General features: G+C 61.8%; 188 protein-coding genes, 3 tRNA genes and 9 pseudogenes (2 of these 200 cut by a window edge). 104 read left to right on the top strand and 96 right to left on the bottom strand.

Features of this window, described 5'->3' with window-relative positions; translation table 11 throughout:
• The 3 genes and pseudogenes from AC15MQ_RS07960 to AC15MQ_RS07950 form a co-directional block, all read left to right on the top strand.
• Positions 1-422 (top strand): annotated as a pseudogene (locus tag AC15MQ_RS07960) (ISAs1 family transposase); its annotated part reaches 550 nt to the left of the window's first position; the annotation flags it as partial.
• A 1,378-nt stretch (positions 423-1,800) separates the two neighbouring features.
• Complete coding sequence (locus AC15MQ_RS07955; RefSeq protein WP_287655381.1) at positions 1,801-2,505, top strand: aldehyde dehydrogenase family protein; 705 nt, start codon at positions 1,801-1,803, stop codon at positions 2,503-2,505.
• Between the two features lie 6 nt (positions 2,506-2,511).
• Complete coding sequence (locus tag AC15MQ_RS07950) at positions 2,512-3,468, top strand: D-2-hydroxyacid dehydrogenase (RefSeq protein ID WP_483079831.1); 957 nt, start codon at positions 2,512-2,514, stop codon at positions 3,466-3,468.
• A 231-nt stretch (positions 3,469-3,699) separates the two neighbouring features.
• Here AC15MQ_RS07950 and AC15MQ_RS07945 read toward each other — a convergent pair whose 3' ends face one another.
• Both AC15MQ_RS07945 and AC15MQ_RS07940 read right to left on the bottom strand, forming a co-directional pair.
• Positions 3,700-4,920, bottom strand: coding sequence for an IS110 family RNA-guided transposase (locus tag AC15MQ_RS07945; RefSeq protein ID WP_332335577.1), 1,221 nt, complete (start codon positions 4,918-4,920; stop codon positions 3,700-3,702).
• Between the two features lie 187 nt (positions 4,921-5,107).
• The gene (locus AC15MQ_RS07940) at positions 5,108-5,887 is read right to left on the bottom strand and encodes an ankyrin repeat domain-containing protein (protein ID WP_483079830.1); all 780 of its coding nucleotides are present in this window, start codon (positions 5,885-5,887) and stop codon (positions 5,108-5,110) included.
• Positions 5,888-6,370: 483 nt separating this feature from the next.
• On the opposite strand from AC15MQ_RS07940, the gene AC15MQ_RS07935 reads away from it, so the two are divergent.
• Entirely contained in the window at positions 6,371-6,700 is a 330-nt protein-coding gene (locus tag AC15MQ_RS07935; protein WP_483079829.1) for a hypothetical protein, read from the top strand.
• Between the two features lie 131 nt (positions 6,701-6,831).
• Here AC15MQ_RS07935 and AC15MQ_RS07930 read toward each other — a convergent pair.
• From AC15MQ_RS07930 to AC15MQ_RS07920, 3 genes are all read right to left on the bottom strand, one after another.
• Positions 6,832-6,907: transfer RNA gene (locus tag AC15MQ_RS07930), tRNA-Glu, on the bottom strand.
• Positions 6,908-6,933: 26 nt separating this feature from the next.
• Positions 6,934-7,009 (bottom strand) — tRNA-Ala (locus tag AC15MQ_RS07925).
• Positions 7,010-7,063: 54 nt separating this feature from the next.
• On the bottom strand, positions 7,064-7,798 hold the full coding sequence (locus tag AC15MQ_RS07920; protein WP_483079828.1) for a BUD32 family EKC/KEOPS complex subunit: 735 nt from the start codon (positions 7,796-7,798) through the stop codon (positions 7,064-7,066).
• A gap of 107 nt (positions 7,799-7,905) precedes the next feature.
• Here AC15MQ_RS07920 and pyrF point away from each other — a divergent pair, with 107 nt between their 5' ends.
• Positions 7,906-8,718 (top strand): orotidine-5'-phosphate decarboxylase, encoded by an 813-nt coding sequence (pyrF, locus tag AC15MQ_RS07915; RefSeq protein WP_287655384.1) that lies wholly within the window; start codon positions 7,906-7,908, stop codon positions 8,716-8,718.
• A gap of 38 nt (positions 8,719-8,756) precedes the next feature.
• Here the strand turns inward: pyrF and gyrB are convergent, their stop codons facing one another.
• The 3 genes from gyrB to dnaA form a co-directional block, all read right to left on the bottom strand.
• Positions 8,757-11,225 carry a DNA topoisomerase (ATP-hydrolyzing) subunit B gene (gene gyrB / locus AC15MQ_RS07910; RefSeq protein ID WP_287655385.1) on the bottom strand — a complete coding sequence of 823 codons (2,469 nt, stop codon included), beginning with the start codon at positions 11,223-11,225 and terminating at the stop codon, positions 8,757-8,759.
• Between the two features lie 65 nt (positions 11,226-11,290).
• Positions 11,291-12,421, bottom strand: coding sequence for a DNA polymerase III subunit beta (dnaN, locus tag AC15MQ_RS07905; protein WP_287655386.1), 1,131 nt, complete (start codon positions 12,419-12,421; stop codon positions 11,291-11,293).
• Positions 12,422-12,632: 211 nt separating this feature from the next.
• A complete protein-coding gene (dnaA, locus tag AC15MQ_RS07900) occupies positions 12,633-14,027 on the bottom strand; it encodes a chromosomal replication initiator protein DnaA (RefSeq protein ID WP_287667389.1) in 1,395 nt (464 codons plus the stop codon).
• A 301-nt stretch (positions 14,028-14,328) separates the two neighbouring features.
• On the opposite strand from dnaA, the gene rpmH reads away from it, so the two are divergent.
• The 6 genes from rpmH to mnmE are packed head-to-tail and all read left to right on the top strand — an operon-like array spanning position 14,329 to position 18,120.
• Entirely contained in the window at positions 14,329-14,463 is a 135-nt protein-coding gene (gene rpmH, locus AC15MQ_RS07895) for a 50S ribosomal protein L34 (RefSeq protein WP_091932639.1), read from the top strand.
• Positions 14,460-14,858 carry a ribonuclease P protein component gene (gene rnpA, locus AC15MQ_RS07890; protein ID WP_287655388.1) on the top strand — a complete coding sequence of 133 codons (399 nt, stop codon included), beginning with the start codon at positions 14,460-14,462 and terminating at the stop codon, positions 14,856-14,858. Before rpmH ends, rnpA begins: the two co-directional genes overlap by 4 nt.
• A gap of 4 nt (positions 14,859-14,862) precedes the next feature.
• Positions 14,863-15,072 carry a membrane protein insertion efficiency factor YidD gene (gene yidD / locus AC15MQ_RS07885; RefSeq protein WP_287655389.1) on the top strand — a complete coding sequence of 70 codons (210 nt, stop codon included), beginning with the start codon at positions 14,863-14,865 and terminating at the stop codon, positions 15,070-15,072.
• The gene (locus AC15MQ_RS07880) at positions 14,984-15,259 is read left to right on the top strand and encodes a hypothetical protein (RefSeq protein ID WP_287667569.1); all 276 of its coding nucleotides are present in this window, start codon (positions 14,984-14,986) and stop codon (positions 15,257-15,259) included. The genes yidD and AC15MQ_RS07880 overlap by 89 nt, the downstream gene beginning before the upstream one ends.
• The gene (gene yidC, locus AC15MQ_RS07875; protein ID WP_287667557.1) at positions 15,144-16,784 is read left to right on the top strand and encodes a membrane protein insertase YidC; all 1,641 of its coding nucleotides are present in this window, start codon (positions 15,144-15,146) and stop codon (positions 16,782-16,784) included. Before AC15MQ_RS07880 ends, yidC begins: the two co-directional genes overlap by 116 nt.
• A complete protein-coding gene (gene mnmE / locus AC15MQ_RS07870; RefSeq protein WP_483079827.1) occupies positions 16,750-18,120 on the top strand; it encodes a tRNA uridine-5-carboxymethylaminomethyl(34) synthesis GTPase MnmE in 1,371 nt (456 codons plus the stop codon). Before yidC ends, mnmE begins: the two co-directional genes overlap by 35 nt.
• Before the next feature lie 158 nt (positions 18,121-18,278).
• Here the strand turns inward: mnmE and AC15MQ_RS07865 are convergent.
• The 16 genes and pseudogenes from AC15MQ_RS07865 to glnA form a co-directional block, all read right to left on the bottom strand.
• Positions 18,279-21,493, bottom strand: a pseudogene (locus AC15MQ_RS07865) (type I restriction endonuclease subunit R).
• Positions 21,490-22,614, bottom strand: a complete 1,125-nt coding sequence (locus AC15MQ_RS07860) for a PDDEXK nuclease domain-containing protein (RefSeq protein WP_483079826.1) — start codon at positions 22,612-22,614, stop codon at positions 21,490-21,492. Before AC15MQ_RS07860 ends, AC15MQ_RS07865 begins: the two are co-directional and overlap by 4 nt.
• 157 nt (positions 22,615-22,771) lie before the next feature.
• On the bottom strand, positions 22,772-24,013 hold the full coding sequence (locus tag AC15MQ_RS07855) for a restriction endonuclease subunit S (protein WP_483079825.1): 1,242 nt from the start codon (positions 24,011-24,013) through the stop codon (positions 22,772-22,774).
• Positions 24,014-24,083: 70 nt separating this feature from the next.
• Positions 24,084-24,383, bottom strand: coding sequence for a type II toxin-antitoxin system RelE/ParE family toxin (locus tag AC15MQ_RS07850; protein WP_483079824.1), 300 nt, complete (start codon positions 24,381-24,383; stop codon positions 24,084-24,086).
• Positions 24,380-24,604, bottom strand: a complete 225-nt coding sequence (locus AC15MQ_RS07845; RefSeq protein WP_483079823.1) for an addiction module protein — start codon at positions 24,602-24,604, stop codon at positions 24,380-24,382. Before AC15MQ_RS07845 ends, AC15MQ_RS07850 begins: the two co-directional genes overlap by 4 nt.
• Positions 24,605-24,614: 10 nt before the next feature.
• A complete protein-coding gene (locus AC15MQ_RS07840) occupies positions 24,615-26,246 on the bottom strand; it encodes an N-6 DNA methylase (RefSeq protein ID WP_483079822.1) in 1,632 nt (543 codons plus the stop codon).
• Positions 26,247-26,272: 26 nt separating this feature from the next.
• Positions 26,273-26,419 carry a hypothetical protein gene (locus AC15MQ_RS07835; RefSeq protein WP_483079821.1) on the bottom strand — a complete coding sequence of 49 codons (147 nt, stop codon included), beginning with the start codon at positions 26,417-26,419 and terminating at the stop codon, positions 26,273-26,275.
• Position 26,420: 1 nt separating this feature from the next.
• Positions 26,421-28,325: a DUF4178 domain-containing protein gene (locus AC15MQ_RS07830; protein ID WP_483079820.1), complete on the bottom strand. Its 1,905-nt coding sequence runs from the start codon at positions 28,323-28,325 to the stop codon at positions 26,421-26,423.
• Between the two features lie 41 nt (positions 28,326-28,366).
• Complete coding sequence (locus AC15MQ_RS07825) at positions 28,367-29,401, bottom strand: SPFH domain-containing protein (RefSeq protein ID WP_287667397.1); 1,035 nt, start codon at positions 29,399-29,401, stop codon at positions 28,367-28,369.
• Between the two features lie 63 nt (positions 29,402-29,464).
• Positions 29,465-29,869 carry a DUF350 domain-containing protein gene (locus AC15MQ_RS07820; RefSeq protein ID WP_483079819.1) on the bottom strand — a complete coding sequence of 135 codons (405 nt, stop codon included), beginning with the start codon at positions 29,867-29,869 and terminating at the stop codon, positions 29,465-29,467.
• 33 nt (positions 29,870-29,902) lie between these two features.
• Positions 29,903-30,622, bottom strand: coding sequence for a type III pantothenate kinase (locus AC15MQ_RS07815; RefSeq protein ID WP_287667398.1), 720 nt, complete (start codon positions 30,620-30,622; stop codon positions 29,903-29,905).
• On the bottom strand, positions 30,619-31,425 hold the full coding sequence (locus AC15MQ_RS07810; RefSeq protein ID WP_287655050.1) for a biotin--[acetyl-CoA-carboxylase] ligase: 807 nt from the start codon (positions 31,423-31,425) through the stop codon (positions 30,619-30,621). The genes AC15MQ_RS07815 and AC15MQ_RS07810 overlap by 4 nt, the downstream gene beginning before the upstream one ends.
• A 38-nt stretch (positions 31,426-31,463) precedes the next feature.
• Entirely contained in the window at positions 31,464-32,894 is a 1,431-nt protein-coding gene (gene ntrC, locus AC15MQ_RS07805; protein ID WP_287655049.1) for a nitrogen regulation protein NR(I), read from the bottom strand.
• 60 nt (positions 32,895-32,954) lie between these two features.
• Positions 32,955-34,061 carry a nitrogen regulation protein NR(II) gene (gene glnL / locus AC15MQ_RS07800; RefSeq protein WP_483079818.1) on the bottom strand — a complete coding sequence of 369 codons (1,107 nt, stop codon included), beginning with the start codon at positions 34,059-34,061 and terminating at the stop codon, positions 32,955-32,957.
• A gap of 111 nt (positions 34,062-34,172) precedes the next feature.
• Positions 34,173-34,658, bottom strand: a complete 486-nt coding sequence (locus tag AC15MQ_RS07795; RefSeq protein ID WP_483079817.1) for a DUF4124 domain-containing protein — start codon at positions 34,656-34,658, stop codon at positions 34,173-34,175.
• A gap of 130 nt (positions 34,659-34,788) precedes the next feature.
• A complete protein-coding gene (gene glnA / locus AC15MQ_RS07790; RefSeq protein ID WP_287655046.1) occupies positions 34,789-36,204 on the bottom strand; it encodes a type I glutamate--ammonia ligase in 1,416 nt (471 codons plus the stop codon).
• A gap of 292 nt (positions 36,205-36,496) precedes the next feature.
• Here glnA and AC15MQ_RS07785 point away from each other — a divergent pair, with 292 nt between their 5' ends.
• From AC15MQ_RS07785 to hslO, 4 genes are read left to right on the top strand one after another with little or no spacing between them, the layout of a single operon-like run.
• Entirely contained in the window at positions 36,497-36,946 is a 450-nt protein-coding gene (locus AC15MQ_RS07785; protein ID WP_483079816.1) for a rhodanese-like domain-containing protein, read from the top strand.
• Between the two features lie 55 nt (positions 36,947-37,001).
• A complete protein-coding gene (nadA, locus tag AC15MQ_RS07780) occupies positions 37,002-38,099 on the top strand; it encodes a quinolinate synthase NadA (RefSeq protein WP_287655044.1) in 1,098 nt (365 codons plus the stop codon).
• Positions 38,100-38,118: 19 nt separating this feature from the next.
• A complete protein-coding gene (locus AC15MQ_RS07775; RefSeq protein ID WP_483079815.1) occupies positions 38,119-38,496 on the top strand; it encodes an arsenate reductase in 378 nt (125 codons plus the stop codon).
• The gene (gene hslO / locus AC15MQ_RS07770; RefSeq protein WP_287667400.1) at positions 38,493-39,374 is read left to right on the top strand and encodes an Hsp33 family molecular chaperone HslO; all 882 of its coding nucleotides are present in this window, start codon (positions 38,493-38,495) and stop codon (positions 39,372-39,374) included. The genes AC15MQ_RS07775 and hslO overlap by 4 nt, the downstream gene beginning before the upstream one ends.
• Before the next feature lie 14 nt (positions 39,375-39,388).
• Here the strand turns inward: hslO and AC15MQ_RS07765 are convergent, their stop codons facing one another.
• On the bottom strand, positions 39,389-40,798 hold the full coding sequence (locus AC15MQ_RS07765; protein WP_483079814.1) for an FAD-binding oxidoreductase: 1,410 nt from the start codon (positions 40,796-40,798) through the stop codon (positions 39,389-39,391).
• Between the two features lie 495 nt (positions 40,799-41,293).
• On the opposite strand from AC15MQ_RS07765, the gene glk reads away from it, so the two are divergent.
• The 4 genes from glk to glgX are packed head-to-tail and all read left to right on the top strand — an operon-like array spanning position 41,294 to position 48,979.
• On the top strand, positions 41,294-42,259 hold the full coding sequence (gene glk / locus AC15MQ_RS07760; RefSeq protein WP_287655040.1) for a glucokinase: 966 nt from the start codon (positions 41,294-41,296) through the stop codon (positions 42,257-42,259).
• 22 nt (positions 42,260-42,281) lie between these two features.
• A complete protein-coding gene (locus tag AC15MQ_RS07755; protein ID WP_287655039.1) occupies positions 42,282-44,729 on the top strand; it encodes a glycogen/starch/alpha-glucan phosphorylase in 2,448 nt (815 codons plus the stop codon).
• 15 nt (positions 44,730-44,744) lie between these two features.
• On the top strand, positions 44,745-46,928 hold the full coding sequence (gene glgB, locus AC15MQ_RS07750; protein ID WP_287655038.1) for a 1,4-alpha-glucan branching protein GlgB: 2,184 nt from the start codon (positions 44,745-44,747) through the stop codon (positions 46,926-46,928).
• On the top strand, positions 46,916-48,979 hold the full coding sequence (glgX, locus tag AC15MQ_RS07745; RefSeq protein WP_483079813.1) for a glycogen debranching protein GlgX: 2,064 nt from the start codon (positions 46,916-46,918) through the stop codon (positions 48,977-48,979). The genes glgB and glgX overlap by 13 nt, the downstream gene beginning before the upstream one ends.
• A gap of 23 nt (positions 48,980-49,002) precedes the next feature.
• On the opposite strand, the gene AC15MQ_RS07740 is transcribed toward glgX, so the two are convergent.
• On the bottom strand, positions 49,003-49,950 hold the full coding sequence (locus AC15MQ_RS07740) for a Nudix family hydrolase (protein WP_483079812.1): 948 nt from the start codon (positions 49,948-49,950) through the stop codon (positions 49,003-49,005).
• 37 nt (positions 49,951-49,987) lie between these two features.
• A complete protein-coding gene (locus tag AC15MQ_RS07735) occupies positions 49,988-50,950 on the bottom strand; it encodes an ATP-binding protein (protein ID WP_483079811.1) in 963 nt (320 codons plus the stop codon).
• A 48-nt stretch (positions 50,951-50,998) separates the two neighbouring features.
• Here AC15MQ_RS07735 and mltA point away from each other — a divergent pair, with 48 nt between their 5' ends.
• The 5 genes from mltA (at position 50,999) to AC15MQ_RS07710 (ending at position 55,151) form a co-directional block, all read left to right on the top strand.
• Positions 50,999-52,240: a murein transglycosylase A gene (gene mltA, locus AC15MQ_RS07730; protein WP_483079810.1), complete on the top strand. Its 1,242-nt coding sequence runs from the start codon at positions 50,999-51,001 to the stop codon at positions 52,238-52,240.
• A 175-nt stretch (positions 52,241-52,415) separates the two neighbouring features.
• The gene (locus AC15MQ_RS07725) at positions 52,416-53,618 is read left to right on the top strand and encodes an ammonium transporter (protein ID WP_287655033.1); all 1,203 of its coding nucleotides are present in this window, start codon (positions 52,416-52,418) and stop codon (positions 53,616-53,618) included.
• A 427-nt stretch (positions 53,619-54,045) separates the two neighbouring features.
• Positions 54,046-54,507, top strand: coding sequence for a hypothetical protein (locus tag AC15MQ_RS07720; RefSeq protein ID WP_287655032.1), 462 nt, complete (start codon positions 54,046-54,048; stop codon positions 54,505-54,507).
• A gap of 82 nt (positions 54,508-54,589) precedes the next feature.
• Positions 54,590-54,862 carry a BrnT family toxin gene (locus AC15MQ_RS07715; protein WP_287655031.1) on the top strand — a complete coding sequence of 91 codons (273 nt, stop codon included), beginning with the start codon at positions 54,590-54,592 and terminating at the stop codon, positions 54,860-54,862.
• A complete protein-coding gene (locus AC15MQ_RS07710; protein WP_332337562.1) occupies positions 54,825-55,151 on the top strand; it encodes a BrnA antitoxin family protein in 327 nt (108 codons plus the stop codon). The genes AC15MQ_RS07715 and AC15MQ_RS07710 overlap by 38 nt, the downstream gene beginning before the upstream one ends.
• 76 nt (positions 55,152-55,227) lie before the next feature.
• Here the strand turns inward: AC15MQ_RS07710 and tldD are convergent, their stop codons facing one another.
• The 3 genes from tldD to AC15MQ_RS07695 all read right to left on the bottom strand — a co-directional run bounded on the left by tldD (position 55,228) and on the right by AC15MQ_RS07695 (position 61,644).
• Positions 55,228-56,676: a metalloprotease TldD gene (gene tldD, locus AC15MQ_RS07705; RefSeq protein WP_483079809.1), complete on the bottom strand. Its 1,449-nt coding sequence runs from the start codon at positions 56,674-56,676 to the stop codon at positions 55,228-55,230.
• Between the two features lie 164 nt (positions 56,677-56,840).
• Positions 56,841-57,686, bottom strand: a complete 846-nt coding sequence (locus AC15MQ_RS07700) for a carbon-nitrogen hydrolase family protein (protein ID WP_483079808.1) — start codon at positions 57,684-57,686, stop codon at positions 56,841-56,843.
• Positions 57,667-61,644 carry a YhdP family protein gene (locus AC15MQ_RS07695; RefSeq protein ID WP_483079807.1) on the bottom strand — a complete coding sequence of 1,326 codons (3,978 nt, stop codon included), beginning with the start codon at positions 61,642-61,644 and terminating at the stop codon, positions 57,667-57,669. Before AC15MQ_RS07695 ends, AC15MQ_RS07700 begins: the two co-directional genes overlap by 20 nt.
• Positions 61,645-61,806: 162 nt before the next feature.
• Here AC15MQ_RS07695 and glnE point away from each other — a divergent pair, with 162 nt between their 5' ends.
• From glnE to AC15MQ_RS07580, 23 genes and pseudogenes are all read left to right on the top strand, one after another.
• Positions 61,807-64,548, top strand: coding sequence for a bifunctional [glutamate--ammonia ligase]-adenylyl-L-tyrosine phosphorylase/[glutamate--ammonia-ligase] adenylyltransferase (glnE, locus tag AC15MQ_RS07690; RefSeq protein WP_483079806.1), 2,742 nt, complete (start codon positions 61,807-61,809; stop codon positions 64,546-64,548).
• An 82-nt stretch (positions 64,549-64,630) separates the two neighbouring features.
• Positions 64,631-65,047, top strand: coding sequence for a bacteriohemerythrin (locus tag AC15MQ_RS07685; protein ID WP_287655025.1), 417 nt, complete (start codon positions 64,631-64,633; stop codon positions 65,045-65,047).
• Positions 65,048-65,115: 68 nt separating this feature from the next.
• Positions 65,116-66,003, top strand: a complete 888-nt coding sequence (gene rfbA, locus AC15MQ_RS07680; protein WP_483079805.1) for a glucose-1-phosphate thymidylyltransferase RfbA — start codon at positions 65,116-65,118, stop codon at positions 66,001-66,003.
• Positions 66,000-66,548, top strand: a complete 549-nt coding sequence (gene rfbC / locus AC15MQ_RS07675; RefSeq protein ID WP_483079804.1) for a dTDP-4-dehydrorhamnose 3,5-epimerase — start codon at positions 66,000-66,002, stop codon at positions 66,546-66,548. Before rfbA ends, rfbC begins: the two co-directional genes overlap by 4 nt.
• Before the next feature lie 115 nt (positions 66,549-66,663).
• Positions 66,664-67,651: pseudogene (locus AC15MQ_RS07670) on the top strand (IS5 family transposase).
• A gap of 206 nt (positions 67,652-67,857) precedes the next feature.
• A complete protein-coding gene (locus AC15MQ_RS07665; RefSeq protein ID WP_483079803.1) occupies positions 67,858-68,916 on the top strand; it encodes a Gfo/Idh/MocA family protein in 1,059 nt (352 codons plus the stop codon).
• Positions 68,917-69,381, top strand: a complete 465-nt coding sequence (locus tag AC15MQ_RS07660) for an acyltransferase (RefSeq protein WP_483079802.1) — start codon at positions 68,917-68,919, stop codon at positions 69,379-69,381. It abuts the gene before it with no gap.
• Positions 69,382-70,059: 678 nt separating this feature from the next.
• Positions 70,060-71,184 (top strand): annotated as a pseudogene (locus AC15MQ_RS07655) (acyltransferase family protein).
• A 13-nt stretch (positions 71,185-71,197) separates the two neighbouring features.
• Complete coding sequence (locus AC15MQ_RS07650; RefSeq protein WP_483079801.1) at positions 71,198-72,322, top strand: DegT/DnrJ/EryC1/StrS family aminotransferase; 1,125 nt, start codon at positions 71,198-71,200, stop codon at positions 72,320-72,322.
• Between the two features lie 10 nt (positions 72,323-72,332).
• Complete coding sequence (locus tag AC15MQ_RS07645; RefSeq protein ID WP_483079800.1) at positions 72,333-73,739, top strand: oligosaccharide flippase family protein; 1,407 nt, start codon at positions 72,333-72,335, stop codon at positions 73,737-73,739.
• Complete coding sequence (hisH, locus tag AC15MQ_RS07640) at positions 73,736-74,350, top strand: imidazole glycerol phosphate synthase subunit HisH (protein WP_483079799.1); 615 nt, start codon at positions 73,736-73,738, stop codon at positions 74,348-74,350. The genes AC15MQ_RS07645 and hisH overlap by 4 nt, the downstream gene beginning before the upstream one ends.
• On the top strand, positions 74,350-75,129 hold the full coding sequence (locus AC15MQ_RS07635) for a HisA/HisF-related TIM barrel protein (protein ID WP_483079798.1): 780 nt from the start codon (positions 74,350-74,352) through the stop codon (positions 75,127-75,129). The genes hisH and AC15MQ_RS07635 overlap by 1 nt, the downstream gene beginning before the upstream one ends.
• Positions 75,126-76,253 (top strand): N-acetyl sugar amidotransferase, encoded by a 1,128-nt coding sequence (locus tag AC15MQ_RS07630; RefSeq protein ID WP_483079797.1) that lies wholly within the window; start codon positions 75,126-75,128, stop codon positions 76,251-76,253. Before AC15MQ_RS07635 ends, AC15MQ_RS07630 begins: the two co-directional genes overlap by 4 nt.
• Before the next feature lie 13 nt (positions 76,254-76,266).
• Positions 76,267-77,475: an O-antigen ligase family protein gene (locus AC15MQ_RS07625; protein WP_483079796.1), complete on the top strand. Its 1,209-nt coding sequence runs from the start codon at positions 76,267-76,269 to the stop codon at positions 77,473-77,475.
• Complete coding sequence (locus tag AC15MQ_RS07620) at positions 77,472-78,566, top strand: glycosyltransferase family protein (protein ID WP_483079795.1); 1,095 nt, start codon at positions 77,472-77,474, stop codon at positions 78,564-78,566. The genes AC15MQ_RS07625 and AC15MQ_RS07620 overlap by 4 nt, the downstream gene beginning before the upstream one ends.
• Positions 78,563-79,123: an acyltransferase gene (locus tag AC15MQ_RS07615; protein ID WP_483079794.1), complete on the top strand. Its 561-nt coding sequence runs from the start codon at positions 78,563-78,565 to the stop codon at positions 79,121-79,123. Before AC15MQ_RS07620 ends, AC15MQ_RS07615 begins: the two co-directional genes overlap by 4 nt.
• Before the next feature lie 10 nt (positions 79,124-79,133).
• Positions 79,134-79,979, top strand: coding sequence for a class I SAM-dependent methyltransferase (locus AC15MQ_RS07610; RefSeq protein WP_483079793.1), 846 nt, complete (start codon positions 79,134-79,136; stop codon positions 79,977-79,979).
• Positions 79,930-80,919, top strand: coding sequence for an NAD-dependent epimerase/dehydratase family protein (locus AC15MQ_RS07605; protein ID WP_483079792.1), 990 nt, complete (start codon positions 79,930-79,932; stop codon positions 80,917-80,919). Before AC15MQ_RS07610 ends, AC15MQ_RS07605 begins: the two co-directional genes overlap by 50 nt.
• Positions 80,916-82,082 carry a glycosyltransferase family 4 protein gene (locus tag AC15MQ_RS07600; RefSeq protein ID WP_483079791.1) on the top strand — a complete coding sequence of 389 codons (1,167 nt, stop codon included), beginning with the start codon at positions 80,916-80,918 and terminating at the stop codon, positions 82,080-82,082. The genes AC15MQ_RS07605 and AC15MQ_RS07600 overlap by 4 nt, the downstream gene beginning before the upstream one ends.
• Positions 82,079-82,849 carry a glycosyltransferase family 2 protein gene (locus tag AC15MQ_RS07595; RefSeq protein ID WP_483079790.1) on the top strand — a complete coding sequence of 257 codons (771 nt, stop codon included), beginning with the start codon at positions 82,079-82,081 and terminating at the stop codon, positions 82,847-82,849. The genes AC15MQ_RS07600 and AC15MQ_RS07595 overlap by 4 nt, the downstream gene beginning before the upstream one ends.
• A complete protein-coding gene (locus tag AC15MQ_RS07590; protein WP_483079789.1) occupies positions 82,846-83,841 on the top strand; it encodes a UDP-glucose 4-epimerase family protein in 996 nt (331 codons plus the stop codon). The genes AC15MQ_RS07595 and AC15MQ_RS07590 overlap by 4 nt, the downstream gene beginning before the upstream one ends.
• A gap of 108 nt (positions 83,842-83,949) precedes the next feature.
• A pseudogene (locus tag AC15MQ_RS07585) lies at positions 83,950-84,136 on the top strand (AbrB/MazE/SpoVT family DNA-binding domain-containing protein).
• Between the two features lie 10 nt (positions 84,137-84,146).
• Positions 84,147-84,446 (top strand): annotated as a pseudogene (locus AC15MQ_RS07580) (PIN domain-containing protein); the annotation flags it as partial.
• Between the two features lie 525 nt (positions 84,447-84,971).
• On the opposite strand, the pseudogene AC15MQ_RS07575 reads toward AC15MQ_RS07580, so the two are convergent.
• Positions 84,972-85,259: pseudogene (locus tag AC15MQ_RS07575) on the bottom strand (IS5/IS1182 family transposase); the annotation flags it as partial.
• A gap of 12 nt (positions 85,260-85,271) precedes the next feature.
• Here AC15MQ_RS07575 and AC15MQ_RS07570 point away from each other — a divergent pair.
• The 9 genes from AC15MQ_RS07570 (at position 85,272) to AC15MQ_RS07530 (ending at position 94,890) form a co-directional block, all read left to right on the top strand.
• Positions 85,272-85,484 (top strand): PIN domain-containing protein, encoded by a 213-nt coding sequence (locus AC15MQ_RS07570; RefSeq protein ID WP_483079788.1) that lies wholly within the window; start codon positions 85,272-85,274, stop codon positions 85,482-85,484.
• Positions 85,481-87,415 carry a polysaccharide biosynthesis protein gene (locus tag AC15MQ_RS07565; protein WP_483079787.1) on the top strand — a complete coding sequence of 645 codons (1,935 nt, stop codon included), beginning with the start codon at positions 85,481-85,483 and terminating at the stop codon, positions 87,413-87,415. The genes AC15MQ_RS07570 and AC15MQ_RS07565 overlap by 4 nt, the downstream gene beginning before the upstream one ends.
• A gap of 21 nt (positions 87,416-87,436) precedes the next feature.
• On the top strand, positions 87,437-88,324 hold the full coding sequence (locus tag AC15MQ_RS07560) for a Wzz/FepE/Etk N-terminal domain-containing protein (RefSeq protein ID WP_483079786.1): 888 nt from the start codon (positions 87,437-87,439) through the stop codon (positions 88,322-88,324).
• Between the two features lie 125 nt (positions 88,325-88,449).
• The gene (locus AC15MQ_RS07555) at positions 88,450-89,211 is read left to right on the top strand and encodes a methyltransferase domain-containing protein (protein ID WP_483079785.1); all 762 of its coding nucleotides are present in this window, start codon (positions 88,450-88,452) and stop codon (positions 89,209-89,211) included.
• Positions 89,212-89,241: 30 nt separating this feature from the next.
• Positions 89,242-89,991 (top strand): sulfite exporter TauE/SafE family protein, encoded by a 750-nt coding sequence (locus tag AC15MQ_RS07550; protein ID WP_287652182.1) that lies wholly within the window; start codon positions 89,242-89,244, stop codon positions 89,989-89,991.
• Positions 89,992-90,083: 92 nt separating this feature from the next.
• Positions 90,084-91,238 carry an ABC transporter substrate-binding protein gene (locus AC15MQ_RS07545; protein ID WP_332337546.1) on the top strand — a complete coding sequence of 385 codons (1,155 nt, stop codon included), beginning with the start codon at positions 90,084-90,086 and terminating at the stop codon, positions 91,236-91,238.
• A 93-nt stretch (positions 91,239-91,331) separates the two neighbouring features.
• Entirely contained in the window at positions 91,332-92,366 is a 1,035-nt protein-coding gene (locus tag AC15MQ_RS07540) for a branched-chain amino acid ABC transporter permease (protein ID WP_287652184.1), read from the top strand.
• Positions 92,363-94,135: a branched-chain amino acid ABC transporter ATP-binding protein/permease gene (locus tag AC15MQ_RS07535; protein WP_483079784.1), complete on the top strand. Its 1,773-nt coding sequence runs from the start codon at positions 92,363-92,365 to the stop codon at positions 94,133-94,135. Before AC15MQ_RS07540 ends, AC15MQ_RS07535 begins: the two co-directional genes overlap by 4 nt.
• The gene (locus AC15MQ_RS07530) at positions 94,132-94,890 is read left to right on the top strand and encodes an ABC transporter ATP-binding protein (RefSeq protein ID WP_287663921.1); all 759 of its coding nucleotides are present in this window, start codon (positions 94,132-94,134) and stop codon (positions 94,888-94,890) included. The genes AC15MQ_RS07535 and AC15MQ_RS07530 overlap by 4 nt, the downstream gene beginning before the upstream one ends.
• Positions 94,891-94,945: 55 nt before the next feature.
• On the opposite strand, the gene AC15MQ_RS07525 is transcribed toward AC15MQ_RS07530, so the two are convergent.
• Positions 94,946-95,413: a hypothetical protein gene (locus AC15MQ_RS07525; protein ID WP_332337544.1), complete on the bottom strand. Its 468-nt coding sequence runs from the start codon at positions 95,411-95,413 to the stop codon at positions 94,946-94,948.
• Positions 95,414-95,530: 117 nt separating this feature from the next.
• Here AC15MQ_RS07525 and AC15MQ_RS07520 point away from each other — a divergent pair, with 117 nt between their 5' ends.
• Complete coding sequence (locus AC15MQ_RS07520) at positions 95,531-96,433, top strand: LysR family transcriptional regulator (protein WP_287652188.1); 903 nt, start codon at positions 95,531-95,533, stop codon at positions 96,431-96,433.
• A gap of 62 nt (positions 96,434-96,495) precedes the next feature.
• On the opposite strand, the gene AC15MQ_RS07515 is transcribed toward AC15MQ_RS07520, so the two are convergent.
• The 3 genes from AC15MQ_RS07515 to ahpC form a co-directional block, all read right to left on the bottom strand.
• Complete coding sequence (locus tag AC15MQ_RS07515; RefSeq protein WP_483079783.1) at positions 96,496-98,217, bottom strand: FimV/HubP family polar landmark protein; 1,722 nt, start codon at positions 98,215-98,217, stop codon at positions 96,496-96,498.
• 224 nt (positions 98,218-98,441) lie between these two features.
• Positions 98,442-100,001 carry an alkyl hydroperoxide reductase subunit F gene (gene ahpF, locus AC15MQ_RS07510; RefSeq protein ID WP_483079782.1) on the bottom strand — a complete coding sequence of 520 codons (1,560 nt, stop codon included), beginning with the start codon at positions 99,999-100,001 and terminating at the stop codon, positions 98,442-98,444.
• Between the two features lie 121 nt (positions 100,002-100,122).
• Positions 100,123-100,686, bottom strand: coding sequence for an alkyl hydroperoxide reductase subunit C (ahpC, locus tag AC15MQ_RS07505; RefSeq protein WP_287663928.1), 564 nt, complete (start codon positions 100,684-100,686; stop codon positions 100,123-100,125).
• A 393-nt stretch (positions 100,687-101,079) separates the two neighbouring features.
• Here ahpC and AC15MQ_RS07500 point away from each other — a divergent pair, with 393 nt between their 5' ends.
• The 12 genes from AC15MQ_RS07500 (at position 101,080) to AC15MQ_RS07445 (ending at position 119,061) form a co-directional block, all read left to right on the top strand.
• The gene (locus tag AC15MQ_RS07500; protein WP_483079781.1) at positions 101,080-101,325 is read left to right on the top strand and encodes a helix-turn-helix domain-containing protein; all 246 of its coding nucleotides are present in this window, start codon (positions 101,080-101,082) and stop codon (positions 101,323-101,325) included.
• Positions 101,326-105,570 (top strand): BREX system serine/threonine kinase PglW, encoded by a 4,245-nt coding sequence (gene pglW / locus AC15MQ_RS07495; protein WP_483079780.1) that lies wholly within the window; start codon positions 101,326-101,328, stop codon positions 105,568-105,570.
• Positions 105,571-105,734: 164 nt separating this feature from the next.
• Complete coding sequence (gene pglX, locus AC15MQ_RS07490) at positions 105,735-108,200, top strand: BREX-2 system adenine-specific DNA-methyltransferase PglX (protein WP_483079779.1); 2,466 nt, start codon at positions 105,735-105,737, stop codon at positions 108,198-108,200.
• A complete protein-coding gene (locus tag AC15MQ_RS07485) occupies positions 108,187-108,522 on the top strand; it encodes a hypothetical protein (RefSeq protein ID WP_483079778.1) in 336 nt (111 codons plus the stop codon). Before pglX (AC15MQ_RS07490) ends, AC15MQ_RS07485 begins: the two co-directional genes overlap by 14 nt.
• Positions 108,523-108,595: 73 nt before the next feature.
• Entirely contained in the window at positions 108,596-109,801 is a 1,206-nt protein-coding gene (gene pglX, locus AC15MQ_RS07480; RefSeq protein WP_483079777.1) for a BREX-2 system adenine-specific DNA-methyltransferase PglX, read from the top strand.
• A gap of 48 nt (positions 109,802-109,849) precedes the next feature.
• Positions 109,850-110,920 carry an AAA family ATPase gene (locus AC15MQ_RS07475; RefSeq protein WP_483079776.1) on the top strand — a complete coding sequence of 357 codons (1,071 nt, stop codon included), beginning with the start codon at positions 109,850-109,852 and terminating at the stop codon, positions 110,918-110,920.
• Between the two features lie 4 nt (positions 110,921-110,924).
• Positions 110,925-111,473, top strand: a complete 549-nt coding sequence (locus AC15MQ_RS07470; RefSeq protein WP_483079775.1) for a hypothetical protein — start codon at positions 110,925-110,927, stop codon at positions 111,471-111,473.
• A 12-nt stretch (positions 111,474-111,485) separates the two neighbouring features.
• A complete protein-coding gene (locus tag AC15MQ_RS07465; protein ID WP_483079774.1) occupies positions 111,486-111,659 on the top strand; it encodes a hypothetical protein in 174 nt (57 codons plus the stop codon).
• A 216-nt stretch (positions 111,660-111,875) separates the two neighbouring features.
• Positions 111,876-115,604 carry a DUF6079 family protein gene (locus AC15MQ_RS07460; RefSeq protein WP_483079773.1) on the top strand — a complete coding sequence of 1,243 codons (3,729 nt, stop codon included), beginning with the start codon at positions 111,876-111,878 and terminating at the stop codon, positions 115,602-115,604.
• Positions 115,601-118,318, top strand: a complete 2,718-nt coding sequence (gene pglZ / locus AC15MQ_RS07455; RefSeq protein ID WP_483079772.1) for a BREX-2 system phosphatase PglZ — start codon at positions 115,601-115,603, stop codon at positions 118,316-118,318. Before AC15MQ_RS07460 ends, pglZ begins: the two co-directional genes overlap by 4 nt.
• A gap of 120 nt (positions 118,319-118,438) precedes the next feature.
• Entirely contained in the window at positions 118,439-118,657 is a 219-nt protein-coding gene (locus AC15MQ_RS07450) for an AbrB/MazE/SpoVT family DNA-binding domain-containing protein (RefSeq protein WP_483079771.1), read from the top strand.
• Positions 118,657-119,061, top strand: coding sequence for a PIN domain-containing protein (locus AC15MQ_RS07445; RefSeq protein WP_483079770.1), 405 nt, complete (start codon positions 118,657-118,659; stop codon positions 119,059-119,061). The genes AC15MQ_RS07450 and AC15MQ_RS07445 overlap by 1 nt, the downstream gene beginning before the upstream one ends.
• 165 nt (positions 119,062-119,226) lie before the next feature.
• On the opposite strand, the gene AC15MQ_RS07440 is transcribed toward AC15MQ_RS07445, so the two are convergent.
• Positions 119,227-121,485, bottom strand: a complete 2,259-nt coding sequence (locus tag AC15MQ_RS07440; RefSeq protein WP_483079769.1) for a molybdopterin-dependent oxidoreductase — start codon at positions 121,483-121,485, stop codon at positions 119,227-119,229.
• A gap of 138 nt (positions 121,486-121,623) precedes the next feature.
• Between AC15MQ_RS07440 and AC15MQ_RS07435 the strand changes: the two genes are divergently transcribed.
• From AC15MQ_RS07435 to AC15MQ_RS07335, 21 genes and pseudogenes are all read left to right on the top strand, one after another.
• The gene (locus tag AC15MQ_RS07435) at positions 121,624-122,178 is read left to right on the top strand and encodes a TetR/AcrR family transcriptional regulator (protein ID WP_483079768.1); all 555 of its coding nucleotides are present in this window, start codon (positions 121,624-121,626) and stop codon (positions 122,176-122,178) included.
• Between the two features lie 263 nt (positions 122,179-122,441).
• A complete protein-coding gene (locus AC15MQ_RS07430; RefSeq protein ID WP_483079767.1) occupies positions 122,442-122,717 on the top strand; it encodes a DUF4160 domain-containing protein in 276 nt (91 codons plus the stop codon).
• Positions 122,718-122,727: 10 nt separating this feature from the next.
• Positions 122,728-123,036 (top strand): DUF2442 domain-containing protein, encoded by a 309-nt coding sequence (locus tag AC15MQ_RS07425; RefSeq protein WP_287652209.1) that lies wholly within the window; start codon positions 122,728-122,730, stop codon positions 123,034-123,036.
• A 266-nt stretch (positions 123,037-123,302) separates the two neighbouring features.
• Positions 123,303-123,485: pseudogene (locus tag AC15MQ_RS07420) on the top strand (BREX system ATP-binding domain-containing protein); the annotation flags it as partial.
• Between the two features lie 209 nt (positions 123,486-123,694).
• The gene (locus AC15MQ_RS07415; protein WP_483079766.1) at positions 123,695-123,991 is read left to right on the top strand and encodes a hypothetical protein; all 297 of its coding nucleotides are present in this window, start codon (positions 123,695-123,697) and stop codon (positions 123,989-123,991) included.
• A gap of 290 nt (positions 123,992-124,281) precedes the next feature.
• Positions 124,282-125,790 (top strand): Fic family protein, encoded by a 1,509-nt coding sequence (locus AC15MQ_RS07410; protein WP_483079765.1) that lies wholly within the window; start codon positions 124,282-124,284, stop codon positions 125,788-125,790.
• 140 nt (positions 125,791-125,930) lie between these two features.
• Positions 125,931-127,241, top strand: coding sequence for a BREX system ATP-binding protein BrxD (gene brxD / locus AC15MQ_RS07405; RefSeq protein WP_483079764.1), 1,311 nt, complete (start codon positions 125,931-125,933; stop codon positions 127,239-127,241).
• A 27-nt stretch (positions 127,242-127,268) separates the two neighbouring features.
• Positions 127,269-129,341 carry a DEAD/DEAH box helicase gene (locus AC15MQ_RS07400; protein ID WP_483079763.1) on the top strand — a complete coding sequence of 691 codons (2,073 nt, stop codon included), beginning with the start codon at positions 127,269-127,271 and terminating at the stop codon, positions 129,339-129,341.
• 113 nt (positions 129,342-129,454) lie between these two features.
• Positions 129,455-131,377 carry a tRNA uridine-5-carboxymethylaminomethyl(34) synthesis enzyme MnmG gene (gene mnmG / locus AC15MQ_RS07395; RefSeq protein ID WP_483079762.1) on the top strand — a complete coding sequence of 641 codons (1,923 nt, stop codon included), beginning with the start codon at positions 129,455-129,457 and terminating at the stop codon, positions 131,375-131,377.
• Entirely contained in the window at positions 131,374-132,009 is a 636-nt protein-coding gene (gene rsmG / locus AC15MQ_RS07390; RefSeq protein WP_287663944.1) for a 16S rRNA (guanine(527)-N(7))-methyltransferase RsmG, read from the top strand. Before mnmG ends, rsmG begins: the two co-directional genes overlap by 4 nt.
• A 13-nt stretch (positions 132,010-132,022) precedes the next feature.
• Positions 132,023-132,832 carry a ParA family protein gene (locus AC15MQ_RS07385; protein ID WP_332337519.1) on the top strand — a complete coding sequence of 270 codons (810 nt, stop codon included), beginning with the start codon at positions 132,023-132,025 and terminating at the stop codon, positions 132,830-132,832.
• Positions 132,829-133,668 carry a ParB/RepB/Spo0J family partition protein gene (locus AC15MQ_RS07380; RefSeq protein WP_287652216.1) on the top strand — a complete coding sequence of 280 codons (840 nt, stop codon included), beginning with the start codon at positions 132,829-132,831 and terminating at the stop codon, positions 133,666-133,668. Before AC15MQ_RS07385 ends, AC15MQ_RS07380 begins: the two co-directional genes overlap by 4 nt.
• A gap of 145 nt (positions 133,669-133,813) precedes the next feature.
• Positions 133,814-134,176, top strand: coding sequence for an ATP synthase subunit I (locus AC15MQ_RS07375; RefSeq protein ID WP_287652217.1), 363 nt, complete (start codon positions 133,814-133,816; stop codon positions 134,174-134,176).
• A 17-nt stretch (positions 134,177-134,193) separates the two neighbouring features.
• Positions 134,194-134,964, top strand: coding sequence for a F0F1 ATP synthase subunit A (gene atpB / locus AC15MQ_RS07370; protein ID WP_287652218.1), 771 nt, complete (start codon positions 134,194-134,196; stop codon positions 134,962-134,964).
• Positions 134,965-135,063: 99 nt separating this feature from the next.
• Positions 135,064-135,315, top strand: coding sequence for a F0F1 ATP synthase subunit C (gene atpE, locus AC15MQ_RS07365; protein ID WP_034921580.1), 252 nt, complete (start codon positions 135,064-135,066; stop codon positions 135,313-135,315).
• Positions 135,316-135,355: 40 nt separating this feature from the next.
• Positions 135,356-135,826: a F0F1 ATP synthase subunit B gene (locus AC15MQ_RS07360; RefSeq protein ID WP_287652219.1), complete on the top strand. Its 471-nt coding sequence runs from the start codon at positions 135,356-135,358 to the stop codon at positions 135,824-135,826.
• Between the two features lie 4 nt (positions 135,827-135,830).
• Positions 135,831-136,367: a F0F1 ATP synthase subunit delta gene (locus AC15MQ_RS07355; RefSeq protein WP_287652220.1), complete on the top strand. Its 537-nt coding sequence runs from the start codon at positions 135,831-135,833 to the stop codon at positions 136,365-136,367.
• A gap of 10 nt (positions 136,368-136,377) precedes the next feature.
• Complete coding sequence (gene atpA / locus AC15MQ_RS07350; RefSeq protein WP_287652221.1) at positions 136,378-137,916, top strand: F0F1 ATP synthase subunit alpha; 1,539 nt, start codon at positions 136,378-136,380, stop codon at positions 137,914-137,916.
• Between the two features lie 18 nt (positions 137,917-137,934).
• Entirely contained in the window at positions 137,935-138,798 is an 864-nt protein-coding gene (gene atpG / locus AC15MQ_RS07345; protein WP_287652222.1) for a F0F1 ATP synthase subunit gamma, read from the top strand.
• A 37-nt stretch (positions 138,799-138,835) separates the two neighbouring features.
• Positions 138,836-140,236, top strand: a complete 1,401-nt coding sequence (atpD, locus tag AC15MQ_RS07340; RefSeq protein ID WP_287652223.1) for a F0F1 ATP synthase subunit beta — start codon at positions 138,836-138,838, stop codon at positions 140,234-140,236.
• A 76-nt stretch (positions 140,237-140,312) separates the two neighbouring features.
• On the top strand, positions 140,313-140,735 hold the full coding sequence (locus tag AC15MQ_RS07335) for a F0F1 ATP synthase subunit epsilon (RefSeq protein WP_287652224.1): 423 nt from the start codon (positions 140,313-140,315) through the stop codon (positions 140,733-140,735).
• A gap of 88 nt (positions 140,736-140,823) precedes the next feature.
• Here the strand turns inward: AC15MQ_RS07335 and AC15MQ_RS07330 are convergent, their stop codons facing one another.
• The 8 genes and pseudogenes from AC15MQ_RS07330 to AC15MQ_RS07295 form a co-directional block, all read right to left on the bottom strand.
• Positions 140,824-141,396 carry a ubiquinone biosynthesis accessory factor UbiJ gene (locus AC15MQ_RS07330; RefSeq protein ID WP_287652225.1) on the bottom strand — a complete coding sequence of 191 codons (573 nt, stop codon included), beginning with the start codon at positions 141,394-141,396 and terminating at the stop codon, positions 140,824-140,826.
• Positions 141,397-141,407: 11 nt separating this feature from the next.
• On the bottom strand, positions 141,408-142,298 hold the full coding sequence (locus tag AC15MQ_RS07325) for a Tim44 domain-containing protein (protein ID WP_287667636.1): 891 nt from the start codon (positions 142,296-142,298) through the stop codon (positions 141,408-141,410).
• Positions 142,299-142,312: 14 nt separating this feature from the next.
• Positions 142,313-143,053 carry a bifunctional demethylmenaquinone methyltransferase/2-methoxy-6-polyprenyl-1,4-benzoquinol methylase UbiE gene (gene ubiE / locus AC15MQ_RS07320; RefSeq protein WP_287667638.1) on the bottom strand — a complete coding sequence of 247 codons (741 nt, stop codon included), beginning with the start codon at positions 143,051-143,053 and terminating at the stop codon, positions 142,313-142,315.
• A gap of 175 nt (positions 143,054-143,228) precedes the next feature.
• Positions 143,229-143,510, bottom strand: a pseudogene (locus tag AC15MQ_RS07315) (gamma-butyrobetaine hydroxylase family protein); the annotation flags it as partial.
• Between the two features lie 103 nt (positions 143,511-143,613).
• Positions 143,614-145,221: a hypothetical protein gene (locus AC15MQ_RS07310; protein WP_332337512.1), complete on the bottom strand. Its 1,608-nt coding sequence runs from the start codon at positions 145,219-145,221 to the stop codon at positions 143,614-143,616.
• Positions 145,222-145,252: 31 nt separating this feature from the next.
• Entirely contained in the window at positions 145,253-145,684 is a 432-nt protein-coding gene (locus AC15MQ_RS07305) for an HIT family protein (RefSeq protein ID WP_483079761.1), read from the bottom strand.
• A gap of 184 nt (positions 145,685-145,868) precedes the next feature.
• Positions 145,869-149,039, bottom strand: coding sequence for an EAL domain-containing protein (locus AC15MQ_RS07300; protein WP_483079760.1), 3,171 nt, complete (start codon positions 149,037-149,039; stop codon positions 145,869-145,871).
• Positions 149,040-149,062: 23 nt separating this feature from the next.
• Positions 149,063-150,925 carry a M48 family metalloprotease gene (locus AC15MQ_RS07295; RefSeq protein ID WP_483079759.1) on the bottom strand — a complete coding sequence of 621 codons (1,863 nt, stop codon included), beginning with the start codon at positions 150,923-150,925 and terminating at the stop codon, positions 149,063-149,065.
• 244 nt (positions 150,926-151,169) lie between these two features.
• Here AC15MQ_RS07295 and AC15MQ_RS07290 point away from each other — a divergent pair, with 244 nt between their 5' ends.
• Positions 151,170-151,553, top strand: a complete 384-nt coding sequence (locus tag AC15MQ_RS07290) for a hypothetical protein (protein ID WP_332337509.1) — start codon at positions 151,170-151,172, stop codon at positions 151,551-151,553.
• A 166-nt stretch (positions 151,554-151,719) separates the two neighbouring features.
• Here AC15MQ_RS07290 and AC15MQ_RS07285 read toward each other — a convergent pair whose 3' ends face one another.
• The 3 genes from AC15MQ_RS07285 to AC15MQ_RS07275 form a co-directional block, all read right to left on the bottom strand.
• Positions 151,720-153,621, bottom strand: coding sequence for a GGDEF domain-containing response regulator (locus AC15MQ_RS07285; RefSeq protein WP_483079758.1), 1,902 nt, complete (start codon positions 153,619-153,621; stop codon positions 151,720-151,722).
• Positions 153,622-153,688: 67 nt separating this feature from the next.
• Positions 153,689-155,320 carry a transposase gene (locus AC15MQ_RS07280; RefSeq protein ID WP_287664039.1) on the bottom strand — a complete coding sequence of 544 codons (1,632 nt, stop codon included), beginning with the start codon at positions 155,318-155,320 and terminating at the stop codon, positions 153,689-153,691.
• 316 nt (positions 155,321-155,636) lie between these two features.
• Positions 155,637-156,152 carry a DUF6398 domain-containing protein gene (locus AC15MQ_RS07275; RefSeq protein WP_287667654.1) on the bottom strand — a complete coding sequence of 172 codons (516 nt, stop codon included), beginning with the start codon at positions 156,150-156,152 and terminating at the stop codon, positions 155,637-155,639.
• A 611-nt stretch (positions 156,153-156,763) separates the two neighbouring features.
• Between AC15MQ_RS07275 and AC15MQ_RS07270 the strand changes: the two genes are divergently transcribed.
• Positions 156,764-160,030: a PAS domain S-box protein gene (locus AC15MQ_RS07270; protein ID WP_483079757.1), complete on the top strand. Its 3,267-nt coding sequence runs from the start codon at positions 156,764-156,766 to the stop codon at positions 160,028-160,030.
• A 22-nt stretch (positions 160,031-160,052) separates the two neighbouring features.
• Here the strand turns inward: AC15MQ_RS07270 and AC15MQ_RS07265 are convergent, their stop codons facing one another.
• From AC15MQ_RS07265 to AC15MQ_RS07240, 6 genes are all read right to left on the bottom strand, one after another.
• The gene (locus AC15MQ_RS07265) at positions 160,053-160,412 is read right to left on the bottom strand and encodes a hypothetical protein (protein ID WP_287652237.1); all 360 of its coding nucleotides are present in this window, start codon (positions 160,410-160,412) and stop codon (positions 160,053-160,055) included.
• Positions 160,413-160,473: 61 nt separating this feature from the next.
• The gene (locus AC15MQ_RS07260; RefSeq protein ID WP_483079756.1) at positions 160,474-161,115 is read right to left on the bottom strand and encodes an alanyl-tRNA editing protein; all 642 of its coding nucleotides are present in this window, start codon (positions 161,113-161,115) and stop codon (positions 160,474-160,476) included.
• Positions 161,116-161,145: 30 nt separating this feature from the next.
• Positions 161,146-161,637, bottom strand: a complete 492-nt coding sequence (locus AC15MQ_RS07255; protein ID WP_483079755.1) for a hypothetical protein — start codon at positions 161,635-161,637, stop codon at positions 161,146-161,148.
• Positions 161,638-161,718: 81 nt separating this feature from the next.
• On the bottom strand, positions 161,719-162,801 hold the full coding sequence (locus tag AC15MQ_RS07250; RefSeq protein WP_483079754.1) for a hypothetical protein: 1,083 nt from the start codon (positions 162,799-162,801) through the stop codon (positions 161,719-161,721).
• Positions 162,802-163,084: 283 nt separating this feature from the next.
• The gene (locus tag AC15MQ_RS07245; RefSeq protein ID WP_483079753.1) at positions 163,085-166,960 is read right to left on the bottom strand and encodes a DUF3683 domain-containing protein; all 3,876 of its coding nucleotides are present in this window, start codon (positions 166,958-166,960) and stop codon (positions 163,085-163,087) included.
• A gap of 122 nt (positions 166,961-167,082) precedes the next feature.
• Positions 167,083-169,020: a bifunctional diguanylate cyclase/phosphodiesterase gene (locus AC15MQ_RS07240; RefSeq protein ID WP_483079752.1), complete on the bottom strand. Its 1,938-nt coding sequence runs from the start codon at positions 169,018-169,020 to the stop codon at positions 167,083-167,085.
• A gap of 526 nt (positions 169,021-169,546) precedes the next feature.
• Between AC15MQ_RS07240 and ilvA the strand changes: the two genes are divergently transcribed.
• The 3 genes from ilvA to AC15MQ_RS07225 all read left to right on the top strand — a co-directional run bounded on the left by ilvA (position 169,547) and on the right by AC15MQ_RS07225 (position 174,075).
• Entirely contained in the window at positions 169,547-171,058 is a 1,512-nt protein-coding gene (ilvA, locus tag AC15MQ_RS07235) for a threonine ammonia-lyase, biosynthetic (protein WP_287652244.1), read from the top strand.
• A gap of 131 nt (positions 171,059-171,189) precedes the next feature.
• Positions 171,190-172,359 carry a MalY/PatB family protein gene (locus AC15MQ_RS07230; protein WP_483080626.1) on the top strand — a complete coding sequence of 390 codons (1,170 nt, stop codon included), beginning with the start codon at positions 171,190-171,192 and terminating at the stop codon, positions 172,357-172,359.
• 477 nt (positions 172,360-172,836) lie between these two features.
• Positions 172,837-174,075 (top strand): CRISPR-associated endonuclease Cas3'', encoded by a 1,239-nt coding sequence (locus AC15MQ_RS07225; protein WP_483079751.1) that lies wholly within the window; start codon positions 172,837-172,839, stop codon positions 174,073-174,075.
• A gap of 287 nt (positions 174,076-174,362) precedes the next feature.
• On the opposite strand, the gene AC15MQ_RS07220 is transcribed toward AC15MQ_RS07225, so the two are convergent.
• The 32 genes from AC15MQ_RS07220 to AC15MQ_RS07065 form a co-directional block, all read right to left on the bottom strand.
• Positions 174,363-174,439 (bottom strand) — tRNA-Pro (locus AC15MQ_RS07220).
• Positions 174,440-174,463: 24 nt separating this feature from the next.
• A complete protein-coding gene (locus AC15MQ_RS07215; RefSeq protein WP_287652314.1) occupies positions 174,464-174,838 on the bottom strand; it encodes a MerR family transcriptional regulator in 375 nt (124 codons plus the stop codon).
• On the bottom strand, positions 174,822-175,124 hold the full coding sequence (locus tag AC15MQ_RS07210) for an integration host factor subunit alpha (protein WP_287652246.1): 303 nt from the start codon (positions 175,122-175,124) through the stop codon (positions 174,822-174,824). Before AC15MQ_RS07210 ends, AC15MQ_RS07215 begins: the two co-directional genes overlap by 17 nt.
• Positions 175,125-175,136: 12 nt before the next feature.
• Positions 175,137-177,512 (bottom strand): phenylalanine--tRNA ligase subunit beta, encoded by a 2,376-nt coding sequence (pheT, locus tag AC15MQ_RS07205; RefSeq protein WP_483079750.1) that lies wholly within the window; start codon positions 177,510-177,512, stop codon positions 175,137-175,139.
• Positions 177,513-177,540: 28 nt separating this feature from the next.
• Positions 177,541-178,587, bottom strand: coding sequence for a phenylalanine--tRNA ligase subunit alpha (pheS, locus tag AC15MQ_RS07200; RefSeq protein ID WP_287667268.1), 1,047 nt, complete (start codon positions 178,585-178,587; stop codon positions 177,541-177,543).
• Between the two features lie 66 nt (positions 178,588-178,653).
• Positions 178,654-179,013: a 50S ribosomal protein L20 gene (gene rplT, locus AC15MQ_RS07195; RefSeq protein ID WP_287652249.1), complete on the bottom strand. Its 360-nt coding sequence runs from the start codon at positions 179,011-179,013 to the stop codon at positions 178,654-178,656.
• A gap of 11 nt (positions 179,014-179,024) precedes the next feature.
• Positions 179,025-179,222: a 50S ribosomal protein L35 gene (rpmI, locus tag AC15MQ_RS07190; RefSeq protein WP_287652250.1), complete on the bottom strand. Its 198-nt coding sequence runs from the start codon at positions 179,220-179,222 to the stop codon at positions 179,025-179,027.
• 106 nt (positions 179,223-179,328) lie between these two features.
• Positions 179,329-179,880, bottom strand: coding sequence for a translation initiation factor IF-3 (infC, locus tag AC15MQ_RS07185; RefSeq protein ID WP_287667265.1), 552 nt, complete (start codon positions 179,878-179,880; stop codon positions 179,329-179,331).
• Positions 179,877-181,796, bottom strand: a complete 1,920-nt coding sequence (thrS, locus tag AC15MQ_RS07180; protein ID WP_483079749.1) for a threonine--tRNA ligase — start codon at positions 181,794-181,796, stop codon at positions 179,877-179,879. The genes infC and thrS overlap by 4 nt, the downstream gene beginning before the upstream one ends.
• Before the next feature lie 229 nt (positions 181,797-182,025).
• Positions 182,026-185,037: a DEAD/DEAH box helicase gene (locus AC15MQ_RS07175; protein WP_287667262.1), complete on the bottom strand. Its 3,012-nt coding sequence runs from the start codon at positions 185,035-185,037 to the stop codon at positions 182,026-182,028.
• 238 nt (positions 185,038-185,275) lie between these two features.
• Entirely contained in the window at positions 185,276-185,770 is a 495-nt protein-coding gene (locus AC15MQ_RS07170; RefSeq protein ID WP_287652254.1) for a YajQ family cyclic di-GMP-binding protein, read from the bottom strand.
• Between the two features lie 122 nt (positions 185,771-185,892).
• Positions 185,893-186,204, bottom strand: coding sequence for a pyrimidine/purine nucleoside phosphorylase (ppnP, locus tag AC15MQ_RS07165; protein ID WP_287652255.1), 312 nt, complete (start codon positions 186,202-186,204; stop codon positions 185,893-185,895).
• A gap of 3 nt (positions 186,205-186,207) precedes the next feature.
• Entirely contained in the window at positions 186,208-186,417 is a 210-nt protein-coding gene (locus tag AC15MQ_RS07160; RefSeq protein ID WP_287652256.1) for a DUF2788 domain-containing protein, read from the bottom strand.
• A gap of 18 nt (positions 186,418-186,435) precedes the next feature.
• Complete coding sequence (locus AC15MQ_RS07155) at positions 186,436-187,665, bottom strand: argininosuccinate synthase (protein WP_483079748.1); 1,230 nt, start codon at positions 187,663-187,665, stop codon at positions 186,436-186,438.
• Entirely contained in the window at positions 187,662-188,636 is a 975-nt protein-coding gene (argF, locus tag AC15MQ_RS07150) for an ornithine carbamoyltransferase (RefSeq protein WP_287652258.1), read from the bottom strand. The genes AC15MQ_RS07155 and argF overlap by 4 nt, the downstream gene beginning before the upstream one ends.
• An 11-nt stretch (positions 188,637-188,647) precedes the next feature.
• Positions 188,648-189,823, bottom strand: a complete 1,176-nt coding sequence (locus tag AC15MQ_RS07145) for an aspartate aminotransferase family protein (RefSeq protein WP_287667261.1) — start codon at positions 189,821-189,823, stop codon at positions 188,648-188,650.
• Positions 189,824-190,016: 193 nt separating this feature from the next.
• The gene (locus AC15MQ_RS07140) at positions 190,017-190,763 is read right to left on the bottom strand and encodes a zf-TFIIB domain-containing protein (RefSeq protein ID WP_287652260.1); all 747 of its coding nucleotides are present in this window, start codon (positions 190,761-190,763) and stop codon (positions 190,017-190,019) included.
• A 121-nt stretch (positions 190,764-190,884) separates the two neighbouring features.
• Positions 190,885-192,285, bottom strand: coding sequence for a PIG-L deacetylase family protein (locus AC15MQ_RS07135; RefSeq protein ID WP_483079747.1), 1,401 nt, complete (start codon positions 192,283-192,285; stop codon positions 190,885-190,887).
• 49 nt (positions 192,286-192,334) lie between these two features.
• The gene (locus tag AC15MQ_RS07130; protein ID WP_483080625.1) at positions 192,335-193,231 is read right to left on the bottom strand and encodes a GNAT family N-acetyltransferase; all 897 of its coding nucleotides are present in this window, start codon (positions 193,229-193,231) and stop codon (positions 192,335-192,337) included.
• A 126-nt stretch (positions 193,232-193,357) separates the two neighbouring features.
• The gene (locus tag AC15MQ_RS07125) at positions 193,358-194,980 is read right to left on the bottom strand and encodes a response regulator (RefSeq protein ID WP_483079746.1); all 1,623 of its coding nucleotides are present in this window, start codon (positions 194,978-194,980) and stop codon (positions 193,358-193,360) included.
• Positions 194,977-199,017 (bottom strand): PAS domain-containing protein, encoded by a 4,041-nt coding sequence (locus AC15MQ_RS07120; RefSeq protein WP_483079745.1) that lies wholly within the window; start codon positions 199,015-199,017, stop codon positions 194,977-194,979. Before AC15MQ_RS07120 ends, AC15MQ_RS07125 begins: the two co-directional genes overlap by 4 nt.
• A gap of 177 nt (positions 199,018-199,194) precedes the next feature.
• Entirely contained in the window at positions 199,195-200,382 is a 1,188-nt protein-coding gene (locus AC15MQ_RS07115; RefSeq protein ID WP_483079744.1) for an O-antigen ligase family protein, read from the bottom strand.
• A gap of 1 nt (position 200,383) precedes the next feature.
• The gene (locus AC15MQ_RS07110; protein WP_483079743.1) at positions 200,384-202,147 is read right to left on the bottom strand and encodes a carbamoyltransferase C-terminal domain-containing protein; all 1,764 of its coding nucleotides are present in this window, start codon (positions 202,145-202,147) and stop codon (positions 200,384-200,386) included.
• A 144-nt stretch (positions 202,148-202,291) separates the two neighbouring features.
• The gene (locus AC15MQ_RS07105; protein WP_350497391.1) at positions 202,292-203,248 is read right to left on the bottom strand and encodes a glycosyltransferase family protein; all 957 of its coding nucleotides are present in this window, start codon (positions 203,246-203,248) and stop codon (positions 202,292-202,294) included.
• 31 nt (positions 203,249-203,279) lie between these two features.
• Positions 203,280-204,062, bottom strand: coding sequence for a glycosyltransferase family 2 protein (locus tag AC15MQ_RS07100; protein WP_483079742.1), 783 nt, complete (start codon positions 204,060-204,062; stop codon positions 203,280-203,282).
• A gap of 13 nt (positions 204,063-204,075) precedes the next feature.
• Positions 204,076-205,209: a glycosyltransferase gene (locus AC15MQ_RS07095; protein WP_287663918.1), complete on the bottom strand. Its 1,134-nt coding sequence runs from the start codon at positions 205,207-205,209 to the stop codon at positions 204,076-204,078.
• Between the two features lie 181 nt (positions 205,210-205,390).
• A complete protein-coding gene (locus AC15MQ_RS07090) occupies positions 205,391-206,380 on the bottom strand; it encodes an NAD(P)H-dependent glycerol-3-phosphate dehydrogenase (protein ID WP_483079741.1) in 990 nt (329 codons plus the stop codon).
• A 6-nt stretch (positions 206,381-206,386) separates the two neighbouring features.
• Positions 206,387-206,821, bottom strand: a complete 435-nt coding sequence (locus AC15MQ_RS07085) for an SH3 domain-containing protein (RefSeq protein ID WP_483079740.1) — start codon at positions 206,819-206,821, stop codon at positions 206,387-206,389.
• Positions 206,822-206,833: 12 nt separating this feature from the next.
• Entirely contained in the window at positions 206,834-207,301 is a 468-nt protein-coding gene (gene secB / locus AC15MQ_RS07080) for a protein-export chaperone SecB (RefSeq protein WP_287667244.1), read from the bottom strand.
• 52 nt (positions 207,302-207,353) lie between these two features.
• Positions 207,354-207,629 (bottom strand): glutaredoxin 3, encoded by a 276-nt coding sequence (gene grxC / locus AC15MQ_RS07075; RefSeq protein WP_287652269.1) that lies wholly within the window; start codon positions 207,627-207,629, stop codon positions 207,354-207,356.
• Positions 207,626-208,045, bottom strand: a complete 420-nt coding sequence (locus AC15MQ_RS07070; RefSeq protein ID WP_287652270.1) for a rhodanese-like domain-containing protein — start codon at positions 208,043-208,045, stop codon at positions 207,626-207,628. The genes grxC and AC15MQ_RS07070 overlap by 4 nt, the downstream gene beginning before the upstream one ends.
• Positions 208,046-208,130: 85 nt before the next feature.
• A complete protein-coding gene (locus AC15MQ_RS07065; RefSeq protein WP_287663916.1) occupies positions 208,131-208,439 on the bottom strand; it encodes an ArsR/SmtB family transcription factor in 309 nt (102 codons plus the stop codon).
• A 143-nt stretch (positions 208,440-208,582) separates the two neighbouring features.
• Between AC15MQ_RS07065 and AC15MQ_RS07060 the strand changes: the two genes are divergently transcribed.
• From AC15MQ_RS07060 to AC15MQ_RS07045, 4 genes are read left to right on the top strand one after another with little or no spacing between them, the layout of a single operon-like run.
• Positions 208,583-210,100 carry a murein hydrolase activator EnvC family protein gene (locus tag AC15MQ_RS07060; RefSeq protein ID WP_287663894.1) on the top strand — a complete coding sequence of 506 codons (1,518 nt, stop codon included), beginning with the start codon at positions 208,583-208,585 and terminating at the stop codon, positions 210,098-210,100.
• Between the two features lie 22 nt (positions 210,101-210,122).
• On the top strand, positions 210,123-211,532 hold the full coding sequence (locus AC15MQ_RS07055; protein WP_287663892.1) for a S41 family peptidase: 1,410 nt from the start codon (positions 210,123-210,125) through the stop codon (positions 211,530-211,532).
• Between the two features lie 23 nt (positions 211,533-211,555).
• Positions 211,556-211,975: a hypothetical protein gene (locus AC15MQ_RS07050; protein ID WP_287663890.1), complete on the top strand. Its 420-nt coding sequence runs from the start codon at positions 211,556-211,558 to the stop codon at positions 211,973-211,975.
• Positions 211,976-211,988: 13 nt separating this feature from the next.
• A complete protein-coding gene (locus tag AC15MQ_RS07045; RefSeq protein ID WP_483079739.1) occupies positions 211,989-212,741 on the top strand; it encodes a HesA/MoeB/ThiF family protein in 753 nt (250 codons plus the stop codon).
• Here the strand turns inward: AC15MQ_RS07045 and ribD are convergent.
• The 9 genes from ribD to AC15MQ_RS07000 all read right to left on the bottom strand — a co-directional run bounded on the left by ribD (position 212,738) and on the right by AC15MQ_RS07000 (position 221,483).
• Positions 212,738-213,844 (bottom strand): bifunctional diaminohydroxyphosphoribosylaminopyrimidine deaminase/5-amino-6-(5-phosphoribosylamino)uracil reductase RibD, encoded by a 1,107-nt coding sequence (gene ribD, locus AC15MQ_RS07040; protein ID WP_483079738.1) that lies wholly within the window; start codon positions 213,842-213,844, stop codon positions 212,738-212,740. The two genes, AC15MQ_RS07045 and ribD, sit on opposite strands and share 4 nt — an antisense overlap.
• Positions 213,844-214,314 (bottom strand): transcriptional regulator NrdR, encoded by a 471-nt coding sequence (gene nrdR / locus AC15MQ_RS07035; RefSeq protein WP_287652276.1) that lies wholly within the window; start codon positions 214,312-214,314, stop codon positions 213,844-213,846. Before nrdR ends, ribD begins: the two co-directional genes overlap by 1 nt.
• Complete coding sequence (gene glyA, locus AC15MQ_RS07030) at positions 214,311-215,570, bottom strand: serine hydroxymethyltransferase (protein ID WP_287652277.1); 1,260 nt, start codon at positions 215,568-215,570, stop codon at positions 214,311-214,313. The genes nrdR and glyA overlap by 4 nt, the downstream gene beginning before the upstream one ends.
• Before the next feature lie 121 nt (positions 215,571-215,691).
• Positions 215,692-216,711, bottom strand: a complete 1,020-nt coding sequence (locus tag AC15MQ_RS07025) for an AI-2E family transporter (RefSeq protein WP_287652278.1) — start codon at positions 216,709-216,711, stop codon at positions 215,692-215,694.
• A gap of 4 nt (positions 216,712-216,715) precedes the next feature.
• Positions 216,716-218,041 carry a TIGR03862 family flavoprotein gene (locus tag AC15MQ_RS07020; protein WP_483079737.1) on the bottom strand — a complete coding sequence of 442 codons (1,326 nt, stop codon included), beginning with the start codon at positions 218,039-218,041 and terminating at the stop codon, positions 216,716-216,718.
• Positions 218,023-218,808 (bottom strand): glutamate racemase, encoded by a 786-nt coding sequence (gene murI / locus AC15MQ_RS07015; RefSeq protein ID WP_287652280.1) that lies wholly within the window; start codon positions 218,806-218,808, stop codon positions 218,023-218,025. The genes AC15MQ_RS07020 and murI overlap by 19 nt, the downstream gene beginning before the upstream one ends.
• A gap of 144 nt (positions 218,809-218,952) precedes the next feature.
• Entirely contained in the window at positions 218,953-219,297 is a 345-nt protein-coding gene (locus AC15MQ_RS07010; protein ID WP_287652281.1) for a RidA family protein, read from the bottom strand.
• Positions 219,298-219,365: 68 nt separating this feature from the next.
• Positions 219,366-220,886, bottom strand: a complete 1,521-nt coding sequence (locus AC15MQ_RS07005) for a fumarate hydratase (protein ID WP_287652282.1) — start codon at positions 220,884-220,886, stop codon at positions 219,366-219,368.
• 48 nt (positions 220,887-220,934) lie between these two features.
• Positions 220,935-221,483 carry a TIGR00645 family protein gene (locus tag AC15MQ_RS07000; RefSeq protein WP_483079736.1) on the bottom strand — a complete coding sequence of 183 codons (549 nt, stop codon included), beginning with the start codon at positions 221,481-221,483 and terminating at the stop codon, positions 220,935-220,937.
• Positions 221,484-221,750: 267 nt separating this feature from the next.
• Here AC15MQ_RS07000 and acs point away from each other — a divergent pair, with 267 nt between their 5' ends.
• The 5 genes from acs (at position 221,751) to AC15MQ_RS06975 (ending at position 228,921) form a co-directional block, all read left to right on the top strand.
• On the top strand, positions 221,751-223,718 hold the full coding sequence (gene acs, locus AC15MQ_RS06995; RefSeq protein ID WP_287652284.1) for an acetate--CoA ligase: 1,968 nt from the start codon (positions 221,751-221,753) through the stop codon (positions 223,716-223,718).
• 199 nt (positions 223,719-223,917) lie between these two features.
• Positions 223,918-225,828 carry a putative nucleotidyltransferase substrate binding domain-containing protein gene (locus AC15MQ_RS06990; protein WP_287652285.1) on the top strand — a complete coding sequence of 637 codons (1,911 nt, stop codon included), beginning with the start codon at positions 223,918-223,920 and terminating at the stop codon, positions 225,826-225,828.
• 7 nt (positions 225,829-225,835) lie between these two features.
• On the top strand, positions 225,836-226,549 hold the full coding sequence (locus AC15MQ_RS06985; RefSeq protein WP_350497402.1) for a 3'-5' exonuclease: 714 nt from the start codon (positions 225,836-225,838) through the stop codon (positions 226,547-226,549).
• A gap of 15 nt (positions 226,550-226,564) precedes the next feature.
• Complete coding sequence (locus AC15MQ_RS06980) at positions 226,565-228,604, top strand: sodium:solute symporter family protein (RefSeq protein ID WP_287667214.1); 2,040 nt, start codon at positions 226,565-226,567, stop codon at positions 228,602-228,604.
• Between the two features lie 47 nt (positions 228,605-228,651).
• Positions 228,652-228,921: a DUF4212 domain-containing protein gene (locus AC15MQ_RS06975; protein ID WP_287652288.1), complete on the top strand. Its 270-nt coding sequence runs from the start codon at positions 228,652-228,654 to the stop codon at positions 228,919-228,921.
• 82 nt (positions 228,922-229,003) lie between these two features.
• On the opposite strand, the gene AC15MQ_RS06970 is transcribed toward AC15MQ_RS06975, so the two are convergent.
• A complete protein-coding gene (locus tag AC15MQ_RS06970; protein WP_287667211.1) occupies positions 229,004-230,242 on the bottom strand; it encodes a lipocalin family protein in 1,239 nt (412 codons plus the stop codon).
• A gap of 34 nt (positions 230,243-230,276) precedes the next feature.
• Positions 230,277-230,686: the 3' end of a hydrolase 1, exosortase A system-associated gene (locus AC15MQ_RS06965; protein WP_483079735.1), read on the bottom strand. It continues 550 nt past the right edge of the window; 410 of the gene's 960 nt are visible here — the last part of the coding sequence; its start codon lies beyond the right edge, outside the window; its stop codon occupies positions 230,277-230,279.

The raw sequence follows: 230,686 nt of genomic DNA, 5'->3' as shown, positions 1-230,686 counted from the left end.
ATGGTCGGATCGTCGCTCAAGTGGCCTCGGTGCTGCCCGCAGAAGGGATCGTTGATCTGGCCGATTGGCCCCAATGCAAGACGATTGCTCTGGTCGATTCCCTGCGCAAGGTCGGCGAGCATGAGTCGAAGCTTGAGCGGCGCTACTACATCAGCTCTCGTGAATTGACGGCCGAACAACTCGCCGCAGCGGTGCGGGGCCACTGGGGCATCGAGAACCGCCTTCACTGGGTGCTCGATGTCAGCTTTGGCGAGGATGCCAGCACCGTACGCAAGGACAACGCCCCACAGAACCTCTCTCTCCTGAAGAAAATCGTTCTCAACCTGATTCGTTTGGATACCGCCGACAAGATCAAGACCAGCTTGCGCTTGAAGCGCAAGCGCGCCGCTTGGAAGGACGACGTCCGGATGAGAATACTGGGCTTCACCTCGCAAGGACATCCGAGCGCGGAATCCATGATGAAATATAGTAGTTACGAATCATGCCGTTATGCGACCTTGATCATATGATATCCGAGTGCGGAGGCCCTGGAAAGGCTGCAAAGGCTCTCAAAGACGCTGAACAGATGTTCGCGTACGCCAGTACGCTGCTCGTTTACCCATTGCCCTGCTCCAAAGCTGGTGGTTTTTGGCATTCCGAAGGCAAGAAGAACGTTTCTCCGCTTTCAGGGCAGACGTGCTCGTTTGGGTTACGCACAACAGACGTCGAGCATCATAGGGTGCTTCGCCAACCAGTGCAATACGCTGATGCCCTACCTTGCCCAAGGTCACATGGTTTGATCTGTGACCACGTAGGGCAAGCCAGAACGTTCTACTCCTGTCTGAGGAGGTGATCGCTTCTCCAGGCGATACTGACCCCGGGTGTCTGCGCGTCAATGGCGATGAGAGTGACACCGGACACTGTCAAGGTGGGGCCGAAGCAGTGGTACCGGGTGACGAACTGGTCGGAAGACGACCGGGAGTTAAGTCAACCGGGGCAAACTGACGTTTCGGTTTGACGAGACGAGCATTCGGGATCAGTGGACGCCCGCACCACCGCCGGGGGGTGGCCAGCAGAGCTTACTCGGAAACCGCCATCCAGAGACCTGGCAGACGATCGAGAGGCTGACGAAGCTCACATCCGGGCGGCTAACCTCAGCACCTTCACCGCCCTCGGGATGTCCCATCGGTCCGGATAGGGCAAATTGCGCCTAATGCACGAAGCAGGACGGAGATAGGGTGCACTCATGCCGAGCATGAGAAGTCCAGCCCTATGGAATATTAGTAATATCTAATTTTTACCAACGCCGTACACGAAAAGCTCGCTGAAACCCATCCATAGCAAGTGAATCAACTTGCGTTTTAATAAATACCATATATAAGATCTATAAAAACAAAGTAAAGGCCAAGTCTGTGGATAACTATAAGTTATCCAATTTATTCAAAAGCCTACTTGTCTTTTACATGAGTGCAGAACAGCCGTACTGAGCTGTGGGCAAAAACTGATAACTTATGCACAGGAGCCCGATACGCACCTTGTCCACCTTTTGTCAGCTCTTTACACACAGAGTTCTACAGGGATCATTTGCCTTTCAGGAATTGCAGATTATCCCATATGTCATGTTATGGTTCGTAGTCCCTGGTGCTCGAGTCTGCGCAGGAGCGTAGTAACAATCCAGGACATTTCCACTCGGAATGCACATTTTAGGACACATTTTGGGACTACTATTTTTCTCTTGACCACTTGCCGTTCGTCTCTGTGGTTTGCTCTCGACAGCCAGCGAACGCCCGTCATCTCCCCGACCCTTTGCCGAGAAATGTAATGACTGCAACCGACGAAATCCTGGCCATTCCGTTGTGGATCAACGGCCACGCCTACCTGACCATGGCGCCGGCCTTTCTCGATGTCTGCGATCCGCGCAATGGCCAGGTCAGGCGCCGCACGCCATTGTGCGGCGAACTTGAAGCGCGGGCCGCTGTCGAGGCCGCGCGGGCAGCCCTGGCGGCCTGGTCGGCGCAGACCGTTGGCCAGCGTGCCGCGCTGTTGGCGGCGCTTGGTGATGCTCTGGCGGAATACGGAGGACACTTTGCCGCGTTGATTGCCGAGGAAACCGGTCAGCAGGTCGAAGTAGCGGCTGTCGAGGTGGGCAATGCCGTAAGCCTGCTGCGGGCGGCAGAAGGGGGTATCGCGGCAAGCGCTGGCGGCAGCGTCGTCGCGATCGTCAGCGACCAGCACGCGCCTTTGCTGGGACCGCTGCAGCGTGCCGTGCCGGTACTGCTTTCAGGGGCGACCGTGGTGCTCAAACCGAGCCCGAGGGCGCCTTCTGCCGCCTTTGCCCTGGCCGAACTAACGGCGCGCAGCGGCTTTCCGGGCGGCGTTTTCAATATCCTGCACGGCGACCAACTGGCCACCGAAGCCCTGTGTGCCTCGAAGGAGGTGAGCCTGCTGCTCGTTGTCGGCGAGCCGGCCTTTGATGCCAGGGTGGCGGCCATCGCCACCCGTCACGGCAAGCCTTTTACGGACTGAAACGGCATGCACCGGATTGTCTACCTTGAACGTGCGTCGATTATTGCCGAAGTGCCCCGCCCAAATTTTCCCCATCACTGGGTCGAATATGCGCAAACCCTGCAGCCACAGGTCGAGGAGCGGCTGGCAGGGGCGACGATCGTGATCGTGAACAAGCTGCAAATCGGCGCCGAACTGATCGCCGCGCTGCCAGCGTTGAAGATGGTCGCCGTCGCGGCAACTGGGACCAACAACATCGATCTTGCTACCTGCCGCGCACGCGACATCGTGGTCTCGAATATCCGCGGCTACGCCATGCATACGCTTCCCGAGCATGTCTTCGCGCTGCTGCTGGCGCTATCGCGCAACATTCTGGCCTATCGGGAGTCAGTGGCAGCCGGCGCCTGGCAGCGTTCCGGGCAGTTCTGCTGCTTCGACCACCCGATTCGCGACCTGCACGGTGCGGTACTGGCGATAATCGGCAGCGGCAGCCTGGGGGAAGCGGTGGCGAGACTGGCGGAGGCCTTCGGGATGCGCGTCCTGCGCAGCGAACGCAAGGGCGTTTCGAGCGTGCGTCCGGGCTATACACCGTTCGAGCAGGCCTTGCGTGAGGCGGACGCAATATCGCTGCACTGCCCTTTGACCGAGGAGACGAAAAGTCTCATTGGAGTGACCGAGTTGCGCGCCATGAAGCCTTCGGCACTGCTGATCAACACCGCGCGTGGTGGTCTGGTCGATGAGGCGGCGCTGGCTAACGCCCTTGAGCAGGGCTGGATCGCCGGCGCGGGTTTCGATGTCTTGACTGTCGAGCCGCCGAGTGCCGGCAATGTCCTGCTGACTCCGCAACTGCTCGCACTTCCCAATTTTCTGCTGACACCGCATGTGGCCTGGGCGAGCGGGCCTGCAATGCAGACCCTGGCCGATCAGTTGACCGCCAACCTGGAAGCTTTTGCCCGCGGCGTGCCGCAGAACCGGGTCGCCTGAGTTCGGCTCGCCGGCGGTCACTAACTTACTGTCGGGCCATCCAGCCTGATAATTGCTGCCCCGGCAGCAATGGCCCAGCGCGCACAGAGCAAAGCCTCGTTCTGATTGATGGGTAATCGGATCAGCGTGGCGCACCACGCTGTTGTTGCCGGGTGCTTAATGTGAAAGAACCCAGTCTCCAAGCGCACGGGTACCTGACCGCGAGCGGTCATGGAGATCGGTTGTCGTGAATCAAGCGGCTGCGGGGATGAAGCCGAAGCGAGTTAGCGCCTTGATCCAGCGAGAGGCGTTGCGCTGCACGGAGAGCTGCTCATAGTTGGTGGCGGAATCCCGGTAATGTTCGCCACGCTTGAGCATGAAAAAAATGGTGCGCAACATTTTGTGAGCCAAAGCGACGATGGCGCGTTTGTGACCACGACGAACGATCAACGACTGGAACTTGGCCTGGAACGCCGATTTTGTGCGGCTGGCGGCGTGAGCGAACTCACAGAGGAGTCGGCGGACGTAGGGATTGCCCTTGCGGACGCGTCCCGATTTGCGCTTCCCGGCCGACTCGTTGTTGCCCGGACAGAGGCCAACCCAGGAGGCTAGGCGGTCCGAGGTGCCGAAGACGCTCATGTCGCTGCCGATCTCGACGAGCAGCATGGCGGCGCCGATGAGATCGACGCCAGGTAAGGTTTGCAGCAGGGCGAGCGCATTGTGCTCGCTCGCCAATTCGGCGAGCAGGCGGGCGTCGAAACGGGCGATGCGCGCTTCGAGTTCCTCGATATGCCGCAATAGTTCGTCAAGAACGAACACGTGACTCGCGGTCAATTCGCCCTGCAGGGCATCGTGCAATTCCTCGCGGCTGGCTTTGAGACGTCGACTGGCGCGTTGAAGAACCTCATGCGGAGCCTGCCCCCGGAGAATCCCCTTGATCATCGCGCGTGCCGACTGACCATGGATATCGCTGACCACCACGCCCAGACGGATGCCGGCATCGGTCAGCACTTTGTGCATGCGGTTCTTCTCGGACGAGAGCAGCCCGACGAGCTTCTGCCGTTGCCGGGCGATCAGACGCAGTTCGCGCAGTTGGGCCGGCGGCACGAAAGACCCTCGGAGCAGACCGGCTCGCGCCAGGGTGGCCAGCCACTGGGCATCTCCAACATCCGTCTTGCGTCCCGGCACCTGCTTGACGTGACGGGCATTGACCACCGTCGCCCGGATACCGACCGCCTCCAGCGCCGCATACGGACTCTTCCAGTAGATGCCCGTGCTTTCCATGACGACTTCGTCCGGATCAAGCGCCGCCGCCCAGACCGCCAGCTCCCGCCGGTCCCGTTTGAACGCGCCAAATTGCCGCTGCTCGAGTCGTGTCTCGCCGCCCGATTCCTCGATGATCGCGCACGCCGTGACCTGGGCCTGATGAATATCCAGCCCAATGACCCGCTTGTGGATCGGAACCAGTTCCATACCGTCTCCTTTCGCCATAAACTTGAACGCGGGAGGCGGTGGGTGCCAGAACCGAAATTGCCTGAAGGCGACAGGTCGCCAACGGCCCTTTTAATGTGTGCGCTCGATGGCAGCAATCCGGGGTACGAGTCGGTTCAGCGGGTCACGTTAGCTTGCGGGGTCGAGCCGCCAAAATGTTGCGCGACCTCTACCCGCCGCTTCCCAACCCGCATCTTCTTTCATCATCCGGGGCGGCGGCAACTGCAATGACCGTTAGCGGAGACCTACGTTGCGCGCCACGCCTTCGGTCAAAGCGAATTGGTAGGCGTACCGCGTGCTCGGCAGGCGCGGTCGTGGCCTGACGACGTTGGCGCAATTCAGCCATCGACAGCGCACCGCGCTGGCGCAATAGTCGCAGATGGTCGGGGCGGCGCTTTCCATGCTTCACCGCAAGGCGGTCAAGGTAACCAAGCCAGGCGTCCATGTCTGACCTCTCGACTACGGTTGCCTCCTCGGGCAGATTCATGCTCCACACCTCGTACCGGTAGGCGAAATCGGCCCAGTCATAGAGCGACTCGCCAAGGGTTTCCATTTCCAGGACATCTGGGTCGGCGCCGGCACCCAGGGTGATGCGCAGCAAAGCATTCGGATCGGCGCCGCCGTTCAACAAGATGCGTAACATCTCGGTGTCCATATTCAGAATCGCCATGAAAAGAGGACTCGAGCCATCTTTACTGAGACCACATGGGTCTGCACCAAGCCGCAACATTTCCTGAACCACCCTGTACTTGGGCGCTTCGGGACAGTACTCGAGTTCGCTGATCACCAGTTCCAGCAGCGTATCGCCAAACTGGTCCCTGCCATTCAGGTCCAGGCCCTCGGCAACCTGGGCACGCATTGCGTCGATATCGCCCGCACACGCACTCGATACGAAGGCCCTGATCTGCTGTTCGCGGTCACCATGCGGTGCCAGTTTGCTGTCTCTCATCCGAAGTCCTTTTCTCGATGTTGCAGGCAATTGGGTGCGGCCGATTCCTGAAATGGTGTGCCCACAGGGTGGGCCAACGTTCAACGTTTCATGTGAGCGTCAGCAGGCCATTGCCGATCTCCCCTGCTCATGGTCTTGTACATGTTGTGACTACAGAACCGGGCAGGTGTTCGATCGAGGCCGATAGCCGTGGCCAGCCGCGAGGCCTTTCTCTGCCACGGGAACTTCGTGTTGGATGGCAACTGTCATCGACGTGGACGTTTTCCCCCTGTCGTGGGTACACGCCGCTGCAGGCATCAGGGATCGCTTGGCGGATACTGCAGTCTGTGGCCTGTCAGCATTTCTGTCGAGCATGTTGGCAAGTCCTCACTCGGGCTCCAGATTCACATTCTGTCGTTCCGAAGCGACTGCTGCCAGTGGAAAAGCTCCTGTCGGGAGCGGGAAAAACTCCCGGTGTAGGGGTCAGCAAAGCCGCCACCGCGGGTGCGCGCCCTGGAAGCCGATGACCTCGCCGCAGTCATTGCAGAATATTTTCAGCGGTTGTCGAAGGAGCGCGAGAGATCCGTGGCAGCCCCAGGCACCTTGAAGCGCCGGATGACAGAAATCAACAAGAAGACCGCTAAACTGGCTGACCTGCTGACCAAGACCACGGATTCAAGCGGCGTTACTGCGGCAAATCGAATCGTTGGAGAAGGAGCGCGACGGCATTGGGCTCAAGCTGGCGTCGATGGAATCGGAAAGGACCGCGATGAAGGTGTGTGCAGACATCACGCCGGACACGGTGCGCAGACTGCTTCGAACCATTCTGACTGAACTGAACGACTACCCGGAGAGGTTGCGTGACGAGATCCACCAACTGATCGATCGGGTCGAATTGTCGCCAGAAACCTTCGATGCGGTGCCGAAATACAGCATCAGCCCGCTCGTTAAAAGCGGCGAACTGGTGGCGTCCCCACGGGGATTCGAACCCCGGTACCTACCGTGAAAGGGTAGTGTCCTGGGCCTCTAGACGATGGGGACCCGGAAAGAATCTTCTCTCGACTTGCTGGTGGAGGTACGCGGGATCGAACCGCGGACCTCTTGCATGCCATGCAAGCGCTCTCCCAGCTGAGCTATACCCCCTCGAAAGAAGAGCGAATTATAGGGGCGCGGTAGACGCTTGTAAAGCGAAAGGATTCAGCCGATCGGGCTGTCAGCTTTGCCATCAACTATTGCCGAGACCTCTACCCAGTCACATTCGCCGACGATCCCCAGCAAACGGCGGAGATTTCGTGCCCGCTGGCGTTTGCTGAGCCCACTGGCGCGGATCCGGACATCCGCGATGTCGATTAGACCAAGCTGTTGGTCAGGCATGTAAACGACGTTACCCAAGTGTAACGAGCGAAAGTACACCCCGCAATCGTGCAGATGGATCACAAAACGCGTAAAGGCAGTTCGGAGCTCCCTTTCCTGATCCTTTTCGATTCCCTCCCGACAAATCTCACGTAGCGTCCTCCCGACCAGTGGATGGTAGTGCACCGCGTCACGGGCAAGGGAAGGAATTCGCACGACGTCAATGATCTGCGGCACCGGAATGCCGAGTCTATAAAGAGCTGCAGCGTTGTCAGCAAAACGTTGTGCATACGGATACCAGGCCGCCGACGAGAACAAGCGCTTGCGGCGGAAAAGTTTCAGCACGGTTCCGTCAGTCAGAAGTAATACCTTTTCGCCGAAGCTGTCCGCTTCAAGAACGGTCGCGCCGGCGCGCATCGCCAGGTAGTCATCATGCTCCAGTGTGTTCACTTGGCGTTCCTGCTCAAAAACCTGAAGTTTACCCACTTGTGCAAAGCCGATGCCGTACTTCTGCCCAATCCATTTACCTTGATCTGAAGAAGGGGTGTTGCGCGCTCTCGATGCCAGTAACGGAGCCACTGGGTTAGCGGAGAGCCGACAGACCGATGACACCTGAGCCTCTGCCGACAAGTCAATCCGGGGACCGGTATACTTCCCGTACCACCATCCCGAACAGGCCGACTCCCATGAACTTTATCGCTCAACTCAATGCAGCTTGGCACGACCGTAACAGTTTGCTGTGTGTCGGCCTCGACCCGGACCCGGCGCGTTTCCCAAGCCAGCTGAAGGGCAAACCAGAGGCCATCTTTGAATTCTGCCGGTCGATCGTCGACGCAACAGCCGACCTCGTCTGTTGCTTCAAGCCGCAGATTGCGTATTTCGCCGCGCACCGCGCTGAGGACCAGCTCGAAGCGCTGATTCACCATATTCACACGCAACACCCGGCAACTCCAGTGATCCTTGATGCCAAGCGTGGCGACATCGGCAGTACCGCCGAGCAGTACGCGGTCGAAGCTTTCGAACGCTTCAAAGCCGACGCGGTCACCGTAAATCCGTACATGGGGCGGGATTCGGTTGCTCCTTACCTGGCATACCCTGAAAAAGGTGTGATCTTGCTTTGTCGTACCTCGAATCCGGGCGGTAGCGATCTTCAGTTGCTAGACGTCGGTGGTGAAAGGCTCTACGAACGCGTGGCGCGACTGGTGAGCACCGTCTGGAATCACAACGGCCAGTGCGCGCTGGTGGTCGGCGCTACCTTTCCCGAAGAACTCGCCCGCGTTCGCGACCTGACGCACGACATGCCGCTGCTCGTTCCCGGCATCGGCGCGCAGGGCGGCGATATCGAAGCGACGGTACGTGCCGGGTGCACTGCCAGCGGTGGTTTGATGATCAATTCCTCGCGAGCCATCCTTTACGCAGGGACTGGTGAGGAATATGCCGAGACCGCCCGGAATATCGCGCAGAACACACGCGACGCCATCAACCGCTACCGTGCATGACTAACGCGAGGCATGCAGGTGCACCCAAGAGTCGCAGGTCAAACGTCGATGTTGCGTGCAGCCAAGGCATTCGTTTCAATGAAACTACGACGTGGCTCCACGAGCTCGCCCATGAGAGTACTGAAAATTTCGTCGGCACCGATGGCATCTTCGATCTGAACCTTGAGCAAGCGACGTACCTTCGGATCCATGGTCGTTTCCCAGAGTTGCGCGGGATTCATTTCGCCGAGGCCTTTATACCGCTGCTTGGTGACGCTTCGCTCGACTTCGCTGAGCAACCACTGCATGGTTTCAGCAAAACTGCTCACGGCTTTCTTCTTGTCGCCGCGGACGACAAAAGCTCCAGGACCGAAGAGACCTGCGAGAATGTCGGCTGTCTTGCGGAGTTGGGCATAATCGCCACTGACCAACAAGTCCTCATCAATGACACCCAGCTTGAGATTGCCATGCAGGATCTTCTCGAGACGCAGTTGCCAGCGTTCGTGGGCGGTATCATAACGAGCAATGATATTGATTCCCAACTTGCTGCCCACGGCCTTCATCAGGGCATTGGCACTGGCCACGGCCGATGACTCGTCGGTCAGGTCCACCTTGAGGTTGCCATCGATCAGTGCATGTAGCACTTCCGGGTTGATCAGGTGAGAAAGACGGTTGATGACCGCTTCAGCCAGCAGGTATTCTCTCGCCAACTCTTCCAATGCAGTACCAGCAATCTCCGGAGCATCCGGACGTGACGTCAGGACCGAGCCTTCGAGAGCCAGGGTCAACAAGAACTGTTTCAGTGCCGTGTCGTCCTTGATGTAACGTTCGGTCTTCCCGTGTTTGATCTTGTAAAGTGGCGGTTGCGCTATGTAGATATGGCCACCTTCGACGAGCTCCCGCATCTGCCGATAGAAAAAGGTGAGCAACAACGTCCGAATATGCGCCCCATCAACGTCGGCATCGGTCATGATAATCAATCGGTGATAGCGTAACTTCTCGGGTTTATATTCGTCCTTGCCGATACCCGTGCCCAGCGCAGTGATCAGGGTGACAATCTCCTGCGACGAAATCAGCTTGTCAAAACGCGCTTTCTCGACATTCAGGATCTTTCCCTTGAGCGGCAGAATCGCCTGGAACTTGCGATCACGACCTTGTTTGGCGGAACCACCGGCAGAATCACCCTCAACCAGATAGAGCTCGCACAGGGCCGGGTCCTTCTCCTGGCAATCCGCCAGCTTGCCGGGCAGACCAACCCCGTCGAGCAGACCCTTGCGACGCGTCATTTCCCTGGCCTTGCGCGCCGCGTCGCGCGCGCGCGCCGCTTCGACAATCTTTCCGGTGATCACTTTGGCATCGATTGGACGTTCCTGCAGGAACTCCGTGAGTTTTGCCGCCACGATCTCCTCGACCGCCGGGCGTGCTTCAGAGGAAACCAGCTTCATTTTCGTCTGCGAAGCAAACTTGGGATCCGGCATTTTCACGGACAGCACGCAGGCCAGACCTTCGCGCATGTCATCGCCGCTGATGTCGACCTTGGCCTTCTTGGCAATCTCGTGTTCTTCGATGTAACGATTGATGACCCGTGTCATGGCTGCACGCAAGCCGGTCATGTGCGTCCCACCATCGGCTTGCGGAATGTTATTGGTAAAACACAGCACCTGTTCGGCGTAGCTGTCGTTCCACTGCATTGCTACTTCCACACTGATCACCCCGTTGCCGTTCACGGAATCACCACTGGCGTAGAAGATATTTGGGTGCAGAATCGACTTCGTACGATTGATGTACTCGACGAAACCCTTGACCCCACCCAGGAAAGCGAAATTCTCCTCCTTGCCGGTACGCTGGTCGTTGAGACGAATCTTGACACCGTTATTGAGAAATGAGAGTTCGCGCAACCGTTTGGCAATGATTTCGTAGTGGAACTCGACCTGGCCAAAGATCTCTTCGTCAGCCATGAAGTGAAGCTCCGTTCCGCGCTTTTCGGTATCGCCGACAACCTTGAGCGGAGATACCTCGACGCCTCTCTGGACCTCGATCAGTCGATCGACAACAACCCCCCGATGGAATTCCACAAAATGCTTCTTCTGCTCACGCCGGATGGTCAGGCGCAACCACCGGGAAAGAGCATTCACACACGACACGCCGACTCCATGCAGGCCACCGGACACCTTGTACGAGTTCTGGTTGAACTTGCCGCCCGCGTGCAGAACGCACATCACGATCTCCGCTGCCGAGCGCTTCGGTTCATGCTTGTCGTCAAACTTGACACCGGTCGGAATGCCGCGACCGTTGTCGCTTACCGAGATCGAGTTATCCGCGTGAATGGTGATAACGATATCGTCACAATGGCCGGCCAGGGCCTCATCAATGGCATTATCAACGACTTCGAAAACCATATGATGCAGACCGGTCCCGTCAGAAGTATCCCCGATATACATTCCGGGACGCTTGCGCACCGCTTCCAGGCCCTCAAGCTGCTGTATGCTTGATTCATCGTAGGCAAACTGCTCGTTTTCTTCAGTCATCGTGAATCCAGTATCTCTTTCCTGTTGAACCGCTATTGCATCATCATGCGCTGTTGAATATCCAGTCAAATACGCATTGGCATGACCACATATTTGAATCGGTCGTTTCCTGGAATGGTCAGCAATGCACTTGAATTGGCGTCATTGAAGCCCCAGGCAATCTTTTCCTCAGACGTGTTGTTCAAGACATCAAGTAGGTACGAGACGTTGAAACCGACATCAAGAGGATCACCGTTGTAATCAACCTCGATTTCTTCCTGGGCTTCTTCCTGCTCGGCATTCGCGACCATGATCTTCAAGCTGCCGTCCGAAAGTACCAGGCGAACACCACGGAATTTCTCGTTGGTCAGGATGGCAGCCCTGATCATCGACTGCAGAAGTGCACTGCGATCCACAATAACGACATTCCTCAGTGTCGCCGGAATGACCCTCTGGTAGTCCGGGAATCTCCCGTCGATCAGCTTGGACACCAGATGAATCTGACCGAAGCGGAAGTGGACTTGCGTCGGCAATATCTCGACCGTCAAAGGTTCCTCGTTGTCTGACAGGAGGCGACTGAGTTCGATAACCGTCTTGCGGGGCAGGATCAATTCATGGCGTAGCCCGCGCTCCTGATCCAGACCTTCCGGGGCTTCGGACAGAGCCATGCTTGAGTAGGCCAGGCGATGACCATCTGTTGCCACTGTGCGAATCTCTTCACTATCAAGAAGCAATAGCAGACCATTGAGGTAGTAGCGAACATCCTGCGTGGCCATCGAATACTGGGTCTGTGACAGCAGGTGGCGGAACTGCTTTTGCGTGACGGTAAATCTCTTGATATCGCCATCGGACATTGCCATGCACGGAAAGTCTTCAGCAGGCAACGTCTGCAGATTGAAGCGGCTTCTGCCTGCCTTGACCTGTAGACGTCGCTCGTCGAGAACCAGGCTGACCTCCGAGCTTTCCGGCAGGGAGCGCAGAATTTCCTGCAGCTTTCGCGCGCCAACCGTTACCGCGCCGTCTCCCTCGCCGCTAGCGCCAGTGGTTGACGTGGTGATCTGGATCTCGATATCGGTTGCCAGCAGGGTCAACACGTCTCCCTTTTTTTCGAGTAGCACATTCGAGAGAATCGGTAGGGTGTGACGCCTTTCCACGATTCCGGAAACCGCCTGCAAGGGTGAAAGCAAGGTGTCTCGCCGTGTTTTAATAAGTAACATATATATAGATCCTATAAAAACTATAGTCTGGTCAAATCTGTTGATATCTTGTAATTTCTTTTTTAATTCAAGCAATTAATATGTAAATGCAAAGCTGCAGAAAGGCGGTATGAAGCTGTGGACAAAAACTCACAAGTTATCCACAGTCCCGCTCCATCGACTTTGTTCACTTTTTATCAGTGGCTTATCCACGGCTTTTCCCACCCGCTTCCTAGCCCTTCAGAACCTGCAGGAGAACGTGCACGTCGTGGTTAAGGTCGTTATCTCTGGCACGCAGTTCGTCGATGGTGCGTACGGCATGCAGAACGGTCGTATGATCACGGCCACCGAAGGCATCACCGATCGAGGGATAGCTCTGTGAAGTGAGATTTTTTGCCAACCACATGGCGATCTGACGTGGGCGAACGATGACCCGTGTTCTCTTTTTGGAGAACAGGTCGGCAACTTTGATCTTGAAATACTCGGCTACTGTCTTCTGGATGTTTTCGACCGTAAGTTGTCGGTTGACCGAACCGATGACGTCCTTGAGTGCTTCCTTGGCCAGATCAAGCGAGATCTGCTGCCCATGAAATGCAGAGTAGGCAAGCACTTTCTTGAGTGCCCCCTCAAGTTCACGAACGTTCGATCGCAGGTGCTTGGCAACGTAGAAGGCAACCTCGTCATTGAGCGCCACTCCCTCCATCTCGGCTTTCTTCTTCAAGATCGCGACTCGCATTTCCGTTTCCGGCGGTTCGATCTGAACCGTCAGGCCCCAGTCAAAGCGGGTGATCAGCCGATCCTCAAGGCCGGAGATATTTTTCGGATAGGTGTCGCTGCTGATCACGATCTGTTTTCTGGACTCACTCAGGGAGTTGAAAACATAGAAGAATTCTTCCTGTGTCCGGTTCTTGCCGTTAAAAAAATGTACATCGTCGAGTAGCAGGACGTCCAATGAACGATAGTAGCGCTTGAATACGTCAAATGACTTCTGCTGGTAAGCACGAACGACATCCGAATAGTAGTCTTCGGCATGTACATAGCGCACCACCTTGTCCGGATGATGCTCCAGGATCTGGTTGCCGATGGCGTGTATCAGGTGTGTCTTGCCGAGTCCGGCACCCCCGTAGATGAACAAGGGGTTGTAGGTTGCTTCACCAGGGCTGATCGAAACCTGCCGCGCAGCGGCGCGGGCGAGGTCGTTGCCTTTACCGACCACCAGTCCATCGAAGGTAAAGGTCGGAATCAGGCGTGTCTTTTCGTAGTTCGAGCGCTCCCTCTCGAGCGCCGACGTATTCTTGGCGGTTGCAGCGGTGGACGTTGCCGCCTGAGCAGCGATTGTTTTGCCGGGTGGGTTCGCAGCTGCGTTCGGCGGAGATGCTGCACGCGTTCCCAGAGTCAAGCTGATGTTTACCGGAACGGCAAAGTATTCGCTCCCGAGGGCCTCGATACGCGCCAGGTAGCGTTCCTTGACCCACTTCAGGATGAAGCCGTTCGGCGCGAGCAGACGTAAACCGTGGGCAAAATCATCCTCGCCTTCAAGGCGAAGAGGGCGGATCCAGGTATTGAATTGCTGTGGCGGGAGTTCCTGTTCGAACTGGCTTAAACAGGAGGCCCAAAAACTACTCATCGACAGTCATAGCGTGCAGTCCGATCGTGATGCCGCGGGGAATATATTTGATTTTAATGTTTTAAAGCAGTGACGTGTGTTGCCTTGTCACGGTCCTTCCGGTCGCCGAAAGATGGCGACCCAGGGGTGGCAACCGTTCGACCTGCCGCCCCGGGTCGTCTACCCGGGGACAGTGAAGCGCAAATTCTAACCCGTTGCCCGAAAGTTATCCACAGCATGGGCAAAAATATGGCCTTGACAAGGATCCGTCTGAGGTTGTCTAATTACATGTTTATCTTGCTTTGACTTCAAGGGCTTAACCATGAAACGTACCTATCAACCATCGGTTGTGCGCCGCAAGCGTACGCACGGCTTCCTTGTTCGCATGGCGACTCGCGGTGGTCGTGCCGTAATCAGGGCGCGTCGTGCCAAAGGTCGCCACCGCCTGGCCGTTTGAGCGACCAGCCTTCAGTCGCCGGTCTTCGCGCGGTATCCACTGCCGCTTTTCCGAAGCGTTACCGCCTGATCAAAACGGATGAGTACTCATCCGTTTTTGGTTTCAGGAGGGTGCTGAAAAGCAGGCATTTCCTGCTACATTACCGCCCTCGTAGCCCAGAGGAAGTGCCTGGGGCACGGCTCGGCCTGGTCGTCGCCAAGCGCTTTTTGCGTCGCTCGGTTGATCGAAACCTGGTCCGACGTCTGGCCCGTGAACAGTTCCGTCTGATGCGTGCCTGCCTTCGCTCCAGCGATTTCGTGCTGCGCCTGGCAGTCAGGCCACCCGTCCTTGACCGGCAAGCCATGGCGCAGGAGATCCGCGGTTTGTTGAGCAAGGCTGCCTTACCTCCACGATGAGCTGATGAAACACTTGTTGCTGGCGTTGATAGGTCTCTACCGATATGCGGTCAGCCCAATGCTCGGCCGTCGTTGCCGTTTTTTCCCAAGCTGTTCCGAGTACGCAGCCGAAGCCGTAGAAAGGCATGGTGCTGGCAAGGGCACTGCCCTCGCTCTGCACCGTTTGTGCCGTTGTCATCCGTGGAATGCTGGCGGTTTTGACCCCGTACCCTGAACAACAATCGAATCGTATAGGCCTTCATGGACAATCGACGCCTGCTGCTCCTGATCATCTTTTCTTTTTCCATGGTCATGCTTTGGGATGCCTGGCAGAAATACAGCCAGCCGAAGGCAATCTTGCCGGCACCCGTCGCAACGACAGCGGTGCCGCCCGCACCACAGCCTTCGGCGAATTTGCATGAACCGCGTCCGGCAGCGCCCGGAACGGCCGTCGCCACGACTGTCGAGACTGCCGAGAGAGTGACTGTCAGGACCGACCTGTTCGTCGCGGAAATCTCGAAGCAGGGAGGCGACATCGTGCGCCTCGAGTTCAATGCCTACAAGGACAGCGGCAACAAGGCCAAGGACTTTGCGCTCTTCGAGGCCAAACACCAGTATGTTGCCCAGAGCGGTCTGATCGGCGAGAGCCTGCCGAATCACCGAACCGTCTTTTCGACCGATGGCGGCAACAAGGAATTGACCGGCGATGCCAAGACCGTAGAGCTTCGCCTCGAAGCGCCGGCCAACAACGGCATCAAGGTCGCGAAAATCTACACCTTCACCCGTGGCAGCTACTTGATCAACATCGCGCACGAGATCGAGAACAGCAGCGACAAGGAAGTCGCGGCACATGCCTACTACCAGTTGCAGCGCGACACCAAGGCACCTGACGGCGAAAGTTCGATGGTTTCGACGTTCACGGGTCCTGCGGTCTATACCGATCAGGAGAAATTTCAGAAGGTCGCTTTTGAAGATATCGAGAAGGGCAAGGCGAAGTTTGCCAACAAGAGCGACAACGGCTGGATCGCGATGGTTCAGCACTATTTTGTCGCCGCCTGGATCCCCGACCCCGGTCTGGCCCGCGAGTTCTACATGCGCAAGCTCGAGAGCAGTGCCAACCCGGCCGTCTCGGCTGGCGTCATCGTGCCGGCGCCACTCGCGGCGCCAGGCTCCAGGGTCGCGTTTTCCGTCCCGCTGTACGCAGGCCCCCAGATTCAGGTCATTCTCGATCAATTGGCCAAACCGAAGAGCGAGGGTGGAATCGGTGCACAGGGTCTGCCGTTGGTCGTCGACTACGGTTGGCTGACGATCATCGCGGCGCCGATCTTCTGGTGCCTGGAAGCAATCTACAAGGTCGTAGGCAACTGGGGCTGGGCGATAGTCTTGTTAACGGTCGGCATCAAGCTGCTGTTCTTTCCGCTGTCGGCGGCGAGCTACAAGTCGATGGCCAAGATGCGTACCGTCACGCCGCGCCTGGTGGCCATGAAGGAACGCTACGGTGACGATCGACAGAAGCTCAACCAGGAGATGATGGCGCTTTACAAGCGCGAGAAAATCAATCCGCTCGGTGGTTGCCTGCCGATCGCGGTACAGATTCCCGTGTTCATCGCCCTGTACTGGGCGCTGCTGGGGGCCGTCGAAATTCGCGATGCACCGTGGATTCTCTGGATCACCGATCTGTCGGCGGCAGATCCCTACTATGTGATGCCGGTGATCATGGTGGTGACGATGCTGATCCAGACCAAGCTCAATCCGACACCGCCCGATCCCATCCAGGCCAAGGTGATGATGATGATGCCGTTCATTTTCGGCGCGATGTTCTTCTTCTTCCCGGCCGGTCTGGTGCTCTACTGGATAGTTAACAATATCCTGTCGATCGCCCAGCAGTGGCAGATCACCCGGATGATCGAAAGTGGCGGAAAAGCCGCCAACGACAGCACTGCCTGAGTCCGGCCGGGATACCATTGCCGCCATCGCGACCGCTGCCGGTCGCGCCGGCATTGGTATCGTCCGCATCTCTGGTCCAAATCTCGGCGAATTCGCCGCGGCCCTGAGCGGCAAGCGGCTTGCTGCGCGCGTTGCCACGCTCAGCGACTTCCGGGCCGCCGATGGCAGCACCATCGACACCGGCATCCTGCTGTATTTCCCCGCTCCATGTTCCTTCACCGGTGAGGACGTGCTTGAACTGCATGGACATGGCGGTTCGGTAGTCATGCAAATGCTGCTTGCGCGCAGCCTCGAACTGGGCGCCAGGCTGGCCGACCCTGGAGAGTTCACCCGCCGGGCCTATCTCAACGGCAAGATCGATCTGGCACAGGCCGAGGCGGTCATCGACCTGATCGACGCTTCGACCATTGCCGCCGCGCGTGGCGCCGTACGCTCCCTGCAGGGTGAATTTTCCAGGGAAGTGAAGGCGCTGCTCGCACAGTTGATCGAACTGCGGATGCTGGTCGAGGCGACCCTGGATTTTCCGGACGAGGAGCTGGACTTCCTCGAATCGACCGATGCCTTCGGACGTCTCGACCGCTTGCAGCAGCGTTTGACCCTGGTATTCGAGCGTGCCCAACAAGGGCATCTGTTGCAGGGTGGCTTGAATGTGGTGCTGGCCGGTCAGCCCAATGTCGGCAAGTCCAGCCTGCTCAATCGTCTTGCCGGCGACGAACTGGCAATCGTCACCCCGCTCCCCGGTACGACCCGCGATCTGGTGCGCAGCACACTGCAGATCGAAGGCATACCGCTGCATGTGATTGACACCGCAGGTTTGCGTGCCACCGACGATCAGATCGAGCAGATGGGGATCGAACGGACCTGGCGCGAAATCGAGCGCGCCGACGTGGTCGTCTTGCTGGTGGACGCCCGCGTCGGCCTTGACGAAGCTGACCGTACCATCCTTTCACAACTGCCGGCCCATCTTGCACGGCTCACCGTCTACAACAAGATCGACCTCGCAGCGCCGCCCGTCGACAGCCAGCCGCCCGGCGATGTTGCCACGATCTCCCTGTCCGCCAGGACTGGCGAGGGTGTGGAGCTGTTGCGCCGGGAGTTGCTGCGCATTGTTGGCTGGCATCCTGCCGAAGACGTTTTCATCGCCCGCGAACGCCATCTGCGCGCGCTCGCCGAAACCCGCCGCTGCATTGAGGTCGGGCGCGAGCGCTTGCCGCAACTGGAACTGTTTGCCGAGGAACTTCGGCTGGCTCAGTCGGCGCTGAGTACCATCACCGGCGAATTCACTGCCGACGATCTGCTCGGAGAGATCTTCGGGCGCTTCTGTATTGGAAAATAGCCAGGCTTTCGCGCGCAGCCGTTATCGATGCCCTTGCCGACAAACATGCACCGGCGCGGGATCAACTCCTCCAGTCATCGGCGGGTATACCCGAGCCCTGTCCTGGCGACCTCCGCCCCGTGCCGCCGGCCGGCGCCACCGGCCAGGATCACGCGATCTCAGGCATAAATCCCCGCGTTTCGCTCGGAGTAGCTTTCAAACACATGCTCGAACACTGCCGAGCATTTCTGGTTGTATAGCTCCGGCGTGTAGGCACGCGGTAGGCTACTATCGAGCGTGTCTTCAATGGTGAGTTTCAACTGCGAGCGCGCCGTTGATTTCTGCCGCCAGTTGAGCACCAGCAGCACCTTGAGCCGTGCCAGCAGTTCGCGGGCAGCCTTCTTCACCTCGGTTCGTTCCTCCGCCGACAATTCGGGGGCAGGCCGCGTCAGGATGTCGAAGATAACCAACTCTTCCTCGCTCATGTTCTCGCGTACATGGCGTTCCTGCTCGTAGTTCAGGCTATTGGACAAAGCCACCAGTTCAGCGAATAACTCCTCGATGCTGCGGCTGCCGGCGTTGTAGGTTTCGATCAGCGCCGCGAACTTTTCAGCGAAGTCAGCGCGGGTGCGGTTCAACTGGATCATTTTTTCCAACTGGGCGCGGATCGCGGCCTTGAGCACTTCGAGGTCGGTGTTCTTGTGCTTCGATTCCTTGAAGCGTTGCGCCAGCGCTTCGAAGTTGATCTTCGACAGGTCGAGCGCCGGCGGCCCCTGTTCGCGGATTTCGTGGCCGGTGATGGATTGATCGAGCAGGCCGTTGATCTGCCCCATCACCTGCGAAATGTCCGGCGGGTTCGGGTTGAGCTTGGCGCGGATGGCCTCAGCGTGGTCAGGCAGGCGACGCGGCTCGCGAATTCCAGCGCTGACGGGTCGGGTTTCACGGCACGGTAAAGCGTGCTAACCAAGCGCTCATGGGCAAAGAAGTCGCGGCGCAGCGGGTCGGGGGAGATCAGCGCGTTCATGCCGTCCTGGATGCGCGACAGACGCTCCAGGCTGCCGGCGGGTGTCGCTTCGATCTCGGCCAGCATCACGCCGTGCGCGGCGCAGAAAGCCGTGGCATCGGCTACCGCCTTGCGCAGCTCCTCGACCAGTTGTTGCTTGTCCCTGACCGGAGTCTTGCCGTCCTTGCCCGCACCGTAGATGGCCAGCGCCTTTTCCAGCGAGGCAAAGACGTTGGCGTAATCGACGATCACGCCGCTGTGCTTGCCGGGGAAGACGCGGTTGGCGCGGGCGATAGCCTGCATCAGCGAGTGGTTGCGCATCGGCTTGTCGAGATACACCGTCGAGCAGCTCGGTGCGTCGAAGCCGGTCAGCCACATGGCGCAGACAAAGACCAGGCGTAGCGGGTCGTCGGTGTCCTTGAACTTCTCGTCCAGCCCCGGCTGCGACTCGTTCATGCGCTTGCGGTGCGGCTCGATGTTGAGACCGAGCTGTTGCATTTGCTGGATTTCGTTCTGCGCCGGCGACACGATCACCGCCATGTCGGTGCTGGTCAGCACCGATAGCCTTTGTTTCAGTTCGGCCATGCGCGCATCGCGTCGTGCCTGTTCGGGCGTCATGCCGTGTCCCGCTGGATGGGGCTGGTAATGCAGTTCGCCCAGTTCCTTCTGTACCCGTGCCGTTGCCGCCGCCCAATGCCCCTTCACCTTGTCGTGCATGCGCAGCGCGGTGGCCTTGTCGATCGACACGACCATCGCCCTGCCGACCGCATTGGCCAACATTCCCCGGCCGAGGAAGTGCCGCACGATATCCCGCGCCACCGTTTCCAGCCGGTCGTCGCGAGTGATCAGATGGTATTGCCGCCCGAGCACCTTCTCCAGTCTGGCTTCCTGATCGGCGTCGAGCTCGGCTTCCTCGATCAGCCGGTAGATGTCTTCGTTGAGGTCGGGATTGACGAGCTGCAATTCCGGCGTGCGGTTCTCGTAGAACAGCGGCACGGTGGCACCGTCCTCGATGGACTGCTGAAAGTCGTAGATCGAAACGTAGTCGCCGAAGACCTCTTTGGTGCGTTCCTCGCCGGCGATCAACGGCGTACCGGTAAAGGCCAGGAACATCGCACGGGGCAAGGCGGCGCGCATGTTGAGCGCCAGCGTGTCGTACTGGCTGCGGTGCGCTTCGTCGGTCAGCACGATCACGTCCGAGCGGTCGCACAGCAACTCCGGCGTCTGGAACTTGTGCACCAGCGTGAACACGTAGCGGTGGTTGCCGCGCAGCAGTTCGCGCAGATGGGCGCCGCTGGCGGCGTGACAGGCGTCGCCCTCGGCCGCGCTCACCGCGCCGGTGGTCTTGAAAGTCCTGGCGATCTGCTCGTCGAGTTCGACGCGATCGGTAACAATGACAAACGTCCAGTTGCCGGAGAGCTTCCTCAGCACCTTCTGCGCGAAGAACACCATCGAGAAACTCTTTCCGCTGCCCTGCGTCTGCCAGAACACGCCGCCGCGCCCGTGGCCCAGCTTGCGGGCTTCGAGCATCTTGCGAACGGCGTTATTGACGCCGAGAAACTGGTGATTCTGGCCGATGATCTTGACCAGCCCCGCCTTGTGCTCGGAGAACAGCGTGAAATTCTCGACCAGATCGAGCAGGCGGGCGGGGTCGCAGGTGCCGCGCAGCATCACTTCCAGCGACACGCGGCGCACTTCGTCCTCGCGCTCGATGCGCTTCCACTCCACCCAACGCCCCCAGTCGGCGGTGAGCGAGCCGACGCGGCTGTCGGTGCCGTTACTGGCGATGAGCAGCGCGTTGCTCCAGAACAGCGCCGGAATCTGCTGCCTGTAGTGAGTGAGGTTCTCGTCGAAGGCGGCCCGCGCCGGCACGCCCGGTTTCTTGAGTTCGATCACCACCCACGGCAGTCCATTGACGAAGCCGACCAGGTCGGGCCGGCAGGTGTAGAGCGCGCCGGTGACGCTGAACTGGCTGACCAGCAGGAAGTCGTTGTTTTCCGGGTGTTCCCAATCGACGACGCGCAGGCGTTCGGTGCATTGACCACCATTCTGGCCGCCGTGTTCGCGGTCGGGTACGGACACCGTGATGCCTTCCTTGAGCAGCCGATAGACCTCGCGGTTGGCGGCCTCCAGACTCATCGCCGAGCGGTCGCGGGTCAGTTCGTCGATGGCGGTCTGGATCGCCTCCGGCGGCAACTCGCGATTAAATTGGCGCAACACCGCCTTCAGACGTTCGACCAGCACCACCTCGCCCCTGGTCTCGCGCCCCAACGTGCCGTCCGCGCCGAAAGTTTCTTCCAGCGCCGACACCGTTTGCCAGCCGAGCGTGGCAAACAGGCCGATGGCGGGTTGTTCGACGAGCTGGACTTCGGAGTAGGCGTGGGGACTCAAGGCTGATCGTCCGACAACGCCTGCTCAAGCTCCGCCACGCTCGGCACGCTACCTTCCAGCGCCTCGGGCAGGGAATCGACCAAACGCGTCACATAGTCCGAAACGCCGATGGGCTTATTCAAATCGCGCAGGGCATACTCGGCAATCACCCGATCCTTGCTGCGGCAGAGGATCAGGCCGATGGAAGGCTGGTCCCCCGGCTGCTTGAAGCGCTCATCCGCCGCCGAGAGGTAGAAGTTCATCTTGCCGGTTGCTTCCGGCGTGAATTCCCCGGCTTTCAAATCGATCACCACGAAACAGCGCAATGTCAGGTGATAGAAAAGCAAGTCGAGATAGAAATCGCGCTGGCTGACTTCAACATGCACCTGACGACCGACGAGAGCAAATCCAGCACCCAATTCCAGCAGGAACTTTTCCACATGCCGGATCAGCCCGTCCTCGACGGCGCGCTCGTTGGCGCTATCGCGCAGAGCCAGGAAATCGAAAAGATAGGGGTCCTTCGTGATTCCCTGGGCAAGATCGGACTGTGCCGGCGGCAAGGTTGCAGCGAAATTGCTGACCGCATTGCCTTGCCGGGCGTGTAGCTGCGACTCGATCTGGAGCGCCAGCACATTGCGAGACCAGCCGAACTCCAGCGTCTTGCTGGCATACCAGAGGCGGTCGGCAGGGGTATCCAGCTTGTGGAGCAACAGCAGATTGTGGCTCCACGGCAAGGAAGCAAAGGGTTCCGGAATCAGTGATGGCAAAGCTTTGTCGCCCGAATCTGTCACTGCGAGTGACAGATTTGATGCCTCCGTGGATTCTGTCACTGGCAGTGACAGAATCGTCGTGGCCGCCGCGTGAGCCGCGTAGAAGGCGCGCATCCGCCAAACGTTCAGCGGCGAAAATCCGCCAACACCGGGGAATGCGCGCTGCAAATCCGCCGCCAGGCGCTCTACCACCTTCTTGCCATAACCTTGCCTTTCCTGCGCTTGCAGGATCAGTCGCCCGATATCCCAATAGAGTGCGAGCAGCTCCCGATTGGCCGCCAAACCAGCCTTTATTCGGGCAACTTGCACCCGCGCCTTAATCTCGGCCAGGAGTGGGCCGTAATCGGCGGGCAAGGAAACAGGTTCAGCCATGACAGCACCTCCTGGCGTGATTCGAGCCGGTGCGGAACATGGTCCAACAGCTAGCTGGACAATTTCGTGAATCGTGCAAGCGTCTCTTGCACAAATCCGGCTGCGTGAAAAGTAGCCCAACGGCAAGGTCTACGGTGTCGACGTGGGTGCTCATGGCTCAGGCGACCTCGACCTCGATCTGTCCGGAGAGCAGGCGCGGCAGCAGCAGGTCGCGGGTGCTGCGGAGGTTTTGGATTTGCAGATAGAGCCTGTTGATGAGATTGAAGCTCGGCGAGACGATGGCAGAAAACTGCTCAAGTAGAGCGTGCGGAGGCAGTGCAATCTGGAAGTCGTCGAAGCATTGCTCCTGCACTCGCTGCCGTCCGGTTGCGCCAGACATGCTTTTTATCGCCAACCCGCGAAACTCCTCGCTACGTGCGAGGCAATAGACAAACTCAGGAGTCAGCGAACGTGACCGAAGCACAATGAATTCGGTCGAGCCAAACGCAACAGCATTTGCATCGGGCAAGAATTGGACAAACCCCGTTTTTCCATTTTCCAGGCATGGAGTGATGCGCGCGAAGAGCGTATCGCCGTTCTGAAACTTGGCCCCGCTGTTTCCGCAGCGAGCTTCAATGTCCGTGATGAGCATGGAGTCGGTCGAAAGGCATCCCATCGGCACGAAAGGCTTTTCGCCATCTCGAGGGATGACAACACGCGGGTTGACGTCCATGGCGTCGGTGACGCGCTTCACCTCCCACCCCTGCGGAATCTCACCGAGTGGGGATGCCACGCGCGGGTGGTTTTCGTGGCCGGGGAAGCGAAAGCGGACGAACCACTCGCGGTAGATGGCTCGGGCCATCGACTCCAGAATCTTGATGCGCCGCAGGCTGTTCTCGATGAGTTCGTCGTAGGCCGACAGGATGCCCGCGATGCGTTGTTGGACGGCGAGCGGGGGCACTTTGACCTTCACATCCGCAATTCGTGACGGTGCGGTGTGGCGAATCTTCGTTCCGCTGGCCGAGCCTCGAATCTGCTGGCGTACCGGCTTTGAGTTGAACAGGTAGTAAATGAAATTCTGGTCAGCCTGCTTTTGGTCACGAATCTGAATGAGGCCGAGTCGCTGGTTGTGCAGGTAAAGGCCGCTACGAGGAACGAGCGCGCTGCTTCCAAGTAGTCCCTCTGCCTGCTCTGTCATTGCGACAATGAGGTCGCCTCTGTTCAGCACATAGTCATCAGGGATCGGCCCGTTGTACCACTTCGCCTTTTCGGCTTTTTCTTTGAAGCCGCCTTCTTCGAGGAAATTACCCGGAGTTAGGACAACGTGCGTACCTGTGGTGGCGAAGTGTTCGCCGAGGAAGGCGAACCCATGCTTTACGTAGAGCAGGTCGCCAAGTTTGCAGTTGCGCCAGTCAGCCATTCTCACGGCCGCAGAATCCCCGCCACATTCGCGGCGATGGTCTGCTGCCGTTTCCCTGACACCGCCACCTTCACCTACCAATTCTTCCCGCCCAATACGCCGGGCGACGGCGCTGATGCGCGATGGCGAGGACAAGGATCTGCGCTGATTTCACCTGATAGATGGCGTGCAACGGAAAACGCTTGAACCCGGCTTTGCGAAGATCGGAATTGCCGACCCGGGGGTAGCGTTCTGGCGTGGCGCAGACGCGCGCCATGACCTTCTCGAATTCGGCAAGGTAATCCGCGCCCAGGCCGGGAAGTCGGCCTTCGTAAAACGCAACTTCATCCAGATGCTCGGCGAGAGCAGCTCGGTGGAAGCGATAGTTCATCGCAACAGGGCTTGCGCAGCGGCACGGGCATCTTCGGCCGAAACGGTATCGGTCTGCCCGCTGTCAATTTCCGCTGCGCGACGAACCGCCTCGGTGTGCCATGCCTGCGCGATCTCTTCCTCGTCTTGCTCTTCGAGACTGAGCAACAACTTGTGCGCCAGTTCGGCGCGTTGCTGCGTGGGCAAGTGCAGAGCGGCCTGTTCTATGGCTTCGGCGTTCATGGGGCCTCCTTCATGACAGCAGCGATGCGACATTTTGCGCGATGCGGGCTTGCAACTCCAGTGCCTGGCCGTTCAGCGCTTCCAGTTCCTCGTTCAGGGTTTCGAGCTGTTCCTTGAAGTCCTCGTCGCTCACGTTCTCGCCCGGCGCGATGCCGACATAGCGGCCGGGGTTGAGCGACCAGCCCTGGGCTTCGATCTCGGCAATCGTCGCCGCTTTGCACAGACCGGGCACGTCGCGGTAGGCCGGTCCGCTTTTTCCATTCTGGCCGAAGACCTCGATGAGCTTGGCCGCCGTCTCGGCAGCACCGACTTTCGGGGCTTCCAGCGCCTCGCCGCGATAGAGCCGGACCAGGTTGGCGATGAAGCCGATCTGCGCCGGGGTCCAGTCGCGGTGCGCGCGGTCGACCTGCCGGTAGATGTGGCGGGCGTCGATGAACAGCACGGTGTCGGCGCGCTTCGTCCTGGCCTTGCCCTTGTCGAAGAACCACAGCGTGCACGGCAGCGTGACGGTGTAGAACATGTTGGGGCCGACGGCGACCATGACATCCACCGCCCGCGCTTCGATCAGCTTCTGCCGCAGTTCCTGCTCGGAGGAGCGGGCATCCGACGCCGAATTGGCCATGACGAAGCCGCCGCGGCCTCGGCTGTTTAACGCCGAGTAGAAGAGCTGAATCCAGAGGTAGTTGGCGTTGTCGGTGCGCGGCAGGCCGAAGGGGAAGCGGCGGCCGGCGCCGACCATGTCTTTCAGCCGTTCCTTGTCCACCGCATTGACGTTGAAGGGCGGATTGGCGAGGACGAAGTCGAACCGGCCGGTGGCGTTGTGCGGGTCATCGTAGTAGCTGTTGATGTTGCCGCCGTGTTTGATGTCGCCTTCCAGCCCGTGCACGGCGAGATTGAGGCGGCACAGACGGCCGGTTTCGTCGGTTTTCTCGACGCCGCAGATGGCGAGTTCGGCGGCGGGGTTCTTCTGGTGCTCGGCGACGAAGCGCGCCGACTGCACGAACATGCCGCCGGAACCGCAGGCCGGGTCGAGGATGCGGCCGTGGAAGGGTTCAATGATTTCGGCCAGCAGCTTGACGATGCTGCTCGGCGTGTAGAACTCGCCGCCGCCCTGGCCCTCGGTCATGGCGAAGGCGCCGAGAAAGTATTCGTAGATGCGGCCGAAGGCGTCGTAGTCGAGCGTGGCCGGAATCTCGGACACCTTCTTGAGCAGTTCCTTGAGCAGGGTGCTGGTGAACAGGTTGTAGGTCTTGGGCAGCACGCCGGCCAGCTGTGGGTTGTGCTTCTCGATCTCGCGCATCGCGGCGTTGACCCTGGCGCCGATGTCGGCCACCTCGGGCAGTGTCAGCAGGTAGTCGAAGCGAGCCTCGGCGGCGAGGTAGAGGATGCCTTCGGCGTGATAGGCAGCGGGCTCATCGATGCGGCTGCCGCGCCGGGATGATGCGCTGGCGCCTGCGAGCTTGCTGCGCAGGACGGCAAAGCGGACCTCGGCGAAGCGCAGGAAGATCAGGCCGAGGAGGGGGCCGGAGTACTCCTGCGCCTTGAGGCCGGAATTGGCGCGGAACTGGTCAGCGGCATCCCACAGGCGTTTTTCCAGCGAGGTGGAAGCGGCATCTTTTTCGGAGGGGGCAATCCAGAGCATGCGATATGGAAATCCTGGGGAAACCGCTATTTGTGGAAGGCGCGGCCGCCACCACCCGCCACGCGCGCGGTCTGGGCACTGGCCTCGCGTTCGAAGAGGCTCCAGCCCTGGTACTGCGCATGCGTGAAGAAAGCCAGCGCAAGCAGACCGACGACCCAGTTGGCCTTGGTCATGTCAGTTGCCGCCGTCGGCGAGGTCGCTCTCGCTCCAGCGTCGCGCCTCGAAGGCACTCCTCCGCCAACGCGAAAGCAGGGGGAAAACGGCAAGGAAGATCAGCAGCAGCACGAAGTTCGACCATCCCGCGGGATTGCGAACGACTTCCAGCGTGTCGGCGACGGCAACCGTATTGTCGGTTCCCAGTTCGTACTCGATGACCAGATAGTAGGTTCCCGCCGGCACGGCCTTGAAGACCATCTCGTCGGATGGTGATCCTTCAGACCAGCTCTCGTCGTCCTCGACACCTTTGTAGTAACTGATTTCCTGCGTACCCTCATAGGCTTCGCCGGTATTTTTTTCGACCAGGGTGGTATTGAGCGACAGCCAGTTGTTGGCCAGATCGGTGTCGTGGCGGACCAGCAGGGCACGCGCACGCTCCTTCAGGACAAATTCCTGAGTGTTCAGCGTCGCCTCCTCGTTCAGCGACGACAGCACCAACTGCTGCCTGAGTACCACCTGCGAGGCGAAGATGAAGGCGAACGCCAGTTGCAGCACCGTGGCAACCAGGGCCAGGATCCAGAACGTGCGACAGATGCGACTGTGCCGCTCCAGCAGGGGGTTCGGCTGGTTGGCATAGATCCCGATGCGTTTCGGCGCAGCTGTCCTGACCGCAAACGCGGCGCAGACCTCGTCGGGTTCCAGGTATTCGGATTGCGACCAGTTGGCTTCCTTTGCCGTGACCTCGCGGGAGAGCAGCAGGGGTGGACAGACAAAGTCGTCGATCTGGCAGGTCTCTCCGACGGCAACCCGCCAGTAGAACTCGCCGACGACGTAGGTGACTTCGGCCTGGCCGCTGTTGAACAGCTTGAACTTCTGACCGCCGTGCGAGAAGTCGCGCTGCCCGCGGGCGACTGATGGCGGGTTGGAGAGCGTGCGCGCATGGTTCCAGTGTCCCTGGTACTCGATCAGCCAGGCAAAGCCCTGCTGCACATTGAACAGCAGGTATTCCGACCAGATGTAGTCGGTGCCTTCCGATGTCGTGCGGCGGCGCATGAAGCCGATCACTTCCCAGTTGAAGCCGCGCAGCGTGCCCTGACTGCCGAGTGGCAGCCAGGGTATTTCGCGCAGGGCCTGCGCAGCGCCGGCCAGCAGTCTGAAGTCCTGGTTCTCGACCCCAATGAGCGACCCGCAACTGTCGCAGGCGATGCTTTCGATGGCTGGTGAATGAATGCGCAGCGGCGCGGCACAGCGCGGGCAATTGAAGGCGCGCGCGTCGACCGTCGGCGCCTCCCCGCCTGTCGGGTCGCCCTGTTCCCTGAGCTTCTCCAGTTTCAGGTCGGCGAAGGACACCGTCTGGCCAACGAAAACCAGTGGCGGCGTCTCGCTGTAATCGAGGGTGACATAACGACCGTTGCCGCGCAGATCGGCCGTGTTGACATCGTAGCCGGCGGCGACCTTGAACGGCAACTCTCCCTGCCCGGCGATGCAGCGCGCCGTTTCGAGATCGGCCACCCGGAAGCTGCGTCCGTCGAGGGTGACCGGCAGGTCCGGCGCCAGCGTTTCGAACGCCGGCAGGGGATCGGCGACCGCCACCTGCGCGCTGACGATCCATTCGCCGGCGGCTTCGGCCAGCCACGCGCCCCGCCCGTCGTCGAACAGGATGTGCCACTCGTTCCAGATCCCCGCTTCGTACTTCATCTGGATGCGCCCGATAACCAGGAAGTGCCGGCTGCGGAAGGTCCCTTCGCTACCGATCTGGATCGGTGAGCTGTCTTCGAGCAGCTCGGCCATGCGTCCGAGGTTCTGCAAATCCTCGCCACTGCGCAACAGCGTGCTGCGGCAGAAATCGCAGACGACGTACAGCGAGGTCGCCGAGCGGAAGGCGACCGGCGCCCCGCAGGACGGGCAACTCGCTTTCTTCACCGGTCCGGCTTAAGGCAGTGCTGCTCTGGTGGGCACGCGGCTTACTGCAACCTGGCCAGCAACTCGGCCTTCTTGGCGTCGAACTCGGCCTGCGAGAGGATCCCCTTGGTCACCAGGGTGTGCAGCTTTTCCAGCGTCGCGACCACGGCGTCGGCACTGCCGGCGGAGTCGGGCGGTAATGCCGACGCCGTTACCGGCGGGTTGGCGCCAGCCTGCAGGGCCTGTGCCACCGTCGTCGACATCGTCTGGCCGATGCCCAGCCCGGCGCCGAGGCCGGCGCCAAGACCGGCAATGCCGCCTTCGTTCTGCGCCGCCAGCGGAATGCTGTTGGCCACCTGATACTGCGTGTAGCGGCCCAGGTCGCCGATCATGTTCATGCCGATGCGCGTATCGAGGATCTTCTGGAGTTCTTCCGGCAGCGTGACGTTCTGCACCACAAAGCTGTCGAGCGCCAGTCCGTAGCGGTCGAATACCGCCTCCAGCTTGCCTTTCAGGGTTCGACTCAATTCGTCCTGGTTGGCCGCCATGTCGATGAACGGTACGCCCGATTCTCCGAAGAGGTCGGTCATCGAGCTGATCACCAGGTTGCGCAACTGACCATCGAGGTCGGTAACCATGTATTGCTCGCGCGTGCCCGAAATCTCGCTATGAAATTTGCGTGCATCGGCGAGCTTGTAGGAATAGATGCCGAAGGCACGCATGCGCACCATCCCGAAGTCCTTGTCGCGGATGGTGATCGGGTTGGGTGTTCCCCACTTGCAGTCGAGTTGCAGGCGCGTCGAGAAGAAATAGACGTCCGACTTGAAGGGCGACTCGAAGAGCTTGTCCCAGTTCTTCAGGTAGGTGAGCACCGGCAGCGTTCGCGTCGTCAGGCGGTACTGGCCGGGCTGGAACACGTCCGCGATCTGCCCCTCGTTGACGAACACGGCGATTTGCGACTCGCGTACCGTCAGTTGCGCGCCGTACTGGATCTCGAAGTCGCGCATCGGATAGCGCATGGCGAGCACCCCGTCGCCCTCTTCAGTCCAGTGAATGACGTCGATGAACTGTTTTCTGATGAAGTCCATGAGGGCCACGGTGGTCTCCCTAAAGCAAGCGTTGATGATCCGGCGCTCGAATCCGATTGCCGGTGGGGTCGGTCAGTAACCCATGCAGGCCGCGTTGATCACGCCGACACCGAGCGAAATGGCCGCCAGAAAGATCGCCGGTGCCAGCTTGCCGGAGGGAACGTCCTGATTGAGCTGTGGAAAGGTGAATCTGGCGACCAGATAAGCCAGAATCTGGATGATGCCGGCGATTGCTCCCCAGGATGCCAGGTCGATCAGCGTATCGCTGTGGGCGATGACGTTGGCTACCGGCATGGCGAAACCGAGCAGCGCACCCGACAGGCTGACCGCGGCGGCGCTATTGCCGGCACGAATCAGGGCCATCTCGTGGTACGGCGTGACGTTGAGATAGACCAGCAGGAACAGGGCGAGCAACACCATCGCCACGGCGAAATACGCCAGAAAGGCGGGCAGTGTCGTCATCAGGTGCGCGGGCATGTGACTTCTCCTGTTTATCGGCAATGGCACGAGCTACCGCGATTCGGCATAGCGTACCAGCCCGTTAAGGATCAGATTGTCCGCCAACTGGAACGGGATCTTCAAGTGCGCCGCCAGCGGTGCGGCGGCGCCGCCGGTCAGCAGGCAACGAGCGCCGGGCGCCGTGGCGATGGCCGCAAACATGCGCTCGACCGCTCCGAGTTGGGCCTGCAGGCAACCGCTGACGATGGCGTCCATGGTATTGCGCGGCTCGCTGCGAAATACACCATCGGCGAGCGGCAGCTGTGCGGTATTGTCGGCTAGCGCCGCGCGCATCAGGTCGAAACCGGGAAGGATCAAGCCGCCGCGAAACACCCCGTCGGCATCGAGCAGGTCGACCGTGGTCGCGGTGCCGGCGCAAACCACCAGGCACGCGTGCTCAAGCAGCGCGCGCGCACCGATCAGTGCCGCCCAGCGATCGGCTCCGAGTTGCCCCGGAAACTCGTAGGTATTGCGGACGCCGCAAGCCTCGGCGCTGGCGTGCAGGAAAGAGACCCTGGCGTGGCGCCCGGCGAGGAGTGCGGAGAGGGTCGCTGCGACCTCGCTGCCGGCGACGTTGCAGACCATGACGCGCGCGTCCGCCGGCCACTCGTCGGCGGCCTCGCTCAACCAGGCGACATCCGCAGTCGCCAGAACGCCGCTGTCGAGCCAGCCGGTTCCGTCATGGACACCCCACTTGATACGGCTGTTGCCGGCGTCGATCGCGATGTTCATGCCGCGCGCAGCGAGAGGTCACCGGACAGACAACGTTCGATCCCGGCAGCCGTTCGCAACAGCAGGGCGCCGTCGCTGTCGGCCCCGAGACAGATGCCCTCGCGGTCAAGAAGCCCGCCGTTGAGCAGCCGCACGGCGCGCTCCTGCCAGACATGGTGCGCCTGCCACTCCTCGCGCAGGACGCTGAAACCAGCCACCGCGAAACGGTCGAGGACGACCGCCAGCTCAAGCAGGATGCGCGCCAACAATTGATGACGATCGGGCGGGGGCGAGGATGCTTGCGACAACGAGGCCGGCCGATGCAGGAATTCCTCTGCGCCGGCAGCGGGCAGCAGCAGGTTCAGGCCGATACCCATCACCGCGACCATGCCGTCGGGCTGGGCGTCGAGTTCAACCAGGATGCCACCGAGTTTTCCACCGTCGAGCAGGATGTCGTTTGGCCACTTCAAACCGATACCGGGAACTCCGCAGTTTTCGAGAGCACGCGCCACGGCGACGCCAACGGCCAGCGACAGGCCCGCCAGTCTTGCAACACCGCCAGTGAAACGCCACAACACGGAAAAGGTCAGGCCGGATTCCGCGGAAGACCACCAGCTCCGGCCACGTCTGCCGCGGCCCGCCGTCTGTCGGTCGGCAATCAGGACCGATCCCGACGTCGCATCCTGGCGTGCCCGTTCGAGCAGGAGCGTACTGGTCGAACCGCATTCGCGCAACGCCTCGATGGTAAATCGACCGCTTGCCCCGCCGAGCAGGGACCGCAGGCGGGCGGGATCGATCTGGCAAGAGTGAAGAGAAGGGTCCATGGCTTCGTCATCAGGATCAACGCCGCCATTATCGCCGATTATCGTTGCATTGAGCCTTCCCGATCTTCGATGGTGTTGGCGCCATCCAGCCCGAGTTCCTGAATCTTGCGGGTGATGGTGTTGCGGCCGATGCCCAGGGCCAGTGCCGCCTCGATGCGGCGCCCACCGGTGTGTGCCAGCGCACGATTGATCAGCACGCGTTCGAAAGCGTGCGTCAACTTCGCGTGCACCTGGCCGGGTTCGCTGCTCAACAGGCGGTCGACTTCCTGCGCCAGGGCGTTTTCCCAATCGTGGGCGCCCACTGCCGGCAGCGCCTCGCGCAGCTCCGGCGGTAAGTCGGCGAGTTCCACCAGTTGCCCCGGCGCCATGACGGTCAGCCAGTGACAGAGATTCTCGAGTTGTCTTACGTTGCCGGAAAAATCGAGCGCGCACAAATGCTTCAAGGCTGCGTCGGAGAAGCGCTTGCCTTCGACCCCGAGGTCCTGGGCACTCTTCTGCAGGAAGTGGCGGGCCAGGATCGGGATGTCCTCGCGTCGTTCACGCAGGCTGGGCAGGCGCACGCGGATGACATTCAGACGATGAAACAGATCCTCACGAAAAAGACCCTGGCTGACTCGCGCTTCGAGATCCTGGTGCGTCGCGGCGATGATGCGGACCTTGGTTTTCAGGGGCGAATGGCCGCCAACGCGATAATAATGGCCGTCCGAGAGAACGCGCAGCAGTCGCGTCTGCAGTTCCGCCGGCATGTCGCCGATTTCGTCCAGGAACAGCGTGCCGCCCTCGGCCTGTTCGAAACGTCCTTGTCGCTGCGCCGCGGCGCCGGTGAAAGCCCCACGCTCGTGGCCGAAGAGCTCCGACTCGAGCAGGTCGCGCGGGATCGCTGCGGTATTGATGGCAATGAAGGGTTTGTCGGCGCGTGGACTATGGCGATGCACGGCGCGCGCGACCAGTTCCTTTCCGGAACCTGACTCGCCGGTGATCAGGACCGTCGCACTCGACTGGCTCAAACGGCCAATGGCACGGAATACCTCCTGCATCGCCGGTGCCTGGCCGAGAATCTCCGGCGTCAGTTCCACTTCATTGGGCGCACCAGTCTGGTGCAGGCTCTCGCCAATCGCGCGCCGAATCAGTTCCAGCGCCTGGTCGACGTCGAAGGGTTTCGGCAGATATTCGAATGCGCCCCCCTGGAAAGCCGATACGGCGCTCTCCAGATCCGAGTAGGCGGTCATGATGATCACCGGAATGGCCGGAAAGCGTTCCTTGAACAACTGCAGCAACTCAAGGCCCGACTGGCCCGGCATGCGGATGTCGGAGACCAGGATTTGTGGCGCCTCAGCACCGGCGTCGAGGCGCGCCAGTGCTTCGGTCGCCGAAGAAAAACTCTGGAACGGGATTTTTTCGCGGGAAAGGGTCTTCTCGAGGACCCAACGGATTGATTTATCGTCGTCGACGATCCAGACCGGTTTCATTGATTCCTCAGGCGGATTGGCAAGTGTCATGATCTGCAAGCAAAAAACACGCCAATAATCTCAGGCCAGGGGCAAGCGAATCGTGAAGCAGGTATGGCCCGGTCGACTTTCACAATCGATCGTTCCCTGATGTTGTTGCACGAAGCTTTGCGCCAGTGTCAGCCCCAGGCCGCTGCCACCGGCCCGACCCGACACCAGGGGATAAAACATGCGTTCGCGAATGTCGTCGGGAATTCCCGGCCCATCGTCCAGTACCTGCACTTCCAGAGCCAGACGGTGGCGTCGCTTGAACAAGGTCACCTGCCGGGCGGCTCGCGTGCGCAGGGTGATCTGTCCCTGCGCGGAGACGCTGCCGTCAGGCTGTCGCCGGATGGCCTGCGCCGCATTCCTGGCAATATTCAGGAAAACCTGAATCAATTGTTCCCGGTCGCCAACCAGTTCCGGCAGACTGGTATCGTAGTCACGCCGGACGCTGAGCGTGGTCGGGAACTCGGCGGTCAGCAGGCTGCGTACCCGTTCCAGGATCTCGTGGATGTTCACCGGGCCGGGCTGCATCGGGCGGTGCGGCGACAGCAGGCGCCGCATCAAATCCTGCAGGCGGTCGGCCTCCTTGATGATGACCTGGGTGTATTCGCGCAAACCGGGATTGTTGAGTTCGTGCTCAAGCAATTGCGCCGCACCGCGGATGCCACCCAGAGGATTCTTGATCTCATGCACCAGGTTGCGTATCAGCTCGCGATTGGCGTGTTGCTGTTCGACCAGGCGCTCTTCGCGAGTGGCCCGGAGTTGTTGATCGATCAGCCAAAGCTCGACCAGCAGGCGAGCCTCCGGGGCGTCGACGGGGTTGACCGTGCAGTTCAGTTGCAGGACGTCGCCACCCGCGAGTCGCAGTTCGATACTCTGCCCGGTATAGCCCCAGCCGTGGTCAAGGACGCTGTGGAGCGCGGCCAGCAGTTTCGGCGGGCACTCGATGACGCCGCCCAACGGACAGCCGGCGAAGACCTTGTTGCTGATCGCCAACAGGTTTTCGGCGGCAGGATTCAGGTAGCGGATGGCCAGGCGCTCGTCGAGCAGAACCACCGCCGACGACAGCAGGTCAAGCCCTCCGAACGGATTCCCCGAACTCTCGGGAGTTCGCTTGCCATTACCGCCGTGCCTGCCGCTCACCACTGCGTCCTTTCTGCCTGGCATTTGACCCGGTGTCCGTCGATCCATCCGGGGGGTGCCGGCGGAATCAGGCGCAACCGGTCAGGTGGCCACACCGGCAGTCCTCGACGCTCAGCGCAGATTGCCGATCTCTTTCTGGATGGCTTCGATGTTGCGCTGGTGCAAGGCCACCTTGTCGCGGTACTGCTGGATACGCTCCTGCACCTTGCCACCGCTGATCGCACCACCCTGCATACGTTCGCTTGGCAGGACGATTCCTTCCTGTTCGGCGAGGTCCTTCTTCGCCTGCTCGGCATTTTTCTGCTCGGCGGCCAATTCGCCCTCGAGAATGCGTCGGCGGTCGCCATCGCGCGACTTCTGCGTCTGATCGTCCACTTTCGGGAAGCCGGGAGGCGTCGCCACGCGAGCCGCCGGCGGTTTCGCAGCCGGCGCGAGATTGACCGGGTCGAGAACAAGCTTCCTGCAGCTCTTGGTCGGCACATTGGAGTAGGTGATACGCCCGTCACCGTCGGCACACTTGTAGATGTCCTGCGCGTGCACGGGTATGGTGACCAGCAACGGGAGTGCGATCGAAAGACACAGGTCTTGCAGTTTCATCGTATTCGTATTCCTTGGTCGCAACCAACTCGCCGGTGGAGACGGGCAAAGCAATACTAACGCGGTGGGAAGACGATCGGTAGACAAAAAAAAGGACGGGCAAGCCCGTCCTCCTCTCTGCGCCGCCTGATCAGCAGCTGTAGTACAGTTCGAATTCCACCGGGTGGGTGGTCATGCGCACCTTGTTGACCTCGTCCATCTTCAATTCAAGATAGGCGTCGATCCAGTCGTCGGAAAAGACGCCGCCGCGGGTCAGGAACTCGCGGTCCTTGTCCAGCGAGGCGAGTGCTTCTTCGAGGCTGGCACACACGGTCGGGATCTTCGCATCCTCTTCCGGCGGCAGATCGTAGAGGTTCTTGTCTGCCGGATCGCCAGGATGAATCCGGTTTTGAATGCCATCGAGGCCGGCCATCAGCAGTGCCGAGAAGCACAGGTAGGGATTGGCGATCGGGTCCGGGAAGCGCGTTTCGATGCGCCGCGCCTTGTCCGAAGCCACATGCGGCACGCGAATCGAAGCCGAGCGGTTCTTGGCCGAATAAGCGAGCTTGACCGGCGCCTCGTAGTGCGGGACCAGCCGCTTGTACGAATTCGTGCCGGGATTGGTGATCGCGTTCAGCGCCTTGGCGTGCTTGATGATGCCGCCGATATAGAAGAGCGCCATTTCGGAAAGACCGGCATAACCGCTGCCGGCGAAGAGGTTCTTGCCATCCTTCCAGATCGACTGATGGACGTGCATGCCCGAACCATTGTCGCCAACGATGGGCTTCGGCATGAAGGTCGCGGTCTTGCCGTATTGATGAGCGACGTTGTGGACCACGTACTTGAGCACCTGCGTCCAGTCGGCGCGCTTGACCAGCGTGCTGAACAGGGTGCCGATCTCGCACTGGCCCGCCGTGGCGACTTCGTGGTGGTGCACTTCGACCGGGACGCCGACCGTTTCGAGCGTCAGGACCATCGCCGAGCGGATGTCGTGCAGGCTGTCGACCGGCGGCACCGGGAAGTAGCCGCCCTTGATCCCTGGACGGTGACCGGTTCCACCCTCACCTTCGGTTTTTTCGCCACTCGTCCAGGCGGCTTCCTGCGAAAAGATTTTCAGGGTGCAGCCGGACATGTCGACGCTCCAGGACACCGAATCAAAGATGAAGAATTCGGGTTCCGGTCCAAAATAAGCGGTGTCACCAATGCCACAGGACTTCAGGTAGGCTTCGGCACGCTTGGCGATCGACCGCGGATCCCGGTCGTAGCCGCGGCCATCGGCAGGATCAACCACGTCACAGGTGAGGACGAGCGTCGTCTCATCGAAGAAAGGATCAATGTACGCGGTGCTCGGATCGGGCATCAACTGCATGTCCGAAGCCTGAATGCCTTTCCAGCCGGCGATCGACGAACCATCGAAAGCGTGGCCGTTCTCGAACTTGTCTTCGTCGAAAGCGCTGACCGGCACGGTCACGTGCTGTTCCTTGCCACGGGTGTCTGTGAAACGAAAGTCGACGAACTTCGCCTCGTTTTCCTTGACCATATTGATGACGTCTTGCGGGCTTGCCATTGCGGAGTCTCCTGAACAGGTTGCCGGTTCAACCGGCGACAATAGAACAATAAGTGCGCGGGGGTACTAGCAGAAAACGTGCCAAACCATGCCCTGCTGAGCGTTTATTGTGCCACAAGGGTCTGGCGCATTATTGGGCTTTTTTAGATGCACCGCGGCGGTGCGTACGAATCCGGGCGGCACATTTCTGGTGCGTTGCAGGGAGCTGGTTCCGAGCGCTTCTCGGCAGTCATGTGATTTATACTCCTTGCTTTGATAAACCCTCTTGGGACAGGCTCTCGCCACACACACTATGGGAAAACTGACCGATCTGCTGCAACTTGCGCAGGAACGCGGGCGCGAACTTGGTCTACCTTATGCCGGCGCCCTGACGCCGCAGGAAGCGCATGCGGTTTGGCGGCTTGCGCCAGGCGCCAAGCTGGTCGACGTCCGTACGCGCGCGGAATGGGATTGGGTCGGCCGCATACCCGGTGCGATCGAGATTGAGTGGATGAGCTATCCGGATAATCGGCCCAACAGCCATTTCCTGCCGCAATTGAAACAACAGGTCGATCGTGAGGCGCTGCTGATGTTCATCTGTCGCAGTGGGGCGCGTTCGCACAACGCTGCCGCGCTGGTTGGCGAAGCGCTGCGTAACGACTGCTACAACGTGCTGGAGGGCTTTGAAGGCGACAAGGATGCCAACGGCCAGCGCGGCCAGCTGGGGGGGTGGCGTTACGCCGGCTTGCCATGGCGTAGCTGAACCTTTTGCCGCCAGCCCGGTCTGGCTTCCTGGACATCGAATTGAGTATTACCGCATGCAAACCTCGACCATCAGCTTCGACAGTTTCAACCACCTCCAGGACGATGCCTGTCACCAGCGCATCCGCGTTGCCCGTGAGCGGCTCGGCCGGGAGGCGGTGCTGCTCTGCCATCACTACCAACGCGCCGATGTGTATCAATACGCCGACCTGACGGGCGACTCGCTGAAACTCTCGCGTCTCGCCTCACAAACCGATTCCCGCTACATCGTGTTTTGCGGTGTGCACTTCATGGCCGAAGTCGCCGACATCATGTCGAAGCCGGAGCAGGTGGCGATCCTGCCGGATCTGGCGGCGGGCTGTTCAATGGCGGACATGGCCAACCTGGCCAAGGTCGAACGCTGCTGGCGTGAACTCGGCGAGGTCCTGGACGCCGAGCAGGAAGTCACGCCGGTGACCTACATCAATTCGGCCGCCGATCTCAAAGCCTTTTGCGGCGCGCACGGCGGCATCGTATGTACCTCGTCCAACGCCGGCACGATTGCCGCCTGGGCGTTCGAGCGGCGCCAGAAGATTCTTTTCTTTCCTGACCAGCATCTCGGGCGCTGGACCGGCTTCAAGATGGGAATTCCGCTCGATGAGATGATGGTCTGGGACCCCGATCTCGAAAACGGTGGGCTCACCAGCGAGCAGATCCGGCGAGCCAGGCTGCTGCTCTGGAAAGGCCATTGCTCGGTACATCAGATGTTCCAGCCGGCGCACATCATGCGTTTCCGCAACCATTACCCGGAGGGTCTGGTGATTGCCCATCCCGAGTGCAGCTTCGAGGTGTGCAGGCAATCAGATTTCGTCGGCTCGACGGAACACATCGTCCGGACGATCAAGGAGGCCGCGCCGAATACGCGCTGGCTGGTCGGCACCGAGCTCAATCTCGTCAACCGTCTGGCTGAAGAGGTCAGGCACGAGGGCAAGATCGTGCAGTTCATGGCACCGACGGTCTGCATGTGTTCGACGATGCAGCGCATCGACCCGCAGCACCTGGCATGGACACTCGAGAATCTGGCCGATGGCAAGGTGGTCAACCAGATTCGGGTTCCGGAGCACGAGAAAGACCTGGCCAGGCTGGCGCTGGACAGGATGCTGGCCGTATCCTGAGACAAACCGGGGGCAGGGCATGCACGGCAGGCTGCAGCAGGTCGTCCGTATCTACGGGATCAGGAACTGCGACAGCATGAAGAAGGCCTTCGTCTGGCTGGCGGAGCATGCTGTGGCCTGTGACTTCGTTGACTATCGCCAGGCGGCGCCAACCGCCGCGCAACTGGCCGACTGGAACCTCCGCGTCGGCTGGAAAGCCCTGCTCAACACGCGCGGCACGACCTGGCGGCGGCTCAGCGAGGAAGACCGTGCCGACGTCGACGAAGCCCGGGCGCTGACGCTGATGGCCAGGCATCCAAGCCTGATCAGGAGACCGGTAATCGACACCGGTACGGCCTTGCTGGTCGGATTCGACCCGGACCGTTATGCCGAAGAACTGTTGGGAAAAGGACCATGACCGGGACCATGACCGACGATTGCCTGCATCGTTTCCTGTTCGACGATCTGGACATTCGCGGCGCACTGGTGCGCCTCGGTCCGGCGTGGAGGGCGATGATCGAGAACCGAGCCTACCCTGCACCGGTTGCCCAGCTGCTGGGTGAAATGAGCGCCACGACCGTGCTCCTGGGTGGCCAGCTCAAGCAGCCCGGGCGCCTGACCATCCAGATGCGAGGCAGCGGACCCATCGCCCTGCTGGTCATCGACTGCAACGAAGCCCTGCAGATTCGCGGCATGGCCAAGTGTGCAGAGCAGCCGCAGCCCAGGTCAGGGCTGCAACTGCTCGGGCAGGGGCAATTGCAGCTCTCGCTGGAGACGGCGTCAATGCGCGAGCCCTATCAGAGCATCGTGCCGCTTGACGGCGAAAGCATCGCCGAGGTCTTCGAGCACTATCTCCGGCAGTCTGACCAGATGCCCGCGCGCTTCTTCCTGGCCGCTTCGTCGGTGGCAGCAGCCGGACTTTTTCTCCAGAAGTTGCCTACTGCAGCAGAGCGCGACGCCGATGGCTGGGCGCGCGTCGAAGCGCTGGCGGCGACCGTGCAGGATGCCGAGCTGTTGTCGGTGCCGGCCGAAGAACTGCTGCGCCGCCTGTTCCCGGAGGAAATCGTGCGCCTCTTTCCCGCGCGGGCGGTGACCCACAACTGTCCCGAGAACTGGGAGAAAGTACGTTCGATGCTGCGCGCCCTCGGGCCCGGCGAAGTCTATGCGGCGTTACGGGAACAGGGCGAAGTCGTCGTCAAGGACGACATCTGCAACCGCGACTACCGTTTCGACGCGCGGGCGATCGACGAACTCTTCCGCGATTCGCCGTCGCCGACGCCTCCGACGCTGCATTGACGGTGGCGAACCGGTCAGAGCACCTTGCCGGGATTCATCAAGCCCCGTGGGTCAAGGGCACGCTTGATACCGCGCATCATCTCGATTTCTAGCGGGCTCTTGTAGCGCAGAAGCTCTTCGCGCTTCAACTGCCCGATGCCGTGTTCGGCACTGATGCTGCCTCCCAGTGCATGCACCAGATCGTGGACGATGCGGTTGACCTGCGGTTGTGAGGCCAGGAAAGCCGCATTCTCGCCGGCCTCCGATTTCGACTGGTTGTAATGCAGATTGCCGTCACCGATGTGACCAAAGGCGACGATGCGGATCTCCGGAAAAGTCAGCGCGAGCGCCTGACCAGCACGCTCGATGAACTCCGGAATGCGCGAGATCGGTACCGAAACGTCGTGTTTGATACTCAGGCCTTCGATCTTCTGCGCTTCGCCGATGTTCTCGCGCAAGGCCCACAGACGTCTGGCCTGCTCGCCGTTCTGTGCCAGCACCACATCGCTGAGGTCGCCACTGTCGAGTGCCGCGGCAAGGAACGCGGTCAGCGCTTCCCGCAGGGCAGCATCATCCCCGCTTCCGGACAACTCGATCAACAGGTGCCAGGGGCTTGCCGACAACGCCGGCGACGAGCCTGGCAGGTGTTTGCGGACCAGACCAAGAGCCTCTTCGGAGACCAGTTCGCAGGCCGTCAGGCTGGCGCCGAAATGCGCCTGCAACTCACCCAGCAAGCGCACCGCGAGTGCCGGAGAGCCGATGGCCAGCCAGGCGGTCACCGTTGCCCGCGGCAAGGGGAAGAGTTTCAGGACGGCGGCGGTGATGATCCCGAGGGTGCCCTCGGCGCCGATGAACAGATGCTTGAGGTCATAACCGGTATTGTCCTTGCGCAGGCCGCGCAAGCCATCCCAGATCTCCCCGCTCGGCAGAACCACCTCCAGGCCGAGCGTCAATTCACGTGTGTTGCCGTAGCGCAGGACCTGCACACCACCGGCGTTGGTAGACAGATTGCCGCCGATCTGACAACTGCCCTCGGCGGCCAGCGACAGCGGAAACAGTCGTCCGACCTCGCCGGCTGCCTCCTGCAGTGCCTGCAGGAGGCAGCCGGCCTCGGCGGTCAGCGTGTTGTTCGCGGGATCGATCGCGCGCACACGGCGGAGCTTGGCAAGGCTGATCAGCACCGCCTGACCGTCAGGCGCCGGCGTTGCCGCGCCGCACAGGCTGGTGTTGCCGCCCTGCGGCACCATGGCCACGCCAGCCTCGGCGCAGGTGCGTACCACCGCCGAGACGGCGGCGGTGCTTGCCGGTCGGACGACGCAGATGGCGTTGCCACGGTAGCGACCGCGCCAGTCGCACAGGTATGCGGACATGTCTTCGAGCGACGTCAGTACCTGCTCGGTGCCGACAATCTCGGCGAGCTTTGTGATCAGGTTCGCATGTTGCACAGGCAATCCTTGGACGTAAATCGACGGCCGGCGGGCAAAGCCGATCCGGAATCCACTGCGGGAAATACTGCACCCGGTCAGCAGTGAGTTTGCCGCCCGCCCGCCGGGCGGCAGCGGTGTCCGCCGACGCCGCATCGCCGCGAGCAACGACGGCGCTGCCGGTTCGGGTAGAGGCAACGATGGTCGCGCCCGCCTTGACAGAAACCGCGTCGACCGAGGAGACTCCCGGGCAGCTGACAGTATTTCCGGGGAGGGCAGGCAGATGGTAGCAGGGTCTTTGATAAATCTCGCATTTGGTGCGAAGATCCAGAGCATCCTTATTCCCTATGCAGCCCCCGGGCATTCAATCTTGAACCTCCATTTCCAAGTTTTCAACAGTACTCGTCGCGGCCGGCGACCGGATGATTCCACGCTCCACCGTGGTCGGCACCCGGCCGCGCGCGGCTCACGACTGCGTGCGCGCGCCGCGCAATCGCTGATTACCCGGGGATGGCCATGAAGGCACCCGCGACCCTGGTTGCCGACATCGGCGGCACCCGCGCGCGCTTTGCCTTGCTCGACGACTCGGGCTTGCCGGATCAGGTGCGGATTCTTTCGGTAGGCGACTTTGCGGGGCCCCTGGAGGCGATCCAGGCCTATCTCGGGGAACTGGGTTGGCCGGTGCTGCGAGCAGCGGCGATCGCTCTTGCCGGCCCGGTGCATCACGATGAGTTTCAACTGACCAACGCGCCGTGGACCTTCTCGCGCGCAAGGCTCAAGTCCGGACTGGGGCTGCAGCGCCTGCTGTTGCTCAACGATTTCACCGCCCTGGCGCTGTCCTTGCCGCATCTGAGTGTTGCCGACCGGCGTCAGGTAGGTCCTGGCGTCCCCGTCGAATTGGCGCCGAAAGCAGTGCTTGGCCCGGGGACCGGCCTCGGTGTCTCGGGTGTGCTGCACGATCGCGGGCGCTGGCTGGCCTTGACTGGCGAGGGGGGCCATTGCTCCCTGGCACCTGCGGACGAACGCGAGGCGGCCATTCTCGCCCTCGCCTGGCGCGAACTTGGGCACGTCTCGGCCGAACGGCTGCTTTCGGGCAGCGGTTTGCCGCTACTGCATCGTCTGGTCGCCGCGGTCGACGGGCGCCATGCCGCATCCCTGGCGACTGCCGAAATTGTTGCGCGTGCCCGCACCGGCGACGACATCCAGTGCCGAGTGGTGATCGATACCTTTTGCGCGATGCTCGGTTCGTTGGCGGGAAATCTTGCGCTGACCCTTGGCGCCCAGGGTGGCGTCTATGTCGGCGGTGGTATCATTCCCAGACTCGGGGAGATCTTCGATCGCTCGGCTTTTCGCCCCCGCTTCGAAGCCAAGGGGCGTTTCGCTTCCTACTTGGCCGCAATTCCGACCTATGTAATGCTTTCTCCCACGCCGGCCCTGCTTGGCGCTGCCCATGCCCTTGCCGAGAGCGAGGATTGTCCATGAACCTTACTGGAGTACCAGCCTGATGTCCGATGTCGCTCAACCCCATCCCAAAGGCGAACAACTGCGCGCTGAAATCGACCGCAGACTGCTGCGCACGGTCGCTGCCGAGCCAACCAGAGCCAGCAAGGCGGACCTTTATCAGGCGCTGTCGCAGGTGGCCCGCGAGCAACTGGCGCAACGCTGGGTTGACACCCAAAATGCCGACCGCGGCAGCAAGGCGCGGCGCGTCTATTACCTGTCGATGGAATTCCTGATTGGCCGCGCGATGAACAACGCCCTGTCCGCGCTGGGGCTTCGCGAGTCGGCGGCGGAGGCGTTCAGCGCGCCTGGTCCCTCGCTCGATGAGGTCATGGAATGCGAACCCGATGCAGCGCTCGGCAACGGCGGCCTGGGTCGGTTGGCGGCCTGTTTTCTCGATTCGATGGCAACCGTGGGACTTCCTTCATGGGGCTACGGCGTTCGCTATGAGTATGGGATGTTCGCGCAGTCGATTCTCAACGGCCAGCAGGTCGAGAAGCCGGAAGCCTGGCTACAGGACCGTTCGCCATGGGAGTTCCCGCGCGCCAACAAGCACCACACGGTGCGCTTCGGTGGCCACGCCGAGCATCATGGTGAATGGGCGGAATGGCATGCCGCCGATTCGGTCGAAGCCAAGGCCTTCGACTACGTGATTCCCGGTCATGGTACGGACCGGGTCAGTACCCTGCGCCTGTGGAAAGCGGCGGCGCCGTCCGAAATCGACCTCGGGGCCTTCAATACCGGGGACTACCAGCGCGCTGCCGAGTTCAAGAACCGCTTCGAAAACATTTCCTGGGTCCTCTACCCGAACGACAGCACCGCTGCGGGTCGCGAACTGCGTCTGCGCCAGGAGTATTTCTTCGTCGCGGCGTCGATGCAGGACATCCTCGAGCGCCACATGGCCGAGCACGGTACCTTCAACAATCTCGCCGAGCATGTGGCGATCCACCTCAACGATACGCATCCGGCGATCGGCGTTGCGGAATTGATGCGCCTCCTGGTCGACGAGCAGGGCATGACCTGGGACGCTGCCTGGGATCAATGTCGGCGCATTTTCTCGTACACCAATCACACCCTGATGCCGGAGGCACTGGAAACCTGGAAGGTGACCCTGATCCAGCGCGTGTTGCCGCGTCACATCCTGATCATCTACCGCATCAACCAGGAGTTCCTCGATGAAGTGATCCGTCTCTACCCCGGTGATGTCGACCTGATGCGACGGGTCTCGCTGATCGACGACGGGGGTGGTCACGACAAGGACAAGCGGGTGCGCATGGCACACCTGTGCATTGTCGGCAGTCATCGCGTCAATGGCGTATCACAACTGCACTCCGACCTGATGGTACAGACCATTTTTGCCGACTTCGCCCGTCTTTACCCCGAGCGATTCCACAACAAGACCAATGGCGTTACGCCGCGGCGCTGGCTGGCACAGGCCAATCCTGCCCTGTCCGCACTGCTCGACGAACGCCTTGGCGGCAAGGATTGGCGGCTCAATCTGGACCGTCTGGAGGGTTTGCGGGCGAGCGCCGACGACGTCGCTTTCCGCGCCGCTTTCGCGGCTGCCAAGCGCGGCAACAAGGTGCGCCTGGCCAATTACGTGGCTCGTGAGGTGGGCGTCACCCTGGACCCGGACAGCCTGTTCGATGTGCAGGTCAAGCGCATTCACGAATACAAGCGGCAGTTGCTCAACGTGCTGCACGTGATCACCCGCTACAACGCGCTCCTGGACGGCTCGGCAAAGGATTATGCGCCGCGCAGCGTGATCTTCGCCGGCAAGGCCGCGTCGTCGTATCACATGGCCAAACAGGTGATCCGCCTGATCCATGATGTCGCGGCGGTAGTCAACAACGACCCGCGGACGCGCGACCTCCTGCAGGTCGTCTTCATTCCCAACTACGGTGTTTCCGTCGCCGAGTTGATCATGCCGGCGGCCAATCTCTCGGAGCAGATTTCGACGGCCGGCACCGAAGCCTCGGGCACCGGCAACATGAAACTCTCGCTCAACGGCGCATTGACCATCGGTACCGAGGATGGCGCCAACATCGAGATTCGCGACAACGTCGGCGCCGAGAATATATTCATCTTCGGCAACAACACGGCCCAGGTCAACGCCATCCGGCAGGCCGGGCATCAACCACTGGCTCTGTACCAGGCGGATCCAGCCCTCAAGGAAGCGCTCGACCGGATCGACAGTGGCTTCTTTTCACCCGGTGAACGGCCGCGCTACCACGACATCTTCAACAGCCTGCTGCACTACGGCGATCACTATCTGCTGCTGGCGGACTACGCCGATTACGTGGCCACCCAGGCGCGTGTCGATGCGCTTTACCTGAGCCCCGACGAGTGGCAGCGCAAGGCCATTCTCAATGTAGCCGGGATGGGGCCCTTCTCGGCCGACCGGACGATCCGCGACTACGCCAACGATACCTGGAATCTACGCACACTCTAAGTAAGGAAGTCTCAAATGCTTGACCATGCAGAGATCATCGCCCTTTGCCGGGCAGAACACGGCGACCCTTACGCGGTCCTCGGAATGCACACCGACGCTGACGGAGGGCTGTGGGTTCGCAGCCTGCAACCGGGCGCGCACGCGGTCGCCGTCATCGAGGCCAAGACCGGGCGGCAGATTGCCCAGCTTGCGCAACGCCCTGTCGAGGGCGTGGAAGGCTTCTTCGAGGGCCCGATTCCCCGCCGTCGCAACAGTTTTGCCTATCGCCTGCGGATCACCTGGGACAGCGGCGTGCAGGAAACCGATGATCCCTACCGCTTCCCGACGGTGCTTGGCGAGATGGACGTCTGGCTACTGGCCGAAGGCTCGCACCTGCGCCCCTTCGAACGCCTTGGGGCGCATCTGTGTGAGATCGACGGCGTTGCGGGTACCGTTTTTGCCGTCTGGGCGCCGGATGCGCAACGCGTCAGTGTCGTCGGCGACTTCAATACCTGGGACGGTCGTCGGCATCCGATGCGCCTGCGGCGGGAATGCGGCGTCTGGGAAATTTTCCTGCCGGGGGTAACGGCCGGGGCTCGCTACAAGTACGAAATACGCTCCCGCGATGGCCGTCTGCTGCCACTCAAGGCCGATCCCTACGGCTTCCAGGGCGAGATGCGGCCATCCACTGCGTCGATCGTCTGTGCGCTGCCGCAACCCGTGGAGCCGGAGTCGGTGCCGGCGGGTGAGGAACTGGGCGCGCCGCTTTCGGTTTATGAGGTGCATCTGGCCTCCTGGCGTCGCGCGGACGATGGCGGCTTTCCGGACTGGCAGCGGCTGACCGAAACACTGATTCCTTATGTGGTCGATCTGGGATTCACGCATCTGGAACTGCTGCCGATATCGGAGCATCCCTTCGATGGTTCGTGGGGTTACCAGCCCCTGGGGCTTTACGCCCCGACCGCGCGCCATGGTGACCCGACCGGTTTCCGCAACTTCGTCGGTTCCTGCCACGCGGCCGGACTGCGCGTCATCGTTGACTGGGTGCCCGCGCATTTCCCCACCGACGAGCATGGTCTCGGTCGTTTCGACGGTACGGCGCTTTATGAGCATGCCGATCCACGCGAAGGCATGCATCAGGACTGGGGCACGCTGATCTATAACTTCGGTCGTCGCGAAGTCAGTAATTATCTGATCGGCAATGCCTTGTTCTGGATCGAGCGCTACGGGGTCGACGGCCTGCGGGTCGATGCCGTGGCCTCGATGCTGTATCGAGACTACAGTCGTGAGCCGGGGCAATGGCTGCCGAACGTGCATGGTGGTCGGGAGAATCTCGAAGCGGTCGCCTTTCTGCGGCGGATGAACGAGGTTCTGGGTCAGGAGCATCCCTCGGCTTCCACCCATGCCGAGGAGTCGACGGCCTGGCCGATGGTCAGTCGACCGCCGGAAATGGGCGGCCTCGGATTCCACTACAAATGGAACATGGGCTGGATGCACGACGTGCTCGACTACATGACCAAGGACCCGGTGCACCGGCGATTCCACCACAATCAGCTCAGTTTCGGGATGATGTACGCTTTCACCGAGAACTTCATCCTGCCGCTCTCGCACGACGAAGTCGTTCATGGCAAGGGCTCGCTGATCAGCAAGATGGCCGGCGATTACTGGCAGAAATTCGCCAACCTGCGCGCCCTGTACGGCTACATGTGGGCTCACCCGGGCAAGAAGCTGCTGTTCATGGGTGGCGAGATCGGCCAGTGGAACGAGTGGAATCACGATGCGTCCCTCGATTGGGGTTTGCTGGACTTCCCCCTGCACGCCGGCGTTCGTGATCTGATCCGCGATCTCAACGGCATCTATCGCAGCAATCCGGCGCTGCACCAGTTGGACTTCGAGCCGGCCGGTTTCGAATGGATCGCCGCCGACGATGCCGAGTGCTCGGTGGTCGCCTTCGTCCGCTGGGCGCGCGACCGTTCGCGCGCCATCCTCTACGTCGGCAACTTTACTCCGGTAGTCCGGCATGGCTACCGGATCGGAGTGCCGGTGCCCGGCCAGTACATCGAGCGGATCAATACCGATTCGGAATATTACGGCGGCAGCAATGTCGGCAACGGGCTGTATCCGGTGTGTGCGGAGCAGATTGCTGCGCACGGTCGCGAGTGGTCTCTCAACCTGACACTGCCGCCACTCGCCGCGCTATTCCTCGAATGGACACCGTGACCGACGACATCGGCCTCGAAGCCGGGCGGCCGTGGCCGCTCGGTGCCCACTGGGATGGTCGCGGCGTGAACTTCGCCCTGTTTTCAGCGCATGCCGAGGCGGTTGAATTGTGCGTTTTCGATGGCCGGCGGATGCGCAACCTGCTCCTGCGCGAATGCACCGACGAGGTTTGGCACGGCTACCTGGTCGGCGCAGCGCCCGGGCTGCACTACGCCTACCGCGTGCAAGGCCCTGCGCACAGGCATGGACATGGTCATGGACACGGTCATGGGCACGGCCATCGCTTCGATTCACGGCAACTGTTGATCGATCCTTACGCGCGCGAGATCGTCGGTCGCTTTTCGCGGCAGCCGGATGATCCAGCGCATGGCCTCAAGGCCTGTGTCGTCGATGAAGAATTCGACTGGGGCGGCGATCAGGCGCCGGCGATTCCCCTGGCCGATTCGGTGCTTTATGAAGCTCATGTCAAGGGAATGACCCGCCAACATCCGGGCGTTCCCGAGGTGCTGCGCGGCACCTACGCCGGTCTCGCCGCGCCGGCCATGATCGAACACTTTCATCGCCTCGGGGTGACTGCCCTCAGCCTGCTGCCGGTGCACCACTTTCTCGACGAACAGCGGCTGATCAGCGAAGGTCGCGTCAATTACTGGGGTTACAATTCAATCGGTTTCTTTGCCCCGGAGCCGCGCTACGCGGCACGCATCGGTGGGCAGTCGGTGATTGCCGAATTCAAGACCATGGTCCGGTCGCTGCACGCCGCCGGCCTTGAAGTCATTCTTGACGTGGTCTTCAACCATACCGCCGAAAGCGACGAGAAAGGCCCCACACTCTCGTTCCGCGGCATCGACAACCTGAGCTACTACCGCCTGCCGGCCGGCCATCTCGCGCACTACGAAAATTTCACCGGCTGTGGCAACACGGTCAATCTCGCCCATCCGCGGGTTCTGCAACTGGTCATGGATGCGCTGCGCTACTGGGTTGGCGTGATGCACGTAGACGGCTTCCGCTTCGATCTCGCTGCGACGCTGACGCGCGACAGCGCGTTTCTCGCCGCGATCAGGCAGGATCCCGTGCTGCAGCGGGTCAAGTTGATCGCCGAACCCTGGGACATCGGACCGGATGGGTACCGTCTGGGGCGTTTTCTGCACGGCTGGAGCGAGTGGAATGACCGCTTCCGGGACGACGTGCGCGCGTTCTGGCTGACCCACCACGCGGGTGTGGCGGAACTGGCGCAGCGCCTTGCCGGATCGAGCGAGGTTTTCCACGTCGCGGGACGCGCGCCGCAGGCGAGTGTGAACTTCATCACCGCGCACGACGGCTTCACCTTGCGCGATCTCGTCAGCTATCAAGCGAAGCACAATGAACTGAATGGCGAGGGCAACCGCGACGGGCACGGCCACAACTGTTCCTGGAACTGCGGCGAGGAAGGGGAGAGCACGGATCCGGCGGTGCTCGAAAGACGTCGTCGCCTGCAGCGCGCGCTATTGACGACGCTGCTGGTCGCCCAGGGTGTGCCGATGCTGCAGGGGGGCGACGAACTCGGGCGCACGCAGCGTGGCAACAACAACGCCTATTGCCAGGACAATGCGCTGACCTGGCTTGACTGGCGTGATGCGGATGCCGAGTTGATCGATTTCGTCGCCGGGCTGATAGACTTGCGCCGTCGTTATCCGCAACTGCGGCGACGAAACTGGCTCACCGGCCAGGCCGTGGGCGATGACCAGCCGGATGTCGTCTGGTGGCATCCGGCGGGACGCGCCATGCGCGTCGCCGACTGGCAGTCCAAGAAGCTTGGCGCCTTTGGCATGCAACTCGCCGCCGAGATAATCGCCGTCGGCGCGACCCAGGACACGGAGACCCTGCTCTGCCTGTTCAACCGCGACGAGATCCCGGTTTCCTTTCTGCTGCCTGGCGAGGCGGTGTGGTGGCAGGTTTTCGACAGCAGCGCCCAGGCACCCTGCGCACGCCTTCAGCGCGAGAAGACCAGCCTGGTACCGGCGCGCAGCGTGCAGATCCTCAGCCGGCAGGCCGGGAGTTTGTCGGACGCCTGAAAGGGTCGCGGCTCGGCAGGGCTTTACTGCCAGCCGCGCATCAGGGCAATGCCGTGTCCACCACGGCTCATGGCGTGATCGAGCATCTCCGGCTGCAGTCCGCCAAGCGCATAGACGGGCAGCGGCGAACCGTCGATCAGACGCGAGAACGCTTGCCATCCCATGCCGCTCACTTCGGGGTGACTCGCGGTTGGCAATACCGGCCCGAGGACGACAAAGTCCAGCCCGAGTTCCGCCGCGCGTGCCAGGTCGGCAGCGCTATGGCACGAAGCTGCGACGCGTTCGAAATCCGGCCGCCGATCGGTTTGCCAGAGCAGTCTCGACGAGAGATGCACTCCTGCTGCGCCGACATGGCGGGCCAGGCACGGGTCGTCATTGATCAGGACGGTGGTCCCGTCGTGGTTTCTGGCCAGTGCCAGCACCGCCTCGGCAAAGGCTTTGCGCCGTGCGGGCGCCAGCCCCTTGTCGCGTACCTGCAGCAGGCGCAGGCCGCTGCACAGCGCCCTCTCCAGCCGCAGCAGCTCGGCGTCGATGCCGTACTCTTCGGCATTGGTCAGCGCATAGACCGGCGCGAGCGCAAGCGCGCCGAGGATCGGACCATTGGCCGGCAGGATCGGGCTGACGTCTGGGGGCTGGCCAGCTTTCAGCCATACCAGAGCGCTGTGTTCGACCGCGGTCAGTTCGCCCTGCCATGCACTGACGCGAAAAAAGCGCAGGCGGACGGTCGCGTGCGGATAGCTGAACTCGCGGCATAGCCACGGCCAGGCACGCTCGACGGTGACCCCCAACTCTTCCTGCAGTTCGCGAATCAGGGCCTCGCGCGCTGTCTCGCCAGGCTCGACCTTGCCACCGGGGAATTCCCAATAGCCGGCGTACACCTTTCCCGGAGGCCGTTGCGCGAGCAGGAACTCGGGGCGTGCCGGGTCACCGCGCAGCATGACCGCAGCGGCCACTTCGGTAATCTGTTTCATCGGTCGCCTGGCTCCACGCGCCCCAGCCGGATCTGGCTCACGCGCCGTCCCTCGGGCGTTTTCGGGCAGACGGCGGTGCGGCGACGGGCAGCGCTGCGGTACGTCGCCGCTTCGCGCGGCTCGGCGCCACCCGCTGCCGGCCGGCCCAATCCCTGGCGAACTGCCAGGCAACGCGCCCGCTGCGCGAACCGCGTTCAAGTGCCCAGTTGAGTGCGTCGCGTTCGGCAGACACGATCTCGTCCTGGTGACAGCCGAAGGCGCCCAGCCAGTGCGCAACGATCTTGAGATAGGCCTCCTGATCGAAGGGATAGAAAGAAATCCACAGACCGAAACGCTCCGACAGCGAGATCTTTTCCTCGATGGCTTCACCGGGATGGATTTCTTCACCCTGGTGCTGGTGGTCGAGGTTCTCGGCAAAATACTCGGGCATCAGATGGCGACGGTTCGACGTGGCGTACACCAGCACATTTTCCGGCGCTGCCGCGAACGACCCGTCGAGCACGACCTTCAGCGCCTTGTAGCGCGCGTCGCCGGCATCGAAGGAAAGATCGTCGCAGAAGATGAGGAAGCGTTCCGGGCGTCCGTCGATCATTTCGACGATGTCCGGCAGATCGATCAGGTCGCCCTTCTCGACCTCGATGACGCGCAGGCCCTGCGGCGCGTACTCGTTGAGCAGGGCCTTGATCAGCGAAGACTTGCCCGAGCCGCGGGCGCCCGTGAGCAGCACATTGTTGGCCGGCAGGCCGGCGACGAAATGACGCGTATTGGCGTCGATCCTCGCCTTCTGTTCATCGATGTCCTGCAGGTCGCCGAGCCGGATGCCGGGCAGGCGAGTGATCGGCTGCAGATAACCCGTGCCGCGCTGCGTACGCCAGCGAAAAGCGCAGGCCGCAGCCCAGTCCGGGCCGGTCGATGCGGGTGGCAGCAGGGGTTCGAGACGATCGAGGAATTGCTCGGCGCGGACAAGAAAACGCGCAAGTTGCCGGAAGGAATCGATCATCGGACAGTATACTTCGCAGGTTGACGAACCCGACACTCTAGCCAAACCATGCATAAAAGCCAACCACGGCGCTTGCTCCCGATTCTCGTCACGCTGCTGGCGGTGCTGCTCAGCGGTTGTGGTACCACCAGAGAGGATGCGGGGGGCGCATGTCCCGCCCCTGCAAGCTGTCCGGTCTGCCCGCAATGCGCCGCCGCCGGCGCGGCCATACCGCCAGCGACGGCCAGCAAACCGCTCCAGGCGGCGCGTTGGAGCGATCTGCCGGGTTGGAGTGAAGATGACCTCGTGGCTGCCTGGCCGGCTTTCCTGCAGTCGTGTCGTGCGCTATCCAGCCGCCCACAGTGGCCGCAGTGGCAGGCCGTCTGTGCCGAAGCCAGAACTCTGAACGGGCCGACAACGGCCGCCGTGCGGCGTTTCTTCGAGTCGCGTTTCCAGCCCTGGTTGATGACCAATCCGGATGGCACGACGAAGGGTCTGGTGACCGGCTACTACGAGCCGCTGTTGCGCGGCTCGCGTAACCGCGGTAAGCCTTATCTGTCGCCCGTGCTCGGTGTCCCGGCGGATCTGCTGACCGTCGATCTCGGGACGGTACTCCCGGATCTGAAAAACCTGCGTCTGCGCGGCCGCCTGCAGGGCGGCAAGGTCGTTCCCTATTTTTCGCGCGCGGAAATCACCAGTCATGAGCAGGACTACGCCGACCGGATCCTGCTCTATGTCGACGATCCGGTTGAACTGTTCTTTCTGCAGGTGCAGGGTTCGGGGCGCGTCAGGCTTCCTGACGGCAGCACGGTGCGGCTGGCTTACGCCGACCAGAACGGTCACCCCTACCAGTCGATCGGACGCCTGCTCGTCGAGCGCGGCGAGTTGACCCTCGAACAGGCTTCGATGCCGGGAATCAAGCAATGGGCGCGTGCCAACCCGAGCCGGGTCAATGAACTGCTGAACGCCAACCCCAGTTATGTGTTCTTCCGCGAACAGCCGGCCAGGGGCAACGAGGGCGATGGCCCAACCGGGGCTCTGGGGGTGCCGCTGACTCCCGAGCGCAGCATTGCCGTCGATGCGCGCTACCTGCCGCTGGGTGCCCCGGTGTTCCTGTCCACCAGCCAGCCCGACTCGGCGACGTCGCTGCGTCGTCTGGTCGTGGCACAGGACACCGGCGGTGCGATCCGTGGTGTCGTGCGCGCCGACTTCTTCTGGGGTTTCGGCGCGCAGGCCGGGAGCCAGGCTGGACGCATGAAGCAGCAGGGCCAGATGTGGGTTCTCCTGCCGCCGGGAGCCGCACCAAAGTAGGCCGGCGGCAACACAGTCTGGTGCATTCCTGCCTCATGTTGGTGCGTGCTTGAGGCTAAATGCACCACTACAGGGATTTTCGTGACCCAGGACGGCGCAAGTCATTGAATCCTGGTGCATGCACGTATGGCACATGATTTGCTTGATGGCTTCGACCCGAATTTCAGGAGGAGTCATGGAAGCACTCAAGTCTGGTACCGACGTTCTGTTCATTCTGCTTGGCGGCATCATGGTGTTGGCGATGCATTCCGGCTTTGCCTTTCTCGAACTCGGCACCGTACGCAAGAAGAGCCAGGTCAACGCGCTGGTGAAGATCCTGACCGATTTCTCGGTATCGACGATCGCCTATTTCTTCATCGGCTACAGTCTTGCCTACGGCATCAACTTCTTCTCCGGCGCCGAGACCCTGCTGCAGAAGAATGGCTTTGAACTGACGCGCTTCTTCTTCCTGCTCACTTTCGCGGCGGCGATTCCCGCCATCGTATCCGGCGGCATTGCCGAACGCGCGCGCTTCTATCCACAACTCGCGGCAACCTTTCTGATCGTCGGCTTCATCTATCCCTTTTTCGAAGGCATCGCCTGGAATCAGGCGTACGGCATTCAGGCCTGGCTGAAGGCGACCTATGGTGAAGAATTCCACGATTTCGCCGGATCGGTCGTCGTGCATGCGATGGGCGGCTGGATCGCCCTCCCGGCCGTTGTCCTGCTCGGGGCGCGTCACGGGCGCTATACGAAGGAAGGCCGCCTGTCGGCGCACCCCCCGTCATCGATTCCGTTTCTTGCGCTCGGAGCCTGGATTCTCACGGTTGGCTGGTTCGGCTTCAACGTCATGAGCGCACAGACGATCGACAAGATCTCCGGCCTGGTCGCCATGAACTCGCTGATGGCCATGGTCGGCGGTACGCTGGTGGCGCTGGTGGCGGGCAGAAACGACCCCGGCTTCGTGCACAACGGCCCGCTTGCCGGTCTGGTGGCGGTTTGTGCCGGCTCAGACGTGATGCATCCGATCGGCGCCCTGTTCGTTGGCGGCGTCGCTGGCGGCCTGTTCGTCGTCATGTTCACGCTGACCCAGAACCGCTGGAAGATCGACGACGTCCTCGGCGTCTGGCCCCTGCATGGTCTTTGCGGCGCCTGGGGTGGCATTGCCGCCGGCATCTTCGGCAGTCGCGCAATGGCCGGGGTTGGCGGCGTGGCGTTCATGCCGCAATTGCTGATGACCGGACTGGCGGTTGCCGTCGCCCTGGTCGGCAGTTGCCTGGTCTATGGCCTGCTGCGAGCGGCCTTTGGATTGCGCCTCGACCAGGAACAGGAGTACAACGGCGCGGATCTTTCGATCCACAAGATCACGGCCGAACCCGAGCGCGATCCCAACTGGTAGTTCAAGCTGAGTGACGCGGCCACCCGAAAGTCGGTGGCCGCAACGCTTAAACGGTCGGATTCCCCGTAAGTTTGCTTCAACACCCGCTTAAGCGCCTATTTTCCATGCCGGAGGATAGCCGCTGCTTCGCGGGGTCACGCGCATTGATGTGTAAGAATGTTAGAACTGACCCCATCCGTGCGGACCCCATCCGTGCGCTGACCCCATCCGTGCGTTGCTGACCCCATCCGTGCGTTGCTGACCCCATCCGTGCGTTGACCCCATCCGTGCGGACCCCAGGAGCGACCATGAGCTACCCTGGAAACGCATCCTGATCGATGTTGCCGATAATTTGAACCCTGGCGTCGGATGGACCGACTTTCGCATGGACGATGGCCGGGCAGAAGAGGCGATCTAAGCCCGAATCCTCGAATTCATCGACCAACTGATGAAGGAACGCTGGGAGAAGTTGTCGGCAAAGGAACGCCAGGTGATGGTCAATGCCATCAACGATTCGCTGGATCATACCGACGAGGTTATCCGGGCGAAGGGTAACCGGTCTGGTTTCACGCCGGTAACCGTGGCATCGCTTTCGTCGGGGGTGGCCGCCGGGCTGCTCGCAGGCGGTGGTGCGCTGCTGGTGGCGCAGTCGGCGGCGGCTGGTGTGGTGGGAGGGTTGCTCGGCGGCGCCTTGTATCAGATCGGCCTATGGCTCGTGGTACAGATTTTCGGTTGGTGGTCGGTGGTGAAACTGGCCATCGGCGGCGGTGCCGTGACCATTGGCGGTGCGCTGGTATCGACGCCTGCGCTGATCGCCTTTGCGGCCAATGCACTGATGTCGACCTCGTATCGCAATGCAAAATATGGGACAGACCACGGTTATCCGGTTATCTTGTTTCTTCTGCTCTGAAAACCAGGAATCCGTGGTCCCCCATTTTTCATGAGCATGAAATGACTGGACATCACGAGCTTAATGTAACTACAATAAGTTAATGATCACCTGGGATGAGAGTAAGCGCAAGAAGAACCTCAAGGCACACGGCTTTGACTTGGCCGAAGTTGATTGCGTATTCGACTCCCCGATGGTCACAGTGGAAGACGAACGCGAGCAGTACGGCGAACAACGGCTGCGAAGTCTGGGTTGGTTTCGTGATCGGGTTGTCTTCCTGGTTTGGACGGAGCGCAGTGACGGCGCCCGAGTGATTTCCTGTCGATACGGTGACAAATATGAAACGCGCGCGTACTTCAAAGCCCTCGATCTATAGCAAAGAGCAGATCGCGTCCGCGATCGCGGCAGCGCCCGAGAAAATGAAAGACTTAGAGTGCCCATACGACCCCAACGACGCTGAGGCGGTGGCCAAGTACTGGGCCAAGGGAAAGGTTCGCCTTCCCGGCCAGCGTGGGCCGCAAAAACTCCCGACCAAGGTTGCGGTAACGGTTCGATACAGCGCCGAGGTGGTTGAGTACTTCAAATCGACCGGCGAAGGCTGGCAGACGCGCATGAATGAGGCGTTGCAGCAGTACGTCAAGAGACACCGCGCGATCGGCAGCTAACCGGGCGCGGGGGCAACTAAACGAGCGGCGAACGGCTTGTGCTGCGCGCACGCCCTCCGGGTGCCGTCACTTGCGTCTAGGCGGTACCGCCAACCGTCAGTCCGTCGATGCGCAGGGTCGGCTGGCCGACACCCACCGGCACGCTCTGGCCATCCTTGCCGCAGGTTCCGACCCCGGGGTCGAGACGCATGTCGTTGCCGATCATCGAGACCTGATTCATCGCGTCGGGCCCGCTGCCGATGAGCGTCGCGCCCTTGACCGGCGAGGTGACCTTGCCATCTTCGATCAGGTAGGCCTCGGACATCGAGAAAACAAACTTGCCGTTGGTGATATCCACCTGCCCACCGCCGAAATTGACCGCGTAGATTCCTTTCTTGACCGATTTGATGATCTCTTCGGGGCTCCTGTCACCATTCAACATCGTGGTATTGGTCATCCGCGGCAGCGGCAGGTGGGCAAAGGATTCCCGGCGGCCATTGCCGGTGGGTGCGACACCCATCAAACGGGCGTTGAGAGCGTCCTGCATGTAGCCCTTGAGGATGCCGTCCTCGATCAAGACCGTGCGCTGCGTCGGATTGCCTTCGTCGTCGATGTTCAGTGAGCCGCGCCGCTCGGCAAGGGTGCCGTCGTCGATGACCGTGACCCCGCTGGCGGCAACGCGGCTGCCGATGCGGCCGGCGAAGGTCGAACTGCCCTTGCGATTGAAGTCGCCCTCCAGCCCGTGGCCAACCGCCTCGTGCAACAGGATTCCGGGCCAGCCAGCTCCCAGTACCACGGTCATCGTCCCGGCCGGTGCCGGGCGCGCGGCGAGATTGGTCACCGCCTGATGCACTGCTTCGCGGGCGTAGCTCTGTAGCAGGGCGTCGGTGAAGAAGCCGTAATCGGTGCGTCCGCCACCGCCCGCCGAGCCCTGTTCGCGCTGCCCGCCTGCTTCGACAATGACCGTCAACGAGACGCGCACCAGTGGTCGGGCGTCTGCAGCCAGCCGCCCGTCGCTGCCGGCAACCAGGATCACCTCGTATTCGCCGGCGAGATGCGCCATGACCTGCGTGACGCGAGAATCTTCGGCGCGTGCCATGGCTTCGAGCTTCTCGAGCAGCTTGACCTTGCTGGCGGCGTCGAGCGAAGCCAGCGGGTCGTGCGGTACGTAGAGCTGGTGTCCGCTTCGCCTTTTCAGCGCCGGTACGCCGCGCTCCTGCCCGGCGGCGGCAATCGCCCGCACCGCCCCGGCAGCATCGCCGAGCGCCTGGGCGCTGATGTCGTCGGAATAGGCAAAGGCGGTTTTCTCGCCGGCCAGGGCGCGCACCCCGACGCCTTCATCGATGCTGAAACTCCCTGCCTTGACGATCCCCTCCTCGAGGCTCCAGCCTTCGGAGCGGCTGTACTGGAAATAGAGATCGGCATAATCGACCTGGTGCGTCATGATCTTGCCGAACACCTGCGTCAGGTCGGCGACGTCGAGGCCATACGGCGTGAGCAGGGTTTTCCGCGCATGTGCGAGAAGGGTCTGAGCTTTTGCGTTCATCTGGTTTCCATGGCTACTGCCGTTGCCGTGAACATCGCTGCAGCGACTCACGAATGGCGTCCCCCACCAAGCGCGGGGGGTGCTTGCCCCGCACCTGGCGGGAATTGAAAAAAGGTCTGGCGCTCCCCGAGGCCGGTGCGCAGAAGGTCTTGACCGTTCGCCGTTCACATGACACGGTGTCTGAGCGCCGGCAGGTTGGCCCGGACCTCGGCGAGACGGTTCGGGTCAAGTTCACCGATGATCACTCCCGGTCCTTTCGCCTGGCGAGCGATAATGACGCCCCAGGGATCGATCAACATGCTGTTGCCGTGCGTCTCACGGCCGTTCTCATGGCGACCGGCCTGTGCCACGGCCAGTACATAACACTGGTTTTCGATCGCCCGCGCCCGCAACAGGATTTCCCAGTGTGCCCGCCCGGTCGTTTCGGTGAAGGCGGCGGGAATCACCAGCAGGTCTGTGACACCGAGCGCTCGATAAAGCTCCGGAAATCTGAGGTCGTAGCAGATTGACAAGCCGACCCGCCCAAACGGCGTGGCAAAGCCGACGACCTGACGGCCGGCCTCGATGGTCGCGCTCTCGTCGTAGCACTCGTCACCCTGCCGGAAGCCGAAAAGGTGGATCTTGTCGTAGCGCGCGACGCGCTGGCCCTGCGGATTGTACGCCAGGCAGGAATTGAGCACCTTCTCGGGTTGCTCGGCCAACAGCGGGAGCGAACCCCCGATCAGCCAGATCGCGTGTTCACGGGCGCTGGAGGCGAGAAAATCCTGAATCGGTCCGTGGCCATCGAATTCACGTACCCTTACCTTGTCCGCATCGCTGATGCCCATGATCGGGAAGTACTCGGGCAGGGCGACCAGCGCAGCCCCCCCTGCCACCGCCTCGGCGATCAGGGTCGCAGCGGTACGCAGGTTCTCGTCAACGCGCGGCGTTGACACCATCTGCACCGCTGCAACCCGCACGCGGGGGCGGTTTTGCGACGCGTACTGCAAATCATTGCTGGGCCGATTCATTGCTCGCTCCGGTCGAGTTGGAAGGATTGGGCAGTTCGGGCGATGCGCTCCCTGGAGTGGCCGATCTGGAAATCTTCTCGACTTTCGGGTCGTCCCACTTGCCGGTCACCAGATACTCGAAGCTGAAGACTTTGTTGAGCGGATTCTGCAACAGTTTGTGCGCCAGCAGGGTGGCAACACCGGCCAGCGGGTTGACCACTGCGATGCCCAGCGCGGCGCTGCCACCGAGCTCGGGTTGCACGGTAACATTGAGGTTCTGGGTTTCATGCTTCAGGTCGGCGTCGCCGCGCATCACCACTCGCGCTGCCGGTCCTTCGATCTGCAGGCGATCGGTGTGCATCAACCCGCTCTTCACGGTCATCTTCCCGTGGATGGCGTCGAAACCGAAGCCTTCACTGAAGACGTCGCCGAAATCAAGCGAAAACCGACGCGGCAGCCCCTGCAGGCTGATCAAGCCGAGCAGCTTGCCGGCGCCGGGATCGAGCTTCACGAACTGGCCCTTGCTGGCGTCAAGCTTCATCTCACCGCTCAAGGTCGCGTAGTCAAGCTCGGTCGGCGGCCCGTTCCAGCCGATCTTGCCCTTCAGGGTCGCGCTGCCGCCGCGTACCGCACCGCCGTAACCCAGGCGGTCCAGCAATTTGCCGACATCACTGCTGTCCAGCGTGAAATCGAGTTGCGTGCGATTGGCATTGCTGATCTGCCACTGCCCGTTGCCGGACAGGCTCCCGTAGGGGTTGAGCAGTTCGATCCTGTCCAGTCGCCAGATACCGCCCTCGTTATGCGCCTGGACATCGAGACGTCCGAAGCGACGGGCGCCGACGGTAAAATCGTCGACCACGATGTCCAGCGCAGGCAATTCCTTGAGGATCTCGCCGGGCTCGGCATCGCTGCTCGCCTTGTCCGGCCGTCGCCATTTCTTGAAACGCGCCGTCAGCTTGCCGGCTCCCGCGCCGTCCCACTGGAAGCCACCCACCGTTTCCCGCGACTGCACCGTACCTCGCCACTGGGGTGACGTACCCGTGACGCCGACGCTTACGTCGGTGTAGTACCTGCCGAGCAGGACGGCTTCTTCGGCCTTGAGGTCCACCGAAACGGGAACGCCAGGGCCTGCGCCGGGGGCGCCATCCCTGGCGCCGCTGCGCAGGATGCGCTGCCAGTAATCGAGATCGACGTTCTTGCCACTGATGCCGATGCTGATCCCACGTTCCGGCAACTGCGCAAGCGGCCGACCGATCATCACCGTACCGCGTTCGGGAACGCTGTCTTCGCCCTGTTTGCGCCGGATCAGTTGCACACTGAGGATGTTGCCGAGGGTGGCGCGTAGCTGGTCGCGCAGTACCGGCTGACCGGTGCGCGGGGCGGCCGCCGTCGGCAGCGCCGTATTCTCGAAATGCAGGGGCATCGCTTCGCTGGCGTTCTTGCCGAATGGCGCAGCCAGAGCCGATGCGACGCCGACCAGGTTCGAGTCCAGCAGCAGCTCGACGTTGCGTTTCCGGACCCCTACCTCGGCACGGTAGGTGGCGGTTCCGGACAGCTGGTCGAGCAGCGGGAATTCGACGCGTCGCCGCACCTCGTCCATGCCGACCGTACCGTTGGCGATCACCAGCACCTTGCCGCCCTGCACGCCGCCCTTGATCTTGAGGGGGCCGCCGAACAAGGTGGCGTTGATCTCGGGGATGCGCAAATCCTTCTCCGAGAACTGCAGGCTGCCGCCGAGCTGTCGCAGGGGCGGCAACGCGGGATCGACATTCACCTCGTTGGCCAGAAAGGTGTATGTCCCCTCGACCTTCGACTCGCCGAGTCGTGCCTCGGCCAGTGGAATGAGCAGCGCGATGTCCAGGCGGCCCTTGCCGCTGGCGCTCATGTGGTCGGTGAAGTGATCGATCTGGTTCGCCACCGGACTCTGCTTGATGAACGCCAGGAATTCCGACGTGTCGCCCTCGGCGTGACCCTTGACGCTCAGCGTCGACACCGGCGCATCGAAATCGGCGATCTCTGCGCGCGTCTGCGATAGCCTGGCGCCAAGAATCGAGCCGCGCCGGGCCTGTACCGCCATGCCTACGCCCTCGAAACGAAGGTCGGCGTCAATGCCGGTGATCATCGGCCAGCCCACGCCGTAATCCAGGGTCACGTCATGCGCCTTGACGGTGACCAGAAACTGCCCCTGTTTGCGGTCGAGGAATGGGAACTTTGCCAGATCGCCCTTGAGGGCCAGTTTCGCCTCGCTGGCCGCGCCGCTTTTCAGGGCATCACGGACCCAGTGACGGGCATCCACGTTGATTGCCGCCGGCAGGTAGCGCCAGACCGCGCGCGCGTCGGCACGCGTCAGTGTGGCCGTCAGGTCAATGCTGCCTGGTCCCTCACCATTCCTCTGGTACACGCCCTGCGCCGAGCCGGCAGCATCTGGTCCGGCAAATTCGGCGCGCAATAGTTCGGCGTCGAGTCGCCCCTTGCTGATTTTCCATTTGGCTTGCGCAGTCAGGGTCTCCAGTGCAATCGCTGACTCCGGCAGGACGTCCGGGAATTCGATCCCGACCTTCTGCGAACGCAACTGCACCGTCCCACCTTGCTCACTGGCGTCGAGCGAGCCGGAAAACCCGCTGATCCCTGGCATGTGGTCCCTTGGCCTGAGCGCCAGATCGTGGAAACTGCTTTTCAGCGCATAGCTCTGCAAGCCCTCCGCGTCACCCTGAAAACTTGCGCGCAACTCGCTGAACCGGCCGCGCGGCGCATAATCGTTCAACAACTGGCGTGACCCGGTGTCGAGCGGCAGATAGGCGGCAAGGCCGGCGAGAGCCGCCAGTTCCAGCGTGCTGGCAGTGAGGCTGCCGCGTACTGAACTGCCTTCTGCCGGGCGCTGCCAGTCCACACGAAAATCGGTTGGCTCGATGTGGATGCTCTCCAGCAGGGCGTCGCTTTCGCCGCGGAGCCTGCGCGTCACGAGTTCGACCCGTTGCCCGTCGACGCTGACTCGCCCCTGCGAAAAGCGTGCGCCAATGCGTCCGGACATATGGTCCAGTTCCAGAGCCGGCAGATGCCTCGCCAGGCGAAGATTGACATCGTCGAGCGAGAGGTCGGCGGTCAGCTCCGACAGGTTGCCGTCGGCAAAACCCGCCCAGGCGCGCACGGCGCCACGGCCATGCGGGAGGGCGATCGGGTAGTCGAGCCAGGTGGACCAGATGGCCAGATCAGCGTAGTCGATCTGGGCGAAGATCCGCCCGTGCCATGAAGCGGTGTGCGCAACATTCTTGCCTTGAAGATCGCCCCGCAGATCGACCTTTGAAGCCAGTTCGGCTGGCGGCAAGGCCGTCAGGCCGAAGCGATGCTGTCGCCCCTGATTGTCGAGGGCGAAATTCAGGTCCTCGAGAATCAGGGGCGGCGCCCCGCGGCGTGCGTCATCCCAGACCACCGTCGCACCGTTGATGCGGATGCGCTTCTGCGCCAGTACCCAATCCGCCACCCCGCTGTCACTACCCTCCGGCGCGACCGCAATTCCTGCGACGTAAAACTGGCCGTCGGCGTCGCGCCGCAGGTGCAGCGTCGGCGCGTCGATGCGCAACAAGCGCAGACGAATTTGCAGCCGTGGCAGCGACGACCACGAGAGGACGCTCTCGACGCGGGTAAAGGCCAGCGCCGGTTGCCCCTGTCGATCGGCAATGCGCACATCGGAAAGGATCAGATCGGGGTTGATCCCCTGCCAACTGGCTTCGATCTTCCCGATGACGACGGTCAGGCCCAGCGTTTGGCTGACGTAGCGCTCGATTTCGGGTCGGTAGCTCTCGATATTCGGCAGGATCAGGTAGCGCAAGGCCAGGACCAGCAGCACGAAGCCGAAATAGAGCACTACCAGGCTCCGTACCGCCGCCCGCCCGAGCAGGCGAACGCCGGGGTGCGAGATCACCGGCATCAGGTAATGCCAGCGATGGTAGAGCGCCGGGCGCAAGTCCTCCGGGCGCATCAGATTGGGCCGGGGTACAGAGACTTTTGCCAACAGTCGGTCAGCGTCACTAGAATGTCGGAATACCTGGACAGACGATCGAGCCGCTAATTGTAACGGCTTTCCCCGGGTCTTCAGTGCCGGGCGCGCTGCCTCGGCCGACGGCCACCCTGCGAGACATCAATGAATACCACGATCAATGGCCACGCGGCCCTCCCGAGCGCTCTCGATTCACCCTGGCAGGCTGCCCAGAACCACAGCCGTTACCTGCGCCAACTGCTCGCCAGCCGTCCGGAGATCGCGGCCTGGCTCGACGAACACGTCGTGCTGCCGGTTGGTGCCAGACAGTTGTGCGATTTCCTGGCACAGGAAGCGCCGGGCAGCGAAGAGAGCCTGAAGCGCGCGTTACGTCGCCTTCGTCAGCGCGTGATGGCCACGCTGATCGTCCGCGACATTGCGGGCGTGGCGCCGTTGAGCGAAGTCGTCGAAAGCATGACGCAACTCGCGGACGTGACGACCAACTTCGCGCTCGACTTTGTCCATCGGCAACTGAGCGAGTTGTTCGGCGAGCCGCTCGACAGTCGCGGTCAGCCGCAACGGCTGCTGGTCATCGGCATGGGCAAACTCGGAGGACGAGAGCTCAATGTGTCGTCCGACGTCGACTACATCTTTGTCTACCCGGAGGAAGGGCAAACGAGCGGGCGTCGCCGCATCGACAACTACGACTTCTTCCTGCGCCTGGGCAAACGCCTGATCGGCGCCCTCGGGGAGCCCACTGGAGACGGCCAGGTTTTCCGGGTGGACATGCGCCTGCGACCCAACGGCGACTCCGGGGCGCTGGTCGGCTCGCTCGGCTCGCTCGAAAACTACTTCATCACGCAAGGCCGTGAATGGGAGCGTTACGCCTGGATCAAGGCGCGTGTGATGAATGAAGGCGTCAATCTGCAGCCCGAATGGGTCGATGGTTTGCAGGAGATCTGCCGCCCCTTTGTTTTCCGGAAGTATCTCGATTTTGGCGCGATCAACGCCATGCGCGAACTGCACGCCCAGATTCGCCGCGAAGTGGCGCGCAAGGACATGGCCGAGCACATCAAACTGGGCCCTGGCGGAATACGCGAGATTGAATTCATTGCCCAGGTCTTCCAACTGATACGCGGCGGTCGTGAGCCGGCCCTGCAGGCACGGCCGACCTTGCAGATCCTCGCCCTGCTCGCCGAGCGTCGCTTGCTGCCTGCCGACAGCGAGCGCGAACTGGCGGTGGCCTACGAGTTTCTCCGCCGACTCGAACATCGCCTGCAATACGTCAATGATGCCCAGACGCACCGCCTGCCGACCGGCGACGACGAGCGCCTGCAGATTGCACGGTCGCTGGGTTTTGCCGACTGGTCGGCGCTGTTGACCGTCCTCGACACGCACCGTTCGGCCGTTGGCAGGCATTTCGAACAGGTTTTTTCCGATCCGGAGGAGGGCCGACATCCATTGGCGGCGCTCTGGGATGGACCGGTCGGTGGCGACGATCCACTCGAGCGGCTGTCTACCCTCGGATTCCGACAGCCGCAGGCGATGCTCGAACGCCTGCAGGGTTTTCGCCAGAGCAGCCGCTACCTGCAACTGCCGGCCAGCAACCGCGAGCGCCTCGACGCCCTCGGCCCGCGCCTGATCGATGCCGCTGCGGCCACGCCGATGCCCGACGCGACCTGGCAGCGCGGCCTCGACTTCCTGGCCACGATCAGCCGTCGCGGCGCCTACCTGGCCCTGCTGCAGCAGTATCCACAGGTGCTGATGAAACTTGCCGAACTGATCGGCAGTTCGTCTTGGGCAGCAGACTATCTGACTCGCCACCCGATCCTGCTCGATGAGTTGCTCGACTCGAGAATCTTCGACGTGGCCATCGACTGGCAAGATTTCCAGCAAGGACTGCAGGCGCGCCTGGCGCAGCACCGTGACGATACCGAACGCGAAATGGACATCCTGCGGGAAACCCACCACGCGCAGGTCTTTCATTTCCTGGCTCAGGACATGGCCGGAATGCACAGCGTCGAACACCTTGCCGACCGGCTCAGCGAACTCGCCGACATCATGGTGCAGACGACGATGGACCTGTGCTGGCAGAAGTTGCGCCAGCGTCACCCGCATCCCGAGCGGTCGCCGTGCTTCGCGGTCATCGCCTATGGCAAGCTGGGCGGCAAGGAGCTCGGATTTGCCTCCGACCTCGACCTCGTCTATCTGCACGATGACCCGGAACCCGGCGCTGGCGAACTTTACGCCCGCCTCGGCCAGCGGATGAGTACCTGGATGTCGACCCAGACGTCCGCCGGCACGCTCTTCGAAGTCGACCTGCGACTGCGTCCGAACGGCGATGCGGGGATGCTGGTCTGTCCCATCCAGGCTTTCCGGGACTATCAACTGCAACACGCCTGGGTCTGGGAACACCAGGCGCTGACGCGCGCCCGTTTCTGCGCCGGCGACCCGGCCGTCGGCGAGCAATTCGAAGCGATCCGCGTCGAGATTCTGCGTCGGCCGCGCGATCTGAACAGATTACGGGAAGAAGTGCTGTCGATGCGCAAGCGCATGCTCGACCAGCATGCTTCACGCAGCGAGGAAGACTTTGATATCAAGCACGACCGCGGTGGCCTGATCGATGTCGAGTTCATCGTCCAGTACCTGATCCTGGGGCACGCGCACGCGCACCCGCGTCTTTGCGGCAACCTCGGCAACCTCGCGTTGCTCGGAATGGCTGCCGAACTGGGGCTGATTCCCGGCGACCTGGCCGCCGGCACGCGCAGCGCCTACCGGGATTTTCGACGCATGCAACACGCCCTGCGGTTGAACGCCGGACGCCGCGCACGCGTGGAACGTGCCTCTGTCGCCCGTCGCATCGACGCGGTTCGCGCCCTGTGGCAGGCCGTATTCGGCATTTCATGACCGGATACGCCAAGGTAATGGTTTACACTGCCGGTGGGCAGCACCGAAGCACAGCGCGCACGGGGCGCAGGGAGTTACGGCAATGATCGTTTGGCGTGAACAGAAGATGAGTGTCGGGAACACCATGATCGACGCGGACCATCGTTATCTGATGTGCCTGATCAACACGGTGGAACTGGCGCTGCGCAGCGAGTCGTATCGGGATGTCATCGATATCGTCCTGGAGCAACTGGAGCAATACGCCCGCGAGCATTTTGATCGGGAAGAAAAGTTACAGGTGGAACTGCGCTACATCAGGTATGACCAGCACGCGCAGCGACACCGTGAGTTGTTGCGTGAACTCGATCAGATCCGCAGCCGCGTCCAGGCGCTGGCGACACCCGAGGCGGCTGCGGCAATCGCTGGAGAGATCGCGCAGCTCCTCCGGCACTGGCTGGTCAACCACATCTTCCAGGAGGACATGCTGCTCAAGCCCCTCTTTGCGCAGCAGCGGCGCTAGCTCATACCTTGTGCGATTCCAGGCGTGTTGAAGAGTCCCGGAAGAAGGAGCCGCAGGATGACGAGACAATGACTGCCCGCAAGGGTCTCCTCCTCGCCGGAGGCGCGGGCACCCGGCTGCATCCGGCCACCCTGTCGATCTCCAAACAGTTGCTGCCGATCTACGACAAGCCGATGATCTACTACCCGCTGAGCACGCTGATGCTGGCCGGCATCCGAGACATCCTGATTATCTCTACCCCGCAGGACACCTCGCGCTTCGCGCAATTGCTCGGGGACGGTAGCCAGTTGGGGCTCAACCTGCAATATGCTGTCCAGCCAAGCCCGGATGGCCTCGCCCAGGCCTTCCTCATCGGCGCAGACTTTATCGGCAACGATAATTCGGCCCTGGTGCTCGGCGACAACATCTTCTACGGTCATGACTTCCACCAGATTCTCGGTCACGCCGACCAGCGCGGCACAGGCGCCACGGTCTTCGCCTACCACGTCCATGAGCCCGAGCGTTATGGCGTCGCCGAATTCGACGCCAGCGGCAAGGTGCTCAGCCTCGAAGAGAAGCCTAAGCAACCGAAGTCCAACTACGCCGTCACCGGCCTCTATTTCTACGACAACCAGGTCGTCGACCTTGCGCACAACCTCGAGCCCTCACCCCGTGGCGAACTCGAGATCACCGACCTCAACCGCCTTTACCTCGAACAAGGCAGTCTCAATGTCGAAATCATGGGTCGCGGCTACGCCTGGCTCGACACCGGCACTCACGACAGCCTGCTCGAAGCCGGCCAATTCATCGCTACCATCGAAAAGCGCCAAGGCCTCAAGGTCGCTTGCCCGGAGGAAATCGCTTTCCGCCAAGGCTGGATCACGACGGAACAGCTTGAGGCGCTGGCCCATCCTCTGGCTGGGAATGGCTACGGGCAATACTTGCTCAGACTGCTGAAAGGCAAGGTGTTCGGATGATCGTCACAGCCTCCGCCATCCCTGACGTCCTGCTTATCGAACCGAAGGTTTTCAGCGACGAGCGCGGATTCTTTTTTGAAAGTTACAACTCTGGTGCCTTTACGCAGGCCACCGGGCTAGATGTCGCCTTCGTGCAGGACAACCACTCCAGGGCTGCCAGGAACGTCCTGCGCGGCCTGCACTACCAGCTTCCCCCGAATACGCAGGGCAAGTTGGTGCGGGTAGTACAAGGTGAGGTCTTTGATGTCGCGGTCGACCTACGAAGGAGCTCAACAACGTTCGGAAACTGGGTCGGGCAGATCCTCAGCGCCCAGAACAAGTTGCAGATCTGGATTCCCCCGGGCTTCGCTCATGGCTTTCTGACCCTGTCGAATACCGCCGAATTCATCTACAAGACTACCCATTATTACTCGCCAGAGTACGAACGCTGCCTGCTGTGGAACGATCCGTCCCTCGCCATCGATTGGCCAATCGATGGCGAGCCAGTCTTGGCGGCCAAGGATGCGGCTGCATTGTCGCTCGCGTCAGTCGAACTGTTCGCCTGAGCGGGTGGATCAAGCCATCTCCTGGGAGCCCGCATGACCCTTAAGGAACCGCTAACTTAATCGCCACATATCTGTAGGGTATAATCTGGACATTCCACCCTCCTTGAGTCGCGCGATGAAGCAGATCAGTTTTTCCCAAGTGGAGTTTGCAGGCAGGAAGCGGACGACGTGGCGGGAAGTGTTCCTTGCCTAAATGAAGCAAGTGATACCGTGGGGCGAAGTGCTGGGGGTGATTGCCCCGCACTACCCGAAGGGGGAGCGGGGTAGTCCGCCGGTGGGACGACTGGAGCGGATGCTGAGGGCGTATCGTGTACAGCAGTGGTACAACCTGTCGGATGAGGGTGCGGAAGATGAGATCACCGACAGCCAGGCAATGCGCGGGTTTGTCGGGATTGACCTGTCGCGGGAATTGGCACCGAATGCGACAACGCTGCTGCAGTTCCGGCATCTGCTGGAGAAGCATGAACTGACGAAGAAGGTATTCGAGGCGATCAATGGCAAGTTGTCTGCCGCGGGCCTGATGATGCGGGAAGGGACGATCGCAGACGCCACGATGCTTGCCGCACCGCCCTCGGTCAAGAATGAGGCCCAGGCTCGCGACCCGGAGATGCACCAGACCAAGCAGGGGAACCCATGGTACTTCGGCATGAAGGCGCATATTGGTGTCGATGCCGAAAGCGGATTGGTGCACACGGTGGTGGGCGCGGAGGCAAACGTCGGGGATGTGACGCAGACCACACAGGTCCTGCACGGCGACGAGAAGACGGGGTATCTGGATGCGGGCTACACCGGCGTCGAGAAGCGGGAAAAACTGAAGGCGCGGGACATTGTCTGGCGGGTGGCGATGAAGCGTGGCAAGCTCAAGGCCGTGCCGGAAGAGAGCGTGCGGGGTCGGCTGTTGCGCCAGTTGGAATCGGTGAAAGCCAGCATCCGATCGAAAGTGGAACATCCCTTCCCTATCGTGAAGAACCGGTTCCACTTCCGGAAGGTGCGTTACAAAGGCTTGGCCAAGAATAGTGCAACTCCACATGCTGTTCGGCCTGGCTAACCTGGTGATCGCCAAGCCGAGGCTGTTGGCGCTCAACGGCCAAGTTGCGTCCTGATGAACGAAGAAGGCCCGGAAACGGGCGGGAAAAGGGAGAGATCCTCGGCGGATCGAGCAAAAAACATCCTCCAGTCATAACCAGTCACGTCTGGCACGGCCGCAGGCGGCTTCGCGACGTCGGGTCTCTCTGAAAGGTGCTTTAATCAGCGGTTCCCTAATTTTCCATTTCTACAAGATGCTGAGAATCAAAAAGGGTAAATTATAATGATCAAGTTTGCACTGCTGGGATGTGGTCGCATTGCCAAGCGGCACTCTGAACTTCTTGGCCTGGGCCAAATCAATGGAGCTTGCCTGGTGGCTGTCTGCGATGCCGTTTCCGAAAAGGCAATAAAGATTTCTAATCAGTTCGGAGTGCCGCACTTTGCCGACATGCACCAGATGATGCGTGAAGTTAACATCGATGTTGTTGTCGTCCTTACCGAGAGCGGAAATCACGCCAGGCACGTCATTGAGTTGGCAAGATATGGAAAGCATATTGTCGTTGAAAAGCCGATGGCACTCACTCTGGACGATGCAGATTCAATGATAAGGGCCTGTGATGAGGCGGGCATCAAACTGTTCGTCGTCAAACAAAATCGGTTCAATGTGCCTGTAGTGAAATTGCGTGAAGCACTTGAAGCAGGCCGATTTGGGAAACTCGTTCTCGGTACGGTGCGCGTACGTTGGTGCCGCCCCCAGTCCTATTATGATCAGGATCCCTGGCGCGGCACCTGGGCGCTTGATGGCGGGGTACTAACCAATCAGGCAAGCCACCATGTGGATCTGCTAGAATGGATGCTTGGCGATGTCGATAGCGTTTTTGCCATGAGCACGACGGCGCTGACCAATATCGAAGCGGAAGATACTGCGGTGGTTACGCTGCGTTTCCGAAACGGAGCATTGGGTGTTATCGAAGCCACGACAGCCGTACGCCCCAAGGATCTGGAAGGCTCTATTTCCATCCTCGGTGAGGGCGGTGCGGTTGAAATCGGGGGGTTTGCGGTCAACCAGATGAAGACGTGGAATTTCGTTGTCCCGCTAGCGGGCGATACCGATGTGATGGAAAAATACTCTGTCAATCCCCCCAACGTCTATGGATTTGGTCATCAAGCTTATTACGAACATGTAGTCGATTGCATTGCCAATGATAAGCAGCACCTTGTGGATGGCCTGGTTGGACGGAAGAGTCTTGAGCTCATCAACGCCATCTACGAATCTGTTGAAACTGGCCGGGAGGTGCCGCTGCGTTTCCGTCCCAAGCACTGTCGCCTGGGAGGGCGCTGAATGCCGAGTCCGATAATAAAAAACGTGGGTATAGTTAATGTTGTCTGCGGCGAAAATGTGACCATTGTCGAACCGGCCAACGTTTATGGTTGTTCGCTTGGGGATAATGTATTTGTTGGCCCCTTTGTTGAGATACAGAAAGATGTTCAAGTTGGGAAAAATACCAGAATACAGTCACACAGTTTTATCTGCGAGTTGGTGACGATTGGGGAATCCTGTGTTGTTGCCCACGGCGTGATGTTCATCAACGATCTTTTTGCGACAGGCGGCCCGGCACGTGGGGATAAGGGGTTGTGGAAAAATACGGTCATTGGAAACAGGGTTTTTATAGGTAGCAACGCAACCATTCTTCCTGTGAATATTTGTGATGATGTTGTAGTTGGTGCAGGTTCAGTCGTGACCACTAATATTGTAAAATCTGGGGTCTATGCCGGTGTTCCTGCCGTTTTCATCCGAGCGTTCTAGTGTTTGTGGCTGCTAGATTAATAATGCTAGGTCGATTGTACATTTTTGGCATGTCGGGCGTGCTTGAATTGTAAATTTGGCAATATGTTTAGTGGCCAGTCATCTTCTCGCCAAGAAAGCCAAGCTCAGGGCCGTCGACTGGAAGGTTGCCCTCAAGATCTTTCAGTGCGGGGTCTCACCAAATTCGTTGTGGCCATTCTCGTTAATGGCTTTCGCCATCGCCCTGATTTACGGTTGCCGCTGGCGACTGCTACTCAAACGAAAACTTAATATGATTCTTGCTGTTTGCACTGCTTGCATTAAGACTGGCGTTTATCTATGCTTTTCCGGTTGATTTGTGGAATAGTGGAGATGACTATCCATTCATGTCACTTGCGCATGCTGTGCATATTGATCAAAGGTTAAGTAAAGACGACTCAGTAGAATTGCTTATGCGCAAACCTCACATCCTGGGATCATTTATCCGATCGTCAGTTGGGTTATGTGCCGCACATCTACTCTTTTTGATTTTGACACCGCCGAAACTAGATTGGTTGAGACCATTAGAGACAGTGCCTCGTATTGGCGAACTATTCAAATAGTTCCGCTACTAATCTTCCTATTTGTCCTCTTAATTCTCGGAAAACTAAGGGCGATGGCACTTCGCGTATCTGCTTGCCTAGATTCAGTGTGAATACCATGATCCACGCCACCTCTGGGCCAAGAGCACGAATTGTTGAGCTGGATGGATTGAGGGGCATTGCAGTCAGTTTGGTCTTGATTTGGCACTTTTCTGGTGCTGTAATCGATCAAAGCTTGGGAGTGTGGGCAAAATTCGTGTATTGGATAACGATTTTTGGCAGGACCGGCGTAGATCTTTTTTTTGTTTTGTCCGGATTTCTTATTACAGGGATTATTCTAGACAGGAAACAAGGATTCAGGAATTTTCTCATGAGTTTTTATATGCGCAGAGTGCTGAGAATAGTTCCTTAGTACTTGGTATTGGTCGTTGTGTTTTGGATAATTGTTTTTTCGACGAGTGCCACACCGGCATTCAATGCTGATACGCCAATTTGGTATCACCTGCTGTTTATTCAGAATGTCTGGATGGCACTAAGTAATGTTTGGGGACCAGGGGCAATTTCTGTTACGTGGTCTGTGGCGATTGAGGAGCAATACTATATGGTTTTTCCTTTTGTTTGTTTGCTTTTGTCTCGCGATAATTTGATTAAATTGCTGTGTTTTGTTGCGATTGCCTCTTGTTGTTTCCGGTTGTGGGTGTGGTTGAGATTTGGCAATTCTTTTGCAATGTATGTCTTTACTCTGAGCCGGCTTGATGGGTTGGCACTCGGTGGATTGTTGGCATGTTTCTGGAGAACTGATGCATTCTTAAATCTTTCCAAAGAAAATAAAACAGCTATCAAAAATTCCTTGGTCGTTCTCATTTGCGTGATACCAGTGTTTTTGTTTTTTATAAAGAAGGATTTGTCTATGAACATGGCACTCTGGGGGCACACCTACCTCACTTTGCTATATTCCCTGGCATTGCTTGTTATTTTGTTTAACCTTGGTTCGAACAATCTCGCTTGGCTGAGGGGTTGTAGGTTGGCAAAGCTTGGCGCCTTGAGTTATACTTTGTACTTGGTTCACCCATTTTTCATCTCAAGTGTTTTCCTGCTCTCGGGTAAAAACGAAAAGCTTAGTTCGTTGGTTGAGTTATTTTTATTCTTGGTTGCGCTCTGTTTGAGCCTCATATATTCGTTTGTAAGTTTCAAATTTCTTGAGAAGCCGGCAACGGATTTGGGCAAGCGGTATGCCTATTAAAATTGGATATGATATGAAAGTTCCATTCGCAGACCTGCTCAGTCAATACCATGGAATAAAGAACGAAATAGATGGGGCGATTTCTGCTGTAATTCAATCCTCTTCGTTCATACGTGGCTCATATGTGGATCGATTCGAACAGGAGTTTGCTACAGCGGTTGGTGCTAGACATTGCGTTTCTTGCGCGAATGGAACGGATTCGCTGTATGTATCGATGAAGTCTTTGGGGGTTAAGCCGGGTGACGAGGTGATTGCCCCGGCCCACTCATGGATTTCAACTACCGAGACCATTACGCAGGCTGGAGGCAAGGTGGTTTTTTGCGACACGGATTTGGAGACATTCACCATTGATCCAGCCCAGATTGAGTCAAGAATCACCCCTCGCACTGTTGGGATCATTCCAGTTCATCTCTACGGACAGCCAGCAGACATGGATCCGATCATGGAAATCGCGGCCCGTCATAAATTGTGGGTGATTGAAGATTGCGCTCAAGCGCATCTCGCACGATACAAAGGCCGAATGGTGGGTAGCTTTGGAAATGCGGCATCATATTCGTTCTATCCAGGAAAGAACCTGGGGGCCATGGGCGATGCCGGTGCGATTACGACGCCAGACGGTTCTTTGGCTGACCGGATGGCGATGTTCGCTCGTCACGGTGGACTAAGAAAAGGCGATCATCAGATCGAGGGAATTAATAGTCGTCTGGACGGGCTTCAGGCAGCAATTTTGTCTGTAAAGCTGCCCCATCTTGCTAATTGGACCAAGGCCAGACAATCTATTGCTAATCGGTACTCAAACGCCCTTGGTGCTTCACCTGGTCTTGCTGTCCCTTTCGTTGCCGAAGGTAGAGGACACGTTTATCACCTCTACGTGATTCGCCATGAAATTCGTGACCAGTTAGCAAAGTACCTTGCTGATCGAGGCATTCAAACGGTGATCAATTATCCCGTGGCACTCCCGTTCCTTCCCGCGTACGCCCGCTATGGACATCGACCCGCGGACTTTCCTAATGCGTGGAGTAATCAATCCAAAATTCTGTCGCTTCCGATTTTTCCGGAAATGAATGACGAGCAGATTGCCTGGGTGATTGAATCGGTTCGAGAATTCTGTGTTGAACACGCTAGTGTAGCGAGATAGAGCAACCCAATTGCTTGGGAGAAAATTTCTCAGCGCCGGTGCCGGTACCGTATTTGCACAGATCGTCAATTTGGCCTGCATACCGATCTTGGCAAGGCTTTATGAACCGGCTGCATTTGGCGTATGGGCTTTGGTACAGGCGCTGGCTCTTGTGGTTGGCGGGCTGTCGACGTTCCGCTACGATTTGGCGATTGTGGTTGAGCCTGATCAAAACAAAGCTCAGCGCCTTTTCTTTGTGACAGGAATGCTGGCGGTTTGTGTGTCCTTGATAACGATTCTGGTCATTGCCGCTGGGCAGCACTTCTTCTTTGGTGATTCTGACGCCATTTCGGGAGGGGTGCTTCTCCTTCTTGGTGCATGGGTACTGATGCTTGCTGCAGCTCAGTTGCTACAGTCCTGGCTGATGCGGGATGAGGCTTTTCTGGAGATCTCTCTCGCACAGATAGGCAACGTAGTCGTCACCAATGCCGTTCAGCTTGGCGCGTATGCTATCGGCGGTGCTGCATGGCTCGTTGGCGGCAGTGTCGTTGGACAGTTCGCTGCGCTCGCAATATTGCTTTTTGCTCTGCAAAAGAGCCCGAAGACGCCCGAATGGCGCGCTCTAGATTGGTCGAGGTCTTCTTTGGATGTCCTTCGCTCCCATAGCCGCTTTCCCAAGTTCTCGCTTCCATTCTCGATCCTCTCGCTGATCAGGGAGAGGGCTCCGCTTTTTGTTCTGGGCATGTATGCAACTCCAGCTCAGGTCGGATTGTTTAGTCAGATATGGCGACTGGCCAATGTTCCGGTCGGGCTCACCAGCAGTGCTGTGCGGCCGGTGATATTCCAGCGGGCGGCGGTGACGGGTGCTCAGCATATCGAATCGACAATACAGGGATTGCTTCTATGGCTTGCGATCTTTGGCGCGCCGTGGGTCGTGGTCGTGATTTTCTGGCATCGAGAACTGGTGCCGCTGGTTCTCGGCCCAACCTGGAAGGATGCGGCCGTCTTTGTGCCTGCAGTCGCTTTGCCGGCATTTCTTTTTGCCCTCACCAACTGGATGGACCGTTTGCTCGATGTTGCAGGACGCCAGGATCTCAATCTGAAACTGGAGGCGGTGGCCGCTTTCCTGGGCACAGGCGGGTTAGCGATAGTTCTCCTGATGGGTGCTGATGTCGAGTTAGCAGCGCATGCACAGGGAATTGGGCTGATAATGAGCTACCTTGCTTTTCTGTATTTTGCGTTTAGCGCGCTTCGATACTCTACAAAGAGAATGTTCATGACTCTTGGCATGGCATCGGTTGTCCTCGCATTGACTGCCGGTGCTTGTTGGGCGATAAATTTGGCGTTTGATTTCCAGCAGTCACTGGCGATTGTGGGCGGTATCATCACATGCTTCTCCATCGCCGTCTTGCTACAATTGAGGAGTGGATTTTCTTGATCGTCGTCATCGACTATGGGGTTGGCAATTCTGGTTCCATTGCAAACATGCTCGACTATCTTGGCTTCGATGTCTGCATCGCGCCGGGTCCGAGTGAAATACGCAATGCTTCCCACCTGATTCTGCCGGGGGTTGGCGCGTTTGATCCTGCCATGAATCGACTGCGTGCCTCCGGAATGATTCCGGTGCTCGAGGATGCAGTATTCGGGAAGAGTATTCCGATTCTTGGCGTTTGCTTGGGAATGCAATTGTTGGGGCGGAGCAGCCAGGAGGGCAAGGAGCCCGGTCTTGGATGGTTGGCAGCCGATACCGTTAAACTTTCGCTGACCGTAGGAACATCTATCAAAGTTCCACATATCGGTTGGTCCGACGTTCTGCCACGGACAAATGCCAGACTTTTTTCGGCCGGGATGCAGTCACGTTTCTATTTCGTCCATAGTTACCACATGTGCTGTGACAATTCTGAAACCATAGCGGCCGAATGTGACTACGGTGGCCGGTTTACCTGTGGGGTACAGCAGGGGAATATTTTTGGAGTTCAGTTTCATCCGGAAAAAAGCCATAAATTTGGCATGGATCTCTTTCGCAGGTTTGCCAGGGAGGTGGCTTGATGCGGCCTCGGGTGATACCTGTTTTGCTTCTTGATTCTCGTAAACGTCTCGTCAAGACCCGCAATTTTGATGACCCAACATACGTTGGTGACCCGTTCAATGTTATACGGCTCTTTAATGAAAAAGAGGTCGACGAGATTATCGTTCTCGATATCGAAGCGTCTATGCAAGGCCGCAAGCCGGATCGCGGCTTCTTGAGAGAATTGGCCTCTGAGTGCTTCATGCCGCTTGGTTATGGCGGAGGGATTGCGCTACCTGAAGATGCTCAAGATTTGTTTTCGGTCGGTATTGAGAAAGTGGTCATTGGCCGGCAATCAACTGATATAAAACTTATCGCTACTTTGACAAAGAACTTTGGCGCCCAGGCTGTTGCGGCTTGTATGGATTGCCGACGAAGCGGAGGGTGTTATTCGGTTTTCGCTGATCGAGCTTCGCGAAAGACTGCTGATGATGTGGTCGCGCACGCCAAGGCGTTGGAGGCTTCGGGGGTGGGTGAGATCATTCTGCAAAATGCCGAACTGGACGGTGCGCGAACGGGATTTGATACCGATTTGATTCAACGCGTCTCTAGCTCGATAGATATCCCGTTGGTTGCTCTCGGCGGTGCCGGAGATTTGTCCCATCTGAGGACAGGGTTGGCTGCCGGAGCAAGCGCCGTTGCTTCAGGGAGTGCCTTCGTTTTTTTGGGGCGACTGCGAGCGGTTCTGGTTACCTATCCGAGTACTGCGGAATTGGAAGCACTCGAGGTGGGGATTGTTTCGGGCGGCGAAGCGATATGACGGATAAAGTCTGTACGTTCTGTGTTATGGACTCAAGTAATCCAGGAATTGAGTTCGATGCGAATGGACGATGCAATTGTTGCCGTGATGCCGAAGCGAGAAAGTCTTTCGAATGGTGGCCCAACGATGAGGGGCAGTCGCGGCTGAAGAGTATGATTGATCAGTTGCGCATCAGCGGGGTCGGTAAACCCTATGACGCTATGATTGGCTTAAGTGGTGGGATTGACAGTGCTTACCTGGCGCACCTCGCCGTCAAAATGTGGGGATTGCGGGTGTTGGCAGTGCATGTCGACGGGGGGTGGAATTCAGAACCCGCTGTGCGAAACATCGAGTCCATGGTCCGCAAGTTGGATATCGACCTGTTTACTCACGTTGTTGAGTGGGAGGAAATGAAAGACTTGCAACTTTCATTTATGCGTGCTTCAGTTTTGAATCAAGATATTCCGCAGGATCATGCCTTTTTCTCGACTTTGTATCGCACGGCAACGAAATTTGGCATGAGAGATTTTCTCAGTGGAGTCAATTTTTCTACGGAATGCGTGGTTCCCCCAGGCTTTGGGTTTCCATACAGTGACGATGTGCAACTAAGGTCAATCCATAAGCGTTTCGGGTGTTCCGAGTTGAATTCGTATCCGACGATGCGGTTCGTTGAGTTTCTTTGGATAACTCGCGTACGCAAGCAGTTGTCAGTTCACAAACCCTTGAATTATATTGATTACGACAAGGAGCGGGCCGGTATTGAATTGACGAGATATTACGATTGGCGGGATTATGGTTCAAAACATTCCGAATCGCGTTTCACAAAATTCTATCAAGATATTTATCTGCCAAGAAAAGCCAATTTCGACAAGAGAAAACTGCATTTGTCTAGCCTGATTGTTTCGGGGCAGATGTCAAGGGCAGAGGCTTTGGTTGAACTTTCACAGCTGAACACGACAGAAAATCAAGTCAGGCAAGATGTCAAATTTATCGCCAAGAAGCTTGGTATTTCACAAAGCGAATTAGAACATATTATCTCTTCCCCCTTGATTCCGCATTCTGCTTACCCGAATCAACAGGGGCTTGCCAAGGCTTTGCTGAAAGTTAGGCAACTGGCCCGGCGATTTTTGGTACGCATTGGCTGAATTGGTGCGCTTGATGGGAAATGAGTTGCCTAGAAAAGACAGAGCATTGGCTTGGCTTTTTGTTTTGATTGTTCTTGGATATCCGTTTTTTGCAATTGTCGGAATTTTGATAAATGTAGAAAGTCTTTCGGCTTCTATTCCATTGCGATTGATAGTGGTTCTATTGGCAGGTTACATATTCTGCAAAGGCGGATTCCATCGACTGTCATCGACTTTGATTTCTTTCGGGATGTTCTGTTTTTTTTATTTGCTTCGTTTGTTTTTCGATCTTGGCATCGCTAACATTGGTGAAGCCAACCAAGCCCTTACATTTTTTGTTGTTACAGTTTTTCTGCCTTGCCTGGCGTTGCTGCTGTGGCGCGTTGAAATACCCGAGTCTTTCGTCGCTTTGCGGATAGCTCTGATGGGGGTTTTGACTTGTGTGCTCGTTCTTGTTTCATACCAACAAGGTTTAGGAGGTGAGAGCAACTTGACCGAAAATCACGGGCAGATTCTTTTCCTGGGTTTAAATGCAATAACTATTGGACATTTGGCTGTCACTTCCTTGATTGCAGCACTGGTTTGTTTTGATTTCTCCACGTCCCTCTATCGGCGATCCTTCATGCTTCTGATCGGTGGCTGTGCGCTCGCGTTGCTTTTTGTGTCTGAGGCCAGAGGGCCAGTGATTAGTCTGGTTGTTGCCGTGATGGTGTTTGCGATTGTAAGAAAAAAGGCCAAGATTCTCTTGGCATCCATTGTCACAGGGACGGTAGGGGTTTTCTGGTTCGGGGAGATGTTATTCGAGCGCATGGGAGCTGTTGGAGAAGATGAATCATCCCTTGGGCGACTTGAAATGATGGCTGGGTCGATAGATCAGTTTGTTCAGCACCCTTGGTTCGGCGCGTCGTTTATCGAACCGATTACTTTGAGTTACCCCCACAACTTGTTTATTGAGATTCTACTGGCGCTCGGCCTGGTTGGAATGCTGGTTTTTCTTCCCGCATTGTTTGGTGCAACTAGATCGGCAGTCGTTCAGATGCGGCAAGGTAAAGTTCTTATGTCAATGCTTTTTTTTCAGTATCTTGTTGGAGCGCAGTTTTCGGGGGCAATATATGGAAATTCGGCGCTTTGGGCGGTGATGATAATTTTACTTAACGGTCGGATTGATTCGGAAAGAATCCAACCTTCCACCACCGCAGGCAATTGTAGTGCTTGGCAAGGAGTCAAAGGAGTGGCGGAGTGAGGCTGTTCCAGAATTCAGGTATCTACCCTGGCTATAGGCGACGACTCGATAAGCTTTCGGAGGGTCTTAACAGATTTACCGACCGAAGATCTGCCTTTCTGGCTGATCGCTACGGCGCCTGCCATTTTTTGAAGCCTGTGCTGGATGGCGACCCCGAGTCTTTCTTTACGAACGGCGACGACGAGACGCTACAGCGGTTTTGGGCTACCGAGCACGGTTTGCCCTCCAGCGTTCCGCTAGTGACCATTCTGCTTGCCCAGATTGAGCAGCACCGGACGGAAGTGTTCTACAATCTTGATCCGATGCGCTACGGGAGCGATTTCATACGCAAGCTTCCCAGTTGCGTCAAAAAATCGATTGCCTGGCGTGCAGCACCCTCGCCAGGAGCTGATTTCGGTGCCTACGACGCTGTTGTTTGCAATTTCCCCAGTATTCTTGAGAGTTATCGTTCCCGGGGGTGGCGCGCCGAGTATTTTTTGCCTGCACATGATCCCGAGATGGACTCTTACGCAGCCAATATGGATCGGCCGATCGATGTTTTGTTCGTCGGGGGCTACTCACGGCATCACCAGCAGCGCGCGGCCATTCTCGAAAAAGTGGCCACACTCAGGGATCGCTACAATATCGTTTTTTGCCTCGATCGCTCGCGTCTCACACGATTGGCAGAAACGCCAATTGGTCGTTGTGTGCCGCTGGGAAAGCATCGAAGGCCGGATGGTATTCGCGCAGTTAGCCTAGAGCCAGTTTTTGGCAGAGCGCTTTACGCGATGATTTCCAGGGCCAAGATCGTCTTGAATGGAGCGGTCGACATGGCGGGTTCCGATAGAGGCAACATGCGCTGTTTCGAGGCAATGGGTTGTGGTGCATTGATGTTTTCTGACGCAGGGAATTACCCTGAGGGAATGTTAAATGGTGAAACGATGATGTTGTATGAGGATCTGAATAGTGTCGCTAAGATTCTTGAACAATTATTTGTTGACAGTGATTTGATGACTACTGTTGCAACAAAAGGCCACGAGCTTGTTAGTCGTGCTTTCAATAAAGAAAAACAGTACGCTCAGTTTGAAAGCATTGTGAGTTTATTGTCATGAATTGGCTATTTTCGCTACTAAATCGTGTTTTTGGTATAATTTACAGGCGCACGTTAAGAATTAAAGTTGGAGAAAAATCAATAATCCGTTGGTGGAAGTTAAACGCCAGAAATGGACGACTGGAGGTCGGTTCTGGTTCAATTATCAATTGTCGAGTTGATTTTGACAGCCCTGACGGGTGCGTGGTAATTGGTGATCGTTGTTACGTGGGAGTGAGCCACCTTGTCTGTCACTCTGGAATAAATATTGGTAATGACGTTATTATTTCGTGGGGCGTTACAATTGTTGATCACGATTCACATACTCTTGAATGGATTGGTCGAAAAAATGATGTTCCAGATTGGTTGGATGGGAAAAAAGACTGGAGCAGAATAACAATTGAGCCCGTCAATATTGGCGATCGAGTTTGGATTGGATTTGGCGCCACAATTTTGAAGGGCATTAACGTTGGGGAAGGGGCGGTGATTGGTGCGGGATCAGTTGTTACCCGAGACGTCGCACCCAATTCGGTTGTGGCAGGCAATCCAGCGCGAGTTGTGCGCCATATTGAAAATTAGGCTTCATTCTATGAAGAATAGTTTTGGTACTTGGGAGGAAGCTGTTCAATGGCTTCGTGACCAGCCTGACAAGCGTGATCTCGTCGAAGGTGCATATTACGATGACCCACTTGCCTCTGCGGCACAGCGCTATTTTTCGAGTGAGGAATGGCGAGGCATTCAGGAATTCTTGCCGGCACGTGGCAATGCGCTGGATGTTGGTGCGGGGCGCGGTATTGCCAGCTATGCTTTGGCGAAAGAGGGGTTTGTCGTTACTGCGCTTGAGCCGGATGGCAGTAACTTGGTGGGTGCGGGTGCGGTACGTTCGCTTGCCAGAGAGTGTGCCCTGCCCATCACTGTCTGCCAGGAGTTCTCGGAAAAGTTACCGTTTGCTGATGCGACATTCGAAGTTGTATTTGCAAGGGCCGTTTTGCACCACACGCGGGATTTACCGTCGGCCTGCGAAGAGCTTTTCCGCGTTCTCAAGCCAGGCGGAGTGCTGATTGCTGTCCGGGAGCATGTGATTTCCCGGCCGGAAGATTTGCCGGCCTTCCTTGATTTACACCCCCTGCACAAGCTCTATGGCGGTGAGAACGCCTTTGTTCTTGACCAATACGTCGGTGCAATAGAATATGCAGGTTTTCTGCTTGAACGAGTGTTGACTCCCTTCGAAAGCCCAATCAACTTTGCTCCTTACACAAAGGCAACGCTAGAACAGGAACTTGCTCAGCGTATGACGCGCGGAGTTCCATTGTTGTATTCACTGGTTTGTGCCTTGCTTCGCATGCCAGCACTTTGGAAATTTGCGCTGCCGGTGCTGACTCGTATTGATCATCGGCCCGGCCGCCTCTATTCGTTCGTTTGCAAGCGCCCATAACATGGCGACTATTTGGGTTACCGGCGCCAGAGGGTTTATTGGCCGTCATTTGAGCAGACACCTCCATGAGCGCGGCCACCGTGTCGTTGGTGTGGGGCACGGTGCGTGGCCGGAGCATGACGCCCAACAGTGGGGTGTTACTTCCTGGCTCAATGGGGATATCCACGGCAGCAATCTTCGTAGCCTGTCCGATGTTTCAGGCCAGCCGGATTTCGTTTTTCACCTTGCGGGGGGGGCATCGGTGGGGGCAGCGATTGCCAATCCCCATGAGGATTTCTTTCGTACGGTCGCAACCACCGCAGAATTGCTTGACTGGCTCAGGCTGGAGGCGCCGACGGCACGATTGGTCGCGATCTCCAGCGCGGCGGTTTATGGTTCGGGGCAGCAGGGGTTGATACGTGAGGAGCAGGCACATGTTCCATTCTCTCCTTACGGTTACCACAAGCTTGTGATGGAGCAACTCTGTCAGAGCTATGCGGCCAGTTACGGAACCAGGGTTGTGGTCGGCCGATTGTTTTCGGTTTATGGCAGCCATTTGCAAAAGCAGTTGCTTTGGGATTTGTGCAGCAAGCTGGCGACAGGAATTTCCGTTGTTGAACTCGGTGGCAGCGGTGACGAGTTACGCGATTGGACTGATGTGCGTGACGTGGTGCGGGCGCTAGATGTCATCAAGGACGTCGCATCGGCTGAAGTGCCAACGTTTAACGTGGGAACCGGGCACCCGACGAGCGTGTGTGAAATCGCCCAGCAAATTGTTGATGCCTGGGGCGCTGGCTCTGAGCTGGTCTTTTCCGGGCGATCACGCCCGGGGGATCCCTTCAGCCTGTTGGCCGAGCCTGCTCGGCTGAGTGCACTGGGTTTCGATTGGCAGATCCCGGTTGAAACCGGCTTGCCGGATTATGTCGATTGGTTCCGAGGTAGGATGCGGGGTGCCGATTGATTCGCGTCGCATTCACGTTGATTGGCGGGCGCAATTGGACAGGCGGCTACAACTACCTGCTCAATCTGGTCCGGGCCCTCTCAAAATATGCTGCGTCTGGCGTTATCCCTGTAATGTTTTTTGGCCGCGACGTTTCTGATGCAGATGCCATGCCATTTCGGGAGATGCCTGGAGTTGTCGTTGTTCGCGATTCGGTGTTTGACGAGCAGCATCGCTCCGCGAGATTGCAACAGGCGCTCCTGACCGGGTGCGATCTCGCGGCGGCGAATGCCTTTGCCACCCATCGTATCGACATAGTCTTCGAGCCGGCACAGTTTTACGGGTGGCGGTTTCCCTTACCGGGTGTGGCATGGATACCGGATTTTCAGCATCGATACATGCGCCATCTGTTCAGTTTCGGGGCGTACTGGAAGCGCGAGATCGGATTCCGGGCGCAGGTTCTGAGCGGGCGGCATGTGATGCTGAGCAGTGAAGATGCACGAAACGATTGTGAGCGCTTTTATCCAGCCACGCGTGGTCGTACGTATGTAATTCGATTTGCCATTCCTCCTGCGGACAACCGTGATTCCGCTTGGGCGCGTTCTGTCGCAGACGACTACGGGTTGCCGGAACACTTTTTTTTCTTGCCAAACCAGTTTTGGACCCACAAGAATCATGAGTGCGTAGTACGAGCCCTGCAGGTTCTCAAGGTGCAGGGGCGTGAGTTGGTTGTCGCTGTTTCAGGGAAGCAGGCGGATCCGCGAAATCCCCAACATTTTCCAGGCTTGTCGGCCCTGATTCATGCCTTAGGTGTGCAGGAGAACTTCCGTCTGCTGGGATTGATTCCCCTTGAACACATTCCGGCCTTGATGCGTTCCTGTTCGGCCATGATCAATCCGTCATTTTTTGAAGGGTGGAGTACGACGGTTGAGGAGGCCAAGTCGTTGGGTACGCGGATGCTGCTCTCTGATTTGCGGGTGCATCGAGAGCAGTGTCACGACGCCCTGTTTTTTGATCCCACGAAGCCTGACGCCCTGGCGGAATTGATGGCCGATTTTGTGCCACTTTCAGAGTCTGACCGTACGATCATCGCCGAATCGGCTGCCGAGCAGGCATCAGAGAGAACCAGGTTGTTTGCCCAAGAGTTTTGTAAGTTGGTTACTCAGGTTGTCGAGAGCAAATGAAAATCTCTGTCATTACCGTATGTTTCAATTCTGAAGCGACCATTGCCGATACCCTGCAGTCTGTCCGCGAGCAGAGTTATCCTGAAATTGAACACATTGTAGTTGATGGCGGGTCGACCGATCGCACTGCAGAAATCGTTTCAGCGGAAGGGGGCCGGGTTGCCACGTTCGTCTCCGAACCTGATCGTGGAATCTATGATGCGATGAACAAGGGCATCGGTCTGGCAACTGGTGATGTGATTGGCTTCATCAATGCCGATGATTTCTATGCATCGGAAGGGGTGTTAGCCAAAGTTGCGGAAATGTTTCGGCATCCCGGTGTCGATGCGTGCTACGGAGATCTGTGCTACGTGAAGGTGTTTAATACCCAATCCGTTGTTCGATACTGGCGGTCGTCAGAGTTTCGGCCGGGGTTGTTTGCGAGCGGCTGGTGTCCGCCTCATCCGACCTTTTTTGTACGACGGAAGATTTACGAGCGTTTTGGTCGTTTCGATCTTGGCTATCGCATCGCAGCAGATGTTGAACTGATGATGCGTTTTCTGGAGGTTCACTGCGTACGCGCTAGATACTTGCCTGAGGTACTGGTGAAGATGCGCATGGGTGGAACGACCAATAAGAGCTTTAAGAACATTGCCAAGCAGAACGGCGAGATTCTGAGGGCAGTGAAAAAGCATGGTTTGGCCTCCAATACATTGGGCTTCTTTGCCAAGAAAATCATTTCTCGAGGAAAACAGTTCGTCACCAAGCCAAGTCAGTCTTCAACATGAGTCCCAGTGTACTGGTTACAGGCGCTAACGGCTTTGTTGGGAAGGCGCTTTGCGAAGCGCTGAGTCGACGTTATGAGGTTCGCGGAGCGATCAGAAAGCTAGGTGAAGGCTGTTCTCTTGATGTGACAGAAGTAGTTCCAGGGAGTCTGTCAGCCGATTTTGATTGGACAGATGCATTGGTTGGCGTCAGCGTAGTCGTGCACTGCGCTGCCCGCGTGCATGTGATGAACGAAAAGACGGCCAACCCGCTGACCGAATTCCGTCGGGACAACGTCGATGGGACGTTGCGTCTGGGTCGCCAAGCGGCGGAAGCTGGGGTTCGGCGTTTCGTGTTCGTGAGCTCAATCAAGGTCAATGGAGAGCATTCGCGTCCGGGCCAACCGTTTACTGCCGAACAGCTACCTGCGCCGGTCGATCCCTATGGCGCTTCAAAGTGCGAGGCTGAAGCGAGGTTGCATGAGTTGGCTAATGAAACTGGGATAGATGTGGTCATTGTTCGCCCGCCGCTGGTCTATGGACCGGGGGTCAAGGCCAATTTTCTGGCGATGATGCGCTGGTTGCAACGAGGCGTACCGCTCCCTCTGGGGGGCGTGAACGAGAACCGGCGCAGCCTCGTCTTTATTGATAATCTGGTGGAACTGATCGTCACCTGCATCGACCATCCAGCGGCTGCTAATCAGACATTCCTTGTTTCCGATGGTGAGGACCTGTCGACGGCGGAATTGTTGCGGCGCATGGCTGCTGCACTTGGTAGGCCAGTCCGGCTGATACCTGTACCGGCGGGATTGATCACGCTGGGTGCCAAATTGATTGGGTGCAAGGGGATTGCTGAGCGTTTGTGCGGGTCGTTGCAGGTGGATATCGGCAAGACCAGGGAATTGCTTGGATGGATGCCGCCGGTCAGCGTCGATGAAGGCTTGCGGCGGACTGCCGAGCATTGGCTGACGACCGAAGGTCTACGTGACAACATAAAATTTCGCTACAGGCTTTGAGGGTAATGGGGATTTGCATTACAATTCGCTTCATCAAGAGGCTTCTATAGGATGTTTATGACCAGTCTGACCGTTACCGCAATGGGGTAAGTCACGTTCAGAAAAGACGTGCTGCAACATCTCGGCATCAGGCTCGGGGATTAGGTCGAGCTAGATTTGCTGCAGGATGGTCGGATCCTGCTCAAGGTGGCCGCGGACAGCGGGTACGATTGTTGGCTTCGCTGCTTTGCATGCTGGCCGGACAGAGAAGGTCGCCTCTATTGAAGAACTCAATGACGCGATCGTGATGGCTTAGGCAGGGAAAGATGAGAATTGCCGATGCTACCAACGGCCTTGTTCAGGCTGTCGTGCGTACTAACCCCGTGCTAGCTGAAGCAGTCGCCAAAGTATTGACCTATGCGGAATTGATCTCGGTAGCAATGCCATGCCTGTGTGAAACTGTGTGGGTGCTGCGCAGGCGCTACGACTTTCAGACCTCCGATGTGGCCGTGCTGCCAGTTTCCCAAGCAGGCGGTGATTTTGCTGATGGCTCCATTGCTTACGTTTCGTTCGACAAAAGGGCGGTTGTTCTTCTCGAAGCACTAGGTCAATCCGCGCGTCTATTGTGTAAAATAGGCAACGGGTTAGGCATGAAGCGATTGTTTTATTTGGCCTTTGGGCTGTTCGGCGTACTGGATTTTGCGCTGCCGGCCTTGCTCGTCGCACGGCTGATGCGACTGACATCGTCAGGGCCGGTGCTTTACTGGTCCGACCGTGTTGGCAAAGGGAACCGGATTATCAGGGGGGGTGCATAGAGCAGATTGGCAGCGATCTGTGAATACATCCCCACACCACGGTTGGCAACAAAATGCAGTGGTGGCCACAGGTTTTATTGTGATCAGCGAGCCTTTGCCAGAAGACTTCCTGGTTGGCCGGCAAGATGCCCCGGCCCAAGTTCGCGACAGGGTTTGCACAATTGCCATGCGTCGGAAGCTGGGCACAAATATCTGTAGCTATACCCTGCGCCGTCACCCGATAGGCATTATCGAGGGTTTTCGATGCTGGACCCAAGTCAGCAATGGTTATCGGCCATCATAACGTCATAGTTGCGCTTTGGTGCGGCCAAATTGGCATCGTCTCAATTAAGATATGCCGTCGATTACCTTGGCCTCGATTTCCTGGAGGATGGTGTAGTGGGGATGGTTGTCTCCTCACGTGACAGCTCCGTAGCGGGGCGAAATGGTGGCACTCGTCTCCCGCTCGGTAATCGCTGCATGAAAGCTGTGGCTGTTGTATGCGCCATCGGCCGAGACATGGGCGATATCGCCTTCGACTTGGTCGAGCAATCCGGGCAAGACAATGACGATGATGTCCTTCGTCGTTTCGTCTATCGCCAGATGGACCTTACGCCACAAGTGATGCTTGTCCACTCCGTGCTGACACATCGGTCCATGGTCAGCCTTGCACAACCAGTCGACTCCGGTGGCGCGCATTGCGCGACGATTCGTTCTGCCTTCGAGCGTTCAGGTATACCGATTGGCGGGATGAATATTCTGATTGCGATGCACGCCATAGCCGAAGACAGCTCGATTATTACCAATAATACTCTGGAGTTTCACTTTGAGCATGGTTTGGCGGTTTATGGATGGGCCAGTCAAGTATGATCCGTCGCTTTATTTCCTTGCCAAGAAGGCACAAACAAACGATTTCGTTAATCACCGATTTTGTCTTGCTGCTGTTCGCCTTCTGGTCGGCGCTGGCCATACGCTTTGAAACCTGGAACCCGGAACTGGCGCCATACGGTTGGCAGATGCTGGTGGCTCCGTTGCTGGCGATTCCGATCTTCATCCGTCTTGGCTTGTACCGGGCGGTCGTCCGTTTCATGGAAGATCGGGTGGTCTTCGTGGTTGCCGGTGGGGTCACCATGTCGGTGCTGCTGCTGGCGGCGAGTGTTGCCCTGACCCATGCGCCGGGACTGTCACGCGGTGTCCTGGCGATTTACTTGCTGCTGGCAATTGTTTATGTTGGTGCGACACGTTTCATCGTGCGCAGCTATTTCCTGCGAGCCGAGCGTGGCCAGGATGTTCGTAAGCGGATTGCAATTTACGGCGCCGGTCAGGCCGGTACGCAATTGGCTTATGCCTTGCGTGCCGGCCGGGAGTATCTGCCTGTGGTCTTTTTTGATGACAACCCTGCCCTGCAGAAGACTGAATTAGCCGGTCTACGGGTGCATCCACCTAATGAACTGACAGCAGTGCTGGTGGCGAAAGAAATCGACGAGATATTGCTGGCTATTCCTTCGGCCAGTCGATCGCGCAGGGCGGAGATCATAGATCGCCTGGAGGGCCTGCATTGCAAGGTCAAGTTGGTACCGGGCATGGCGGATGTGGTGAGCGGGAATTTTGCAGTCGACGCCATACGGGAAGTTGAGATCGAAGACTTGCTCGGCCGTGAATCCGTCGCGCCGGACGCCGCCTTGCTCGGGAGCTGCATCACCGGAAAGGTGGTGCTGGTTTCCGGGGCAGGCGGTTCTATCGGTTCTGAGCTCTGCCGCCAGATCGTACGACTCCAGCCATCGCGGCTGGTATTGATGGAAATGTCAGAGTTTGCGTTGTATTCGATCGAGCAAGAACTGGCCGCGCTCTGTGCGCGTGGCCAATTGGGCGTAGAATTGGTGCCATTATTGGGTTCTGTGATCCACGAGCGACGCAATGAAATGCTGATGCGCGGTTTCGGGGTGCAGACGGTGTATCACGCGGCGGCCTACAAGCATGTTCCGCTGGTCGAGCACAATCCGATCGAAGGGCTGCGCAACAACGCGGTTGGCACGCGGCGCATGGCGGAAGCAGCACTGGCGGCAGGGGTGGAAACCTTTGTTCTGATTTCCACCGACAAGGCTGTGCGCCCGACCAATGTGATGGGCGCCAGCAAGCGGCTTTCCGAACTGATCCTGCAGGCATTGGCGCGCAAGAGCGCGCAGGGCAAAACGACGCGCTTCTGCATGGTGCGCTTCGGCAATGTGCTCGGATCATCAGGCTCGGTGGTGCCGTTGTTCCGCAAGCAGATCGCGGCGGGCGGGCCGATCACCCTAACCCACCCCGACATCACGCGTTTTTTCATGACCATCCCCGAGGCAGCCCAACTAGTGATTCAGGCCGGCTCAATGGGGGAGGGTGGCGAAGTCTATGTTCTGGACATGGGCAAGCCAGTTAAGATCGCTGATCTCGCGCGGCGTATGGTGCATCTGAGTGGTTTGGAGTTGCTTGACGAAGCACACCCGGACGGCGATATTGCAATTGAAGTCGTTGGCTTGCGGCCGGGTGAAAAGCTCTACGAAGAACTGCTGATTGGCGGGAATTTGGAAGGAACGTCTCATCCATTGATCATGCGTGCCTTCGAGCATGAAGTGCCTTGGACTGTCCTGATGGAACAGTTGACGAGATTGGATGAGGCCTGCCAAACCTTCGATTTTGAGAAAGTGCTGGGCTTGCTGGGTTCTCTAGTGCAGGAATATGCGCCGTCCCGACATGGCGATGGCGAGTTGATTTGGCGCAAGCTGATCCAGCCGGTCAAGGGTGATGTTTTGGTTCTTTGAATTTCTTGGAATGCTGCATAAATGAACAAAAATGAGTTGATGAAGGGCGACGAAATAAGTTTTTTCGACCTGTGGGACCGGTTGCGCTCGGGATGGCGTCATATTATTGGGGGCACTTTGCTTGGGGCAGTCGGGGCCGGGTTGGCGATTACAGTCCTGCCATCAAGGTATGAAGCTGTTGCAGTTGTGCAAGTTGGGCAAGTTGGGCAAGTTGGGCAATTTGGGCAGAATCCCAGCGTGCCCGTTGAGCCGGTTACGCAGGCCATCGAGCGTATGAAGTCACCGGCCTTTCAGATGAAAGTGGCGAGGTCCACTGAGGTTCAAGCGTGGGCTGATGACTTGCTTCGTTCGGAGGGGGCGACAACAAAATACATTACACTGCAAATTGTTAAGGCTACGGCAGCAAGTGGGACGCCATTGATCGAGTTGAGGGCTTATGGTGGGAGCGCCGAGATTGCCAGAAAAATTGCCGAAGCATCAATCGATGAACTGGCTAAGCGGCAGCTTGAGTTGGCGAAACCAGCCGTTGATAAAATGCAGTTGGATCTGAATATTGCAAAAGCTAACCTTTCAAGCGCTGAAAAGGAGGTTGAAAGCATTCATAAATTGATGGCAAACATCGTGGTTAAGGATGATCGTTTTTCGCAGCTTTCACTGATGACTGATCTGCGAGTCAAGAAGGAAGTGGAGTTTTTCAAGCTACGCCAAGTGATTAGTTCGTTAGAATCAGCATTGGCTGTTCCATTTACCCAGCCGGCGGGCGCGATCGAGGATATCTTCGTAACTGACCGGCCAGTGTCGCCAAAGAAAGCACTGCTTCTTGCACTAGGCCTGACGGGCGGCTTTCTCGCTGGTGTCATGTCTGTGTTTTTGGCCGATGCATGGCGGCGGTTCAAAATCCGTAGTTGATTCTCCTCTAACTTTTCGCGCCTTTTTTTGAGATCTCGAAGAGCATCCCGGCATTCTTGAGTAGTTCGCCCCGTTCTTGCGGGCAGTGACCAAAGGCCCCATCCGAAATCATCGAGGTCAAGTCAATGAGTTGGGATCCCGGGCAATACCTGAAATTCGTTGACGCGCGGCGAAGGCCGGCGCTTGATCTCCTGGCGAGGCTTGACGGCACGACAGCCGGCTGCGTTGTCGATCTTGGCTGCGGTACCGGCAATATCACGCGCCTGCTGGCCGAACGTTGGCCGGCGGCGCAGCTCACCGGTGTCGACAGCGATCCGGCGATGCTCGCCGAAGCCGCCGTTACCCGCTCCGGTATTCTCTGGCAGTGCGCAGAAATCGCCACCTGGCGCGCAACGCGTGCGCCCGACATCATCTTTTCGAATGCTGCCTTGCACTGGCTGAGCGATCATCAGCAATTGTTCCCGACCCTTCTCGAACAACTGGTGGACGGTGGCACATTGGCGGTGCAGATGCCGTCGAACTTTGGTGCAGCGTCGCACCGAATCCTGAGCGAACTGGCCGAGGAGCCCCGCTGGCTGCCGCTTCTCGGCAAGGTGCGCATGGGCAGCGTCCTGTCGGCCGCAGAGTACCAGCAGTTATTGGCGGCGCATTGCCGCCATCTGGAACTCTGGGAGACCACCTACTGGCAAGTGCTGCAGGGTGACGATGCCGTCTTCGAGTGGATGAAAGGCACGACAATGGTGCCCTACCTGGCGCGACTCGATGCGGTGGCGACCGATGACTTCCTGGCGGCCTATCGCGGGCGTTTGCGCGCTGCATATCCGCGCCATCCGGACGGCTACACGCTCTTCCCTTTTCAGCGGATTTTTCTTGTGGCGCGGTGCTGAGCGACGATGGCCGGTGTTGATTCCCCGACCATGGCTGGCCTGGCCATTGCGGCCCTGTTTGCCGGCTTTATCGATGCCGTAGTCGGTGGCGGCGGACTGATCCAGATTCCTGCGCTGTTCAACGCGTTGCCGCGTGAACTTCCGGCCACCATTTTTGGTACCAACAAGTTCTCCAGCGTTCTGGGCACGAGCAATGCCGCCTGGCGCTATGCGCGTCGTGTTCAGATGCCCTGGCGCACGACGCTGCCCGCGGCCGTGGCGGCGTTTTCCTGTTCCTATGTGGGCGCGATGGCTGTCGTCTGGTTGCCCCCTGCCATGCTGCGTCCCTTGATCCTGGTGATGCTGATTGCCGCTGCCGCCTACACCTTTTGGAGACGCGACTTCGGCGCGATTCATCGGCCGCAGCACCAGGGCCGGCGGGAGTTCGCCTACGCGTTGATTTTGGGAGGCGCCATCGGATTCTATGATGGCTTCTTCGGGCCCGGCACCGGCAGTTTCCTGATTTTCCTCTTTGTGCGGTTCTTCGGATTCGACTTTCTGCATGCCTCGGCCGCTGCGAAAGTGGTCAACGTCGCTACCAACCTCGCGGCGCTGGCGTTCTTCATCCCGCATGGTCACTTTTTGCCCATGCTGGCGCTACTGATGGCGACCTGCAATGTACTCGGTTCGTTTCTCGGCGCGCACCTGGCACTGCGCCACGGCAGTGGTTTCGTTCGGAAGACTTTTTTGTGCGTGGTGAGCCTCTTTATCCTCAAATTCGCGCACGATACCTTCGTTTAGACTTGTCTCGCGGTTCCTGCGGCCGCACAATGCCTGTTTGCTGCGGGCCAGTCTGCAGCCTTTGCGCACCGGAAAATCGTGTTGGGGGGACCATGAAGATCAAAGCATCGACGGCCGGGCTTGTTGCCCTGCTGGCGGCAGCCTTTGCTGCCAACGTTCAAGCCGATATCAATGTCGGGGTAACGCTTTCGGCAACCGGACCGGCGGCCTCGCTGGGTATCCCTGAGAAAAATACAGTGGCGCTGTTACCGACCACCATCGCTGGTCAAAAGGTCAACTACATCGTCCTCGATGATGCCTCCGACACCACCACTGCGGTCAAGAACACCCGCAAGCTGATCGCCGAGAACAAGGTCGATGTGATCATCGGTTCGACGATCACACCCAACTCGCTGGCGATGATCGACGTTGTCGCCGAAGCCGGCACGCCGATGATTGCCATGGCCGCTTCTGCGCGCATCATCGAACCGATGGATGCCAAGCGCTACTGGGTGTTCAAGACCCCGCAGAATGATGCCCAGATGGCGACGGCCATTGTCGAACACATGACCAACAACAACGTCAGAACAGTCGCCTATATCGGCTTTGCCGACGCCTACGGCGAAGGCTGGTGGAACGAGTTCTCGAAAATCGCCGAGGTGCGCAAGATTCAGATCGTGGCCAACGAACGATTCAATCGTGCCGACACATCGGTCACCGGTCAGGTGCTGAAGATCCTTGCCACCAAGGCGGATGCGGTGCTGATCGGCGGTGCCGGGACGCCCGCGGCGCTGCCGCAGAAGTCGCTCAAGGAAAAGGGCTACAAGGGGATCATGTACCAGACGCACGGGGTGGCCAATGCCGATTTCCTGCGGGTCTGTGCCAAGGACTGCGAAGGCACCTTCCTGCCGGCCGGCCCGGTGCTGGTCGCCGCGCAGTTGCCCGATGCCAACCCGATCAAGAAAGCGGCGCTTGAATACGTCGGCAAGTACGAGGCAGCCTATGGCAAGGGGAGTGTGTCCACCTTCGGCGCGCACGCCTGGGATGCCAGCAAGCTGCTGGCCAATGCCGTGCCCGAGGCGTTGAAGAAAGCGCAGCCGGGTACGCCGGAGTTCCGCCAGGCGCTGCGTGACGGGCTCGAGAAGACCCGGAACCTGACTGCGGCGCACGGGGTTTTCAACATGAGCCCGCAAGACCATCTGGGGTTTGACCAACGCGCCCGCGTGATGGTCAAGGTCGAAGGGGGCAGCTGGAAACTGGTGCAATAAGACGCATGGCGCGCCGCGGTTGCGTCGCCAGGTCCCGCCCTTAGTCGGGTATCATCCTCGCCCCCGAACAGGGTGGCGACCGGAACAGTGTCGATGGATTTGCAGATTGCATTACTGCTGGGCCAGGATGGAGTCACCAACGGCGCCATCTATGCGTTGCTGGCGCTGGCGCTGGTACTGGTTTTCGCCGTCACGCGGGTGATCTTCATCCCGCAAGGGGAGTTTGTTGCTTTCGGCGCCCTGACCCTGGCCAGTCTGCAGGCTGGCCGGCTACCGGGGACCGTCTGGCTGTTGCTGGCCATGGGTACACTGATTGCCCTGATCGAGGGGGCGGCGGCGCTGCGGGAACGGCATTTCAGGCGCATACCCCTGATCCTGTTGCTCAATTGCGGGGCGCCGCTGCTTCTGGCCGGGGCTCTGGTGGCGGTTTCTTCGGCCAGTCTGCCGCTGTTGGTGCAGGTGTTTCTGGCACTGCTGCTGGTCGTTCCGCTCGGGCCGATGATCTACCGCCTGGCCTATCAGCCGGTTGCGGAAGCGTCCGTGCTGGTGTTGCTGATCGTTTCCGTTGCCGTACATGTCACGCTGATCGGCATCGGGCTACTTTTCTTTGGTGCCGAGGGTTCGCGCACGCCGTCATTCACCGAGGTGAGCTTCGAGGTCGGCGATGTGCTGCTGCAAGGCCAGACGCTACTGGTACTGGTCGCCAGCGTGCTGTTGATCATTGCCCTGTATTTCTTTTTTGAACGCACGATCTACGGCAAGGCCCTGCGCGCCACGGCGATGAACCGCACCGGCGCGCGCCTGATGGGGATCTCTGGAAGTCTGGCCGGGATGCTGTCGTTTACCCTGGCGGCGTCGATCGGCGCCTTTTCAGGCATTCTGATTTCACCGATTACCACCATCTACTACGACTCGGGTTTTCTGATCGGCCTGAAAGGATTTGTCGGCGCGATCATCGGCGGCCTTGCCAGTTATCCGGTGGCCGCTGCCGGTGCCATCCTGGTTGGACTGCTCGAATCCTATTCCTCGTTCTGGGCCAGCGCCTTCAAGGAGGTGATCGTGTTTACCCTGATCATCCCGGTGTTGCTCTGGCGTTCGCTGACGACGCGACATGTGGAGGAGGAATGAAGCGTAGCTTGCAGTCGACGCTGCTGTTGCTGCTCTTCATCGTCGTGCTGCTGCTGGCGCCGGTGCTGTTGCCCGAATTCTACGTCACGCTGCTCAACTACATCGGTCTCTATGCCATTGTCGCGCTCGGACTGGTAATGCTCACCGGTGTGGGTGGCCTGACTTCCTTCGGGCAGGCCGCGTTCGTCGGCCTTGGCGCTTACACTTCGGCCTACCTGACAACCGTACATGGTGTTTCGCCGTGGTTGACGCTGCCTGCGGGTCTGCTGGTCACGGGCGTGGTGGCCCTCTCGCTCGGCCTGGTCACCTTGCGCCTGTCCGGCCACTTTCTGCCGCTGGGTACCATTGCCTGGGGAATGAGCCTCTACTATCTGTTTGGCAATCTCGATGCGCTGGGAGGCCACACCGGGATGAGCGGCATCCCGCCGCTGCAGTTCGTCGAAATGGAACTCAAGTCGGGGCGTGAGTTCTTCTACCTGATCTGGGCGGTCCTGCTGGTACTCGTTCTTGGGACGCGCAACCTGCTCGATTCGCGTGAAGGCCGCGCCATCCGGGCGCTGAAGGGTGGCTCGGTGATGGCCGAAGCCATGGGTGTCAATACTCCGCGCTCGAAGATCGTGGTGTTCACGCTGGCGGCACTCTACGCCAGCACTTCCGGCTGGCTTTATGCGCATCTGCAGCGCTTCGTCAACCCGACGCCGTTCTCGTTGACGCAAGGCATAGAATATCTGTTCATGGCGGTGGTCGGTGGCGTCTCGCATGTCTGGGGTGCGATCCTCGGCGCGGGTTTGATCACGGTACTCAAGCAATGGCTGCAGGACTGGTTGCCGAGGCTGCTCGGGCAGAGCGGCAACTTCGAGATCATCGTTTTCGGGCTGTTGATGATCGTCGTGCTGCATCGCGCGCGTGACGGGGTGTGGCCGATGATCCAGCGCTTCTTTCCGCAGCGCCTGATCTGTGCACGTGTCGATGGCGTTCGCCCTCTGACGCGGCGCCCGCTGCCGGAAGCGGGCTCGGTGCTGCTGGAGGTGAAGGACGCCAGCAAGCGCTTCGGTGGCCTGTTGGCCAACGACCGGGTGAGCTTCGGGGTCAGGGCCGGGGAGGTGATGGCCCTGATCGGGCCGAACGGCGCGGGCAAGAGTACGATGTTCAATGGCATTTCCGGGGTTGACCCGCTGACCTCCGGTTCGGTCAGCTTTCGCGGCGAGCCTATCGAGGGTCTGCCGGCACGTGAGATCGCGCGCCGTGGGATGAGCCGGACCTTCCAGCATGTACGTCTCCTGCCATCGATGAGCGTGATCGAGAACGTCGCCATCGGCGCGCACCTGCGCGGCCGCCGCGGCTTTGTCGCCGCCGCCTGCCGCGCCGACCGTGCCGAGGAGGCCCGCCTGCTGCACGAAGCGGCTGTCCAGATCGAGCGCTGTGGTCTGCCCGAACAGATGTACGAAGCAGCCGGCAGCCTGCCCCTCGGGAAACAGCGCATCGTCGAGATTGCCCGTGCGCTCGCAGCCGACCCTTGCCTGTTGCTGCTCGACGAACCGGCTGCCGGCCTGCGCTACCTCGAAAAGCAGGCGCTCGCCGACCTTCTGCGGCGTTTGCGCGCGGAAGGCATGGGTATCCTGCTGGTCGAGCACGACATGGATTTCGTGATGGGCCTCGCCGACCGGGTGCTGGTGATGGAGTTTGGGCAAAAACTTGCTGCCGGGCGGCCCGAGGAGATCCAGCGGAATCCGGCGGTAATCGAAGCCTACCTTGGCGGCGTGGAATGAGTACGCTCCCCGAGCAGCCCGAAAGAACGGTCGTCCTTGAGGTGCGCGGCCTGTCGGTGAATTACGGCAAGGTGGAGGCGCTGCATGGTCTCGCCCTGAAGGTACACCGGGGAGAGATCGTCACCGTCATCGGTCCGAACGGAGCCGGCAAGACCACCCTCCTGTCGGCCCTGATCGGACTGCTTCCAGTACGTGGCGAGATCGTCTATCTCGGCGAGCGGCAAGGGGCAGGGCGCAGCGTCGAGCAACTGGTGCGTCAAGGGATGACTCTGGTTCCGGAGAAACGCGAACTCTTTGCCGAGATGAGCGTCGAGGACAACCTGCTGCTGGGGGCTTTCGACCGCTATCGGGCAGGTCATCGCGATCATCTGGAAACCATGGACCAGGTGTTCGACACCTTTCCGCGCCTGATGGAGCGTCGAAACCAGATGGCCGCTACCCTCTCGGGCGGCGAGCGCCAGATGCTGGCCATGGGTCGGGCGCTGATGGCCAAACCCAGGCTGCTGCTGCTCGATGAACCGAGTCTTGGACTCGCACCTTTGGTCATCAAGGAAATTTTTCGTACCGTCGCGCAGCTGAAGCGGTTGGGCGTGGCGATCCTGCTTGTCGAGCAGAACGCCCGGGCCGCGTTGCAGGTCGCCGATTACGGCTATGTCCTGGAAACCGGAGAGTTGTCCCTGGAAGGGCCGAGCAGCGAATTGTCCATGGATCGGCGGGTGATCGAGAGTTACCTGGGCCTTGGGGGCCGCCTCTAGCCCCTCGCGACATAAGCGGCGCGGCCGCTCCGCAAGCGAAGCGGCCAGGCTGTCTTCACGAGAACCACTGTTTCTGATGCCTGGCCAGTGGTGACTTCGGCTGTGTTTTACCACTTACGGTGTGGTCGTCCTGTTGCAGGCCCTGACCCCAGAGGTGCTTCGCCTGGGAGAGCAGAATCCTTTCGCCGCCGTTGAGGTAGCCATCGGCATTGACGATGTCGACAATCGCCCGCAGTGCCTCTTTCTGCAGTTCGGGTGAGCGGATGTCGCCGAGCAGGTGATCGATCAGTTCACTATCCAACTCGATCTGGCCGACATTGGGAGCGCGTGCGCATTGCATCAGGTCATTGCAGAATTCGTGGATCACCTGATCCAGGGTTGCGGCGTCGATGCGCAGCCTGCCGTAGATTTTGTGTTTTTCAAGCGACGCGAGTTCGCAGTGGTCAAGCGCACCATCGGCGAGCAGGGCAAGGGCTACGACTCGTGACATGGCTTCAGCGCTGTCGGTGGTGTAATTGCGCATAAGTTTCTCCTGAGGGGGTTGATCTGATACGACGCTTTGGACAAATGAACTATGCGGACGCAGCGTGATAAAGTCCAATGAGATATAATCGCTCAAGATATTTGTTCGGACTTATATATGCCGCGCCGCCGGATCACCTTTCGCCAACTCGAAACCTTCACCACCGTGGCGCACATGCGCAGCTTTTCCAAAGCAGCCGCTGTCCTGCACCTCACACAGCCGGCCGTTTCACTGCAGGTCAGGCAGATCGTCGAAACTCTGGGTCTGCCTTTGTTCGAGCCGTCAGGCCGCGAGGTCGTCCTGACCGCGGCGGGGGAGGAGTTGCTGCAGACAGCACGGGCCCTCGACGACGTCTGGGGCCGCTTCGAATCGGCCATTGCCGATCTGAAAGGTTTGAAGCGTGGCCGTCTGCGGGTCGCGCTGGTGACCACCGCCAAGTACTTTCTGCCACGCCTGCTGGGCGACTTCTCCAGACGCTATCCAGAGCTGCTCATCGACCTCGAAATCGCCGAGCGCGAGCGCATCGTGGCGCGCATGCGCGACAATCGGGACGATCTCTACGTCATGGTCTACCCACCGGAAGACCTGGAGTTGACCTGCTACCCGTTTCTCGACAACGAGCAGGTGGTGATCGCTCCGCTCGGTCATTGGGCCGCCGAGCGCTCCATCGAACTGCAGGCGCTGAGCGGCGAGCGCTTCATCCTTCGCGAAACGGGTTCGGGTTCGCGCCGGACGATCGATACGCATCTGGCGCAGATCGGAGTGAAGCTGGAGATCAAGATGTCCGTCAACAGCAATGAAGCAATCCGCGATCTGGTTGCCAGTGGCATGGGATTGGCAGTGCTTTCCCGACACGCACTGCCGATGAATCCTGCGAGCGAAGGCCTGTGCATCCTCGACGTGCAGGGATTCCCGTTGCGCAAGCCGTGGCTGGTGATCCATCTGAAATCGAAGATCCTGTCGCTACCGGCCAGAGTGTTTCTCGATGAACTGCTGCTCCGGGTGCCCGCCCGCGAGTAAAGCCAGACTGGTGAGCAAGTGGCGTTGGGGGCGGACTCCTCGTCGGCCAGATCCTGAACTCCCTACCCCCCCGACTCCTCGCCCTGGCGGTGAGCGTTGGCCAGCGAGACGATAGCCACCCCGTACTTGCGTGCGACCCGCTGATACAGCTCGCGTGCCGAGATCACGCGGGCGTTGCGCAGGTCCTTGGCTTGCGCCATCTGCAGGTAGCGCAGACCGCGTCTGGCCAGTGTCGGATCCCAGCCCTTGATGTCCAGCAGCGTGAAAATGGCTTTGGTGGCGTTGATCAGGAATTGCAGATTGGGTACCCGTTCTGCCGCTTCCATCAGCAGCTTGACCGAACCTTCGACATCGCCGCGGCGAGCGGCCAGGACGCCGCGATTGTTGAGATCCACGATTTCCTTGCCGACCTCCGCAAGCAGCGCCTGGCCGTCCTCTTCCTTGCCCGCTCTGGCGTAGATCCCCTGCACGTTGGCGATCATGTGGCGGTCTTCGTGGTTTTCGGCGGCCACTTGGCGAAGGATACCCCGCGCACTCGCCTCGTCGCCGGTGGCCAGACACGCCTGGGCCAGGTCAAGGGTCAGCTTCTGCGAGAGTCCCGACGTCTTTCCTTCGTCCTTCAAGGCATCGTTCAGCAGCAGTGCTTTCTCGACGGCCTGCCTGGCCTTGGCGGGATCGCCTTCCTTGTTGGCGCAGAGGCTTTCCATGACCAGGGCGGCGAATTCCCCTTGCCGGCTGCCACGCCAGTCCCTTCGCAATTCATCGGTAATCTGTCGGGCAGCGGTCGTATGGCCGCGGTCAACCATCACTCGCGAGAGATTGGTGTAGTCGTCGATATTCTTCAGTGATGAGCCGCGGCGACGCTCCAGAACCTTGCCGTAGGCTTTTTCGGCGGTCGGCAAATCGTTGTTGCGTGCCGCGACATCGCCGACCATCCGTTGTCGTGTCGAGTTCTTCGGAGAAATCGCCGCCGCGCGCAGCAGTACTTCCTGGGCTTCTTCGGGCTTGCCCATTTCTTCTCGTACTTCGGCGAGAAAATCGTAGCCGGCAGTGAATTCCGGAAACTCGTCGACCAGCGACTGGCCGAGGGTCTCGGCCTCGGCGAGTTGCTGCTGCCCCCGCAATGCAAAGGCCAGACCCATGCGTGCCCATGGCACCACCCGCTGCGCCAGCACCTGTTGATAGACGTTCTGGGCCTCGGCATGTCGCCCCAGGGTGTTGAGGATCTCGCCTTTGAGACGCAGCGCGTCCAGGAGAAAGCCGCTGTCCTGCGCAAGCAGGCGTTCGCAGGTGGCCAGCGCCAGGGCAAAAGCGCCATTGTCGAGATGCTCGTAGAGTTGCGCAAAGAAGCGCTTCTTGTAGATCGTACGTACCAGCCTGCCGTGCAACTCGTCGGCGGTGAAAGGCTTGATCAGGTAGTCGTCAGGTGCCAGTTCGGCAACCGAAACCACGTTGTGGTATCCACGTTCGCTGGTGATGATGAAAAAGACGGTACTCAGCGGCACCAGATGTTGCTGGCGCAACTCCTCCAGCAACTGCTGGCCGTCGCGTCCGTCTTCGAGCTGGTAATCGGAGAGGATGATGTCAAAGCTGTGCGCCCTGACCTGTCGGAGTACTTCCGCTGAACTGCCGGCGTTATGCACGGCGGTGACACCCATCGAGGACAGCATGATCCGCAGCGAATTGCGGGCATTGGGGTAGCGATCGATCAGCAATGCCCGCATGCGCGACAGCTCTTTACTCAGCTTGCGCAGCAGGTCGGCAGTGGTCTCCGGTAGTGCCATGACGCGAACCTTACCCGACAGTTTCCTGGCGATCAAGCTTCATGTAGCGCGTGTCATGACCGGCAGTGGCGGTGCCTGCTGACACCAGACGCCCGCCGCTCCTCTGGGCGGCGCAGGTTCTGAACTGGACCTGCGCGTTCAAGCCGGAATCGGCGTGCCCCCGCGAACTGAAGCAAAGCCTGCCGGAGGGGCAGCGGGCATCCGGTGGTCGTGCTGGTGAGCGCTCACGCAACGGAACTGCGTATCAGGTAATCAAAGGCGCTGAGCGCAGCCTTGGAGCCTTCACCCATGGCGATGACGATCTGCTTGTAGGGCACCGTCGTCACGTCGCCTGCCGCGAAAACGCCAGGCAGCGAGGTTTCCCCACGGGCGTCGATTTCGATCTCGCCGCGCGCGGAAAGGGCGATCGTTCCCTTGAGCCAATCGCTGTTGGGCAGCAGGCCAATCTGGACAAAGATCCCTTCGAGGTCGATGCGATGCCCCTGACCGCTCTTCCGGTCGGTGTAGACCAGGCCGTTGACCTTCTTGCCGTCGCCGCTCACTTCGGTACTCAGCGCCTGGGTAATCACGGTCACATTGGCCAGGCTGAAAAGCTTCTTCTGCAGGATCGCGTCGGCACGCAGGCTACTCTCGAATTCGAGCAGGGTGACATGCGCGACGACGCCCGCGAGGTCGATGGCCGCTTCGACCCCGGAATTGCCGCCGCCAATGACCGCCACCCGCTTGCCCTTGAACAGCGGTCCATCACAGTGCGGGCAGTAGGCGACGCCGTGCCCCCGATATTCTTTCTCGCCGGGGACGTTCATTTCCCGCCAGCGTGCCCCAGTGGCCAGGATCACCGTCTTGCTTTTGACGGACGCGCCGCTGGCCAGCCGGAGTTCGATCAGTCCGCCGACTGTGCCCGGCAGCAGCGCTTCGGCGCGCTGCAGATTGATGATATCCACGTCGTATTCCCTGACGTGTTGCTCCAGCGCGGCCGCGAGCTTCGGACCGTCGGTCTCCTTGACCGAGATGAAGTTCTCGATGGCCAGCGTGTCGAGCACCTGTCCACCGAAGCGCTCGCTGACCACCCCGGTGCGAATCCCCTTGCGGGCAGCATAGATGGCAGCGGCGGCGCCGGCCGGACCCCCACCGACGATCAGCACGTCGAAGGGCGCACGGGCCGAAACCTTGTCCGCCTCACGTTGCAGGGCACCGGTATCGATCTGGCCAACGATTTCCTCGAGCGTCATGCGACCTTGCCCGAAAGGTTGGCCGTTCAGCAGGACGGTCGGTACCCCCATGATCTGGCGGGCTGTCACCTCATCCTGGTACAGCGCACCATCGATCATTTGATGGCTGATACCGGGGTTCAGCACGGCCATCAGATTGAGTGCCTGCACGACATCAGGACAGTTGTGGCAGGAAAGCGAGATGAAGGTTTCGAAGTGGAAGCGACCGGGTATGGCGCGGATCTCCTCGATCACGCTCGCCTCGGCTTTCGGAGGATGCCCACCGGTGTGCAGCAGGGCCAGGATCAGGGAGGTGAATTCGTGGCCCATCGGAATGCCGGCGAAGCTGATCCGCGCTGCCTCCCCAGGGCGACCGACGGCAAAGGACGGCTTGCGCGGGGCGTCGCCGTCGTGCCTGACGCTGACCTTGGCCGAAAGCGCCGCGATATCCTGCAGCATTGCAAGCATCTCTTGTGCCTTGCCACTGCCGTCGAGCGAAGCGATCAGTTCGATCGGTTGCTGGAGCTTTTCGAGATAAGTCCTGAGTTGAGTCTTGATGTTGTTGTCGAGCATTTGAGTCTTTCGTGACGAGTTGCATTGAAAAGGGGCCGCCAAGCAGCCTGCTTCGCGGCCCCTTTGCGCTGGGACCCGGAATCGCGCTGCGGGACAGCGCACCCGCAACGCGATCGAAACTTTAGATCTTGCCGACCAGATCGAGGGATGGGGCCAGCGTGGCGTCACCCGGAGTCCACTTGGCCGGGCACACTTCACCCGGGTGGTTGGCGACGTACTGGGCGGCCTGCACCTTGCGCAGCAGCTCCTTGGCGTCACGACCGATACCCAGGTCGTGGATTTCGCAGACCTTGATGACGCCCTCGGGGTTGATCACGAAGGTCCCACGCAGGGCCAGACCTTCCTCCTCGATCATCACATCGAAATTCCGGGTGAGTGTGCCGGTCGGGTCGCCGAGCATCGGATACTGAATCTTCTTGATGGTGTCGGACGCGTCGTGCCAGGCCTTGTGGGTGAAATGCGTGTCGGTGGACACCGCATAGACTTCCACGCCAATCTTCTGGAAAGAGCTGTACTCGTCAGCCAGATCACCCAGTTCCGTCGGGCAGACAAAGGTGAAATCAGCCGGATAGAAGACCACAACGGACCACTTGCCCTTCAGGTCAGCGTCGGAAACGGGGACAAACTTGCCGTTGTGAAAAGCGGTAGCCTTGAACGGTTTGATTTCGGTGTTGATCAACGACATCTTGAGCTCTCCTTTGAGTTCAGTGAATAAAAACAAGCGACGAGTGGATACTAATGAAGTCGCCAGCATTGTTCCAATTGATTCTGACAATTCCAGTCATAGTCAGAGGCTATGTTGCTGGCTGATAGCATGTGCCAGCGACCGCACTGATCACCACGACGTCCATCTCTCGCAGGGTCGGCGACCATTGGCCAGCAAGCGCTCGCGCAACCCACGTCCAATTCTATCTGGTGCGCGAAGGCTATGGCCAATTGCTTTGGGTGCGGCTCTTTTGCGCCAAGGTTTCTCGGCGATCACGCCGCCCACCTGATGTCATCGTTGCGGCTGCAGCCTTCAATTTCAAGCCGGAAAGGGTGCTATCCTGCGCAACACCCCGCGATGATTTGACATTCCATGGTCCGTTCCCACCTCGGCGAACTCATGCAACGCCACCAGCTGAAAGCCGCCGAATTGGCGCAGCGGGCGCATGTCAATCGCAGCACGGTGAGCGCATTGACGCGCGACCGGGCGACCCGTGTAGACCTCCCCGCGCTTGAGCGAATCTGCATGGTCCTCGGCTGCGGCCTGGGCGAGCTGCTGGAAATCGTCCCCGACGAGCCTCCGCAGCACGACAACGTGCCGTTGGCCGGCGCCACGTAAATGCCCATGAGCCTCAGTCGCTGGCAGGCCGTTTCCCAGTCACCGTTCGCCTGGGAGCGTGAGGCGCTGGACTGGCTGCGCAATCATCTCCCCGATCGCGAGCCCTGGCACGCCTGGACCAACTTCGAGTTCATCGACGAGGAAGGCAGGGTCAACGAGGTCGACGCGTTGATCCTCACGCCGACGGGACTCTTTCTCATCGAGATCAAGAGCCGTCCCGGCGTCGTCAGCGGCGATGCGCATACGTGGCTGTGGGTTACCGACGGTCGCGAACGCGCCTACGACAACCCGCTGATCCTCGCCAACCGCAAGGCGAAGCGGCTCGCCAGCCTGCTGCGGCGGCAGTCCTCGGTGTACAAGGCGAAAGTCCGCCTGCCCTTCGTCGAGCCGCTGATCTTCCTGTCGGCCACCAGCCTCGACTGCAAGCTCGGCGGCACGGCCCGATCGGGCACCTACCTGCGCGGGCAGCCGGGCAGCGACCGCGACCCCGGCATCATCGGTGCGCTGCACAACGGCACCGGTAGCGCCCGCGAGATCCAGCTGACCCACGTCAACCACCAGCACGCCCGCGTGCTCGCCCGGGCGATGGCCGAGGCCGGCATCCGGCCGTCGAACAAGCATCGCCGGGTCGGCGACTACCAGCTCGGCGCGCTGCTCTCCGAGGGTCCGTCGTATCACTCCTATCAGGACTGGGAAGGTACGCACACCGCGATGGACGCCGTGCGCCGGCGCGTCCGCATCTACACCGTCGCCGCCGCGGCCACCGCCGATGCCCGCAACGCGCTGGTCCGCCAGGCGCAACGCGAGTTCCAGATCCTCGAAGGCATCGACCATCCGGGCATCGTCAAGGTCAAGGACTACCAGGACAGCGAACTCGGCCCGGCCCTGATCTTCGATCACGACCCCAAGGCGATCCGACTCGACTTCCTGCTGCGCGAAATGGGCGAACCGCGGGGCCACCCGCTCAACGTCGACCAGCGCCTGCAGATCGTCCGTGACCTCGCCGAGACCCTGAAGTACGCTCACCAGAAGCGCCTCTACCACCGTGCCCTGTGCCCGCAAAACATCCTGGTTCAGGATGTTGCCGGCGCGACGCCGCGACCGCGCATCATGAACTGGCAGACGGGCATGCGCGAAGGCACGCAGGAGGGAACACACAAGCGCGACACCGGCGACCCGGCACGCCGCACGATCGGCGGCACGATGCACGTCGAGGAGTACGTTGAGGACCCCGGACTGGTCTATCTGGCGCCGGAAACCGCGCAGTCCGAAGCGCAGCACGGCCCCAGCCTCGACGTCTTCAGCCTCGGGGCGATCACCTATCACGTCTTCTCCGGCCGGCCGCCGGCAGGCTCGGTGCTCGATCTCGCCGAAAAGCTGCGCATCGGCCAGGGCCTGCGTCTGTCTGACGTGCTCGACGGCTGCGGCAAGCAATTGCAGGACCTCATCCAGTACAGCACCAACCCCGACGTGATGGGTCGCTACGGCACCATCGACGAGTTCCTGCAGGACCTCGACAGGGTCGTCGATGAACTGACGACCCCGGAACCCGAGGCCACCGTCGATCCGGCCGAGGCCAGACCCGACGAGCGCATCGAAGGTGGCTTCACGGTCATCCGCAAGATGGGACGGGGCTCATCGGCGGACGTGCTGCTGGTCAGGGAAGATGGCAGGGGCGAAGAAATGGTGCTGAAGGTCGCGCTCGACGCCGGCCTCAACGACCGCCTCACCGCCGAGGGCGAAGCGCTGTCGAAACTCCGCCATCCGAACATCGTCGAGTGGCAGCGCACGCTCACCGTCAATGGCCGCACCGCGCTGCTGATGCACAAGGCCGGCGAAAGGACCCTCGCCGACCGCATCCGCGAAGAAGCCCGCCTGTCGCTCGACCTGCTGCAACGCTTCGGCGAGGAGCTGATCCAGGCGGTCGACTACCTCGATCAACAGGGCGTCGCCCACCGCGACATCAAGCCCGACAACATCGGCATGTCGCAGGCCGGGACCCACGGCAAGCTGCAACTGGTGCTGTTCGATTTCTCGCTCACCCGCACCTCGGCCGAGAACATCGCCGCCGGCACGCACCCTTATCTCGACCCCTTCCTGTCGCTGCGCAAACCCGCGCGCTGGGATCTGCAGGCCGAACGCTTTGCCCTCGCCGTCACGCTGCACGAAATGGTCACCGGCGTCGTGCCGCGCTGGGGTGACGGCAAGACGCAGCCGTCGATGCTCGATTGCCAGGCGACGCTGGCCAGCGAGCGCTTCGACCCCCTGCTGCGCGACGGTTTCACCGCCTTCTTCGCCCGCGCGCTGAGCCGCAACCCGTTCGAGCGCTTCGACAACGCCGAGGAGATGCTGCGCGAATGGCGCCGGATCTTCGAGGCCGGCGCGACGGCAAGCCGGCAGTCGGCCGACCCCTTCGAAGCCGTCGCCCGTCTGGTCACCGCCAGCACCAACATGGCCGAACTCGGCTACAGCGTCGAAGCGCAGAACGTCCTCGAAGCGATGGCCATCCACAACGCGCGCGAGTTGCTGGCCGTCGACCGCGTCCGCTTCCGCTACCTGCGCGGCGTCGGCGACCGCATCCGCAAGGAAATCCGCCTCAAGGCCAAGGCCCTGGCCGCCATCCGGCCCGACCTCGTGCAAGGCCGGCCGACGCTGCACGAGGCCGACGACGATTCGGCAGCGGCCGGCGCGATCAGCGTCAACGAGTTGGCGGCGCAGTTGCTGCCGCGCCGGCCGGCCGGCGACGACCGTCCCGAAGAAGCCGCCCTGGCGATCTACCTCGGCCTCGAAGAGGCCGAAGGCTCGACGCCATGGACGCCGCTGGGCATCGCTGCCAAGGCGCTGGCGATCGACCGCAACGACGTGTCCGCCGCCTTGCTGAAAGCCCGTGAGCGCTGGCTGAAGACGCCGCAACTCACCGAACTGCGCAACCACTTCGAAAGCCTGCTCGCCAGCCAGGGCGGCGTGATGACCGTGCCCGAACTGGCCTCGGCGCTGCTCGCGATGCGCGGCTGCGCCTTGCAGGACGAGCCCGAACGGATGCGTCTGGCGACCGCCGTCGTCCGCGCCTGCTGCGAGGCCGAAGCCCACCTCGAACGCCTGCGCTTTCAGGAATTCGAGCATCGTCCCTTGCCGCTGATCGCCGTTTCCGCCGAGTTGGCCGAATACGCGCGGCGGCTCGGTGCGTCGGCCGACGCCTGCGCGCAGGCCGAACCCCTGCTGACGCCGCAGCGCGCACTAGAAACGCTGGAATCGGTAGTCACCCCCGAGGCCGCGCTCCCGGCGCAGCGCCTGTTACGCCTGGCCACCGCTTCCTCACGGCGCGCGGCGCTGTCCAGCCGGCAGGAAATCTATCCGCGCGGCATGGCCGCAGCGCTGGCGCTGCGCCAGTCGCTCGGCGCGCTGATGGGCGTGCGTTTCCTCCGGCTCAAGGACGTGCAGGACCGCGTCGCCGGCCGCTACCCCGAGGCGCAGCCGCTGCCGGAACGACCGCTGCTCGATATCCTGCTGAGCGACGTCGGCGCGCTGCTGGTCTGGCGCGACGACACGCCGGCCGGCCCCGGCTACGTGCCCTCGGCGCAAGCGCTCGGCCCGTCGGCCGGCAGCACCAGCCCATACGCCCGCGTCACCACGGCCATCGGAAGCGGTGTGTCAGTCGATGACACGGCCACCGACGCGGCCTCCGCCGCGGTGATCGAGGCGCAGAAGCTCGAAGATCGCCTGGCCTATGCGCACAAGGCCGGCGGCTTCCTCGTGCTCACCGCCGAACCGCGTCTCGCACACCCGGTCGAAGCCGAGCTGCTGCGCCGCTTCGGCCGCCAGCGCGTGAGCTTCGACACGCTGCTGCTCAAGGCCCTGCGCCAGCAGGCTGAAGCGTTGAAGGTCAACTGGAACGTCGTGCTGATGGCCGACGGCGCCGCGCCGACCAGCAGCGACTGGAGCCGTCTGATGCGCCTGGTGCACAAGGCGCTGCCACAAGTGAAGCAGGCGCTGCTCGAAGCGACAGCGCCGGTGCTGCTGGTCAATTCGGGCCTGATCGCCCGCTACGGCCTGATGCCGCTGATCGACGAGCTGCGCGACGAGGTCGGCCGGCCGGGCCGGCTCGGCAGTCTGTGGCTGCTGCTGCCGATGGCGGCCACCGGACTGCCGACCATCGACGACGTGCCCGTGCCGGTCATCACCTCCACCCAGTGGGCGAATGTTCCCGTCGCCTGGGCCGGGAACCTGCACCGCGCCGCGGCCTGAATGGACAAGGAAATCATTCACTCCCCATCGCCCATGGAACTCCTCCCCCTTCAAGGGGGAGGCTGGGAGGGGGATGGGGGAAATCGACGGATCACTGCCCTGCCTTGTAACCCCAGCCCGTCCGAATGCAAACGTCGCTGTCGCGACCTTCCCCCGAAGCCACCATGATCGATGCCAAAGTCCTGCTTGCCGACCTGACCCGCCTGCTCAAGCGGCTCGAAGACGACCTGCGCGAACGCGCCCTCAGCCCGGCCAGCGATGTGCCGGAACTGCGCGCCCAACTGCAGGCCGAGTGGCAGGCGGCGCGGGATGCCGGGCGCACCGCCGAGACCTTCGAATCCTGGGCCGAGCAGGCCATCACCCAGGCCGGCGTGCACTGGCTGCTGAGTTGCGTCTTCCTGCGCTTCATCGAGGACAACGGATTGGTCGAGCGGCCGTGGATCGCCGGCACGCCGCAGTCCGGTCGACTGGCCCTGGCGCGCGACCGCCATGACGCCTACTTCCGCGTGCACCCACACCAGAACGATCGCGACTATCTCTTCGAATGTTTCCGCGAGGCCGGCGCCTTGCCCGGCCTGCATACCTTCTTCGACGGCGCCCACAACCCGGTCTTTCGCTTGGGGATCAGCGGCGACGCCGCGATGGCGGTGATGCAGTTCTGGCAGGAGGTTGCCGCCGATTCCGGGGCACTGATCCGCGACTTCACCGACCCGAGCTGGAACACCCGCTTCCTCGGCGACCTGTACCAGAATCTGAGCGAGGCCACGCGCAAGCGCTATGCGCTGCTGCAGACGCCCGAGTTCGTCGAGGAGTTCATCCTCGACCGGACGCTGACGCCGGCCATCCACGAGTTCGGTTATCGCGAAGTGCGGCTGATCGATCCGACCTGCGGGTCGGGGCACTTCCTGCTCGGAGGATTTCATCGCCTGGTCGAGCAGTGGTCGAACAACGAGCCGGGACGCAATCGGCGCGACATCGCACAGCAAGCACTCGACGCGGTCGCCGGCGTCGATCTCAATCCGTTCGCCGTGGCCATCGCCCGCTTCCGCCTGCTGTTGGCAGCCTTGCAGGCCAGCGACGTGCAGCGGCTGGCCGGGGCGCCGGACTTCAGGATCCATGTCGCCATCGGTGACAGCCTGCTGCACGGCCGACGCTTCGGGCTCAGCGCCACCGAGGACATGTTCCAGGGGGCCGAGCATTTTGCGGAAACCGGGCTGGCGCATGCCTACGCCAGCGAGGATCTCGCCGAGGTGCAGCGGATTTTGGGCCGGCAGTACCACGCGGTCGTCGGCAACCCGCCCTATATCGTCGTCAGGGATGCCGCACTCAATGCGGCCTATCGCAGGCATTACGCCAGTTGCCACATGAAGTATTCGCTGGGCGCGCCATTCACCGAGCGCTTCTTCGAGCTGGCCGTCACCGGGCGAGGTTCCCAGCCGGCCGGCTTCGTCGGGCTGATCACCGCCAACTCGTTCATGAAGCGCGAGTTCGGAGCCAAGCTCATCGAGCAGGTGCTGCCGCGGCTGGATCTCACTCATGTGGTCGATACCTCGGGCGCCTACATCCCCGGGCACGGGACGCCGACGGTGATCCTGTTTGGCCGGCACCGCGCGCCGGTGGCTGAGGGCGTGCGGACGGTGATGGGGATCAAGGGCGAGCCGAGTACGCCGAATGACCCGGCGCAGGGTCTGGTGTGGTCAGCCATCCTCGTGCAGATCGACCGCGCGGGGTCGGAGTGCGAGTTCGTCAGTGTGGCCGACACCGGGCGGGCAGTTTTCGCGAAGCATCCGTGGAGCATTGGAGGTGGCGGGGCAGCCGACCTGAAGGAGGCCATTGAAACAGCCGGTGTGGCTGCTTTCGGCGGGGAGACCACAGCGATGGGCTTCTTTGGAATATCAGCCGCCGACGAAGTTATGCTGGCCGACGCAGCGAGCCTAAGGCGACGGGGGGTAGAAGCCGAACGCCTACGTCCAGTCATCTCAGGCGACGAAGTGCGTGATTGGACGGCTGCACCGCAGTTCGAAGCATTGTTTCCCTATGACACAGACGGTCTTGTCTCCATACAGGCAAGCAAAGGCGCTCATCGTTGGCTCTGGCCGGCAAAAACCTATCTTGGGGCTCGCGTTACGTTCTCGAAAAAGACTTATGTCGAGGAAGGGCGGCCCTGGTGGGAGTGGCACCAGATAGCGCTAGATCGCATCAAGACGCCATTGACGATCACCTTTGGTGAGGTCGCCACCCACAACCACTTCGTCCTCGACCGCGGCGGCAAGGTCTTCAAGCAGACGGCGCCGGTGATCAAGCTGCCTGCCGGGGCCGGCGAGGACGAACACCTGGGGCTGCTCGGACTGCTCAATTCGTCGGTGGCTTGTTTCTGGTTGAAGCAGGTGTGCTTTCCCAAGGGCGGTGATCACGTCGGGGTCGAGGGTGCTCGGGTACGCCGAACACTGTGGGACGAACGCTACGCATTCAACGCCACTAACGTCGCCGAGTTCCCCCTAACCGAAAAACGTCCGCTCGATATCTCCCAAACGCTCGACCGACTCGCCCAGGAACTCGCTGCCCTCAGCCCGGTGGCCTTGCTCAATACATCCCGCGTACCCGAAGGAGACCACGATGCCGGTCTTTAAGACCACGGCCCGCATTCAAGCCTCTGGCGAACTCGCCATCAGAGACCTGCCTTTTGCGCCGGGGACTCTGGTCGAAGTGCTGGTCATGGGTAGCGTACGCAGCGCTGCCGAGCGCGAGCAGGAATGGGCGCGCATGATGCAGGCGGTGCAGGCGCAGACGATCAGTGCCGAAGACATCGCCACTGAAATCGACCGTCCGGCGGCTATGCGTCAGGCGCTGACCGCTGTCGCGCAAGCGGGAACTTTCGCCACCGTCGATGATGTGTCTGCCTGGCAGCGCGAGTTGCGCGTTGACCGGGCGCAGCCGGGGCGCGAGGACTGAAAAACATGTTGCTCGCCCACGGCAAGTTCCTCATCCCGCGCCGCATCGTCGGCCCACTGGCCCGGATTGCCCCATGACGCTCCCCACCCGCTCCAGCCTCGACGCCGCGCGCACCCAATCCGTCCGCCTGCGCTGCCAGATGATCGCCGCCCAGGAAGAACTCGACTGGCGCTGCTACCGCCTCTACGGGCTGCTGCCCGCCGGCAGCGACGAAGCCGATTTCGAACACCCGACGCCGCCGGAAGTGGCGCTCGGCGAGCGTGCTTTCGAGATCGTGCTCGCCCGCCGCGTCGCAGCGGGCCAGGAATCGACCACCTGGTTCGAGCGCCACGCTTCGACACCGATCACCGAGATCCCCGACCACTGGCCCGAAGACTATCGCGGCGTCGTGCAGCGGCGGATCGCCCTGATCGAAAGCGACCGCAACATCGGCCTGATCGAGCGCCCCGAGTACAAGCGCCGCTGGAATTCGCCATCCTGGGAGTCTCTGGAACAGGCGGCGCTGCGCGACTGGCTACTGGCGCGGCTGGAGTCGCCGCGCTACTGGGCAGCCAGCGCCGAGCAGCTGCCGCAGATCACCAGCACCAGCCGCCTCGCCGACGCGCTGCAGCACGACGCCGAGTTCATGCACATTGCCGGGCTGTACGCCGGTCACGCCGACTTCCGCACTGCCCAGCTCGTTGCCGAACTGGTGGCGTCGGAAGCGGTTCCCTTCCTCCCGGTACTGCGCTATACCGAGACCGGCCTGCGCAAGCGCGCCCAATGGGAAGAAACCTGGGCCTTGCAGCGTCGCGAAGACGCCGGCGAGGATTTGGCCAGCAGTGTCGGCAAGATTCCCGTGCCGCCCAAGTACCAGAGCAAGGATTTTCTCAAGGCCGACTTCTGGCGCCTGCGCGGCGGCCTCGACGTCCCGAAGGAGCGCTGGATCAGCTACCCCGGTTGCGAACGCGGCGCCGACGGCAGCCTGGTCATCGCCTGGGCCGGCTGGGATCACCTGCAGCAGGCGACCGCGCTGGCGACCTGCTTCATCGACAGGAAGGAACGCGAAGGCTGGCCGCGCGAGCGCCTGCAACCTCTGCTCGCCGGCCTGCTCGAACTGGTGCCCTGGCTCAAGCAGTGGCACAACGAAATGCACCCCGATTTCGGCGCGCGCATGGGCGACTACTACGCGAGCTTCGTCAGCGAGGAGGCGCGCGCGCTGCAATTCACGCTCGATGATCTGCGCGCCTGGAAGCCGGCGGCTACGGCCGCCAGGCGCTGGCGAAAAAAGGTAGCCTGAATCCATGACAATTCGGAAACAGAAATCGACAAGCAACAGGAGCCGCCAATGACTGCATTCAACTCTCTCACCGTTGAAAACTTCGTAGCCTTCCAAAAGCGGCTGGAATGGGGCCCCCATGCATCGCTGAACGTCATCATTGGCGAAAACGACACGGGCAAGACGCACCTGCTGAAGCTGCTTTATTCGATGGCACGCGCAATCGAAGACTATGGCAGGAAGAAGGCGGGACCGGAGCCCAGGGAGCTCTCCGAACTTCTGGCGCACAAGCTGCGGTGGGCATTCTTGCCGCAGAAAATGGAGTTGGGTCGGTTGGTCACCCGAGGCAGTGGCAATCGACTAGGCGCCAATCTTTGCTGGAACACGGGCGGTCATCTGAAGTTTGCCTTTGGCAAGGACACGACGACCAAGATCGTTGAGATCGACACGAATCGCTTGTCGGACCTGGAGGGTAGCAAGGCCAGCTTCCTGCCGCCGAAGGAAATTCTGTCGATCTTCGACGCCATCGTCGCCACGAGAGAGACCGTCGAGATCGCCGCCTTCGACGATACCTACTATGACCTGGTGCAGGACTATCGGCAGCCGCCGACCTCCGGCAACCTGCAAGTCAATATCAAGAAGGCGCTGCTTCACCTCGAGAACGTGACCGGCGGGGGTGAAGTGGAGATGGAGAAGGACGGCAACATCGTCTTCCGCCGTGGCAAGGAGGTGTTCAACATGCACCAGACCGCGGAGGGCATCAAGAAGATCGGCATCCTGTCGCGGCTGATGCGCAACCGCCGTTTGACGCCCGCCGGAGGCTGCATGCTGTTTGTCGATGAGCCCGAGGTGAATTTGCACCCGAAGGCCATCGTGCTGTTCGCCGAGATGCTGCATGAATTTGCGCAATCCGGCATTCAGGTCTACCTGACGACGCACAGCTATTTCCTGCTCAAGCGGCTTGAACAACTGGCGCGCGAGAAGAATACCGATTACTCGCTGCTGGATCTGCGGAAACAGGATGGCGCGGGCGTGACCGGCACGGTGAGCAAGCTCGCCGACGGACTACCGCAGAATCCCATCGTTGAAGAATCCTTGCGGCTCTTCGATCGCGACGTACAACTCGACCTGGCGGACTGATCCCGTGGCGATTTTCAACGAATCCGGGCTGACCTTGGATCTGCCTGACGGGCTGCACTTTCGGTTTGCGGACTTGCTCGCCTACAAGTTGCTTAGTGGCCAGAACCTCAAGGAGACGGATTTCGCCTGGATTGATGGGGGAAAGCTGTTTCTTCTTGAAGTACGCAGCTATGCGCAAGTCAGCACGACCCTCACGGGTGCGGACCTCATTCCCTTGAAGGGACAAGCCGTCCCGCACCGATTTGAAGCACTGATCGACAAGCTGACGGACTCGCTGCTGATGCTGCTGGCCGCTTGGGCCGACACCGACTGCGGGAAGTCGATCAAGGCTGGCTTGCCTGCGGCCGCAAAGTCGCGCATGCCGCTGAAGCTGGTGATCGCCATCGAAATGCCGTCGACCTTGTCGGTGCACCTGAGCGGGCTACGCGACAGCCTGAACGCGCGAATGCGCGGCCGCATCGCGCTGGCGGATGTTCGCAACGTGGCCTTGATCGATTACGCCCGGCTGTTGGCCAACCCGACGTTCAGCGCCTTCGTCAAGGCGCAGGTATGAGGCAAGAAAAGTATGAATAACGTGATCGACGATATGGGCTGCGCCCAACGCGCCGAGCGCCAGTCGGCCATGCGTCAGGCGCTGGAAGCGGTCGCGCAGGCCGACGTGTTCGCCCATATCGACGATGCCGCTGACTGGCAGCGCGAGCAGCGTGCCGACCGCGCCCAACCGGGGCGCGAGGACTGACCATGTGGCTGGCTGACAGTAATATCCTGATTGGCGCTGTAGCACGCCCAGGCCATCCGTTGCAGGACTGGTTGCTGAATAACCTGCCCGGCCTTGTCGTCGATTCCCTGAGCGAAATTCCACTATGACGCCCCCGACAAAGTCGCCTGCCGTCGAACCTGGCGGACTTTTCCTGCGCCTGATTCTGGACCAACCGAGTTGTAAGAAAGCCCGACAATGACCCTGATCAGAGAACTGATTGCGATCCCGGAGCAGGTCCACCAGGGCGACTTCGTCCTCAAGCTCGCCGATGGCGTGGCGCATGCCGAAGCGACGCTGCGCGACTACGTCGTGACGCCGCAGCTCAACGCCTGCTTCAACGACGCGCTGACCTTCATCAAGCAGTCGGTCCAGGGCGGCACCAGCAAGGCCGCGTATCTGCATGGCAGTTTCGGTTCCGGCAAGAGCCACTTCATGGCCGTGCTCAACCTGCTGCTCGACAACAACGTCGCGGCGCGTTCGCTGCCCGAGCTGGCCAACGTCGTCGCTCGGCACAACGCCTGGACGCAGGACCGCAAGTTCCTGCTCGTGCCGTATCACATGATCGGCGCGCGCAGCATGGAGTCGGCGATCCTCGGCGGCTACGCCGAGTTCGTCCGCCAGCGGCATCCGGAGGCACCGATCCCGGGTTTCTATCTCTCGGAGCGCCTGTTCGAGGATGCGCTGCGCATGCGCCATCGGATCGGCGATGAGACCTTCTTCCGTGATTTGAACGAGGGTTCGGATGCCTGTGGCGGCGGCGACAGCGGCTGGGGTGAGCTGAGCGGTGGCTGGGATGCCGCGAGCTTCGAGGCCGCAATGCTGGAAGCGCCGAGCGGCGACGACCGCGTGCGCCTGGTCGGCGACCTGATCAGCCACTATTTCACAGCGATTGCCGACGTCGCCGAGAGCCGCGGCGAGGCCTTCGTGCCGCTCGACGACGGCCTCAGCATCATGAGCCGCCACGCTCACGCGCTCGGCTACGACGCGGTGATCCTGTTTCTCGACGAGTTGATCCTGTGGCTGGCCAGCCGGGCGGCCGATGTCAGTTTCGTCAGCAGCGAGGGCACCAAGCTGGTCAAGCTGGTCGAGGCCGGCAACGCCGATCGCCCGATTCCGCTGGTCAGCTTTGTCGCGCGCCAACGCGACCTGCGCGAACTGGTCGGCGAGAACCTCGCCGGCTCGCTGCAATTGCAGTTCAGCGATGTGCTGCGCCACTGGGAGGCGCGCTTCCATCGCATCACGCTGGAAGACCGCAACCTGCCGGCGATCGCTGAAAAGCGCGTGCTCCGGCCCTTGTCCGAAGCGGCCCGGCAGACGCTGGGCAACGCCTTCGACGAGTTCCAGAAGGTCAGGCCCGAGGTCTGGAACACGCTGCTGACCGAGACCGCCGACAAGGAGATGTTCCGCAAGGTCTACCCGTTCAGCCCGGCGCTGGTGCAGACCCTGATCGCCGTCTCGGCGGCCCTGCAGCGCGAGCGCACGGCCCTGAAGCTGATGCTGCAACTGCTGGTCGATCGGCGCGACGACCTGGAACTGGGCCAGATCATCCCGGTTGGCGACCTGTTCGACGTGATCGCCGATGGCGACGAGCCGTTCTCGGAGGCGATGCGCATCCACTTCGACAACGCCAAGCGGCTCTACAGGCAGAAGCTGCTGCCGCATCTGGAGCGGCAGCATGGCGTGACCTGGGAGAACATTCGGATCGGCGATGCCGACCCGGCCAGGGCACGCGCGCTGAGGAACGATGCACGGCTGATCAAGACGCTGCTGCTGAGCGCGCTGGTGCCCGAAGTCGATTCATTGAAGGCGCTGACGGCGCAGCGCCTGGCGGCGCTGAACCACGGCACGATCCGTTCGCCGATCCCCGGTCGTGAAACGCAGGACGTGCTGCGCAAGTGCAAGGAGTGGGCGGCCGACATCGGCGAGATCAAGGTCACCGATGACAGCAACTCGCTGATCTCGATCCAGGTCACCGGCGTCGACATCGAGCCGATCGTGCGCGGGCCGGCGGCCTCCAGCGACAATCCGGGCAACCGGCGCCGCCGCGTGCGCGAGATGCTGTTCGAGCAACTCGGCGTCACCGACAGCAACGACCTGTTCGCCACCTACGCGGTGCTGTGGCGCGGCACCAGGCGCGAGGTCGAGGTGCTGTTCGAGAACGTCCGCGAGATGTCGGACGAAAAGCTGCGCGGGCGCGCCGGCACCTGGACGGTGGTCATCGATTTCCCCTTCGACGACCCGCGGTTCACGCCGGCCGACGATCTGGCGCGTCTGGCCGACTATCGCGGTGACGACACGCAGACGCTGGTGTGGATGCCGTCGTTCTTCAGCGCCAAGGCGCAGCATGACCTCGGCCGCCTGGTGGTGCTGGACTACATCCTGACCGGCGAGCGCTTCAACGAACTGGCCGCGCACCTGGCGCTGGTCGATCGCGGGCCGGCGCAGGCGCTGCTGCGCAACCAGCGCGACCAGTTGCAGCAGCGGGTGCGGCAGTATCTGGAGGTGGCCTACGGCATCGCCGGCGACTCGCGTGACGCGGTGGTGAACCCGATGGCGCCCGAAGATCAGTTTCGTTCGCTGGACCAGACGCTGACGCCGTTGCCGCCGGTGGGGGCGAACCTGAAATCGGCGTTCGAGGCACTGCTCGACCAGCTTTTCAGGCACCAGTTTCCGGCGCACCCGGTCTTCGATGGGGAGGTCAGGCCTGTCTTGGTGAAAAAGGTGTGGCCGGAAGTGGAGCGCGCCATCGCTAGTGCCGACGAACGTGCGCCGGTCGGGGACCGGGTGCTGCGGCAACAGATCCGCTCGATTGCCGACCCGGTGCAGTTGGGCAGGACCGGCGAGAGCCATTTTGTGCTGCTTGACCATTGGCGTTCGCACTTCCTCCGCGAGCAGGCCAAAACGGGCGTCGTGTGCACGGTCGGCAAGCTGCGCCAGTGGATCGATCAACCGCTGGCGATGGGGCTGCCGGCGGAGGTGCAGAATCTGATCATTCTTGCCTTCGCCGGCCACACCAACCGCAGCTTCGTGCGCGGCAACGTCCCCTACCTGCCGGGCATCGACCAGATGCCGGACGACCTGGAACTGCGCGAGCAGACGCTGCCCGAAGCCGGCGACTGGGAGGTTGCGTGCAAACGTGCCGCCGCGCTCTTCGGTCTGACCATTCCAACCTCGCGCAACGCCGGTAACGTCGCCAGGCTGGTTGAAGCGGTTCAGGCCAGGGCGCGCGAGGCACGGGAGCCGATCGGCAGCCTGGTCAGGACGCTGAATGAAAAGTCGGCACTGTTTCCGGCCGCCGGCGACAACCATCGCCTGCAAACGGCACGATCCGCACTGGCCTTGCTCGCCGGGCTGTTGAGTGCCGAAGGCACGGCGGTCGTCACGACGCTTGCCGGCGCAGCGATCGAGACCTCCGAGGTGGCGATGCGCCAGACCCTGGCCAAGGCACGCGAACTCGATGAAGCGGTTCGCACCGGTGCCTGGGACATTTTCGAGGCGATGCAGGCGCTCACCGACGAGCGGCAAGCCGCGGCGCGGGCGATCGTCGCCAGGGTGTGCGAGACACTGGCCGCCGACGAGCATGCGATCGGGCTGCAGGCGGCACTCGCTGAGCAGCGCAGCAAGGCCGTGCGCTTGCTGACCGTGGCGCCACCACCCGTTGTGTTGCCACCCGCTGCGCCGCCTGGCGCTGGCCCGACTACGCTGCCGCCGACTGCGCCGACGCCGGTGACGGTGCCGACACCGGTGCCGCCCGGCCGGCCGGCGCCCAGGCCGCCGGTGATCGTGCAGGAGTCCGCAGCGGCTGACCTCGAAAGCACACAGGCACTGGCGCTGCTCGACGACCTGCACGCTCGACTCGACCAGGACAAGGACCTGCGGCTCTCGATCTCATGGCGGCTCGAAAAGCCGGGGAGCAGCAAATGACCGGTTCTGCCAGGCCGCTGTCGTTGTCGCAGATCGAGGCGCAGGTGCTCGCGGTGCTGGATCGCGCCAGCGACGCCAGGGTCATCGCCATTCAGGCCAGGACCCAGGCGGCATGGCCGGACACCATCAACCTGTCGGGCCGGCCGTTCCGGCTGCGCTGGTGCGCAAGCCCCTTGATGGCCCGCGAAGCGCTGTCGGCGCTGGAGGATGTGCCTGACGACCAGGCCAGTCCGGGGCTGATCCTGCTGACGCCGCTGTCGGCACGCGATCTGGGTGGCGACGTCGTGGCGCGGCTGGCGCGGGCGCAGGTCTTTCAGCCCGACGCCTGGGGCATGGTGCAGCAACTCTTCACGGCCCGCGAAATCGATGCGCGCCTCGGCCGCTTCCGCTGGATGGCCCATCTGCTCGTCGAGCGGGCCAGCATGGGCGCCTATCCGCCCGTGCCCAACGGCTTCCTCGACATGGACACGGCATGGCACCACATCCTCGGCCGCTGCCTGAGCCTGGATGCCTCGAAGCCGGATGCGGCGATGCTCCTGAACTGGTCACTGGGTGCCGATTCGGCCGGACATTTCGACGATCTGTCCGAGCAAGCCAAGCCGCAGATCGCCGCCTGGCTGGGCGAGTCGGCCGGGGCGGTAGGCTCGCTCGTCATGCGCTGCGTGACTGCCGGCAACACGCAGGATGCCGTCCCGCTCGGACTGGTGTGCGGCGTGGTCTTGTCGGCCCGGGGCGAAGGCGTGCATGAGCTTGCCGCCGCCGCGATCCGTCTCGAACGCTTCATGGGCGACAAGCGCATCGGCATCGCCGAGGGGCGCTTGTGGGCAGCCGACGCAGCGAAGTGTCTGCAGGCCTTGACGCCGGCTCTGCGACACGCGGTGGTCGAGCGCGCCGAGTGGCTGCTGCGCGAACTTCATGTCGATGCTTATGCGCATCTGAGCGATGTCCTTCCGCTCGGCCTTGAGCAACGGCTCGGGTTCTTCGCCGACGCGCTCAAGGCCTTCATCGCCGAGCCATCGACTGCGCAGATTCAAGCCATCGAACGGGCGGCCGATGCGGTGGTGCGCCATGCGCATGCCGACCCGGCCAGCACGCGCATGCTGCGGGTGAAGATGGCGGTTCGCCTGTGTCGATGGATGATGGCCGATCGGCCAGCGAACAAGGGCCGAGGCGGCCGCGCGGCAACAACGTTCGTTGACCTCGCGCAGGGGTATGCCCGCGAAGGCGCCTTCGTCGATTGGGCGCGTTTCAAACTGATCGGCGGCGACGACTTGCCGGGCCTGTCTGCGGCCTTCGTCGCCCTGCGCGACGCGGCACGCAAGGAGGCCGAGGCCTTTAACCAGACCTTCGCCCAGGCCTTGCAGGTGTGGAACCGCGAGCCGCGGGCTGCAGCCGCCTGCATGCCGGTCGAGGCGATCATCGAACGCGTGCTCGCCCCGCTGGCACAGCAGACGCCGGTGTTGTTGCTGGTCGCGGACGGCCTGAGTTACAGCATTTTCCGGGAGCTCTGCGAAGACCTGGAGGCCCTGGGCTGGGACGAGAAGGTCGCCGGGCCGACGCCGACCCTTGCGGTTGGCGTCGCAGCGCTGCCGACGATCACCGAAGTCAGCCGCGCCAGCCTCCTCTCGGGCCGCCTGATGATCGGCGCAGCAGCGCAGGAGAAGACCGCTTTTGCCACGCATCCGGCGCTGGTGGCGGCATCGCGCGCCGGGACGGCGCCGGTGGTCTTCCACAAGGGGGAGCTCGCCGACGCCGAGGGCCTGTCATCGACCGTTCGCGATGCCATCGCTTCAACGCAGCAGCAGGTAGTGGCCGTGGTCTACAACGCCGTCGACGACCATCTGAGCGGCTCGAATCAGATTCAGGTGCGCTGGTCGATCGACGATCTGCGGCTGCTCGGCCCCTTGCTCAGCGAGGCGCGTCGCGCGCGCCGGGTGGTGATCGTCACCGCCGACCATGGCCATGTCATCGACGACGGCACGGTGCAGCGCGGTCAGGGCGATGGCGATCGCTGGCGCTTGCCGTCGGGCACGCCGGACGCCGGCGAACTCCTTTTCGAGGGGGGTCGAGTGAAGACGCCTGCCGGCAACGCGGTGGTTTGCGCGTGCTCCGAGCGCGTGCGCCACGGGGCGAAGAAGAACGGCTATCACGGAGGCGTATCGGCGCAGGAGGTCGTGGTGCCGCTGAGCGTCTTCACGCCGCGCAACAGGGTGTTGAAGGGTTGGCAGATGGCCCCGGCGCCGCAGCCCGACTGGTGGGCGCCGCTGGAGTTTGCGTTGCCGGCAGCCGCCGCTGACACGCCGTCGCTCGCCAGGAAGGCAGCGAAGCCGGGACTGCTAGCCGTCCCGCAGCCTGACCTGTTCGGCGGGGCATTGCCGGTCGTGGCGCCCGAGCCCGAAGTGCACTGGATCGCCGCGCTGCAGGCGACGCCTGTGTATGTGGCACAGAAGGCACTGGCGGCGCGGGTGGCACCGGCGGACGACGAGGTGCGGTGCCTGCTGGAGGCACTGGCGGCACGTGGCGGAAAGCTTTCGAAAGCTGCCCTCGCGCAGCGACTCGGCATGCCCGCGATGCGCATCAGCGGCTTCGTCAACGCCGCGAAGCGCGTGCTCAATGTCGACCAGGCGGCGGTGCTGTCGCTCGACGAGACCGCGGCTACGGTGGAATTGAACCGGGAATTGCTGGTACGGCAGTTTCGGGTGACGGTGCGATGAGGGGTGGAGCGCGCCGAAGCCGAGGCGCCCTAACTCTTCACCTCGCTGGAATGGCAAGTTGCTTTTTTGTTTTTTCCTTACGATAATTACAAGGGTAAGGAATTTAACGAGGAGCCGGCCATGACTACAGAAGCCACTTTGACCTGCAAGGGGCAAACGACCATTCCCAAGGAGATTAGGGACAGCCTTCGGATGAAAGCGGGAGATCGCATGACCTTTACGCTGATGCCGGACGGCACCGTGGTAATGAGGGTGAAGAGCAAGCGCTTTAACGACCTGGCGGGAATGCTGTACCAGGAAGGTCGGGCGGCTGTTCCCATCGAGCAGTTATCGATCTGATGCTCGGGATCGACACCAACGTTCTTGTGCGCTTCCTCGTTCGAGACGACGCCCAGCAGTTCGAGATCGTGCACCAGATTGTTGAACGAGAAGTGCTGGCGAGCCGCCGCGTTTTCGTGAGCCAGCTCGTTCTCCAGGAAATGGAATGGGTGTTGCGCAGCCGGTATGGCTTTTCCAAGCCCCAGATCCAGGGGGTTGTTTCCGGCTTGCTGGACTCCATGGATTTCGAGCTGGAAGATGAGGCTGCCGTTGAGCAGGCGTTTTTCGTCTGGAAAGAGCATTCCGCTGGGTTCTCGGATTGCTTGATCGGCGCCAGGAATCGGAGGATGGGGTGCACTACGACGGCAACTTTCGATGTGAAGGCATCCAGACTACCCTGGTTTGTCGAGGCAGGCTCGGTTTAGCGCATTCTTGTCATTTTTGACGGCTGTTCTGGGCCATCATCCGTCATTGTGGACTTGCCTGGAAGTGGCCGCTACTTGGCGCAGTCCAGACGGTCAGTGTCAAGTGCACCCGCTCCAGATGCGGTGCAATGGGTGGGCATGAATAGGCTCCTCATCGCTCTCTCGTCAGGCGATGACCGGCACAATATGTACCGGCACGTACTTGTGGAAGGGCGTACGTGTCAACGGGTCGCAATGAGCGGCTGCCGTCAGCCGGTTGATCTGCGGGCCGACCGGCTCGCTTCCGCGGTAGCGCTGACCGTAGCCATGTGGCAGGGTTGCCGTGCCACGCCGCAGATTGTCGTCAAGCTCGACGACGACCTGAAGCTCCCCGGTCGCCGACCGGCAGTGGGCCCTGGCGCCTTCGATCAGACCGAGTTCTTGCGCATCGGCGGGATGCAGGCGCATAGCGCCTTTGCGATCCACCTTGCGCCAGATCGGATCGCGGAAGATCTGGTTGGCGTTATAGCTGCGGCGCTCTCCGGCCATCAGTATGAAGGGGAAGCCAGCCCCGGGAACGGTTTCAGAACCAAGCGCTCTCAGTTCGGTCAGCATTTCGGGGATCGCCAGATGAATGCGTCGATCCTTGTGGTGAATCAACGACCAAGTGTCGTCGAAGGTATGGATGCTCATCAGTGTGCCAGCCCGCCGTTCGATGATGGCACGGAACAGCGCCGCACCTAGGGTCAGGCGATTACCGCGATGTCCGGCTCGCCGCACAGCGACGGTGTGACGCTTGGCGTAGACCGCCGTAAGGCCGAGCAGCGGTGCGGCCATCGCCGCGCCTTCAGGCAGGGTCTGGCCCAAAGTGCGATACATGATCGACGCGGCATATGGCCGCCAGCGCGGTTTCCACGCCAACGTAGCGGCGAAGGCACCGAGAAACAACGCATGTCCCGTGATCTGCGGCTCCCACCCTGCAACCCGTTCGAGCAGCGGGAAACGTAAGGGAATCTCCCCCATCTTTTCCAGCAGCCGGGTGTAGATTTCGGCTTCGGGCAGGCTCTCTCCGAGCGGCGGAAACAAGCCATGACGCAGGTGGAAGGCGTTTTCGGGGAACTCAAGGTTGAAACCAGTCGCTTCCCACTTCTCGAACTGTGAGGCGGCCGGCAGAACATAGTGAGCCATGCGTGCGGTTTCGGTCATCGCCACATCGACCACCACCAGCAGTTCGAGCTTGCCGAAGGAGCACTCATAGGCCGCCGTATCGGCCGCCGTCAGTACCGGATTCGAGCTATCCACAAACAGCGCTCGAATCCGATCCTCGCCCGCATGCGCGATCTCATCGGGCAGGATGTTGGGCGGGTAGAGACCCGAAATCGGAAACATCTTGTGGTGGGCGGTGCGGGGATATTTTGGGTTGCTTTCGTCGCTGTGGCCGATCAGGGGCAGCAGGAAGGTATGCAGGTTGTTGCCGCCGCGCTTGCCGAAGTTACCGGTGACCAGATAGAGCAGCTTTTCAAGGTAGCTGTTGAGCGTGGAATGCAGCGTTTGCTGTATTCCCAGGTCGATGCGCACGCAGGCGGCTCTGGCGGTGGCAAAACCGCGTGCCACTCGCTCCACATCGGCTAACGGCAGTTCGGTGCGTTGCACATAATCGGCGATGGGTACGGCCAGCAGTTCCTGTTCCAGTTGGTCAAATCCCTTGCAGTGCTGTGAGAGGAAGTCGCGGTCATGCAGGCCCTCGCGGACGATGAGGCTCAGCATCGCCAGCATCAGAAAGGCATCGGTGCCGGGCTTGATCTGCAGGTGGATATCAGCCTGCTTCGCGGTTTCGGAACGGCGCGGATCGACCACCACCGTGGTACGAGAGGGATCCTTTTGCAGTTCGCGCAGGGTGTCGCGCGCATTGGGGATGCCATGTGCCTGGTAGGGGTTGGTGCCAATGAAAAGCACGTAGTCCGCGTGCTCCACGTCTTCGGTGGTATGGCAGGTCTGATGGCCGAACAGGCGGCCATTGACCCAGAAATCCCCGGTCTTTTCCTGCGCCAGGGAAGTATAGACAAAGCGGCTCTTCATCGCCTTGTGCAGTTGCTGGCTGTACATGCCACCCAGGTGGTTGCCCTGGCCACCGCCGCCATAGAACGCGAAGGCTCGCCCGCCATGTTTGTCGCGGACCGCGATCAAACGGCGAGCTATATCGCTTAGTGCCTCGTCCCAACTGACACGCACGAAACTGCCATCGGCCTGACGCTTCAAGGGGTGCGTTAGCCGATCCTCATGGTTTTGATAGTGTTCCAGGCGAGCGGCTTTCTGGCAGATGTAGCCCTTCGACACCGGGTGCTCGTCGTCGCCACGAACACGGGTGAACTTGCCATTTTCAATGGTTACCGTAAGTCCGCAATTGCGCGAACAGAGGATGCAGGCAGCTTTCTCGGTGGTCATGGACTTCTCCGGAGCAAGGCGTATCGATCATGTGCCCACGCTCCCGCAGGCACGAGTCAATTACATAACGCTCGTTAGATTAACGGTCGTTATGTAACAATGCAAGCGAATTGTGAGTGGATTCTTGAGGATCGATCTATGCGCTACAGCCGCGAACACAAGGAAAACACCCGCGCACGCTTGCTCGATGTGGGCGGAGCCCTAGCCAAGAAGGATGGATTTGGCAGCACCGGCGTTGACAGCCTGATGGCAAGCGTTGGCCTCACCTCAGGCGCGTTTTATTCTCACTTCCGTTCCAAAGCGGAACTGCTCGAAGCCATCGTCGAAAACGAACTGACCCGCTCGGTCAATCGCTTCGCGAACAAAACTGACCAGCAGGTGATCGCTTCACTCGCATCCTACTTAAGCATCAGTCATATCGACAATCCCGCCGAGGGCTGTGCGGTGACCTCCTTGAGCGCAGAAGTAGCCCGCTCCAACACCGAAACCAAACAAACATTTGAGCGCATGATGCTGCAACTGAAGTCCGTGGTTCAGTCGCACACTGCCGACGAAAGTGCTGCCTGGGCAACGATTGCCGAGGTGGCAGGGGCGGTGATGATCGCTCGAGCCATGGCGACGGAGGAGTCGCGCAAGTCCCTGTTGGCGGCGGTGATGCGACACACGAGAGAAATGGTAGTCGCCGAAAGGTAAGAAACCGTCTTGGGGTCAGATCTAACATACAAACGCTGTCCTTCAGCACACCTCTCGGGTCTGGTAATCACGTATCCTTGCGCACGGCTTCGATGTGGCGCGGCAAGCTCGCGGTCTTTCCTTTTGCCTTACCGTGGGAAAGCCGGGGCCAAGCGCGCGAGTCTCGGTCACCGGGGTCTCCTCTCTTGTTTTCCCGGTCGCATGGTGGCACCATCGGGGATCGTTGAATGAACCTCCGCTCCGTTTGTGCGCCCTGAGAAGGCGTGGCGTGTGCCGACCATCAGCATGTTTTCGGCATTCTCGTGTCCATGTACGCGTTTGATATCGCGAAGCACCACGCGCCACATATTCACGTGCGCTACAACGAATACAGGATTGTCCTCGGTATCCCGGACGGGGAGGTGCTCGAAGGGGGCTTGCCGTCTCGCCAGATGAAGCTCGTGCAGGCCTGGATTGAAATTCACCGGGGCGAACTCATGGCGGACTGGACACTCGCTGCCAGCGGTCAGACGCCGTACAAGATTGATCCACTGCGTTGAGGGGATTGCGATGACGCCTGACGTGGTTAGTGTCACCCCGCTGCGCGAATACCAGCTCGAAGCGGTCTTCGCCAACGGCGAAATACGCGTGCTCGACATGCGGCCCTACCTTGGGTATCCGGCATTTGCTCCGCTGGCCGAGGGCGGACTGTTCATGAAGGCTCATGTGGTCCTGGGGACGGTCGCCTGGACCGATGAAATCGACATCTCGCCCGATACCCTGTACTTGTGCGGGCGTCTGCTTCCAGATCAGAACACGCACAGGGCGCATGGCGAGATCAAGGATGGGAAATCGAACGGCACCATGGAGAGTATATGAGCCCCCACCAAGCGGCGTCAGTCTCGATTTCTGCTGCATGAGGCCCTGAAAAGTCAAAAAGTCATCCGACTCCCGCCCCGCTCAGTGCCACGACGACCGGTGATGACCGCTCGTCTTGGTTCGGTCTGGAGCTTTGCGCTATTGCACCCACCAGGCAATGCGCTGCTCGAATTCCTGCGTTCCTACTCAGGCGGAGATTGAGCCTGGTGATCGTCCTCGCCCGTGTTGGCGCCCTGCATTTCCCAAAGCAGCATGAGGGATTACAAATGATCAGTCCGCAGCGCAGAGCCGAGGTCATCGACGCCTTGAGACGTGGCACGGTGCCGAAGGCGGGCCTGGATGTGCTGGCCGTGGGTTATGGCCGGCTGCAGGGAACGCTCGATGAAGAACTGGATGCCGTGGTGTCCGGCCGCGGTACCTTCAAGGCGATCCGCGGCGAATACGGATCGTCACTTCGGGTCACTTCTTGGGGTCAGATCTAACATTCATACGCTGTCCTTCAGCACACCTCTGGGGTCTGGTAATCACGTATCCTTGCGCACGGCTTCGATGTGGCGCGGCAAGCTCGTGGTCTTTCCTTTTGCCCTACCGTGGGAACGCCGGGGCCAAGCGCGCGAGTCTCGGTCACCGGGGTCACCTCTCTTGTTTTCCCGGTCGCATGGCGGCACCATCGGGGATCCGGGGATCATTCAATGAACCCCCGCGCCGTTTGTGCGCCCTGAGAAGGAGTGGCGTGTGCCGACCATCCGCATGTTTTACGGCATTCTCGTGTCCATGTACGCGCTTGATATCGCGAAGCACCACGCGCCACATATGCGTCAGTGGCTTCATCAACGCGGCCAAGCGCGTGCTCAATGTCGATCAAGCGGCGGTGCTGGTGCTGGACGAGACGGCTGGGACGGTCGAGCTGAACCGGGAATTGCTGGCGCGGCAGTTTCGGGTGACGGTGCGATGAGGCGTGTGCCGCTAATTCACTGCAACACAGAGAGACCCTGCATGGCTGATCTGCGCGCGTACTGATCTCTCTCTTGCAAGAATCGCCTTGCCAGCCGGGCATTGTCCAGCGCATCTTATTAGCCAAATCGCGACAATAGTACTGGTTAGATAGCCGTTAAGCGACATTTGTCTGAGACCTCTTGCGCTCTTTAGCCCGTTCCCGACAGAGCGTCCATTTCTATTAATTAGTTAATTGGCGACAGAATTGCCACATAATTAGTATATGTACGACAAGCAAGAGGGGCTGTGATGGCCGCGCTAGCGGAAAAACGACAAGCTATCGCCCTCAATGAGGTGCTGATCCCTGCCGACGCGGCCGAGCAGCGCCGACTGCAGCGGCAGGCCAAGGCCGGCGAGATTGCCCGGATTGCCACGGGGGTCTATGTCCGGGCGACGGACCCGGAGGGGCAGGCTCTGATCGTCCGCCGGAACTGGCAGATGATCCTCGGCTACCTATTCCCCGGCGCCATCGTCTCGCACCTGAGCGCCGTAGTCGGGGGGATCACGCCATCTGGAGAGATCACCCTCACGCATCCCACGCGCTACAACACCTCGGTGAAGCTCCCCGGGCTCATTACCGTGCTTCTGAAAGGGCCGCAGAACCTGCCGGGCGACCTGCGCCTCGGTAACAGCGGCCTGTATTGGTCGTCGCGTCCGCGCGGGCTCCTTGAAAATCTCGGGCGCTCCCGCACCGACCGGCCCCGTACCGGCGGCAAGGCAGTTGTGGAGGAGCGTCTGGTCGACATTCTCAACGCGAGCGGCGAGGAAACCCTCAACCGCGTGCGCGACGAAGCTCGACAGCTGGCGCCCGTCCTCGGCGCCGAGAAGGCGTTCGATACTTTGAACGCCATGGTCGGCGCCCTCCTCGGCACCTATGCAAAAGGGGCGCTGACGACCAAGGCCGGTGTCTTGGTGGCCGGCGGTACGCCGGTGGATGCCGAGCGCCTCAACCGCTTCCGGATCTTCGCCGACTACCTGCGGATAACGCCGATCCCCGACTTCCCCGACGTCGCGGGCCAAGACCCGGCCAAGACCCATTTCGCGTTCCTGGAGAGCTACTTCTCAAACTATGTGGAAGGCACGCGCTTCTCTATCGAAGAAGCCGAAGGCATCGCGCTGCATAACCAGATCGTTCCCAACAGGCCCAAGGATAGCCACGACATTCTTGGCGTTTTCCAGCTCATCCTGCACCCACACTTCCGAAGCAGCCCTCCGGCCCCCGGCGAGATACTGGAGGGCCTGCGCAAGCGGCACTGGATCATGCTCGAGCGCCGACCGGAAGCCACGCCTGGCGAGTTCAAGACCGAATCCAATTACGCCGGCACGACACAGTTCGTTGACCCAGGATTCGTTCGTGGCACCCTCCTCGAAGGCGTGCATCTGGCCTTGAGCATCCCCGAAGGTTTGGGCCGGGCCATTTTCTATGCCTTCCTGGTGTCGGAGACGCACCCCTTCAACGATGGCAACGGCCGCTTGTCCCGGCTTTTGATGAATGCAGAGCTGTCCCGATGCGCGCGCTGCCGCATCATCATTCCAACCATTTTCCACGAGCAGTACGTTGATGCCCAGCGGGCGCTCACCCGGCGCAACGACCCCGAGCCGTTCGTTCGGGCCCTGTGCCGCATCGCAAAGTGGGGTACGTTGTTCGACTACCGTGATCTGAAGCAGGTGGTGGCGGTCATGCAGACAGCCAACGCATTCGAAGAGGACCCGAGGGAGTTCAAGCTACTCGACCCCTCTGGCGCCGTGTTCGCCTGACAATGGCATTGACTGCTCGCGACATGGATCAAGAAGGTGTCCGTGCCGAAGTGGTCATCGACGATACAACCCGCGTTTGGACCAATCTCGGTGGCGCGTTTTTGCCGGTTCGGAGTGAGATTTACAATGAGTACTAACAAGTGACCAGTCCGCAGCGCAGAGCCGAGGTCATCGACGCCTTGAGACGCGGCACGGTGCCCAAGGCCGGCCTTGATGCGCTGGCCGTGGGTTACGGCCGGCTGCAGGGAACGCTCGATGAAGAACTGGATGCCGTGGTGTCCGGCCGCGGTACCTTCAAGGCGATCCGCGGCGAATACGGATCGGGCAAGACCTTCTTCGGCCGCTGGCTGCAGGAACGGGCGCGGGCGTGCGGCCTGGCGACCAGCGAGGTGCAGATCTCCGAAACCGAGACGCCGTTGCATCGTCTGGAAACGGTGTACCGCCGGCTGGTTGAGCGCATCGCCACCGCCGACAGTGGCGAAGGGGCATTTCGCGGCATCGTCGATGGCTGGTTCTACGCGCTGGAGCGTGACGTGCTGGAAGACGCCAGCCTCGACCCGACGGACGAGGCGACCCTGCTCGCCAGGACCGAGGCGCTGATGGAGGCCAGACTGGCCAGCGTGACCCGGGTGGCGCCGGCCTTCTCGGCGACGCTGCGCGCCTACCGACGCGCCCTACAGGCCGGCGACAACGCCACCGCCGACGGGCTGATCGCCTGGCTCGGCGGCCAGCCGAATGTCGCAGCATCGATCCGGCGCTCGGCCGGGGTGAAGGGGGATATTGATCACTTCGGCGCGACCAATTTCCTGTCCGGGCTGCTGACGATGCTGCGCGACTCGGGGTACGGCGGTCTGCTGCTGGTATTGGACGAAGTTGAGACCTTGCAACGCATGCGCGCCGACACCCGCGAGCGGGGCTTGAATGCGCTGCGCCAGTGGATCGACGAAATCGACGCCGGCCACTTTCCGGGCCTGTACCTCCTGATCACCGGCACCCAGGCTTTCTATGAAGGCGCGCAGGGTGTGCAACGCCTCGCGCCGCTGGCGCAACGGTTGCACGTCGATTTCGGCACCGACTCGCGCTTCGACAACCCCCGTGCGGTGCAGGTGCGCCTGCCGGCCTTCGGTCACGATTCGCTGCTCGAAGTCGGGCGCAAGGTGCGGGATATCTATGCCGACGGTGCCGTTGCCGGCGACCGGATCCGTGCGCTGGTCGACGACGCCTACGTCGAGTCTCTGGCCAGGGCCGTCACCGGGAATCTGGGCGGCAGGGTCGGCGTGTCGCCGAGGCTGTTCCTGAAGAAGTTGGTCGCCGACGTGATCGATCGCGTCGACCAGTTCGCGGACTTCGATCCGCGCAGGCACTATGCGCTGACGATCTCGGAGAGCGAGATGACCGCGCAGGAACGAGCGTCGGTGGGCGTGAGCTCGGTCGATGACATCGAGCTGTAGGTGGTTGCTCCCTGTGGGCGGCCTTCCGTGAGCGTGGAGGCCTTCGAGCGTCTGCACGCGGCGTTGCAGTACCACATCGTCAACTCGATGGGCTGGACCGGTCTGCGCCCGACACAGGCCGATGCGGTAGCACCGATCCTCGAAGGACAACATTGCCTGATCCTCGCGCCGACGGCCGGTGGCAAGACCGAGGCGGCCATCCTCCCCGTCCTGTCGCGCCTGGCGACCGAGGAGTGGCCCGGGCCAAGCGTTCTCTACGTGTGCCCGATCAAGGCGCTGCTCAACAACCTCGAGTCACGATTGTCGCGCTATGCCGGCTTCGTCGGCAGGACGGTACAGGTGTGGCACGGCGACGTCGGGCAAGGCACCAAGGCGCGGGCCAGGCGTTCGGCACCGGACATCCTGCTGACCACGCCCGAGTCGCTCGAAGGGATGCTGATTTCGACGAAGGTCGATCGTGCTTCATGGTTCGGTAGCGTCCGCGTGGTCATCGTTGATGAACTGCATGCGTTTGCCGGCGACGATCGCGGCTGGCATCTGCGCGCCGTTATCAAGCGGATCGAGGCGTATGCCAGGCAACCGATTCAGAGGATCGGGCTGTCGGCGACGGTGGGCAACCCGGATGAACTGCTAGCCTGGTTCGCCGGGGCAGGTGAGCGGCAGATCGTTGGCTCCTCGTCGGTCAGCACGGACGCCGATGTCACCATCGATCATGTGGGCTCGATGGCCAACGCCGCGACGGTGATCTCGCGACTGCACCGTGGCTCGAAGCGCCTGGTCTTCTGCGATAGCCGTTCCCGGGTCGAGGAACTGGGGGTGGCGCTGCGCAGCTTGAACACCCGAACCTTCGTGTCGCATTCGTCCTTGAGTGCGTCCGAGCGCAAGCTGGCCGAGACGGCGTTCGCCGAAGAGCAGGACTGCGTGATCGTCGCCACCAGCACGCTGGAATTGGGCATCGATGTCGGCGACCTGGATTACGTGATCCAGATCGACTCGCCGAGCACCGTGTCCTCGTTCCTGCAGCGCATGGGACGCAGCGGCCGGCGTGCCGGCAGCCGCCGCAACTGCCTGTTCCTGACAACGACTGACGAGGCCTTTCTGCTCGCCTGCGCAATTACCACGCTGTGGCGCGAGAAATACGTCGAGCACATCAAGCCGCCGCCGCTGCCCTGGCACATCGTCGCGCAGCAGATGCTGGCGCTCGTGCTGGAATACCCCGGACATTCGGCCAGGGAGGTTGTGGCCGTGGCGCGAACACAATTCCCCGACCTCGATCCGGAGACCGTGGCGACCGTGTTCGACTTCATGGAAGCCAGGGGGATCCTGTTCGTCAGCAGCGACCTCGCGTCGATGGGTCCCGAAGGCGAAAAGCTGTTCGGACGTAGCCATTTCCTTGACTTGCTGTCGGCGTTCGCCAGCCCGATGGTGCTGGCAGCGCGACACGGTGCAACCGAACTGGGTGATGTCGATCCGATGGCGGTTCAACAGCAGAAGGATGGCCCGACGGTCCTCCTGCTGGGTGGCCGAAGCTGGAAAGTGATTGCAGTCGAGTGGTCCAGGCGCACTGTGTGGCTGGAGCCGACGGATGAGAAGGGCAAATCGCGTTGGCTTGGCACCTCCCGCCGGTTGGGTTTCGAGGTTTGTCAGGCGATGCGTCGGGTGCTGTTGCAGGAGGGCGATGCCGGACTGGTGTTGTCGAAGCGGGGAACTCGGCAACTCGACGACGTTCGCGATCTGATCATCGCGCCCGAGCACCAGGGATCGTTGCTGCTCGAACACCTGCCATCGGGTCGGCATCGCTGGTGGACCTTTGCCGGGGGCGCGGTCAACAGTGCCTTGGCCTTGCGACTCGGTGAAACCGGCAGTGCTCGGGTAGATGATCTGTGGGTGGAAACAGACGCTGGCGTCCCGGTGCCAGAACTCATTCAGCGTCCGGTCGATCATTCTGCCATTACCGTATTCGGCGCGAAAATGGCGGAGCGCAGCGCGTTGAAGTTTGCGGCTTGTCTTTGCTTCGACCTGGTAGCGGCAGTGGTAGCGGAGCGGTTACTTGACGAAGACAATCTGTCTGTCCTGAGGTGCTGGCCTGGCCTTCGTTGATTCATCCCTGGGTGATCCGGCCGATTTTCCGGAAACCTGTTATCTTTCAGAGAACTGGCGTAGAATTGCGGGTTTTTCCCGAATCTCTTCGAAGCCAGAAATGCGGATAAGCCATGCTCTTCCCTGACCGTTTCGACGTCATCGTCGTCGGTGGCGGCCATGCCGGAACCGAGGCGGCGCTCGCCGCGGCGCGCATGGGCACCAGGACGCTGTTGTTGACGCACAACCTGGAGACGCTAGGTGCGATGAGTTGCAACCCATCGATCGGCGGCATTGGCAAGGGGCATCTGGTCAAGGAGATCGATGCACTGGGCGGCGCCATGGCCGAGGCCATCGATGAAGCGGGAATCCAGTTCCGGATTCTCAATTCGAGCAAGGGACCGGCGGTGCGCGCAACACGCGCGCAGGCCGATCGTGTACTTTATCGGCAGGCGGTTCGCCGCCGCCTGGAAAACCAGCCCAACCTGACGATTTTCGCGCAGGCGTGTGACGACCTGATCCTGGACGGCGACCGCGTCGTGGGTGTGGTGACCCAGCTCGGCGTCCGCTTCGCGGCCCGCGCCGTCGTCCTGACTGCCGGGACCTTTCTCAACGGGCTGATCCATGTGGGTTTGTCGAACCATGCGGGGGGTCGTATGGGCGATCCGCCGTCGACCTCCCTGGCCGCGCGCCTGCGCGAACTGCAGTTGCCGGTCGGGCGGCTCAAGACCGGTACCCCGCCTCGTCTGGATGGCAAGACCATCGACTTCTCGCAACTCGCCGAACAGCATTCCGACGATCCCCTGCCGGTATTCTCGTTCCTTGGTACACCCGCACAGCATCCGCCGCAGTTACCCTGCTGGGTTACCAGTACCAACCCCCGGACGCACGCCATCATCCGTGCCAACCTGGACCGCTCGCCCATGTACACCGGCGTGATCGAAGGCGTCGGACCACGTTATTGCCCTTCGATAGAAGACAAGATCCACCGCTTTGCGGCCAAGGACAGCCACAACATCTTTCTTGAGCCCGAGGGCCTGGGCACGCACGAGATCTATCCGAACGGAATCTCGACCAGCCTGCCTTTCGATGTCCAGCTGGCCATCGTCCGTTCTGTGCGAGGCCTCGAGAACTGCCACATTCTGCGCCCCGGGTATGCCATCGAATACGATTACTTTGACCCGCGTGGCCTGACTGCTGCACTCGAAACCAGAGCAATCAGCGGCCTCTTCTTTGCTGGCCAGATCAACGGCACCACCGGTTACGAGGAGGCCGCAGCGCAGGGCTTGCTGGCTGGTGCCAACGCCGCCCTGCAGGTGCAGGAGAAGGCGCCCTGGACGCCGCGCCGTGACGAAGCGTATCTGGGAGTGCTGGTCGACGATCTGATCACGCGTGGTGTTTCCGAACCGTATCGAATGTTTACCAGTCGTGCCGAGTATCGCTTGTCGCTACGCGAAGACAATGCCGACATGCGGCTGACCACGCAGGGGCGCCGTGTGGGTCTGGTGGACGACCGGCGCTGGGCGGCCTTTTGCGACAAGCGTGCAGCAATCGACCGCGAGCAGGAGCGCTTGCGGTCAACCTGGGTGCATCCGGCAAAGCTGGCCGACGAGGAGGCGACGCGGGTATTCGGCAAACCGCTGGAGCACGAGTATTCCCTGCACGATCTGTTGCGCCGTCCGGACGTGAGCTACGAGCAATTGATGACGCTGTGCGTCGGTGACGTTGCCGTCGATGCCGGCTTGCTCGATTCGCAGGTCATCGAGCAGGTCGAGATCCAGGCCCGATACCAGGGTTACATTGAACGTCAGCAGGAGGAAGTAGCAAAGACTCTGGCGAACGAGGAGACGCGTTTCCCTGAGGACTTCGATTTCCGCAGCCTCAGTGGACTGTCCAGCGAAGTGCGGCAGAAGCTCGTCTTGCATCGGCCGCAAACACTCGGCCAGGCGTCCCGCATTCAGGGCGTGACCCCGGCGGCGATCTCGATCCTGCTGGTTCATCTGAAACGCGGACAATTGAGCTCCCGGCATTCACCCGCCGTCGTCCCGGGTCGATGAGCCCGGAGGCGCAGCTCGCAGAGGGCCTGGTCGTCCTCGGCAACGACCTTCCGGCATCGGCGCAGCAAAGACTGCTCGACTACGCCGGGTTGCTTGAAAAGTGGAACCACACCTATCGCTTGACCGCCCTGTCCGCGACTTCGCTGGCCATCAGCCATCACCTCCTCGATTCGCTGGCGGTGCTGCCCTTCGTCAAAGGCGCGACGCTGCTCGACGTCGGCAGCGGTGGGGGCATGCCGGGCATCCCGCTGGCCATCGCGCGGCCGGAGTTGCAGGTGACTCTCCTGGACAGCAGCTCGAAAAAGACGGCATTCATGCAACAGGTGGCAATTGAGCTGAGTCTGGCGAATATTGCCGTACACTGTGGCCGCGTCGAAACCTACCGGCCACCGGCCAGGTTTGCGACGATCACCGCGCGTGCCTTTTCTGATTTGAGTACGCTGGTCAAGTTGTCGGGCCATCTGTTGCAAAGTGGTGGCCATTGGTTGGCGATGAAGGGCGTCTGGCCGCAGGACGAGATCGCCGGCCTGCCGCTGGAAGTCGCGGTGGATACGGTACATCGCCTGGACGTGCCGGGCGTCAAGGGCGAGCGCCATCTGGTCGTGATGCGCAGCAGTGCCGGGCAGCATTGAAGGGAGAGTCGATTTGGCAAGAATACTCGCGGTAACCAACCAGAAGGGCGGCGTCGGCAAGACGACGACGGCGGTAAACCTTTCGGCCTGTCTCGCCGAGTGCGCTCAGCGTGTGCTGCTGATTGACCTCGATCCACAGGGTAACGCGACCACCGGCTGCGGCGTCGTCAAGCGAGAGGCCATGCCGACGGTGTACCAGATCCTGATCGGCCGGTCGACGATGGCCGACACGCGGATGCGGACCGATTTTGGCTTCGACGTATTGCCGGCGAACCGTGAACTGGCGGGTGCCGAGATTGACCTGATCGACATCGAGCAGCGCGAGTATCGCCTGCGGGACTCGCTCGCCGACATCCGTGGCAGCTATGATTTCATTCTGCTCGACTGCCCACCGGCATTGAACATGTTGACGGTCAATGGTCTGGTGGCCGCCGACAGCGTGATGATCCCAATGCAATGCGAGTATTACGCGCTGGAAGGCCTGACCGACCTGGTGGCGACGCTGAAAAAGGTGCGTGCCAAGCTGAATCCGCGCCTGGAAATCGAAGGCTTGCTGCGAACCATGTTCGACCCGCGTTCGACCTTGACCCAGCACGTGTCCCGTGAACTGGAGGGTCACTTCGGCGACAAGGTCTATCGGACGATCATTCCGCGCAATGTGCGCCTCGCCGAGGCGCCGTCCTACGGCAAGCCGGTGATCGCTTTCGACCGCAGTTCCAAGGGAGCCCAGGCGTACCTTCTGCTGGCGCAAGAGATTCTCGATCGCTGTGCCGACAAGCCCGGGACTGCGGCGGCAACCGCAGCCCCGGGAGTGAGGCCATGAAGATGAAGGGACTTGGGCGTGGTCTCGATGCCTTGCTGGCAGGTAATGACACCCACAACCGGGAGCAGCAACGCACCCTGCCGGTAGGCCATATCCAGCCCGGCAAGTACCAGCCGCGTACGCACATGGACCCGACCTCGCTCGAGGAACTGGCGGCCTCGATCCGGGTACAGGGCCTGATGCAGCCCATCCTGGTACGGCCGGTCGGCGACGACCGTTACGAGATCATCGCCGGCGAGCGGCGCTGGCGGGCGGCGCAGATGGCGGGGTTGGCCGAAGTGTCGACCCTGATCCGGGAAATTCCCGACGAAGCGGCACTGGCCATGGCGCTGATCGAGAATATCCAGCGCGAGAATCTCAATCCGCTTGAGGAAGCGCTTGGCCTGCAGCGACTGATCGACGAATTCGCCATGACTCACCAGCAAGCGGCCGATGCGGTTGGCCGCTCGCGGCCGGCGGCATCGAATCTGCTGCGTCTGTTGCAGTTGGCCCCGCCGGCGCAGGAACTGCTGATGCGAGGCGAAATCGACATGGGCCATGCGCGTGCCCTGCTCCCACTGGCTGGTGCGTTGCAGGTCCAGCTGGCGCAGCGTGTGGTGCACAAGGGCTTGTCGGTCAGAGAAACCGAGCGCCTGGTCCAGTACGCCTTGCGGGCGCCGAAGGACCCTGAGCCGAAGAAACCGGATCGGGACGTATTGCGCTTGCAGGAGGAACTCGCCGACTTGCTGGGTGCCCAGGTGGCGATTCGTGCGAATAAGCGCGGCGCTGGCAAGGTGTTGATCGACTTCGGAAACCTTGATCAGCTAGAGGGTATTCTGCAGCGTCTGCGTCATTGACGCAGCGCACCATGGGGGCGTTGCCAAAGGGCCCGGATGCCGGCTGCAAGGCAGATGTTTGCGAGGAATTCAAAGTTTTTTGCACTTGCGGTTTGATTCCCCTCAGCGAGTCTGGTATTCTGCCAACGTTTTGGAGGGGCTAGCTGTGCATCCTCAGGTCCGCTGGGTCCTTGGCTGCCAATTGCTGGTCACACTGGGAGCAGGGCTGGTGGCGGGGGTGGTCTTGGGGTTCAACGCGGCGGTGTCCGCTATGCTCGGTGGCGGTATCGCCATGGCCAGCGCTCTGGCCTACGCATGGCGGGCCTTGCGGCCATCGGGGCGGGCAGTGGCCGATGCGAAGAAGGCGTTCAATGCCCAGGTGGCTGGTGAAGGTTACAAGTTCGCCGTGACCCTGTTGCTGTTTGCCTTGGTGTTCAAGACCTATGCGCAACTCGCCGCCTTGCCGCTCTTCCTGACCTACGTTGCAACGATTGTCGTTTATTGGATGGCGCTGCTCAGGCAGCAATAGTCAAACAGGGGGAAGATATGGCTTCGGGCGAGGCGTTAACGTCGAGTGGATACATTGTTCACCACCTGACCAACCTAACGGTCGGTCACGGTTTCTGGACGTTTCACCTGGATTCCCTGCTGGTCTCCGGCTTGCTTGGCCTGTTCGCTTTCGTCGGCATGGCCAAGCTGGCCAAGAAGGCTACCTCGGGGGTGCCGGGCGGGCTGCAGACTTTCGTTGAAATGCTGGTTTCGTTCATCGACCAGCAGGTCAAGGACACCTACCACGGCAAGAGTCCGCTGGTCACGCCGATGGCGATCACCATTTTCGTCTGGGTCCTGTTGATGAACACCATGGACCTGATCCCGGTTGACTTCATTCCGTTGGTCCTCGGTTGGGGTGGCGTGCATTACTTCAAGTCAGTGCCGACTACCGATCCGAACCTGACTTTCGGCATGTCGCTGACCGTTTTCGCGATCATGCTGATCATGGGTGTCAAGGTCAAGGGTGTCGGCGGCTTCCTGCATGAGGTGTTCACCGTCCCCTTCGGCGCGAAGATGGCGCCGGTGAATCTCCTTTTCCGGATCATCGAGGATATCGCCAAGCCGATCTCGCTCTCGCTGCGTCTGTTCGGCAACATGTACGCCGGTGAAATGGTGTTCATCCTGATTGCCCTGCTCGGTCTCTGGCAGTTGCCGCTGGCCCTGCCCTGGGCGCTTTTCCATATTCTGATCATCACCCTGCAGGCCTTCGTGTTCATGATGCTGACCATCGTGTATCTGTCGATGGCCAGCGAGTCGCACGGTTAGCGTGGCCAGTCGTCCTGCTTTCGAGTTTGATTCACGTTGTTCTTGTTTAACGCATTTAGCATGTCTTACTAGGAGAAACTAATGGAAGCCGCTCTGTCAATGTTGCTTGGTAATACCGCCATCGCCGTCGCCATCCTGATCGGTGCGGGTGCTCTCGGTACCGCTATCGGATTTGGTCTGCTGGGTGGGCGCTTCCTCGAAGGCGCGGCTCGCCAACCGGAAATGATTCCGACTCTCCAGGTCAAGATGTTCATCGTTGCTGGTCTGCTCGACGCGGTCACCATGATCGGTGTCGGTATCGCCCTGTTCATGCTGTTTGCGAATCCCTTCATTGCCGTCGTCAAGGGTTGATCGCTTCTCCTTTCGGACTAACTCTTAACAGGAGGTTAGCGTGAACATCAACGCAACGTTGATTGGCGAAGCGATCTGGTTTGGCGTCTTCATCTGGATCACCATGAAGTACGTCTGGCCGCCGCTGGCGAAGGCCATGGCTGATCGCCAAAAACTGATTGCCGACGGGTTGGCCGCCGGCGAGCGCGGGAAGCATGAACTGGAACTAGCCGGCAAGCGCTCCGCAGACGCCCTCCGTGATGCCAAGGCGAAAGCTGCCGACATCATCACCGCGGCAGAAAAGCGCGGTGCCCAGATGGTCGAAGAGGCGAAGCAGGTAGCCAAGGTCGAAGCCGACAAGGTCGTTGCTTCGGCGAAGGCCGAGATTGCCCAGCAGGTGGAGCAGGCCCGGGCCGAGCTGCGTGGGCGTGTCGCCGACCTTGCCGTGGCTGGTGCCGAGCGCATCCTGAAGCGCGAAGTCGATGCCAAGGCGCATGCCGAAATGCTGGTCGCGCTCAAGCAGGAACTCTGAAGCCATGGCCGAACTCGTTACCATCGCGCGCCCCTACGCTGAAGCGGTGTTCCGCATCGCGTTGGAAAACAAGGCGCTGGCGGCCTGGTCCGAGCGGTTGTCGCTGCTTTCTGCGATCGCCACGGATGAGCAGATGCGTTCCTGCATCGGCAACCCCGAACTCTCAGCCACGCAGAAGAGCGAACTCTTCAAGTCGCTGGTCGGCAAGACGCAGGAAGGCGGCGAAGCCAATCTGATCGACGTCCTCGCAACCAATGAGCGGCTGTCCGCTCTGCCGGAAATCGCTGGTCTCTTCGAGGCGCTGAGAGCCGCCCAGGAAGGCGTCAGGGAAGCCACGATCTACAGTGCCTTTCCGGTTGACGACGAGCAGCGCAAGGCTCTGATCGAAGACCTGGAAACGCGCTTCAAGACCCGGCTAACAGCCGAAGTGGTCGTCGATCAATCGCTGATCGGCGGCGTCAAGATTGTGGTTGGCGACCAGGTTCTCGATACCTCCGTACGCGGAAAACTCGAGAGCCTGCGGTTGGCGCTCAAGAACTAGGAGAATTTCCATGCAGTTGAATCCTTCCGAAATCAGCGAACTGATCAAGAGCAAGATTGAAAATCTTGCGATCAGCGCCGATCTGCGCACCCAGGGCACCGTCGTTTCGGTGACCGACGGTATCTGCCGTGTCTACGGCCTGACCGACGTCATGCAGGGAGAAATGCTCGAGTTTCCGGGCAACACTTTCGGCATGGCCTTGAACCTCGACCGAGATTCGGTTGGCGCGGTCGTTCTCGGTGAGTACGACGAGATCAGTGAAGGCGACACCGTCAAGACCACCGGCCGTATCCTCGAGGTTCCGGTCGGACCGGAACTCCTCGGACGCGTCGTGAACTCGCTGGGGCAGCCGATCGACGGCAAAGGCCCGGTCAATCACAAGTTGACCGACAAGATCGAGAAGGTCGCACCTGGCGTCATCTGGCGCAAATCCGTTTCGCAACCCGTGCAGACCGGTTTGAAATCGATCGACGCAATGGTTCCGATCGGTCGTGGCCAGCGCGAACTGATCATCGGTGACCGGCAGACCGGCAAGACCGCGGTCGCCGTCGACACGATCATCAACCAGAAGGGTCAGAACCTGATCTGCATCTATGTGGCGATCGGTCAGAAGGCCTCGACGGTTGCCAACGTGGTACGCAAGCTGGAAGAGAACGGCGCGATGGCGTACACCATCATCGTCGCCGCAACCGCCTCGGAATCCGCGGCCCTGCAGTACATCGCTCCGTATTCCGGCTGCACCATGGGCGAGTATTTCCGCGACCGCGGCCAGGACGCCCTGATCATCTACGACGACTTGACCAAGCAGGCGTGGGCTTACCGCCAGGTGTCGCTGCTGCTGCGTCGTCCCCCGGGGCGTGAAGCTTACCCAGGTGACGTCTTCTACCTGCACTCCCGCCTGCTTGAGCGCGCAGCGCGCGTCTCGGAAGCCTGGGTCGAGAAATTCACCAATGGCGAAGTCAAGGGCAAGACCGGTTCGCTGACTGCCCTGCCGGTCATCGAGACGCAGGCCGGTGACGTGTCCGCCTTCGTTCCGACCAACGTGATCTCGATTACCGACGGCCAGATCTTCCTTGACACCGACCTCTTCAACGCCGGTGTGCGTCCCGCCATCGATGCCGGTATTTCTGTCTCGCGGGTCGGCGGAGCGGCGCAAACGAAAGTCATCAAGAAACTCGGTGGTGGTGTACGTCTGGCCCTTGCCCAGTACCGTGAACTGGCGGCCTTCGCCCAGTTTGCGTCCGACCTTGACGAAGCGACGCGCAAGCAGCTCGATCGTGGCCGGCTGGTGACCGAGCTGATGAAGCAGCCACAGTATTCGCCGCTGTCGATCTCCGAGATGGCGATCACACTGCATGCGGTGAACAAGGGCCTCTTCGACGATGTTGACGTGAAGAAGGCGCTGGCCACCGAGAAGCAGATGCACGGCTTCGTCAAGCAGAAGTACGCTGACCTCATCACCAAGATCGAAACGACCAAGGATCTTGACGCCGACGCAGAGCAGAAGCTCACCAAGGCGATTGAGGAATTCAAGGCCACGCTGGCCTGATCGATCGAGGAGATTGCCATGCCTAGCGGCAAGGAAATCCGCAACAAGATCAAGAGCGTCGAGAGCACGCGCAAGATCACCAAGGCCATGGAAATGGTGGCCGCATCCAAGATGCGCAAGGCGCAGGACAGGATGCGCGCCGCCCGTCCCTACGGCGACAAGATCCGGCGTGTTGCCGGCAATCTCTCGCATGCCCTGACCGACTACCGCCATCCCTTCCTGACCGTACGCGAGCAGGTGAAAGCAGTCGGACTGATCACCGTAACCTCCGACAAGGGGCTCTGCGGTGGCCTGAACACCAATGTCCTGCGTCTTGCGCTTGGCAAGATGAAGGAGTGGGATGCCGAAGGCAAGAAGCTTCGCGTTACCGCGATCGGTAACAAGGGACTGGGGTTCATGCAGCGTGCCGGTGCGAACGTCGTCTCACAGTTGACCGGACTCGGCGATACGCCGCACCTGGAAAAACTGATCGGACCGGTCAAGGTGCAGCTCGACGCGTACATGAAGGGTGAGACGGACGTTCTGTACATCGCTTTCACGCGTTTCATCAATACCATGAAGCAGGAGCCGACCCTCTATCAGTTGTTGCCGCTATCCGGCGAACTCGTTGGTGGCGAAGGCAACCGATGGGACTACATCTATGAGCCCGATGCCAAGGCGGTGATCGACGATTTGCTGGTGCGCTATGTCGAAGCGATGATCTACCAGTCGGTCGCCGAAAACATGGCTTCCGAGCAGAGCGCGCGCATGGTCGCGATGAAGTCTGCTTCGGACAACGCCAAGAATGTGATCGGCGAACTCAAGCTGGTGTACAACAAGGCTCGCCAGGCAGCGATCACCAAAGAGCTTTCGGAAATCGTCGGCGGCGCAGCGGCTGTCTGACCACGCGATAGTTAGTTTATTGATTAGGGATACGACGATGAGTCAAGGAAACATTGTTCAGTGTATCGGCGCCGTGGTGGACATCCAGTTCCCGCGTGACGCAATGCCCAGGATCTACAACGCACTCCAGCTCGATAAAGCCGAAGAGTCGGATATGTGCGAGACTGACCTGATGTTCGAAGTCCAGCAGCAACTCGGTGACGGCGTGGTCCGTACGATTGCCATGGGGTCTTCCGATGGCCTGCGCCGCGGCATGAAGGTCAACGACACGGGCGGTGGCATTGCGGTTCCCGTTGGCAACGCGACAATCGGTCGCATCATGAACGTACTTGGTCGGCCGATCGACGAAGCCGGGCCTATTGCCACCGAAGAACGTCGTGAAATCCACCAGCTCGCACCTAAGTTTGACGAGTTGTCGCCATCCGTCGACCTGCTGGAAACCGGGATCAAGGTGATCGACCTGGTCTGTCCGTTTGCCAAGGGCGGCAAAGTGGGTCTGTTTGGTGGTGCCGGTGTCGGCAAGACCGTAAACATGATGGAACTGATCAACAACATCGCCAAGCAGCACTCGGGGCTTTCGGTCTTTGCCGGCGTGGGCGAGCGGACCCGCGAAGGCAACGACTTCTACCACGAGATGAAGGACTCCAACGTTCTCGACAAGGTGGCGATGGTCTTCGGGCAGATGAACGAGCCTCCTGGCAACCGTCTGCGTGTCGCACTGACCGGTCTGACCATGGCCGAGCGTTTTCGTGACGATGGTCGCGACATCCTGTTCTTCGTCGACAACATCTACCGCTATACGCTTGCCGGTACCGAAGTGTCGGCGCTGCTCGGCCGGATGCCATCGGCGGTCGGATACCAGCCGACCCTGGCCGAGGAAATGGGCCGCCTGCAGGAGCGCATCACCTCAACCAAGGTCGGCTCGATCACGTCGATTCAGGCGGTGTATGTGCCTGCCGACGACCTGACCGATCCTTCCCCGGCGACCACCTTCCTGCACCTCGACTCGACCGTGGTTCTGTCACGTGACATCGCGTCGCTGGGTATCTATCCAGCCGTCGATCCGCTTGATTCGACCTCGCGCCAACTCGACCCACAGGTCGTCGGCGAGGAGCACTACAACGTCGCTCGCGCGGTGCAGATGACACTCCAGAAATACAAGGAGCTGCGGGACATCATCGCCATTCTCGGTATGGACGAACTGTCGCCGGAAGACAAGCTGGCCGTTTATCGTGCTCGCAAGATCCAGCGCTTCCTGTCCCAGCCGTTCAACGTGGCCGAAGTCTTTACCGGTTCGCCAGGCAAGTACGTGACTCTCAAGGACACCATCAAGGGCTTCAAGATGATCGTTGAGGGAGAGTGCGACAGCATCCCCGAGCAGGCGTTCTACATGGTTGGCGGCATCGAAGAAGTCTTCGAAAAGGCCAAGACACTCTAGGTAGGGCGCGATCAGGGAACGTCGTACCCCGGCAGCCTTCGCAAAGGCAGGGGCCCGACCCAGCAAGGGAAAAACCATGGCAATCAGAGTACATGTAGACGTCGTCAGCGCCGAGGAACTGATCTTCTCCGGCGAGACGGATTTCGCGGTCTTCCCGGGCGAAGCTGGCGAGCTCGGGATCTACCCGCGACACACGCCCCTCCTGACCCGCATCAGACCGGGCACCGTTCGCCTGAAGGTTCCCGATCGGGACGAATACGAGATGGTCTACGTATCCGGCGGAATGCTGGAAGTGCAGCCCGCACTGATCACCGTACTCGCCGACACGGCAATTCGTGCTCACGATCTGGACGAGGCGAAGGCGATGGAAGCCAAGCGCCGTGCCGAGGAAGCGCTCCGGGATCGCAGTTCGGACGTCGGTCTGGCGACGGCGGAGGCAGAACTTGCGCAGGCCGTCGCACAGTTGCAGGCCATCAAGAGGCTACGCAATCGGCACTAGAAGTTTCTCGCCCGCTGGCGAATGCCAGCCCTGCGACAAAGGCAGCTCTCAAGCTGCCTTTTTTTGTAACCAAGAAAGCGCCTGAAAACTAGGCAGATTCGAGCCGCAGAAGTCGCTTTTCGACACGCGCACAATCGTCACGCAGAGCGTCCACCTCGGAGCAGAACTGTTCGACATCGCCACGGCGGGCAATCGCACGTTCTTCTTCCGTCAGATACTCGGTCATCCCGAGTGCGAGATTTCTGGCAGCTCGCCACTGCCATTGCAGCAGGCCTTTTGCCACCTGAAAAATTCGCTGAGCTGCAATGTCGCCAGTGACTCGTGACAAATCGTGTTCGATATCCCAGCGCAAATTGCGAAAGACAAAACCCAGCGTCTCAGCGAGGTCGGCAGAGCCGGAAATCGTCGCCGCGGAGAACAGGGAAGGCGGATCAGTCAGCACGCGAATCACGGCATCGTCAGGCAGACCGATACTGACCGTCGCCTCGACGCCTGTTGTGTCCTCTTCCAGCAACCCCGTTTCGCTGATCCGAACCTGCAGGACTGCGCCGTTTCCGAACTGCAAGGACGCTATCCTGCCGGCAAAGCCGAGTAGCCGCTCGCGCGCCCAAGGCTCGGCGGTCAACAAGTGATTGACGAAACCGAGCGCGGGCCGTGCCAACAACATTTCAGTCAGGAAAGCTGCTGAATACCGGCAACCACCCAGCCCTTGCTTCCTTCGAGTGCCTTCGACAGGTTCCAGACTTCGTCGAATGGCGCTGCTGGAGCACCCGCCTCTTCGCGGATCATGCCACTGAAGCGCACGCTGGCAATGTGCCGTGTGGGTTCGGTGACAACCTCCAGAAGTTCGGCGTTGAGGGTGACGACATCAGTCTGCTGGATGGCCTTGCCGCGCTCGTCGAGTTGCAGCTTGATCTCGGCAAACAATTCCGGGGCGACAAACTCGCGGATGTCCTCCAGATTGCCGGCATCGTTCGCCGCTTGCAGGCGAACAAAATTCAACTTTGCGACCCGCAGGAAGGCGTCAACGTCAAAGCCGGCAGGGATGCTGGCCGGCGCCTGCGAGGCGAGGCTGCCAGGAGCCCCAGATCCTTGACCCGCGTAGTGGTCATCGGCTGGGAAGCCCGGGCGGGAATCAAGCGGTACCCCGGCGCCGGCGCCAGCGTACTGCAGGGATTCGGATCCCTGAATCGACGGGGCCTTGCGGCGAAAAATCAGTTTGAAGACGACCACCGCGCCAAGCAACAGCAGGGCGATCATCAGAAAGTTCCCGAGGCCCTCACCCATACCAAAATGTGACATCAGCGCGGCAATGCCGAGGCCGGCAGCGAGACCCGCCAGTGGGCCCATCCAGTTACGCTTGGGGGCGGCCGCCGGTGCTGCAGGCGCTGCGCCAGCGGGGGCAGCGGCCGCGCTCTGGGGTGGTGTCGCCGGGCGCTGCGTCACCGATTCTCTTTGCATGCCCGTCGACTTGCCGCCGCCGAGCCGCTTGGCTTCTGCATCGCCCACTGCCAGCCCCAAGCTCAAGACACAGACACTCAGGGCCATAAGGATCTTCTTCATTACCATTCCTCCAGTCAAAACTTGAAACCGCGGTGCAGGGCGACAACACCCAAAGCCAAATTGAAATATTCGACCTGCTCGAGGCCGGCACGTTCCATGAGCAGCTTCAGTGCCTCCTGATCCGGGTGCACCCGAATCGACTCTGCCAGATACTGGTAGCTCGCGGCGTCGTGGGTAATCATTTCGCCCAGTCGCGGGATGACCTTGAACGAGTAGAAGTCGTAGACCGGCGCCAGGGGCTTCCAGACCTGCGAGAATTCCAAAACCAGCAGCCGACCGCCGGGCCGGAGGACGCGACGCATCTCACCCAGGGCCTGGTCCTTGTGCGTCATGTTGCGAAGACCAAAGGCAACGCTCACACAATCGAAATAATCGTCGGGGAACGGGAGTTTCTCTGCGTCACACCGTGCGACCGGGACGATGAAGCCCTTGTCGCAAAGTCGGTCGCGGCCGCGCGAAAGCATCGCCTGGTTGATGTCCGTCAGCCACACCTGGCCGCTCGCGCCTGTCTTCCTGGCAAAAGACAACGCCAGGTCGCCGGTGCCGCCAGCTACATCAAGGACGCGGGCGCCCGCCCGCACCCCACTCTTGGCAATCGCGAAGGCCTTCCAGAGACGGTGCAGACCGCCGGACATCAGATCGTTCATCAGGTCGTAGCGCTGTGCAACGGAGTCGAAAACGTCGGCAACGTGGCGCGCTTTTTCGTCCTCCGCGACTTCCTGAAAGCCGAAGTGGGTTGTATTTCTATCGCTCATGTTTGCTTGTATGGGGACGAATCCGGCGGGATCAATGCTTGTGGCAGCCGCTGTGGCTGGTGACACGGCTGGCGGAGGATTCGTCGGCCTCGCGACTGCGGTGTTCCTTTTGCAGGCGGTCGAGGTAGGCCTGCCAAAGCTGGTCGCGGTTTTTCCCCAGATTGTAGAGCAGGTCCCACGAATACAGTCCGCTCTCATGTCCATCAGAAAAGACCGGCCGGATGGCGTAGTTGCCGACGGCTTCGATGCGCTCGATGCCTACGTCGCGTTTACCGAACTGCAGAACCTCCTGTCCCGGACCATGGCCACGCGCTTCGGCCGAAGGCGTGAAGACACGCAGAAACTCGTAGGTCAGCTCAAAACGCTCGCCATCTTCGAAGCTCAGCTCCAGTATGCGGGACTTCTGATGCAGTTTGATCTCGGTCGGTGTTTTCGTGCTGTGGTCCAGGCCAGCCATGGCGATCTCTGTGCATAAATTGACGGCACATGATAACGCAAAATTGCCGGCCCGTTCGGACCGTGGTCGTGCCAACAGGAGGGCCCGTCGACCCGGTCGAGGGTCAGTCAGCGACGAATGTCACGCGCTCAAAGTCTGCACCACTCCCGATCAGGCGCTGCAGGCGCACCCGTGCGAGACCGTCTGCATAGAGATCGAGAACTCGTTCCGGATGGTAGCATCCACGTGCTACGACGAGTGTCTGTTCGGCACCGATTGTCGGCACCGACGGCAGGAGGAAGGCCCGCCCAAAGGGCTCGGCAGGCGCTCCCATCTGAGGAAGGGGCCGTACGGCGACGGCTTGTGGCCTTCCCGGCAGCGCGGCGATTCCGGCGACGAGACTGCCGCCCCGCTCCTGCATCAGCCACACCGCTTGTGCAAGCAGTTGAGAACTGCCGTCGTGCGGGTAAATGGACAGCAATTGCCCAGGCTCGATCCGCTTTCCGGCGGTCGAGCGCAGCAGGCGAAAGCCATTGGCGCATTGATCAACCACTTCCCAGATATCCAGACCAAACCCCAGTTGCGTCTGGCGAGTCTCCAGGTGTTGCATGGGTTCCAGCATGTGGCGGAAGGCGAACAGGCTGTCGAACTCGTCGCGTGAGTAGACGCGCTCGCTCTCCGGTTGCGAGAATTCCTTCCCGGAGATGTTGTAGTGAATGGCCGCAAAACCGGAACACACTTTCGAGATACCCGTTGCCGCGTGCCGGCGGAACTTGCGCGTTGCCCGCAGCATCGACCACGGCTTGAAGATCCGGGCCAGCAGCCGCTGGCATTGCGCGGCGGTGCAGTCTTCGCCGAGACCAAGCTGCACGGGCGGAATTCTCCGCTGCAACTGTATCCTCACCTGATTGAGTTGCGCGGTCAGACGGGAACTATCGAGGCGACGCAGATGGACTGTTTGCGGGCAGTCGCCGGCAGTGCGCAGTCCACAGTCCTGCATCAGGTCGACGACGAACTCGGGAAGGATGTCATCTGGAACGGCCGGGTGTACGCTCACCAGCGGTGACCAGTTGCCTGCCCAGCGCCGCACCAGGTCCAACTCACGGACAGAAAGGCTGTAGGGGCCAGCCAGTTCGCACAGCAACAGGCTCACGAAAGCCGCCATGCAATGCGTGCCACGGCCGAGGGAGTCCAGCGAATCGGGTACGTGGAGTGTCGCCACCCCCCATTCCTCGGCGCTCGCGTAATAGCCGTGCAGGTCCAGCCACAGGCCGGCCGGGAACTCCTGACGGGCGCGATGGTGTTCGACCATCGCCATCCCTGTGTAATAGATGCAGCGGTGCAGGATCAGCGCCAGGCGCTCGGCATCGGACTTGCCATCTTCATCGTGCTGCAACTGGGCGCAGTGGGCATAGGCACGGGCCGCCTTCAACCAGGTGGCAACGACTTGCCGGAAGATCTCTTCCTCGACATCGCCCAGCGGTAGTGCCTTGTTGGTATAGCGCCGTGCCAGTTCGTCCTCGATGAAACACAGGGAAATCCGCGTCTGTTCGAGCAGTTGCAGGTAGACATCGCCATCCGGCGGGGCCAGCAGCAGGCTATCGAGAAACTGGTTGATATCCAGTACGGCTTGTTGCGAGTTGGCTAACGGCAGGCGAGAAAGGATTTGAAAACCGGTCTGCAGGTTGGCGATCTTCATCTTGGCCGGGACCTTGGCAAGGACTGCGCTCATGATTCTTCCTCCTCCTTCCGCCAGTGGCGGACTATGTGGTGCGCAGGGCGGCGATGATCTGATCGCCGAGCTGCTGCCCGTCTACGACGCTTCGGCGTGGGCTGTTCAGTCGCTGCGGTTTCGCCCAGACGGGAAACGGAAAATGCCGGTCGTCGCGCCAGCGCGGAATCAGGTGCCAATGAACGTGCGGGGTCATGTTGCCGAGGCTTGCGAGATTGATCTTGTCCGGCCGGTAAAGTGAGCGCACCGCGCTCTCCACGGCAAACACCACATTCATCACCTGCATCCTCTCCCTTTGCGGCAGGTCGGTCATTTCGCCCAGGTGGCGGTGCAGGATGACTCGACAGAAGCCGGGGTAGTCGGCGTCCGTGACCATGACCACACGACAAAGGGCGCTCTCCCAGACGACCTCGCCACCTGGCGAGTCACAGAGCTCGCAACCTTCAAACCCGTACTCACTCACTTCCCGACTCCTTGCTATTCATCGGGCGCCGATGCGCCGCCTTGGAACGAACGATACGCAAGCATGCCGGCAGCCGTTAGGAAATAGGTCACGGACTGGTCCGGAAGTCCGCCGAGGAACAGGCATGGCGCCAGCAGGAACCGAGCGCGCCCGGTTACGACAGGTTGGCGTTGGACGGCGACGCCTACCCGCCCGTGTTGCCAGGGTCAGCGGCGGCGCGCCAGTTCTCGAATGCCTCCGCCGGCATCGGTTTCCCGAACAGATAGCCCTGCAGTTCGTCGCAGCCGGCGGCGGCGAGCACGCGCATTTCCTCGACCTCTTCGACCCCTTCGGCGACGACGCGCAGTCCCAGGGTGTGGCCGAGACCGATCACCGCTTTGGTGATCGCCAGATCGTTGGGGTCATCGAGCATGTCCCTGACGAACGACTGGTCGATCTTCAGCTTGTCGATCGGGAAGCGGTGCAGATAGTTGAGGCTGGAGTAACCGGTGCCGAAGTCATCGACCGAGAGCGAGATACCGAGCCTCTTGATGGTCAGCAGCAGATCGATGGTCGATGTCACATCCTCCATCAGCAGCGATTCGGTCAGCTCCAGTTCGATCATTGCCGGGTTGACCCCGTGCTCGGTAATGGCCCTTTGCAGCGTTGCCAGCAATTCCGGGTCGTGGAGTTGCCCCGCCGAGAGATTGACCGAGATCACGATGTCGGCGAAGCCGCTCTCGCGCCAGCGCACCTGCTGGCGACAGGCTGCCGCCAGGACCCAGGTACCCAGCGGGATGATCAGGCCACTTTCCTCGGCCACCGGAATGAAGTTCGCCGGTGTCATCAGGCCATGCTGCGGATGCTGCCAGCGGACCAGGGCTTCGGCACCCAGCAGGGTGCCGCTGCGGCAGTCGACGCGCGGTTGGTAATAGACCCGCAGTTCCCCGCGCTCGATGCCGCCGCGCAGGTCATTCTCGATCTGCATGCGCTCGCGCGCCCGTCGGTCCATCTCGATAGTGAAGAACTGCGCATTGTTGCGCCCCTGCTCCTTGGCCTGGTACATCGCCGCGTCGGCGTTGCGCATCAGGATGTCGATCTCGCGGCCGTCCTCCGGATAGACGGCGATGCCGACGCTGCAGGAAACGTGCAGTTCGGCCCCGTCCACGTTGTGGGGTTGGCGGATCAGCCGGATCAGGCGGTTGTCGACGATCTGGCGGATTTCCTCGACGTCGGCGACATCGTTGAGAATCACCACGAACTCGTCGCCGCCCATGCGACTGACCGTGTCGCCGGTGCGAACCGCGTACTGCAATTGGTGCGCCACCGAGCGCAGGACGCCATCGCCGATGTGATGGCCAAGTGAATCATTGATGTTCTTGAAGCGGTCGAGGTCGATGAACAGCACCGCGACGCGTCGCTGGTGGCGTTCCGCCTGCTGCAGGGCGACCCGCAGGCGTTCGACGCAGAGCGCCCGGTTCGGCAGGTCGGTCAACACGTCATGCTGCGCGAGGTGGCTGATGCGTTGCTCATCGGCCTTGCGTGCGCTGATGTCGAACCAGGTCGCAATGTAGTGGGTGATGCGGGCGTCATCGTCACGCACCGCATTCAATACCGCCCATACCGGAAACGCTTCCCCGGTCTTGCGCCGGATCCACATCTCGCCCTGCCAGGAGCCGCGCACGCTCGCGGATTGCCAGAGGTCGTCGTAGAAGCCGTGCGGGTGGCGGTCGGAGCGCAGGAAGTTGGGTTGTTCGCCGATCACCTCGATCCGCTCATAGGCGGTGTTGCGGCAGAAGGCGCGGTTGACGGTCAGGATTTGCCGGTTGGCGTCGGTGATCAGGATGCTCTCGGACGAGGCCTCGAACACCTTGGCCCAGAGTTCCAGTCGTTCTTCCATATGCTTAATGCGGCCGATCGGGGTGAATGCCGTCAGAACCGCATCCTGATCCTGGTAGCGCAGGCAGCGTGCCGAAAGCAGCGCCCAGTCGGTTCTCTTCTCGCCATGCCACAGCACTTCGAATTCATTGGCTGCGCCGGTATCGGCCAGCATCTGGAAGAAGCGCACACGCGCCGCGGGGGTCAACCCGGTCACCCAGGGATCGCTCAGACGACCGTCGAGCCAGGCCTGCGCCTGCGCATTGGTATGCAGGACCTCGTGATGCGGCGTGGCGGTGACCATCAGTGGAATGGGCACGGCTTCGAGCAGTTGCCGTTGTGCTGCGGCTGCGCGTGATTGCGCGGCGAGTTCCTGTTCGACGCGGCGGCTGCGGTCGAGCTGGTCCAGCATGTCGTTGAAGGCCGTGATCAGGCGTCCAATCTCGTCGTTGGATTGCCACGTCGCACGCAGCGTGTAGTCGCCCGAACTGCGGACGCTGTCGGCGACCGCGGCGAGACGGCGAATCGGCAGCGCGATCTGGCGGGCGACGAAGAACACCACGCTCAGCAGGACCAGCAGCAGCGCCGCAGCGGTTCCCAGGTGCAGCCACATGCGCTGGAACAGCGTGTCGATGCGGCCCTGCAGCAGATCGTCGAGAGCCACCCCGGCCTGCGCCCACGCCTGGTTGAGCTGCTGCCGTGCCTCGCCAGCCATGCGTTCGAGATCGGGTTTGTCCGGTCCATGTTCCTGCTCGATCGCGATCTGGCGCGCACCCGTGCGCAGCACATCGACCGCCGCCAGCAGGCTGCGACGCGATGGCTGCAGCGCCGCGCCGAGGGCCGGCGTGCCGGCGGCCAGGGCCTCGGCGTAATCGGCGTCGATGCCGCTGGCGACGGCATCGAGACGCCCTTCGAGGATCAAGTACTCGGTTTGCTGTCGTGCCCGCTCGCGCGGCGTCGCCATGCCGGCCGCCCGGGCCTGCTCGCGGACGCGGCTGATCAGATCCAGCAACTCCGGGAAGCGCAGCACGACGATGGACATCGTGTAGTAGCTGTCCAGGTCCGGGTCGAGGATGAGGTTGGACTGATTGCCGATGCGCGTGATCAGCGCCTGCATCGCCAAAGCCACGGAATGGCCGTTGTCTGCGCTCCTGGCCAGGCCAGCCGCGTGCGCTTCGAGCCGTTGGGCCAGCGCCTGCGCCAGCGTGCGGCTGCCGAGATCACCGCGTGCCGTGCCGTAGCGCGCCTCGGCGGCCAGTATCGCGGCCGCCGCGGGAACTCCCGAGGCGTCGGTCGCGGCGCCCAGAGTCGCCGCGCGCACCGCCGCGATGTACGCGTTGCCGACGATCTCCTTGCGCGCGAAATCGATGGCAATGAACTTCTCGTTGATCAGGATCGTCGAGATGAAGATCACCGCCGACAAATCGAGGGCGTAGATCAGGATCAGCTTGCGGCCGACACTGAGGCGACCAATCAGGCCCAGCAGGAAGTGGCGCATCCGTCGTTTATCCTCGCGTCGGCCTAGAGTAGCCGCCCGCCGGCGACCTTCTGCATCTTCCGGCGAATTGCCGCGTTCCCGCCCTCGACTCCGATCACTCCGGCCGGCCCGGGAAACACGACCCCCTCGGCGATGCTGTCCTGCGTTTGCCGGATCCGCTTCGCGGTCCTGGGCAGGTACCACGGCGTCGCCGTGAAGCCGAGCACCAGATGAGGCAGTTCGGGCAGGTGTTGCACACGCTTGCGCACCAGCCAGGCCTTGCGCAAGCCGGGCACGCCGGCGAGTTGCCGGCGCAGCGCCGCGACCGCCGCGTCGCTGAGGCCGTGCGCTTCGAAAGTGTCCTGCGCGCTGATCTGCTGGCGCTCCTCCCGTGCGCGGTAGAGCAGTTCCTGGCGCTCGCGCCAGCGCTGCTGCCAGCGCGCGGCCTCGACCTCGCGGCCGTGTCTGAGGTGGAAGTCGCGCAGCAGCGCCGCGCCGGGGGCGATGGCCTCGGGGTCGCGCACCATCGCCGACTCGACGAGCGCGATGCCGGCATCGTCGTCAACCTGCAGCAGGCTCAGGCCGAGCGCGTACGCCACCGGCGCGTGCTCGGGATCCTCCGCGTGCAACGCCTGCAACTGTTCGCGTGCGGCGGCTTCGCCGCTGCCGACTTCGTCGGTCAGCAAGGCACGCTGGTAACGCTCGTCGAAGTTCAGCTCGCCGGCCGCGGCGCGCGCGTCGAGCGCGGCGAGCGACCGGCGCTGTTCCTGGACCTGCTGATGGCGCTGTTCCCAGGCGCTGCGGATCGCCTCCTGCCAATGGCGGTCAAACGCCTCGGTAATCGGCGCGAGAGCCGGGCCCAGCAGCAGATCGGCCGCTTGGCCCGGCTGCGGCAGCGCCAGGCGAGCCTGCTCGGCGAGGGCGTGCAGCCGGTCGACGAGCGCGGGATGCGTGTCGGCCACCGACGTCCTGCGTGCCAGGGCCTCGCTCAGCCAGCGAGCCAGGTCGGATTCGTTTACGCCGCCGGTCATCGCGCCGCCCATCGCGGCAAACGGCGAGAACCGGGGTTGCGCGTGATCGTTGGCCTGCTTGTGCAGATCGGGCCAGAAGCGGTTCTCCAGGAAGTTCCCCAGCACATTGACCGTGGTCAGTGCCGCCGCCGCCGCGGTCGGTGAAGTCAGGCGCGCGGAATTCCGGTCGGCCTCGTACTCGTTGGCACGCGCCAACGGAAAGGACACCGCGCTGAAGTACGGCACGTAGCGGCTGAAGAACGGGCGGAACACGAAGCCGGCGGCCGACTGGGCCTGCTGCAGTCGCGCCGCCAGTTGTGCCCAGCCGAGCCGCAGACGATAGACCCAGTTACCGAGCGCCGCGTGGCCGCCCGCCAGATGGCCGAGTTCGTGCGCGAGCACGGCGGCGAATTGTTCTCGGCTCAGGGCCTTCATCAGCGGCAGGCCGATCAACAAATAGTTGCGGTGCCATCCGAGGACGCCCAGCCGCGGAATCTGCACGACCGCGGCGTTGAAATCGTCGCTGATCCGCACATGGTCGAAGCCGCCGCTGACCTGCAACGCGCGCTGCAGGTCGTCGAGCAGGGCAAAGAGTTCCGGCGCCTCGGCACGCGAAACCTCGCGGCCCGCGGGCGGGTCGAGTTTGACCCACATCGCCCGCACCACCAGCCAGAAAAACGCGCCGAAGACGATCGCCAGCTTGATGCCGGCGGCCGCCGCCTTGGTGATCAGCGCCAGCGAGGCGAGCAGCAGCAGGGTCGAACCCGCCAGCACCAGGGCAATGTAGGCATAGCCGGCGACGGCCAGCAGCAGCACCTTGCGCCGGTAACCGGCAGGATGGCGCGCCTGCTCGGCCTCCAGGCGGGCGACCAGGGATTCGAACTGCTCGTCGGTCATGGGTTTGCTGCGCGCCAAAGGGTGCGGGATTCGGGTGCGGGTTTCAAGGCTATGGCCCGGAGTATCGCCGGCCGTAGCCGCCGCCGTCAATCGCAGCCGGGCCGCCGCATGCCCCAGCGGTCCCTGCGGCGGTCGGCGACAGGCATCGATCGATGCGCCGGAGGCTTGCGGGCATCGTGATCACAGTAAAATGGCCAATGTTTCGAGAACGGTACCGACATCCATACCCGAGGAGTTCCTAGAGATGATCCACAAGCCCTTGCTGGTCCTTGCCCTGGCCCTTGTGTTGCCGTCCGCGGCCACCGCCCAGCCGACCGGGGCGCCGGGCAACCCCACCAAGCCTGCCGCGCGCGAGTACGTTCCCGGCATGCGCGCATATTACGAACCGGATCGAGTACAGCGCGAAGGCGACAGGGTCAGTTTTACGCTCTATCGATCCGCCGTTCCCGAGACCCCGGATGCGCTGGACAAGTTCCAGATCGATTGCAAGACCCGCGAGGCCGCAGTCATCACCGAAGGCCAGGCCACGCCGCCCGCCCGGGTGCTCGCCGGCGAGGCGCTCTACCCGATCGGCAAGAAACTGTGCGAATGGGATCAGAAGGGCTTCTTCCAGAAGTTGCTCGATTAAGTGCTCGCTCCAGAGCCCGGACCGGCGCGCCGGCGCCATTGCCGGGAAGCGATGATCACCGCCGCCAGTCCCTGCGCATGACCGGTCACCGCCGCGGTCACTGCAGGTGGCGCTTCGCAGGTGGTGCCTGATTCACCGTGGCAATCAGCAGCGTCGGAAGGGCGGGTCAGGGGCAATGCGTCCGGCCCTGCACACACAGGCAGACCCGGTCCCGGCCGTTGTTCTTGGCGGCGTAGAGCGCCTTGTCCGCCGCCAGCAGCATGTTTTCCTCACTCGCCATGCCCGCCTCGCGACTGGCGACACCGATGCTGACCGTGAACTGGATCTCCACGCCGGCAATGATGATGCGCAGCGCCTTCACCATCCGGCGCAGGCGCTCGGCGGCCAGCAGGGCAACCCGCGCATCCGCGTTGTGACACACCAGCAGGAACTCCTCGCCGCCGATGCGGCTGACGATGTCGTCCTTGCGGGCGGAGTTCTGGATCGCCCTGGCGACTTCCTGGAGGACCTGATCGCCCACCGCATGACCGTGCTGGTCGTTGATCGACTTGAAGCGATCCACGTCGATCATCAGCGCCGCCACCGGCTGAGTGGTGCGCTGGGAAGCATTCCAGAATCGGGTGAGCGCCGCCATGCCGGCACGTCGATTGGGCAGGCCGGTCAACACGTCGGTCATCGCCGCGTGTTGGAGTCGCCGGTTGCTGATCGCCAGTTCCGCGGCGAACTCCTTGAGTTGTGCCCGATCGCCTTCCCAGGCTTCGAGCAACTTCACATAGTGCAGGGCCGCCCGCATCCGGGCACCGAGGGCGCGCCCATTCACCGGTTTGACCAAGTAATCGTCTACCCCGGCCTCGAAGGCCTCGATGATCTTGCCCTCGGTTTCCTCACCGGTCAGCATGATGACGTACATCGACTGGCCCCAGTCGGTGGCGCGCAGCGCACGGCAGAACTCCAGACCGTCCATGATCGGCATCAGCCAGTCGGTAATGACGATCTGCGGCATGACCTGCAGCGCCAGAGACAGGGCCTGCTGGCCATTTTCGGCGGTGTACACGGCGCCACCGAGCAGGTGGCACAGCACGCCTTCGGTCAGCATGCGCGTCGTCGGTTCGTCTTCCACCAGCAACACCCGCGCACGCACGTGGCCCTTCGCAGTTTCCTGTTCGGGTCGCGGCACCGGGGCATTGGCCATGGCGTCGAATGACGGCAGTGGGCCGACCGGGATCTTCAGCAACTCCGCCCATTCGTGCCAGATCCGAACCACCCGGTCGAAGACCTCCCCAAGACCCGTCGCATCCAGCCCGATCTTGCTGCCCAGGAGCATCAGTTCAGAGATGTTTCCGTGGCGTTCGGTCACCGCTGACAGACCGAGATCCGCCATCCGTCTCGCCTGGAAGAACAGATGAGTCAGTTGGCAAGGCCGCGAGCCGTCGGAAAAGCCTGCAGTTTCCGGTTGTTCGTGAAAATGGAGCGGCTCGGCCAGCGCCTTGGGGAAACCGCAATCGGCAATAATGACGGCGGTGACTTCAGCGTGATCGAGACCCAGCCGCTCGCGCTCCAGTTCCAGCAGCGCCACACCGTGGCACTCCTCTGCCAGTATCGCCGCGTACTCGGCAGGGTAGACCGTGACCAGCGCCAGGCGACCAATCTGGGCCAAGAGACCACAGGCGAACAGCTCGTCAGGCGACGCCGCTCGCACCATCTTGCCCAATTCCTGGCCGGCCACCGCCATGAACAACGAGTGCGACCAGAAAGCCGAATAGTCAAAAGAGGAGCACGGGCCCTGCAGGTGCTGGTCGACCAGGGAAAACCCCATCGCCAGTTGGCGAACGGCAGTCATTCCCAGGCGTAGCACGGCCTCGCGGATCGAGGCCACGGGCCGGCCGCCGTTTGCTGCCGCATTGCACAGCCGCAACAGCCGGCTCGACAGGGCGGGATCGGTCTGCACCACCCGCGCCACCTCATCGAGAGTCGCCTCCTCGCGCCGGCTCATCTCCATTACCGCCAGTGCCACCCCCTTGGGGCTGGGCAGTTGGCCACTGATCCGCAGTTGTTCGATCTTGCTCATGTTCTTCCGCAGCTGATTGCCGATTGTTCACCATCGCTCAGCGCGCAGTTTATCCTAAATTCCTCTGTTAACCCGCGGCAAGTGCGAGACTTGGGGGAGCCACAGGCGTAGGAGGAGATGCTTTCGGTCTAGCGTTGATGATTTTGTCGACGATGTAGCGGACAAGCGCCGGCCAGCGGCCAGCTTTTGGCAACTGAGGCGCACTTGCCAGAACATGGTCAAGACCCTTGCGGACATTGACGATCATCGCCTTGATTTGGTCCCCCGCCGCATGGGAGAGCGTGAGCAGCAAGCGAGACTGGCCGGCGTGCTCGGTCAGGCGGCCCACCCCGGCGAGCAACATCGGGCGACTGGTGATCGCTTCCAGGCGTGTCTTCGGATGCGCCAGGCGAACATACCAACTCCACCAGTTGTAGATCAGCGCCACCGCTCGCGCCGAGAGGTTGCAGCGCTCCAGGTCCTGCGTGGTGTAGCCGCCCCAGCCCCATTGATTTTTCAGTTCGTCGAAGCCATTTTCACAATCGGCCCGATCCCGATACAACTGGCCCATGGCTTCTGTCGAGTAGTCCGCGTTCGTGACCAGGACGGCGTATTCCCAGAGTTTGGCCCTCTCCGAATGGTCGAGGAACTGCAACTCGGGCTGGGTGCTCTCGTTGCTCGCTTCGGCGACCAGGCTGGACTTGACGCGTCGCCGTAGCACCACAACACGCCGCGCGCGAGTCCAGCCCGCCAATTGGAGTTCGGCTTCCACCGCGTCAAAACCCTGGCCGACACCCTGCCAGTCGCTGCGCCGCCAGAGCCGCTCGATCAGGCGCTTGACCCCAGCCGTTTGCTTGAGCTTGAAGAGATAGCGCTGCCCTATCTCTTCCATCTCGGCCATCATGCCTTCATTGCCGAAGGCGATGTCGCCGCGCACCAGGACGGGACGTTCCTCAACAGCGAGTCGTTCGAGCAGCAGGCGTAGCCGGGGCCGGCTATATTTCCCGGCAATGGCTTTGCCGCCTTGCACTTCCACATCAAGCACCAAACGCAGATTGCCGATCCAGTAGGTGTGCAGTGTATGACTGGGCCGTCCCGGTTTCGTGGGGTTGTATCCGACCTCGGCGCCCGCCTGGTGGCCGTAGAGCAATTTGATGGTCGTGTCGACGTCGAGAATCCAGGGCGTACGGAGCGCTTCGCGGCTGCTCTCCGAAAGCGCCGTGTCCATCCATGCCGTACTCTTTGCCAGTTGCGCCGCCCGGGCAGCACGCGCTTCGCCGCGGCACGGCTTGGCTTGGTTCGGCGCCAGATGCGCCAGGGCGCGGCGCAGACTTTCATCGCTGATGATCTTGTTCATGCCGAGAATCTGCGGCGCGACCTCGTCGCCGCGTAGCCCGGTCACATGCGCATACCGCCGCTGGCCATCCAGTATCGACAACATCCAGGTGCCGAGAACGTCGACCGACTCGGGTGCGTTGGAGCTGGTGTAGGCCATCGGACACCCCCCCAGCCAACGGGTGAATAGGCCCGAGACTTCGAGGAATTCGGCAAAGAACGGCAACTGCCCCAGGGCCGTGGCACTTCCCCCTTCGTCCCAGCGAACGTGGAATCGCCCACCAAGCGTCGCCACACGCATCTCCAGCGCCGTCTGCTCGATCTCTTGCAAGGCACCATCCACCGCCTTGACCAGCTCTTTTCGCTCGAAATCCAACTCACCCATTGGGTGACCCTCCCGATTCGCCGGAAACCCTCACCAGCACTCAGTTTGCAGCAATTCTTGCTCTTTCAACTGAGGAAAATAGGTTTATATGCTTTCCTTTCCAAGGTATCGCCGCCCAGACGGTCATGGATTAGTCAGTCACCCCGGAAGATGAAAACCCTGCTGTTTCCCGCTCTCCCGAACCTGCTCCCGCCAGCCTGCCGGTGCAACGCTGCGGACGCATCGGTGCAAGCGGCAAATTGCATCGTACCGCCTTGAGCCGGGAATCGACTGTCCCGGCGGGTGCCCCCGACGTTCCTCGTACCCGCAACGCGGCTTACGCCGTCGGTTCCATCTGCTCGGCGGGAATGAAGGGAATCAGGCCCTTCGCGAAGGCCAGCCGCTGCAACTCGATGGGGGCATGTCGGATGTCGACCAGCACACCATCGATGTTTAGCATCCACACCAGAGGATTCCGGGCGAGTCGGCTGGGCAGGGTCCAGTCCGGTGACAGCGAGCCCATCTTGAGCATTTCCCGGATTTCCCTGGATTTGTTCTGCCCGGTGCTCTCGGCAACACCGAAGAACTGGAAGATCGCACTCGGCCGGCAGTGCGGCGTCTGTGCCGGGTCATCGAGAAAATTGATCCGCCCGACCGCGTGCACTGCCGCCGCCGCCCAGACCTTCTCCGTACCGCGCAACAGCGGCGAGGGCCGTTTCCTGGCCAGGGTGCCGACCAGGCGATGGATCAACTGACGGTATTCGTCGTTGAGCGCGTGCTCGCAGAAGGCGTCGGTCAGCGCCGTGACGGCAGCGAACTTTTCGGCCATCGCTTGGGGGATTCTCTGGGACATGGAAGGGTCACCTGTGAAATTGCGAAAACGCGATTCTTGCAGATCGGCGCGCCAAGAGCCAGGCGCCGCGATCCCGACCAGGCGACGGCGTTGCGCGTCGTCGCGGCCGCAGCAGACCCGCGGCTGAACGGTCAACTCCCCGCCCTGGCCATCGGCTATGCTTGCATGCTTTGCCGACGCGCGCAGCCCTGCCCATGACCGTCGAAACAGCGTATCGGCAAGCATCCAGGCCGCTTGAGCCAGTGCGGCAAACGCCCGGCGTCCTGGTTCACCCTGGTGGGCGACGCCGGGTGACAAGCGCCGTTCGGGCAGGCAAACCGCCGGTGGTGGCCAGATGGCCGGGTAGCGGGTAGACTGCGCGGCATCGTGATCATCGCCGATGATGATTACCGTCGGCGGCTCTCGACCGCGACGGCGAGGTCACGCAACTCGAAGATTCGGAAGGACAGAGATGAATCCTTGTCGCTGCAAACTATTCCGGCATGCCCACGGCGGGCGCCCGCCAACGAGAGTCACGCACCACCGGCAAGCGCGCGCGGTCATTCCGCGGCGCCACCCCGCCGCGCCGGGCAACTGACGCGACGAGCCGGACCGGCAAGCCGCGCGTGCCCATGCCAGGGAATCCCCGCCGTTTTACCACCTTCGTGCTGATCGCGATGCTGGTGGCGCTCGGGGCGTTCGCCACCACCGCCTACGTGGTGTGGCGGTTGCGCGCGAAAACCGTCGACCAGCAGCTCGCCACGGCGGCGCTCACCGCGCGTGCGCTGGAAGACCACCTGACCCAGAGCTTCAACATCATCGAGCGCACGCTGCTGAATGTGGCCGAGGAATATCGGGCCGCCGACGACCTCGCGATCGCGCTGCGGCAGGCCCCCTATCTCCGCTCTGTAGCCTTGTTGGGAAAGTCCGAGCAGGTGGTCGCCAGTTCCACCGCCGGCAATGTCGGCGTGCGGCTGACGCGGGCCGATTTCCTGCCGCAAACGGCCGCTCCGGTCGAGGTGCTGCGCATCGGCTTGCCGCAGGAGGGGCGTGACCTTTACGACGTCCGCCCGATCGCTCTTGACCGCACAATCCCCGGCGTCAGCTTCATTCCGGTCGCACGTGACGTGCGCGTCGCTGGCGACGGCTGGACGACGGTTGTAGCGGCGGTGAACACCGACTACTTCCTGAATTTCTACAGCAACCACCTTGCCGCCGGCGAGGGTCTGGTGCAACTCCTGCGTTATGACGGACGTCTGCTGCTGAGTACCGATGAAAGCGAGCGACCGGGGACGCCGGGCGGCAGCGAGCAGGTGCTGGCGCGCATGGTCGAAAAGGAAGCCGGCCAGTTCCAGGCGGTGGCGGAAAACGGCCGGGCGGTATTGACCGCCTATCGCGTCTCCCTCGCCTACCCCTTTGTGCTGGTGGTGCGCCTGGACCAGGAACGGGCGTTGGCCGGCTGGCGCGAGGAGGCGATCAACGCCTTCGGCATCGTCGGCGCCATCCTGCTCGCCGCTCTGGCCGTCGCCGCGCTGTATTACGCGCGTTTCGAACGGATCAGCCGCGCCCAGGCGCTCGACCAGCAGCGGCTGCGTATCGCCGCCACGGCCTTCGAGTCCCAGATAGGCCTGCTGGTGACCAACGCCGACGCGGTCATTCTGCAGGTCAACCGGGCCTTCACGGATATTACCGGTTATGCAACCGACGAGGCAGTAGGCCAGGACATGAGTTTTCTCCAGTCGGGCCAGCACGCTGCCGCCTGCTACGCCGCCATGCTAGCGAGCGTGGAAAGTAGCGGCGCCTACGCCGGCGAGATCGTCAACCGGCACAAGGATGGCACGCTGCATCCGCACTTTCTGCGTATCACCGCGGTACACGGCGACGATGGACGCGTCTCGCATTACGTCGGCGCCCTGACCGACATCAGCGAGCGCAAGCTGGCCGAGGAATCCCTGCTGACCCTCTCGCGGGCGGTCGAGCAAAGTCGGGCGTGCATCGTCATTACCGACCCCGACGCCAACATCAAGTACGTCAATCCGATCTTCGAGGAGACCACCGGCTATACCTTCGCCGAAGTGGTCGGGAAGAATCCAAGGATCCTTGGCGCGGGCGAAAGGTCGGCGGCGGAATACGCGGAAATGTGGGCCGTGCTGATGGCCGGCAACACCTGGCACGGAGAATTTCACAATCGCCGCAAGGATGGCACGCTGTTTTGGGAACTGGCGTCGATTTCGCCCGTACATAACGAGGACGGCGAGCTGGTCCATTTCGTCGCGGTCAAGGAAGACATCACCGCCCGCAAGCAGGCCGAACAGGAAATCGGCGAACTGAATCGCGACTTTGTGTCGTTTCTGGAAAACACCACGGATTTCATTTACTTCAAGGATGGCAACAGCCGCTTCCGTTTTTGTAGCCAGGCCCTCGCCAGGGTCACCGGGTACGCCAGTTGGCGTGACATGGTCGGCAAGCGCGACCGCGACGTCTTTCCCGCAGACATCGCGCAGATTCACCACGAAGACGAATGGCAGATCGTCCGCCAGGGCCGACCGCTACTGAACAAGATCGAGGCCTACCAGGATGCGGACGGCAACCCGGGATGGATCAGCACCAACAAATGGCCGCTGACGGATCATGACGGAACCGTGACCGGCATGTTCGCGATCAGCCGCGACATCACCCGGAGCATGGCCTACGAAAGCGAGCTGCAGCAGGCCAAGCTGTCGGCCGAAGCGGCCAACATCGCCAAGAGCCGCTTTCTGGCGGCCATGTCGCATGAAATTCGCACGCCGATGAATGGCATTCTGGGCATGGCGCAGATGCTCCTGATGCCGAACACGACGGCGGGCGAGCGCACGGACTACGCACGCACCATCCTCACTTCCGGCCGAACCTTGCTCGCCCTGCTCAACGACATCCTCGACCTGTCGAAAATCGAGGCCGGCAAGATCGAGCTCGAAAACACCGTCTTCGCGCCCGCGCAACTGATGCGGGAAACACAAGCCCTGTTCGCCGGCTCGGCCAGGGACAAGGGCCTTGAGTTGCGTGCTCACTGGCGCGCCGCGCCCACGCAGCGTTACCGTTCCGACGTCCACCGCCTGCGCCAGATGCTCAGCAATCTGGTCGGCAACGCCATCAAATTCACCGCGCAGGGTGGCGTCCGCATCGAGGGTAGCGAGGTCGAACGTTTGGGCGACTCGGCGCTGCTCGAGTTCTCGGTCAGCGATACCGGCATCGGTATTCCCGCCGAGAAGATCGATCTGCTGTTCAAGCCGTTCTCGCAGGCCGACAGCTCGACGACGCGTGAATTCGGCGGCACCGGTCTGGGCCTGTCGATCGTGAACAGCCTGGCCAAACTGATCGGTGGCGACGTTGGCGTCGACAGCGTTCCCGGCAAGGGTTCGCGCTTCTGGTTCCGCGTGCGCGTCGAGGTTGTTGGCGCAGGCGTCGACAGCGCTGTCGTCGTCGACGCTGGCGACGATCGCGCCGCTGCGGCAATGGCGCGCCCGCTACGGCGTGGTCACGTGCTGGTGGCCGAGGACAACGCGGTCAATCGCCTGGTCATCGAGGCGATGCTGGGCAAGCTCGGCCACCGGGTCAGTCTGAAGGAGAATGGCCAGGAGGCGGTCGGCGCCATCCTCGACGACCAGCCGTTCGACCTGGTGCTGATGGATCTCTCGATGCCGGTGCTGGACGGTTGCGGCGCGACCGAGGAAATCCGGCGCTGGGAGGCGGAAAACCAGCGGCCGCGCCTGCCGATCATTGCCTTCACCGCCGGCGCCTTCGACGAAGACCGGGTGCGCAGTCTCGCGGCGGGCATGGACGACTTCCTCACCAAGCCGGTCAATCGGGATGCACTGCAGGGCTTGCTGGACAAGTGGCTGCGCCCGCCGCCGGCCTGAAACCGCAGGTGCGCCGCCGGCGTCAGCGCGGCAGCACGATGCCGGCGAAGATCTGGAGATCGTCGGCCGCATCCAGCGCATGACCGCGAACGTATCGGCTGTGATCGCACAGCCCGGCGGTGACGGCCTCGACGACGGCCTGACGGCTGGAGACCGCGCGGCAGGTCCGAGCAAGGTGCGCGAGACCGAGCAGGGCGTTGCCGCGGACGTACTCGTCGGCGTGCCGCGCCAGGGCAAGGCAGATGTTCTCCGCCCACTCCGGCCCGCAGGCCGGGGCTTCGAGGCCGACGCTGACCGGGACATAACGAATCTCGCGTGCATCTCCGCGGTCGAGCACCGCCTCGGCATCGGCTCTCGTCCAACCGTCGACGAGGGGATTCATGTGCCGTGACCTGCGGGAGTGAGGGATGGCCAGCGCGGGCCGCGCGGGTCGATATCCCTGCTCATGAGTCGACCAGGATTTCGACCCGCTCCTTGCCCCGACCGATGTTGTTGCGCTTGAGCCGGATGGAGCCGACCTCGCCGGTGCGCCGCACGTGCGTTCCGCCACACGGCACGCGCGCAAAGCCGTCGATCTGCCAGTATCGGCGCTCGTTGGCCATGTCTTCGAATGCACTGGTAATGACCAGGTCGGCCTGCACGATGGCGTTGGCCGCGCTTGCAATGCCCGCGAGCCGCGGCGAAATGCTCTCCGGCCACGCAAAATCGATGCGCGCCTTGTCCTGCGCGATGTGCGCGCCGATCTTGCCGACGCCGGGCAGGGCGCGGTAGAACAGTTCAAGCACCAGCTCCGCAGCGAAATGCAGCCGCATCAGCCGATAGCGGCGTGTCCAGTCGATCTCCACTTCCACCGTTTGACCCGCGGCCAGGCCGTGCCCTTCCGGGAGCGTATGGACGATGGCGGTTCCCTCCGCCTGCGCCCGCAGTACCGGGTAGCCGGCGATGGTGCCCTGGTCGCTCTCCTGCCCTCCCGAAAAGGCGAAGAAGATCGTGGACCGCAGCGTGACGTCGCTGTCTGCAACCGAGGCAACGCAGGTCAGGTGCCGCGATAGATAGGGGTCAATCCAGAACTGTTTGATGGTCACGCGCTGTTCCTGGCATGGTGCAGCCCCATTCTAAGCCGGGTTCGAGTCCCCTGCGACTTTCAGTGCGGTGCCGTGGGCGAGAAAGTGATTGAGCCGCGATTCCCAATCCTGCATGAACTGACGATAGAAGTCCTCGCTGAATGCGGCGACAAACGCGTCCCCCGATGGTCCCAGACTGGTGTGCGTGTAGCTGATCTCGGCGTCGCTCCCGGTCGCGGTGGCCCGCAACTGGATCGTCAGTCGGCAGGCCGTGACCAGGGGCGTGATCTTGAGCATTTCAACAAAGCCTGTCGCGCGCTCGTGACGCGTGATGTACCAGACGGCGTCGAGCGGCCCGGCAGCGGTGGTGAACACGCAATCGGCTTCCGCGACACCCGAAGTCGAAACGACCCGGGCCGGATCCCAGCCTTCGATCCACTCCGCTTCACGCACCGGGCACAACAGCGGAAAGACCGCGTCCGGACCGGCAATCAGACGCTGGGTATAGGTGCGCGTGGCGCGGATGGGCTTGCTGATCTGCATCGGCGGGGATGAAACCGGGTGGCTTGGTCAATCGGGTAATCGGTCGCAGCAAGGCCTTTGTCGGGCAAGCAGTGGCGCCGCTTACTGTTTGACCAGAGTCAGCATGCTGCGTTGGGCCGCGGTCACCATACTGAGCACCTCGGTGCGGTACGCTGCGGGATCGGAGATCGTCGCGGTGAAGGTGAATTGTGCGTCGGCGCCTGTCCCTGGGCCGGCGCCAAGGAAGGAACCCAGCAGGGCCGGCTTGCTCTTGGCCTCGGGCGTGGCAATGGCAAAGAAGTCGGTACCACCGGCGAGCGATTCACTGAAGGTCAACACGACATTGCCGTCCTTGGCTGGCGAGGCATTGTTACCGAAGTTGGTGGTGTAGCCCCCAGGCGCCGATTCACCCTTGGCATCCGCAGTTGGCGTGCGAAAGGCAATCCGCGATTGCCCCGCCAACAAGCCGACCTGTGCGAAAGCACTTCCCGTGTAGTTGTTGCGAGCTGTGCTGGAGAACCTATCGACGGACGCTTTGGTCGACCCGAGCGTCACGACGTAGGTCGCCTTGACCAGGTTGGCGTTGAGCTCCTTGGCCAAATCCACTTCCAGGCCAGGGAGGGCATAGGTTTCGCCGGTGCTGATGTTCGATGGCCCGCCTTCAGTCGAGCTCTTTTGTCCCCAGCCGTCCACCCAGCCCTGGATCAGGGTCTTCAACTGGACGCTGAACTTTCCCGTCTCGCGGTTGTAGGGGAGATAGGGCTTCAAGCCCGTCGCTCCGACCAGCACGGTATCGCCATTCAGGTTCGCGAACTTCGAAAAATTGGTTATGCCTGCCATCTGTATCATCTTTTGGTAAGTGGCACTGGCCAGTACTGTGGACTTGGGCAGTACCTCGAAGCCATTGGCGCTCAAATCAGCATTCAGTTGCACGTAGATGGCGTCGGTAATTTCGGCCAGTAATTTGGTGTCCATCTCCGGCATCTGCAAGATACTGGAGGCGTCCGTCTTGGCCGCGAACAAACCGCTGGTATTGGTCTTGTCTCCACCTGCAGATGCTTGAAACGACACCATGACGTTAGTGACGGCAACGCGCCTGGTCGCGGCCAGCGCTTCTGCAGAACTGTCGGTCATCACCGCCTTCACGGCCGTGGGCGCCTCGGCCCGACACAGGCTGGCAGCCATGATCGTGGACATGGAAAACGCTGTGATGGCCAAAATTTTTGCGCACATATGAAACCCCTTGTTGGTTGTTGGACTGAACCGCCGCGAGACCGGTCCTTATGGGGATTGTAGGGTGGGTCTGACCCAAGTCAATCGATTGCCATCCCGTCGCGGGTCCGGACGACGCTCCACGAAGCGCAGCGCAGACTGGCCGCGCATGATTTCACCCAAGTTTTTGCCGTGCTCAGTGTGCGAAACCGCCGGAACGTTCCTCTGTCCCTGGCGAGCGCACGGTCCACTGCTGCTACAGCAACACCCGTTCGATTCCCCCGTTGTTGGCCTTGCCGACGTAGTTCGCCATCCAGTCGGGGCCGAGCAGGTGCCTGACCATTTCGACGACGATGTAGTCGGCCTGGGTGTCGGCGTCGTCGTTGTAGCGCGACAGGCCCTGCAGGCACGAGGGGCAGGAGGTGAGGACCTTGATGTTGCCGGTGAAGTCGTCGGCGCGGAGTTTGCCGGCGCCTTTCTCGATTTCTTCCTGCTTGCGGAAGCGCACCTGCGTGGACACGTCCGGACGTGTGACTGCCAGCGTTCCCGATTCGCCGCAGCAGCGTTCGGAGAGCCTGACCGGCTGCCCGATCAGGCTGTTGACCACCTTGATGCCCGGCAGCGTGCGCATCGGTGCGTGGCAGGGGTCGTGATACAGATAACGCGTGCCGCTGACGCCGTCGAGCCTGACGCCTTTCTCCAGCAGGTATTCGTGGATGTCGAGCAGCCGGCAGCCGGGGAAGATCTGCTCGAAGTGGTATTTTTCGAGCTGGTCCATGCAGGTGCCGCAGGAGACGATGACCGTGCGGATGTCGAGATAGTTGAGGGTGTTGGCCACGCGGTGGAAGAGCACGCGGTTGTCGGTGGTGATGCGCAGGCCCTGGTCGGCCTCGCCGGCCGCGGTCTGCGGATAGCCGCAGCACAGGTAGCCCGGCGGCAGGACAGTCTGCGTGCCGATTTCGTAGAGGATCGCCTGCGTCGCCAGCGCGACCTGCGAGAACAGCCGTTCGGAGCCGCAACCCGGAAAGTAGAACACCGCGTCGCCGTCGTAGTCGGGGGCGCCGACCTTCTGCGGGTCGCGGATGATCGGCACGATCTTGTCATCCTCGATGTCGAGCAGGGCGCGCGCCGTGCGCTTCGGCAGCCCGCCGGGCATCGGCTTGTTGATGAAGTGGATGATCTGCGAGCGTAGCGTCGGTGCGCCGAGCGTCGCCGGTGGCTGCCGGGTCTGGCCCTGCACCAGGTGCAGCGACCTGGCCAGTCGGTAGCCCAGCCGCTGCGCGCGGTAGCCCCAGTCGATCATCAGTTTGCGCACCAGCTTGATCGTCGCCGGGTCCTTGATGGTCAGGAAGGCCATCGCCGCGGCTTTTGCCGGCACGAACTTCTTGCGTCCCTGTTCGCGCAGCAGGTTGCGCATGCGGATCGAGACATTGCCGAAATCGATGTCCACCGGGCAGGGTGTGACGCACTTGTGGCAGATCGTGCAGTGATCGGCGACGTCGTTGAACTCGTCGAAATGCCGCAACGAGACGCCGCGACGGGTCTGCTCCTCATAGAGGAAGGCTTCGATCAGCAGCGAGGTGGCGAGGATCTTGTTGCGCGGCGAGTACAGCAGGTTGGCGCGCGGCACGTGCGTCGAGCAGACCGGCTTGCACTTGCCGCAACGCAGGCAGTCCTTGACCATCGTCGAGATGTTGCCGATCTCGGACTGCTCCATGATCAGCGATTCGGTTCCCAGCAGCGAGAACGACGGGGTGTAGGCCCGGGCCAGGTCGGCGCCCGGCAGCAGCTTGCCCTTGTTGAAACGGCCTTCGGGGTCGACGCGCGCCTTGTATTCGCGGAACGGCCGGATTTCGTCCTCGGTGAGGAATTCGAGCTTGGTGATGCCGATGCCGTGCTCGCCCGAGACGACGCCGTCGAGTGCCCGCGCCAGCGCCATGATGCGTTCGACGACGGCATAGGCGGTCTGCAGCATTTCGTAGTGGTCGGAGTTGACCGGGATGTTGGTATGCACGTTGCCGTCGCCGGCGTGCATGTGCAGGGCGACGAACAGGCGGCTGCGCAGGATTTCCTGGTGGATGGCGGCGATGCGTTCGAGTACCGGCCGATAGACCAGGCCGTCGAAAATGTCTTCGAGCTGCGGCTTGAGCTCGCTTTTCCAGGATACGCGCAGCGAGTAATCCTGCAGGCGATGGAAGAGCGTCGGGTCGGCGGCGCGGTTGCGCAGCGTTTCCGCCGCGATCCCGAGGTCGGCGAAGCGGGCTTCGGCCTGTGGCAGCGGCAGGTCGAGATGGTCGAGCAGCCACTGCCAGCGGTTGCGCACCGCGGCGACGGCGTCCAGCGCCGCCGGGCGGCGTTCGCCGATCAGCAGTTCCTTGTCGAGCTCGGCGTCGCCGCGATGCAGTGGCAACTCGCCACGCAGGAAGGCGGTCAGCGCGTCGCACAGCGCCAGCTTGTTGCGGATCGAGAGTTCGATGTTGATGCGCTCGATGCCGTCGCAATACTCGCCCATGCGCGGCAGCGGGATGACCACGTCCTCGTTGAGCTTGAAGGCGTTGGTGTGGCGCGAGATGGCGGCGGTACGCGAGCGGTCGAGCCAGAATTTCTTGCGCGTCTCGGCGTCGATGGCGATGAAGCCCTCGGCGCTGCGCAGGTTGCACAGGCGCACCACCTCGGAGGCGGCGCGCATCACCGCCGCCTCGTCGTCGCCGACGAGGTCGCCGATCAGCACCATCTTCGGTCGTCCGGCGGTTTCCGCCTTGCGCTTGGCCTTGGTGGCGTAACCGACGGCGCGCAGGTAACGCTCGTCGAGATGTTCCAGGCCGGCGAGCAGAACGCCCGCGGTCCGGCCGGCGCCACCGGGTTTGAAGTAGTCGGTGATCTCGACGATCGCCGGCACCGCTTCGCGGACCTGCCCAAAGAATTCGAGGCAGACGGTGCGCGTGTGCTGCGGCATCTGATGCAGCACCCAGCGGGCGGCGACGATCAGGCCGTCGGTGCCTTCCTTCTGCACGCCGGGCAGGCCGGCCAGGAACTTGTCGGTGACGTCCTTGCCAAGCCCCGCCTTGCGGAAGCGTCGCCCCGGAATTTCCAGTATCTCCGGCGTGCCGTAGAGCGTCCTGCCGTCCTTGCGGAAGCGCCTGAGCTCGAAACGCGCGACCTCCTGTTCGTGAATCTTGCCGAAGTTGTGCTGCTGGCGGGTCACTTCCAGCACGTGCCCGCTGGCATCGACCATCCGCCACCAGGCCAGATTGTCGAGCGCCGTTCCCCAGAGCACGGCTTTCTTGCCGCCGGCGTTCATGGCGATGTTGCCGCCGATGCACGAGGCTTCGGCCGAGGTCGGGTCGACGGCAAACACCCGTTCGGCGGCTGCCGCGGCTTCCGATACGCGCGCGGTGACCACGCCGGCACCGGTGCGGATGGTCGCGCAGGGGCGGTCGCAGCCGGGCAGCAGCAGTTCCTCGACCGGACCGATGTCGATCAGCTTCTCGGTATTGATCACCGCCGAGAGCGCGGTCAGCGGGATGGCGCCACCGGTGTAGCCGGTGCCGCCACCGCGCGGGATGATCGTCAGCCCGAGTTCGATGCAGCCGCGCACCAGCGGCGCGATCTCTTCCTCGCTGTCCGGGTAGAGGACGACCAGCGGATATTCGATCCGCCAGTCGGTGGCATCGGTGACGTGCGCGACGCGTGCCAGGCCGTCGAAGGCGATGTTGTCGCGGCGAGTGTGCCGGGCCAGCAGCTTCCTGACCCGGGCGCGCAGCCTGGCGGTGTCGCGGAAGTGCTGTTCAAAGGCATCGACCGCGGCTTCGGCGGCGACGATCAGTTGCAACACCTTGGCGTTGCCCTGCCGACGTTTGTCGATCTCGCGCAATCGGTGGCGCAAGGCTTCGGCCAGGGCGGCGCGCCGGTCGCGGTTGGCCAGCAGGTCGTCTTCGAGGTAGGGGTTGCGTTGCACGACCCAGATGTCGCCCAGCACTTCATAAAGCATGCGTGCCGAGCGGCCGGTGACGCGTTCGGCACGCAATTCGTCGAGAATCGCCCATTTCTCGGGACCGAGGAGGCGGATGACGATCTCCCGGTCGGAGAACGACGTGTAGTTATAGGGGATCTCGCGCAGGCGTGCGTTCATGGTGCTCCCGGCTGCCGCCAAAGACTGGATTCTAGCTTACTGCGGTGCAGCATGACAGTCTGCCGATCAGCGACCAAGTGGGGCCAGACCGGCTTCGCTGGGGTGCGGGCACCCCGCCGGCCTCACACGTGGTTCGCCTTTGCCGCCAACACCGAAATGGCCGGGCCAGTGGCGCCGTCAAAGCCCAGTTCCATCAGGATCAGCCACTCCTGCTCGGTTGCCACACCCTCGGCGAGCACCTTTAGCCCGATACTGTGGGCAATGCCGGTCAGGCCCTTCAGGAAAGCCGCGTTGCCCCGATTGCTGTCGATCCCCCGCACGAAGCTCGCATCGACCTTCAGGTAGTCGAGTCCGAGATCGTGGAGCACTCCGATCTGACTGAACTGGTGGCCGAAGTGCTCCAGCCCGATGCGGCAGTTTGAAGCCCTGAGCGCGAGGCAGAGTTCGCGGAACGCGGCGAGATGCCTGAGCGCACCGCTTTCGCTGATTTCCAGCCATAGCCGCGAACTTTCCTCGGCGTGCACGCCGAGCAGGTGCAGTAGCCGCTCCCGGAAGCTCGCGTTGGCCACCGAACTCGCCGAAATGTTGATTGCCAGTCCCGCCAGTTCCGGTTCGGAGCGCAGGTCCTGCAAGCCCAGCGTGACGGCGGCGAGGTCGAGCGCCGGCGTCAGCTTGAGCCTTTCCGCGATCGGCAGAAAACTGCCGGCAGTCAGCCATTCACCATTCTCGGTGGTCAGCAGCCTGAGTGGACTTTCGCGATGCGACAAGCGGCCGCAGGTGTCGAGCACGGGGAAGGAGCCCAGGCGTAGTCCTTGTCCGTCGAGAGCGCGAGTGATCACTTGCGACCACTGGTCGGCGTTGCGAGGCAGCGGACTGGCGACATCGACAACCGCTTCGTAGATGCTGTTGCCGCCCTCGACTTCGGCCGTGGCCAGCGCCCGGTCGACGCGTGCGAGCAAGGCCGCGATATCGGTTCCCTGGCCAAAGCGGCCGATCGCGATCCACGCCACCGCCCGGTCATTGACAAAAGGACGGCCGGCCTCGATGAGTGCCGCCAGCAATCCCGACGCTGTCGCCTGGGCATCGCTCTCGCCCGTCAGCAGGATTGCGAAATCGGCACCGTTGAGGCGCGCCGCCAGCCCCTGGCTGCCCACTGCCGGACATTCCGCGATCACCTCGCCGGCGCAACGCAGGAACTCGTCGGTGGTGTCGCGTCCCAGGCGACGGTTGACGCCGGCCAGATCAGCCAGGCGGATGAGCAGCAACGTGCCCTCGCCGGCATCCTCGGCGTCGAGCGCCTGGCGTAGTCTGGCCATGAAGTGGTTGCGGTTGGCCAGCCCGGTGAGTGGGTCGAAATTGGCTTCACGGCGCAGCGTTTCAAGTCGTGCCGCTTCGTCCTGAAACATCGTTCGGAGCCGTCGGATGGTGGCATTCATGGCCAGGGCCAGGTGCTTCAGTTCGGGCACCGCCGGTTCGTCGATGGTCACGAAACGCCTCTCGGTAATCGCCGTGGCCTGGTCGATCACCGCCTGCAACGGCGCCTTCAGACGTCCGAGGATGATCGCTCCGAGGCTGCCGCCGACCAGGCAGGCGAAGGTCATGGCCGCGATCGTCGGCCAGACGCTGCCCCACAGCATCGCATAGGCAAAATGATTGTGGCTGACCACGGTCACCGTGCCGACCTGTTGCACCTCGTTGTTGATCTTCGCCTGACCAGGCGTGGCATGTATCGGCAGCCAGCGCATAAACCACTGCGGGGCATCGCGATCGTCGACAACGCCGGCGCGTTCGACGATTTGATTCCCCTCGGGATCGACAACGCGGATCAACTCGTAGTGGCCGCTGTCGAATAGTGCCGTCGTGGTCAGTTCGATCGTCGCCGGCTCCGAATTACTCAGGCTGAGCGAAAGGGCCAGTGCCGAAGCGTTGTCGGCATTCTTGATCGAGAGCTGTGATTCGAGGTAGGCGCGGGCGCTCAGCAGCGAAGCGATCAGGCTGCCGCCGAAGGCGAGCAGCATGCTGGTGAACAAGGCAAGCCAGAACTGGCGATACATCGACATGGTGGTAGCCCTCAGTCAAACATCCCTATTCGAAGCCCTCGGCGCGTGCTGCCGCAGGTTTTCCCAGGGCAAAAGGCGGTTTCTGCTCCAGGCCCCGGCATGGCCTGCCGTATCCCCCGGCAGGCGTCCGAGCTCTTCCCAGCCCGATCAGTTACAGCCAATCATCCAGCAGTGAAATCTGTGCTGGACCAGAGCGCGCTACCCGCTGTTGCTGCATTCGCACATTACCGGGAGCCGCGCAGGTTGCCAGGGCCGAACGGTCCGAGGGCATGAGTCCATAGATCTTGCGTGTCCTTGCGCCAAGTATATTGCGCCAATTTACTTGTCCAGGCTGAGGGATTTTGCCGCATGGGAAGAGAAAAGCCACGTCTGCTTGCCGATCCCGCCCGCGGGTGGCAATCTGGAGTGGCCGATGAGCGGTACCCTGCAGCAGCTCTTGCGGATGCCGAACGACAAGGGTGTCTGGGCTTGCGGTTTCTGCTGCTAGAATCCCCGGTTTAGTCAACCGATCGGCCATTCCGCAGCCATGCACACGGATTACCTCGAAAGAATTCTCAACGCGCAGGTATACGACGTCGCGATTGAAACGCCGCTTGACCCCGCGCCGGCCTTGTCGGCACGCATCGGCAATCGTGTCCTGCTGAAACGCGAAGATCTGCAGCCGGTCTTTTCCTTCAAGCTGCGCGGCGCCTACAACAAGATCGCGCATCTCTCCGCCGACAAGCTCAAGCGAGGTGTGATCTGTGCGTCCGCCGGCAATCATGCGCAGGGTGTCGCGCTGGCGGCGGCCAAGGTCGGCTGCCGGGCAGTGATCGTGATGCCGACGACGACGCCACAGATCAAGGTGCTGGCCGTCCAGAGCCGTGGCGGCGAGGTGGTGCTCGCCGGCGAATCCTACGATGACGCGTACACTCACGCACTGGAACTCGAGAAGAGCGAGCGGCTGAGCTTCGTGCATCCTTTCGATGATCCGGAAGTGATCGCCGGCCAGGGCACCATCGGCATGGAGATTCTGCGCCAGCACGCCAAGCCGATTCACGCCGTCTTCTGCTGTGTCGGCGGCGGTGGCCTGATTTCCGGCGTCGCGGCGTACATCAAGCGGGTCAGGCCGGAGACCAGAATCATCGGCGTCGAAGCCGTCGACGCCGACGCCATGACGCGCTCGCTCAAGGCCGGCAAGCGTGTCCGTCTCGACCATGTCGGCCTGTTCGCCGACGGTGCTGCGGTCAAGTACGTCGGCGAGGAGACCTTCCGCCTCTGCCAGATGTATGTCGATGAGATGGTGCTGGTAGACACCGACGCCATCTGCGCGGCGATCAAGGACGTTTTCGAGGACACCCGTGCCGTGCTCGAACCGGCTGGCGCGCTGGCTGTTGCCGGCGCCAAGGAATACGCCCGGCTGCACCGGCTGAAGGACAAGACGCTGGTGGCGACGGCATCCGGCGCCAACATGAACTTCGACCGTCTGCGTTTTGTCGCCGAGCGCGCCGAAATCGGCGAACGACGCGAAGCCGTTTTCGCCGTCACCCTGCCAGAGATGCCCGGCGCCTACAAACGGTTCGTCTCGCTGATCGGCGCGCGCAACATTACCGAATTCAACTATCGCTACAACGACCAGCGTGACGCGCACGTCTTTGTCGGCATCCAGGTGGCGTCGCGCGCCGAGTCGGTGCGGCTGCTCGAACACCTGCGCAAGCACGACTATCCGACCCTCGACCTGACCGACGACGAAATGGCCAAGGGTCACGTTCGCCATCTGGTGGGCGGGCATTCGCCACGGGTCGACAACGAGATCCTGTATCGCTTCGAGTTTCCCGAACGTCCAGGGGCATTGATGAACTTCCTCAACCGCATGAGCGCCGGCTGGAACATCAGTCTCTTTCACTACCGCAACCACGGCGCCGACTATGGCCGCGTGCTGGTCGGCATGCAGGTGCCGCCGAACGAGATGGGCGATTTCGAGGAGTTCCTGGAAAAACTCGGCTACGCCTACTGGAACGAGAGCGGCAATCCGGCCTACAAACTGTTCCTGGCCTAGGTTCACGGCGCCGGCTTGCCTGTTTGTGACCTGAATTCAGAAAGGTCTTCCGTATGTCCATGAACATCGCCTCCGGTGTCGGCGAAGGGCTCAACAACACTTCCCTCGAAGCCCGTGATCCGGACCCAAACATGGACGACTTTGGCTTCGACCGGGTCATCGACCGCCGCGGCGGCGATTCGCTCAAGTGGAACAAGTACGCCGGCCGCGACGTGCTCCCGATGTGGGTGGCGGACATGGATTTCGCCTCGCCACCGGCGATTGTCGAGGCCCTGCACGCGCGCGTCGGGCAAGCGTGTTACGGCTACCCCGAGCCGTCGCCGGCACTCCATGCCGCCGTGCTCGGGAGTCTGCAGCGTGAGTACGGCTGGCAGGTCGAGGCCGACTGGCTGGTGTGGTTGCCCGGCCTGGTGTGCGGGCTCAATCTCGCCTGCCGCGCCGTCGACGGCGACGTACTGACCGCGACGCCGGTCTATCCTCCCTTCCTCTCGGCGCCACACTTCTCGGGCCGGCAACTGTCCAGCGCCGCGCTGCGGCAGCAGGCCGATGGCCTCTGGGCCTGGGATTTCACGGCGCTGACCGCCGCGCTGCAGCCGCGCAGCCGCCTGCTGCTGCTCTGCCACCCACACAACCCGGTCGGGCGGGCCTGGGACGCCGACGAACTCGACGCCGTTGCCGCTTTCTGCAAACGGCACGATTTGATCGTCTGCTCAGATGAAATCCACTGCGGGCTGATCCTCGACGAGGGCCGCCAACATCTGCCGCTGGCGATGCTCGACGCCGACATCGCCCGCCGCAGCATCACCCTGATGGCGCCCTCGAAAACCTACAACATTCCGGGTCTGGGCTGCTCCTTTGCAGTGATTCCCGACGTCGCGCTGCGCCGCCGCTTCACCGGCGTAATGCGCGGTATCGTCCCGCACGTCAATATCCTGGGCCTGGCGGCAACCGAGATCGCCTACCGCGACTGCGAGGACTGGCGGCGCGCGCTGATCACGGTGTTGCGCCGCAACCGCGACCGTGTCGAAGCGGCCGTTGCCGCGATGCCGGGACTTTCCGTCAGCCACGTCGAGGCGACCTACCTGGCGTGGATCGACGCGCGTGCCCTGGGGCAGGCCGATCCGGCCGCCTTCTTCGAGGCGGCCGGCGTTGGCGTGTCGAGTGGCGTCGACTTCGGCCTCCCTGGCTGGGTCCGTCTCAATTTCGGCTGTCCGCGCGCCACGCTCGATGCGGCCCTCGAACGCATGGCGCGGGCCTGCGCTGGCGGGCGTTCAGAGGGGGAGCGACTCGCGAGGGGGTGAGTGCGCCGTACCGGATCCCGATCGATCCGGAGGGAACAGCGCCCGTCGCAGCCGCGCATTGAGCAAACGTCGGGACACTTACCAGTCCCAGCGGCTCCCTTCTCGGCAGAGCCATCGAGCCACCGTGGACAGCAAGGCTGTTAGAACGCGGCCATGGGCATGTTGCGAGCCTCTCCGACGCAGCCTGGCATGACGTGGCAACGCGGACGGCGTTGAAGCAGAATCCCAGCGACCGGTCGTGTCTCCGGCGGTTTCCCCATCACCGCGCGCGGATCCTCATGTTTGGCCCGTTTTTTTTCAGCCGGCGGCCTGTCGGGCGCATCTGGCGAGCCCGCGTGAGGTTAATCTGGCCCCCTGTGCATGCCCGCAATCAGCTCTGCAACGAGAACCGGATTGTCTCGGGTATCCAGCAGCAGAGCCGCAGGCGTTGCGGGCGAAGGTTGGGTTCGTTGAGGGAGCGTTGGGGAGGTAAGGGGCATGAGTGGGGATCAAGCCTTGCAGAGTAGCCAGGCATTCGGGAAGCTGGAGCGGGGCGCGGACGGTAGCGTGCTTCGATGGCACCCTCTGATCGATCACATGATCGATGTGGCGGCTTGTTTTTGCCGGTTGGCACGTTGTCGTTCGATCCGCCGTGCAATGGAAAGGAGCGCAGGGCGCAAGCTCAACGAGCAGGATATTGCCCGCCTCGCGGTACTGGTCTTCCTGCACGACTTCGGCAAGGCAAATAGCGGATTCCAGGCCAAGCGCTGGTGGGATCGGATACCGGACCCCTGGCCGGTAAGAATCTCCGCGGGGCATGGCCTTGAAGCCTTCAGGCTCTTCGATGTGCCGTCGGCGGCCGCTGCAATAGAGCCGCTGATCGCGCAGGTCTGCACTTGGGGCGCAGCCTGTGATTCACTGCTGATTGCCAGCATCAGTCACCATGGGCGACCGATAAAGGACAACCCCGGCAGCAGCGTTATTTTCTGGAAGACGCAAGCAGGAGCGTACGATCCGTCCGCGATATTGAAAGCAATTGCCGAGAGCGCTTTGGGCCTCTATCCCCTGGCCTTTCAACCTGGCGGTGTAGGTTTGCCGGACAAGGCCGCTTTTGGCCATTTGTTCGCCGGCCTCGTCCAACTAGCCGACTGGCTGGGTTCGGACACCCGCTTTTTTGAGTTTTCCGGTCCGGGGGAGGCGAGGGCGGCGACAGCACCGGAACTCGCTGAGCGGGCCATCACCACCCTCGGTCTGGACGCCGAAGATTGGCGCGAGCGACTCATCGCGACCGAGCCGGACTTTGCCGGCACCTTTGGCGGATTCCCGCCACACCCCATCCAGGCCGCCATGGGCGACGATAACCTCGGGTCTCTCGTCATCCTCGAATCAGAAACCGGCAGTGGCAAGACAGAGGCCGCGCTCTGGCGCTATCTGCGGCTTTTTCGCGCCGGAGAAGTGTTGGCCGATGCGCTGCGCGTCGCCGTCGACATCCTTGCGGGTGATTGTAAATTTATCCGGGGGCTTTTCGACTGTGTCCAGTTCATTCCTGGCCGCGGGCAGTCGGGAGCCAGCTCTTCTCCGGCGATTGCCGGCGCCAAACCGCCAGATCGCCACTCCGTTTTGCCAATCCAGGGCGCTGCGCGCAGATCGAAGCTCGAACCGTCGAAGCGGAAGCGTCATCGCGGTCACGCGATGCCCGTTGACGGTGCGCGGAAGCCGCAGGCCGGCCATGCGTAACAGCGCTTCGTTTTTGGAAATTTGATATGGGTGATTGCAAGCCGGAAATGGCAGGAACGCGGGACTTAATCCGGGTTTCGAGGCGCGGTTCGGTTGAACAGCCAGCCTTGACCCGGGACTTGACCGCATCCGAAGCTCGCTGCCGGGCAGGCCGGCGCGAAGATCACGGCAGGCACCTGGGCCGTGGGTCGCCGGCTCCGGCATCGGGAACCCCCTGGCCAAGCCGGACCGTAAAAAAAGAGAAACCGGCACCTGGCCGGTTTCTCTTTCTGATTGCTCGATACGTTTGGTCGGGGCGCCGGGATTCGAACTCGGGACCCCTTGCACCCCATGCAAGTGCGCTACCAGGCTGCGCCACGCCCCGACAACCGCTCAATTATACCTGAAATCACTGCTCGGGCTCACGCCGCAGCATTTCGACGATGCTCAAAAGCTCGACGCGCAACTTCTCGGGAGTCAGGGCCGCCGGGTCGGCTGCAGGCTCCACGGCATCGTCCAGGCGGTTGCGCGCGCCACTGATGGTAAAACCCTGGCTGTAGAGAAGTTCGCGGATGCGGCGAACCAGCAGGACCTCGTGGTGCTGGTAATAGCGGCGGTTGCCACGACGCTTTACCGGCCTGAGTTGCGAGAACTCCTGCTCCCAGTAGCGCAGGACGTGCGGCTTGACGCCGCACAGCTCACTGACCTCGCCAATGGTGAAGTAGCGCTTGGCCGGGATGGCCGGCAAAGGCTCCTGGCCCGGTTCTTTATGGCTGACTTCCATCATAGGCGTGCTCCACCTCGGCCTTCAGTTTCTGGCTGGCATGAAAAGTGACGACCCGTCGCGCGGTGATCGGGATTTCCTCGCCGGTCTTCGGATTGCGGCCGGGCCGCTGCGGCTTGTCTCGCAACTGGAAATTGCCGAACCCCGAGAGCTTTACGCCGTCGCCGCATTCCAGCGCATTGCGGATTTCTTCGAAAAAGGCCTCGACCATGTCCTTGGCCTCACGTTTGTTGAGGCCGACCTTCTCGAACAGCAAGTCCGCGAGTTCTGCTTTGGTAAGCGTCATTTCTTCCCCTTCTCAGACGCGAAGCTGAGCTGCGAATGTGTCTTCCAGATAAGCCACCATTTGCTGCATGGCGGCTTCAACCTCGACTTCAAGCAAGGTTTTTTGAGTATCTTGCATCACTATGCGGAAGGCAAGGCTTTTCTTGCCGGCCTCGACGCCGCGTCCGGCATAGACGTCGAACAGGCGAACATCGCGCACGATGGTCGGCCGGTTGGCGCTCAGGGCGTCGATCAGTTGCTGAAGTTCGAGCGCCTGATCGACGACCAGCGCCATGTCGCGTATGACGATCGGCTGGCGTGAAACCTCGGCGTAGTGCGGCAGCGTGGCCGTCGTGAGCGCTTCGAGATCGAGTTCGAAGAGCACGGCCGGCAGCGGCAGCTCGTATTTCTGCTGCCACTGCGGGTGCAACTCGCCGACGAAACCGATGCCCTTGCCGGCAACCAGAACGCGCGCGCAGCGGCCCGGATGCAGAGCCGGGTGCTCGGCCTTCTCGAAGCGGGCGACGAGCGGGGCCAGCAGGGTTTCGAGGTCCCCCTTGAGGTCGAAAAAGTCGACCTGGCGCGCGGCACCGCCCCACTGTTCAGGCAACGCCGTACCGTAAGCCAGCGCCGTGAGTTTCCACGGCTGGTGAAAACCGGCGACCGGGCCACCCTGCGGATCGCGGAAGAAGCAGCGCCCGGTTTCGAACACGCGCACGCGATTCTGCCTGCGCTTGAGGTTGGTCGCCACGTTGGCCACCAACCCGCCGATCAGCGAGGAACGCATGACGCTCAAGTGGCTGGCAATCGGGTTGGCCAGGCGGATCAACTGCGCGTTGCCGGCGAAATCCGCTTCCCAGGCTTCTTCGACGAAGGCGAAGTTGACCACTTCCTGATAGCCGCAGTCAGCCAGTATCTGCCGGACGCGCGCCAGCGGCCGCGCCTGCTCGGTCTGCGGCAGCATCGTCAGGACCGCCTGCGGCGCTGCCGAGGGAATGTTCTCGTAGCCATGCAGGCGAGCGATTTCCTCGATCAGGTCTTCCTCGATCTCGATGTCGAAGCGGTAGCTCGGCGGCGTGACGACGAAGTCCTGGCCATCGCGGGAAAACGGCAGGGCCAGACGCGTGAACAGTTCGCCGATACGCTCGGCGGTCAACGGCAGCCCGAGCACCTTGGCGACGCGTGCCGGGCGCAGGCGCACCGGCTGCCGCGCCGGCAGGCTCGCCGACGCCTCGCTGACCGGCCCCGCCTGGCCGCCGCAGATATCGATCACCAGCCGCGTGGCAAGCTCGAGCGCGCGCCGCGTGCCGGCGAAGTCGACGCCGCGCTCGAAACGATGCGACGCGTCCGAAACGAATCCATAGCGCCGCGCACGCCCGGCAATCGCCGCCGGCGCGAAAAAGGCCGATTCGAGGAACACCTCGGTGGTGGCCGGGGTGATGCCGCTGGCTTCGTCGCCCATGATCCCGGCCATCGCCACCGGACGTTGTGCATCGCTGATCAGCAGGATGTCGGGCTGCAGGGTCAGCGTCTGCTCGTTGAGCAGGCTGATCGTCTCGCCCGCCTGCGCCATGCGGGCGTGGATGGCGCCGTGCAGGCGGCTGTTGTCGAAAGCATGCAGCGGCTGTCCGAGTTCGAGCATCACGTAGTTGGTGATGTCGACCAGTGCCGAGATCGGACGCAGGCCGCTGCGCTCCAGGCGCCGCCGCATCCACGCCGGGGTGGCGGCGGTGCCATCGACGCCGGCGATCACCCGACCGCAGTAACGTGGGCAGGCCGCGGGTGCGTCGAGCACGACGGCGCGCTCGGTCGTCAGCGTGACCTCGACCTCTGTGACTTCGGTGAAACGGGCGGGGGTGCCGGTCAGCGCCGCGACCTCGCGAGCCACCCCTTCGAGCGACAGGCAGTCGGCCCGGTTGGGCGTCAGCTTGAGCGTCAGCAGACGGTCATCGAGATCAAGATGGCGACGGATGTCTTCGCCCACCGGCGCGTCGGCGGCCAGCAGCAGCAGCCCGGCCGCGTCCTCGGCAATCCCGAGCTCCCTGGCCGAGCAGAGCATTCCCGAGGATTCGACGCCACGCACCTTGGCCACCTTGATCCGGAAACCGCCGGGCAGTTCGGCGCCCGGCAGCGCACACGGCACCTTGATGCCGACTGCGGCGTTCGGCGCGCCACAGACGATCTGCAACGGTTCCTCCGACCCGACGTCGACGCGGCAGACGTTGAGGCGGTCGGCGCCCGGATGCTTGTCGACGCTGAGTACCTGCGCGACGACGACTTGGTCGAAGCGCGGCGCGACCGTCTCTTCGGCTTCCACTTCGAGGCCGGCCATGGTCAACAGATGCGAGAACTCATGCCCCGAGCACGCCGGATCGACGAAGCTGCGAAGCCAGGATTCAGAAAATTTCATGGCCGCTCAATGTCAGGAGGAAACACCGTCAGACAAACTGCCGCAGGAAGCGCAGGTCGCCATCGTAGAACAGGCGCAGGTCATTGACGCCGTAACGCAACATCGTCAGGCGGTCCGGCCCCATGCCGAAGGCAAAGCCGATGTACTGCTCGGGGTCGATGTTGACGTGCCGCAGGACATTCGGGTGCACCATGCCGCAGCCGGCAATCTCCAGCCAGCGACCCTTCAGGGCGCCGCTCATGAAAGCCATGTCAATCTCGGCCGACGGTTCGGTGAACGGGAAGAATGAGGGGCGGAAGCGCACCTGCAGATCGTCGCTCTCGAAGAAGCGGCGCAGGAAGTCGCCGATCACGCCCTTGAGATCGGCAAAGCTGACCTGCTCGCCAATCCACAGACCCTCGACCTGATGAAACATCGGCGAGTGCGTGGCGTCGGAATCGACCCGATAGACGCGTCCGGGGGCAATCACCCGGATCTCCGGCATCTTCTCACGATCGGCGTAGCGGGCGACATGCGCCTGCATGTAGCGCACCTGAATCGGACTGGTATGCGTGCGCAACAGGACACCCTCGGCGACGCCGCCGGCCGTGTCCTGCAGATAGAAGGTATCGTGCATCGAACGCGCGGGATGATCGGCCGGCGTGTTGAGCGCGGTGAAATTCTGGAAGTCGGCCTCGATCTCGGGACCATCGGCGACATCGAAACCGATCGAGCGAAACAGGCCTTCGATGCGTTCGAGCGTGCGGGTGACCGGATGCAGACCGCCACGCGCCTGACCGCGACCCGGCAGCGTCACATCGAGCGCCTCTTCGGCGAGTCGCGCGGCCAGCGCCATTTGCCGCAGCGCCTCGCGACGCGCGTTGAGCGCCGCTTCGACGGCGTCCTTGCTGCGATTGATCGCCGCACCGGCGGTCTTGCGCTCGTCCGGCGGCAGTTTGGCCAGACCCTTGAGCAACTCGGTCACCCGGCCGTTCCTGCCGAGGTAAGTGGCCTTGATCTGCTCCAGCGCATCAGGGTCGTCGGTCGCCGCAAAGGCTGCCGACGCGGCGTGGACTATTTCATCGAAGTTGTGCATGGCATTGAAGAGGGTGTTCGCCGAAAAAAAGGAGGCTTGCGCCTCCTTTCTTGAGACTCGTCGGGCCTAGGCTGCGAGTTGGGCCTTGGCCTGCACGGCCAGAGCGGCAAAGGCCGGCTTGTCGAAGACGGCGAGATCGGCGAGCACCTTGCGGTCGACTTCGATCTGCGCCTTCTTGAGGCCATTCATGAAGGTGCTGTACTTCATGCCGACTTCCCTGGCCGCGGCGTTGATGCGCGCGATCCAGAGGCTGCGGAACTGGCGCTTGCGCTGACGACGGTCGCGGTAGGCGTACTGTCCGGCCTTCATTACCGCCTGCTTGGCGACGCGATAGACGTTCTTGCGGCGGCCGCGGTAACCCTTGGCCAGGGCGAGAATCTTCTTGTGACGCGCGTGCGCCGTTACACCACGTTTGACTCGGGGCATCTTTTATCTCCTTAAGCGTAAGGCATCATGGCGCGAACCATGGCCTTGTCAGAGTGGTGCACCTCGGTCGTGCCGCGCAACTGGCGCTTGGTCTTGGTGTCCTTCTTGGTCAGAATGTGCCGCTTGTACGCGTGCGAGCGTTTGATTCGGCCACTGGGACTGATCTTGAAGCGTTTTTTCGCTCCCGTCTTGGTCTTCATCTTGGGCATTGAATGCTCCTCTTATAAACATGCCGCCAGGTGTCCCCCGACGGGGGCACTTCGGACCCGGCACCACTTGTTGTTGCTGGCCGCAGGCCAGCACTTGAATCCGAGCCTATTTCTTCTTGCTCGGGGTCAACACCATGACCATCTGGCGACCTTCCATCTTCGGCATCTGCTCGACTGCCGCCAGGTCCTGCAAATCGGACTTGATACGCTCGATCTGGCGCATGCCGATATCCTGATGGGCCATCTCGCGACCACGAAAGCGCAACGTGACCTTGACCTTGTCTTCTTCTTCGAGGAAGCGCGTCATGTTGCGCAGCTTGATCTGGTAGTCGTTCTCGTCGGTACCCGGACGGAATTTGACTTCCTTCACCTGCACCTGCTTCTGCTTGAGCTTCTGCTCATGCTGACGCTTCTGTTCCTGGTACTTGAACTTGCCGAAATCGACGATTCGGCAGACGGGGGGCTGGGCCATCGGGGCAATCTCGACGAGATCGACTCCCGCCTCGTCGGCCAGGGCCAGTGCCGCCCTGACGCTCATGACTCCCAGTTGCTCGCCGTCCAACCCGACCAGACGGACTTCCGGTGCGTTGATCTCTTCGTTAACGCGTTGCGCCTTTTGCAGTGCGATGGGTCCACTCCTTGTTTCGACAATAATCAAGCCGTACCGCTACTTCGCGCCGCAATTTCATCGAGAAGTCGCGTGGTCAGGGCCTCGATCGGCATTTGCCCCAGGTCCCGACCACCGCGTGTGCGCACGGCCACCAGGTTCGCTGCCATTTCCTTGTCACCAACGACGATTTGGTACGGCAGCTTGTTCAAGCTATGTTCTCGTATTTTATAGGTAATTTTTTCGTTGCGCAAATCCGCTTCCACTCGCAGGCCGGCAGCGCGCAGCCGGGCCGCCACCTGCCCGGCGTACTCGCCCTGCTTTTCCGAAATATTCAACACCACGGCCTGCATCGGCGAAAGCCACAATGGCATTGCGCCGGCATAATTCTCGATGAGGATGCCGATGAAGCGCTCCAGCGAACCGAGGATCGCCCGGTGCAGCATCACCGGAATGTGCCGGTCGTTGTCCTCGCCGACGTAGTGCGCGTCGAGCCGCTGCGGCAACGCGAAATCCAGTTGCAGCGTGCCACACTGCCAGACGCGGCCGAGGCAGTCCTTGAGCGAGAATTCGATCTTCGGGCCGTAGAACGCGCCTTCGCCGGGCTGCAGGTCGTAACTCAGATTCTTGGCGGCCAGCGCTTCCGCCAAAGCCGCTTCGGCGCGATCCCACACTTCGTCGGAACCGATGCGTTTGTCCGGGCGCGTAGACAGCTTGACGAGGATTTCGGTGAACCCGAAATCGGCATAGATCTGTTGCAGAAGATCGATGAACGCCGCCGTTTCCGGCAACACCTGCGCTTCGGTACAGAATATGTGTGCGTCATCCTGGACGAAGGCGCGCACGCGCATGATGCCGTGCAACGCGCCCGACGGTTCGTTGCGGTGGCAGGAACCGAATTCCGCCAGCCGCAGCGGCAGATCGCGGTAACTGCGCAAGCCCTGGTTGAAGATCTGGATATGGCCGGGACAGTTCATCGGCTTGATGGCGTAGTCGCGGTTTTCGGAGGCAGTGGTGAACATGTGCTCCGCGTAATTCTGCCAATGCCCGGAACGCTCCCAGAGCGAGCGGTCCATGATCATCGGCGTCTTCACTTCACAATAGCCGTTGGCACCGAGCACGCGTCGCAGGTATTGCTCGATCTCCTGCCAGATGGTCCATCCTTTCGGGTGCCAGAAAACCATGCCCGGCGCTTCGTCCTGCAGATGGAAGAGGTCGAGTTGCCGGCCGAGCTTGCGATGGTCGCGCTTCTCGGCCTCTGCAAGCATGTGCAGATAGGCGTCCTGGTCTTCCTTGCGCACCCAGGCCGTGCCATAGATCCGCTGCAGCTGCTCGTTGCGATGGTCGCCTCGCCAGTAGGCGCCGGCCAGCTTCATCAGCTTGAACACCTTCAGCTTGCCGGTCGACGGCACGTGCGGACCACGGCACAGATCGACAAAGGACCCTTCACGATAAAGCGACACTTCCTCGCCCTGCGGAATGGCCTCGATCAGTTCGGCCTTGTAGTGCTCGCCGATCGACTTGAAGAAGGCAATGGCCGCGTCGCGGGCCACGACTCCCCGCTGCACCGGCAGGTCGCGTCGGGCAAGTTCGGACATGCGCTTTTCGATCGCCGCCAGATCGTCGAGCGTAAAGGGGCGCTCGTAGGCGAAGTCGTAATAGAAGCCGTTTTCGATGACCGGCCCGATGGTCACCTGCGCCGCCGGGAAGAGTTCCTTGACCGCGTAGGCCAGCAGGTGCGCCGTCGAATGACGGATCACTTCGATGCCCTCGGGATCCTTCTCGGTGATGATGGCGAGTTGGGCGTCGTGGCTTATCGTGAAGGAGGTATCGACCAGACGGCCATCAACCCGGCCCGCCAGCGCCGCGCGCGCCAGCCCGGCACCGATCGATTGAGCCACTTCGGCAACCGTGACCGGCTGCGCGAACTCCCTCCGGGACCCGTCAGGCAGTGTGACTACAGGCATGGCGCAACCTCAACAAGGAAATGGAAAAGCCAGAGTCCTGCTCTGGCTTGGTGGATTCCGGCTGGCACGAGGACAGGATGGCGGCGAAACGCTCCCGCACCCCAAGCGAGAGCGGGCGATTCTAGCACACCGCAAGCTGCCCGCCATACGCCCCACGGCAGGCGTTCGCCAACTATTCCACAGATGACTCAACCGCGCGGCCGGCGACATCGGCAGCTCGACGCGCCGTTCAGCCGGGCAGCGGCGCGAACAGCGCGGCAATGTCGTCGCTGCCGAACTTGGCATCGACGCCGCGGTCGGCGGAGAGGATGCGTGCCGCAAGTTCCGCCTTGCGCTCCTGGAGGGCGATGATCTTCTCCTCGATGCTGCCGGCGACGATCAGCTTGTACACGAATACGGGCTTGTCCTGCCCCAGGCGATGCGCGCGATCGGTGGCCTGGTTTTCGGCCGCCGGGTTCCACCAGGGGTCGTAGTGGATGACGGTGTCGGCGGCAGTGAGATTGAGACCGACGCCGCCAGCGCGCAGGCTGATCAGGAAGATCGGCACTTCGCCGGCCTGAAAGCGCCGCACCTGCTCCTCGCGGTCCTTGGTATCGCCGGTGAGGATGACATAGCCCAGGCCTGCCAGCTTCAGTTCCCTTTCGATCAGCGCCAGCATGCTGGTGAATTGCGAGAACAGCAGGATGCGCCGTCCTTCCTCGACCTGCTCCGGAAGCATGGTCATCAGCAGGTCGAGCTTGGCCCTCTCCCTGATCTTCTGGGCGGATTTGGCCTTCACCAGACGCGGGTCGCAGCAGACCTGCCGCAGTTTCAGGAGCGCGTCGAGGATGACGATCTGGCTGCGGTTGAAACCCTTGCTGGCAATCTCCTCGCGCACTTTCTCGTCCATCGCGACGCGCACCGTCTCGTACAGGTCGCGCTGGCCGCCAACGAGTTCGACCTTGCGCACGATGATCGTTTTCGGCGGCAGTTCACGCGCCACCTCCTCTTTCTTGCGGCGCAGAATGAACGGGCGGACGCGACGGGCAAGCAGATCACGGCGTTGCGTGTCGCCCAGCTTTTCGATCGGAGTCCGCCAGTACTTGGTAAAAGTATGGTTGTTGCCCAGGAATCCCGGCAGCAGGAAGTCGAACTGACTCCAGAGTTCGCCGAGGTGGTTTTCCAGCGGCGTGCCGGTCAGGCACAGACGGTGGCGGGCGGCAATCTTGCGAACCACTTCCGCGCCCTGGCTGCGCGCGTTCTTCACCGTTTGCGCTTCGTCGAGGATCAGCAGGTGGTAGCTGTGTCGCGTCAGTTCGCTGGCGTCGCGCCAGAGCAGGGGGTAGGTGGTCAGCACCACGTTGTGCTCGGCGATCTCGGCAAAACGGCTCTTGCGTTCCGGGCCGTGCAGCGAAAGGATCGACAGACTGGGTGCGAAGCGCGCTGCCTCATTCTTCCAGTTGAAGATCAGCGAGGTCGGCAGGACGATCAGGGCGGGGCGGTCGAGGCGCCCGGCCTCCTTTTCGAGCAACAGGTGCGCCAGCGTCTGGGCGGTCTTGCCCAGGCCCATGTCGTCGGCCAGAATGCCGGCCAGGTTCTGCGCGCGCAGGAACTGCAGCCAGGCCAGTCCTTCGGTCTGGTAATGACGAAGTTCCAGTCCCAGTCCGGCCGGCGGATCAATGTGACTGATTCCCTGCGCCGCCGTCAGTTGTTCGGCGAGCGCCAGGACGTCGCTCTGCCCGCGGAATTGCCAGCGACTGCTGTCGTTGAGTTCGGCCAGGCGCGGTGCGTCGAAACGGGAGACGCGCAGGCTGTTGCCACCGGGAAAACCATCGAAGAGATCAATCAGGGTCGCGGCAAGCGGTTTCAAACGCCAGGCCGGGGCACGTATGCGCAGGTTGTCGGGCGTTACCAGTTCGATCAGTTCCTGGTCGGCGATCTGCGCCAGCAGGCCCGGATCGAGCCAGCGTCCGTCGCGCCGGAACAGCGCCGCCAGCAGGGGGGCCAGCGGCAGGCGTTCGCCCTCGACGATGATCCCCATGTCGAGGTCGAACCAGCCGTTTTCCGACTCCACGAGATCGGCATCCCAGGCCTCCACCTCGAGCAGGCGATGCCGGTAATCGGCAGCAAACTCGACCTGCCAGCCGACAGAGCGCAGGCGCAGCACCTCGTTGCGCATGAACGCCGGCCAGCCACCTTCGAACGCCAGTCCGTAGGCGTTTTCGGGCGGTCTGCCGAAGGTGTGCAGGACGTAGCCGGGAATTTTTTCGAGACCGGAGCCGGCCAGTTCGTCCATCAGCAGATCTTCGCGCGCCCGCTGGCGTTCGATGCGAACCATCTCGCCACTGGCCAGTGTCGAGAAATCGCGCATGTCGTCGGGAATCACCTCGACATCGGCGTAGCGAAACACCGGCAGGGCGACATCGAAAGGACCGCCGCCATAACTGACAAGATACTCCCGCCAACTGCGGTTGCCGTGGGTGCCCAGGGTTTGCAGGCGCAGCACCGGCAGCGGCTCGGCGACAATGCTGCGCATCGCCACGCTGGCCTGCTCGGGGTCGCCGGGTAACTCGCACGCCGGCTCGGACAGGGCCTCGCCAACCAGCGCCGCTGCCGTCGCCGACAGCGGCGGCAGCGAGAACAGGCGAGCGACGACTGCCGCGTTGCCTGGAACCTGCAGTGGGCCGATCTGCCGTCTGGCAAGATCGACATACCACGGTACCGGCAGCGGGACGACCAGGCTCGCCGGTGGATCCGGCACCAGCATCGGCAGCCGGCGCCCGTCGCCGTTCTCGTGCCACCCCAGCGTCGCCGAACGCGGCGCCGCCGGCGTCAGTGTCGAGAAATCATCCTTGCGGCACAAGCGGCCGGTCTCGGCCATCAGTTGCAAGGCCTCGCCGCCGTGCCGTGGTCCCAGACCAAAGGCGCGCAAGCCGGTGTCGAAGGAGCGCTCGGCCCACAACAGGCGCAGGATGGCGCGATCTTCGTCGCCGACAAAGCGCGGCGGCTTGTTCAGGGCGCGATCGATGTTCCACATTTCCTCGGCACTTTCCGGGTCGCGCCCCTTGTGTACCGTGACGCCGAAACCGCGCGCATCGACGGTCCACAGCAGCAGGTAGAAAAGCTGCTGGCGGCTGGCTGCCGGGCGGCGGTCCTTCTTGCTGACCGCCACCGTCACCCGGCGCAGTTCTTCGGTCCAGGAAAGTACGCCGGGGTCGGCCTCGTTCGCCGGGTCGGAATCGTCAGCGGGCATATACAGCATCGGTACCTCGCCCGCAGTGAGCACCACTTCGGCGCCGCTTCAGAAATCGACGCGGCACAACGATCGGAAACGCCTCAGGAATGTGAACCCGCAACAGAACAGTCATTGGCTGCCCGCCTTGCCGGCGCCCGGAACGGGAGGCTCCGGACAGATACCAGCCGTGTAAGCTAGCACATGCCGACAAGTGGCGGCAAGCAGGGAAAGGCATGCTGGCGGGGCTGGCCGGCTGATACACCACTCAGTCGCGGAAATTGCCGTACTTGATCGGGAAATCGGTGATCGCCTTGGTCACCGCAGCGATGCAGGACTGCAACTCATCGCGTTTGGCACCGCTGACGCGCACGGCGTCGCCCTGGATCGAAGCCTGCACCTTGAGTTTCGAATCCTTGATCAACTTGACGATCTGCTTCGCCAGTTCCGACTCGATGCCGATCCTGATCTTGAGTTCCTGTTTGACCTTGTTGCCGGAGACCCGCTGCACCGGCTGGTCCTCCAGGCGCTTGGTGCTTTCCTTTTCCTTCTTCTCCATCGCCGGGAAGAGCAGGTCCTTGATCTGGCCGAGCTGAAAATCGGAGTCACCGTAGAGAGTGATCAGATGGTCCTTTTCGTTCAACTCGACCTTGGCGCTGGTGCCTTTGAAATCGTAGCGATTGTCGATCGCCCGCCGGGTCACGTCTATGGCGTTGTGCAGCGCAGCCATGTCGGCTTCTGAAGAAAAATCGAATGAAGGCATCTTGCGTCCGCTTGAGAATGTGCTAAATGAAACCGGAGCCGCCTGGCACGGCGGAAACCACCACCAGCGCGCCGGCCGTGCCAGGCCGATGGATCCCGGCGTCAGGCGCCAGGCCTGGCAGGCTATCCGAAGTGGCAGACATAATGATAGGCGTCGTCGCAGGCGATCTCGAACACCGAATCGGCGGGTACCGCAAACGACTGACCCGCACCATAGGCCTTCCACTGATCCTCGCCCTTGAGCCTGACCCGACACGCGCCACCCACGCCCTCCATCACCTCCGGACTGGTGGTCGTGAAGGTCAGCGTCGATGGCAGGATCACGCCCACCGTCTTGCTGCTGCCATCCGCCAACCTGATCGTGTGACTGATACATTTGCCGTCGAAGTAGACGTTGGCCTGCTTGACGACGCTGACATTGTCAAACTGCGACATGATTCATAATCCCCAGAGTTTTTCCATGATGGTCTTGGCGATGAAGCCGACCATGCCGAAGGACAATACGAAGAACAATATGATGGTGCCGGTCTTCCCGGCCTTCGCTTTCCAGGCAATCTCGCCGATGATGAAGAGCATGAAGAGCATGAACGCTCCGACCCCGAAGGTCATGCCAAAATCCGAAATCTGCTCTTCCGTCAGTCCGAACATCGACGGCGCGCTCCCCGATCAGCTCTTGCGGCTCGCCAGATTGGCCGCAATGCGCATGCGCAGCGCATTGAGTTTGATAAAGCCGGCGGCGTCCTTCTGGTCGTACGCCCCGGCATCGTCCTCGAAGGTGGCGATCGTCGAGTCGAACAGCGAATCGGTTTTCGAATCACGGCCCACCACCTTGACGTTACCCTTGTAAAGCTTGACCCGTACCCAGCCATTCACCGCCTGCTGCGTATGATCGATCAGGGTCTGCAGGGCGCGTCGCTCCGGGCTCCACCAGTATCCGTTGTAGATCAGGCTGGCATAGCGCGGCATCAGGTCGTCCTTGAGATGCGCCACTTCGCGGTCAAGGGTGATCGACTCGATCGCCCGGTGCGCCGGCAGGAGGATCGTCCCGCCGGGGGTCTCGTAGCAGCCGCGCGACTTCATGCCCACGTAACGGTTCTCGACCAGATCGATGCGCCCGATGCCGTGCTTGCCGCCGAGGCGGTTGAGCAGCGCCAGCAGTTCGTGCGCCGGCATGTGCAGACCATTGATCGACACCAGGTCGCCGTGCGCGAATTCGAGGTCAAGGTACTCGGGGGCATCCGGCGCCATTTCCGGCGATACCGTCCAGCGCCACATCGACTCCTCGGCCTCGGCCGCCGGGTCCTCGAGGTGACGGCCCTCGTAGCTGATGTGGAGCAGGTTGGCGTCCATCGAATACGGCGACCCCCCCTGCCGATGCTTCATCTCGACCGGGATGGCGTGCAGCTCGGCATAGGCCAGCAGCTTCTCGCGCGACAGCAGATCCCACTCCCGCCACGGGGCGATGATCCGGATGTCGGGCCTGAGCGCGTAGGCTCCGAGTTCGAAACGAACCTGATCGTTGCCCTTGCCGGTGGCACCGTGCGCCACCGCATCGGCGCCGGTCAGGTTGGCGATCTCGATCATCCGCTTGGCGATCAGCGGCCGGGCGATCGAGGTCCCGAGCAGATACTCGCCCTCATACACCGTATTCGCCCGGAACATCGGGAAGACGAAGTCGCGCACGAACTCCTCGCGAAGGTCGTCGATGTAGATGTTTTCCGGCGCGATACCGAACTGCAGGGCCTTGGGGCGCGCCGCGTCGAGTTCATCACCCTGGCCGAGGTCGGCGGTGAAGGTCACGACTTCGCACTGGTAGGTATCCTGCAACCATTTCAGGATCACGGAAGTATCGAGGCCGCCCGAATAGGCAAGGACCGCTTTCTTGATGTCGCTCATGGTAATTCCCGGCTTGGAGTGGACGCGGAAGGAGAGGGTGCAGCGGCGGAGTCGACGCGCCCGAGAAGTAGAAATTCGAGTAGCGCCTTCTGGGTATGCATGCGGTTCTCTGCTTCGTCCCAGACGACGCTCTGCGGACCATCGATGACCTCGGCAGCGACTTCCTCGCCGCGATGGACCGGCAGGCAATGCATGAACAGCGCCTCGGGACGGGCGACGCGCATCATTTCCGGGCTCACCTGCCAGGCTGCGAAATCGCGCCTGCGCTGGTCGTTCTCGGCTTCGAAACCCATCGAGGTCCACACGTCGGTCGTCACCAGATCGGCCCGGTGCGCCGCGTCCATCGGATCGGCGAACTGTTCCAGATGCGCGGTGCCGCGCAGGCCGGCCCGTTCAGGCGCCACCTCGTAGCCCGGCGGGGTCGACACGTGCATCTTGAAGTCGAGTATTTCCGCCGCCTGCAGCCAGGTATTGCAGACATTGTTCGAGTCGCCGATCCAGGCCACCGTCTTGCCCTGGATCGGACCCCGGTGCTCGATGAAGGTGAACACATCAGCCAGAATCTGACAGGGATGGTGCTCGTTGGTCAAACCATTGATTACCGGCACGCGCGAGCAGGCCGCGAAACGCTCGATCCGATCATGCCCGAAAGTGCGGATCATCACCGCGTCGCTCATGCGCGAGATCACCTGTGCCGTATCCTCGATCGGCTCACCGCGCTTGATCTGCGAATCGTCGCTGTTGAGATAGATCGCCAGGCCACCCAGCTGCTGCATGCCTGCTTCGAACGAGAGGCGGGTGCGCGTACTGGCCTTCTCGAAGATCATCACCAGCGTACGATCGATCAGCGGCCAGTATTTGCGGTAAGCCTTGAATTCCGACTTGATCCAGAGCGCACGCTGGAACAGGTGGTCGAATTCCTCGCGGCTGAAATCCTTGAACTGAAGGAAGTGTCTTGGGCTGATGTCCATGGCCGTTCTCTTTAGGGGACTGCGAGAAAATCGCGGAGCAGTCGCGCCAGTCGCGACACCAGCTCCTGCGCTTCGTCGGCGCCGAGGGTCAGCGCCGGCAGCAGGCGCACGACCTTCTCGGCCGTGACATTGATCAGCAGCCCAGCGGTGAGGCCGCGCGTCACCAGTTCGCCGCACTCGCGATCAAGCTCGATGCCAATCATCAGTCCCTGACCGCGAATTTCGACAATACCCGCGCAACCTGCCAGCGCCTGCGCCAGTCCTTCGCGAATCGACGCCCCGACGATCAGCGCATGCTCGATCAGGCGATCGTTTTCGATCACCTCGATGGTCGTCAAGGCGGCGGTTGTCGCCAGTGGATTGCCGCCGAATGTCGAGCCGTGATTGCCGGGCTTGAACAGCCCTTTCGCCTGGCCGGCGGCGAGGCAGGCACCGATCGGCACGCCACCACCGAGTCCCTTGGCCAGCGTCACCACGTCCGGGCGGATACCCGCGTGCTGGAATGCAAACCAGGTCCCGGTGCGACCCATGCCGCACTGCACTTCATCGCAGATCAGCAGCCAGCCACGGTCGTCGCACAGCGCACGCAGACCGCGCTGAAAATCGATGTCCGCGATATTGATGCCACCCTCGCCCTGCACGATTTCGAGCATCACTGCGACGACGTTCTTGTTGTACCTGGCCAGCGTTCTGATGGCTTCGAGATTGTTGTAGGGAACGCGCACGAAGCCCGACACCAGCGGCTCGAAACCGGCCTGCGCCTTGCGATTGCCGGTGGCCGACAGGGTCGCCATGGTGCGGCCGTGAAACGCCTTCTCCATGACGATGGTTGCCGGGCTATCGACCCCCTGCTGGTGGCCGTAGAGACGCGCCAGCTTGATCGCCGCTTCGTTGGCCTCGCAACCCGAGTTGCAGAAGAAGACCTCGTCCATGCCCGACAGCGCCGCCAGCTTGTCGGCGAGTTGCTCCTGTTCGGGGATGCGGTAGAGATTGGAGGCGTGCAGGATACGCCCGGCCTGGGCGCTGATCGCCGCAACCAGCGTCGGGTGGTTATGCCCCAGGGTGTTCACGGCAATTCCCGACAAGGCGTCGAGATAGACCTTGCCATCGGTATCGGTCAGCCAGCTCCCGTCGCCATGGCTGAAGGCGACCGGCAAGCGGCCGTAGGTATTCATCAGGTGAGACATGGACCACCCATTGCGGAGGCTTTGAAACTGAAACGGCGGCTTGCGCCGCCGGATAACGTTTTACGCACCTGGACCCCTGGCCGGTACGTTCCGGCGGACTTCTCGAAACCTCGCACGCCGGATCACAAGGCGAGGATTCTACGGGAAATAGAATCTGCTGTACAGGACAGGCACCGGGATATCGGTACGTCGATCAGCGCTTCAGCAGATTCCAGACCCCCTCGATGCCACCCAGCACGAGGTCCGAGAGATCGGCTTCGAGCAGGCTTTTGCGCTCCTGGCGGGTCACCTGTGATTTGGCGCGTTCGTTGGCCAGGAGCGCGTCGGCGACGGCATGCGGGTCTACGTGCTCCTGCCGGTACGCCTTCTTGCCGAAGTCATCGAGAGCACTGCGCACGGCGTCGGGGTCGAGGATGACGATCGGCGAGCGGCAATGCGTGCAGACGTGCTGGCGGCGGATGTCGACCGGCGCGCCGCAGCCCGAGCAGCGGATGCTCTGCACCTTGCGGGCCAGATCGTCGATTTCGGCGCCGTTGAGCTGGCGGACGAAGCCCTTTTCGATCATGAACGCGGCAAAGCCGCTGAAACGCCCGTGTCTTTGCGGGCAGCGACTGTAGGCAAAGCGGCCGGCGCGCGTGCTGTCGAAGCAGTTCAGCAGCGGGTCGCGGCAGCGTGGGCAGCGGAGGACGCCGGGCCATGGCTGGCGCAGGTCGGCATGATGCTCGTGCAGCAGGCGGAACAGCGCCAGGACCCCGGCCGGCGCCAGCTGGGCGCTCTCGTATTCGTCGAACCAGATGCCCTGGCAGGCAAAACAAAGGTCCAGCGAAACTTCGCCGTTCAACTGGCGCTGGAAATGGTGGATCGCCATGGGCGCCTGGCAGCTCGGGCATGCACCACCGCGCGTAGTACGGGCTGGAATCGGCTGGGGAATGTTCGGCATGCGGGAAGTCGGTGGCGGTGAGGATCAGTTCTGCAGGCGGGTTGTCGGTGTGCGGCCCGCAAATAGTGGCGGCACATCCGCGAGTATAACGGCCTCGCCGTCGTCAGACGAGCCCGGCCGCTCAGGCGTCGAAACGGCGTACCCAGAACAGTTCATGGCGGCGAACGGCTTTGCGAAAGAATTCGTTGTCCCCGCTGGCGGGCCAGCGCCGACCGGCCAGAAGCTGCTGGATGATGCGCCGCAGGCGCTTCTTGAACGGCAGGCGAGCCTGCAGGTCGTGCTGCATGGCCAGCGCCATGGCCTTGTCGAGTTGCGCTGCGGTACTCAGCAGCGGGCTCCACAGGGCATCGGCCGACAGCGACGCAAACGCCGGCGGCAAGGCGATGCCGCAGCCGGCCGGACCCATCGGCCAGCGGTCGTTGTCGTGCAGATGATTGGCGTACAGCAGGGCAATCTCCGGCTGCCAGCGCGACTGCGGCAAGGCCTGGTGAAGCGCCTGCGTCGCCGCGACATGGTCGGCGTGCGGGTCAAGCTGCGGGTGCGGGGTAACGACGACTTCGGGGCGAAAGTGTTCGAGCAGGGCCACCAGGTCGGCCAGCAGGTTGCGTCCGCTCGGCAGGCCGTCGGCGTCGCCCGGCAGGGGCAGCGGATTGTGGCGGCGGACGCTGCGAATATCGGCCTCGCCCGACTCGCGTGAAGCAAAGATCTGGTCGGGTTCGCCGAGCATCGCCGGTAACTGCAGGCAGTAATAACCGAGTTGCACGCAGCGGCTCTGCGGCACGCCACCCCAGAGCGGCACCGCCAGGCTGTCCCAACTGCGCAGACGCCCCTTCAGCCGCGCCGCCTGCGCGGGTGCCAGTCCCAGGCGCTGGTAGTCACGGGCCTCGATTTCGCCCTGCGTCAGGGTCACGATACAGACCGCGGCGGCCCGGCTGTAGAGGCCGAAAGCGGCGATCTCGGCGTCGTCGGCATGCGGGGCGATGACCATCACGCGCCGTTGCGCGTAATCCGGGTGCGGCATGGCGTACAAGGTGGCGGTCGCCGGCAGGCGGCAGAAGCGGCCGCGCATACGCAGCTCGCCCCGGCCGAGCGCCCCGGCCTGCCCCGACAGGTTCAGGAAACGCCGACCACGCACCGCGCGCTCGAAATCCTGCCGATCGTCAGCGAACAGGACCTGTGGGTCAAGCCAGCGACCGAGCCAGGTGCTGCGCAGATCCAGTTCGAGAATCAGCGTCTCTGCTGCTGGCAGCGGCGCGCTCAACCGCAGCCGCCCGTCGTCAAGCGCGACCTCCTGTCGCGCCGCGTCGGCCGGGAAGCGGTACTGGTAGTCGTCTTGTGGCGAATAGAAGAGGTGGTCGGCAAACCACGCCTCATGTGCGACCCAGCCGAACAGCAGCAGCAGCGCCGGCAGTCCCCAGCCGACGCCGAAGCCGAGGACGGCGAGCGCCAGCGCCGACAATGCCAGGAGGAGACGTTTCCGGCGGCGGTGGCGCGACAACAATTGCTGTTTGCGTGAACTCATCGATGAACCCGAACGACGGGCACAGCCGGCGCCTTGCCGGGCGTGCTTGCTAGATTTGATAGGCCGGCACGCGATGGCACCAGCGGTCCTTGTATTCGCGGTCGGCTCGACCGAACGAATAGCGCAGCGGTTTGCCGCGCGTGCGCGCATCTTCCCAGGCGGCTTGCGTGTTGACGAAACTGAGTACGCTGCCGGGGCTGAGCGCACTGCTTTGCGGGTCGACGCCGCCGTTGATGTATTCCAGAGAAATCCATCCGGGCGCCTCGACGCGGTAGAGAATCTGGATGGCGATCGGCTGTTCATGACGCAACAGCACCGAGCCGGTCATGAACTCGCGCAGCAGGGCGAAAACCTCGCTCAGGTGTGCCTCGCCGCGTGCCGCAAAGCCCCAGCGGCGTTCGAACAGATCGGCGTAAATGCGCGCCTGCTCGGGCGCGGAAAAGTCGAGCATCGGCCGTAGGCTCCCGCCCGCCTCTTCGAGGAGACGCAACTCGCGCCGCTGGTTGTAGCGGAACTTCTTCGAGTATTCCTCGGGCGCGCGCGCCAGCGCCAGGCCTTGTGGCTGCGGCGTCGGGCGACTGACGCGCCCGGCATTCAGCTCGGAGAGGTAGTGCATGCGCCAGCGTAGCGTGACGCTGGCCTGCTCGGCGATCGGCAGGATGACTTCGGCGTTGCCCAGATCGAACAGACCGCGCTGGCCGCGCTGCTTCAGGACCTCCTTGGACAGCGCCAGATGCCGTCCCCAACAGGGAATTGCCGCCAGCAACTGGCCGTCGGCAAAGCAGCCCAGGTAACGCACCGGAATGCGCGCCAGCGCAGCCAGCCGCTCGACGACGACCGGGTGCGTCGCGACGCTGCCACCGAAGCGCTGCCAGGCCTGAGCATAGGCCGCGGCGTCGATGACTGTCCAGCCGCGCTCGCGCCAGGCACGCAGCCGGCTCAACATGGTGTGCCCAACCGCCGGCTCCGGCGGGCGGCCGCCGTGTTCATCCTGCTGTCGCGTGCTGACTGCTCGTCCTGCCCCATGCGTCGATCGATCCTCGGCGATTCCGGAAAACAGCAATGGACCGTTCTACGTGCTGCGCCGGTTCAGCCAGCGCAGCACGGTGGTAAACAACCTCTCCGGGTCAAGGGGCTGCGTGATGATGTCCTGCATTCCCACCGCCAGGCAGCGCGCCTTGTCCTCGGGCGAGACGCTGGCCGTCATGGCCAGGATCGGCGGCGGTTCCCGTCCTGGAAAGGCAAGAATTGCCAGGGCGGCGTCGACCCCGTTCATCTTCGGCATCTGGATATCCATCAGAATCAACGCGTAGTCAGTTTGCCGTGCCATCTCCACGGCCGCCAGGCCATCCCCGGCGAGATCGACGCGGAGCCCGGCGTCCTGCATCAGATCCTTCGCGATCTCGCGACTGATCGGGTCGTCCTGAACCACCAGGACACGTACTCCGGCGTGGCGGGTGAATAGTTCGAGTTCCGCACAAGGCGCGGAATGTGGGTCCGCCGCATCAACGACGTGCCTGGCCTTGCCCAGTCGGACGGTGAACCAGAAGACGCTGCCCACGTCGACCTGGCTGTCGACTCCCATGCTGCCGCCCATCGCCTGCACCAGCCGTTTGCTGAGCGCGAGACCCAGTCCGGTTCCACCATAGATGCGGGCGAGGGAAGCGTCGGCCTGTTCGAAGGGCGTGAACAGATGCGCCTGGTCCGCAGCCGAGATGCCGATGCCCGTATCACGTACCTCGAAACGCAACAGGACGGCGGCGGCGGTCTCATCGGTCGCGGCCACGCTCACCTTGACCGAGCCTGCGACCGTGAACTTGATGGCGTTGCTGGTCAGGTGGAACAGGACCTGCCCCAGGCGCAGGGCGTCACCATGCAGCGTTCGCCGGGCAAGTTCCGGCGCCACTTCGACGCTCAGCAGCAAACCCTTTTCGGCTGCCTGTCGTGTCATGAGGTGATCGAGCTGCCCCAGGATCCTGCCGACCTCGAAGTCGACCGCATCGAGGGTGAGACGCTCGGCTTCGATCCTGGAGATGTCGAGAATGTCGTTGATGATCGCCAGCAGACGCCTTGAGCACAGCACGGCCTTGGTCAACTGGTCCTTCTGCCGGGGGTCGGTGGCGCGGCGCAGGGCCAGTTCGCTCATGCCCATCATGCCGGTCAGCGGCGTGCGCAGTTCGTGGTTCATGTTGGCCAGGAAGCAACTCTTGGCCCTGTTCGCTGCTTCGGCCGCTTCCTTGGCGACCGACAAGGCCAGCGTACGAGCCTGCACGAGTTCTTCGAGGTGATCACGGTGCAGTTCCACTTCCTTCCGCAGTTGTTCCCGTTCGAGCAGGTTGCGGATGCGCTGGCGGGTGATTTCGACATTGATCGGTTTGGTGATGTAGTCGGCGGCACCCAGGGTCAGGCCGGCACTCTCGGTTTCGATCCTGGCAAGTGCGGTAATGAAGATCACGGGGATCGTCCGCAGCGCCGGCGAGGCCATGATCCGTCGGCAGGTCTCGTAGCCATCCATCTCCGGCATCATCACGTCGAGCAGGATCAGATCGGGTGGCGCCTTCGTGGCCATGGCCAGACCCATCGCTCCCGAGGTGGCGATCTGCAGATCGAAGTCCGCTTCCAGCGCGGCGCCAAGTGTCAATAGATTCGTCGGTGTGTCATCGATGGCGAGAATCCTGGGTCTTGGCTTGCTCATGTCTTGTTCCTCCAGCCTTGGGCAGCGGCAACCCTGCGCAGCTCACCGAGCGCCAGGTCGAAACGGACTTCAGCCAGCAAGCGTCCGGTTTCTGTGAGTTCGGCAGCGAGTTCAGTCCCCGCGACCGCTTCCTGCAAGCTTCTGAAGCAGCCGACGGCATCGAATTTTCCCTCGACCAGCAAGACTTCGAGCTCGCCGAGCAGGGCCGCGATCCGCAGTGGATCAACGGCCCTGGGCGCCGGAATCTGTGAAGCCGTGGCGGCCGAAGGCAGATATCTGCCCAGGGTCGCCGCCAGCGTATCGACCACCAGCGGTTTGCAGAGAAAATCGTCCATATCGGCCGTCAGGCAGCGCTGACGATTTTCGTCCTTGACATCGGCCGTCAAGGCGATGATCGGATGCCGTGGTTGTGCACTCTCGACCTCCCAGCGCCGGATCCGCACGGCAGCATCATAACCGTCCATCACCGGCATATGCAGGTCCATCAGAACCAGATCCGCAGCCTCGCCGCGCAGGCAGGCATCCACCGCCTGTTGCCCGTTTTCGGCCATGACCACGCTCAAGCCGAGCGTGTTGAGCATGGCTTCAATGACCTTGCGGCTGCTGCGACTGTCGTCCACCACCAGCACCCGCGCGAGCATTTGCGTGGGTCTTGCCGCCGGCGGGGAGGGCTCGTACCGCACCTCCACAGGGCCATCCCCGCCCGCAGCCGGCAGTCTCGCACGCAGGCGAAACCAGAAGCGCGAACCACGCCCCACTTCGCTCTCGACTCCGACCTCACCATGCATTTGCTTCGCCAGGCTGCTCACGATCGAGAGGCCGAGTCCGGTGCCGCCGTATTGCCGGGTCGTCGAGGTATCGGCCTGTGCAAATGGCAGGAACAGGTCCTGCTGCTTGTCTTGCGGAATACCGATGCCGGTGTCGGAAACCGAGAATTCGAGCACCGCGGTCGTTGCATCGCGCTCCAGCTCGCGCGCCGCGAGCTGGATCCGGCCCTGCTCGGTGAACTTGACGGCGTTGCCGAGCAGGTTGGCGAGCATCTGGCGCAGGCGATAGGGGTCGCCCAGGTAGCGTTGTGCGGCCGGGCCGCTCCATTCGGATGCGAAACGCAGACCTTTCTGGTGGATGGCTTCCGAAAACAGCATCTGCGTATCATCGAGGATCTCGCGGGGCCGCAGGGCGACGGACTCGAGTTCGATGCTGCCGGCCTCGATCTTAGAGGTGTCCAGGATGTCATTGAGCAGGGCCAGTAGCGCCTGCCCCGAATTCAGGACAATGCGCGCGTAATCCTGCCGCCGGCTCTCGTCCAGGCCGGGCACCTGCAGCATCTGTGCCATGCCGAGGATGGCATGCATCGGTGTCCGGATCTCGTGGCTCATCGTCGCCAGGAAACGGCTCTTGGCAACACTGGCAGCCTCCGCCTGCAGTCGCGCCGCTTCGAGCATGGCCTCGTTCTGTTTTTGTGCCGAGATGTCCTGATGCGTGCCGGACAGCAACAGCGGCCTGCCGTCCGTCGACCATTGCGACACTTTCCCGCGCACCAGCACCCATACCCAGTGGCCATCCTTGTGATGCACGCGACCCTCGTACTCGTAATACGGGAGTTCACCGGCGAGATATCCGTCGAGCAATCTGGCCGATAGCTCGCGGTCGTCCGGATGGATCAGCCTCTCCCAGGTCCTGATCGAGAGAGGCGCCAGCTCCTGCAGCGTATAGCCCGCCATCTGCGCCAGGAGTTCGTTGGCCACACATTCGCCGGTCTCGACATTCCACTCCCAGGTCCCGGCGCGGGTACCGTCGACGATGTTCTGCAGGTGCCAGCGCTGGGCTTCCAACTGGTGAAGCAGGGCCTGTTGCTCGATCAGCAGTTGCTGCATCCGGGATTGCAGGTCCTTGATCTCGGTGATGTCGAACATTACCGAGCGACTCATCAGGAAGCTGCCGTCGGCATCCCTGACGGACGTCGCCGAAATGCTGACCTGCCGGAGCGAGCCGTTCCTGGCAACCAGTTCGAATTCCAGGTTTTTGACCTGGCCCTCATTCTTCAAGCTCGGGAACATCTGCTCGAACAGTGTCCGACCGGTGGGCGTGAGGAAATCGGCGGGCGTCATCCTTCCCACCACCTCATCCCGCCGGTATCCCAGCCAGGCCAGTTCCGTGGCATTGATTTGCAGGTAGATCCCGTCGGGCCCCACGGAGTGATAGCCGCAGGGCGCATGGTCGTAGAGGTCTTCGATCTCGCGCGCCGACGCGAGGAGTTGGGCCTCAAGCCGCTTGCGCTCGGTAATGTCGAAGGTAATGCCCATGACCCGCACCGGCTCGCCGGCGCCATCCCTCTCGACAACCTTGCCGCGGGCCAGTACCCAGACCCAGTGCCCGTTCTTGTGTAGTAGCCGGTGCTCGGACTCGTAGTCCGGCGTTTCCCCTTTCAGGTGGCGGTCCAGACGCTCTCTGACCAGCGGCAAGTCGTCCGGAAAAACACGCGTTGCCCAGCTTTCGATGCGCCGGGGCAACTCCTCGAGCGTATATCCCTGCAATGTGGCCCAGCGCGCGCTGAATCGCAACTCACCACTGGGAACGACCCATTCCCAGGTACCCATGGCCGCCCCGGCCAGCGCCAGTTCGAGGTGCTGCTCCCGGTCGGCAAGTAGCGTCTCCATTGCCTTGCGCTGGGTGATGTCGTACCACGTTGTCAGGTGCGACCCATCGTGCGGCAAAGCGAGCAGTGACATCGTCGTCAAGACCGTTCGTCGCTCACCGCGCTTCGTCGTGACCTGCACTTCCAGTGCTTGCGAAGGCGCAGCATGGCTTCGGAGACCGGCCAGACGGGCGTACCAGGTGTCCAGGACCGACTGCCGGTATTGAAGGTCGGGACAAGCCCGTACCCACCATTCTGCCAGGCTTGGCAGCTCCCGCTGCGGGTAGCCGAAAGCCGTGGTGAATGCGGCATTGACGTACGTCACGTTGTGCTGCGCGTCACTGATCACTGTCGGTACCGGCAGGGCTTCGATGATGGATCTAAGGCGCCTTTCACTTTGCTGCTGTGCATCTTTTAAACGCTGGTCCTCGATATCCCAGGCGCGTTGGCGGCGCAAGGCGTCACGGTAGACGGTAAAGCCGCCGCCGAACAGCAAGAGCAACGCAAAACCGGTGCCACTCACCCTTCGCCACCAGGCCGTGCGGATCTCCGACAGCGGCATGGCAATGAACAACGTCAGCGGATGCGTCGGCAGGCGGCGAAACGCGGTCAGGAAATCCGGCCCGTCAAGGCTGCTCGGACCTTCCACGTAGCCGCGCTCGGGGAAGCCCTGCTGTTGCAGGTGATGAATCAGGGCGCCGGTTCTCGGGACTCCGTAGATCTGATCCAGCGTCAGATTGGCCGGCACCGGGTAACGGCTCAACAGGAAACCACTGTCGCGAATCAGCCCGATGGCCGCCGCCCTGGCCGTCAGGGGCGAATCGACCCAGTACGACTGCAGGTGCTCATGCGGCAGGTTGGCACTGACGATGTAGCCGAGCTTGCCCTGGCGATCCTTGATCGCATGGCGCACGGGGACGATCACCACATTGTTGATTTTGGCCAGCAACGGCCGGCCGATGCCGAAAAGCTGTCCCTGCGCGACAGCGTCGACGAAATGGATGAATGAGGTTTCCCCGGCCAGGGTGGCATGCACCGTGCGTGGCGGGTTCCTGGCGGTCAACAGGACTGTGCCATCGGCCTGGATCAGGGTGACGTTGTACAACTCCGGATGCAGGTCGTGGAACTTCCTGACCAGGACATAGGCGCGGTCGAGGTCGATCCGCTCGCCCTCGCGGCTCAAGTCGTCGCCGAGACCTTTCAGGGCAAGTTCAAGATTCGTGAAGTAGTTGTCGAACGCCCTGGATTCCATCTCCATGATGGTCGCCATGTCCCGCAGCGCTTCGGCTTTTTCGTCGGCCCAGGTGTACCAGACGGTTGCTGCGGCGTAGGCGACGAGCAACAAGGTCAGCAGACCGGCGATGCGGTTAAGGTTCTTGATGGAAAGCGGCGCGTGCATTGCTGGACTCGGTGGTCGCATGCGGAAGAATGCGATCGATCAAGGGCTGGTGCAGCCTCGATTGCGGCTCGTGGCTGATGGTACGCGCGGATGGGGGTTTGTACAAACCACAACGATGGTCACAGGCAAGCAAGAATTCCAGATTCAGGGAACGCTGATGCCCGGTATTTTGAGGAACTACAATTTCAGGGGAGGTGTCGAGGGTGCCTGCTCGTAGGCCAGTCCTCGGTTGGCGTTCAGGGCGATTAGCACCGCCAGTGGCCAATGAAACAACAGCCAGAGCTCGTCCGGATTGTCGATCAGGTTGTTGCCATCAAAGTTCAACATGATCAGGCCAGCCGCCAGACAGAGTGCCCATGAACCGGAGGTTCGCCAGCCGTGGATCAGAGACCATAGGGTCATCGCCAGCAGAAGGGACAGTCCAAGAAGGCCGCCGAACAGGGACTGGGCGATGAAAACGCTGTGCGAGTGAGCAATGGGTACGTCGTAACCCGCTAGGGCAGAGTGGATCTTGTAGCGATAACCGCAGCCGAAAAGCATGCCGCATTCGCGCAGTTCGCCAAGCACCTTGGACCATACCTCGAAGCGCATGCTGTCGCCGCGGGCCACGAAACTCCAGGTGCGCAGCGTGTCGATTCCGCCTGCCAGACCAAGGTAGACCGTCACTAGTGCCGCCAGGCCCGCTAGAATCCAGACGCTGGTGCGCGGGCGCCAGCGCGCCAGCAGCAAGGCCACGACCGCGCAGAAGCCCAGAAGGCCGGTACGACTCTGCAGGCCCTGCACGATACAGAAGAGTAGGAGCGCCGCCGCCAGCAGCATTTCCGTGTGGCGCTTGCGAGCCAGCCAGTCCTCCGCCGCCAGTGCCCACAGGGAAACCAGGAACATCGAGGTGTAAATGGGGCCCTCCATGCGTGCCAGCAGCCAGATTATCCGTTCTCCGAAGGCATACGCTCCGGTTAGCCATAGATATAGACTTGAATATAGAACGTAGCTCAGGACCAGCCAGAACGCCACCCTTCTGAGTGTTTCGCAGCGCCACCATGACACGTCTACTGCCAGGATCAGAACGCTATAGAAGAGAAAGACATACACGACATCCTTGACAAGATTGGCTCCGCGTCCGGCCGCGATGGTGACGACGGCACTGTACAGCAGCCAGATCAGGAATAGCAGGAAGCCGACGTCACGCCAAGGCAGCGCCCGCCAGCGGCGTGCTACCAGGAACAGTCCAGGCAACGCCACGAGCGCATAGAAAACGTTGTTTACTCCCTTAGCGGTAGGCAGGAGCAGAAAGGAAAGCCAGAAGCATCCCAGCGCGGCTTCAAAATAGTGCGCGTCAAGAAATGAACGGATTCGAGCAACCATCTCAGGCGCCCTGAAACGGCACGCCACGCTCAGATCCTGTTCCCTCGGGCAACGACGGTCGAGCCCGAAAGACCAGCCCACGACTGCAGACCAGAAAGTCGATACGGTTTTCCGCGAGTGCCTGCAGCGCCTCTTGGGGTGTATTGATGATCGGCTCCTCGTGGGCGTTGAAACTGGTATTCACCAAGCACGGCACGCCGACAAGCTGCTTGAAGTGCAGGAGGATGTCGTAGTACAGAGGATTGTCGTTCCGATAAACGATCTGGGGCCGGGCGGTACCATCCACGTGCACCACGGCTGGAATCGCGGCTCGCCAGGCCGCGCGCACGCCGGTGGTGATGGTCATGAAGCGGCAGGCATAACGGTTACGATCGTCAATGTCAAAAACCGACTCGGCATCCTGATCCAGCACATAGGGCGCGAAGGGCATGAACTCGGTGCGTTCGAGGCGCCTGTTGAGGCTGTCGTTGATTTCCCGCTTCTCGGGGCTGGCAATGATGCTGCGTCCTCCTAGCGCCCGTGGCCCCAGTTCCATGGCACCCGCGAAGATTGCACCGATCCCTCCTTCGGCTACCAGTCTGGCGGCCACCAGTGCCGGCTCGTGCTCCAGTTGTCGGCGGAAACGGCTGTCGGCGGCTTCCATCAGGTCAACACCGCTGTAGGGGAAGCCGCAATAGAGGTCGGTGATCCGCCGACGCTGCAGGCCACCCACGCCGTGCCGGCGCAGCAGGCTCTCGATGGCACAACCCACCGGCAGCCCCTCGTCGCTCATCCCCGGGAAAATGAAGACCTCTTCAATCCCCGGCAGTTCGGCCACCCGCTGGTTCAGCCGAACATTGGAAAACAGGCCACCGCTTAGCCCCAGCCGGGTGACGGGGTAGCGCTTGCGCAGTGCATGGATCCAGTCCAGTGTGACTTCTTCGGCAGCCACCTGTATTGACGCTGCAATGTCCTCGCGGCTCATACCGGCAAAGGTCTCTTCAAGGAACGCTTTGAGTTCGCTCTCGCCGGCTAGCGTGCTGTCGATGTGGCCGTTGTCGCGGATCAGATACTGGGCGCGGATCAAGTCTGCGGCTATCGGCTTCCCGAACGCCGCTAGGCCGGTGATCTTACCTTCGTGGCGAAGAGGCGTGAACCCGCAGATCGCAGTCGTGTAGGCATAGGCCAGTGCGACCGAAGATGCGGGATTCTGGGACTCGGTCAGCAGGATCTCGTCTTCCCCCAGATGGCAGATTAGTTCTCCGTCATTCAACTCGTAGGCCGAGTAGTAAGCATGGTCTCCTCCGCCATCGACGGATAGATAAAGCCCGGCCTGCCAATCGGTGTACTTCAGGCTGCCGAGAATGTGCGCCTTGTGGTGGTTACAGAACTCGATGCAGGTATCCTCGCGCAGACGCATGGCCTGGCGCAGCGCCGGCAAGTCAATTACCGATAACTCGTCCAGCGTACCCAGGCGGTACATTTCCCGGTAGAGATTACGCAGACGGCTGCCGTCGCGCAGTCGATCGACAAAATCCTTGGCGGGACGCGAGGTGCGCTTGTAGGCTGACAGCGGAATTTTGATGCGGGTCATCGCCACTACATCGATTTCCTCGCGCCGAACTCCGGCTATGCGCAGCACTTCATCGATCGACGCCAGAGCAAACACGCCGCCATGGTTCTTGATCCGGCTGAGGCGCTCCTCCTTGCAGAAAGCCGCCAGTTGCTGATCTTTGAACAGCGCGGCACCGGCGTCGTGTCCGGTGTGGATTCCCAGGATGTACATTCAGTCGTTCCCCTACCCCAATTCTTTGCTCACAATGGACGTACCCCGTCGATCAGTAGACATTACCGGCATGACATCCTTCCTGCCCTGCGACGTCGGCCTAGCGCCATACCATATCGGGCAAGGGGGCCGCACAACTGGCAACTACTGCCAACCAACGCTCCAGGCGATGCCCAGTACCCTCCGGATGACGGGTTGCCTCAAGGGCGGGCGAAGCGCCTCGGCAATTCGCGGTGCGATGCTGTCATAGCCGAAGCTGGCTCGTGCAAGGGAACAACCCGCCTGGGCAATGTCGTTGGCCAGGCAGGGATCGGCACGCAACTGCCGCAGCTTGTTCTGGCATTCAGCGAGGCTGCGGTAGAGCACCACATTTTTCATATCGACGAAACCGAGAGCGGCATTCTCGCTCGCCCCCTGATTGCTGGCGAGTAGCACGCAGCCGCAAGCCATGGCCTCAAAGTTCTTGATCATGTACTCGCCCATGCCCACGTCGGCACTGACGAAAAACCGGATGCGATTGAGGGTCCTGACGTACTCGTCGCCTGACGCGGTTCGTGTAATCAGCAAGTTCTCGTGCTCTCTGAGAGCTTCCAGAAAAGCGCGTCGACCTTCGTAGGCCTGACTTTTGATGCTGCCCAAGAAGGCCATTTCGATGTCGCGCGGCTGGCCGAGATTGCTCATTGCCTGCTGGTCGTAGCCCTTGGGAACGAATACCGCATCAACGCCCTCCGCGCACAGGCGCCTTACCACTTCACTGCCAGAGGAGATCACCCGTACCCAAGGCAGTGCGGCGTAGTGCCGCGAAAAGGTGCCTTGGTACTTGCAGGGGATGTAGTTCTGGTAGGCGTCGTGCTCCAAGAATACCAGATTGGGCAGCGTGCGCAGGAATCGGCGCTGGCGAATCTCCTTTTTGAAGCGCAGGAACAGGACAATGCGATCGTACGAATGCACGTCGATATCCCGGAAATAGCGCCGCAGATTGGCCTGCTGGGCACTGTCAAGGCGGCGTATCTCGCACGCCTCCACGGCGGCAGCGATGGCAAGGTAGAGTTTGTCCAGAATGACGCGCTGCTCGTCCTGAACCAGTAGCAGGATCTTCATCTCTTTCCCTTGGTTGTTGCCTTCGACTCCCTCACCAGAAGACCCCAAGGGCCCAGCCTGCCGCTAGTCCAATGAACAGGAACCATACCGCCCGCTGGCGGGAGAGGCGTTCGCGGCGTTTGCGTTTGGCGCGGTCACTGGCGGTTACCACATGCTCTTCCCAACCCGTATGGGCTACTGCATCATTCTCCAGAATCACAGCCCGGTAGCCACGCTGCGCGTACCAGCGAGCAACAGCCTTTTCCTCGCCTCCGCTGCTGGCGTAACTGCCCAAGCGCTGGTAGTCGGTGAGTCGCCGCAGACCCGGGTTGAACGAGAAGCCCTGCCAGTCGGACTTGTCCGAGGTGAGTTGGTAGAAGGCCACCCCTTGCTGCACCTCGCGCGCAGCGAGCCCATGGAAAGGGCTGTGAATGCGCAGGTCATGATAGTAACTTCGCAACCAGACCTGTAGTGTGTCGGCGCTGCTCTCGAGGGCGATTTTCGAGTCCTCGACAAAACCCGGGCGGTGGAACTCCCAGTCGTCTTCGCAGTGGAAGATGTAGGGGGTCGTAACCAAACTGTAGGCCTTGTCGATAGACAGGATCTGGCCAAGCTTCGGTCGGTTCAGGAGGACTTGAGTATGTTCGCGCCAACCTTCCGGCAGGGCATCAAAGACCGCTTCGTTGCCGCTATCCTCCGTGAGAATGCAGCTGCGCACGGGGTAGGTGTTATGGCGTGCGAAACTCTCGAGAGTGCGCCTGAGCAGTTCGAAGCGCGCGCAACTGGTCACCACTAGGGTCACGTCGCTAGTTACCTCGAAGGCCTGCCTAGCCATGTTGTCAGGTGCTTCAGGTTGTGCCAAGTCGTCCCGCCCAGGCTTGCACCGAGGGCTGCGCCCAGAACTGGCGCTGCGCTGCGGCCTGCGAGAAATGGGCTTGCAGGTGAGTCAACTGTGCCGCCGTGAGGTCGGCACGTTGACCGGGGCCCAGTTCCCGGACGGAATGCATGCGCTCGGCGAGAACCTCGGCAGCGCCGAGCGGAAAGCGCCACTCTCTTGCTGCAACCACTTCGCGAGCACCACCGCAGTCGCTGGCAATCACCGGGATCTCTGCAGCCATCGCCTCGAGCAGGACCATCCCGAAGGGCTCATGGTCCGAACTCAGGACAAAGCTGTCGAAGGCACGAAAGTAGCGGCTCATACTGGGCGTCTGGCCAAGAAAACGCACGCGTTCGGCGATGCCCAATTCTCTTGCAAGTGCCTTGAGGGATTCCTCAAGGCCGCCCCGGCCGGCGATCGCCAGCAATGACCCGTGAGGCGCGAGACGGGCAAAGGCACGGATCAGGGTGGCCTGGTCCTTGTCCGGATGCAGGCGGCCGACATTGCCGAATATGTAAGCCGCGTCGGGCAGACCGAGCACGCGCCGGGCTTCGTCCCTGGCCACCAGGTCTGCTTGCAGCTTCGCTAGATCAATGTGATTGTACTGCGTCAGAATGCGGTCTGCCGGCCAGTTCGGCAGGCACTCGCGGATGTCGTCGCGCACTGCATCGGACACGCCCGCCAGCGCCAGCCGTGAAGCAAAGGCACTAGCAAACAGGCGCCGACCCAGGCGTCGATAGTCGCCGTAAGCGTGGTGCACGCCAATCACCGGTACATCGAGCGCCAGACAGCAGGTGTAGACCGGTTTGAAACGATGCGCGACGGCCAGAACAAAACCATTCGCCCGCTGCAGTTGACGCAGCTTCCACACCGCACGCAGCTTGAGGCCACGCACGTCGCGTGAGTCGAAGCCGAAAAAAATCACTTTATCACCCCCCGAAGCACGCATCACTTCGTCGTCGGGATTACCAGTGAGATAAACAGTCGTCACGTTCCAGCCGGTGTCCGCAAACAGTCTGGCCCATTGCTGGGTTATGTCGGCGAAGGGCGCGCCATGACTGTGGCACAACTGCAGGACGCGGCGCTGACTAGCCGACATTGTCAACGGCATCATCTTCTGTTTTCGCGATTAGCTTAACCCAGAAACGTGCGCATCCCATTATCATTTCTTTCACATGCAGGCTCAATCCGCACGGGAAATGCAGGCTACTTTTCTCATCAGCCTGTGTGCCAAGTCGGGAGTTCGTAATCTTCTAAGAAGTGGGGAGTATATCGTGTTTGCTATGCTAGCTCGCCTCGATCTTCGGGTCGCGGCTGAGCAGCTTCTCGACGGCCGCCGCCGCCGGTTCATCCTGATAGAGGATGGCGTCGACGGCATGGGTGATCGGCATGTCGATGCCCAGTTGCGTTGCCAGGCGGGCGACCTCGCGCGTCGTGCTGACGCCCTCGGCGACATGTCCGAGGTCGCGCAGTATTTGCGGCAAGGTCTTGCCGGCACCCAGAGCCAGACCGACGCGGCGATTGCGCGACAGGTCGCCGGTACAGGTGAGGATCAGATCACCCATGCCGGCGAGCCCCATGAAAGTTTGCGGGTGACCGCCGAGAGCGACGCCGAAGCGTGCGATCTCCGCGAGGCCGCGGGTAATCAAGGCCGCGCGGGCGTTGAGCCCGAGGCCGAGGCCATCGCAGACGCCGGTGGCGATGGCCATGATGTTCTTCACGCCGCCGCCAACTTCAACGCCCGGCAGGTCGTCGTTGGCGTAGATGCGAAAATGCGGGCTATGCAGGGCCAGCGCCGTGCGATGCCCGAAATCGGCGTCGTTGGCTGCCAGTGTCACTGCCGCAGGCAAGCCGCGCGCCACTTCTTCGGCAAAGCTCGGTCCCGACAGGGCGCCACACAGGGCTTGCGGACCCAGTTCTTCGGCGACGACCTGATGCGGCAGCTTGGCCGTTTCGGCTTCCAGGCCCTTGCACACCCAGATCAGCGGTCGCGGCACCCCGGCCTCGCGCAGGCGACTGAGCGTCGGGCGCAGACCGGAGATCGGCGTGGCAACGATCAGCAGATCGGCAGCGGCAGCGGCAGCGGCAAAATCGTCGCCAATCCGCAGGGTCTCCGGGAAGGGGTGAGCGGGCAGCAGGCGGCGGTTTTCGCGATCGGCGGACAGCACGCTTCTGACTTCGGCCTGGCGCGCCCACAGGGTAACGGTGTGGCGGGCGCTGAAGGCGATGGCCAGGGCCGTACCCCAGGCACCCGCTCCCAACACGGTGATTTTCATGGCCGCTCAGACCCCCCAGATCTGGTTGACGCGCACGAAGCCTGTCTGGCCGTCGCGATGCCGCACCTTGACCCAGCCACCGGGCATGGTTTCGAGATAGTCCAGTGAAACGTTCTTTTCCGCTTCGAAGACGACCGCCGCCGCCTCGTCGGCGCTCTGCCGGACCTGCGCGCGCACCACGCTGACGATGACCGCACGCCGCTTGGCGAGATACCTGGCCTCAATCCAGGCCAGACCGCCGTCGGCATCACGGACCTTGGACCAACCTTCCAGGTTGACGACCATCTCGACCGGCGTGCCGCGCCTGACGACGAAGAGCTTGCTGCCTTTCTGCGAAGGTGCATCGTAAAGCACCGTTGGCGTATCGACGGTGCGGTACTCGATCGCCAACGATGGTGCCGCCAATCCGGCGGTCAGCAGCAGGCCCAACAGCCGCTTCATCGTGCGGCCCGCTTACTGGATCGTCGACTCGCCGGAGGCCTCCTTGGCGGCTTCCTGCTGCTGCAGACGCGACATGTAGAGCGCTTCGAAGTTGACCGGCTGCAGCAGCACGGGTGCGAAACCGGCACGCGTCACGGCATCGGAGACGACTTCACGCGCATACGGGAAGAGGATGTTCGGGCAGGCGATCGACAGCAGCGGTTCCATGTTTTCGCTCGGCACGTTCTGCACGCGGAAGATGCCGGCCTGACCGACCTCGACCAGAAACACCGTCTTCTCTTCGAGCTTGGAGGTCACGGTGGTCGTCAGCGTGACCTCGAAAACGCCCTCGCCAATCCCCTGCGCGTTGGTCTGCAACTGGATGCTGACCTTGGGAGACTCGCGTTCCAGAAAGATCTGCGGCGCGTTGGGGACTTCAACCGAAAGATCCTTGATGTAGATTTTCTCGATCGCAAAGATGGGGGTTTCTTGTTCGCTCATGGTAGTTTCTTGGCCAATGGGATGAGGGGGTTAGTGAAACTCGGCGCGGGCATCAAACGCATGCACCCGCGAGTAAGGGCAGCAACTTGCCCGCACGATCGAGAGCAATCAACTCGTCGCAACCACCGACGTGCGTTTCGCCGATGTAAATCTGTGGAACCGTACGCCTGGCGGTCCTTTCGAGCATCTCGGCGCGGCGCGCGGGATCGAGATCGACCCGCACTTTCTCGATATCGACGACGCCGCGCGCGCGCAGCAACTGCTCGGCACGTACGCAGAATGGGCAAACCGCGGTCGAGTACATCAGCACGCGTGACGCGTTGCTCATCGCCGGGCTCCCTTCTTCAGCGGCAGGCCGGCTTCCGACCATGCAGCAACGCCACCATCGAGGGTGTGTACCTTGAGGAAACCGAGCTTGGCGAGGGTCGAACGGGCGGCGGACGAGCGCATTCCGGACTGGCAGATGAGAATCAGCGGTTTGTCCTTGAATGGCTCCAGCTCGGTCGCGCGTTCCGCGAGCGATCCCGCAGGAATGTTGCGCGAGTCGCCAAGGTGCCCGGCGACATATTCGTTCGGCTCACGAATGTCGATCAACTGGGCGTTCTCGCGGTTGATCAGCATCGTCGCCTGCGTCGGTGTGACGGCGTTCGTCCCCCCCGGCCGGCGGAAAGAGAGCGCCAGCAGCATCGAGCCACTGACCACGGCGACGGCCACCAGAAGAATGTTCTGCTGTATGAATTCCAATCGAGACTCCAGAAACTGACCTGCTCAACAGACGGGAGCGGGATGCCGCTCCCCGGTAAAAAAATCGGCGACAACGAAAATACCCCTAGCCGCCGCAGAAAACCTCGCGCATCATGCCAATCAACTGCAGCGTGCGGGCATCGCCAACCCGATAATAAACGCGGTTGGATTCCTTGCGCGCGATCAGAACACCCTTTTCGCGAAGAATGGCAAGATGCTGGGAAATGTTGCTTTGCGAAGTGCCTACGGCCTGGACGATCTCTTGAACACAGGCTTCCTGATCCCCGATCACGCAAAGGATCTTGAGTCGCAGGGGATGCGATATCGACTTCAGCGCACGCGCTGCCTGCTCAATATGCTCCTGCTTGTCAATGAGACTGCTCGTGATCGGCACGATACGCCAGATTCGTCGTTTATCATATAATCGCCGATTATAGAACAAAACCTTGATGCAAGCGTGTCCCGCACGCCATCGCCCTGACGGTAGCCTCCCGCGCGCTGGCTCGATCGAGGTTTCTGCAAGGCGTGTGCCGTTCATTGACGAAAACCCCAGACAAATCACCGGCCCATGCCGCGCCGGGCGCCACCAGCGCCCCGGTAGCGGGGCAGGCGACACCCCGCAGCTCAGCGAGGCTTCCTCCGCTGGTCAGGTACTGGTTGCTGATCGGGTGGTTGGCGTTGGCCCTGCCGACGCACGCGATCGCCGCCAGTCCCCCGGCGGGTGCCAGAAACGCCGACACGGCTTCGCCGAACGAAGTCGCCGAACGGCAGGGCGACCTCAAGTCGCTACGTTTGCAGATCGAAACGCTGCGCAGGGAGATGGCCGCCGCCGAAGGATCGCGCCGGGACGCGGTGGATCAGTTGAAGGATGCCGAGCGCGCGATCTCGACCACCCAGCGCGACCTGCTGCAACTGACCACCCAGATCGATAGCCTGCAGGCAACGCTCAGGGACCTCGGCACGCAGGCGCGCGCACTCGAACAACAACTGAGCGCACAGCAGGCACAACTGGGAAAGCTGCTCTACCGACAGTATCTCCGAGGCACTCCGGACCCTCTGCGTCTGTTCCTCAACGGCGACGATCCCAATCAACTGGCGCGGGATCTGCACTATCTGGGGCTGATTGGCAGAGCCCGCAGCCAGATCCTGCAGGAGATCGAAGCCACCCTGCACCGCAAGCAGGCGTTGGCCACCGATACCCGGCAGCAGGCCGAGCAATTGTCGGCCAGCGAAGCCCGCGAGAAGGAAGCGCACGCCAAACTGCTGGCTCAACGCGAGCAGCGCCAGGCGATGCTGGACAAGGTCTCGGATCACATTGCGACGCAGCGCCGCGAGATCGGCAATCTGCAGCGTGACGAGAGGCGAATGGCCGAACTCGTCGAACGCCTGTCGAAAATCATCGCCACCAGAGCCCGTGAAGCGCAGGAAGCCCACCGCGAAGCACAACGGCGCGAGGCGGCGCGACAGGTGGCGCAGCAGGCGGCAGCCCAGCAGGCGGCCCAGCAGGCCGCGCGGCAGGTGGCGCGACAGGCGACAACGCAAGACAAACCTGCGCGGGCGGCACGATCGCTCGCCGAGAAACCACTCGTCGAAAAAGCGCCCGTCGCGACGCCCCCGGTGCCGGAGGCGCACGTCGAGACTACGCCGCCGGCACCGGGCAATCTGGCAAGAATGAAAGGGCAACTGCGCCTGCCGACGCGCGGGTCGATCAGCAATCGCTTCGGCACCCCCCGGCAGGAGGGCAGCACCTGGAAGGGCCTGTTCATCCTTGCCAGTGCGGGCAGTGAAGTCCGCAGCATCGCCGGCGGCCGGGTCGTCTTTGCCGAATGGATGCGCGGTTTCGGCAATTTGCTGATCATTGACCATGGCGGCAGCTATCTTTCGATCTATGCCAACAATGACTCGCTGCTGAAACAGGTCGGCGACGAGGTGCGCGCCGCCGAGACCATCGCCACCGTCGGCAACAGCGGTGGCAATCCCGAATCCGGTTTATACTTTGAGCTTCGCCACCAAGGGAAGCCGCTGGACCCGCTGGCTTGGGTTAACCCGAAATGAGGTGCGCACTGGAGTGATACGAATGGGGAAGTTGAAACAGGCCGGGCTGGTTTGTGCCGGATTGGTTGGCGGCGTTCTGATCAGCCTGCAGTTTTCGGCGATCGCCGACAAGGAAACGCGAGCCAGTCTGCCTGTTGAGGAACTGCGCACCTTCGCCGAGGTATTCAACGCCATCAAGACCGGCTACGTCGAGCCGGTCGAAGACAAGAAGCTGATCACGCACGCGATCAGCGGCATGCTCTCCAATCTCGACCCGCACTCCAGCTATCTCGATGCCGATGCGTTCAAGGACCTGCAGGTCGGAACGCAGGGCGAGTTCGGCGGCATCGGCATCGAAGTCGGGATGGAAGACGGGCTGGTCAAGGTGGTTTCGCCAATCGAGGACACGCCGGCCTACCGCGCCGGGGTAAAGCCGGGCGATCTGATCTTCAAGATCGACGATACGCTGGTCAAGGGTCTGACGCTCAATGAGGCCGTCAAGCGAATGCGCGGCAAGCCGAGGTCGCAGATCAGGCTGTCGATTCTCCGCAAGGGCGAGGCCAAACCCCTCGAAATCACCCTGACGCGTGAAGTCATCAAGGTGCAGAGCGTCAAGTCGAAACTCGTCGAGGACGGTTACGGCTATCTGCGCATCACCTCGTTCCAGGAAAATACCGGCGCGGCGGTGGTCAAGCACCTTCAGGACCTGTTCAAGCCCGGCCCGATGAAGGGCCTGGTGCTCGATCTGCGCAACGATCCGGGTGGGCTCCTCAACAGCGCGGTCGGCGTTTCGGCAGCCTTCCTGCCGCTGGACACCCTGGTCACCTCGACCGACGGGCGCACCCCGGACGCCAAGCACCGTTTCTCGGCATCGCCCGCGGACTACCTGCGCGGTAGCCGGGACGACTATATCAAGGCACTGCCGCCCGAGGCGCGCAAGGTACCGATGGTGGTGCTGGTCAATGGGGGCTCCGCCTCGGCATCGGAAATCGTCGCCGGGGCGCTGCAGGACCACCGCCGCGCGATCGTTCTCGGGACGACGACCTTCGGCAAAGGCTCCGTACAGACAGTGTTGCCCTTGCCCGGAAACACCGCGATCAAGCTGACCACTGCACGCTACTTCACGCCTTCGGGCCGCTCGATCCAGGCCAAAGGCATCGTGCCGGACATCGTCGTCGAAGAGAGCGCCAACGGCAGCTCGGCCGAGCGCCTGCGCGAGGCCAACCTCGACCACCATCTCGACGGCAGCAAGGACCCGGCGTCGGCCAAGGACGCGCCGGCGAAGCCTGCCAAGACCGCGCCACCCGCCAAGCCGAAGGCCAGCACAGCCAAGGACGATCCGGACGAGGCCGCCGAGCCGCCGAGCCGCGAACTGGCGTCAAAAAAGGACTATCAGTTGAACCAGGCGCTGAACCTTCTCAAGGGGATGCAGATCATGCAGAATACTCGGTGAGCCTTTCTCTCGGAGCGGGGAACGTGAAACGACCGGCCGCCATGCCACAGACGCCGATTCGCAAGCAGCGCAACATCCTGTTTGCCAAGTTCCCGCCCGGCCAGGTCCCCGAAGCGTCGGACTTTCTCGGCAGGCTGGAGGATCTCGAACTCGAACGGCGCGAACAGCCGCGCGCACTCGGTGTGGCCTATGATCTGCACCACCATTGTCTGCAGGAACTCGAAGGCACGCTCGAGGATCAGGGTTATCACCTCGACAACACGCTGATGAGCAAGATGATGCGCGCGCTGATCTACTACGTCGAGGAAACGCAACTGCACAATCTCGACGCGCCGGTGCGTCCGCTCAAGCGCTCGCAGTCGGAAGCCTACACGCACGCCTGGGAACGTCACCCGCACGGCGACCACGACGATACTCCGCCGGAGTGGCGCGAATACAAGTAATGCGCTGCTGCCGATGAATGACGGGCAGTTGCTGCGCTACAGCCGGCACATCCTGCTGGACGAGATTGGCGTCGAAGGGCAGCAGCGCCTGCTCGATGCGCAAGCGCTGATCATCGGCGCCGGCGGTCTCGGTTCGCCGGCGGCCCTGTATCTCGCGTCTGCCGGCGTTGGCCAGATCACGCTGGCGGACGGCGACACGGTAGACCTGACCAACCTGCAGCGGCAGATCCTGCACACTGACGGCCGCATCGGCGAGTCCAAGGCCTGCTCCGGCAAGATCGCGTTACAGACCCTCAATCCCGAGATACGGGTCACGGCGGTCAGCCGTCGGCTTGCCGGCGAAGCGCTGGAAGCGCTGGTCGCCGATGCCGATGTGGTGCTCGACTGCTGCGACAACTTTGCCACCCGCCACGCCGTCAATCGGGCATGCGTGAAGCTGCGCCGGCCGCTGGTTTCCGGAGCGGCGATCCGCTTTGCCGGACAGCTTGCGGTTTTCGATGCTCGGCGCGAAGACACGCCGTGTTACTACTGTCTCTTTCCCGAAGGGGAGGATGTCGAGGAGTTGCGTTGCGCGGTCATGGGCGTTTTCGCACCGCTCACCGGCATCATCGGCGCGATGCAGGCGGCCGAGGCACTGAAACTGATTATCGGAGCCGGCGAGCCGGTCGTCGGCCGGCTCTGGTTGCTCGACGGCCTGGCGATGACCTGGCGCTGCGTGAAATTTGCGCGGGATCCGCAATGCCCGGTCTGCGCGCCGCGCGCCTAGCTGAAGCGGGCGAGCACGCGCAGATCGGCGCCGAGCATGCGCAGGTCGCGGATTTGCAGCGTGCGTTTGTCGGCCAGTGATTGCAATGGCGGCAGATCGAACATGCCGCGCGCCGCGTCGCCGATCAGGCATGGCGCCAGGTAAAGCAGCAGTTCGTCGACCAACCCTGCCCGCAACAGCGAACCACTGAGCGCGAAACCGGCCTCGACGTGTACTTCGTTGATGCCGCGCCGCGCCAGTTCGTCAAGCAGCGCCACCAGATCGACCTTTCCGCCCGGTCCCGGCAGCAGGATGACTTCGGCACCACGCTGGACGAGGGCCGCGCTCCGGCCGCAGTCATCAGCGGTGGCGGCGATCAGGACAGCGCCATCGCGCAACAAGCGGGCGTCGAGCGGCAGTTCGAGCCGGCTGTCCACGATCACCTTCAAGGGCTGGTGCAACTCCGCACCCGGAGCTTCGACAGCACGCACATTGAGCTGCGGGTCGTCGTGGCGGACCGTCCCGATGCCGCTCAGAATGGCGCACGCGCGCGCGCGCCAGCGATGCCCGTCCTGCCGGGCCGCCGCGCCGGTCAGCCACTGGCTGGCACCGTTCTGCAGGGCCGTCTTGCCGTCGAGGCTGGCGGCAAGTTTCATCCGCAACCACGGCCGCGCACGCGTCATGCGCGCGACAAATCCGACATTGATTTCCTGCGCCTCTGCGGCCAGCAAGCCACACTCGGCAATCACCCCGGCGACACGCAAGCGCGCCAGACCCCGCCCGGCCACCTGCGGATTGGGATCCTGCATCGCGGCGACGACCCGCGCCACCCCGGCGACAAGCAGGGCTTCGGCGCAGGGAGGGGTGCGACCGTGGTGACTGCAGGGTTCCAGGGTAACGTAAAGGGTCGCCCCGCGCGCTCTGTCGCCAGCGGCCTGCAGCGCGTGAACTTCGGCATGCTGCCCGCCGGCACGTACGTGCCAGCCCTCGCCGACGATCTCGCCATCCTTGACGATGACACAGCCGACGCGCGGATTGGGGCTGGTCGAGAAGAGCCCGCGCTCGGCCAGGCGCAGGGCACGTGCCATGTGCTGATGGTCGGAGGCGCTGAACGCCGGGGCCATCAGCGGCCGGACGGCGGCGCCGAGCGAGAGACTTCGCGAACCACCTTGGAGAACTCGTCCACGTCCTCGAAATTGCGGTACACCGAAGCAAATCGAACGTAGGCGACCTTGTCGAGCTTCTTCAACTCGCGCATGACCATCTCGCCGACCTTCTCCGAAGCCACTTCGCGCTCGCCGAGCGCCAGCAGCTTTTCTTCGATACGGGCAATCGCCGCCTCGACCATCGCGCTGCTGACCGGTCGCTTGCGCAGCGCCAGCAACAGGCTGGCAGCCAGTTTGTCGCGGTCGAAATCGACCCGCGAGCCATTCTTCTTGATGATCTGCGGCAGGCGCAACTCCGCCCGCTCGTAAGTCGTAAACCGCTTGTCACACTTCAGGCAACGCCGTCGCCGCCGGACGATGTCGCCATCGTCGTTGATCCGGGTGTCGGCGACGGCTGTTTCGTCAGCGCCGCAGAACGGGCATTTCATCCCGACGACGAGCCGTAGACCGGAAACTTCCGGCACAGCACGCCGACATCGGCGCGCACGCGCTTCAGGACATCGGCGTCGCCCGGCGCATCGAGAACATCGGCAATGAGGTGCGCCACTGTCTCGGATTCGAACTCGGTGAAGCCGCGCGTGGTCATCGCCGGCGAGCCGATACGGATGCCGGAAGTCACGAAGGGCTTCTGCGGATCGTTCGGGATCGCGTTCTTGTTAACCGTGATGTGGGCGGCACCCAGAGCCGCCTCGGCGTCCTTGCCGGTGATGTTCTTGGCGCGCAGGTCTACCAGAAACACATGCGATTCGGTGCGGCCGGAGACGATCCGCAGACCGCGCTCGGCCGACAGCACGCGCGACAATACGCGGGCATTGGCCACCACCTGCTCCTGGTAGTCGCGGAAAGCCGGTGACAGGGCTTCCTTGAAAGCCACCGCCTTGGCGGCGATCACATGCATCAGCGGCCCCCCTTGCAGGCCGGGGAAGATCGCCGAATTGATCGCTTTTTCGTGTTCGGCCTTCATCAGGATGACGCCGCCACGCGGCCCACGCAGTGTCTTGTGCGTGGTCGAGGTCACCACATCGGCGTGGGGCACCGGGTTGGGGTAACAACCGGCCGCGATCAGGCCCGCGTAATGCGCCATATCGACCATGAAAATCGCGCCGATTTCCCTGGCCACATTGGCGAAACGCTCAAAGTCGATGCGCAGGGAATAGGCCGACGCCCCGGCGATCAGGATGCGTGGCTTGTGCTCGCGCGCCAGCGCTTCCATCTTCGCGTAATCGATCGCTTCATGCTCGTCGAGACCATAGGCCACAACCTTGAACCACTTGCCGGACATGTTGAGCGGCATGCCATGCGTGAGATGGCCACCCTCGGCGAGGCTCATGCCCATGATCGTGTCGCCGGGTTTGGCAAAGGCCATCAGCACCGCCTGATTCGCCTGCGATCCGGAATTTGGCTGGACGTTGGCGGCATCGGCGCCAAACAGCTTCTTCAGCCGATCGATCGCCAGTTGCTCGGCGACATCGACGTGCTCGCAACCACCGTAATAGCGCTTGCCCGGGTAACCCTCGGCATACTTGTTGGTCAGTTGCGAGCCCTGCGCCGCCATCACCGCGTGACTGACGTAGTTCTCGGAGGCAATCAGTTCGATGTGCTCTTCCTGACGGCGATTCTCGTCCTCGAGCACCTGCCAGATCTTGGGGTCTACTCTCGCCAGGGTGTCTCTATCGGAAAACATCGTGCGCCTCGCAAGCCTTGAAAAGGGGCGAATTGTAGCACGCAGCAGGATTCCCACAGAATCTGCGCCGGCTCCACAAGCAGCCGGCAGCCACTGACGCGCGCCATGAAAACGCGCGCGCTCAGATCAGGCGCCGCCGTGACAGCTCGTCCTTGAGCCAGGCGTAACAAATCGGCGCCGCGACCAGACCGGCAAGGCCAAACGTGCTCTCCATGAGCAGCATGGCGGTCAGCAATTCCCAGGCCTTGGCTCTGATCTGGGCGCCGACGATGCGTGCGTTCAGGAAATACTCCAGCTTGTGAATCCCGACCAGAAAAGCCAGCGAGGAAAGCGCCACGCCCGGCGAATGCGCCAGACTGACCACGAAGATCACCGTATTGGAAATCAGATTGCCAACCACCGGCAGCAAGCCGGCGATGAAGGTCACGACGATCATCGTCTTGGTCAGCGGCAGGTGAACGCCGAACACCGGCAGCACCATACCCAGGTACAGGGTAGTGAACAGGGTATTCAGCGCGGAGATCCGGACCTGGGCGAAGACCACACGCCGGAAGGCTTCGCCCAGGCGAAAGACACGCTCTGCCAGCGCGCGCGCCAGTGGCCCCATGTGCTCGTTGTGACTGGCCTCGCGCAGCGACACCATGCCGCCGATGATCATGCCGATCAGGACGTGTGCGACCACGTGGCCGGTCTCCTTGCCAAGCATCTGCAACTCGGCCGAATGTTCCCGCAGCCAGTGGCTGGCGTGTTCGCGCAGGGCCTCGCTGTCCCGCGGGAGCAGGTCGCCGAGCCAGCCGGGCAACGTCGCGCGCGAGGTTTCGATGATCTCGGCCATCTTTGCCAGCAACGCGGCGATGCTGCCACCCTCGCTGTTCATGAAATACACCAGCCCAAGCACCACCGCGGCGACCGCTCCCAGCACGACCAACACGACCAGGCTCACGGCCAGTGCCCTGGAGCGGCTGTTCGACAGGTGCCGGGCAAAGAAGGGCGCCAGCACATGTACGAGCTCATAGACCAACAGTCCGGCAATCAGCGCCGGCAAGAGATGCACCAGAAGTACCATCAGCATCGCCAGCAGGGCAAGGACCCAGGAGGCATGTTCGATGGCCGTGACTCTGACAGGAGAGCTGTTGCTCAAGTTTCTACTCGCTTTCAGGGTGGTCTGAGAATGCGTTGACGTTGCCGCCCGCGGTGTGCAGCCAGTTCAGGACGCCGTGACCGGCGGCGAAACCGCTGGCCAGGCAAGCGGTCAGCAGATAGCCCCCGGTCGGTGCCTCCCAGTCGAGCATTTCGCCCGCGCAGAACACTCCAGGAAAAGCGCGCAGCATCAGTTGCCCGTCAAGGCCCTCGAAGCAAACGCCGCCGGCGGTGCTGATCGCTTCGTCAAGCGGTCGCGGTGCAGACAGGACGATCGGCAGGCACTTGATCGCCGCGCCGAGCAGAGCAGCATGGGCGAAGGCTGCGGGCGAGACCAGCTCACGCAGCAGGCCAACCTTCGCGCCCTTGAGTTGGAGACGGCTCTGCAGATGACTGGCCAGCGAACGTGCGCCACGCGGTCGTGCCAATTCGCCGATCACTCGCTCCAGCGCGTGTTCCGGCAGCAGATCGAGGCGCAGCGTAGCCGACCCGCAGGCTTCGATGGTGTCGCGCAGGATCGCGGACAGCGCATAGATCAAGCCGCCTTCGAGCCCGGTTGCGGTAAGCATGAACTCGCCGCGGCGGCGATGTTCGGCGCCATTCAGGTCGATCACTGTGGCAACCACGGACTTGATCGGTTGACCCGCGAAACGCTCGCGAAAATGCGCGCTCCAGCCCACATCAAAGCCGCAGTTTGCCGGCCGAAATGGCGCCAGCGCCACTCCGGCCGCATGCAGGACGTCGAACCAACGCCCATCCGACCCCAGCCTTGCCCAGCTGGCGCCGCCCAGGGCGAGCACCACCGCGTCGGCTTTGCGCTCCTCCCTCCCATCCGGCGTCGCGTAGCACAGCCGGTAACCCTGGCCGCTCGGGTGCGCCCAACCACACCAGCGGCGACGCATGTGAAAGCGCACCCCTCCTGCTCGCAGCCGCTGCAGCCAGGCGCGCAGCAGTGGAGCAGCCTTCATGCCGGTCGGGAAGACGCGTCCGGAACTGCCGATAAACGTGCCGATACCGAGGCCGTATGCCCATTCGCGCAACTCCGCCGGCCCGAAGGCATCGAGCAAAGGAGTGAGTTCTCGTTCACGCTCACCATACCGTCTCCGGAATGCTGCGGAGGGCTCGGCGTGGGTGAGGTTCAGTCCGCCCCTGCCGGCCAGCAGCAACTTGCGGCCGACTGACGGCATCGCGTCGTAGACCTCGGCCTGCACACCGCCCCGGTTGATGACCTCAGCCGCCATCAGCCCGGCAGGCCCGCCACCGACGACCGCCACCACCCGCGCGACCGCGGCGGTACCGGGCTGGTCGATGTTCAGGCGACGACCAGGCACGGCGCGCTGCTCAGGCGAGTGCCCAGCCAGGTCAGTCCGAGCGCGGGCAGCGCGGCTTGCAGCCGAGCCGGATCGGCAGTTGCCAGCAGCGACAGCTCACTCCTGCCCTGGGCCGCTTCTCCCGCGAGCCGAACGCACTGGCGTGCTACGGCATCGGCAACATCCACCAGCGCCGCCTGCGAACCGACGATCGGTTCCAGCACGGGGCAGAGAAAAGCATAGTGGGTGCAGCCAAGCACGATCTGGTCGACGCCGGCTGCCAGTAGCGGGGCCAGGTGGCGCCGCGCCTCTTCGACAAAGTCAGGCTCATCCAGGCGCAGGGTCTCGACTCGCGTTGCCCAGCCCGGGCAGGCCTCGATCCTGACTTGTACCTCGCCGGCGTGGCGCCGGATGAGCTGCGCCAGACGCCGGCTGCGGGCAGTCGAAGTGGTTGCCAGCACCGCAATCTGGCCACTGCGCGACATTGCCGCCGCGGGTTTCACGCCGGGCTCCACTCCGACCACGGCCACATCCGGGAAGGCCTTGCGAAAAGCCGCGACGGCGGCCGCGGTGGCGGTGTTGCAGGCAACGACGATGACCCCACAGCCCCGCTCGACCAGATGCCTGCCAATCCGCAGAACCCTGCGACGAATGTAGGCGTCGTCCTTGTCGCCATAGGGAAGGTGCGCGGTGTCGGCAAGGTAAATCAGGTCGGCGCGCGGCAAGGCACGCGCGATGGCTGCCAACACCGAGAGCCCGCCGATACCGCTGTCAAATACGCCGATCATCCCGCATACCACGGTGGCGTGCGTGTCGCGTCCTCCGCACTCTCGCTCCGGAGCAACGCCGCCCTCGCGCCGCCGTAGAGCGGCACCCGCCATGCGTGTTGCAGCCGACGGAGCAGATGTTCAGACAAGCGCCTGGCCAGCCTGCTAGCGTGCCGCAACGACCGCGATTTCTATCAGGTAGTCGCAATTGCTCAGTTTCGCTTCGACGCAGACACGGGCCGGCGCGGTCCCGCGCGGGACCCATCGGTCCCAGACCGCGTTCACCGCAATCATGTCGTCGATATCGCGAAGGTAGATGGTGACCATCAGCAGCCGCGTCTTGTCGCTGCCGGCACATTCCAGCAGCTTTTCGACGCCGGCAAGGACCTCGAGTGTCTGTGTGGCGACGTTGGCATCAAGCGTCTGCGGCGTCTCGACGAGATAGATCGTGTTCCCATACGCGCAAATGTCCGAATACCGTTGCGTCGTGCCGTGCCGCTCTATCGCCATACGAACTTTCTCCAACGAAGACGAAGCCGGCGCGGGGCCGGTTGGGCGCCTGCGAAGCACGGGGCTCTTCAGGCGATGGCCACCGGGATCTTGCCGATCCTGGCCTGCCATTCCTTCGGCCCGGTGGTGTGAACCGAAGTGCCGGTGGAATCCACCGCTACGGTCACCGGCATGTCCTTGACGTCGAACTCGTAGATCGCTTCCATGCCGAGATCGGCGAAACCGACAACCCGCGCCGTCTGGATGGCCTTGGCGACGAGATAAGCCGCACCGCCAACGGCCATCAGGTACGCCGACCGGTGTCTTCTGATCGCCTCGATCGCTGTCGGCCCGCGTTCAGCCTTGCCGACCATCGAAATCAGCCCCGTCTCGGCAAGCATCATCTCCGTGAACTTGTCCATGCGGGTCGCGGTGGTCGGTCCGGCGGGTCCAACCGCTTCGTCGCGAACCGGGTCAACCGGACCCACGTAATAAATGACCCGGTTGGTGAAGTCGACTGGCAGCTTCTCGCCGTTGGCGAGCATGTCCTGGATGCGCTTGTGGGCCGCATCGCGACCGGTCAGCATCTTGCCGTTGAGAAGCAGCGTCTGGCCCGGTTTCCAGGCCGCGACTTCCGCTGCAGTCAGCGTGTCCAGGTTCACGCGCGTCGAGGTTTCGGTGTTGGGCGTCCAGTTGACCTTGGGCCAGTCATTCAGGTCGGGAGGGGTCAGCACCGCCGGCCCTGAACCGTCGAGGTGAAAGTGTGCGTGCCGTGTCGCCGCACAGTTCGGGATCATCGCCACCGGCAGGCTCGCCGCATGCGTCGGGTAGTCGAGAATCTTGACGTCGAGCACTGTCGTCAGGCCACCCAGGCCCTGCGCACCGATACCGAGGGCGTTGACTTTCTCATAGAGTTCAAGGCGAAGCTCCTCGACGCGATTTTTCGGGCCGCGCGCGATCAATTCATGGATGTCTACCGGCGCCATCAGCGACTCCTTGGCCAGCAGCATCGCCTTTTCCGGAGTGCCGCCGATGCCGATGCCGAGGATCCCCGGTGGGCACCAGCCGGCACCCATGGTCGGCACTGTCTTCAGCACCCAATCGACGATCGAGTCCGAGGGATTGAGCGCATAGAACTTGGACTTGTTTTCCGAACCGCCACCCTTCGCTGCGCAGATCACTTCGAGGTGGTGACCCGGGACGATCTCGTAATGCACCACCGCGGGGGTGTTGTCGCGCGAGTTGCGGCGTGCGCCGGCCGGGTCCAGCAACACCGACGCGCGCAGCTTGTTGTCCGGGTTGTTGTAGGCGCGCCGGACACCTTCGTCACACATTTCCTGGACCGACAGGCCGGCCTCCCAATGGACGTCCATGCCGACCTTGAGAAAGATCACCGCGATACCCGTGTCCTGGCAGATCGGACGGTGGCCCTCCGCACACATGCGACTGTTGGTCAGGATCTGGGCAATGGCATCCCTGGCCGCCGGGCTCTGTTCGCGTTCGTAGGCGGCGCCGAGCGCCAGGATGTAATCGAGCGGATGGTAGTAGCTGATGTACTGGAACGCGTCGGCAACGCTCTGGATGAAGTCTTCCTGCTTGATAGTCGTCATTTCAGGCTCTCTCGTTGGTGGCGGCGAGGCATCGCCGCGGGTGTCGGTTCAATGCGGCGCAGCGTGCTGTGCCTTGCTCAGCGCCAGCGTCTGGGTCATGACCCGGTCCACCCAGACCATCGCCAGTGCCGAGCAAAGAAAAAGCGCATGGATGATGACCTGCCACATGATCGTGTGCTCCGCCATGTTGGCCGCATTGATGAAGGTCTTCAGCAGGTGGATCGAAGAGATGCCGATGATCGCCGTCGACAGCTTGATCTTGAGGACTCCGGCATTGACGTGCGAGAGCCATTCGGGTTGATCGGGGTGCCCTTCGAGATCGAGCCTGGAGACGAAGGTTTCGTAGCCGCCAATGATCACCATGATCAGCAGGTTGGCGATCATTACCACGTCGATCAGCCCGAGAACCACCAGCATCACTTCGGTTTCGCTGATGCGCGTGCTGCTGAAGAAAAGGTTTTGAATCAGGTGCGACAGTTCAAGCATGAACAGGTAGACATAGACGCCCTGGGCAATGATCAGGCCAAGGTAGAGCGGTGCCTGTAGCCAGCGGCTCCAGAAGATGAACATCTCGAGTTTGTCAACCGTCGGTTTCATTGAGGCCATTGGTTTTCAGTGCGGAATGATCCAAAAACACGATTCTAGCATCAATAAAAGGCGTCTTTTGGTTGTGCTGCAAGGCCCTGGCGTAAGTGGCCTGTAAGATTGGCGGCGTTTAATCTGAAGCGATTGGCGAGTCACACGGCCGGGTGAGCAGCGTATGATCTGCCTTCCGCTACGCGGGGGTTGCGAAGCATGGGTTCTTTTCGCGACTTGCTGCATCGAATTCTAGAATCCTCCACCAAAACCAACAGGAGATGGGACATGTCACTGAACGAGGCCGTAAATTTTTTTGAGCCTTCTGCCGAATTCGTCAAGCAGGCCACGATTTCGGGCATGGATGCGTACAGGGCGCTGTGCGCCGAGGCGGAAAAGGATTACACCGGTTACTGGGCCCGGCTGGCGCGCGAGCACGTGTCCTGGAAGACACCGTTCACGCAGGTACTCGACGAATCCAACGCACCCTTCTTCAAATGGTTCGCGGACGGCACGCTGAACGTCTCATACAACTGTCTGGATCGTAACGTCGAGGCCGGTCTCGGCGACAAGGTGGCCATCGTTTTTGAAGCCGACGACGGCGAGGTCAAGAAAGTTACCTACAAGGAACTGCTGTCGCGGGTAAGCCAGTTTGCCAATGGCCTGCGGGCACGTGGCATCAAGAAGGGCGACCGGGTGGTGATCTACATGTCGATGGGTGTCGAGGGCATCATCGCGATGCAGGCCTGCGCGCGCATCGGTGCCATCCACTCGGTGGTGTTTGGCGGCTTCTCGGCCCAGTCGGTACGTGACCGGGTCAATGACGCGGGGGCCGTGGCGGTGATTACCGCCGACGAGCAATGCCGTGGCGGCAAGAAGATTCCGCTCAAGCCGGCCGTCGATGATGGCATCGCGCTGGGCGGCTGCGAGTCGGTCAAGACCGTGATCGTTTTCCAGCGCACGGGTGGTGCCTGCCACATGGTCCCCGGGCGCGACGTCTGGTGGCACGACGTGATCGCCGGGCAGTCCGACGTCTGCGAGCCGGAGTGGGTCGGTGCCGAGCACCCCTTGTTCCTGCTCTACACCTCTGGCTCGACGGGCAAGCCGAAGGGTGTGCAACACTCGACGGGCGGCTACCTGTTGCACGCCATTGTGACCATGAAGTGGACTTTCGACCTCAAGCCGGACGACCTTTTCTGGTGCACCGCCGATATCGGCTGGGTTACCGGCCACACCTACATCACCTATGGACCACTTGCCTGCGGCGGCACCGAGATGGTCTTCGAAGGCATTCCGACCTATCCGGATGCCGGCCGCTTCTGGAAGATGATCCAGGATCACAAGGTCACTATCTTCTACACCGCACCGACCGCCATTCGCTCGTTGGTCAAGGCCGCCGATACCAATCCGGCGGTGGCGCCGACCCAGTACGACCTGTCGTCGCTGCGTCTGCTCGGAACGGTCGGCGAGCCGATCAACCCGGCGGCCTGGCAGTGGTATTACGACAGCGTTGGTGGCAGCCGCTGCCCGATCGTCGATACTTTCTGGCAGACTGAAACCGGTGGGCACATGATCACGCCGCTGCCGGGCGTAACCCCGTTGGTGCCCGGCTCCTGCACCCTGCCCTTCCCGGGCATCCAGGCCGCGGTGGTCGACGAAACCGGCACTGAGCTCGATTGGGGCAAGGGCGGCCTGCTGGTCGTCAAGCGACCCTGGCCGGCGATGATTCGCAACATCTGGGGCGATCCGGAGCGTTTCAAGAAGTCGTACTACCCGGACGATTTCAACGGCAAGCTCTACCTCGCCGGCGACGGCTCGATACGCGATGTCAACACCGGATATTTCACGATCACCGGTCGTATCGACGATGTGCTGAACGTTTCCGGCCACCGCATGGGGACCTTGGAAATCGAGTCGGCCCTGGTGTCCCATCCGATGGTGGCGGAAGCGGCCGTCGTCGGTCGCCCCGACGATCTGACCGGCGAGGCGATCTGTGCCTTTGTGGTGCTCAAGGGACCGCGGCCGGTCGGCGAAGCAGCCAAGAAGATGATCAAGGAGTTGCAGGATCACGTCGGGCGTGAGATCGGCCCGATTGCCAAGCCGAAAGATCTGCGCTTCGGCGAGAATCTGCCAAAGACGCGTTCCGGCAAGATCATGCGTCGCCTCCTGCGCTCGCTGGCCAAAGGGGAAACCGTCGCGCAGGACGTCTCGACGCTCGAAAACCCGGCCATCCTGGAGCAACTGCGGGGTAGCTGAGCGACGCCCGACTGCCGCCCTGCTGTGCGGGTGCTGCACGGCGGCCGGCTGCTTCGTTCAGGGTAAGTTGACAGGCGTTGTCTGGCGCACGGTACGCAGGCCCTGACGGCAGGGTTTACCGGGTGGCCAGGCAGGAACTGTCTCGCAGGCCGGCGCTATTGGTGCCGGCCTGCCTTTTTGTGCCGATCGAGGAGCAGGCATGAACAACAGTGCGACGGAGATGCTGGTCGCGGCATGCATCGAGTTCCTGCAGGCTTACCCGCCTTTTGATCGGATGGAGGCGGAGGCGCTGCGCTTTCTTGCCGAGCATGTCCGGCTGGCACACTATCCGAAAGGCGCGCAGATCCTGTCGAGCGAGATGGGGGTGGCGCCAGTCCTTTATATTCTGCAGCGCGGCAAGGTGCGGGTGAGGGCCAGCGGTGGTGCCGGCAACGTCGAATTCTCGGCGATCACGCTCGGTCCCGGCCAGGCCTTCGCCATCGGTGCGTTGATGGCGCAACGCCCGACTTCGAGCGCTTACGTGGCGCGCGAGGATGTCTTCTGCTACGAGCTGCCGGCCGACGATTTCTTTGCCCTTACCCAGCAGAGTACGGTCTTCAGCCTGTTCTGTTCGCAATACATTGCCGGCCTGCTCAAACAGTCGCAACAACAGTTGCAACTCCAGTTTGCGCAGCGCGCCGCCGAACAGAAAACGATGAATTCGCCGCTGGCGGTGATCGTCAAGCGCGAACCGGTTTCGGTCCCGGCGGAAGCGTCGATTCGCCAGGTGGTCGAACTGATGGCCGACCGCCACCTGGGGTCGATGGTGATTGTTGATGCCGGCGAGCAGCCGGTCGGGATCTTTACCCTCTCGGATGTTCTGAAGCGCATCGTGCTCCCCGGCAGGTCGCTCGATCAGCCAATTTCCTCGGTGATGTCCACGTCGCCGCAGACTCTGCCGTTGGCGGCCAACGCCCACGATGCCGCGCTGGCGATGGCCATGCATGGCATCCGCCACGTGCTGGCGGTGGATGAGGGCGGACGCCTCAAGGGCGTGGTTTCCGAGCGTGACCTGTTCAAGCTGCAAGGTGCTGGCCTGCGGCAGATCCGGCATGCGATCGATGCGGCGACCAGCCTTGATGTGCTGCAGCACGCCCGCGAGGATGTCCGGCAATTGTCGCTGACGATGCTCACCGAGGGGGGGGGCGCGCAGGAGATCACGCAGTTCATCTCGACGCTGAACGACACCGTGACCCGTCGGATCATCGAACTGAATCTCGATCGACACGACCTCTACGGCATCGACTGGGCATGGCTGTCGTTCGGTTCCGAGGGGCGCGACGAGCAGACCTTTACCACCGACCAGGATAACGGCATCGTCTTCATCTGCACCGACATCATGGATCGCGAACTGACGCAGTTGCGCTTTCTGGAATTTGCCCGCGATGTCAACGCCGACCTCGATACCTGTGGTTTCCCGCTGTGCAAGGGCAACATCATGGCCAGCAACCCGGCCCTGTGCCTGACGCTGGAGGAGTGGGAGGAAAGGTTTGCCCACTGGGTGCGCACGCCGGAACCGCAGGCCCTGCTCAATGCCACGATCTTCTTCGACTTTCGGCCGCTTTACGGCAGGTTCAATCTGGCTCACCGCATGCGTCTCTCACTGCTCCGGCAGACGCGAGGCAATCCGTTGTTCCTGCGCATGCTGGCGCAAAACGCCCTCAGCGTATCGCCGCCGCTGGGCCGGATACGTGATTTCGTGACTGGCGCCGACCCCGAGCATCCCGGCACCATTGATCTCAAGAAATACGGGGTGCGCCTGTTCACGGACGCCGCGCGCGTCTTTGCGCTGGCGCACCAGATCGAGGCGACCAACACCGTGAGCCGTCTCAAGCGCGCCAGCGCCCTGATGAATTTTTCTTCGGATGACCTGGCGGCAAGCCTGGAGGGCTTCAATTTCATCCAGCTCCTGCGCCTGCGGCACCAGCATTTCGAACAGGAACACGGGCGCCCGGGAGACAATCTGATCCGTCCGGACGAATTGAACGAGATTGAACGGCGCATTCTCAAAGAGGCATTCCGACAGGCGCGCAAATTGCAGGCGCGGCTGAAACTCGATTATCAGCTCTGATCATCTCATGACTTGGTTCTCCAGACTCTTCGCCGGCCAGAGCGCTCCAGGCGTGGCCCTGACTACCAGACAGCAGCAGTGCATTGCCGCCTGGCAGCAATTGCCTGCCCCGGACCTGCGCCGCTCGCACTATCGCTGCCGCTACGTGGTGGTCGACGTCGAAACCAGCGGCATCAATGTCAGGACCGACCGCTTGTACACGATTGGCGCGGTGGCGCTGGTCGACGGACAGATCGATTTCAGGGATACCCTGCAACTGATCCTGGCCAGTGCCGCACCGACCAGCGAAGCGGCAGCGGCCGCCGGCGACGCAGTGCCTGCGCCGGTGGCCGGGCCGCAGGCGGTCGAGGCACTGATCGCCTTTCTGCAATTTGTCGGCAAGGCGCCACTGGTTGCCTACAATGTGCCGTTCGTGGCGGCGATGGTCGAGCGCGTGCTCGCCGAGGGCCTGGGAATCGAGTTCGCGTTACCGTGGATCGATCTCGAATGGGTCATGCCCGACCTGTTTCGCGACATCGACAGTACGCAGGGGCGCCTGGACGCCTGGCTCACGCATTTCGAAATCGACAGCATCCACCGCCACAACGCCGTCTCCGACGCCTATGCCACTGCCCAGTTGTTGCAGGTCACGATTGCCCGTGGCGCGCGCAAAGGTTTCGAAACCCCGGCCAGTCTGCTTGAGCTCGAGAAGGCTCGTCGTCATCTGCACCAGAGCAGCTAGGAGGGCGGCTCCGCGATGGCAGATTACTCTCTCCCACTGCGTCGCTATTACGCCTATTACACGGTCGGTTTCTTCCTGTTCATCCTGGTGCTGGGGGTGCTCGAACGGCACGGCATGCCGCCACGCTGGATCGGTTATTCGTTTCTCTTCCTGACCATCTTCCTTTACGCCACGATCGGGGTGCTGGCGCGCACCGCCAGTGTCTCGGAGTACTACGTCGCTGGACGGCGCGTGCCTGCGGTTTTCAACGGTATGGCCACCGGCGCCGACTGGATGAGTTCGGCCTCCTTCATGGGACTGGCCGGGACGCTCTACCTGACGGGTTATCAGGGCCTGGCCTACGTGATGGGCTGGACCGGCGGTTATGTTCTGGTCGCGCTGCTGTTGGCGCCTTACCTGCGCCGTTTCGGGCAATACACGATTCCGGATTTTCTCGCTGCGCGCTATGGCGGCAACCTGGCACGGCTGGTTGGCGTCTTCGCCACCGTCCTGGCGTCGTTTGTCTATGTGGTGGCGCAGATTTATGGCGTCGGCCTGATCACCAGCCGCTTTGTCGGTCTGCAGTTCGAAATCGGCGTCTTTGTCGGCCTCGCCGGAATTCTGGTCTGCTCGTTCCTGGGCGGCATGCGGGCCGTGACCTGGACGCAGGTGGCGCAATACGCGATCCTGATCGTCGCCTATCTCGTGCCGGTGACGATTCTTTCCTTCGAGGTCACCGGCATTCCGGTTCCGCAGCTGACCTACGGCCAGGTGCTGCAGAAAGTGCAGGTTCTTGAGGAGCGGATCTTCGACGATCCGGCTGAAGTCGACGCCCGCCGTCTGTTTCGCGAACGCGCCGATGGCTACTACACGCGCATCCTCACCCTTCCAGACTCGCTTGAGGAAGAGCGGCGCAGTCTGAGCACGCAGATCAACGAGTTGAAGAGCAGCAACGCGCAGATGCGCGAAGTGGTGGCGCTGGAGCGGCTGCGCCGGGAGTTGCCGAAGACCAGCGAAGCCGCGCGTGCTTACTGGGACCAGCTGATGCGCGAGGCAGGTCAGCGGGGCGCCCTGCCCGACCACCACCTGACGCCATACCCGGGCGCCGCAGAAGGCGTGAACAACACCGCGCGTCTGAATTTCCTGACCCTCGTATTCTGCCTGATGGTCGGTACGGCGGCGCTGCCGCACGTGCTGATGCGCTACTACACCACCACCAGCGTGCGCGACGCGCGCCGCTCGGTGTTCTGGTCATTGTTCTTCATTCTGGCACTGTATCTCACGGCTCCGGCCTATGCGGCCTTTGCCAAGTACGAGATTTATTCGAGCCTGGTCGGTTCGTCCATCACCCAGTTACCGATCTGGGTCACCTCCTGGGGCAAGATCGGGCTGGTGTCGATCGAGGATATCAACGGCGACGGCATCCTGCAGCTCGCCGAGTTGTCGCTGAATCCGGACGTGGTTCTGCTGGCGACGCCCGAGATTGCCGGCCTGCCATACGTCATTTCCGGACTGGTGGCCGCCGGTGCGTTGGCGGCCGCGCTGTCTACCGCCGACGGCCTGCTGTTGACCATCGCCAGTGCGTTGTCGCACGATGTTTACTACAAGGTTCTGCGCCCGACTGCGACCACGCAGTGGCGGCTGGTGGTTTCGAAGTCGCTGTTGCTGGTGGTGGCCGTGCTCGCCGCCAGCGTCGCCTCGCAGAAGCCGGCGACGATCCTGTTCATGGTCGCCTGGGCCTTTTCCCTGGCCGGCGCGGCTCTTTTTCCGGCGTTGATCCTCGGGGTGTTCTGGAAAAGGGCGACGCCCACGGGCGCCGTCAGCGGCATGGTCGTCGGCCTGCTGATGACCATCTACTACATGATCCGTGTGCATTTCGACGCCATCCCCTGGCTCGGCATCCACGGCATCGGCATGGAGCCCTGGCTGGGAATCCAGTCCACCTCGGCCGGCGTCTGGGGTGTTGCCATCGGGTTTTTCACGATCATCATCGTCAGCCTGTTCGGCGAGCCCCCCAGCGAGGAAACGCAGGATTTTGTCGAAAGCGTCCGTTATCCCGAAATGGAACGTTGGTGAGCCGTCGCTCGTCGGCGGAAGGGGGCTTTCTCGTGGGAGCGCCTTGAGTGCGGCTGGAGCGCAAACAACGCGACTACTGGCGGCGGAACCTCCGGATGACCGCCTGGCTGCTGGCGGTCTGGTTCGTCGTGACCTTCGTCGTCAGTTACTTCGCCCGCGAACTGTCGGAGATCAACGTTTTCGGTTTTCCTCTCGGTTTCTACATGGGCGCGCAGGGCGCACCGCTGATCTACCTGCTGATCATCTGTTGGTACGCCCGCTACATGAATCAGCTCGACCGCGAGTTCGGGGTCAGTGACGCGGACCCCGAGGAATGAGTCCGGAACGGTTCCGCTCCGCTATTTTCGTCAACAGCCTCCGGGGCTGTTTAATGTGAAAGTCACGTCAGCGACTCACTCGCTAGTCATGTTTCAAGGCAGTGCCGTTGGCGGACTTCCCGGTGCCTACGGCCGCCGGTTTTTTCACTGCCAGATCCGCCGGAGCCTGATAGCCGCTCAGTTCCATGAAGCCGACCCCCGCTTGCGAACCGCTGACCTTGACCGCTCCTTCCCAGTAGACGTTGAGCGTCGTCGTACGCGCATCGAACTCGCTTGCCCGTTGCGCCGGATCGACTTTCAGTTGCAGGCCGCGGGCGGGGATCGAGATCGTCCAGTTGATCGGATAGAGCACCCCTGAGGCAGGACTTTTCCAGGTGCCGCGCGAGTTCGCCGCGAAGTCCGCGGCCCCGAGTGCGCTCACCGCGCCGTCCTTGGCATACGTTCCCATGCGTAGAACGGCCGCACCTTGGCGATCGAAGAGCTCGAAAAGCATCAGGTCCGCGCCATCACCGAGCTGAAGCGCGAACCAGTTCCAGCGCAGGCTGGCCGCTTCGAAATCGCCCCACTGGTGATCGAACCATACTTCTCCGCGTACCGCCTTGATTGTTCCGCCAATGCTCAATGTCCCCTGGGCAGCCATGCGCGGACGCGACGTGTAATAGCTCTTGCCGGCGCTGCCGAAATCGAGCAGGCCGGCAACCGGGGTCCCCGGTGCCTGGTGCAGCACCGGTTGCAGCGCGTCCTTGAGTTTCAGGTCGAGCGCGAAATCCTTGCCCGCCATTTTCGCCGCGTGCTCGGCGCCTGTTCCTTGCAACTGCCAGTTGCCGAAGTTGAAGCCAAAGCCGTTGGTGCGGCCGTCCGAAGGGTTGCCCGCGGTGCGCGCCTGCTCGGTGTAGATCTTCTCGGTCTGATGGTCGAGCAGGGAGCCCTGGAATACCGTATGGGTGAGCGTGCCGCGGCGCAGGAAGGCGGCCATGTGAAACGAGTAACGTTCGCCGGAATCCGTCTGCAGGTGGCCGCTGTAATACCACCATTCAGTGAGCGCCTCATGCACGGCGTCGTCCGCGGGCAGTCTGACGGCGGGCATCTCCGCCACATTCTGTGTGGTCGGCGCCGGGTGAGCGGCCACAGCGTCTGCCGATGACTTGGCCGGAACGCTCTCGGAACGGATGAACATGATCCAGACGACCACCATTCCGACCAATAGCCAGCCGGAGATCACCAGCCAGCGATAGCGTCGGAACCAGCGCGACGAGCCGGGGCGGGCCTTGCCCCGACGGGAAAGTTTCACACGGTAGGTGCCCGACGACTCGGTACGCATCGCAATAGCTCCTCGCGGGTGGATGGGGGCGGACTCAGGCCGCCGGCAGTGTGTGCAGCCATGTTAGCGTGGCATCCTCGACCGCCGAACGCAACGCCCTGGACGAGAAAGTATGGTCGGCATCAGTAATCTCAATCCGGCGTACCTTGGACGCCTCGATGAGGCCCGACCAGCCAGGATCGGCAGCGGCGAACTCCAGGAATTCCTTGGCGGTATAGTCTTCCGCGCTCAGGATCAGCAGCATCCGTCCCGGAAACTGCCGCCAACCCGCAGCCATGCGCTCCTGAAACGAGCGCGTGGCAACTGCGCCGCCGGTCTGGCCGGACCGACGCGCCAGCAGCGCGCTGTGCAGCAAGCCGCTAAGCGAGTGCCATACCTGCATGCGGCCGCTGCACAACTTCCACCAGAACTCGCGCTGCAGCAGGCGCTGACCGTAATAGTGCT

The sequence above is a fragment of the Candidatus Accumulibacter propinquus genome, from assembly GCF_056856495.1.
The sequence above is the reverse complement of the archived record's forward strand: the minus strand, read 5'-3'. Positions and strand labels throughout refer to the sequence as shown.

Coding starts and splice junctions, on each gene's coding strand:
- thrS (WP_483079749.1), bottom strand. CDS start 181,796: ATGCCTGTAGTCACACTGCCTGACGGGTCCCGGAGGGAGTTCGCGCAG.
- pyrF (WP_287655384.1), top strand. CDS start 7,906: ATGAACTTTATCGCTCAACTCAATGCAGCTTGGCACGACCGTAACAGT.
- AC15MQ_RS07725 (WP_287655033.1), top strand. CDS start 52,416: ATGGAAGCACTCAAGTCTGGTACCGACGTTCTGTTCATTCTGCTTGGC.
- acs (WP_287652284.1), top strand. CDS start 221,751: ATGTCACTGAACGAGGCCGTAAATTTTTTTGAGCCTTCTGCCGAATTC.
- AC15MQ_RS07415 (WP_483079766.1), top strand. CDS start 123,695: ATGGCGGCACCATCGGGGATCCGGGGATCATTCAATGAACCCCCGCGC.
- AC15MQ_RS07565 (WP_483079787.1), top strand. CDS start 85,481: ATGATCCGTCGCTTTATTTCCTTGCCAAGAAGGCACAAACAAACGATT.
- AC15MQ_RS07545 (WP_332337546.1), top strand. CDS start 90,084: ATGAAGATCAAAGCATCGACGGCCGGGCTTGTTGCCCTGCTGGCGGCA.
- AC15MQ_RS07740 (WP_483079812.1), bottom strand. CDS start 49,950: ATGAAACAGATTACCGAAGTGGCCGCTGCGGTCATGCTGCGCGGTGAC.
- AC15MQ_RS07660 (WP_483079802.1), top strand. CDS start 68,917: ATGCCGAGTCCGATAATAAAAAACGTGGGTATAGTTAATGTTGTCTGC.
- AC15MQ_RS07000 (WP_483079736.1), bottom strand. CDS start 221,483: ATGAAACCGACGGTTGACAAACTCGAGATGTTCATCTTCTGGAGCCGC.
- AC15MQ_RS07355 (WP_287652220.1), top strand. CDS start 135,831: ATGGCCGAACTCGTTACCATCGCGCGCCCCTACGCTGAAGCGGTGTTC.
- AC15MQ_RS07175 (WP_287667262.1), bottom strand. CDS start 185,037: ATGCTGTATATGCCCGCTGACGATTCCGACCCGGCGAACGAGGCCGAC.
- AC15MQ_RS07145 (WP_287667261.1), bottom strand. CDS start 189,823: ATGTCTCACCTGATGAATACCTACGGCCGCTTGCCGGTCGCCTTCAGC.
- AC15MQ_RS07155 (WP_483079748.1), bottom strand. CDS start 187,665: ATGAGCGACATCAAGAAAGCGGTCCTTGCCTATTCGGGCGGCCTCGAT.
- pglZ (WP_483079772.1), top strand. CDS start 115,601: ATGACCGGTTCTGCCAGGCCGCTGTCGTTGTCGCAGATCGAGGCGCAG.
- AC15MQ_RS07450 (WP_483079771.1), top strand. CDS start 118,439: ATGACTACAGAAGCCACTTTGACCTGCAAGGGGCAAACGACCATTCCC.
- AC15MQ_RS07160 (WP_287652256.1), bottom strand. CDS start 186,417: ATGTTCGGACTGACGGAAGAGCAGATTTCGGATTTTGGCATGACCTTC.
- secB (WP_287667244.1), bottom strand. CDS start 207,301: ATGAGCGAACAAGAAACCCCCATCTTTGCGATCGAGAAAATCTACATC.
- AC15MQ_RS07310 (WP_332337512.1), bottom strand. CDS start 145,221: ATGAGCGCAGTCCTTGCCAAGGTCCCGGCCAAGATGAAGATCGCCAAC.
- hslO (WP_287667400.1), top strand. CDS start 38,493: ATGACCGGGACCATGACCGACGATTGCCTGCATCGTTTCCTGTTCGAC.
- glk (WP_287655040.1), top strand. CDS start 41,294: ATGAAGGCACCCGCGACCCTGGTTGCCGACATCGGCGGCACCCGCGCG.
- AC15MQ_RS07215 (WP_287652314.1), bottom strand. CDS start 174,838: ATGGAAGTCAGCCATAAAGAACCGGGCCAGGAGCCTTTGCCGGCCATC.
- AC15MQ_RS07685 (WP_287655025.1), top strand. CDS start 64,631: ATGATCGTTTGGCGTGAACAGAAGATGAGTGTCGGGAACACCATGATC.
- nrdR (WP_287652276.1), bottom strand. CDS start 214,314: ATGAAATGCCCGTTCTGCGGCGCTGACGAAACAGCCGTCGCCGACACC.
- rfbC (WP_483079804.1), top strand. CDS start 66,000: ATGATCGTCACAGCCTCCGCCATCCCTGACGTCCTGCTTATCGAACCG.
- AC15MQ_RS07570 (WP_483079788.1), top strand. CDS start 85,272: ATGGTCAGCCTTGCACAACCAGTCGACTCCGGTGGCGCGCATTGCGCG.
- AC15MQ_RS07250 (WP_483079754.1), bottom strand. CDS start 162,801: ATGGCTGCCAGCCTGTGTCGGGCCGAGGCGCCCACGGCCGTGAAGGCG.
- AC15MQ_RS07275 (WP_287667654.1), bottom strand. CDS start 156,152: ATGTCCCAGAGAATCCCCCAAGCGATGGCCGAAAAGTTCGCTGCCGTC.
- AC15MQ_RS07410 (WP_483079765.1), top strand. CDS start 124,282: ATGGCCGCGCTAGCGGAAAAACGACAAGCTATCGCCCTCAATGAGGTG.
- AC15MQ_RS07955 (WP_287655381.1), top strand. CDS start 1,801: ATGACTGCAACCGACGAAATCCTGGCCATTCCGTTGTGGATCAACGGC.
- AC15MQ_RS07245 (WP_483079753.1), bottom strand. CDS start 166,960: ATGAACGCACGCCTGCGCGAGATCCCCTATAACTACACGTCGTTCTCC.
- glgB (WP_287655038.1), top strand. CDS start 44,745: ATGCTTGACCATGCAGAGATCATCGCCCTTTGCCGGGCAGAACACGGC.
- AC15MQ_RS07100 (WP_483079742.1), bottom strand. CDS start 204,062: ATGGCTAGGCAGGCCTTCGAGGTAACTAGCGACGTGACCCTAGTGGTG.
- AC15MQ_RS07500 (WP_483079781.1), top strand. CDS start 101,080: ATGGTCCGTTCCCACCTCGGCGAACTCATGCAACGCCACCAGCTGAAA.
- ilvA (WP_287652244.1), top strand. CDS start 169,547: ATGCACACGGATTACCTCGAAAGAATTCTCAACGCGCAGGTATACGAC.
- yidC (WP_287667557.1), top strand. CDS start 15,144: ATGGTCATGCTTTGGGATGCCTGGCAGAAATACAGCCAGCCGAAGGCA.
- AC15MQ_RS07775 (WP_483079815.1), top strand. CDS start 38,119: ATGCACGGCAGGCTGCAGCAGGTCGTCCGTATCTACGGGATCAGGAAC.
- rfbA (WP_483079805.1), top strand. CDS start 65,116: ATGACTGCCCGCAAGGGTCTCCTCCTCGCCGGAGGCGCGGGCACCCGG.
- AC15MQ_RS07540 (WP_287652184.1), top strand. CDS start 91,332: ATGGATTTGCAGATTGCATTACTGCTGGGCCAGGATGGAGTCACCAAC.
- AC15MQ_RS07300 (WP_483079760.1), bottom strand. CDS start 149,039: ATGCGCCACTTCCTGCTGGGCCTGATTGGTCGCCTCAGTGTCGGCCGC.
- AC15MQ_RS07615 (WP_483079794.1), top strand. CDS start 78,563: ATGAATTGGCTATTTTCGCTACTAAATCGTGTTTTTGGTATAATTTAC.
- AC15MQ_RS07090 (WP_483079741.1), bottom strand. CDS start 206,380: ATGAAAATCACCGTGTTGGGAGCGGGTGCCTGGGGTACGGCCCTGGCC.
- AC15MQ_RS07170 (WP_287652254.1), bottom strand. CDS start 185,770: ATGCCTTCATTCGATTTTTCTTCAGAAGCCGACATGGCTGCGCTGCAC.
- AC15MQ_RS07835 (WP_483079821.1), bottom strand. CDS start 26,419: ATGACCAAGGCCAACTGGGTCGTCGGTCTGCTTGCGCTGGCTTTCTTC.
- AC15MQ_RS07380 (WP_287652216.1), top strand. CDS start 132,829: ATGAAGATGAAGGGACTTGGGCGTGGTCTCGATGCCTTGCTGGCAGGT.
- ppnP (WP_287652255.1), bottom strand. CDS start 186,204: ATGTCGCAGTTTGACAATGTCAGCGTCGTCAAGCAGGCCAACGTCTAC.
- AC15MQ_RS07325 (WP_287667636.1), bottom strand. CDS start 142,298: ATGAAGAAGATCCTTATGGCCCTGAGTGTCTGTGTCTTGAGCTTGGGG.
- AC15MQ_RS07635 (WP_483079798.1), top strand. CDS start 74,350: ATGCGGCCTCGGGTGATACCTGTTTTGCTTCTTGATTCTCGTAAACGT.
- AC15MQ_RS07785 (WP_483079816.1), top strand. CDS start 36,497: ATGGGAAAACTGACCGATCTGCTGCAACTTGCGCAGGAACGCGGGCGC.
- AC15MQ_RS07630 (WP_483079797.1), top strand. CDS start 75,126: ATGACGGATAAAGTCTGTACGTTCTGTGTTATGGACTCAAGTAATCCA.
- yidD (WP_287655389.1), top strand. CDS start 14,863: ATGAAACACTTGTTGCTGGCGTTGATAGGTCTCTACCGATATGCGGTC.
- glyA (WP_287652277.1), bottom strand. CDS start 215,570: ATGTTTTCCGATAGAGACACCCTGGCGAGAGTAGACCCCAAGATCTGG.
- rsmG (WP_287663944.1), top strand. CDS start 131,374: ATGAGCCCGGAGGCGCAGCTCGCAGAGGGCCTGGTCGTCCTCGGCAAC.
- AC15MQ_RS07265 (WP_287652237.1), bottom strand. CDS start 160,412: ATGAATCCCCTCGTCGACGGTTGGACGAGAGCCGATGCCGAGGCGGTG.
- dnaA (WP_287667389.1), bottom strand. CDS start 14,027: ATGAGTAGTTTTTGGGCCTCCTGTTTAAGCCAGTTCGAACAGGAACTC.
- AC15MQ_RS07485 (WP_483079778.1), top strand. CDS start 108,187: ATGCCGGTCTTTAAGACCACGGCCCGCATTCAAGCCTCTGGCGAACTC.
- pheS (WP_287667268.1), bottom strand. CDS start 178,587: ATGCACAACTTCGATGAAATAGTCCACGCCGCGTCGGCAGCCTTTGCG.
- ubiE (WP_287667638.1), bottom strand. CDS start 143,053: ATGAGCGATAGAAATACAACCCACTTCGGCTTTCAGGAAGTCGCGGAG.
- AC15MQ_RS07735 (WP_483079811.1), bottom strand. CDS start 50,950: ATGATCGATTCCTTCCGGCAACTTGCGCGTTTTCTTGTCCGCGCCGAG.
- glnA (WP_287655046.1), bottom strand. CDS start 36,204: ATGGCAAGCCCGCAAGACGTCATCAATATGGTCAAGGAAAACGAGGCG.
- atpE (WP_034921580.1), top strand. CDS start 135,064: ATGTTGCTTGGTAATACCGCCATCGCCGTCGCCATCCTGATCGGTGCG.
- grxC (WP_287652269.1), bottom strand. CDS start 207,629: ATGAGCAACGCGTCACGCGTGCTGATGTACTCGACCGCGGTTTGCCCA.
- AC15MQ_RS07445 (WP_483079770.1), top strand. CDS start 118,657: ATGCTCGGGATCGACACCAACGTTCTTGTGCGCTTCCTCGTTCGAGAC.
- AC15MQ_RS07625 (WP_483079796.1), top strand. CDS start 76,267: ATGGGAAATGAGTTGCCTAGAAAAGACAGAGCATTGGCTTGGCTTTTT.
- AC15MQ_RS06990 (WP_287652285.1), top strand. CDS start 223,918: ATGAACAACAGTGCGACGGAGATGCTGGTCGCGGCATGCATCGAGTTC.
- AC15MQ_RS07005 (WP_287652282.1), bottom strand. CDS start 220,886: ATGACGACTATCAAGCAGGAAGACTTCATCCAGAGCGTTGCCGACGCG.
- atpB (WP_287652218.1), top strand. CDS start 134,194: ATGGCTTCGGGCGAGGCGTTAACGTCGAGTGGATACATTGTTCACCAC.
- AC15MQ_RS07610 (WP_483079793.1), top strand. CDS start 79,134: ATGAAGAATAGTTTTGGTACTTGGGAGGAAGCTGTTCAATGGCTTCGT.
- AC15MQ_RS07535 (WP_483079784.1), top strand. CDS start 92,363: ATGAAGCGTAGCTTGCAGTCGACGCTGCTGTTGCTGCTCTTCATCGTC.
- rpmI (WP_287652250.1), bottom strand. CDS start 179,222: ATGCCCAAGATGAAGACCAAGACGGGAGCGAAAAAACGCTTCAAGATC.
- pglX (WP_483079777.1), top strand. CDS start 108,596: ATGACGCTCCCCACCCGCTCCAGCCTCGACGCCGCGCGCACCCAATCC.
- AC15MQ_RS07650 (WP_483079801.1), top strand. CDS start 71,198: ATGAAAGTTCCATTCGCAGACCTGCTCAGTCAATACCATGGAATAAAG.
- AC15MQ_RS06970 (WP_287667211.1), bottom strand. CDS start 230,242: ATGCGTACCGAGTCGTCGGGCACCTACCGTGTGAAACTTTCCCGTCGG.
- AC15MQ_RS07850 (WP_483079824.1), bottom strand. CDS start 24,383: ATGAACTATCGCTTCCACCGAGCTGCTCTCGCCGAGCATCTGGATGAA.
- ahpF (WP_483079782.1), bottom strand. CDS start 100,001: ATGCTCGACAACAACATCAAGACTCAACTCAGGACTTATCTCGAAAAG.
- ahpC (WP_287663928.1), bottom strand. CDS start 100,686: ATGTCGTTGATCAACACCGAAATCAAACCGTTCAAGGCTACCGCTTTT.
- nadA (WP_287655044.1), top strand. CDS start 37,002: ATGCAAACCTCGACCATCAGCTTCGACAGTTTCAACCACCTCCAGGAC.
- AC15MQ_RS07845 (WP_483079823.1), bottom strand. CDS start 24,604: ATGAACGCCGAAGCCATAGAACAGGCCGCTCTGCACTTGCCCACGCAG.
- AC15MQ_RS07810 (WP_287655050.1), bottom strand. CDS start 31,425: ATGGACCCTTCTCTTCACTCTTGCCAGATCGATCCCGCCCGCCTGCGG.
- AC15MQ_RS07290 (WP_332337509.1), top strand. CDS start 151,170: ATGATCCACAAGCCCTTGCTGGTCCTTGCCCTGGCCCTTGTGTTGCCG.
- atpG (WP_287652222.1), top strand. CDS start 137,935: ATGCCTAGCGGCAAGGAAATCCGCAACAAGATCAAGAGCGTCGAGAGC.
- AC15MQ_RS07085 (WP_483079740.1), bottom strand. CDS start 206,821: ATGAAGCGGCTGTTGGGCCTGCTGCTGACCGCCGGATTGGCGGCACCA.
- AC15MQ_RS07525 (WP_332337544.1), bottom strand. CDS start 95,413: ATGCGCAATTACACCACCGACAGCGCTGAAGCCATGTCACGAGTCGTA.
- AC15MQ_RS07940 (WP_483079830.1), bottom strand. CDS start 5,887: ATGAGAGACAGCAAACTGGCACCGCATGGTGACCGCGAACAGCAGATC.
- AC15MQ_RS07240 (WP_483079752.1), bottom strand. CDS start 169,020: ATGTCGATGTATCGCCAGTTCTGGCTTGCCTTGTTCACCAGCATGCTG.
- pglX (WP_483079779.1), top strand. CDS start 105,735: ATGATCGATGCCAAAGTCCTGCTTGCCGACCTGACCCGCCTGCTCAAG.
- AC15MQ_RS07515 (WP_483079783.1), bottom strand. CDS start 98,217: ATGGCACTACCGGAGACCACTGCCGACCTGCTGCGCAAGCTGAGTAAA.
- AC15MQ_RS07255 (WP_483079755.1), bottom strand. CDS start 161,637: ATGCAGATCAGCAAGCCCATCCGCGCCACGCGCACCTATACCCAGCGT.
- AC15MQ_RS07945 (WP_332335577.1), bottom strand. CDS start 4,920: ATGGAACTGGTTCCGATCCACAAGCGGGTCATTGGGCTGGATATTCAT.
- AC15MQ_RS07475 (WP_483079776.1), top strand. CDS start 109,850: ATGACTGCATTCAACTCTCTCACCGTTGAAAACTTCGTAGCCTTCCAA.
- AC15MQ_RS07550 (WP_287652182.1), top strand. CDS start 89,242: ATGGCTGGCCTGGCCATTGCGGCCCTGTTTGCCGGCTTTATCGATGCC.
- AC15MQ_RS07590 (WP_483079789.1), top strand. CDS start 82,846: ATGAGTCCCAGTGTACTGGTTACAGGCGCTAACGGCTTTGTTGGGAAG.
- AC15MQ_RS07950 (WP_483079831.1), top strand. CDS start 2,512: ATGCACCGGATTGTCTACCTTGAACGTGCGTCGATTATTGCCGAAGTG.
- AC15MQ_RS07665 (WP_483079803.1), top strand. CDS start 67,858: ATGATCAAGTTTGCACTGCTGGGATGTGGTCGCATTGCCAAGCGGCAC.
- AC15MQ_RS07295 (WP_483079759.1), bottom strand. CDS start 150,925: ATGACCGACGAGCAGTTCGAATCCCTGGTCGCCCGCCTGGAGGCCGAG.
- ribD (WP_483079738.1), bottom strand. CDS start 213,844: ATGGCCCCGGCGTTCAGCGCCTCCGACCATCAGCACATGGCACGTGCC.
- AC15MQ_RS07055 (WP_287663892.1), top strand. CDS start 210,123: ATGGGGAAGTTGAAACAGGCCGGGCTGGTTTGTGCCGGATTGGTTGGC.
- AC15MQ_RS07855 (WP_483079825.1), bottom strand. CDS start 24,013: ATGGCTGACTGGCGCAACTGCAAACTTGGCGACCTGCTCTACGTAAAG.
- AC15MQ_RS07710 (WP_332337562.1), top strand. CDS start 54,825: ATGAAACGCGCGCGTACTTCAAAGCCCTCGATCTATAGCAAAGAGCAG.
- AC15MQ_RS07115 (WP_483079744.1), bottom strand. CDS start 200,382: ATGGTTGCTCGAATCCGTTCATTTCTTGACGCGCACTATTTTGAAGCC.
- AC15MQ_RS07440 (WP_483079769.1), bottom strand. CDS start 121,485: ATGACCACCGAGAAAGCTGCCTGCATCCTCTGTTCGCGCAATTGCGGA.
- AC15MQ_RS07425 (WP_287652209.1), top strand. CDS start 122,728: ATGACGCCTGACGTGGTTAGTGTCACCCCGCTGCGCGAATACCAGCTC.
- atpD (WP_287652223.1), top strand. CDS start 138,836: ATGAGTCAAGGAAACATTGTTCAGTGTATCGGCGCCGTGGTGGACATC.
- AC15MQ_RS07135 (WP_483079747.1), bottom strand. CDS start 192,285: ATGAGTTCACGCAAACAGCAATTGTTGTCGCGCCACCGCCGCCGGAAA.
- AC15MQ_RS07110 (WP_483079743.1), bottom strand. CDS start 202,147: ATGTACATCCTGGGAATCCACACCGGACACGACGCCGGTGCCGCGCTG.
- AC15MQ_RS07010 (WP_287652281.1), bottom strand. CDS start 219,297: ATGGCGATAGAGCGGCACGGCACGACGCAACGGTATTCGGACATTTGC.
- AC15MQ_RS07840 (WP_483079822.1), bottom strand. CDS start 26,246: ATGCTCTGGATTGCCCCCTCCGAAAAAGATGCCGCTTCCACCTCGCTG.
- AC15MQ_RS07120 (WP_483079745.1), bottom strand. CDS start 199,017: ATGCACGCGCCGCTTTCCATCAAGAACCTTAACCGCATCGCCGGTCTG.
- AC15MQ_RS06985 (WP_350497402.1), top strand. CDS start 225,836: ATGACTTGGTTCTCCAGACTCTTCGCCGGCCAGAGCGCTCCAGGCGTG.
- AC15MQ_RS07520 (WP_287652188.1), top strand. CDS start 95,531: ATGCCGCGCCGCCGGATCACCTTTCGCCAACTCGAAACCTTCACCACC.
- ntrC (WP_287655049.1), bottom strand. CDS start 32,894: ATGAAACCGGTCTGGATCGTCGACGACGATAAATCAATCCGTTGGGTC.
- AC15MQ_RS07335 (WP_287652224.1), top strand. CDS start 140,313: ATGGCAATCAGAGTACATGTAGACGTCGTCAGCGCCGAGGAACTGATC.
- tldD (WP_483079809.1), bottom strand. CDS start 56,676: ATGAACGCAAAAGCTCAGACCCTTCTCGCACATGCGCGGAAAACCCTG.
- AC15MQ_RS07460 (WP_483079773.1), top strand. CDS start 111,876: ATGACCCTGATCAGAGAACTGATTGCGATCCCGGAGCAGGTCCACCAG.
- AC15MQ_RS07815 (WP_287667398.1), bottom strand. CDS start 30,622: ATGAACATCGCGATCGACGCCGGCAACAGCCGTATCAAGTGGGGTGTC.
- glgX (WP_483079813.1), top strand. CDS start 46,916: ATGGACACCGTGACCGACGACATCGGCCTCGAAGCCGGGCGGCCGTGG.
- pglW (WP_483079780.1), top strand. CDS start 101,326: ATGCCCATGAGCCTCAGTCGCTGGCAGGCCGTTTCCCAGTCACCGTTC.
- AC15MQ_RS07755 (WP_287655039.1), top strand. CDS start 42,282: ATGTCCGATGTCGCTCAACCCCATCCCAAAGGCGAACAACTGCGCGCT.
- atpA (WP_287652221.1), top strand. CDS start 136,378: ATGCAGTTGAATCCTTCCGAAATCAGCGAACTGATCAAGAGCAAGATT.
- glnE (WP_483079806.1), top strand. CDS start 61,807: ATGAATACCACGATCAATGGCCACGCGGCCCTCCCGAGCGCTCTCGAT.
- AC15MQ_RS07530 (WP_287663921.1), top strand. CDS start 94,132: ATGAGTACGCTCCCCGAGCAGCCCGAAAGAACGGTCGTCCTTGAGGTG.
- AC15MQ_RS07210 (WP_287652246.1), bottom strand. CDS start 175,124: ATGACGCTTACCAAAGCAGAACTCGCGGACTTGCTGTTCGAGAAGGTC.
- AC15MQ_RS07225 (WP_483079751.1), top strand. CDS start 172,837: ATGAGTGGGGATCAAGCCTTGCAGAGTAGCCAGGCATTCGGGAAGCTG.
- AC15MQ_RS07860 (WP_483079826.1), bottom strand. CDS start 22,614: ATGGCTGAACCTGTTTCCTTGCCCGCCGATTACGGCCCACTCCTGGCC.
- AC15MQ_RS07105 (WP_350497391.1), bottom strand. CDS start 203,248: ATGAAGATCCTGCTACTGGTTCAGGACGAGCAGCGCGTCATTCTGGAC.
- dnaN (WP_287655386.1), bottom strand. CDS start 12,421: ATGTTACTTATTAAAACACGGCGAGACACCTTGCTTTCACCCTTGCAG.
- gyrB (WP_287655385.1), bottom strand. CDS start 11,225: ATGACTGAAGAAAACGAGCAGTTTGCCTACGATGAATCAAGCATACAG.
- AC15MQ_RS07270 (WP_483079757.1), top strand. CDS start 156,764: ATGCCAGGGAATCCCCGCCGTTTTACCACCTTCGTGCTGATCGCGATG.
- AC15MQ_RS07795 (WP_483079817.1), bottom strand. CDS start 34,658: ATGAAACTGCAAGACCTGTGTCTTTCGATCGCACTCCCGTTGCTGGTC.
- AC15MQ_RS07700 (WP_483079808.1), bottom strand. CDS start 57,686: ATGAATCGGCCCAGCAATGATTTGCAGTACGCGTCGCAAAACCGCCCC.
- AC15MQ_RS07465 (WP_483079774.1), top strand. CDS start 111,486: ATGAATAACGTGATCGACGATATGGGCTGCGCCCAACGCGCCGAGCGC.
- AC15MQ_RS07720 (WP_287655032.1), top strand. CDS start 54,046: ATGAAGGAACGCTGGGAGAAGTTGTCGGCAAAGGAACGCCAGGTGATG.
- mnmG (WP_483079762.1), top strand. CDS start 129,455: ATGCTCTTCCCTGACCGTTTCGACGTCATCGTCGTCGGTGGCGGCCAT.
- AC15MQ_RS07285 (WP_483079758.1), bottom strand. CDS start 153,621: ATGAGCAAGATCGAACAACTGCGGATCAGTGGCCAACTGCCCAGCCCC.
- AC15MQ_RS07560 (WP_483079786.1), top strand. CDS start 87,437: ATGAACAAAAATGAGTTGATGAAGGGCGACGAAATAAGTTTTTTCGAC.
- AC15MQ_RS06980 (WP_287667214.1), top strand. CDS start 226,565: ATGGCAGATTACTCTCTCCCACTGCGTCGCTATTACGCCTATTACACG.
- AC15MQ_RS07125 (WP_483079746.1), bottom strand. CDS start 194,980: ATGAGCAAGCCAAGACCCAGGATTCTCGCCATCGATGACACACCGACG.
- pheT (WP_483079750.1), bottom strand. CDS start 177,512: ATGAAATTTTCTGAATCCTGGCTTCGCAGCTTCGTCGATCCGGCGTGC.
- AC15MQ_RS07280 (WP_287664039.1), bottom strand. CDS start 155,320: ATGGGTGAGTTGGATTTCGAGCGAAAAGAGCTGGTCAAGGCGGTGGAT.
- AC15MQ_RS07820 (WP_483079819.1), bottom strand. CDS start 29,869: ATGCCCGCGCACCTGATGACGACACTGCCCGCCTTTCTGGCGTATTTC.
- AC15MQ_RS07595 (WP_483079790.1), top strand. CDS start 82,079: ATGAAAATCTCTGTCATTACCGTATGTTTCAATTCTGAAGCGACCATT.
- mltA (WP_483079810.1), top strand. CDS start 50,999: ATGCATAAAAGCCAACCACGGCGCTTGCTCCCGATTCTCGTCACGCTG.
- rpmH (WP_091932639.1), top strand. CDS start 14,329: ATGAAACGTACCTATCAACCATCGGTTGTGCGCCGCAAGCGTACGCAC.
- AC15MQ_RS07140 (WP_287652260.1), bottom strand. CDS start 190,763: ATGCCGAACATTCCCCAGCCGATTCCAGCCCGTACTACGCGCGGTGGT.
- argF (WP_287652258.1), bottom strand. CDS start 188,636: ATGGACATCAGCCCAAGACACTTCCTTCAGTTCAAGGATTTCAGCCGC.
- rplT (WP_287652249.1), bottom strand. CDS start 179,013: ATGCCCCGAGTCAAACGTGGTGTAACGGCGCACGCGCGTCACAAGAAG.
- AC15MQ_RS07715 (WP_287655031.1), top strand. CDS start 54,590: ATGATCACCTGGGATGAGAGTAAGCGCAAGAAGAACCTCAAGGCACAC.
- AC15MQ_RS07695 (WP_483079807.1), bottom strand. CDS start 61,644: ATGCGCCCGGAGGACTTGCGCCCGGCGCTCTACCATCGCTGGCATTAC.
- AC15MQ_RS07045 (WP_483079739.1), top strand. CDS start 211,989: ATGAATGACGGGCAGTTGCTGCGCTACAGCCGGCACATCCTGCTGGAC.
- murI (WP_287652280.1), bottom strand. CDS start 218,808: ATGATCGGCGTATTTGACAGCGGTATCGGCGGGCTCTCGGTGTTGGCA.
- AC15MQ_RS07880 (WP_287667569.1), top strand. CDS start 14,984: ATGGTGCTGGCAAGGGCACTGCCCTCGCTCTGCACCGTTTGTGCCGTT.
- AC15MQ_RS07230 (WP_483080626.1), top strand. CDS start 171,190: ATGGACGACTTTGGCTTCGACCGGGTCATCGACCGCCGCGGCGGCGAT.
- AC15MQ_RS07435 (WP_483079768.1), top strand. CDS start 121,624: ATGCGCTACAGCCGCGAACACAAGGAAAACACCCGCGCACGCTTGCTC.
- AC15MQ_RS07555 (WP_483079785.1), top strand. CDS start 88,450: ATGAGTTGGGATCCCGGGCAATACCTGAAATTCGTTGACGCGCGGCGA.
- AC15MQ_RS07130 (WP_483080625.1), bottom strand. CDS start 193,231: ATGTTGAGCCGGCTGCGTGCCTGGCGCGAGCGCGGCTGGACAGTCATC.